At 68.0% G+C, this 228,583-nt stretch carries 215 protein-coding genes, 2 pseudogenes and 1 riboswitch (1 of these 218 running past the window's edge); of the genes and pseudogenes, 111 read left to right on the top strand and 106 right to left on the bottom strand.

Annotation, left to right across the window (positions count from 1 at the left end; genetic code table 11):
- The 12 genes and pseudogenes from VMT40_RS08695 to VMT40_RS08645 form a co-directional block, all read left to right on the top strand.
- Nucleotides 1-26,348, top strand: the 3' portion of a protein-coding gene (locus VMT40_RS08695) for a non-ribosomal peptide synthase/polyketide synthase (RefSeq protein ID WP_326357474.1). It extends 1,999 nt beyond the left edge of the window; 26,348 of the gene's 28,347 nt are visible here — the last part of the coding sequence; its start codon lies off the left edge, out of view; the stop codon is at nt 26,346-26,348.
- A gap of 241 nt (nt 26,349-26,589) precedes the next feature.
- Nucleotides 26,590-26,760, top strand: a pseudogene (locus VMT40_RS08690) (SAM-dependent methyltransferase); the annotation flags it as partial.
- Between the two features lie 484 nt (nt 26,761-27,244).
- Nucleotides 27,245-28,120: a PIG-L deacetylase family protein gene (locus tag VMT40_RS08685; protein ID WP_326357473.1), complete on the top strand. Its 876-nt coding sequence runs from the start codon at nt 27,245-27,247 to the stop codon at nt 28,118-28,120.
- Complete coding sequence (locus VMT40_RS08680) at nt 28,117-29,073, top strand: alpha/beta hydrolase (RefSeq protein WP_326357472.1); 957 nt, start codon at nt 28,117-28,119, stop codon at nt 29,071-29,073. Before VMT40_RS08685 ends, VMT40_RS08680 begins: the two co-directional genes overlap by 4 nt.
- A 33-nt stretch (nt 29,074-29,106) precedes the next feature.
- The gene (locus VMT40_RS08675; RefSeq protein WP_326357471.1) at nt 29,107-30,210 is read left to right on the top strand and encodes a nucleotide disphospho-sugar-binding domain-containing protein; all 1,104 of its coding nucleotides are present in this window, start codon (nt 29,107-29,109) and stop codon (nt 30,208-30,210) included.
- A 51-nt stretch (nt 30,211-30,261) separates the two neighbouring features.
- Nucleotides 30,262-30,594 carry a DUF732 domain-containing protein gene (locus VMT40_RS08670; protein WP_326357470.1) on the top strand — a complete coding sequence of 111 codons (333 nt, stop codon included), beginning with the start codon at nt 30,262-30,264 and terminating at the stop codon, nt 30,592-30,594.
- 198 nt (nt 30,595-30,792) lie between these two features.
- Nucleotides 30,793-31,164, top strand: coding sequence for a hypothetical protein (locus VMT40_RS08665; protein WP_326357469.1), 372 nt, complete (start codon nt 30,793-30,795; stop codon nt 31,162-31,164).
- A gap of 96 nt (nt 31,165-31,260) precedes the next feature.
- On the top strand, nt 31,261-31,866 hold the full coding sequence (locus tag VMT40_RS08660) for a dihydrofolate reductase family protein (protein WP_326357468.1): 606 nt from the start codon (nt 31,261-31,263) through the stop codon (nt 31,864-31,866).
- Nucleotides 31,863-32,204 (top strand): YciI family protein, encoded by a 342-nt coding sequence (locus tag VMT40_RS08655; protein WP_326357467.1) that lies wholly within the window; start codon nt 31,863-31,865, stop codon nt 32,202-32,204. Before VMT40_RS08660 ends, VMT40_RS08655 begins: the two co-directional genes overlap by 4 nt.
- 1 nt (nt 32,205) lies before the next feature.
- The gene (locus VMT40_RS08650) at nt 32,206-33,426 is read left to right on the top strand and encodes an RNA polymerase sigma factor (RefSeq protein WP_326357466.1); all 1,221 of its coding nucleotides are present in this window, start codon (nt 32,206-32,208) and stop codon (nt 33,424-33,426) included.
- A 63-nt stretch (nt 33,427-33,489) separates the two neighbouring features.
- Complete coding sequence (locus VMT40_RS39330; RefSeq protein ID WP_442789936.1) at nt 33,490-33,927, top strand: thiol-disulfide oxidoreductase DCC family protein; 438 nt, start codon at nt 33,490-33,492, stop codon at nt 33,925-33,927.
- A gap of 97 nt (nt 33,928-34,024) precedes the next feature.
- Nucleotides 34,025-34,231: a hypothetical protein gene (locus VMT40_RS08645; protein ID WP_326357465.1), complete on the top strand. Its 207-nt coding sequence runs from the start codon at nt 34,025-34,027 to the stop codon at nt 34,229-34,231.
- A 69-nt stretch (nt 34,232-34,300) separates the two neighbouring features.
- On the opposite strand, the gene VMT40_RS08640 is transcribed toward VMT40_RS08645, so the two are convergent.
- From VMT40_RS08640 to VMT40_RS08620, 5 genes are all read right to left on the bottom strand, one after another.
- Nucleotides 34,301-35,305: a hypothetical protein gene (locus VMT40_RS08640; protein ID WP_326357464.1), complete on the bottom strand. Its 1,005-nt coding sequence runs from the start codon at nt 35,303-35,305 to the stop codon at nt 34,301-34,303.
- A complete protein-coding gene (locus VMT40_RS08635; RefSeq protein WP_326357463.1) occupies nt 35,302-35,661 on the bottom strand; it encodes a RidA family protein in 360 nt (119 codons plus the stop codon). The genes VMT40_RS08640 and VMT40_RS08635 overlap by 4 nt, the downstream gene beginning before the upstream one ends.
- Nucleotides 35,658-36,755 carry an alpha-hydroxy acid oxidase gene (locus VMT40_RS08630; protein ID WP_326357462.1) on the bottom strand — a complete coding sequence of 366 codons (1,098 nt, stop codon included), beginning with the start codon at nt 36,753-36,755 and terminating at the stop codon, nt 35,658-35,660. Before VMT40_RS08630 ends, VMT40_RS08635 begins: the two co-directional genes overlap by 4 nt.
- Nucleotides 36,752-38,188, bottom strand: a complete 1,437-nt coding sequence (locus VMT40_RS08625) for an amino acid permease (protein WP_326357461.1) — start codon at nt 38,186-38,188, stop codon at nt 36,752-36,754. Before VMT40_RS08625 ends, VMT40_RS08630 begins: the two co-directional genes overlap by 4 nt.
- 215 nt (nt 38,189-38,403) lie before the next feature.
- Nucleotides 38,404-39,573 (bottom strand): hypothetical protein, encoded by a 1,170-nt coding sequence (locus tag VMT40_RS08620; RefSeq protein WP_326357460.1) that lies wholly within the window; start codon nt 39,571-39,573, stop codon nt 38,404-38,406.
- A 113-nt stretch (nt 39,574-39,686) separates the two neighbouring features.
- Here VMT40_RS08620 and VMT40_RS08615 point away from each other — a divergent pair, with 113 nt between their 5' ends.
- Nucleotides 39,687-40,274 carry a TetR/AcrR family transcriptional regulator gene (locus VMT40_RS08615; RefSeq protein WP_326357459.1) on the top strand — a complete coding sequence of 196 codons (588 nt, stop codon included), beginning with the start codon at nt 39,687-39,689 and terminating at the stop codon, nt 40,272-40,274.
- A gap of 4 nt (nt 40,275-40,278) precedes the next feature.
- Here the strand turns inward: VMT40_RS08615 and VMT40_RS08610 are convergent, their stop codons facing one another.
- The gene (locus tag VMT40_RS08610; protein WP_326357458.1) at nt 40,279-40,572 is read right to left on the bottom strand and encodes a chromate transporter; all 294 of its coding nucleotides are present in this window, start codon (nt 40,570-40,572) and stop codon (nt 40,279-40,281) included.
- A complete protein-coding gene (locus VMT40_RS08605) occupies nt 40,461-40,973 on the bottom strand; it encodes a chromate transporter (protein ID WP_326357457.1) in 513 nt (170 codons plus the stop codon). The genes VMT40_RS08610 and VMT40_RS08605 overlap by 112 nt, the downstream gene beginning before the upstream one ends.
- 187 nt (nt 40,974-41,160) lie before the next feature.
- On the opposite strand from VMT40_RS08605, the gene VMT40_RS08600 reads away from it, so the two are divergent.
- Genes VMT40_RS08600 through VMT40_RS08590 form a run of 3 tightly spaced genes read left to right on the top strand, consistent with a single transcriptional unit; the run spans nt 41,161 to nt 42,468 of the window.
- Nucleotides 41,161-41,478, top strand: coding sequence for a hypothetical protein (locus VMT40_RS08600; protein ID WP_326357456.1), 318 nt, complete (start codon nt 41,161-41,163; stop codon nt 41,476-41,478).
- A complete protein-coding gene (locus tag VMT40_RS08595; RefSeq protein ID WP_326357455.1) occupies nt 41,475-41,891 on the top strand; it encodes a hypothetical protein in 417 nt (138 codons plus the stop codon). Before VMT40_RS08600 ends, VMT40_RS08595 begins: the two co-directional genes overlap by 4 nt.
- On the top strand, nt 41,884-42,468 hold the full coding sequence (locus VMT40_RS08590) for a TetR/AcrR family transcriptional regulator (protein ID WP_326357454.1): 585 nt from the start codon (nt 41,884-41,886) through the stop codon (nt 42,466-42,468). Before VMT40_RS08595 ends, VMT40_RS08590 begins: the two co-directional genes overlap by 8 nt.
- Before the next feature lie 3 nt (nt 42,469-42,471).
- Here VMT40_RS08590 and VMT40_RS08585 read toward each other — a convergent pair whose 3' ends face one another.
- Nucleotides 42,472-43,323: a hypothetical protein gene (locus VMT40_RS08585; protein WP_326357453.1), complete on the bottom strand. Its 852-nt coding sequence runs from the start codon at nt 43,321-43,323 to the stop codon at nt 42,472-42,474.
- Between the two features lie 309 nt (nt 43,324-43,632).
- Here VMT40_RS08585 and VMT40_RS08580 point away from each other — a divergent pair, with 309 nt between their 5' ends.
- The 6 genes from VMT40_RS08580 (at nt 43,633) to VMT40_RS08555 (ending at nt 49,021) form a co-directional block, all read left to right on the top strand.
- A complete protein-coding gene (locus VMT40_RS08580; RefSeq protein WP_326357452.1) occupies nt 43,633-44,124 on the top strand; it encodes a hypothetical protein in 492 nt (163 codons plus the stop codon).
- A 95-nt stretch (nt 44,125-44,219) separates the two neighbouring features.
- Nucleotides 44,220-44,846, top strand: coding sequence for an FMN-dependent NADH-azoreductase (locus VMT40_RS08575; protein ID WP_326357451.1), 627 nt, complete (start codon nt 44,220-44,222; stop codon nt 44,844-44,846).
- Entirely contained in the window at nt 44,824-46,449 is a 1,626-nt protein-coding gene (locus tag VMT40_RS08570; protein ID WP_326357450.1) for an MFS transporter, read from the top strand. The genes VMT40_RS08575 and VMT40_RS08570 overlap by 23 nt, the downstream gene beginning before the upstream one ends.
- Before the next feature lie 101 nt (nt 46,450-46,550).
- A riboswitch (SAM riboswitch) is annotated at nt 46,551-46,661 on the top strand.
- A gap of 13 nt (nt 46,662-46,674) precedes the next feature.
- Nucleotides 46,675-47,463, top strand: coding sequence for an AfsA-related hotdog domain-containing protein (locus VMT40_RS08565; RefSeq protein WP_326357449.1), 789 nt, complete (start codon nt 46,675-46,677; stop codon nt 47,461-47,463).
- Complete coding sequence (locus VMT40_RS08560) at nt 47,460-48,185, top strand: HAD family hydrolase (protein WP_326357448.1); 726 nt, start codon at nt 47,460-47,462, stop codon at nt 48,183-48,185. The genes VMT40_RS08565 and VMT40_RS08560 overlap by 4 nt, the downstream gene beginning before the upstream one ends.
- A complete protein-coding gene (locus VMT40_RS08555; RefSeq protein ID WP_326357447.1) occupies nt 48,179-49,021 on the top strand; it encodes a hypothetical protein in 843 nt (280 codons plus the stop codon). Before VMT40_RS08560 ends, VMT40_RS08555 begins: the two co-directional genes overlap by 7 nt.
- A 31-nt stretch (nt 49,022-49,052) precedes the next feature.
- Here VMT40_RS08555 and VMT40_RS08550 read toward each other — a convergent pair whose 3' ends face one another.
- Nucleotides 49,053-49,451 carry a DoxX family protein gene (locus tag VMT40_RS08550; RefSeq protein ID WP_326357446.1) on the bottom strand — a complete coding sequence of 133 codons (399 nt, stop codon included), beginning with the start codon at nt 49,449-49,451 and terminating at the stop codon, nt 49,053-49,055.
- A 143-nt stretch (nt 49,452-49,594) separates the two neighbouring features.
- On the opposite strand from VMT40_RS08550, the gene VMT40_RS08545 reads away from it, so the two are divergent.
- Nucleotides 49,595-50,257, top strand: coding sequence for a hypothetical protein (locus VMT40_RS08545; RefSeq protein WP_326357445.1), 663 nt, complete (start codon nt 49,595-49,597; stop codon nt 50,255-50,257).
- A gap of 69 nt (nt 50,258-50,326) precedes the next feature.
- Nucleotides 50,327-50,977 carry a hypothetical protein gene (locus tag VMT40_RS08540; protein ID WP_326357444.1) on the top strand — a complete coding sequence of 217 codons (651 nt, stop codon included), beginning with the start codon at nt 50,327-50,329 and terminating at the stop codon, nt 50,975-50,977.
- A gap of 4 nt (nt 50,978-50,981) precedes the next feature.
- Here the strand turns inward: VMT40_RS08540 and VMT40_RS08535 are convergent, their stop codons facing one another.
- On the bottom strand, nt 50,982-51,995 hold the full coding sequence (locus tag VMT40_RS08535) for an NADP-dependent oxidoreductase (protein ID WP_326357443.1): 1,014 nt from the start codon (nt 51,993-51,995) through the stop codon (nt 50,982-50,984).
- A 56-nt stretch (nt 51,996-52,051) separates the two neighbouring features.
- Nucleotides 52,052-52,750, bottom strand: coding sequence for a TetR/AcrR family transcriptional regulator (locus tag VMT40_RS08530; protein WP_326357442.1), 699 nt, complete (start codon nt 52,748-52,750; stop codon nt 52,052-52,054).
- Between the two features lie 111 nt (nt 52,751-52,861).
- Here VMT40_RS08530 and VMT40_RS08525 point away from each other — a divergent pair, with 111 nt between their 5' ends.
- Nucleotides 52,862-53,845 (top strand): oxygenase MpaB family protein, encoded by a 984-nt coding sequence (locus tag VMT40_RS08525; RefSeq protein WP_326357441.1) that lies wholly within the window; start codon nt 52,862-52,864, stop codon nt 53,843-53,845.
- A gap of 4 nt (nt 53,846-53,849) precedes the next feature.
- On the opposite strand, the gene VMT40_RS08520 is transcribed toward VMT40_RS08525, so the two are convergent.
- The 10 genes and pseudogenes from VMT40_RS08520 to VMT40_RS08475 form a co-directional block, all read right to left on the bottom strand.
- Nucleotides 53,850-55,064 (bottom strand): L,D-transpeptidase, encoded by a 1,215-nt coding sequence (locus VMT40_RS08520; RefSeq protein ID WP_326357440.1) that lies wholly within the window; start codon nt 55,062-55,064, stop codon nt 53,850-53,852.
- 162 nt (nt 55,065-55,226) lie between these two features.
- Nucleotides 55,227-56,153, bottom strand: a complete 927-nt coding sequence (locus tag VMT40_RS08515; RefSeq protein WP_326357439.1) for a metallophosphoesterase family protein — start codon at nt 56,151-56,153, stop codon at nt 55,227-55,229.
- Nucleotides 56,150-56,638 (bottom strand): cupredoxin domain-containing protein, encoded by a 489-nt coding sequence (locus VMT40_RS08510; RefSeq protein WP_326357438.1) that lies wholly within the window; start codon nt 56,636-56,638, stop codon nt 56,150-56,152. The genes VMT40_RS08515 and VMT40_RS08510 overlap by 4 nt, the downstream gene beginning before the upstream one ends.
- Nucleotides 56,639-56,711: 73 nt before the next feature.
- Entirely contained in the window at nt 56,712-57,398 is a 687-nt protein-coding gene (locus tag VMT40_RS08505) for a Rieske (2Fe-2S) protein (RefSeq protein WP_326357437.1), read from the bottom strand.
- Complete coding sequence (locus tag VMT40_RS08500; RefSeq protein ID WP_326357436.1) at nt 57,395-58,006, bottom strand: RNA polymerase sigma factor; 612 nt, start codon at nt 58,004-58,006, stop codon at nt 57,395-57,397. The genes VMT40_RS08505 and VMT40_RS08500 overlap by 4 nt, the downstream gene beginning before the upstream one ends.
- Nucleotides 58,007-58,151: 145 nt before the next feature.
- Nucleotides 58,152-59,303, bottom strand: a complete 1,152-nt coding sequence (locus VMT40_RS08495; protein ID WP_326357435.1) for a TDT family transporter — start codon at nt 59,301-59,303, stop codon at nt 58,152-58,154.
- A gap of 485 nt (nt 59,304-59,788) precedes the next feature.
- The gene (locus VMT40_RS08490) at nt 59,789-60,133 is read right to left on the bottom strand and encodes an HNH endonuclease signature motif containing protein (protein ID WP_326358536.1); all 345 of its coding nucleotides are present in this window, start codon (nt 60,131-60,133) and stop codon (nt 59,789-59,791) included.
- Nucleotides 60,134-60,178: 45 nt separating this feature from the next.
- Nucleotides 60,179-61,188: pseudogene (locus VMT40_RS08485) on the bottom strand (DUF222 domain-containing protein); the annotation flags it as partial.
- Nucleotides 61,189-61,385: 197 nt separating this feature from the next.
- On the bottom strand, nt 61,386-61,946 hold the full coding sequence (locus tag VMT40_RS08480; RefSeq protein WP_326357434.1) for a DJ-1/PfpI family protein: 561 nt from the start codon (nt 61,944-61,946) through the stop codon (nt 61,386-61,388).
- 84 nt (nt 61,947-62,030) lie between these two features.
- The gene (locus tag VMT40_RS08475; protein WP_326357433.1) at nt 62,031-63,479 is read right to left on the bottom strand and encodes an ABC1 kinase family protein; all 1,449 of its coding nucleotides are present in this window, start codon (nt 63,477-63,479) and stop codon (nt 62,031-62,033) included.
- Nucleotides 63,480-63,610: 131 nt separating this feature from the next.
- Here VMT40_RS08475 and VMT40_RS08470 point away from each other — a divergent pair, with 131 nt between their 5' ends.
- The gene (locus VMT40_RS08470) at nt 63,611-64,387 is read left to right on the top strand and encodes a GntR family transcriptional regulator (RefSeq protein ID WP_326357432.1); all 777 of its coding nucleotides are present in this window, start codon (nt 63,611-63,613) and stop codon (nt 64,385-64,387) included.
- Between the two features lie 10 nt (nt 64,388-64,397).
- Here VMT40_RS08470 and VMT40_RS08465 read toward each other — a convergent pair whose 3' ends face one another.
- Nucleotides 64,398-65,429, bottom strand: coding sequence for a LacI family DNA-binding transcriptional regulator (locus tag VMT40_RS08465; RefSeq protein WP_326357431.1), 1,032 nt, complete (start codon nt 65,427-65,429; stop codon nt 64,398-64,400).
- Nucleotides 65,430-65,571: 142 nt separating this feature from the next.
- Between VMT40_RS08465 and VMT40_RS08460 the strand changes: the two genes are divergently transcribed.
- Nucleotides 65,572-66,930: an MFS transporter gene (locus VMT40_RS08460; protein ID WP_326357430.1), complete on the top strand. Its 1,359-nt coding sequence runs from the start codon at nt 65,572-65,574 to the stop codon at nt 66,928-66,930.
- 4 nt (nt 66,931-66,934) lie between these two features.
- Nucleotides 66,935-68,533 (top strand): hypothetical protein, encoded by a 1,599-nt coding sequence (locus VMT40_RS08455; RefSeq protein ID WP_326357429.1) that lies wholly within the window; start codon nt 66,935-66,937, stop codon nt 68,531-68,533.
- Between the two features lie 201 nt (nt 68,534-68,734).
- Here VMT40_RS08455 and VMT40_RS08450 read toward each other — a convergent pair whose 3' ends face one another.
- Nucleotides 68,735-69,730, bottom strand: a complete 996-nt coding sequence (locus VMT40_RS08450; protein ID WP_326357428.1) for an SDR family NAD(P)-dependent oxidoreductase — start codon at nt 69,728-69,730, stop codon at nt 68,735-68,737.
- A 97-nt stretch (nt 69,731-69,827) separates the two neighbouring features.
- On the opposite strand from VMT40_RS08450, the gene VMT40_RS08445 reads away from it, so the two are divergent.
- A complete protein-coding gene (locus VMT40_RS08445) occupies nt 69,828-70,520 on the top strand; it encodes an SDR family NAD(P)-dependent oxidoreductase (protein ID WP_326357427.1) in 693 nt (230 codons plus the stop codon).
- Nucleotides 70,521-70,546: 26 nt separating this feature from the next.
- Here the strand turns inward: VMT40_RS08445 and VMT40_RS08440 are convergent, their stop codons facing one another.
- Nucleotides 70,547-71,806 (bottom strand): KasA/KasB family beta-ketoacyl-ACP synthase, encoded by a 1,260-nt coding sequence (locus tag VMT40_RS08440; RefSeq protein ID WP_326357426.1) that lies wholly within the window; start codon nt 71,804-71,806, stop codon nt 70,547-70,549.
- 96 nt (nt 71,807-71,902) lie between these two features.
- The gene (locus tag VMT40_RS08435; protein ID WP_326357425.1) at nt 71,903-72,496 is read right to left on the bottom strand and encodes an SRPBCC family protein; all 594 of its coding nucleotides are present in this window, start codon (nt 72,494-72,496) and stop codon (nt 71,903-71,905) included.
- Nucleotides 72,497-72,632: 136 nt separating this feature from the next.
- On the opposite strand from VMT40_RS08435, the gene VMT40_RS08430 reads away from it, so the two are divergent.
- Nucleotides 72,633-73,613, top strand: a complete 981-nt coding sequence (locus VMT40_RS08430; RefSeq protein WP_326357424.1) for an oxidoreductase — start codon at nt 72,633-72,635, stop codon at nt 73,611-73,613.
- Here the strand turns inward: VMT40_RS08430 and VMT40_RS08425 are convergent.
- The 3 genes from VMT40_RS08425 to VMT40_RS08415 are packed head-to-tail and all read right to left on the bottom strand — an operon-like array spanning nt 73,591 to nt 75,520.
- Entirely contained in the window at nt 73,591-74,013 is a 423-nt protein-coding gene (locus VMT40_RS08425) for a VOC family protein (protein WP_326357423.1), read from the bottom strand. The two genes, VMT40_RS08430 and VMT40_RS08425, sit on opposite strands and share 23 nt — an antisense overlap.
- Nucleotides 74,014-74,045: 32 nt before the next feature.
- Nucleotides 74,046-74,558, bottom strand: coding sequence for a mycothiol transferase (locus VMT40_RS08420; protein ID WP_326357422.1), 513 nt, complete (start codon nt 74,556-74,558; stop codon nt 74,046-74,048).
- Between the two features lie 29 nt (nt 74,559-74,587).
- The gene (locus tag VMT40_RS08415; RefSeq protein ID WP_326357421.1) at nt 74,588-75,520 is read right to left on the bottom strand and encodes a LysR family transcriptional regulator; all 933 of its coding nucleotides are present in this window, start codon (nt 75,518-75,520) and stop codon (nt 74,588-74,590) included.
- A 126-nt stretch (nt 75,521-75,646) separates the two neighbouring features.
- Here VMT40_RS08415 and VMT40_RS08410 point away from each other — a divergent pair, with 126 nt between their 5' ends.
- Both VMT40_RS08410 and VMT40_RS08405 read left to right on the top strand, forming a co-directional pair.
- Nucleotides 75,647-76,897 carry an MFS transporter gene (locus VMT40_RS08410; protein WP_326357420.1) on the top strand — a complete coding sequence of 417 codons (1,251 nt, stop codon included), beginning with the start codon at nt 75,647-75,649 and terminating at the stop codon, nt 76,895-76,897.
- A 52-nt stretch (nt 76,898-76,949) separates the two neighbouring features.
- Nucleotides 76,950-77,402: a hypothetical protein gene (locus VMT40_RS08405; RefSeq protein WP_326357419.1), complete on the top strand. Its 453-nt coding sequence runs from the start codon at nt 76,950-76,952 to the stop codon at nt 77,400-77,402.
- 5 nt (nt 77,403-77,407) lie between these two features.
- Here VMT40_RS08405 and VMT40_RS08400 read toward each other — a convergent pair whose 3' ends face one another.
- Nucleotides 77,408-77,683 carry a YggT family protein gene (locus VMT40_RS08400; protein ID WP_326357418.1) on the bottom strand — a complete coding sequence of 92 codons (276 nt, stop codon included), beginning with the start codon at nt 77,681-77,683 and terminating at the stop codon, nt 77,408-77,410.
- Between VMT40_RS08400 and VMT40_RS08395 the strand changes: the two genes are divergently transcribed.
- Both VMT40_RS08395 and VMT40_RS08390 read left to right on the top strand, forming a co-directional pair.
- Nucleotides 77,673-77,858 carry a hypothetical protein gene (locus VMT40_RS08395; protein WP_326357417.1) on the top strand — a complete coding sequence of 62 codons (186 nt, stop codon included), beginning with the start codon at nt 77,673-77,675 and terminating at the stop codon, nt 77,856-77,858. The genes VMT40_RS08400 and VMT40_RS08395 overlap by 11 nt on opposite strands.
- Nucleotides 77,855-78,109, top strand: coding sequence for a hypothetical protein (locus VMT40_RS08390; protein ID WP_326357416.1), 255 nt, complete (start codon nt 77,855-77,857; stop codon nt 78,107-78,109). The genes VMT40_RS08395 and VMT40_RS08390 overlap by 4 nt, the downstream gene beginning before the upstream one ends.
- Nucleotides 78,110-78,119: 10 nt before the next feature.
- Here the strand turns inward: VMT40_RS08390 and VMT40_RS08385 are convergent, their stop codons facing one another.
- Entirely contained in the window at nt 78,120-79,157 is a 1,038-nt protein-coding gene (locus tag VMT40_RS08385; protein WP_326357415.1) for a lysylphosphatidylglycerol synthase transmembrane domain-containing protein, read from the bottom strand.
- Between the two features lie 273 nt (nt 79,158-79,430).
- On the opposite strand from VMT40_RS08385, the gene VMT40_RS08380 reads away from it, so the two are divergent.
- The 5 genes from VMT40_RS08380 to VMT40_RS08360 all read left to right on the top strand — a co-directional run bounded on the left by VMT40_RS08380 (nt 79,431) and on the right by VMT40_RS08360 (nt 84,160).
- The gene (locus VMT40_RS08380; RefSeq protein WP_326358535.1) at nt 79,431-80,378 is read left to right on the top strand and encodes an acyl-ACP desaturase; all 948 of its coding nucleotides are present in this window, start codon (nt 79,431-79,433) and stop codon (nt 80,376-80,378) included.
- 121 nt (nt 80,379-80,499) lie between these two features.
- On the top strand, nt 80,500-80,808 hold the full coding sequence (locus VMT40_RS08375; RefSeq protein WP_326357414.1) for a type VII secretion target: 309 nt from the start codon (nt 80,500-80,502) through the stop codon (nt 80,806-80,808).
- Nucleotides 80,809-80,877: 69 nt separating this feature from the next.
- Nucleotides 80,878-82,527 carry an alpha/beta hydrolase gene (locus VMT40_RS08370; protein WP_326357413.1) on the top strand — a complete coding sequence of 550 codons (1,650 nt, stop codon included), beginning with the start codon at nt 80,878-80,880 and terminating at the stop codon, nt 82,525-82,527.
- A gap of 291 nt (nt 82,528-82,818) precedes the next feature.
- Complete coding sequence (locus tag VMT40_RS08365; RefSeq protein ID WP_326357412.1) at nt 82,819-83,526, top strand: hypothetical protein; 708 nt, start codon at nt 82,819-82,821, stop codon at nt 83,524-83,526.
- Between the two features lie 169 nt (nt 83,527-83,695).
- Nucleotides 83,696-84,160, top strand: a complete 465-nt coding sequence (locus VMT40_RS08360) for a DUF2231 domain-containing protein (RefSeq protein WP_326357411.1) — start codon at nt 83,696-83,698, stop codon at nt 84,158-84,160.
- Between the two features lie 96 nt (nt 84,161-84,256).
- Here the strand turns inward: VMT40_RS08360 and lexA are convergent, their stop codons facing one another.
- Complete coding sequence (gene lexA / locus VMT40_RS08355; RefSeq protein WP_326357410.1) at nt 84,257-85,063, bottom strand: transcriptional repressor LexA; 807 nt, start codon at nt 85,061-85,063, stop codon at nt 84,257-84,259.
- Nucleotides 85,064-85,257: 194 nt separating this feature from the next.
- Here lexA and VMT40_RS08350 point away from each other — a divergent pair, with 194 nt between their 5' ends.
- From VMT40_RS08350 to nrdR, 3 genes are all read left to right on the top strand, one after another.
- Nucleotides 85,258-85,665: a hypothetical protein gene (locus VMT40_RS08350; protein ID WP_326357409.1), complete on the top strand. Its 408-nt coding sequence runs from the start codon at nt 85,258-85,260 to the stop codon at nt 85,663-85,665.
- A gap of 105 nt (nt 85,666-85,770) precedes the next feature.
- A complete protein-coding gene (locus tag VMT40_RS08345; RefSeq protein ID WP_326357408.1) occupies nt 85,771-87,000 on the top strand; it encodes a hypothetical protein in 1,230 nt (409 codons plus the stop codon).
- A gap of 102 nt (nt 87,001-87,102) precedes the next feature.
- Complete coding sequence (gene nrdR, locus VMT40_RS08340; RefSeq protein WP_326357407.1) at nt 87,103-87,579, top strand: transcriptional regulator NrdR; 477 nt, start codon at nt 87,103-87,105, stop codon at nt 87,577-87,579.
- 80 nt (nt 87,580-87,659) lie between these two features.
- Here nrdR and hrpA read toward each other — a convergent pair whose 3' ends face one another.
- On the bottom strand, nt 87,660-92,003 hold the full coding sequence (gene hrpA, locus VMT40_RS08335) for an ATP-dependent RNA helicase HrpA (RefSeq protein ID WP_326357406.1): 4,344 nt from the start codon (nt 92,001-92,003) through the stop codon (nt 87,660-87,662).
- Between the two features lie 138 nt (nt 92,004-92,141).
- Here hrpA and VMT40_RS08330 point away from each other — a divergent pair, with 138 nt between their 5' ends.
- Complete coding sequence (locus tag VMT40_RS08330) at nt 92,142-92,792, top strand: Pr6Pr family membrane protein (protein ID WP_326357405.1); 651 nt, start codon at nt 92,142-92,144, stop codon at nt 92,790-92,792.
- Here the strand turns inward: VMT40_RS08330 and VMT40_RS08325 are convergent.
- Together VMT40_RS08325 and VMT40_RS08320 are read right to left on the bottom strand one after the other, a co-directional pair.
- Nucleotides 92,781-93,242 (bottom strand): GNAT family N-acetyltransferase, encoded by a 462-nt coding sequence (locus VMT40_RS08325; RefSeq protein ID WP_326357404.1) that lies wholly within the window; start codon nt 93,240-93,242, stop codon nt 92,781-92,783. The two genes, VMT40_RS08330 and VMT40_RS08325, sit on opposite strands and share 12 nt — an antisense overlap.
- Before the next feature lie 323 nt (nt 93,243-93,565).
- A complete protein-coding gene (locus tag VMT40_RS08320; protein WP_326357403.1) occupies nt 93,566-95,083 on the bottom strand; it encodes an APC family permease in 1,518 nt (505 codons plus the stop codon).
- A gap of 268 nt (nt 95,084-95,351) precedes the next feature.
- Here VMT40_RS08320 and VMT40_RS08315 point away from each other — a divergent pair, with 268 nt between their 5' ends.
- From VMT40_RS08315 to VMT40_RS08300, 4 genes are all read left to right on the top strand, one after another.
- On the top strand, nt 95,352-96,791 hold the full coding sequence (locus VMT40_RS08315; RefSeq protein WP_326357402.1) for an APC family permease: 1,440 nt from the start codon (nt 95,352-95,354) through the stop codon (nt 96,789-96,791).
- A gap of 5 nt (nt 96,792-96,796) precedes the next feature.
- Nucleotides 96,797-97,525 (top strand): IclR family transcriptional regulator, encoded by a 729-nt coding sequence (locus VMT40_RS08310; RefSeq protein ID WP_326357401.1) that lies wholly within the window; start codon nt 96,797-96,799, stop codon nt 97,523-97,525.
- Nucleotides 97,526-97,606: 81 nt separating this feature from the next.
- Complete coding sequence (locus VMT40_RS08305) at nt 97,607-98,665, top strand: ATP-binding protein (protein ID WP_326357400.1); 1,059 nt, start codon at nt 97,607-97,609, stop codon at nt 98,663-98,665.
- Between the two features lie 3 nt (nt 98,666-98,668).
- Nucleotides 98,669-100,498: a vWA domain-containing protein gene (locus VMT40_RS08300; RefSeq protein ID WP_326357399.1), complete on the top strand. Its 1,830-nt coding sequence runs from the start codon at nt 98,669-98,671 to the stop codon at nt 100,496-100,498.
- 18 nt (nt 100,499-100,516) lie between these two features.
- On the opposite strand, the gene VMT40_RS08295 is transcribed toward VMT40_RS08300, so the two are convergent.
- Nucleotides 100,517-100,705, bottom strand: a complete 189-nt coding sequence (locus VMT40_RS08295) for a hypothetical protein (RefSeq protein ID WP_326357398.1) — start codon at nt 100,703-100,705, stop codon at nt 100,517-100,519.
- 137 nt (nt 100,706-100,842) lie between these two features.
- On the opposite strand from VMT40_RS08295, the gene VMT40_RS08290 reads away from it, so the two are divergent.
- Together VMT40_RS08290 and VMT40_RS08285 are read left to right on the top strand one after the other, a co-directional pair.
- The gene (locus VMT40_RS08290; protein ID WP_326357397.1) at nt 100,843-101,577 is read left to right on the top strand and encodes a DUF5134 domain-containing protein; all 735 of its coding nucleotides are present in this window, start codon (nt 100,843-100,845) and stop codon (nt 101,575-101,577) included.
- A gap of 105 nt (nt 101,578-101,682) precedes the next feature.
- Nucleotides 101,683-102,909, top strand: coding sequence for an aminotransferase family protein (locus tag VMT40_RS08285; protein WP_326357396.1), 1,227 nt, complete (start codon nt 101,683-101,685; stop codon nt 102,907-102,909).
- Nucleotides 102,910-102,923: 14 nt separating this feature from the next.
- Here VMT40_RS08285 and VMT40_RS08280 read toward each other — a convergent pair whose 3' ends face one another.
- Together VMT40_RS08280 and VMT40_RS08275 are read right to left on the bottom strand one after the other, a co-directional pair.
- Entirely contained in the window at nt 102,924-103,955 is a 1,032-nt protein-coding gene (locus VMT40_RS08280) for a pentapeptide repeat-containing protein (protein ID WP_326357395.1), read from the bottom strand.
- 36 nt (nt 103,956-103,991) lie between these two features.
- Entirely contained in the window at nt 103,992-105,536 is a 1,545-nt protein-coding gene (locus VMT40_RS08275; RefSeq protein ID WP_326357394.1) for an MFS transporter, read from the bottom strand.
- Nucleotides 105,537-105,628: 92 nt separating this feature from the next.
- Here VMT40_RS08275 and VMT40_RS08270 point away from each other — a divergent pair, with 92 nt between their 5' ends.
- Nucleotides 105,629-105,985, top strand: coding sequence for a VOC family protein (locus VMT40_RS08270; RefSeq protein WP_326357393.1), 357 nt, complete (start codon nt 105,629-105,631; stop codon nt 105,983-105,985).
- Between the two features lie 21 nt (nt 105,986-106,006).
- Here the strand turns inward: VMT40_RS08270 and VMT40_RS08265 are convergent, their stop codons facing one another.
- The 4 genes from VMT40_RS08265 to VMT40_RS08250 all read right to left on the bottom strand — a co-directional run bounded on the left by VMT40_RS08265 (nt 106,007) and on the right by VMT40_RS08250 (nt 108,824).
- Entirely contained in the window at nt 106,007-106,699 is a 693-nt protein-coding gene (locus tag VMT40_RS08265) for a PhzF family phenazine biosynthesis protein (RefSeq protein WP_326357392.1), read from the bottom strand.
- A gap of 21 nt (nt 106,700-106,720) precedes the next feature.
- Nucleotides 106,721-107,470 carry an HNH endonuclease family protein gene (locus VMT40_RS08260; RefSeq protein WP_326357391.1) on the bottom strand — a complete coding sequence of 250 codons (750 nt, stop codon included), beginning with the start codon at nt 107,468-107,470 and terminating at the stop codon, nt 106,721-106,723.
- 191 nt (nt 107,471-107,661) lie between these two features.
- Nucleotides 107,662-108,201: a carboxymuconolactone decarboxylase family protein gene (locus VMT40_RS08255; protein WP_326357390.1), complete on the bottom strand. Its 540-nt coding sequence runs from the start codon at nt 108,199-108,201 to the stop codon at nt 107,662-107,664.
- A 35-nt stretch (nt 108,202-108,236) separates the two neighbouring features.
- Entirely contained in the window at nt 108,237-108,824 is a 588-nt protein-coding gene (locus tag VMT40_RS08250) for a peroxiredoxin (protein WP_326357389.1), read from the bottom strand.
- 106 nt (nt 108,825-108,930) lie between these two features.
- Between VMT40_RS08250 and VMT40_RS08245 the strand changes: the two genes are divergently transcribed.
- The 4 genes from VMT40_RS08245 to VMT40_RS08230 are packed head-to-tail and all read left to right on the top strand — an operon-like array spanning nt 108,931 to nt 112,779.
- Nucleotides 108,931-109,896 carry a hydrogen peroxide-inducible genes activator gene (locus VMT40_RS08245; RefSeq protein WP_326357388.1) on the top strand — a complete coding sequence of 322 codons (966 nt, stop codon included), beginning with the start codon at nt 108,931-108,933 and terminating at the stop codon, nt 109,894-109,896.
- Nucleotides 109,897-109,908: 12 nt separating this feature from the next.
- On the top strand, nt 109,909-110,694 hold the full coding sequence (locus tag VMT40_RS08240; protein WP_326357387.1) for an MBL fold metallo-hydrolase: 786 nt from the start codon (nt 109,909-109,911) through the stop codon (nt 110,692-110,694).
- On the top strand, nt 110,691-111,149 hold the full coding sequence (locus VMT40_RS08235; protein ID WP_326357386.1) for a gamma-glutamylcyclotransferase family protein: 459 nt from the start codon (nt 110,691-110,693) through the stop codon (nt 111,147-111,149). The genes VMT40_RS08240 and VMT40_RS08235 overlap by 4 nt, the downstream gene beginning before the upstream one ends.
- A 34-nt stretch (nt 111,150-111,183) precedes the next feature.
- On the top strand, nt 111,184-112,779 hold the full coding sequence (locus VMT40_RS08230) for an acyl-CoA synthetase (protein ID WP_326357385.1): 1,596 nt from the start codon (nt 111,184-111,186) through the stop codon (nt 112,777-112,779).
- Here VMT40_RS08230 and VMT40_RS08225 read toward each other — a convergent pair whose 3' ends face one another.
- The 3 genes from VMT40_RS08225 to VMT40_RS08215 form a co-directional block, all read right to left on the bottom strand.
- The gene (locus tag VMT40_RS08225; RefSeq protein ID WP_326357384.1) at nt 112,780-113,217 is read right to left on the bottom strand and encodes an RpiB/LacA/LacB family sugar-phosphate isomerase; all 438 of its coding nucleotides are present in this window, start codon (nt 113,215-113,217) and stop codon (nt 112,780-112,782) included.
- A 73-nt stretch (nt 113,218-113,290) separates the two neighbouring features.
- A complete protein-coding gene (locus VMT40_RS08220) occupies nt 113,291-114,274 on the bottom strand; it encodes an aldo/keto reductase (protein WP_326357383.1) in 984 nt (327 codons plus the stop codon).
- A 50-nt stretch (nt 114,275-114,324) separates the two neighbouring features.
- Nucleotides 114,325-114,909, bottom strand: a complete 585-nt coding sequence (locus VMT40_RS08215; protein ID WP_326357382.1) for a TetR/AcrR family transcriptional regulator — start codon at nt 114,907-114,909, stop codon at nt 114,325-114,327.
- A 160-nt stretch (nt 114,910-115,069) separates the two neighbouring features.
- Between VMT40_RS08215 and VMT40_RS08210 the strand changes: the two genes are divergently transcribed.
- Nucleotides 115,070-116,107, top strand: a complete 1,038-nt coding sequence (locus VMT40_RS08210) for a beta-ketoacyl-ACP synthase III (RefSeq protein ID WP_326308454.1) — start codon at nt 115,070-115,072, stop codon at nt 116,105-116,107.
- A gap of 115 nt (nt 116,108-116,222) precedes the next feature.
- On the opposite strand, the gene speD is transcribed toward VMT40_RS08210, so the two are convergent.
- From speD to VMT40_RS08190, 4 genes are all read right to left on the bottom strand, one after another.
- On the bottom strand, nt 116,223-117,437 hold the full coding sequence (gene speD / locus VMT40_RS08205; protein ID WP_326358534.1) for an adenosylmethionine decarboxylase: 1,215 nt from the start codon (nt 117,435-117,437) through the stop codon (nt 116,223-116,225).
- 12 nt (nt 117,438-117,449) lie between these two features.
- A complete protein-coding gene (locus VMT40_RS08200; protein ID WP_326357381.1) occupies nt 117,450-118,550 on the bottom strand; it encodes a type III PLP-dependent enzyme in 1,101 nt (366 codons plus the stop codon).
- Between the two features lie 229 nt (nt 118,551-118,779).
- A complete protein-coding gene (locus VMT40_RS08195) occupies nt 118,780-121,290 on the bottom strand; it encodes a DEAD/DEAH box helicase (protein ID WP_326357380.1) in 2,511 nt (836 codons plus the stop codon).
- Nucleotides 121,291-121,336: 46 nt separating this feature from the next.
- Nucleotides 121,337-122,290, bottom strand: a complete 954-nt coding sequence (locus tag VMT40_RS08190) for a proteasome assembly chaperone family protein (RefSeq protein ID WP_326357379.1) — start codon at nt 122,288-122,290, stop codon at nt 121,337-121,339.
- A gap of 273 nt (nt 122,291-122,563) precedes the next feature.
- Here VMT40_RS08190 and VMT40_RS08185 point away from each other — a divergent pair, with 273 nt between their 5' ends.
- On the top strand, nt 122,564-123,208 hold the full coding sequence (locus VMT40_RS08185) for a sensor domain-containing protein (RefSeq protein ID WP_326357378.1): 645 nt from the start codon (nt 122,564-122,566) through the stop codon (nt 123,206-123,208).
- Nucleotides 123,209-123,271: 63 nt separating this feature from the next.
- Here VMT40_RS08185 and VMT40_RS08180 read toward each other — a convergent pair whose 3' ends face one another.
- Nucleotides 123,272-123,850 (bottom strand): hypothetical protein, encoded by a 579-nt coding sequence (locus tag VMT40_RS08180; RefSeq protein ID WP_326357377.1) that lies wholly within the window; start codon nt 123,848-123,850, stop codon nt 123,272-123,274.
- 126 nt (nt 123,851-123,976) lie between these two features.
- A complete protein-coding gene (locus tag VMT40_RS08175; RefSeq protein WP_326358532.1) occupies nt 123,977-124,927 on the bottom strand; it encodes a helix-turn-helix transcriptional regulator in 951 nt (316 codons plus the stop codon).
- A gap of 97 nt (nt 124,928-125,024) precedes the next feature.
- Here VMT40_RS08175 and VMT40_RS08170 point away from each other — a divergent pair, with 97 nt between their 5' ends.
- Nucleotides 125,025-125,435 carry a VOC family protein gene (locus VMT40_RS08170; protein WP_326357376.1) on the top strand — a complete coding sequence of 137 codons (411 nt, stop codon included), beginning with the start codon at nt 125,025-125,027 and terminating at the stop codon, nt 125,433-125,435.
- Nucleotides 125,436-125,683: 248 nt separating this feature from the next.
- On the top strand, nt 125,684-126,820 hold the full coding sequence (locus VMT40_RS08165) for a DUF4192 domain-containing protein (RefSeq protein ID WP_326357375.1): 1,137 nt from the start codon (nt 125,684-125,686) through the stop codon (nt 126,818-126,820).
- Nucleotides 126,821-126,848: 28 nt separating this feature from the next.
- On the opposite strand, the gene galE is transcribed toward VMT40_RS08165, so the two are convergent.
- Together galE and VMT40_RS08155 are read right to left on the bottom strand one after the other, a co-directional pair.
- Nucleotides 126,849-127,835, bottom strand: coding sequence for a UDP-glucose 4-epimerase GalE (galE, locus tag VMT40_RS08160; protein WP_326357374.1), 987 nt, complete (start codon nt 127,833-127,835; stop codon nt 126,849-126,851).
- 3 nt (nt 127,836-127,838) lie between these two features.
- On the bottom strand, nt 127,839-128,525 hold the full coding sequence (locus VMT40_RS08155) for a metal-dependent transcriptional regulator (RefSeq protein ID WP_326357373.1): 687 nt from the start codon (nt 128,523-128,525) through the stop codon (nt 127,839-127,841).
- A gap of 204 nt (nt 128,526-128,729) precedes the next feature.
- On the opposite strand from VMT40_RS08155, the gene VMT40_RS08150 reads away from it, so the two are divergent.
- From VMT40_RS08150 to VMT40_RS08130, 5 genes are read left to right on the top strand one after another with little or no spacing between them, the layout of a single operon-like run.
- Nucleotides 128,730-129,968, top strand: a complete 1,239-nt coding sequence (locus VMT40_RS08150) for an acetoin utilization protein AcuC (protein ID WP_326357372.1) — start codon at nt 128,730-128,732, stop codon at nt 129,966-129,968.
- The gene (locus tag VMT40_RS08145) at nt 129,961-132,735 is read left to right on the top strand and encodes a bifunctional acetate--CoA ligase family protein/GNAT family N-acetyltransferase (protein WP_442789935.1); all 2,775 of its coding nucleotides are present in this window, start codon (nt 129,961-129,963) and stop codon (nt 132,733-132,735) included. The genes VMT40_RS08150 and VMT40_RS08145 overlap by 8 nt, the downstream gene beginning before the upstream one ends.
- A 60-nt stretch (nt 132,736-132,795) precedes the next feature.
- Entirely contained in the window at nt 132,796-135,558 is a 2,763-nt protein-coding gene (gene ppc, locus VMT40_RS08140) for a phosphoenolpyruvate carboxylase (RefSeq protein WP_326357371.1), read from the top strand.
- 54 nt (nt 135,559-135,612) lie between these two features.
- Nucleotides 135,613-135,969 (top strand): ArsR/SmtB family transcription factor, encoded by a 357-nt coding sequence (locus VMT40_RS08135; protein ID WP_326357370.1) that lies wholly within the window; start codon nt 135,613-135,615, stop codon nt 135,967-135,969.
- Nucleotides 135,969-136,412: an SRPBCC family protein gene (locus tag VMT40_RS08130; protein ID WP_326357369.1), complete on the top strand. Its 444-nt coding sequence runs from the start codon at nt 135,969-135,971 to the stop codon at nt 136,410-136,412. Before VMT40_RS08135 ends, VMT40_RS08130 begins: the two co-directional genes overlap by 1 nt.
- A gap of 95 nt (nt 136,413-136,507) precedes the next feature.
- On the opposite strand, the gene VMT40_RS08125 is transcribed toward VMT40_RS08130, so the two are convergent.
- Entirely contained in the window at nt 136,508-137,968 is a 1,461-nt protein-coding gene (locus tag VMT40_RS08125; protein WP_326357368.1) for an MDR family MFS transporter, read from the bottom strand.
- Nucleotides 137,969-138,053: 85 nt separating this feature from the next.
- On the opposite strand from VMT40_RS08125, the gene VMT40_RS08120 reads away from it, so the two are divergent.
- Nucleotides 138,054-138,626 carry a TetR/AcrR family transcriptional regulator gene (locus VMT40_RS08120; protein ID WP_326357367.1) on the top strand — a complete coding sequence of 191 codons (573 nt, stop codon included), beginning with the start codon at nt 138,054-138,056 and terminating at the stop codon, nt 138,624-138,626.
- Here the strand turns inward: VMT40_RS08120 and VMT40_RS08115 are convergent.
- Together VMT40_RS08115 and VMT40_RS08110 are read right to left on the bottom strand one after the other, a co-directional pair.
- Nucleotides 138,616-139,467, bottom strand: coding sequence for an SDR family NAD(P)-dependent oxidoreductase (locus tag VMT40_RS08115; protein WP_326357366.1), 852 nt, complete (start codon nt 139,465-139,467; stop codon nt 138,616-138,618). The genes VMT40_RS08120 and VMT40_RS08115 overlap by 11 nt on opposite strands.
- A gap of 57 nt (nt 139,468-139,524) precedes the next feature.
- Nucleotides 139,525-140,418, bottom strand: coding sequence for a LysR family transcriptional regulator (locus tag VMT40_RS08110; RefSeq protein ID WP_326358529.1), 894 nt, complete (start codon nt 140,416-140,418; stop codon nt 139,525-139,527).
- A gap of 227 nt (nt 140,419-140,645) precedes the next feature.
- Here VMT40_RS08110 and VMT40_RS08105 point away from each other — a divergent pair, with 227 nt between their 5' ends.
- The 4 genes from VMT40_RS08105 to VMT40_RS08090 all read left to right on the top strand — a co-directional run bounded on the left by VMT40_RS08105 (nt 140,646) and on the right by VMT40_RS08090 (nt 145,773).
- Nucleotides 140,646-141,005: a VOC family protein gene (locus VMT40_RS08105; protein WP_326357365.1), complete on the top strand. Its 360-nt coding sequence runs from the start codon at nt 140,646-140,648 to the stop codon at nt 141,003-141,005.
- 29 nt (nt 141,006-141,034) lie between these two features.
- Complete coding sequence (locus tag VMT40_RS08100) at nt 141,035-142,594, top strand: MFS transporter (protein ID WP_326357364.1); 1,560 nt, start codon at nt 141,035-141,037, stop codon at nt 142,592-142,594.
- Nucleotides 142,595-142,692: 98 nt separating this feature from the next.
- The gene (locus tag VMT40_RS08095) at nt 142,693-144,846 is read left to right on the top strand and encodes an MMPL family transporter (RefSeq protein WP_326357363.1); all 2,154 of its coding nucleotides are present in this window, start codon (nt 142,693-142,695) and stop codon (nt 144,844-144,846) included.
- 105 nt (nt 144,847-144,951) lie between these two features.
- Nucleotides 144,952-145,773: a helix-turn-helix domain-containing protein gene (locus VMT40_RS08090; RefSeq protein WP_326357362.1), complete on the top strand. Its 822-nt coding sequence runs from the start codon at nt 144,952-144,954 to the stop codon at nt 145,771-145,773.
- Here the strand turns inward: VMT40_RS08090 and VMT40_RS08085 are convergent.
- Complete coding sequence (locus VMT40_RS08085) at nt 145,763-146,170, bottom strand: winged helix-turn-helix transcriptional regulator (RefSeq protein ID WP_326357361.1); 408 nt, start codon at nt 146,168-146,170, stop codon at nt 145,763-145,765. The genes VMT40_RS08090 and VMT40_RS08085 overlap by 11 nt on opposite strands.
- A gap of 74 nt (nt 146,171-146,244) precedes the next feature.
- Between VMT40_RS08085 and VMT40_RS08080 the strand changes: the two genes are divergently transcribed.
- Nucleotides 146,245-147,078, top strand: a complete 834-nt coding sequence (locus VMT40_RS08080) for an SDR family NAD(P)-dependent oxidoreductase (protein ID WP_326357360.1) — start codon at nt 146,245-146,247, stop codon at nt 147,076-147,078.
- Here the strand turns inward: VMT40_RS08080 and VMT40_RS08075 are convergent.
- The 3 genes from VMT40_RS08075 to VMT40_RS08065 all read right to left on the bottom strand — a co-directional run bounded on the left by VMT40_RS08075 (nt 147,075) and on the right by VMT40_RS08065 (nt 150,626).
- Nucleotides 147,075-147,443 carry a hypothetical protein gene (locus VMT40_RS08075; RefSeq protein ID WP_326357359.1) on the bottom strand — a complete coding sequence of 123 codons (369 nt, stop codon included), beginning with the start codon at nt 147,441-147,443 and terminating at the stop codon, nt 147,075-147,077. The two genes, VMT40_RS08080 and VMT40_RS08075, sit on opposite strands and share 4 nt — an antisense overlap.
- A 290-nt stretch (nt 147,444-147,733) precedes the next feature.
- Nucleotides 147,734-148,702, bottom strand: coding sequence for a sigma-70 family RNA polymerase sigma factor (locus VMT40_RS08070; protein WP_326308423.1), 969 nt, complete (start codon nt 148,700-148,702; stop codon nt 147,734-147,736).
- Between the two features lie 406 nt (nt 148,703-149,108).
- A complete protein-coding gene (locus tag VMT40_RS08065; RefSeq protein ID WP_326357357.1) occupies nt 149,109-150,626 on the bottom strand; it encodes a DUF7782 domain-containing protein in 1,518 nt (505 codons plus the stop codon).
- A gap of 213 nt (nt 150,627-150,839) precedes the next feature.
- Between VMT40_RS08065 and VMT40_RS08060 the strand changes: the two genes are divergently transcribed.
- From VMT40_RS08060 to VMT40_RS08030, 7 genes are all read left to right on the top strand, one after another.
- A complete protein-coding gene (locus tag VMT40_RS08060) occupies nt 150,840-151,178 on the top strand; it encodes a DUF485 domain-containing protein (protein ID WP_326357356.1) in 339 nt (112 codons plus the stop codon).
- A complete protein-coding gene (locus VMT40_RS08055; protein ID WP_326357355.1) occupies nt 151,175-152,788 on the top strand; it encodes a solute symporter family protein in 1,614 nt (537 codons plus the stop codon). The genes VMT40_RS08060 and VMT40_RS08055 overlap by 4 nt, the downstream gene beginning before the upstream one ends.
- 232 nt (nt 152,789-153,020) lie before the next feature.
- Nucleotides 153,021-153,332, top strand: coding sequence for a hypothetical protein (locus VMT40_RS08050; RefSeq protein WP_326308418.1), 312 nt, complete (start codon nt 153,021-153,023; stop codon nt 153,330-153,332).
- A gap of 26 nt (nt 153,333-153,358) precedes the next feature.
- Entirely contained in the window at nt 153,359-154,123 is a 765-nt protein-coding gene (gene atpB, locus VMT40_RS08045) for a F0F1 ATP synthase subunit A (RefSeq protein WP_442789966.1), read from the top strand.
- Between the two features lie 44 nt (nt 154,124-154,167).
- The gene (locus tag VMT40_RS08040) at nt 154,168-154,425 is read left to right on the top strand and encodes a F0F1 ATP synthase subunit C (RefSeq protein WP_040810042.1); all 258 of its coding nucleotides are present in this window, start codon (nt 154,168-154,170) and stop codon (nt 154,423-154,425) included.
- An 8-nt stretch (nt 154,426-154,433) separates the two neighbouring features.
- Nucleotides 154,434-154,940: a F0F1 ATP synthase subunit B gene (locus VMT40_RS08035; protein WP_326357354.1), complete on the top strand. Its 507-nt coding sequence runs from the start codon at nt 154,434-154,436 to the stop codon at nt 154,938-154,940.
- Nucleotides 154,937-155,509: a F0F1 ATP synthase subunit B family protein gene (locus VMT40_RS08030; RefSeq protein ID WP_326357353.1), complete on the top strand. Its 573-nt coding sequence runs from the start codon at nt 154,937-154,939 to the stop codon at nt 155,507-155,509. Before VMT40_RS08035 ends, VMT40_RS08030 begins: the two co-directional genes overlap by 4 nt.
- Before the next feature lie 61 nt (nt 155,510-155,570).
- On the opposite strand, the gene VMT40_RS08025 is transcribed toward VMT40_RS08030, so the two are convergent.
- From VMT40_RS08025 to VMT40_RS07995, 7 genes are all read right to left on the bottom strand, one after another.
- Nucleotides 155,571-156,434: an NAD(P)-dependent oxidoreductase gene (locus VMT40_RS08025; RefSeq protein WP_326357352.1), complete on the bottom strand. Its 864-nt coding sequence runs from the start codon at nt 156,432-156,434 to the stop codon at nt 155,571-155,573.
- 103 nt (nt 156,435-156,537) lie between these two features.
- Nucleotides 156,538-157,110, bottom strand: coding sequence for a dihydrofolate reductase family protein (locus VMT40_RS08020; protein ID WP_326357351.1), 573 nt, complete (start codon nt 157,108-157,110; stop codon nt 156,538-156,540).
- A gap of 27 nt (nt 157,111-157,137) precedes the next feature.
- On the bottom strand, nt 157,138-157,872 hold the full coding sequence (locus VMT40_RS08015) for an SRPBCC family protein (RefSeq protein ID WP_326357350.1): 735 nt from the start codon (nt 157,870-157,872) through the stop codon (nt 157,138-157,140).
- On the bottom strand, nt 157,869-158,492 hold the full coding sequence (locus VMT40_RS08010) for an ArsR/SmtB family transcription factor (RefSeq protein WP_326357349.1): 624 nt from the start codon (nt 158,490-158,492) through the stop codon (nt 157,869-157,871). The genes VMT40_RS08015 and VMT40_RS08010 overlap by 4 nt, the downstream gene beginning before the upstream one ends.
- A gap of 63 nt (nt 158,493-158,555) precedes the next feature.
- A complete protein-coding gene (locus VMT40_RS08005) occupies nt 158,556-158,993 on the bottom strand; it encodes an ester cyclase (protein WP_326357348.1) in 438 nt (145 codons plus the stop codon).
- A gap of 85 nt (nt 158,994-159,078) precedes the next feature.
- Nucleotides 159,079-159,822, bottom strand: a complete 744-nt coding sequence (locus tag VMT40_RS08000) for a VOC family protein (protein ID WP_326357347.1) — start codon at nt 159,820-159,822, stop codon at nt 159,079-159,081.
- Entirely contained in the window at nt 159,819-160,832 is a 1,014-nt protein-coding gene (locus VMT40_RS07995) for a GlxA family transcriptional regulator (protein WP_326357346.1), read from the bottom strand. The genes VMT40_RS08000 and VMT40_RS07995 overlap by 4 nt, the downstream gene beginning before the upstream one ends.
- An 88-nt stretch (nt 160,833-160,920) precedes the next feature.
- Between VMT40_RS07995 and VMT40_RS07990 the strand changes: the two genes are divergently transcribed.
- The gene (locus VMT40_RS07990) at nt 160,921-162,366 is read left to right on the top strand and encodes an MFS transporter (protein WP_326357345.1); all 1,446 of its coding nucleotides are present in this window, start codon (nt 160,921-160,923) and stop codon (nt 162,364-162,366) included.
- Nucleotides 162,367-162,413: 47 nt separating this feature from the next.
- Here VMT40_RS07990 and VMT40_RS07985 read toward each other — a convergent pair whose 3' ends face one another.
- Nucleotides 162,414-162,767, bottom strand: a complete 354-nt coding sequence (locus VMT40_RS07985; protein WP_326358528.1) for a DUF3099 domain-containing protein — start codon at nt 162,765-162,767, stop codon at nt 162,414-162,416.
- A 182-nt stretch (nt 162,768-162,949) separates the two neighbouring features.
- Between VMT40_RS07985 and VMT40_RS07980 the strand changes: the two genes are divergently transcribed.
- Nucleotides 162,950-163,183: a DUF3039 domain-containing protein gene (locus VMT40_RS07980; RefSeq protein WP_326357344.1), complete on the top strand. Its 234-nt coding sequence runs from the start codon at nt 162,950-162,952 to the stop codon at nt 163,181-163,183.
- Between the two features lie 249 nt (nt 163,184-163,432).
- Here the strand turns inward: VMT40_RS07980 and VMT40_RS07975 are convergent, their stop codons facing one another.
- A complete protein-coding gene (locus VMT40_RS07975) occupies nt 163,433-163,690 on the bottom strand; it encodes a hypothetical protein (RefSeq protein WP_326357343.1) in 258 nt (85 codons plus the stop codon).
- A 287-nt stretch (nt 163,691-163,977) separates the two neighbouring features.
- Nucleotides 163,978-164,451: a MarR family winged helix-turn-helix transcriptional regulator gene (locus VMT40_RS07970; RefSeq protein WP_326357342.1), complete on the bottom strand. Its 474-nt coding sequence runs from the start codon at nt 164,449-164,451 to the stop codon at nt 163,978-163,980.
- Between the two features lie 98 nt (nt 164,452-164,549).
- On the opposite strand from VMT40_RS07970, the gene VMT40_RS07965 reads away from it, so the two are divergent.
- On the top strand, nt 164,550-165,794 hold the full coding sequence (locus VMT40_RS07965) for an FAD-dependent oxidoreductase (protein ID WP_326357341.1): 1,245 nt from the start codon (nt 164,550-164,552) through the stop codon (nt 165,792-165,794).
- 185 nt (nt 165,795-165,979) lie between these two features.
- Here the strand turns inward: VMT40_RS07965 and VMT40_RS07960 are convergent, their stop codons facing one another.
- A complete protein-coding gene (locus VMT40_RS07960; RefSeq protein WP_326357340.1) occupies nt 165,980-166,477 on the bottom strand; it encodes a hypothetical protein in 498 nt (165 codons plus the stop codon).
- Nucleotides 166,478-166,612: 135 nt separating this feature from the next.
- Here VMT40_RS07960 and mug point away from each other — a divergent pair, with 135 nt between their 5' ends.
- On the top strand, nt 166,613-167,182 hold the full coding sequence (mug, locus tag VMT40_RS07955; protein ID WP_326357339.1) for a G/U mismatch-specific DNA glycosylase: 570 nt from the start codon (nt 166,613-166,615) through the stop codon (nt 167,180-167,182).
- Nucleotides 167,183-167,188: 6 nt separating this feature from the next.
- On the opposite strand, the gene VMT40_RS07950 is transcribed toward mug, so the two are convergent.
- Both VMT40_RS07950 and VMT40_RS07945 read right to left on the bottom strand, forming a co-directional pair.
- The gene (locus VMT40_RS07950; RefSeq protein ID WP_326357338.1) at nt 167,189-167,818 is read right to left on the bottom strand and encodes a TetR/AcrR family transcriptional regulator; all 630 of its coding nucleotides are present in this window, start codon (nt 167,816-167,818) and stop codon (nt 167,189-167,191) included.
- Nucleotides 167,815-168,168 (bottom strand): hypothetical protein, encoded by a 354-nt coding sequence (locus tag VMT40_RS07945; protein WP_326357337.1) that lies wholly within the window; start codon nt 168,166-168,168, stop codon nt 167,815-167,817. The genes VMT40_RS07950 and VMT40_RS07945 overlap by 4 nt, the downstream gene beginning before the upstream one ends.
- A 237-nt stretch (nt 168,169-168,405) precedes the next feature.
- Here VMT40_RS07945 and VMT40_RS07940 point away from each other — a divergent pair, with 237 nt between their 5' ends.
- Together VMT40_RS07940 and VMT40_RS07935 are read left to right on the top strand one after the other, a co-directional pair.
- Nucleotides 168,406-169,182 (top strand): SDR family oxidoreductase, encoded by a 777-nt coding sequence (locus tag VMT40_RS07940; RefSeq protein ID WP_326357336.1) that lies wholly within the window; start codon nt 168,406-168,408, stop codon nt 169,180-169,182.
- Nucleotides 169,183-169,287: 105 nt separating this feature from the next.
- Entirely contained in the window at nt 169,288-170,121 is an 834-nt protein-coding gene (locus VMT40_RS07935) for an SAM-dependent methyltransferase (RefSeq protein WP_326357335.1), read from the top strand.
- A gap of 46 nt (nt 170,122-170,167) precedes the next feature.
- On the opposite strand, the gene VMT40_RS07930 is transcribed toward VMT40_RS07935, so the two are convergent.
- Nucleotides 170,168-170,818, bottom strand: coding sequence for a hypothetical protein (locus VMT40_RS07930; protein ID WP_326357334.1), 651 nt, complete (start codon nt 170,816-170,818; stop codon nt 170,168-170,170).
- A gap of 190 nt (nt 170,819-171,008) precedes the next feature.
- Between VMT40_RS07930 and VMT40_RS07925 the strand changes: the two genes are divergently transcribed.
- Nucleotides 171,009-172,379: an FAD-dependent oxidoreductase gene (locus tag VMT40_RS07925; RefSeq protein ID WP_326357333.1), complete on the top strand. Its 1,371-nt coding sequence runs from the start codon at nt 171,009-171,011 to the stop codon at nt 172,377-172,379.
- A gap of 7 nt (nt 172,380-172,386) precedes the next feature.
- On the opposite strand, the gene VMT40_RS07920 is transcribed toward VMT40_RS07925, so the two are convergent.
- Nucleotides 172,387-173,448, bottom strand: coding sequence for a YihY/virulence factor BrkB family protein (locus VMT40_RS07920; protein ID WP_326357332.1), 1,062 nt, complete (start codon nt 173,446-173,448; stop codon nt 172,387-172,389).
- A 98-nt stretch (nt 173,449-173,546) separates the two neighbouring features.
- Here VMT40_RS07920 and VMT40_RS07915 point away from each other — a divergent pair, with 98 nt between their 5' ends.
- Nucleotides 173,547-175,280, top strand: a complete 1,734-nt coding sequence (locus tag VMT40_RS07915) for a DEAD/DEAH box helicase (protein ID WP_326357331.1) — start codon at nt 173,547-173,549, stop codon at nt 175,278-175,280.
- Nucleotides 175,281-175,293: 13 nt separating this feature from the next.
- Here VMT40_RS07915 and VMT40_RS07910 read toward each other — a convergent pair whose 3' ends face one another.
- From VMT40_RS07910 to VMT40_RS07885, 6 genes are all read right to left on the bottom strand, one after another.
- Nucleotides 175,294-175,590, bottom strand: coding sequence for a DUF1905 domain-containing protein (locus VMT40_RS07910; RefSeq protein ID WP_326357330.1), 297 nt, complete (start codon nt 175,588-175,590; stop codon nt 175,294-175,296).
- A 37-nt stretch (nt 175,591-175,627) separates the two neighbouring features.
- Nucleotides 175,628-176,176, bottom strand: coding sequence for a hypothetical protein (locus VMT40_RS07905; protein ID WP_326357329.1), 549 nt, complete (start codon nt 176,174-176,176; stop codon nt 175,628-175,630).
- A gap of 1 nt (nt 176,177) precedes the next feature.
- On the bottom strand, nt 176,178-177,911 hold the full coding sequence (locus VMT40_RS07900) for a DEAD/DEAH box helicase (RefSeq protein ID WP_326358527.1): 1,734 nt from the start codon (nt 177,909-177,911) through the stop codon (nt 176,178-176,180).
- 307 nt (nt 177,912-178,218) lie between these two features.
- On the bottom strand, nt 178,219-178,413 hold the full coding sequence (locus VMT40_RS07895) for a DUF7455 domain-containing protein (protein WP_033087939.1): 195 nt from the start codon (nt 178,411-178,413) through the stop codon (nt 178,219-178,221).
- A gap of 476 nt (nt 178,414-178,889) precedes the next feature.
- Nucleotides 178,890-180,713, bottom strand: a complete 1,824-nt coding sequence (locus tag VMT40_RS07890) for an acyl-CoA dehydrogenase (protein ID WP_326357328.1) — start codon at nt 180,711-180,713, stop codon at nt 178,890-178,892.
- Between the two features lie 93 nt (nt 180,714-180,806).
- Nucleotides 180,807-181,844: an AraC family transcriptional regulator gene (locus tag VMT40_RS07885; RefSeq protein ID WP_326357327.1), complete on the bottom strand. Its 1,038-nt coding sequence runs from the start codon at nt 181,842-181,844 to the stop codon at nt 180,807-180,809.
- Between the two features lie 136 nt (nt 181,845-181,980).
- On the opposite strand from VMT40_RS07885, the gene VMT40_RS07880 reads away from it, so the two are divergent.
- A complete protein-coding gene (locus VMT40_RS07880) occupies nt 181,981-183,360 on the top strand; it encodes an aldehyde dehydrogenase family protein (RefSeq protein WP_326357326.1) in 1,380 nt (459 codons plus the stop codon).
- A gap of 77 nt (nt 183,361-183,437) precedes the next feature.
- Here VMT40_RS07880 and VMT40_RS07875 read toward each other — a convergent pair whose 3' ends face one another.
- On the bottom strand, nt 183,438-183,848 hold the full coding sequence (locus tag VMT40_RS07875) for an Ig-like domain-containing protein (RefSeq protein WP_326357325.1): 411 nt from the start codon (nt 183,846-183,848) through the stop codon (nt 183,438-183,440).
- A 129-nt stretch (nt 183,849-183,977) separates the two neighbouring features.
- On the opposite strand from VMT40_RS07875, the gene VMT40_RS07870 reads away from it, so the two are divergent.
- Genes VMT40_RS07870 through VMT40_RS07860 form a run of 3 tightly spaced genes read left to right on the top strand, consistent with a single transcriptional unit; the run spans nt 183,978 to nt 186,083 of the window.
- Nucleotides 183,978-184,352 (top strand): DUF952 domain-containing protein, encoded by a 375-nt coding sequence (locus tag VMT40_RS07870; RefSeq protein ID WP_326357324.1) that lies wholly within the window; start codon nt 183,978-183,980, stop codon nt 184,350-184,352.
- A 56-nt stretch (nt 184,353-184,408) separates the two neighbouring features.
- Nucleotides 184,409-184,891 carry a cation:proton antiporter regulatory subunit gene (locus VMT40_RS07865; RefSeq protein ID WP_326357323.1) on the top strand — a complete coding sequence of 161 codons (483 nt, stop codon included), beginning with the start codon at nt 184,409-184,411 and terminating at the stop codon, nt 184,889-184,891.
- Nucleotides 184,892-184,895: 4 nt separating this feature from the next.
- Complete coding sequence (locus VMT40_RS07860; RefSeq protein ID WP_326357322.1) at nt 184,896-186,083, top strand: cation:proton antiporter; 1,188 nt, start codon at nt 184,896-184,898, stop codon at nt 186,081-186,083.
- Here the strand turns inward: VMT40_RS07860 and VMT40_RS07855 are convergent.
- The gene (locus tag VMT40_RS07855) at nt 185,982-186,821 is read right to left on the bottom strand and encodes a rhomboid-like protein (protein ID WP_326357321.1); all 840 of its coding nucleotides are present in this window, start codon (nt 186,819-186,821) and stop codon (nt 185,982-185,984) included. The genes VMT40_RS07860 and VMT40_RS07855 overlap by 102 nt on opposite strands.
- 81 nt (nt 186,822-186,902) lie before the next feature.
- On the opposite strand from VMT40_RS07855, the gene VMT40_RS07850 reads away from it, so the two are divergent.
- The 4 genes from VMT40_RS07850 (at nt 186,903) to VMT40_RS07835 (ending at nt 190,753) form a co-directional block, all read left to right on the top strand.
- The gene (locus VMT40_RS07850; RefSeq protein ID WP_442789934.1) at nt 186,903-188,375 is read left to right on the top strand and encodes an ethanolamine ammonia-lyase subunit EutB; all 1,473 of its coding nucleotides are present in this window, start codon (nt 186,903-186,905) and stop codon (nt 188,373-188,375) included.
- 124 nt (nt 188,376-188,499) lie between these two features.
- On the top strand, nt 188,500-189,483 hold the full coding sequence (locus VMT40_RS07845) for an ethanolamine ammonia-lyase subunit EutC (protein WP_326357319.1): 984 nt from the start codon (nt 188,500-188,502) through the stop codon (nt 189,481-189,483).
- Between the two features lie 132 nt (nt 189,484-189,615).
- Nucleotides 189,616-190,050: a subtilase-type protease inhibitor gene (locus tag VMT40_RS07840; protein ID WP_326357318.1), complete on the top strand. Its 435-nt coding sequence runs from the start codon at nt 189,616-189,618 to the stop codon at nt 190,048-190,050.
- A 106-nt stretch (nt 190,051-190,156) separates the two neighbouring features.
- Nucleotides 190,157-190,753, top strand: coding sequence for a YdcF family protein (locus VMT40_RS07835; protein WP_326358526.1), 597 nt, complete (start codon nt 190,157-190,159; stop codon nt 190,751-190,753).
- A 3-nt stretch (nt 190,754-190,756) separates the two neighbouring features.
- Here VMT40_RS07835 and VMT40_RS07830 read toward each other — a convergent pair whose 3' ends face one another.
- The 4 genes from VMT40_RS07830 to VMT40_RS07815 form a co-directional block, all read right to left on the bottom strand.
- Complete coding sequence (locus VMT40_RS07830; RefSeq protein WP_326357317.1) at nt 190,757-192,340, bottom strand: Na+/H+ antiporter; 1,584 nt, start codon at nt 192,338-192,340, stop codon at nt 190,757-190,759.
- 185 nt (nt 192,341-192,525) lie between these two features.
- Nucleotides 192,526-193,533 (bottom strand): MHYT domain-containing protein, encoded by a 1,008-nt coding sequence (locus VMT40_RS07825; RefSeq protein ID WP_326357316.1) that lies wholly within the window; start codon nt 193,531-193,533, stop codon nt 192,526-192,528.
- A gap of 241 nt (nt 193,534-193,774) precedes the next feature.
- A complete protein-coding gene (locus VMT40_RS07820; protein WP_326357315.1) occupies nt 193,775-195,073 on the bottom strand; it encodes an FAD-dependent oxidoreductase in 1,299 nt (432 codons plus the stop codon).
- 23 nt (nt 195,074-195,096) lie between these two features.
- Nucleotides 195,097-195,582 (bottom strand): MarR family winged helix-turn-helix transcriptional regulator, encoded by a 486-nt coding sequence (locus VMT40_RS07815; protein WP_326357314.1) that lies wholly within the window; start codon nt 195,580-195,582, stop codon nt 195,097-195,099.
- 126 nt (nt 195,583-195,708) lie between these two features.
- Here VMT40_RS07815 and VMT40_RS07810 point away from each other — a divergent pair, with 126 nt between their 5' ends.
- Entirely contained in the window at nt 195,709-196,575 is an 867-nt protein-coding gene (locus VMT40_RS07810; protein ID WP_326357313.1) for an alpha/beta fold hydrolase, read from the top strand.
- On the opposite strand, the gene VMT40_RS07805 is transcribed toward VMT40_RS07810, so the two are convergent.
- Nucleotides 196,544-196,855 (bottom strand): ArsR/SmtB family transcription factor, encoded by a 312-nt coding sequence (locus tag VMT40_RS07805; RefSeq protein WP_442789933.1) that lies wholly within the window; start codon nt 196,853-196,855, stop codon nt 196,544-196,546. The two genes, VMT40_RS07810 and VMT40_RS07805, sit on opposite strands and share 32 nt — an antisense overlap.
- Before the next feature lie 233 nt (nt 196,856-197,088).
- Complete coding sequence (locus VMT40_RS07800) at nt 197,089-197,748, bottom strand: SRPBCC family protein (protein WP_326357312.1); 660 nt, start codon at nt 197,746-197,748, stop codon at nt 197,089-197,091.
- A 92-nt stretch (nt 197,749-197,840) separates the two neighbouring features.
- On the opposite strand from VMT40_RS07800, the gene VMT40_RS07795 reads away from it, so the two are divergent.
- Nucleotides 197,841-198,440 (top strand): DUF4126 domain-containing protein, encoded by a 600-nt coding sequence (locus VMT40_RS07795; protein WP_326357311.1) that lies wholly within the window; start codon nt 197,841-197,843, stop codon nt 198,438-198,440.
- Between the two features lie 29 nt (nt 198,441-198,469).
- Here the strand turns inward: VMT40_RS07795 and VMT40_RS07790 are convergent, their stop codons facing one another.
- A complete protein-coding gene (locus tag VMT40_RS07790) occupies nt 198,470-199,399 on the bottom strand; it encodes a LysR family transcriptional regulator (RefSeq protein ID WP_326357310.1) in 930 nt (309 codons plus the stop codon).
- 112 nt (nt 199,400-199,511) lie between these two features.
- Here VMT40_RS07790 and fdxA point away from each other — a divergent pair, with 112 nt between their 5' ends.
- Nucleotides 199,512-199,853 carry a ferredoxin gene (gene fdxA / locus VMT40_RS07785; RefSeq protein ID WP_326357309.1) on the top strand — a complete coding sequence of 114 codons (342 nt, stop codon included), beginning with the start codon at nt 199,512-199,514 and terminating at the stop codon, nt 199,851-199,853.
- 59 nt (nt 199,854-199,912) lie between these two features.
- Here the strand turns inward: fdxA and VMT40_RS07780 are convergent, their stop codons facing one another.
- Both VMT40_RS07780 and VMT40_RS07775 read right to left on the bottom strand, forming a co-directional pair.
- Complete coding sequence (locus VMT40_RS07780) at nt 199,913-200,542, bottom strand: hemerythrin domain-containing protein (RefSeq protein WP_326357308.1); 630 nt, start codon at nt 200,540-200,542, stop codon at nt 199,913-199,915.
- 11 nt (nt 200,543-200,553) lie between these two features.
- Nucleotides 200,554-201,396, bottom strand: coding sequence for an NAD(P)H-binding protein (locus VMT40_RS07775; protein ID WP_326357307.1), 843 nt, complete (start codon nt 201,394-201,396; stop codon nt 200,554-200,556).
- A 177-nt stretch (nt 201,397-201,573) separates the two neighbouring features.
- Here VMT40_RS07775 and VMT40_RS07770 point away from each other — a divergent pair, with 177 nt between their 5' ends.
- On the top strand, nt 201,574-202,056 hold the full coding sequence (locus tag VMT40_RS07770; RefSeq protein ID WP_326357306.1) for a MarR family transcriptional regulator: 483 nt from the start codon (nt 201,574-201,576) through the stop codon (nt 202,054-202,056).
- 17 nt (nt 202,057-202,073) lie between these two features.
- Here VMT40_RS07770 and VMT40_RS07765 read toward each other — a convergent pair whose 3' ends face one another.
- Both VMT40_RS07765 and VMT40_RS07760 read right to left on the bottom strand, forming a co-directional pair.
- A complete protein-coding gene (locus tag VMT40_RS07765) occupies nt 202,074-202,472 on the bottom strand; it encodes a DUF4440 domain-containing protein (protein ID WP_326357305.1) in 399 nt (132 codons plus the stop codon).
- Between the two features lie 41 nt (nt 202,473-202,513).
- On the bottom strand, nt 202,514-203,908 hold the full coding sequence (locus tag VMT40_RS07760; protein WP_326357304.1) for a serine hydrolase domain-containing protein: 1,395 nt from the start codon (nt 203,906-203,908) through the stop codon (nt 202,514-202,516).
- 207 nt (nt 203,909-204,115) lie between these two features.
- Between VMT40_RS07760 and VMT40_RS07755 the strand changes: the two genes are divergently transcribed.
- The 3 genes from VMT40_RS07755 to VMT40_RS07745 are packed head-to-tail and all read left to right on the top strand — an operon-like array spanning nt 204,116 to nt 205,671.
- Nucleotides 204,116-204,514, top strand: a complete 399-nt coding sequence (locus tag VMT40_RS07755; protein WP_326357303.1) for a hypothetical protein — start codon at nt 204,116-204,118, stop codon at nt 204,512-204,514.
- Between the two features lie 5 nt (nt 204,515-204,519).
- Nucleotides 204,520-205,263, top strand: a complete 744-nt coding sequence (locus tag VMT40_RS07750; protein WP_326357302.1) for a TetR/AcrR family transcriptional regulator — start codon at nt 204,520-204,522, stop codon at nt 205,261-205,263.
- A 21-nt stretch (nt 205,264-205,284) separates the two neighbouring features.
- Complete coding sequence (locus tag VMT40_RS07745; RefSeq protein WP_326357301.1) at nt 205,285-205,671, top strand: hypothetical protein; 387 nt, start codon at nt 205,285-205,287, stop codon at nt 205,669-205,671.
- Between the two features lie 189 nt (nt 205,672-205,860).
- Here VMT40_RS07745 and VMT40_RS07740 read toward each other — a convergent pair whose 3' ends face one another.
- From VMT40_RS07740 to ppgK, 3 genes are all read right to left on the bottom strand, one after another.
- A complete protein-coding gene (locus VMT40_RS07740) occupies nt 205,861-206,403 on the bottom strand; it encodes a DUF3558 family protein (protein WP_326357300.1) in 543 nt (180 codons plus the stop codon).
- Nucleotides 206,404-206,518: 115 nt separating this feature from the next.
- Nucleotides 206,519-207,961 carry an RNA polymerase sigma factor gene (locus VMT40_RS07735; RefSeq protein ID WP_442789932.1) on the bottom strand — a complete coding sequence of 481 codons (1,443 nt, stop codon included), beginning with the start codon at nt 207,959-207,961 and terminating at the stop codon, nt 206,519-206,521.
- A gap of 153 nt (nt 207,962-208,114) precedes the next feature.
- Nucleotides 208,115-208,873, bottom strand: a complete 759-nt coding sequence (ppgK, locus tag VMT40_RS07730; protein ID WP_326357299.1) for a polyphosphate--glucose phosphotransferase — start codon at nt 208,871-208,873, stop codon at nt 208,115-208,117.
- Nucleotides 208,874-208,982: 109 nt separating this feature from the next.
- On the opposite strand from ppgK, the gene VMT40_RS07725 reads away from it, so the two are divergent.
- Entirely contained in the window at nt 208,983-209,945 is a 963-nt protein-coding gene (locus VMT40_RS07725) for an inositol monophosphatase family protein (protein WP_326357298.1), read from the top strand.
- 174 nt (nt 209,946-210,119) lie between these two features.
- Here the strand turns inward: VMT40_RS07725 and cei are convergent, their stop codons facing one another.
- Nucleotides 210,120-210,797: an envelope integrity protein Cei gene (cei, locus tag VMT40_RS07720; protein ID WP_326357297.1), complete on the bottom strand. Its 678-nt coding sequence runs from the start codon at nt 210,795-210,797 to the stop codon at nt 210,120-210,122.
- 474 nt (nt 210,798-211,271) lie between these two features.
- Here cei and VMT40_RS07715 point away from each other — a divergent pair, with 474 nt between their 5' ends.
- Nucleotides 211,272-211,574: a DUF4193 domain-containing protein gene (locus VMT40_RS07715; protein WP_120739486.1), complete on the top strand. Its 303-nt coding sequence runs from the start codon at nt 211,272-211,274 to the stop codon at nt 211,572-211,574.
- A 120-nt stretch (nt 211,575-211,694) separates the two neighbouring features.
- Here VMT40_RS07715 and VMT40_RS07710 read toward each other — a convergent pair whose 3' ends face one another.
- A complete protein-coding gene (locus VMT40_RS07710; protein ID WP_326358523.1) occupies nt 211,695-212,189 on the bottom strand; it encodes a DUF3093 domain-containing protein in 495 nt (164 codons plus the stop codon).
- Nucleotides 212,190-212,268: 79 nt separating this feature from the next.
- On the opposite strand from VMT40_RS07710, the gene dut reads away from it, so the two are divergent.
- Together dut and VMT40_RS07700 are read left to right on the top strand one after the other, a co-directional pair.
- The gene (gene dut, locus VMT40_RS07705) at nt 212,269-212,769 is read left to right on the top strand and encodes a dUTP diphosphatase (RefSeq protein WP_326357296.1); all 501 of its coding nucleotides are present in this window, start codon (nt 212,269-212,271) and stop codon (nt 212,767-212,769) included.
- A gap of 5 nt (nt 212,770-212,774) precedes the next feature.
- Nucleotides 212,775-213,641 carry a DUF3710 domain-containing protein gene (locus tag VMT40_RS07700; protein WP_326358522.1) on the top strand — a complete coding sequence of 289 codons (867 nt, stop codon included), beginning with the start codon at nt 212,775-212,777 and terminating at the stop codon, nt 213,639-213,641.
- 232 nt (nt 213,642-213,873) lie between these two features.
- Here the strand turns inward: VMT40_RS07700 and VMT40_RS07695 are convergent, their stop codons facing one another.
- Nucleotides 213,874-214,566, bottom strand: coding sequence for an alpha/beta fold hydrolase (locus tag VMT40_RS07695; RefSeq protein WP_326358520.1), 693 nt, complete (start codon nt 214,564-214,566; stop codon nt 213,874-213,876).
- A 304-nt stretch (nt 214,567-214,870) separates the two neighbouring features.
- Between VMT40_RS07695 and VMT40_RS07690 the strand changes: the two genes are divergently transcribed.
- The 3 genes from VMT40_RS07690 to VMT40_RS07680 all read left to right on the top strand — a co-directional run bounded on the left by VMT40_RS07690 (nt 214,871) and on the right by VMT40_RS07680 (nt 216,988).
- On the top strand, nt 214,871-215,263 hold the full coding sequence (locus VMT40_RS07690) for an OB-fold nucleic acid binding domain-containing protein (RefSeq protein WP_326308319.1): 393 nt from the start codon (nt 214,871-214,873) through the stop codon (nt 215,261-215,263).
- Nucleotides 215,264-215,502: 239 nt separating this feature from the next.
- Nucleotides 215,503-216,099, top strand: coding sequence for a DUF3159 domain-containing protein (locus VMT40_RS07685; protein WP_326358519.1), 597 nt, complete (start codon nt 215,503-215,505; stop codon nt 216,097-216,099).
- 307 nt (nt 216,100-216,406) lie between these two features.
- Nucleotides 216,407-216,988 (top strand): sigma-70 family RNA polymerase sigma factor, encoded by a 582-nt coding sequence (locus VMT40_RS07680; RefSeq protein WP_326357295.1) that lies wholly within the window; start codon nt 216,407-216,409, stop codon nt 216,986-216,988.
- A 99-nt stretch (nt 216,989-217,087) separates the two neighbouring features.
- Here VMT40_RS07680 and VMT40_RS07675 read toward each other — a convergent pair whose 3' ends face one another.
- Nucleotides 217,088-217,762 carry a potassium channel family protein gene (locus VMT40_RS07675; RefSeq protein ID WP_326357294.1) on the bottom strand — a complete coding sequence of 225 codons (675 nt, stop codon included), beginning with the start codon at nt 217,760-217,762 and terminating at the stop codon, nt 217,088-217,090.
- Between the two features lie 2 nt (nt 217,763-217,764).
- Complete coding sequence (locus VMT40_RS07670) at nt 217,765-218,430, bottom strand: potassium channel family protein (protein WP_326357293.1); 666 nt, start codon at nt 218,428-218,430, stop codon at nt 217,765-217,767.
- 220 nt (nt 218,431-218,650) lie between these two features.
- On the opposite strand from VMT40_RS07670, the gene VMT40_RS07665 reads away from it, so the two are divergent.
- The 3 genes from VMT40_RS07665 (at nt 218,651) to VMT40_RS07655 (ending at nt 223,092) form a co-directional block, all read left to right on the top strand.
- Entirely contained in the window at nt 218,651-220,642 is a 1,992-nt protein-coding gene (locus VMT40_RS07665; RefSeq protein WP_326357292.1) for an APC family permease, read from the top strand.
- Nucleotides 220,639-222,156 carry a class I SAM-dependent RNA methyltransferase gene (locus VMT40_RS07660; protein ID WP_326357291.1) on the top strand — a complete coding sequence of 506 codons (1,518 nt, stop codon included), beginning with the start codon at nt 220,639-220,641 and terminating at the stop codon, nt 222,154-222,156. Before VMT40_RS07665 ends, VMT40_RS07660 begins: the two co-directional genes overlap by 4 nt.
- A gap of 126 nt (nt 222,157-222,282) precedes the next feature.
- A complete protein-coding gene (locus tag VMT40_RS07655) occupies nt 222,283-223,092 on the top strand; it encodes a hypothetical protein (RefSeq protein ID WP_326357290.1) in 810 nt (269 codons plus the stop codon).
- 7 nt (nt 223,093-223,099) lie between these two features.
- On the opposite strand, the gene VMT40_RS07650 is transcribed toward VMT40_RS07655, so the two are convergent.
- Both VMT40_RS07650 and VMT40_RS07645 read right to left on the bottom strand, forming a co-directional pair.
- Entirely contained in the window at nt 223,100-223,783 is a 684-nt protein-coding gene (locus VMT40_RS07650) for an SIMPL domain-containing protein (protein WP_326357289.1), read from the bottom strand.
- A 78-nt stretch (nt 223,784-223,861) separates the two neighbouring features.
- The gene (locus tag VMT40_RS07645; protein ID WP_326357288.1) at nt 223,862-224,431 is read right to left on the bottom strand and encodes a winged helix-turn-helix transcriptional regulator; all 570 of its coding nucleotides are present in this window, start codon (nt 224,429-224,431) and stop codon (nt 223,862-223,864) included.
- A 93-nt stretch (nt 224,432-224,524) separates the two neighbouring features.
- On the opposite strand from VMT40_RS07645, the gene VMT40_RS07640 reads away from it, so the two are divergent.
- On the top strand, nt 224,525-225,736 hold the full coding sequence (locus VMT40_RS07640) for a pyridoxal phosphate-dependent aminotransferase (RefSeq protein ID WP_326357287.1): 1,212 nt from the start codon (nt 224,525-224,527) through the stop codon (nt 225,734-225,736).
- Here VMT40_RS07640 and VMT40_RS07635 read toward each other — a convergent pair whose 3' ends face one another.
- Together VMT40_RS07635 and VMT40_RS07630 are read right to left on the bottom strand one after the other, a co-directional pair.
- Complete coding sequence (locus VMT40_RS07635; protein WP_326357286.1) at nt 225,737-226,933, bottom strand: NADH:flavin oxidoreductase; 1,197 nt, start codon at nt 226,931-226,933, stop codon at nt 225,737-225,739.
- Nucleotides 226,930-227,505, bottom strand: a complete 576-nt coding sequence (locus tag VMT40_RS07630; protein ID WP_326357285.1) for a TetR family transcriptional regulator — start codon at nt 227,503-227,505, stop codon at nt 226,930-226,932. Before VMT40_RS07630 ends, VMT40_RS07635 begins: the two co-directional genes overlap by 4 nt.
- 109 nt (nt 227,506-227,614) lie before the next feature.
- On the opposite strand from VMT40_RS07630, the gene VMT40_RS07625 reads away from it, so the two are divergent.
- Nucleotides 227,615-228,226 (top strand): DedA family protein, encoded by a 612-nt coding sequence (locus VMT40_RS07625; protein WP_326357284.1) that lies wholly within the window; start codon nt 227,615-227,617, stop codon nt 228,224-228,226.
- Between the two features lies 1 nt (nt 228,227).
- Here VMT40_RS07625 and VMT40_RS07620 read toward each other — a convergent pair whose 3' ends face one another.
- Complete coding sequence (locus tag VMT40_RS07620) at nt 228,228-228,575, bottom strand: hypothetical protein (protein ID WP_326308303.1); 348 nt, start codon at nt 228,573-228,575, stop codon at nt 228,228-228,230.
- Nucleotides 228,576-228,583: the final 8 nt, after the last annotated feature.

Below are 228,583 nucleotides of genomic sequence, written 5' to 3'. Positions count from 1 at the left end.
AGATCTGGGGCGCACTGCTGTACGGCGGCCGCGTGGTGGTGGTGCCGCGCGAGGTGGCCTACGCACCGGCCGAACTGTGGGACCTCATCGTCGAGCAGGGCGTGACGATTCTGAACCAGACCCCGTCCGCCTTCTACACCTTGATCGAATCCCGCCGCGCCACCGCCACGGACGCGCCCGGACTGCGCATGGTCGTCTTCGGCGGTGAGGCCCTGGACCCCACCCGATTGCAACGCTGGCCGCTGCTCGAGCGCCCGGACCCGCCGCGCATGATCAATATGTACGGCATTACCGAGACCACGGTGCACGTGACCGAACAGCCGCTCACGCCGCGGCACTGGGGCGGTGAGCCGGGACTGAGCCCCATCGGTGTGCCGCTGGCGAACCTGCGTGTGTACGTGCTCGATTCGTGGTTGCGGCCGGTGCCGGTCGGCGTCGCGGGAGAGCTGTACGTGGCGGGCAACCAGGTCGCCCGCGGCTATCTCGCCCGCCCGGGCCTGACCGCGTCCCGCTTCGTCGCCGACCCGTTCGCACCCACCGGCCGCCTCTACCGCAGCGGCGACGTGGTCCGCTGGACCGCGGCGGGCGTGCTCGAATACCTCGGCCGCGCCGACGAACAGGTGAAGATCCGCGGCTATCGCATCGAGCTCGGTGAGATCGAATCCCTACTGGCCGCACAGGATTGCGTGGCGGGCGCGGTCGTCACCACCCACACCACCGAACCCGCCACCCCCGACGCGTCGCCCGATACCCAGCTGGTCGCCTACCTGGTCCCCGACGCGCACTTCGCTCCGGTGGCCGCCACATGCCTGGAGCTGCAACGCGAAGGCGCGATCGCGGCCGCGGAGCTGCACGAATTGCCCAATGGCATGCCGGTGGTGGGCCGCAACCGCTCGAATATCGAATTCCTCTACGAGGAGATCTTCGAGACCGAGGAATACTGCCACGGCGGCGTGACGATTCCCGACCGCGGCTGCGTCGTCGATATCGGTGCGCACGTCGGCATGTTCTCGATCTACGCCAAGCGAAAGTCGCCGGGCGTCAAGCTTTTCGCCGTCGAGCCCATGCCCGAGCTGCGGCGCATGTACGCGGCCAATTCGGCCCTGCACGGCCTGGACGCCACCCTGGTGCCGTACGCGATCGGCGCGGAGGCCACCACCGACACCTTCACCTACTACCCGGAGATGTCGGTGCTGTCGGGTCGCGGCACCGACAGTCGCGAGCAGCACGCCATTCTGGAATCGTTCATCCACCACGAATACAGCGCGGAGACACAGGATCTCGGAGAGCGACTGGTCGACCAGCTGATCGCCGAACGCCTGGACTGCGTGCAGGTCGAGGTCCCCATCCGCACCCTGTCGCACATCATCGACGAGTACGGCATCGAGCACATCGATCTGCTCAAGCTCGACGTGGAGGGCAGCGAGCTCGACGCCCTGCGCGGCATCGAGGCGCGCCACTGGCCGCTCATCGATCGCATGGTGATCGAGGTCCACGATGTGGACGACCGGTTGGCGCGCATCGAGAACCTGTTGGGCGACCACGGATTCACCGCCGAGGCCCGCGTCTCGCCGAACGTGGTGGGCACGGACCTGCACATCGTCTACGCCATTCGAACCACGCTCCCGGCCGCCGCCGCGGACGACAGCGGGTCGGCGCTGCTGGAGCGGCGCGAGAGCTGGAGTGCGCCAACCGCTCTCGGCGCGGTCCTGCGTGAGCGCCTGAGCGAGCGACTGCCCGCCTACATGGTGCCCGACGTGATGATGGTCCTCGACGCTCTGCCGTTGACGGTGAACGGCAAGGTGGACAAGGCGGCCCTGCCCGATCCCGTGGTGTCCCGCGCCACCTATCGCGCCCCCTCGACCCCGGTGCAGGAGGTGGTGGCCACCGTCTTCGCCGAGGTGCTCGGCATCGAACGGGTCGGCATCGACGACGACTTCTTCGTCCTGGGCGGGAATTCGCTCTCGGCGACGCGACTGTCGGCGCGGCTGTCCGACGGCGTGGGCGTGCCCGTCACCGTGCGCGATGTGTTCGAGGCGTCGGCGGTGGGTGCGCTGGCCGATCTGCTGGCCGCGCGGGTGTCCGATCCCCAGGTCGCCGAGGACGGGCCGCGGCTGCGACCGCGGATGCGGCCGGATCGGGTGCCGCTGTCGTTCGCGCAGCAGCGCATGTGGTTCGTGAACCGATTCGATCCGGAGTCGATCGCCTACAACATTCCGATGGTCATCCGGCTCTCCGGTGCGCTGGATGTCGCGGCCCTGACCGCGGCGGTGTGGGATGTGCTGGCGCGCCACGAGGTCTTGCGCACCCGGTATCCGGACGCGGACGGGGTGCCGTACCAGGACGTGGTGCCCGTCGAAGAGCTGGACGCGGCAGCGGATCTCGACCTGAGCGTTGCCACGGTGGCCGAATCCGACTTGGCCGCCGCGATTTCCACGGTGGTGTCGTCGGGTTTCGATGTGGCCGAGCGGGTTCCGCTGCGGGTGCGTCTGTTGTCCACGAGCAGCACCGATTTCGTCCTGCTCCTGGTGGTCCACCACATCAATGCCGACGGGTTCTCGATGAAGCCGCTGGCGCTGGACCTGGCCGCCGCCTACACGGCCCGGCACGCCGGGCGACAACCGACCTGGCAGCCGCTGGCGGTGCAGTACGCCGATTACGCGCTGTGGCAGCGTGAGCTCGCGGGTGCGGCCGACGACCCGGACTCGCTGCACGCGCGCCAACTCCGATACTGGGCCGGGCAATTGGCCGATCTGCCGGAGGTCCTGGAGCTTCCCACCGATCGACCACGCCCGCCGGTGGCCTCACACCGGGGCGCGACCCACGGATTCGTCATCCCGCCCCCGGTGGTGCGGGATCTGCAAGCGCTCGCGCACGCGCGCGGCGTGACCGTGTTCATGGTCTTCCACGCGGCGCTCGCGGTGGTGCTGTCGCGGCTGTCCGGCAGTTCGGATATCGCGGTGGGCTCCCCGGTGGCCGGGCGTGGGGCGGCCGAATTGGACGAGCTGATCGGCATGTTCGTCAATACCGTCGTGCTGCGGACCGAGGTCGACGAATCCCGGCCCTTCACCGATCTGCTCTCCGATGTGCGCAGTGTCGACCTGGATGCCTTCGCCCACGCCGATGCCCCCTTCGAACAGGTGGTGGAGGCCCTCGACCCGCCGCGCAGTCAGGCCCATCATCCGCTGTTCCAGGTCATGCTGGCCTTCCACAATCTCGATCAGGCTCGACTCGAACTGCCGGACGTGGTGGTCACCGCCGCGGGCGCGGAGACCGGTATCGAGCGCTTCGATCTGACCTTCACGCTGACCGACGCGCCCGACCGGGACGGCGCGATTCCGGTGGATCTCGGGTACGCCACCGACCTTTTCGACCCGGGTACGGTCGCGGCGCTGGTCGGTCGGTTGCAGCAGGTCTTGCGGACCGTCACCGCCGATCCCACCGTTCTGGTGCGGGATATCGAGACCCTGACGGTGCCGGAGCGGAATCGGCTGGTGCGCGAGTGGGGCCGCCTCGGCGAACTCGACGGGCCCGCGGTGGTGACACTGCCCGGTGTGCTGGCCGCGGCCGTGGCCGCCAACCCGGACGGCGACGCGGTCCTGGACGGGGAGCGGCGCGTTTCGTATCGCGAACTCGACGAGCGGTCGAATCGACTGGCCCGGTTCCTGATCGGGCTGGGGATCGGTCCGGAATCGGTGGTGGCGATCGCGGTGCCGCGCTCGCTGGAGTGGGTGTCGGCGGTCTGGGCCATCGCCAAGACCGGGGCGGCGTTCCTGTCGCTGGATCCGGACCATCCGGTGGAGCGGAATCGGTTCGTGTGCGGCGATTCCGGTGCCCGTTTCGTGCTGACGGTCGGCGCTGCCGACGATTTCGGGGCCGAGGTCATCGATCTGGAACAGCTCGAGCTTTCCGATATTGACGCACAACCTGTTTCCGATGCCGAACGGCTCGGTGCGGTACGGCCGGGAAATCCGGCCTACGTCGTCTACACCTCGGGATCGACCGGGCTCCCGAAGGGCGTCGAGGTCACTCACGCGGGGCTGGCGGCGCTGCTCGCGGACCACGTGCGGCGCTGTGCGGTGGACGCGGAGTCCCGGGTGCTCGCGGTCGCCGCTCGCACCTTCGACGCGGCGATTCTGGAGTTCCTGCTGGCGGTGTCGGGTGGTGCGGCGCTGGTGGTCGCACCGCCGGATGTCTATGGCGGACAACCGCTGTGGGAGTTGTTGCGCGACCGGCGCGTGAGCCACGCGTTCCTCACCCCGGCGGTGGCGGCGTCCCTGGACCCAGACGGGCTCGACGGCCTGCGTGTGCTGTTGACCGGTGGCGACCGGTGCTCGGCGCAGCTGGTCGCCCGATGGTCGGGGACCGATGCCGCCGGTATCCGGCGCGTCCACAACCTGTACGGTCCGGCCGAGGCCACGATCTGGGTCACGGGCTCGGAATTGGTGCCGCACCGGCGCATTGGCATCGGCGGGCCGATCTCGGGCATGGGTGTCGCGGTCCTGGATGCCTGGTTGCGTCCGGTGCCCGTGGGTGTCGTGGGCGAGCTGTATGTGTCGGGTCCCGGTGTGGCGCGGGGTTATCGGGATCGGGCCGGGCTCACGGCTACGCGATTCGTGGCCGACCCGTTCGGGACGCCGGGCGAGCGCCTGTATCGAACCGGTGACCTGGTGCGCTGGGTGATCGGCGAATCGGGTTCGGGCGCACTGGAATTCGTGGGCCGTTTGGACTTCCAGGTGAAGGTGCGCGGCCAGCGGCTGGAGCTGGGCGAGATCGAGGCGGCGCTGTGCGCGATGGACGGCGTCGAACAGGCCGTGGTCGTGGTGCACGCCCCCGAGGACGGTGCGCGGCTGGTGGGCTATGTGGCGGTCGGCCAGGACCGCGCGGTCGATCCGGCGCGAATCCGGGACTTCGCGGCGGCCCGGCTGCCCGCGTACATGGTCCCGGACGTGGTGCTGGTGCTCGACGAATTGCCCTTGACCGCAACCGGAAAGATCGACCGGCGCGCCCTGCCGGAGCCCGTGTTCGCGGTGCGGGAGTTCCGCGCGCCCTCGAATGCGGTCGAGGAGATCGTGGCCGGGGTCTTCGCCGAGGTCCTCGGACTCGATCAGGTCGGTGCCGAGGACGACTTCTTCGCGCTCGGCGGTGATTCGATCGTGTCGATTCAGGTCGTCTCCAAGGCTCGCGCGCGGGGCGTGGTGTTCGGACCGCGCGACGTGTTCGAGCAGCGCACCCCGGCGCGGCTGGCGAGCCGCGCACGCCTGGTCGACGAGACGGGCGCGGGGGTGGCGGAGCTGCCCGGCGGCGGCGTCGGAGAAATGCCTCTGCCGCCGGTTGCGCGATGGATGATGGACTGGCGCAGCGGTTTCGAACACTTCGAACAGCACATGGTCGTCCCGGTGGCTGCCGGATTGGACGAGGCGCAGGTGCTCTCGGCGGTGCGCGCGCTGCTGGACCATCACGACATGCTGCGCTCGCGTCTGCGGCACACCGAGACCGGCGAGTGGTCGCTGATCGTGGACCCGCCGGGCTCGGTCGACGCGGCGGCGCTGTTCGAGCGCTGCACCTCCGGGAGCGACTTCCGCAGGCTGGCGAATGCGGCTGTCGCGCGGCTGGATCCACTCGCCGGAGTGATGGTTCGCTTCGTCTGGCAGACGCTCGACACTGCGCCCGGCCGGTTGCTGGTAGTGGCCCATCACGTCGTGGTCGACGGGGTGTCGTGGCGGGTGCTGGTCCCGGATCTGCTGTCGGCCTTCGAACAGATCGTCGCGGGCCGTACCCCGACGCTCGAGCCGGTCGGCACCTCGATGCGGCGCTGGGCGCACGGGCTCGTCGAGGCGGCCGTCGAGCCGCATCGTGTGCGCGAACTCGGGCTGTGGCAGGCCATGGTCACCGGCTCCGATCCGCTGTGGGGCGGAAGAGAACTCGATCCCGAAGTCGATACGGCCGCCACGCTCGAGCAGGTGGAGATCGAGCTGCCGGAACCGGTTACGCGCGCGGTGCTGTCCCGGGTGCCCGCCGCCTTCCACGGCGAGGTCGGCGACGGGCTGCTGGCCGGGCTGGCCGTGGCGGTGCACCGGTGGCGCGCCCGGCGTGGCATCGACGAGCCGACCGTGCTGGTTCGGCTCGAAGGGCACGGCCGCGAGGAGCAGGTCGTGCCCGGTGCGGATCTGTCGCGGACGGTGGGCTGGTTCACCTCGATGTTCCCGGTGCGATTCGACCTGACCGGAATCGATGTCGAGAACGCCGCCGCCGGTGGAGGTTCGGTGGCCTCGGTGGTGCTGTCGGTGAAGGAGACGCTGCGGTCGATACCGGACAAGGGCATCGGTTATGGGTTGTTGCGGTACCTGAACGAGGAGACGGCGGGGCCGTTGCCGGATAGGATGCCGGGCCGGATCGGGTTCAACTATCTGGGCCGGATCTCCGACGCCGATGCCCGCCTGAGCGGAATCGACGGCGCGGCAGACGAATTGACCGTCGACCCGGACCCCCGACAGCCGGTGACGCTGGCGGTCGAGGTTACCGCCATCGTGATCGAGGATCGGCTGCGCGCCCGGTTCCGATTCCCCCGCACCCTGCTCGATGCCGTGGACGTCGACGAGCTGGCGGCGCTGTGGGCCGAGGCCCTGACGGCCATCGCCGACTACGCCGAAACCCCTGGCGCGGGCGGGCATTCACCCTCCGACTTCGATCTGGTGGATCTGACCCGATCCGAGGTCGCCGCACTGGACCGGGCGTATCCGTCGCTGACGGACATGTGGCCGGTAACGCCGCTGCAGGCCGGTCTGCTGTTCCACAGCGGACTGGGCGACGCCGGTCAAGCGGATGCGTATGTCGCACAGCTGGTTCTGCGCCTTTCCGGGGTTCTCGATGCCGACCGGCTCCGTGCGGCGGCTCGTACGCTGCTGGATCGGCATCCGATTCTGCGGACCGCCTTCACCGTCACCGGTGGTGGCGCGAGTGTCGCGGTGGTGTGCGATGACGTCGAACTGCCGTGGCAGGTAGTCGATCTCACCTACAGTGCGGACGGCGACCGCGCGGTGGCCGATATCGCGGCCGAGGTGAAGGCCCGCCGCTTCGACCCGGCGGCGGCACCACTGCTGCGCTGGACGGTGGCCGAGGTGGGCCCCGACGACTGGGCCCTCATCCTGACCAACCACCACGTGATACTGGATGGCTGGTCCTACCCGCTGCTGATCGGCGATCTCTTCACCCACTACGCCACCGGTCACCCCTCGGAGGCCGCGGCCGGGTCGTACCGAGACTTCCTGGCGTGGCGGGCAAGTCGCGATCGGGACGCGGCATCGGCGGCCTGGTCACAGGCCCTGGCGGGTGCCGAACCCACCCTGGTCACCACCGAGCGGGCGGTCACCGGCGCGGTGGCGGAGGAGTGGATCATGGTCGATCCCACCGTCGCGCGGGAGCTGGCGGCCGCCGCGGCCGCCGCCGGGGTCACCGTGCACACCGTGCTGCAATCGATGTGGGCGATCATGCTGGCGCAGCTGACCGGTCGCACCGATATCGTGTTCGGCGGCACCGTCTCCGGCCGCCCCGCCGAGCTGCCCGATGCCGAACGCGCCGTGGGCCTGTTCATCAATACGATCCCGACCCGGGTGCGCTTGGACCCCGCCGAGACCGCCGCCGGGCTGTGGACGCGCCTGCAGTCCGAACAGGCCGCTCTGCTCGAGCATCAGCATCTCGGGCTGCCCGATATCCACGCGCTGACCGGGACCGACCGCCTCTTCGACACCGTCATGGTGCTCGAGTCCTATCCCCTTGACGCGCAGGGTATTCGGCGACTCACCGGCGAGGCGGACCTGCGGGTCGCCGGGGTGACGGCGACGGACTCCACGCACTATCCGCTGACGTGCAGCGTCACGGTGCACGAGGGTCTGCGCATCCGACTGCAATACCAACCCGAGGTGCTGGATGCGGCGACGGTCGCGACCTTCGCGCGGCGGTTGGAACGGGTATTGCGCACGATCATCACCGATTCGACTGTGCCCGTGCGTGATATCGAAACTCTGCCGGGGGAGGAACGACAGGGACTCCTGAGCCGAGGCCGGGGCGACGGACTCGATTCGGAGTCCTTCGGCCCCTCCGACGGGACGACCCTGCCGGAGATTCTGTCGGCCGCGGCGACCGCGAACCCGGACGGCTGTGCGGTCGTGGACGGCGCGCGGCGCGTCACCTATCGGGAACTCGACGAGCGCTCGAACCTGGTGGCGCGGTCCCTGATCCAGCGCGGGGCGGGCCCGGAATCCGTGGTGGCGATCGGGGTGTCGCGCTCGCTCGACTGGGTGCTGGCGGTCTGGGCGATCGCCAAGACCGGAGCGGCGTTCGTCTCGCTGGATCCCGGACATCCGATCCACCGCAATCGATTCATGTGCACCGATTCCGCTGTGCGCGTGGGTATTACCACCGGCCGGTATGCGGCAGCGCTGCCGCAGGACGACGTTGTCTGGCTGGATCTCGATGACCTGGTCGATGATTCGCCCGGGACGACGGTCGGTGTCCCTGCCCAAGCTGTCCCCGTCCGCGCGGCGAGTACGGCGTATGTCGTCTACACCTCCGGCTCGACCGGACACCCGAAGGGCGTCGAGGTCACCCATGCCGGGCTGGCCGGGGTCTGCGGCGCGCAGCGGCGGCGGTTCGCGACGGGTGGGGAGTCCCGCGTGCTCGCCGTGGCCTCCCGCACCTTCGACGCGGCGATATTCGAACTGCTGCTGGCGGTTTCCGGCACGGCGACGCTGGTCGTCGCGCCGCCGGACGTCTACGGTGGGCCGCAACTCGCCGAGCTCATGCGCACCGAGCGGGTCAGCCATGCCGTCCTCACGCCGACCGTGGTCGCGGCCATGGATCCCACCGGCCTGGATGATCTGGAAGTCCTGACCGTCGCCGGTGAGGCCTGCCCGCCCGCGCTCATCGCGCGCTGGGCGGCCACCGATACGGCGCGCCGCCGCCGGGTGCACAACCTGTACGGTCCGGCCGAGGCGACCATCTGGGTGACGGCCACCGGCGAATTGATTGCGGGCCAGCCGGTTCCGCTGGGTTCGGTGATCGGCGGGATGTCCGCGCTGGTGCTGGATGCCTGGCTGCGTCCGGTGCCGGTCGGTGTGGTCGGCGAGCTGTACGTGTCGGGTCCCGGTGTGGCGCGCGGCTATCGGGGACGTGCCGAACTCACGGCGTCGCGCTTCGTCGCGGATCCGTTCGGTGCGCCGGGGCAGCGGCTGTATCGCACCGGCGACCTGGTGCGGTGGCGGGCCGAGGAATCCGGTACCGAGGTGCTCGAGTTCGTGGGCCGCTCCGATTTCCAGGTGAAGGTGCGCGGACAGCGTCTCGAACTCGGGGAGATCGAATCCGCCCTGTGCGCGCTCGACGGCATCGATCACGCCGTCGTGCTGGCCCGCGACACCGGTGCTGGTACCCGCCTGGTGGCCTATGTGGTCGCCGCGCCGGGCCGCGCGTTCGATCCGACGCGGCTGCGGCGCGCGGTGGGACGACGACTGCCGGGCTTCATGGTGCCCGATGCCGTGATGGCCGTGGATGCGCTGCCCCTGACGATGAACGGCAAGCTCGACAAGGCCGCGCTGCCCGAGCCCGTGATCACCCGGGCCGAGTACCGGACTCCGGCGACGCCCCGGGAAGAATTGGTGGCCGCGACCTTTGCCGAGGTGCTCGGCGTGGACCGCGTGGGTGCCGAGGACGACTTCTTCGTGCTGGGTGGCGATTCGCTGTCGGCGACGCGCGTGGCCGCTCGGCTCGCGGATCGACTCGGGATGCCCGTGAGCGTCCGCGAGGTCTTCGAAGCCCCGGTGGTCACGGAATTGGCGGCGCGGCTGGCCGAAGCGGATCGGCCGAGCACGGAGGCGAATCGAGCGATCGATGACGGTCCACGCCTGCGGCCGTGGGCGCGGCCGGAGCGGGTGCCGCTGTCGTTCGCGCAGCAGCGCATGTGGTTCGTCAACCGCTTCGCCCCGGACTCGGCGTCCTACAGCATTCCGCTGGTTCTGCGGTTGTCGGGCGCGCTGGATATCGCGGCGCTGGCGGCGGCGATCATGGATGTGCTGGTCCGGCACGAGGTCTTGCGGACCCGATACCCGGACGTCGATGGTGTGCCCTACCAATCGGTGGTGGCGGAAGCCGATCTCCCGGCGTCCGTGAATGTGGACCTCACGCCGCGCACGGTCGCGGAGACGGATCTGGCGGGTGCGGTGTCGGAGGTGGTATCGGCCGGTTTCGATGTGGCCGAACAGATTCCACTGCGCGCTCGACTGCTTTCACTCGGAGCCGAAGAGTTCGTCCTGGTGATGGTGATCCACCACATCAATGCCGACGGCTTCTCCATGGCCCCGCTGGCGCGCGATCTGGCGTCCGCGTACGCGGCCAGGTGTCTTGGACGGCAACCGGATTGGCCGACCCTGCCGGTGCAGTACGCCGACTACGCGCTGTGGCAGCGGGAACGGCTGGGCTCGGCAACCGAACCGGCCTCGCTGCTCGCGCGCCAAATCCGCTACTGGACAGAGCAATTGCGGGACCTGCCCGAGCTCGTGGAACTGCCGTCGGACCGGCCGCGACCGGCCGTGGCCTCGCATCGCGGTGCGACCCATCGCTTCACGGTGGAGCCCGCCGTCGTGACGGGCCTGCGGGACCTGGCCGCTGCCACCGGTGCCACCGTGTTCATGGTGTTCCACGCCGCCTTGGCGGTGCTGATGTCGCGGCTGTCGGGCGCCACCGACATTCCGATCGGCACACCGGTTTCCGGCCGTGGCTCGGCGCTGCTGGACGATCTGGTCGGCATGTTTGTCAATACCGTCGTCCTGCGCACCCGGGTCGACGAGTCGGTGTCGTTCACCGACCTGCTGGGCCAGGTGCGCGCGGTGGACCTGGATGCGTTCGCGCAGGCGGAGATTCCCTTCGAACAGGTGGTGGAGGCCCTCGATCCGCCGCGCAGTCAGGCGCATCACCCGCTGTTCCAGGTCATGCTGGCCTTCCACAATCTCGACCCGGCGGCCGTCGAACTGCCCGGGCTGGCGGTCACGCCCGCCGGTGCCGAGACCGGTGTCGAACGCTTCGACCTGACGCTCACCCTGGCCGACCAGCCCGATGCCCACGGCGCGATGCCGGTCGATCTGAGTTACGCCACCGACCTTTTCGACGCGGACACGATCACCACCTTCGCCGACCGCCTGCACCACTTGCTGCGGGCGGTGATCGACGATCCAGCACTCGCGTTGCGGGACATCGAGATCCTGTCGGCGACCGAGCGGCGCGCCCTCGAAACCTGGGGTGGCACCGGCACTCCCGATCTCGCCGCGCTCGCCGTCACCGCGGACGCGGTGACGCTGCCGCTGCTCCTGGCCGCCGCGGTCGCCGCGCATCCGGACGGTATCGCGGTCGTGGACGGCGATCGCACCCTCACCTACCGGGAACTCGACGAGCGTTCGAATCAATGGGCGCGCTTCCTGATCGGCCACGGCGTCGGCCCGGACACGGTCGTCGCCATCGCCCTGCCGCGCTCGCTGGAATGGGTGCTCGCCCTGTGGGCGGTAACCAAGGCCGGTGCCGGGTTCCTGGGTCTGAACCCCGCCCATCCGCTCGACCGCAACCGGTTCATGTGCGTCGATTCCGGTGTCTCGCTGGGTATTACGGACGACGAGCACGCCTCGGCCATGCCCGAGGAGGTGTCCTGGCTGATTCTGGACAACCCGTCGGTGGCGGGTCGGGTCGGGCAGTACCCGGCGACCGGGCTCACGGCCGCCGAACGACATGCCGTGCTCCGCACGGACAACACGGCCTACCTCGTCTACACCTCGGGCTCGACCGGTAGGCCCAAGGGCGTGGAGGTCGGCCACGCCGGACTGGCCGCGGTCGCCGCCGCGCAACTGCGTGACTACGGGGTCACCAAGGACTCCCGCGTGCTGGCCGTCGCCGCGCGGACCTTCGACGCCGCGCTGCTCGAACTCCTGCTCGCCGTCCCCGTGGGCGCAACCCTGGTCATCGCTCCCGAGGATGCCTACGGCGGGTCCGCCCTCACCACACTGCTGCGTGAGCAGCGCATCACGCACGCGTTCCTGACCCCGTCGGTGGTCGCCTCCCTGGATCCGGACGGGCTGGACGACCTGCGGGTCCTGACCGTTGGCGGCGAGGGCTATTCGGCGCGGCTGGTGGAACGCTGGTCGCGCACCGACGCCGCCCACTCGCGCCGGTTCTTCAATACCTACGGGCCGACCGAGACCACGATCATCGCCATGATCAGCCGCGAACTGCGGGCGGGTGATCCCCTCGATCTCGGCGTCGGCATCCCCGGCATCGGCGTGCGAGTGCTCGACGCGTGGCTGCGTCCGGTGCCGGTCGGCGTGGTGGGCGAGCTGTACCTGTCGGGTGCGGGCCTGGCACGGGGATATCGGGGCCGGGCCGGGCTGACGGCCTCGCGGTTCGTCGCGAATCCGTTCGAAGGACCGGGCGAGCGGCTGTACCGCACCGGTGACCTGGTGCGCTGGACCGTCGACGAATCCGGTTCCGGCGTCCTGCTTTTCGTCGGGCGCTCCGACTTCCAGGTGAAGGTGCGCGGGCAGCGACTCGAGCTCGGCGAGGTGGAAGCCGCGCTGTGCGAAGTGGACGGCGTCGGTCAGGCCGTGGCCGTGGTGCACACGGACGGGGAGAACGCCGACGCGGCGGTCCGGCTCGTGGCCTACGTCGCCGCGCGGGCCGGGCGCACGGTCGACCCCGATTCGCTCCGGGCGGCGGTGGGCGAACGCCTGCCCGGCTACATGGTGCCGGACCTGGTGATGGTGCTCGACGAATTGCCTTTGACCGCAACCGGAAAGATCGATCGGCGGGCGTTGCCGGAACCGGTGTTCGCGCCGCGGGAATTCCGCGCGCCGTCCACTCCGGCCGAGCAGACCATCGCCGAGGTCTTCGCGGAGGTCCTCGGGCGCGAGCAGGTCGGTGTCGATGACGACTTCTTCGCGCTGGGCGGCGATTCGATCGTCTCCATCCAGGTGGTGTCCAAGGCGCGCGCCCGGGGTGTGGCATTCGGGCCTCGCGATGTCTTCGAACAGCGGACCCCGGCACGGCTGGCCGCCGCCGCGCGGACCGTCGCCGGTGCCCGCGCCGACCTGGCCGAGCTGCCCGGCGGCGGCGTGGGCGAGCTGCCGCTGCTGCCGGTGGCACGGTGGATGGTGGAGTGGGGCAAGGGATTCGACCGCTTCGCCCAGCATGTCGTGCTGCGGCTGCCCGCGGGGGTGAACGAGGCGGGACTGGTCGCGACGATCGGCGCGGTCCTCGATCGCCACGACATGCTGCGATCCCGGCTGCGGTGCGATGACACCGGGCAATGGTCGATGGAGGTCGCGCCCGCGCGCGGCGTCGATCCGGCGTGGCTGCTGCATCGCCGTGCGCTCGAACCCGGTCTCGATGTCGACACCGAGTCCGGTCGGCGCGCGGTCGCCGAGATCGCCACGGCCGAATTGGATTCGGCGCTGGACTGGTTGGACCCGCGCGGCGGGACCATGGTGCAGTTCGTGTGGCTCGAACCCGCGGGTGAGGTGCCGGGCTGGCTGCTGGTGGTGGCGCATCACCTGGTCGTCGACGGTGTGTCGTGGCGGGTGCTGGTGCCGGACCTCATGACGGCGCTCACCCGGGCCGCCGCGGGCGGTACGCCCGTGCTGGAGCCGGTGGGCACCTCGATGCGGCGGTGGGCGCACGGGCTGGTGGAGGCGGCGGCCGAGCCGAATCGGTTGCGGGAGTTGGGCTTGTGGCAATCGATGGTCGCCGGTGCGGATCCGGTGATCGGCGGGCGGGAGCTGGACCCGGCCGTCGATACCGCCGCCGCGCTGGAGCAGGTCGAAGTCTGGTTGCCGGAAGCGGTGACGCAGGCCTTGCTGTCGCGGGTGCCGACGGCGTTCCACGGCGGTGTGAACGACGGGCTGCTGGCGGGTTTGGCGGTCGCGGTTCGCTTGTGGCGGGCACGCGGTGGACTCGACGAATCGTCGGTGCTGATCCGGTTGGAAGGGCACGGCCGGGAGGAACAGGTCGTGCCCGGTGCGGACCTGTCGCGGACGGTCGGCTGGTTCACCTCGATGTTCCCGGTGCGGTTCGATCTGGATGGCGTCGATATCGACGATGTGATCGCCGGTGGGGATTCGGTTGCGGCGGTGGTGTTGTCGGTGAAGGAGACACTGCGGTCGATACCGGACAAGGGCATCGGGTACGGACTGCTGCGGTATTTGAACGAGGAGACGGCGGGGACGCTGCCGGATCGGATGCCGGGCCGGATCGGGTTCAACTACCTGGGCCGTGTCTCCAGCGCCGACGTCGGGGCGGACGGCCCGCACGGAGGCCTGGGCGAGCTCACCGCGGCACCCGATCCGGACATGCCGGTGACGGTCGCGGTGGATATCAGCGCCATTGTCATCGAGGATCGGCTGCGCGCCAGCTTCCGCTTCCCCCGCACCTTGCTCACGCCCGCCGAGGTGGAAGAGCTGGCACAGCTGTGGTCGCGGGCCTTGACCGCGATTGCCGAGCATGCCCAAAACCCCGGTGGCGGTGGACATTCCCCGTCCGACTTCGCACTCGTGGAACTGAGCCAGTCCGATGTCGTCGAGCTGGAACGCGCGCATCCCGACCTGACCGACGTGTGGCCGGTGACCCCGCTGCAGGCCGGACTGTTGTTCCATGCCCGCGTCGCCGACGCCGAAGCCGAGGCGGATGCCTATGTCGCCCAACTGGTTCTGCATCTGTCGGGCGGGCTGGATCTGGAGCGGCTGCGCACGGCAGCGACGGCACTGGTGCAGCGGCACGAGAGTCTGCGGGCCGCGTTCGTCACCACCGCCAGCGGCATCGACGTGGCGGTGGTCGGCGATACGTTCGAATTACCCTGGCGTGTTGTCGATCTGAGTTCGTCCGCCGATTCCGCCACCGCGCTCGACGAGCTCGCGGCCGCGGAGAAGGCGGCTCCCTTCGACCTGTCCACCGCGCCGCTGCTGCGCTTTACCGTCGCCCGGCTCGCCGCCGATCGGTGGGCGCTGATCCTGACCAACCATCACGTCATCCTCGACGGCTGGTCCTACCCGCTGCTGCTCACCGAGCTGTTCACCGCGTACACCGGAGCGACCCCGAGCCGGGCCGCCGGGTCGTATCGGGATTACCTGGCGTGGTTGGTGACTCGCGACCGGGACACCGCCCTGGCCGCGTGGGATGCGGCGCTCGACGGTGTCGAGCCGACCCTGATCGCCGGTGACTCCGAAGTGGGCGCGACCGAGGTGGCCGAGTGCACGATCGGCCTCGACGAGTCCGAGACCCGGGCGCTCGTGGCGGCTGCCGCCGCGGCCGGGGTGACCGTCAATACCGTCCTGCAATCGGCGTGGGCCATGCTCTTGGCGCGGCACACCGGCCACACCGACGTGGTGTTCGGCGCGACCGTCTCGGGTCGGCCCGGCGAACTGCCCGACGCCGACCGCACCATCGGCCTGTTCATCAATACGATCCCCACGCGTGTCCGGTTGGACCCCACCGAGACCGTCACCGCGCTGTGGTCCCGCCTGCATCGCGAGCAGGCCGCGCTGCTCGAACACCACCACATTGGGCTGCGAGATATCCACGCGCGCACCGGAACCGACCGGCTCTTCGACACGCTCATGGTGTTGGAGTCCTACCCGATCGATATGCGGGACATCGAACACGCCGTCGGGGATGGCGATCTCGCGATTACCCGGGTGGTCGCGGCCGATGCCACGCATTACCCGCTCTCTTGCACGGCGATGCTGCGGGAGACGTTGGGGATGCGATTGCAGTATCGCGCAGAGCTTTTCGATGCGGCGGCGGTCGCGACCCTCGGCGAGCAGTTGCGGCGGATGCTGGGGACGATCGGTCGCGACGCCTCCCTGTCGGTGCGGGACATCGGGGCGGGCGAGGGTGTCGGTCCGATCGGTCGCCGGGAAGACCTCGACACCGTCGTGCTGGCCGACGTGCTTGCCCGGGCGGTGGCGGCCAATGCCGAGGGCGACGCGGTCGTGGAAGGGGACCTGCGGATCTCCTACCGCGCACTGGATGAGCGTTCGAACCAGCTGGCGCGGCTGCTGATCGGGCGCGGCGTGGGGCCCGAGTCGGTGGTGGCGATCGGGCTGCCGCGATCGTCGGACTGGGTGCTGGCCGTGTGGGCCATCGCCAAGGCCGGTGCCGCCTTCGTCTCGATCGACCCGGCGCATCCGGCCGAGCGGAATCGGTTCGTGTGCGCGGACTCCGGGGCCTGCTGCGTGTTGACGCGCAGCGACGCGGGTCTCGACCTGCCCGGTGTCGACACGGTCGGGCTCGACGAGTCGGATCTGTCGAGTTTCGGCACGGCGGCGGTGACCGATGCGGAGCGGTGTGCCCCAACGCATTCGGGCAATACCGCGTACGTCGTCTACACCTCGGGCTCCACCGGACAACCCAAGGGCGTCGAGGTCACGCACGCCGGATTGGCGATCTTGCTGGCCGACCATGTCCGGCGCTGTGCGGTGGATTCGGGCTCGAAGGTGCTCTCGGTGGCCGCGCGGACCTTCGACGCGGCGATCCTCGAACTGCTGCTCGCGGTCTCGCGCGGTGCCACGCTCGTGGTCGCGCCACCGGATGTCTATGGCGGACAGCCCCTGTGGGAGCTGCTGCGTGAGCAGCACGTCAGCCATGCGTTCCTGACACCGGCCGTCGCCCTGTCCGTCGACAGCGACGGGCTCGACGAGCTGAGGGTGGTGCTGACCGGTGGTGATCGCTGTGGCCCGCAGCTCGTCTCGCGCTGGGCGGGCACTGATGCGGCCGGACAGCGACGTGTGCACAACCTGTACGGTCCGGCCGAGGCGACCATCTGGGTGACCGGTGCGCGGCTGCTGCCGCAGGAACCGATCACGATCGGCGAGCCGCTGGCCGGAATGCGGGTGGTGGTCCTGGACCCGTGGCTGCGGCCCGTGCCCGCCGGTGTGGTCGGCGAGCTGTACGTGGCCGGACCCGGTGTGGCGCGCGGTTATCGGGGCCGGGCCGGATTGACCGCGTCGCGGTTCGTCGCGAACCCGTTCGGCGAGCCGGGTGAGCGGCTGTACCGCACCGGCGACCTCGTTCGCGTGGTCGCCGAGGAATCTGGTTCTGGAACAGTGGAATTCGTCGGACGCTCCGACTTCCAGGTCAAGGTTCGCGGCCAGCGCCTCGAGCTGGGTGAGGTCGAAGCCGCGCTGTGCGAGCTGGCGGGTGTCGAACAGGCCGTGGCGATCGTGCACACGGGCTCCGGGACCGGCGCACGCCTGGTCGGCTACGTCACCGTGGCCGACGGGCACACGGTGGACGCGGAACAGCTCAGGCAGCGGGTGGGGGAGCGGCTGCCCGCCTACATGGTCCCGGATGTGGTGATGGTGCTCGCGGAGCTGCCGCTCACCGCCACCGGCAAGGTCGATCGGCGCGGACTGCCCGAACCGGTGTTCCCGCAGCACGACTTCCGTGCGCCGTCGAGTCCCGTCGAGGAGATCCTGGCCCGGGTGTACGCCGAGGTGCTCGGGCTCGAACGGGTCGGTGTCGATGACGACTTCTTCGCGCTGGGCGGCGATTCGATCGTCTCCATCCAGCTGGTGACCAAGGCGCGCGGGCAGGGCGTGGTGTTCGGTCCGCGCGATGTGTTCGAGCAGCGCACCCCGGCCAGGCTGGCGGCGCGGGCGCGGCGGGCCGAGGACGCGGGTGCGAACCGGCTGGCGGAACTGCCCGGCGGCGGAGTCGGCGAGCTGCCGCTGTGGCCGATAGCGCGCTGGATGATGGAGTGGGGCGGGGGCTTCGAACGGTTCGATCAGCACGTGGTGCTGCGACTGCCCGGCCGCGTCGACATCGAGGCGATGACGGCCGCGCTCGGTGCGGTGCTGGACCGCCACGACATGCTGCGCTCGCGGCTGCTGCGCGGCGCTGACGGGGAGTGGTCGATGGAGGTGGTTCCCGCCGACGCGGTCACGGTGTCGGATTTGTTGCAGCGACGGGTGATCGACGGCGGCACCACGACCGACGCCGGTCTTCGGTCGGTCGCCAATATCGCGGTAGCGGAACTGAATTCGGCGCTGGGACGGCTGAATCCGGCGGCCGGTTCCATGGTTCGGTTCGTGTGGCTGGAGACCGCGGACGGAACACCGGGATGGCTGCTGGTGGTCGCGCACCACCTGGTGGTCGATGGGGTGTCGTGGCGGGTCCTGGTGCCGGATCTGCTGTCGGCGTTCGAGCAGATCGCGGCGGGCGGTACGCCGGTGCTCGAGCCGGTCGGGACCTCCATGCGGCGCTGGGCGCACGGACTGGTCGAGGCCGCCGCCGACCCGATTCGGGTGGGGGAGTTGGGATTCTGGCAGTCCATGGTCTCGGGTCCGGACCCGCTGATGGGTCGGCGCGACCTGGACCCGGCGGTCGACACCGCCGACACCCTCGATCAAATCGAGGTGGAGCTGCCCGAATCGGTGACACAGGCGCTGACCACGCGGGTACCGGCCGCGTTCCACGGCGGTGTGAACGACGGACTGTTGGCCGGTCTGGCGGTGGCGGTGCGGATTTGGCGGGCGCAACGGGGGATGGACGACCCGTCTGTGGTGATTCGCATGGAGGGCCACGGTCGTGAGGAACAGGTCGTGCCCGGTGCGGACCTGTCGCGGACGGTCGGGTGGTTCACCTCCATGTTCCCGGTGCGATTCGATCTGAGCTGGCTCGACGTCGAGCATGTCACGCCCGATGAGGTTGCGGCGGTGGTGCTCTCGGTGAAGGAGACACTGCGCGCCATTCCCGACAAGGGCATCGGATACGGGCTGCTCCGCTACCTCAACACCGACACCGCGAGTGCGCTGCCGCGGCGCATGCCCGGTCGAATCGGGTTCAACTACCTGGGCCGGGTCTCCGGCCTCGCCGACGGAATCGACGGCGGGCTGGGCGAATTGGTGGTGCCCGCCGATCCGACCATGCCGGTCACCGTGGCATTGGATGTGAGCGCGCTCGTGATCGACGACCGGATGCGGGCCACCTTCCGCTTCCCGCGCACGCTGCTGCATCCGGCGGATATCGAGGAACTGGCCGACCTGTGGACCGACGCGGTCACCGCGCTGGCCGAACTCGCCGACATGCCCGGCGCGGGTTGGCATTCACCGTCCGACTTCGAGCTGGTGCGCCTGAGTCGAGCGGAGGTCATCGCGCTCGAACGGGCGTACCCCGCGCTGGCGGATGTGTGGCCGGTGACGCCCTTGCAGGACGGTCTGATCTTCCACGCGCACCTGGCCGAAGGCGCGCAGACCATCGACGTCTACGCCGCACAGGTGGTGCTGCGATTCTCGGGTGCGCTCGAGCCGGAGCGGCTGCGTGCGGCGGCGGGCGCGCTCGTAGAGCGAAATGCCGTACTGCGCACGGCATTCACCTCGATTGACAGCGGTGTGCACGTGGCGGTTGTCTGTGATGATATCGAATTGCCCTGGCGTATAGTCGATCTGAGTGATCAAGCCGATCCCGAGACGGCTTTGGTCGAGCTCGCGGCGGCCGAGAAGTCCCGCCGGTTCGATCTCGCCGTCGCACCCTTGCTGCGATTTACCCTCGCCGAGTTGGGAACCGACCGCTGGGCGCTGATCCTGACCGACCATCACGTCATCCTCGACGGCTGGTCTTGGCCGCTCTTGGTCACCGACCTGTTCACTCGCTATGCCGGGGGTGAGGGTGTGGCCGCGGGGTCGTACCGGGACTTCCTGGCCTGGTTGACGACCCGGGATCGGCAGGCCGCCCGCGCGGCGTGGGCCGCGGCGCTGGACGGCGTCGAGCCCACGCTGATCGCCGACCCGACCGCGACCGCCACGCGCGCGGTGGTGGATCGGTCGCTGGTGATCGATGCCCCGGGCACCCGAAAGTTGGTGGCCGCCGCGGCAGCGGCCGGTGTCACGCTCAATACCGTCCTGCAATCGGCCTGGGCGCTGCTCATGGCGCAGTTGACCGGTCGCGACGATGTCGTCTTCGGGACCACGGTGTCCGGGCGGCCCGCCGAGCTTCCGGCGGCCGATCGCACCATCGGTCTGTTCATCAATACGATTCCCACCCGGGTGCGGCTGGATCCGGCCGAGCGCCTCGGCGACCTGTGGGCGCGCATCCACGGCGAGCAGGCGGCCCTGCTCGACCATCATCACCTGGGATTGACCGATATCCACGCGGTCACCGGGAACGACACCCTCTTCGACACGGCCATGGTGTTCGAGTCGTATCCGGTGGACGTGGACCACATTCGGCAGGTCACCGATGACGGCAGCCTCGAACTGACCGGGGTCACCGGCACGGACTCGACGCACTATCCCTTGTCCTGCACGGTGATTCAGCAGGACACGCTGCGGATTCGACTGCAATATCAGCCGGATGTGCTCGATGCTGGCGTGGTCGAGGCGCTCGCCGAGCGGTTGGCGGTCGTGTTGGGTGCCCTCGCCGCGGACCCGGGTGTCGCCGTGCGAGATGTCGCTCTGCTGCCGGATACGGAACGTGCTGCGCTACTCGATGATTGGGGCCGCAACGATCCGGCCGATCTGCTCGACGCGGGCGAGTTCGGCGCGGTCGGCGCGACCCTGCCCGACCTCCTGGCGGCCGCCGTTGCGGCCAACCCGGAGGGGGACGCGGTGGTCGAAGGGGATCAGCGGATCACCTATCGGGAACTGGATGAGCGATCGAATCGGTTGGCACGCTTTCTCATCGAGCGGGGCGCGGGGCCCGAGTCGGTGGTGGCCATCGGGCTTTCGCGGTCGCTGGAATGGGCGGTCGCGGTGTGGGCGATCGCCAAGACCGGGGCGGCGTTCCTGACCGTCGACCCCTCGCATCCGCTCGACCGTAATCGGTTCATGTGCGCCGATTCCGGTGTGCGATTGGGCATTACGGTGGCTCGGCAGCTCGCGGTATTGCCGCGAGACGGGGTGTCGTGGCTGCTGTTGGATGATCCCGAGTCGGTCACCGCCATGGAACAGCACCCGGTCGACGCCGTGACCGATGCCGATCGGGGACGGGCGGTGCGGCCCGACAACACGGCCTACGTGATCTACACCTCCGGCTCCACCGGGCGGCCGAAGGGGGTGGAGGTGAGCCACGCGGGCCTGGGCGTGCTGGCCGCCGCACACCATCACCTGTACGCCGTCGAGTCCGAATCCCGCGTCTTGGGCGTGGGCGCGCGCACATTCGACGTGGCGGTGCTCGAATTCCTGATCGCGCTCTCGGCCGGTGCGGTGCTGGTGATCGCACCCGACGATGTCTACGGCGGGCGGGCGCTCACCGAACTGCTGCGCGATCAGCGCATCACCCATGCCTGGATGACGCCGTCGGTGGCCGCCTCCCTGGACCCGGTCGGACTCGACGACCTGCGGGTCCTGTGGGTCGGCGGTGAGCATTTCGCGCCGCGGCTGGTGGCGCGCTGGTCGCGCACCGATGCGGGCGGGGCACGGCGGTTCTTCAACTCCTACGGGCCGACCGAGGCCACGATCATCACCTCGGTCAGTCCGGAACTGCGGGCCGGTGCGCCCATCACCATGGGCTCGGGCATTGCGGGGCTGCATCTGACCGTGCTGGACCGCTGGCTGCGGCCGGTGCCCGCGGGTGTGGTGGGTGAGCTGTATGTGGCCGGTCCCGGTGTGGCGCGCGGATATCGGGGGCGGGCGGGGCTGACGGCGGCGCGGTTCGTCGCCGACCCGCACGGCGCGCCCGGGCAGCGGTTGTATCGGACCGGGGACCTGGTGCGGTGGGTCGTGGACGAATCGGGTGCGCACGTCCTGGTGTACGTGGGCCGCTCGGACTTCCAGGTGAAGGTGCGCGGGCAGCGGCTGGAACTCGGCGAGGTCGAGGCCGCGCTGTGCGCGGTGGACGGTGTCGATCGCGCGGTCGTCGTGTACCTCGCCGGTGAGAGTGATACCGCCGGTGCGCGATTGGCGGGTTACGTGGTACCGGAGCCGGGTCCCGAGCTGGATGGCGACGCGGTACGGCGGGCGCTGGGGGAGCGGCTGCCGCGATACATGGTGCCCGATGTGGTGCTGGTGCTCACCGAGCTGCCGCTGACCACCAGTGGCAAGGTGGATCGAAAGGCCTTGCCGGAACCGGTGTTCGGTGCCCGGGAGTTCCGTGAGCCGTCCACGCCGCTCGAGACGACCGTCGCGCGGGTCTTCGCCGAAGTGCTCGGGATCGAGCGGGTGGGCGCCGACGACGACTTCTTCACGCTCGGCGGCAACTCGCTGTCCGCGACCCGATTGTCGGCGCGGGTGGCGGACGCGGTGGGTGTGGCGGTCGCGCTGCGGGATGTATTCGAGGCGTCCACGGTCGAAGACCTGGCGGCGCGGCTGGCCACCCGAATCGACGGGCCGGACAGTGGAATCGGCGGGCCGCGACTGGAGCCCAAGCGGCGTCCGGCGCGGGTGCCGCTGTCGTTCGCGCAGCAGCGGATGTGGTTCGTGAACCGGTTCGCGCCGGAATCGGTGTCCTACAGCCTGCCGATGGTGCTGCGGCTGTCGGGGAGCGTGGATTGTGCGGCGTTGTCGGCGGCCGTCATGGATGTGCTCGAGCGGCACGAGGTGCTGCGGACGCGGTACCCGGACATCGATGGGGTGCCCTATCAGGCGGTGACGCCGGTCGCCGAGCTCTCCGATGCGGTGGATATCGATCTGACACCCCGGGTTGTGGACGCCTCCGCGGTATCCGAAGCCGTTGCCGAGGTGGTGTCGGCCGGATTCGATGTAGCCGAACGGATTCCGCTGCGGGCACGGCTGCTGGCGGTGGGAGTCGACGAGTACGTGCTGGTGCTGGTGCTGCATCACATTGCCGCCGACGGATTCTCGATGGCCCCGCTGGCGCGGGATCTCGCGGCGGCCTATGTGGCCAGGTGCGATGAGCGGCAACCGGATTGGTCACCCTTGCCGATCCAGTACGCCGACTACACGCTGTGGCAGCGAGAACTGTTGGGTTCGGCCGACGATCCCGAATCGTTGCTGTCGCGGCAGCTGCGGTACTGGCGCGATCAGTTGCGCGATCTGCCCGAGGTGCTCGAGCTGCCGAGCGATCGGCCGCGACCGGCGGTCGCCTCGCATCGCGGTGCGACCCACGCCTTCTCGGTGGAACCGGCCGTCGTGTCCGGGCTGCAACGGGTGGCGCAGGGGTCCGGGGCGACGGTGTTCATGGTGTTCCACGCCGCGCTGGCCATTGTGCTGTCGCGACTGTCCGGCAGCACCGATATCGCGGTGGGTACGCCGGTGGCGGGGCGCGGGTCGGCGCTGCTCGACGATCTGGTCGGCATGTTCGTGAACACGATCGTCCTGCGGACGCGGGTCGACGAGTCGGTGTCGTTCACCGAGCTGTTGGGACGGGTGCGCGCGGTCGATCTGGATGCGTTCGCGCACGCGGAGATTCCCTTCGAACAGGTGGTGGAGGCCGTGGATCCGCCGCGCAGCCGGGCGCAGCATCCGCTGTTCCAGGTCATGCTCGGGTTCCACAATCTCGACGAGGTGAGCTTCGAGTTGCCGGGGCTCGAGGTGTCGGCCGCGGGGGCCGAGGTGGGTGTCGAGCGGTTCGATCTGACGCTCACGCTGACGGATGCGCCCGATGAGAGCGGTGCGATCCCGGTCGGAATGAGTTATGCCACGGACCTTTTCGACCCCGAGACTGTCGCACTGTTGGCCGAGCGGCTCGGACGGGTGCTGGCGGCCATTGCCGCAGATCCGTCGGTCGCGGTGCGTGACATCGACATGCTGTCCACGGGGGAGCGCGAGCGGCTGGTGCACGAGCTGACCGACGGCATCGGAGCTCGGTCGATCGGTGCGCCCGTCACCCTGCCGGGTCTGTTCGCCGCCGCGGTGGCCGCGAATCCGGACGGTGACGCGGTGGTGTTCGAGGGGCGTCGGATCTCCTATCGGGAGCTCGACGAGCGGTCGAACCTGTTGGCGCGGTGGCTGATCGACCGCGGTGTCGGGTTGGAATCGGTGGTCGCCATCGGGGTGCCGCGGTCGCTGGACTGGGTGGTGTCGGTGTGGGCGATCGCCAAGACCGGGGCGGCGTTCGTCTCGGTGGATCCGGCGCATCCCGTCGAACGGAATCGGTTCGTGTGTGCCGATTCCGGTGTGCGGGTGGGTATTACGACGGTCGGGTACCACGGGGACCTGCCGGAGGAGGTGTCATGGATGCTGCTCGACGGCACCGATGTCGCCTTCGGGCAGGGTGCGATTCCGGCGCCGAATGTGCTGCCGTGGTTGGGCAATACCGCCTATGTCGTGTACACGTCGGGTTCGACCGGTCGGCCGAAGGGGGTGGAGGTCACCCACGCCGGGCTGGCGATGCTGGTCGCCGATCACCGACGCCGCTGCGCGCCGGACCGCGCGTCCCGGGTCTTGGCGGTGGCCGCACGCACCTTCGACGCGGCCGTGCTGGAACTGCTGCTGGCTGTGTCGGCGGCGTCGACGCTCGTGGTGGCACCGGCCGAGGTGTATGGCGGTCAACCGCTGACCGAACTGCTGCGGGCGGAGCGGGTCACCCACGCGTTCCTGACGCCCTCGGTCGCGCTGACCGTGAATCCGGCTGGGCTGGATGAGCTTCGCGTGGTGCTGACCGGTGGGGATCGGTGTCCGCGGCGGATGGTGTCGCAATGGGCGGGGACCGACGCGGCGGGTCTGCGGCGGGTTCACAACCTGTACGGGCCCGCGGAGGCGACGATCTGGACCACCGGTGCGGAATTGGTGGCGGACCGGGCGATTGGTATCGGTGAGCCGATTGCGGGGACCGGCGCGGTGGTGCTCGACGGGTGGCTGCGGCCGGTGCCGGTCGGTGTCGTCGGGGAGCTCTATGTGTCCGGACCCGGTGTGGCACGCGGTTATCGGGGTCGGAGGGCGCTGACCGCCTCGCGTTTCATCGCCCATCCCTTCGGTGCGCCGGGGGAGCGGCTGTACCGGACCGGGGACCTGGTGCGTTGGGGCTCACACGGTTTGGAGTTCGTCGGCCGCTCCGACTTCCAGGTGAAGGTGCGTGGGCAGCGGCTGGAATTGGGCGAGGTCGAGGCCGCGCTCACCGCCGTGCCGGGGATCGAGCAGGCGGTGGTCGTGGTCGATCGGGGCGATGTCGAAAAGGTGAGTGCCGCAGCACGTTTGGTCGCCTATGTCGTGCCGGTCGCGGGCGTCACGGTCGATCCGGTCTCCGTCCGCCGGTCGGTGGCCGACCGCCTCCCGGCCTACATGGTTCCCGAGCTCGTCATGGTGCTCGACGAACTGCCCCTGACTCCCACCGGAAAGATCGACCGTCGCGCCCTGCCCGAACCCGAAGCGCCCTCGAACGAATTCCGTGCCCCCGCATCGGGACTGGAGCAGCTCGTCGCCGACGTCTTCGCCGAGGTCCTCGGTGCGGAGAAGGTCGGCGCGGACGACGACTTCTTCGCCCTCGGCGGAAACTCGCTCACCGCCGTCCAGGTCGTCTCCCTGATCCGCTCCCGCACCGGCCGGAACCTGCACTTCGGCCAGCTCTTCTCCGACGCCACCCCGACCTCGGTCGCACGCACCCTGGACAGCGGCGCGGACGCCCTGAACATCTCCCTCGACGTCCTGACGCCCTTGCGCTCCACCGGCACTCGCCCACCCCTGTTCTGCGTCCACCCCGGCGGCGGCCTGTCCTGGGTCTACGGCTCCCTCGTCCCGCACCTCGACCCCGACATCCCGATCTACGGCCTCCAGGACCCCCACATCGTCGCCGACGAACCCCGCCTGGAATCGGTCGAGGCCTACGCCGACCGCTACGTCCGCGAACTCCTCACCCGCTTCCCCGACACCACCTACAACCTCCTGGGCTGGTCCCTGGGCGGCCAGATAGCCCACGCCATGGCCGTCCGCCTCCAAGAACTCGGCCACCGCGTCGGCCTCCTGGCCCTGGTCGACACCACCCCAGAAACCGGTGTGGCCGAGGTCGCCGAACCCAGCCGCCAAGACGTCTCCGACGCGATCGCCCGAATCCTCGGCGGCTGGCACGACCTGTTGAACCTCACCGAAATCCCCGCCGTCGACACCCTCGACGACTTCTACTCCCTGATCGCCAACCGCATGGCCGAAACCGGCCTCCTCACCCCCCACCAAATCCAACGAGTCCTCCACAGCTTCTCCCACCCCCTCCCCTACACCCCCGCCCTCTTCACCGGCAACGCCCTCCTCTTCACCGCCTCCCGAGAACCCAACCGCCCAACCTTCCTCAATGCCTGGCGCCCCCACATCACCGGCCAAATAGACCAAATCTCCATCAACGACTTCCACACCGCCCTCCTAACCCCCACCCGCACCCCCCACCTAACCCCCCTCCTCAACTCCCGCCTGACCCACGAGCCGATCGACCGTTAGATTCCTGGCCGATCCAGCGCATCCTCCCTGGAAACCCTTCTGGAGTGGAACAATTCGACTATGACTTCCCAAGAGCCCCAACCTCCGTCGGATCTGGACCTCGAACCCGACGTGGTAGTCAAGAAGGTCTCACGGCCGGAGTTCGCCATCGACGAAATAGAGCTTCCAAGAATGCGGATAGGTACCGTGGAGCCCCCAGACATCGAGCCCTAGCCCCATCGACATCCTGGGGCAACCGTTCTTGACCACCCACCCTTCTTCGTCGTTCGGCACTGCGGCGGCGGCCTACGCGGAGCACCGACCGGATTACGCACCGGCTGCGGTTCATTGGGCGTTGGAGTGGGCGCCTGGTCGTCGAGTGCTGGACCTTGGCGCGGGGACGGGCAAGCTCACTGGGACGTTGCTCGGGCGCCGCGACGGCCGGAATGCATCTTCCTGGCTCGGGCGGGGTTGCTAGGTTCGGGTCGCCGGAGCAGGCCGAGTTCGTTCACTCGCAGCGGCGCAGCGCCGAGTCCCTCGTTGCGACAATTGCCACGCGCGCAGGGATATTGGTTATGGCCGAGGGGGAGCGAGAGGTGGCGCTCGGTCGGATCCGGGAATTTCTCGTAAGCAGGCCGGAGACCGCCAGCGGTGAGTTCTCGCTGCCGATGTTGACTGGCGTACTGCGCGTTCGTCGGCTGTGACGGGCAGCGTGAATCGCGTTCACCAGAATGCAATGGAGCAGGGGGCCTCTCGACGTTTGGCTGCCGGATTGCATGGTCGTCGAGGATTTGTGGTTGGGGGTTGGGGAAGCGGGGAGTTCGGTACGGTTGGGAGGCTCATTGGGCGGGGGTGGCGGTTGTTGAGCTCGAGGTCCTCGGGTGCGGCGCCTTTCGCTTTGGTGGGTGGAGGGCGCTATGGAACTTTCTCGGGTGTTGGATGGTGTGGGGCGGGTTGTTGTGGTGTCGCCGCATTTTGATGATGCGGTGTTGTCGGTTGGGGGGTTGATTGCGGGGCGGGTGGGGCGGGGGCAGGTCGTTGAGGTGTTGACTGTGTTTTCTGGGGCGGGGGTTGCTGTGGGGGGTGGGGGGCGGCAGAAGGCGTTCTCTGATTATGGGGTTCGGGGGGAGGAGGATGAGCGGGCGCTGGGGATTTTGGGGGCGCGGGGGCGGCGGCTTGGGTTGTTCGAGCGGTTGTTTCGTGAGCCTCGGCCGCGGGGGCCGCTGGCGTTGTTTCGGACGTCGGAGGATTTGGCGCGGGGGGCGTATGTGGAGACGGTGCGGCGGGGGATCGGGCGGCTGGTGGAGGATGGGGACACGGTTGTGTTGGCTCCCTTGGGGATTGGGAATCATGTTGATCATGTGATTGTGGCGGTGGCGGCTTTGCGGGTTGGGTCGCGGGTGCTGTTCTATGAGGACTTCAATGCTCTGTCGGAGCGGAATCGGCGGCGGCATCCGGTCTCGCGGTTGCGGCCGTTTCCGTATCGGTCCGCGCCTGGATGGGCAAGTCCGCGAGCCGGATTCGAGCTGGAGGCCATGTCGCTGTTGGCGCGGGGGCCCGATGCCGCGGCGCTGGCGGGGGTGACCGTGCGGCCCGAGCAGTGGAGTATGACGGCGTTTCCGGTGGCCGGTGGGCTGGAGGCGGTGAAGCTGCGGGCTATCGGCGAATATCGGACGCAGACAAGGGCTTTGGGTGGGGAGAAGCGGCTTCGTGAGATCATGAGGCGGGCGCACGCGGTGCGCGGGGGCGAACCGATCTGGCGGTTCGATGCGACGGGAGCGGGGCCGTCATGAGATGGATCGCGATACTGGCGGTGCTGCTCGGGGTGATCGTCGGCGCACCGGGGGCGCGAGCCGAGAGTGGCGCGAGCATCGACCACATAGTGCGGGTCACCGACCGCTGGCTGCAGGTATTCGTTCGCTCCCCGGCCATGGCGGGCACCGTGCAGATCGATGTCCTACTGCCGCGGGACCGTACGGCCCCGCGGCCGACCGTCTACCTGTTGGAGGGCATCGACTCCGCCCGGCCCGACCAGAACGACTGGACCTTCCATGGCGGCGCGGTCGAATACTTCGCAGACAAGGACGTGAACGTCGTGCTCCCGGTGGGCGGCGCGGGCAGCTACTACACCGACTGGCAGCGCGACGATCGCGTTCGCGGACACCAGAAGTGGGAAACGCTGCTCACCCGGGAACTGCCGCCGCTGCTCGACGCGCGGTTCGACGGCAGCGGCCGCGCCGCGGTGCTCGGCATCTCCATGGGTGCGCAGGCGGCCCTCATGCTGGCCGAACGATCCGGCGATCTCTATGCCGGGGTGGCCGCGCTGAGTGGGTGTTTCAATACCGCCGATGCGATCGGGCAGGCGGAGCTGCGCTATATCGTCGGCACCGACGGTTCCGATCCGGATGCCATGTGGGGAGCCGCGAATGATCCGGACTGGGCCGCACACGATGTGCTGACCCACGCGGATCACTTGCGCGGCAAGGCACTCTACTTCTACGCCGCGTCGGGCCTCCCTGGGGAGCACGAGAATCTCTCGACTCCGGACCTGCCCGATGTCGTGTTCGAGGGCGGAGCCATCGAATTCGGCACGCGGTTGTGCACCGACATCATGCACAGTGAACTGGACGGTCTCGCCATACCGGCCACCTATGACTTCGCTCCGGCGGGCACACACAGTTGGCCGTACTGGCGCGATCACCTCGCCGCCGCCTGGCCGGTTTTGGCCAAAGCACTCGGCGGGTAGCGCGAAACCGTCGGGGAGAGAGGAAGTACCAGGGTGCGAGTCCTGTTCGTCGCCACCCCATTGATCGGCCATGCCTTCCCGATGCTGCCGCTGGCCCTGCACCTGCGCGAGGCCGGACACGAGGTCCTGCTCGGTTCGGGCGATGAGGTCGTGAGCGTGCTGCGTGACCGATTACCGACGGTGACGGTCGCCGATCCCATGAGCGTGCGAGTTCCCATTCGCGCCCTGGCCCTGCATCCGCTCGCCACCCGGCACGCGATCATCGGGTCCGCCGATCCCATGGTCGCGGCGCGCGTCTTCGCCCCCGTGAACGAGACCATGCGCGAGCGAGTCCTGGCGCTGTCGCGGCATTTCGCACCCGACCTCGTCGTGCACGAGCCCTTCGCCGCCGTCGCCGCGATCGCCGCCGCCCGGCGGAAAGTCCCCGCGGTGCTGCACAATATCGGACTCGACCACGGCGAACTGGTCTGCGCGCGGCTGCTGGAGCGACTGGGCGCACCGGACGTCGCCGATACCGCCGCGCTGAGTATCGCTCCGCCCAGCATTGTCTCCATTCCGGGCTGGCCCATGCGCTACATCCCCTTCTCGACCCCCGGACCGCCCATACCGGACTGGCTCACGACTCCCGCTGATCGCCCGCGAATCCTGGTCACCCGCAGCACCATGCTCGGCGATAAAGCGACACCGTTTCTCGCATCGGTCCTGCGTGCCGCGCCCGCGGTCGACGCCGAATTCGTCATTGTCCGACCCGATCGGGGCGTCACCCGCCACCGCGCCCTGCCCGCGAATATTCGCACGGTCGGCTGGACCGTCCTCACCGACGCCCTGCGCACCTGCGACGCCATGATCAACCACGGCGGAGCGGGCTCGGTGTACGCCGCCCTGAATGCCGGTGTGCCCCAAATCCTCACGCCCGACACCGGCGACCGCGGCTGGAACGCGAACCTGATCCACACCCGGGGCTGCGGGCTGTCCGTCGCGCCCAGACGCATTACCGCCGCGCACATCACGCGCCTGATCAGCGATTCCGCGCTGGCCGCGGCGGCCAGGGAGGTCGCCGCCGAGATGTCGGCCATGCCGAGTCCGGACGAGCTCGTCCCCCGCCTCGAGGGCTTGGTCGGCTTCTCGCGTGATTAGCGACCGGCCGGGGTAGGCTCGCCGGGTTCGTTCGATGTTGAAGGAGAGTTCGTGGGTAAAAAGCGCCGTCTCGCTTCGGGTTTCGGAGTGATGGTCGCGGGGGTTTTCTTGGTGGGGGCGGCCGCGGGGGCGGCCGGTGCGGAGCGGGCGCTCACCGCACAGGAGCAGGTGTTCGTGAGTTATCTGCAGGCGCACGGGGAGCTACTGTCGGATAACGATCAGCAGGCGGCGGCCATCGATGTGGGCAAGGCCGACTGCTCCGCGCTGGCGGGTGGGCTGACCAAGGAGCATCTGGTCGAGCAGCTGCCGGGCGGCGCGTCCGAGAAGGAGGAGGCCGTGCTGTTCCTGGACGCGGCCACCGCTCCGGGCAGCCTCTGCGGCTGAGACGCGTAGCGGGACCGTGGGCGCTGCCGAATCCGGCAGCGCCCACGGCTTTTCGAAGGCCAGTCATCGCTATCTGATTGCGTAACTTGTTAATTGCGTACCTAGCGGAATTCTTCAGCAAATCCGATACCGCGCATCGGGAGCGGGCGTAGCGTCACCGCAGGCGGGGACCCGTCACGGCGCGCGAAGGGAACATCCATGGCGGAGTTGGACATTGCTCTGAAGGACATGATGATGCTCGACGGCGCGATCGGCGCGGCCGTCGTCGACTATGGCAGCGGCATGCCGCTGGGCATGCTGGGCGGCACCAAGAATCTGAACATCGAGATCGCCGCGGCCGGGAACACCGAGGTGATTCGCGCCAAGATCCGGACCATCGAGCAGCTCGGCCTCCATGAGGAGATCGAGGACGTGCTCATCACGCTCAATAGCCAGTACCACCTGGTGCGACCCTTGCGGGGGCGGCGGTCGCGCGGATTGTTCCTGTACGTCGCGCTGGATCGGGAGCGCGGGAATCTGGCGTTCGCGCGGCATCGGCTCAAGGACATCGAGGAGAATCTCGACATCTGAGGATTCTTCTTCGCGGTGATGTCGTATTCGCGGTAGCCCGTTCGTGTAGGGGATGAGCCCGGCAAGTCGGCCGGGCACGATCCCGAGGAGCGAAACATGGGCACGATCACCGCGGTCGTCAATCTGACCCTCGACGGCGTCATGCAGGCGCCGGGTCGAGCGGATGAGGACACCCGCAATGGATTCACCGGCGGCTGGGCACACCCGTACGCGGATCCGGTACAGGGCCGGGTCATGGGCGAACACATGGCCGCGCAGGCCGCGGGCGAGAGCGCGCTGCTGCTCGGCCGCCGCACCTACCAGGACTTCTACCAGGTGTGGCCGAATCGGACCGACAATCCGTACACCGAGGTGCTGAACAAGACGGAGAAGCTCGTCGCCTCCCGCACGCTGACCGAGCCGCTGCCGTGGCAGAACTCGACCCTGCTGTCCGGGGATGCCGTGACGGCCGTGCGGGAGGTGTTTGCCGAGCGGCCCGGCTCGAGTCTGGTGGTGCTCGGCAGCGGCGAGTTGCTGCGTTCCCTCATGCGCGCGGGCATGATCGACGAGTATCTGCTCTCGATCCACCCGCTGACGCTCGGTTCCGGCCAGCGCCTGTTCGATGGCGTCGATGTGGGCGCGTTGCGGCTGGTCGAGAGCGTGACCACGACGACCGGTGTGCTCATCGCCACCTACCGACCCGCCGCAGAGGAGTCGCTGTGACCCAGTACCTGCTCAGCATCTATCAGCCGTCGGATTCCGCGCCGCCGGACAATCTCGACGAGATCATGAGCGAGCTGGACAAGCTCAATGCGGAGATGCGGGCGGCGGGGGCGTGGGTGTTCGCGGCCGGGTTGCACGCGCCCAGCACCGCGACGGTCCTGCGGGCCAAGGGGTCCGAGGTGCTCATGACCGACGGGCCGTTCGCCGAGGCCAAGGAGCAGATCGGAGGATTCACCGTTATCGAGGCGGCCGATCTGGACGAGGCCCTGGATTGGGGCGGCCGCATGGCGACCATCATCGGGCTGCCCATCGAGGTCCGGCCGATCCAGGATCGGTGACATGCCTTCCGGCACAGTCGATCTCGCGGCCGTCGCAGCGGTGTTCACCGAGCATTACGGCCGCGCGGTCGCCAGCCTGATCCGCGTCTTCGGCGATGTCGACATTGCCGAAGACGCGGTCCAGGACGCCTTCGCCACCGCGGTCCAACGCTGGCCGGTGGACGGCCTCCCGCCCAGCCCTCCCGGCTGGATCATCACCACGGCTCGCAACCGCGCGGTGGACCGCCTGCGCCGCGAGGCCGCCCGCCCCGACAAGTACGCCCACGCCGCGCTCCTCCACGAACGCGACACCCCACCCGAGGAGGGTCCGGTGCCGGACGACCGCCTCCGCCTGATCTTCACCTGCTGCCACCCGGCCCTCTCATCCCACGCCCGGGTGGCCCTCACCCTGTGGCTCCTCGGCGGCCTCTCCACCGCCGAGGTGGCCCGGGCCTTCCTGGTCCCCGAAACCACCATGGCTCAACGCCTCACCCGGGCCAAGGGCAAAATCCGCGACGCCCGCATCCCCTACCGGGTGCCCTCCGACGCCGACCTCCCCGCCCGGCTGGACTCGGTCCTGGCGGTCCTCTACTTGATCTTCACCGAGGGCCACACCGCCACCGCGGGCGACCAGCTGACCCGCCCCGACCTCTGCGCCGAAGCCATCCGCCTGACCCGAGTCCTGGCCGACCTGATGCCCGACGAGCCCGAGGTCTGGGGCCTGCTGGCACTGTTACTCCTCACCGAATCCCGCCGCCCCGCACGCACTTCCGCCGACGGCGCGCTCATTCCCCTGCCCGACCAAGACCGAAACCTCTGGGACGCCGACCTCATCGCCGAAGGCCACACCCTGGTTCGCACCTGCCTCCGCCGAAACCAGCCCGGCCCCTACCAACTCCAAGCCGCCATCCAGGCGGTCCACACCGACGCCCCCACCCCCGCCGACACCGACTGGCCCCAAATCCTCACCCTCTACGACCAGTTGGCCGCCCAACTCCCCACCCCGATAGTCCTCCTCAACCGAGCCGTGGCCCTGGCCGAAGTCTGCGGCCCCACAACGGCTCTCGCCGAACTGGATGCTCTTGACCTCTCGACCCACCACCTCTACCACGCGGTCCGCGCCGACCTCCTCCTCCGCCTCAACCGCAAATCCGAAGCCGCCCAGTCCTACACCCAAGCCATAGCCCTCACCCACAACGACGCCGAACGCACCTACCTGCTCGCCCGCGCCAACTCCCTGTGACAAAGCCGACTGTGATGTAGATCTTGAGCGAATTCCTTTGCGGTACCGAAATTCTGGAGTCGAATGGGTTGTACAGAGAAAGGGGTGGCCATGACGAAACCAGTATTCACCGAAGAGGTAGGCCAACGGCCATTGCTGGTATTCGATGGTGATTGCGGATTCTGTACCGCGAGTGTCGAGTTCATTCGGACACATATCAAACCCACGGTTGATTTCACACCCTGGCAGCGTGCCGACCTGCCCGCCCTCGGCCTGACCGAGGAGCAGGCCCAGCGCGCGGTTCAGTGGGTCGACGCAAACGAGCGCCGGTCCGCCGGGGCAGGGGCGGTAGCACGCCTCCTGCTGCGAGCCAGCCTCCCGTGGCGAATACTGGGCGCACTCCTGCTCATTCCCCCGCTCAGCTGGATCGCCGCCGGACTGTACCGCCTGATCGCAGACAATCGATACCGCCTCCCAGGCGGAACCCCAGCCTGCGCCTTCCCCAATCCCCATTCAGCTTGACCTAATGTGGCGTCGTCCGAACCAGGGCGACGTAAAGGGCCGTGGCTGCGTGCGATCCGTCCAACGGGTTACTCCCTGAATGACTCAGGAGGTCATCATGGGAGCATTGAACAAACTATTGGCCGCGGTCCTGGCCATCCTCGGAGCCGTACTGGGCGCAGTCCTGGGCATAGTGGCGGGTTTACTCTGGCTGGTAGGAATAATCCTGTCCGCCACCATAATCCTGGCCCCCGTCGGCATCCCCCTCGTAAAGCTCGGCAAAAGCCTCTTCTCCACCTCCGGCGACCTCATGCACCTCTCATGACCATCGACGAGCATGCAATCTGGCAGGCGAACGTCGAGAAGGTGCCTGCCAGATTGCATGCTGGTGGGGTTAGGCCCGTTCGAGGATGGTGGTGACGAGCATGGTGTGGTCCTCGAGGCGGCGGCGGACGGTCCAGCCCAGGTCGGCGAAGGCCTGCTCGTATTCCTGCCGCGTCCACAGGCGGACGCCGGTGACCGCGTGGTAGATCTCGTAGGTGGGGGAGAACCACGGCTGTTCGGTCCAGTACGGGGCTTCGAGTAGGTAGCCGTCGCCGATCACCAGTCGGCGCAGATTGGGGAACCAGTCCATCCAGCCGCGGAGGACCGCGGCTATGCCGTCGCCGTCGCTGGCGAGTTGGTGCAGCAGGAAGAAGGACATGGCCGTCGTCACGGCGTCGCGGTCGATGGCCGCGAGCCAGGCGGGGGGTTCGGGTTCGGGTTGGACGGATCCGGCGAGCAGGGTGATGCGGTCGGAGAGGCCGCGGGTCGCGAGTTCATCGGTGGCGTCGTCGATTACGCCCTGTTCGATGTCGACCCCGAGGAAGCGCTCGTGCTCGGCGATGCCGGACAGGGCCATGACGCGCCCGGCGTCGGCGCAGCCGAGATCGATGGTGCAGCCGGGTGTGTCGGTGGCGATGGCGCGGCCGATGGCCTCGAAGATCTCCGGTCGACGGCGCGCGATATCGGTGCAGCCGCGGGCAACTTCGCCGGGTTCGGTTGCGGCGGGAATGTATTCGCGATGCGGGCTGTCCGACAGCTGCCGGAAGGTGGGCTCCCAGCCGCGCACCGCGACCCGCACGAAGCCGCGATTCTTGCCCACATCGTGTCCGGTGTGGGTGAGCTGATAGCGGTGCCCGCGCCGAATGAGGAACCCGGCGCGCATCAGGCCCTCGGCGACGGTCTGCTGGATGCCGGTGGCGGGCACGATGGTGTCGCCGCCCAGGAGCGTGGCCCACCACCCCCAGTCGTCGGCGGCGACGATGAGTTGTCCGGCGGTCTGGCCTTCGATGACGTCTCGAATGGTGAAATCGCCGATGGCGGAGTGCGAATGGATGAGCGGAGTGACTGCGGTCATGATCGTTCTTCCTGAGCGGTGGCGACGGCGATCGCCTGGATTTCGATGAGCAGCCCGTCGATGGGCAGGGTGGTGACGGTGGTGATCCGCGCCGGTGCGGCCGTCGGGAAGTGGGAGCGGAATACGGTGTTCCAGTCGGGGAACCAGCGGCGATCCGCGAGATAGCAGTCCAGGCGGATGACGCGGTCGCGGCTGCTGCCCTCGGCGTCGAGGGCCGTATCGAGTTGTCGGAAAACCTCTTTCGCCTGGCCTTCGAAGGTGTCGGAGGTGACGGCGAGGGTCTCGGGATCCACGGCCGCCAAGCCGGAGGTGAAGACGAGCCCGGAAGCGCTGCGGGCCAAGGGGAACGCGCTCATGAGGCGGCCCGCGTGATGCGCGAGGCGTCGATCGACGCGATGGTCGGTGCGCCCGAGAGGATCATGAGCGTGCGCAGTTCCTCGGTGAGCAGCTCGAGCACCCGATCCACCCCCGCCTCCCCGGCCGCCGCCAGCCCGTAGATGGCGGAGCGGCCGATGATCACCGCGTCCGCGCCCAGGGCCAGCGCCAGATAGATATCGCTGCCGGTACGCACACCGCTGTCCAACAGAATCGGCACCTCCGGCCCGACCGCCGCCCGAATGCCCGGCAGCATGTCCAGGCTGGCCGGAGCCGGATCCACCTGTCGCCCACCGTGATTGGACACCACCAGCGCACTCGCGCCGATGGCCAGCGCCCGCTCGGCCGCCGCGGGCGTGAGCACACCCTTGGCGATCCACGGCAGCCCGAACCCGGTGGCGGCGCTGGCCAACTCGGCCCAATCCCACACCATGCCACCGCGTTTGAGCAGCTGCCCGAACACCTCCGCGACCCCGGGCGCACCGTCCTCGCCGGTCAGATTGCCCGCGAAATGCCGCTGGTCCGGGTCGAATCGATTGGCCATATTGCGCGTTCGGAACCCGCCGACCGGGCAGTCCAGCGTGACGCACAGCGCCTCGTATCCCAGCCGTGCCACCCGCTCGGCCACCGCGGCCGCATGTCCGAAGGGATGCACCTGCGCGATGCGCGCGGCCTCGGGTGCGGCGGCCCGCACCCGCTGATAGGAGAAACTGCCCGCCTCCGGCACGACGGACAGCGCTCCCCGCGCCTGCGCCGCCCGCGCCACCGCCGGGTGACCGTCCGGATGAAACAGCGCGTCACCGCCGAAGGGCGCGGTGAGAATCGGTGTGTCCAAGGGCATTCCGAGGAACTCGGTGCGCGTGGACGGCGCGCCCACCCCGCTCATGGGCGCGGGCAGAATGCGCCAGCGATCGAAGGCGAGCCGGTTGTCCCGCAAGGTGATCTCCTTGCCCGCCCCGCCCTCCACGAAATCCAGCACATCGGCGGGCAGGGCCGCGGCCGCCGCCTGCCGGATCTCGTCGAGCGTCCCGAAATCGACCCGGGTCGGGTAAAAGCTGTCCAGCTGCGCGGTCACGCCACACCTCCGGCGGGCAGGGCGGCGGAGGCGGGCAGATCGGCGGTGTCGGCAGGTGTGGTGGCCGACGGTATCCCTGTGCTCGTATCCGGGGCCGGGGCTTCGGGTGCCGCGGTGGCGTGACGTCGGCCGTAGGCGAGGTACACCGCCACCCCGGCGGCACTCCAGATCACGAAGCGCAGCCAGGTCAGGGCCTCGAAAGTGGTGGCCAGCCAGACACATCCGGCGATCGCGCCGACGGCGACCAGCGGCAGGAACGGGACTCGGAAGGGCCGGGGACGGTCGGGTGCGGTGCGACGCAGGATCAGCACGCCCAGGGCCACGATCAGGAAGGCGAACAGCGCACCGATATTGACCAGTTCCGCCACCGTGCCGATGGGCAGCAGGCCCGCGACGACGGCGACCACCGTGCCCAGCAGCAGGCTCAGTCGTACCGGCGTACCTCGGGAGCCGGTGTGGGACAGCGCCTTCGGGAGCATGCCGTCGCGGCTCATGGCGAACACCAGCCGGGTCGGTCCGTAGCACACCATGAGCAGGCCCTTGGTGAGCGCGACCACCGAGGCCACCAGGATCACCTTGCCGATCCATCCCGCGCCCACCGCGGCCAGCGCGGTCGCCACCGGCGCGGCATTGCCGAGCGTGGAATACGGTGCGACACCGGTCAATACGGCGCTCACCGCCACATACAGCGCGGTGGCGACGACGACCGAGCCGATAATGCCCCAGGGCAGATCCCGGCGCGGATCGCGGGTCTCCTCGGCGGAGGTGGCCACGACATCGAATCCCAGATACGCGAAGAACGCCAGCGCCGCCCCCGCCGCGATGCCGTGCACGCCGAACGGCAGGAACGGCGACCAGTTGCCGGGATGCACATGCGGTGCGCCGATCGCGATCACCAGCACGAGAACCCCGATCGTCACGGCCACCAGAGTTTTCACCACGGCCGCCGTGAGTTTCACCTCGAATACCAGCACACCGATCAGTACGGCCACGATCAGAACGGCCGGAAGATTGATGACGCCACCGTCGCTGGGCCCCGCCGAAATCGCCTTGGGCAGGGAAATTCCGAAGAGGGAATCCAGGGTCGCGCCGAACAATCCGGACCAGCCGATGGCAATGGCCGAGGCCGCCACCGCGTATTCGAGCAAGAGATTCCAGCCGACCAGGAACGCGGGCACCTCGCCCAGCGTGCCGCGCGTGTAGGTGTAGGCGCTGCCGGAGAGCGGCGTCATGGAGGCGAGTTCGCTGTAGCACAGCGCCACTAGCGCGCAAATGGCTCCGGCCAGCACGAACGAAAGGACGATGGCGGGCCCGGCCTTGGTCGCGGCGGCAATGCCGGTGGTGACGAAGATGCCCGCGCCCACAATGGTGCCGACGCCCATGGCGATGAGATCCCACCGGCCGAGACTGCGGTTGAGAGTTGGTGCTGCCATTTCTGGAATCCATTCGGAGAGAATGTGTTTGAAGTCGATGCATTCCAGTGAAACGGTCGGAGTTTATGGACCGGTGAACTCGCGTAACGTCTTCGTTTCGGTCCATTTGTCGAAGCGGACAAGGGAATTCGAGGCGAGGCATGCGGAATTGCGCGCGATCGGAATTCGCGCGCGAGAATTCACGCCATTGGGTGTTATTCTTCGAATGGTCGTGGTTATGCGGTTGTCGAGAGTCGCTGAGCGGGAATGGAGTCCGCAGCACGCGCCATTGCGCGCCGACGGACGACTGCGGTGGCCGCGGCCACCAGGAGCAGGACGGCCGCGGCGGCCAGCACGGCGTCACGCAGGGATGCGACCGTGGCAATGGCACCGAGGCCGACCGTCGTGAGCGCGGCGCACGCATACGCCACGCCCGCGAATCGCGAGGCGGCGCGGGCGTGCTGAGCGGGAGGCGTTGTGGCACTGACGATTCGCAGACCGGTGCGGTAGGCGAGACCCTGCCCGCACCCGGCCACCACACCGCCGCACAGCAGCAAGGCCAGGTTGGGCACCCAGGACACGGCCGCGGCCAGTGCGACACCGAGGACGATAATGACCTGTGCCGTAACGGATTCGGCGGCGAGCTTGCCCGGAGGCAGGACGCGCTGCACCACCCAGGCGCTCACCAGGTAGAGCGTCACCGGCAGGGCGAGCAGCGCGAGATTCGCGGTACCGAGCAGTTCCGCGCCATAGCTGGGCAGCAGTGCGACCACCAAACCCGCCGAGACCCACGCGGCAATTCCACTGAGGTATCCGGCGATTCGAGGTTCTGTCGCATCGGGCGGGGGAGTCGCGCGGTGCTCGACCGGCAGCGGGCGGACCGCGCGATCACTCAGCACAGCCGCCATGACCGCCGCCAGGAGCACGGCATGCACGAGATACACCGTCACCCCGGGCGCGGCCAGGTATTGCGCCACCACCGCGGCCGCGATGGTCCCCAGCGCGGAACCGAGCACGGTCGCCACGGCCATGGCCGTGCGCCCGCCCTCGCCCTTGCGCTCGAGGATCAATCCGGCGAGCGACCCGGTCACCAATCCGACGGAAAGCCCGGCGCAGACGCGCGCCAGCACCACCGGCCAGGGCGAATGCGCCACGGCCATGGCCGCATCCGCGGCGACGCCGAACCCACTGCCCACCCCTATGCGCCACCACCAGGCGGCGCGCGAGGACGGCGTCCCCAGCACTGACAGCGTCGGCGTCAGCGCGAACAGGTACGCGGCGAAGATCACCGTGATGAGCAGCGGCGCGAGCGCCCAGGCATGCCGGTAGTACGGCATCATCCCGGTCGCCATATTGGGCTGCGCCATGATCAGGACCAAGAGCGCGCCCGGTGCGGCTGCCCGCATCCCGGCCTCCTAAGTGAGGAGATCTTCTCTGTTAGAGAATACGAAACTGAGAAGAACTTCTCTACTCGAGCGCCGCGCGGTGATCTCGACCCGCGTTCGCGGAGGATGGAGGCGTGCCCGTGAACACCCGCAGTGACGCCCAGCGCAGCCGCGTGCTGCTGGTCGACGCCGTCCAGGCCCTGCTGCAGGCCGGACGGATCGGCTTCTCCATCCCCGAGCTCGCCGCCGAGGCGAGCGTGGGAGTGGCCACCGCGTACCGGCATTTCCCGACGCCCCAGGACGCGTTGCAGGCCTTCCATCGCCGAGCCATCGAGCAATTGGTCGAGGCGCTCGCGGCCGTGGACGCCGGACCCGATCCGGTGGACCGCTTTCACCGCTGCTGCCGCACCTGGGTGGATCAGGCCGCGCAGTGGGGACCCGCCGTGCGCTACATCCGCAGCTCAAAGGGCTTCATCGAACGCCTCGCCGCCGGGGACGAATCCATTACCGCCCTGCACGACATGCTCGCCGAGGTGCTGAATTCCCTGGCGCTGCAGGGCAAGACCGCCGAATACGACGTCACCTACGCCGTGCTGCTGTGGATCACCATCTTCGACGAACGCGTCGTCTACGACCTGACCGAACACCGCCACTGGACCGCCACCGAGGTCACCGACCACCTCACCCGGGCGGTCGCGGGAGCCCTCGGCATCACGGTCTGAGCCGTCACCCGATCGGCAACCCCACCAGCGCCGCACCCACCCCGAGCGCTCCGGCCCCCAACAGCGCGCTGACCGTCCCGCGCCGCGCCGCCAACAGCCACACCGCAGCAGCCGCCAACACCGCGAACTGCCAGAGGTGTTGCAACGCAAGCGCGAGCGGAATCGCCGACCCCGCAATGGCACCGATCACGGCCGGTCCGGCACCCGTGAAGAACGCCTGCACCCGCCCATCGGCCCGCAACCGATCGAAATGTCTGGCCCCGACCAACACGAACCCGAACGAGGGCGCGAAAGCCACGGCCGCGGCGAGCAACCCGCCCGACCGGCCGCCGCGCCGCGCACCCAGGACGGGCTGTCGGTGGCCAGGAACACTGCCGCGAGGATGAGGATCAGCGCCAAACCGGGTGCTATGAAGCAGAATCCGCCGATCAGTGCGCCCGCTCGGCCGCGTAGTCGCCAGGCGGTGAAGATGGCCAGTTGGGTGGAGGCGGGGCCGGGGAGCAGGTTGGTGGCCGCGATGCCGTCTTCGAAATCGTCGGCGGCGATCCAGCCGCGTCGTTCGACGCACAGTCGGCGCAGCAGGGCGATGTGGGCGGGTGGGCCGCCGAAGCCGAGGCAGCCGATGCGGCCCCACTCGCGGGCGATGGTCCAGAGGGGGACCGGTCGCGGGGCGGGCGACGGCCGTGCCGAGTCGACCACGCCGGGCATCCTCTCCATTCACCGAAACAGACGGCCGACCCTAACCCGTCGCCGCCGTCATCGGGGCGCGTGTTGTCGTCGCTCCTACCGCGCGGAATCCCGCCATGGTTGCGAATCATACGATCGTATGAGACTCTGATCTGCGTAAAAGATGCATGACATAACGATCGTATGAGGGGTGGGTCGAATGTTCAGAGTGTTGGAACTGCTGGGGCTGTTGGCTCCGGTGGCCGGTGCGGCACTGGCGGTCTACTACCGCCGACGCCTCGGCGGCGCGTTCCCGTTCGCGATGGCCGCGGCGGTGATCGGGCTCGCCGGTTCGGCGGTGGCCATGATCGCCGAGCGGACCCTGTTCCTGGGTGGGGACACCGAGGGCATGACCGAGCACATGGAAATCGGCGCCGCCCTGCGGAACCTTCTGCTCATTGGCGCGTGGGTCCTGCTGCTGGTCGCCATTGGTCGGCATCGCCGGGGTTCGGAGTCGGAAACGGCGGTGCGGCGATGAACGGCGCGACCCTGTTCGGCGCGAGCGAGATCGCCGTCGGCGTGCTCGCCGCCGTCACCGTGGTGTTCGGCTTCTCCCTGGCCCGCCGCCACCCCCTGGCCGGATGGTGCACCGTCGCAGGCGCTTTCGCCTGGGTGCTCGCCGAGGCCGTGCACTGGGCCCAAACCGACCTGATCATGCCCGGTCTCGAGGGTCACGAACACAAGTCGGCCCGCTTCATTGTCGGCATGCTCGGCGAGGGCGTGTATTTCGGCATCGGTGGGCTGGGCATACTGTTGCTGTTCTTCGCCGCCGTGGCCGATCGCGCCCCGCGCTCCGATCAGCGCCCCGAACCGGCCGCGCTGGCGGGCAAGCTGATCGGCCAGGCGTGGCGCTACTACTCCACCCGCGAGCAGAGAGGACGTCGTGGCTGACCGCCGCCCCGTCGAAACCACCGACCGGCGTTACCAACTGCTGGAACGGCTCGCCGATGCCATTGCCGAGACCGGCATCGAGGGCGTCAGCATTCGCGATCTGGCCGCCCGCGCCGGAGTCTCCATCGGCACGGTGCAATACAACTTCTCGACCAAGACCGAGCTGCTGCTGGCCGCCTGGCACCACGTGCGACACCAGGCGGCCCTCCGGTTCACCCGCTCGGACCTCGCCGCGCTCCCGCCGAACGAACAACTGCTCAGCCTGACCGAGCTGCTGCTCCCGCCCACCGCCGAGGACCGGCTGGCACGGGTCTGGCTGGCCCTGGTGGCGCGCGCGGCCCACGATCCCCAGATCGCGGCACTGCATCGCGAGCAGTGGCGCGAAACCGAGGACCTGCTGGCGCGGGTGCTGACCCACGCCGCGCCCGCCCGGGAGGACGAATCCCGGGACACCGCAACCGAATTGCTGGCGCTGCTGGACGGGCTGGCGATCTCGGTGATCACCGAACCGGATCGGGTATCGCCGGAACGTGCCCGCCGCATCGCCCGCAATCGGGTGCGGCAGTGGATCGGGTGAGAGTTACTTCAGGACGGCGTGCAGCAGCTGCACCCCGGCGGTGAGGGCCGCGCCCGCCACCGACCAGCTGGTGCCCGCGGGTTGGGTCGAGAGGACGACCACCGCATAGCGATACGGCTGATCCGGCGACGGACTCACCAACCCCGTGGTGTCCAGGGTGATCGAGGAGTCCAGATCCATCCACCCCTGCTTCACCGCCCAACTCGCACTGGTCAACGCGTCGGGAATGCCGAAGTACTGATTCGTCCCGTCGGCGGCGGTCTCGGCCGCGTCGTGCAGCGCACCCAGGATGAGATCTCGCGCCGAGGCCGGGGCCGCGGTGGTGATGTAGTGGAAGATCGACACGACATCCCGTGGCGTGGTGAGGGTTTCACCCCATTGCGCGGTGTCCTCGGGCGCGGTGGTGGCGGTCAGGCCGATGGTGCTCACCATGCGGTCGATGATGGCGTCATTGCCGCCGTTGTCCCACAGCGCGTCCGCGATATCGTCGTCGCTGGTCGAGAGCATCTGGCTCACCCGGTCGGCGGTATCCGAATCCGGTTGCCAGTCCTGGCTTTTCAGCGTGTCCAGCGCGATGAGCAGCTTCACCACCGAGGCCGTGTAGAACTGCTGATCGGCGTTGAGGCTGGCGACGGGGGTGCCGGTGGTGGTGTCCACCACGTCGATGCCGACGCTGGTGCCGGGGGAGGCGGCCTGAATGGCGGCCTGCATCTGCTGGGCGATGGCCGTGACCGAGATGGGATGCGGGGCAATCGCCGTGGTGCCGGGCGGCGTGGTCTCCGGGACCTGATCGAATCCGATCTGATCGCGAGAGGTGGCGAGGGCACGCGGGGCGAGCGATGCCAAGGAGATCACGGCGACGAAACTGCCGGCCGCGATCCAAGTCCACCGCGCGTGCGGTGAGCGGGCCTGAATCGGGGTCATAGCTAATTAGATCGACACGAAGCTCGAGACATTTCCAGTCGAATGCTGTCAATTTCCTGTTAACTACGGATCGATCCGGTCTCGGTTCGGAGTCGGTTCTGACCAGCTATTTTGTCGCGAACTAAGATCACTGGTGGGTCGGGATTCTTCCCGGTGGAGACAGTGATGGGTACTAGCGGTGAAAGACTCCGAAAAGCCCTCGTAAATAGCCTCGCCCCCGTTGCTTTCGGGGTGCTGGTCATGGTCGTCCCGGTGGCCGCCCACGCCGACGCGGACAATGGCAACGGATGTGTTCTGTTCTCCGACAACACATCAGCAACTGTGGACTCATTGCGCTTCAGATGCGCACCTTCGCAACTGGAGGACATCTACCGCAACGCCCCGCGCGGCGATGTCCCGATCGGCGCGAAGGACGGTTGGGTGGCCGCGCCGCGCGAGATGCAGTCCTGGGCCCCGCTCGTCTGGATCGGCAAGGACTTCTACACCGGCCCGTCCGGCGGCTACCTCCTCAACCGCCTCACGGCCGCCGGATTCGAAGCCTGGCCCGCCACCGTCTTCGCCGGACCCTCGATCGTGGACGGCGGCCCGGCCTGGATCCTCGACTACGCCCCCTCCCCGACCCCGTCGCTCTACGACGAAATCCGCGAGGTGACCCCGGGCGTCTGGTTCGGCTACTCGTGGAATCGCGAAGGGGGCGGCTACACCCAACAACTCAGCTTCATCCTGGCCTGAGGGATGACGGGCTTCGGATCAGTGCGCACGTAACCGTCGTGCCGGGTGGGCATCGATTGATAGACGTGGACATCGTTGTCTACGAAAGGGATTCGATGACCACCCTGTTGCATATCAATGCCTCGGCGCGCGGTGCGCACAGCCAGTCGCGGGCGTTGGCTCGGACATTCATCGATGGGCTCGTCGCGAAGGATCCGGGGCTGACGGTCGATACGATCGATTTGTTCGACGCCGAGTTGCCGGATTTCGGGACCCATGCGGCCGAGGCCAAGTTGGCGTTGTTCACCGGGCGGGATCAGACGCCCGAGCAGCTCGCGGCCTGGGAGCAGGCGCGGGTGGTGTTCGAGCGGTTCGCGGCGGCCGATCTGTACGTCATCAACCTGCCGATCTGGAATGCGGGCGTGCCGTACATCTTCAAGCAGTGGGTCGATATCGTGACCCAGCCGGGGTGGGCGTTCACCTTCGATCCGCAGAGCGGGTATTCGGGGCTGCTCACCGAGAAGCGGGCGGTCACGGTGTACACCAGTGGCGTGCATCAGCCGGGGGTGCCGGTGCAGTTCGGGTCCGACTTCGCGACGCCGTTCGTCGAAGACTGGCTGAACTTCGTGGGGATCAAGGACATTGCCGAGATCCGGTTCGCGCCAACGGTATTGACCGAGAACCCGGAGGCGGGCTTCGCCGCGGCCCAGGAGCGTGCGCGTGAGCTCGCCGCCGACTACTGAGCCGGGTGGGGCTACCGAGTCGGGCCGGGCTGCTGAGCCGGGATGGGCTACCGAGCCGGGATGGGCACCGACCGGGCGGACCGTCGCGGCGGTCTGCGCGGTCGGCATTCTGGTGGTGGGCCAGCTCTACGTGGTGCTGCCGGTACTGAATCGGCTTGCGGCGGACTGGGATACGTCCAAGTCGGCGGCCACCTGGACCACCACCGCCTTCGGGCTGGCCTACGGGGCGGGCTTCCTGGTGACCGGCCCGCTGTCGGACCGCTGGGGACGACGGCCGGTCATCGTCGGCGGCTTGCTCGCCACCGTGCTGAGCTCCCTCCTGGTGGCGGTCGCACCCGGACTCGCCACCGGACTCTCCGCGCGAATCCTCCAGGGCCTCACCGCCTCCTTCTTCGCCCCCGCCGCCTTCGCCTACCTCGCCGAACGCATCGCCCCCGCCCGCAGAATCTTCGCCCTCACCTGCCTAACCAGCTCCTTCCTAGGAGCAGGCGTGGTAGCCCAGGTCCTGGCCCAGCTGATCGGCAACACCTGGGGCTGGCACGCCATCTTCATCGCCGGTGCGATCGTCTTCGCGCTATCGGCGGCGCTACTGCGCCTGGTTCTCCAGCCGCCCACCTCGGCGGCGGTTGTAGCCCAGGCACCTGGCACTGAAGCCGCGCTGACCGAGGCGCTGACCCAGGCCGAGGGTGCAAAGGGCGAGGCGGAAGGCGTAGGGACTGAGGCCGGGGGTGCGAGGGCTGAGGCCAGGGGCGCGCGAGCCCGCATCGGAATCGCCGACATCGCGCGAAAGGCTGTTCTGCCGTTCGTGACTCTGCTCAGACAGGGCCGACTCGCCCTGCTGTACCTGAGCTGCCTGGCGATCTTGGGCTCGTTCGTGGGCATCTACACCGGCATTCAGCTCTCACCGCCGGAGGGAGTCGGATCCGGCAACGCGGCCCTACTCGCCCTGCGGGCCAGCGCGATTCCCGCCATGGTGGCGGTACCACTGCTCGCCGGAAGACTCGGCGTGATCGCACCTGCCGCCCGGTTGATCACCGCCCTGGCGGCAGCTGCCGCAGCGGCGGCGATCACCGCGGTCCCACTGGGTGGCATATGGGTCGCGGTGTGGCTGTTCGTGTTCGTGACGGCCATCGCGGTCGCGGCACCGGCGGCGGTTCAGGCGATCGCGGCGCAGGCAGGCGAGGCGCGCGGCACCGCCACCGCGCTCTACACCTTCGCCCTGTTCGTCGGGGCCAGCGCGGGACCACAACTCGCCAATCTGGTTTCGCGCCACGGCTATTCAACCGTCGCGCTGACCATCGCGGCGCTGGCGGCTTCGGGGGCGGCACTGGCCGTCGCCTCGACGCGAGTCGCTGCGGGGACAGCGGCGACCCCGGTAGGCGGTTCGAGCGCCGATCCGGGGTCACATCCAGCGCCCGGGTTGGCGACGCAGCCGAACCCAACGTCGGAGTCGGAGTCGGAGTCGGGGGTAAGGCCAGGGGGAGTGTCCGAGTCCGAGATGACGCCAGGGGTAGCGCCGGAGGGTGTTTCGGCGTCGGAGCCGGTGTCGGGGCGTGAGCCCGAACCGAGTGGGGTTGGTGTGGGGGAAGCCGCCGCGGGATAGATCGGCGCGCGGGGGACAGCGTCGTCCTCCGTTCGCGGGTTTCAATCGGGGTGGTTGAAACTATGTATGAAATAGGTTGGGGGACATAGGGTTTCGGGGACGGTCATGAGTTCCAGTGGTAAGCCCCGGCTGGCTGGGCGGCAACCCTCCACGACGGCGGGGTGCTCCGGGTGACGACCGGGTGGTGGCGAGCGCCGCCATAAGCGTCTTGCTCTCGGAGGAAAAATGTCTGTAGCCCAGCTCGATTCGGTGTCCGTGCTCTCGGGGGAGGTGGCCGTCGGCGAGGTGCTGCTGGTGGCCGATCGCTTCCGCGGAATCGCCGAGGACGACCGGGCCTTCACGGTGTCGGGACTGGTCGCCGCCCTGCGCGGCGGCCGGTGGCGGGAGTCGGAGCGCGCGTTGACCGTTCATCTCGGGCAGGGGGTGACCCGCCACGACCTCGACTACCTCGAGCACGTGGCGCTGGTGCACGCCCCGGCCGGGCTGCACGTGCGCGGCGCGGTCGACGAACCGGCACCTCGCCACCAAGTGCACAAGTATCAGAACTCGAATGTGCTGCTGGCCAACCTGATTCGCGAATCGGAGACCGAGTTCCGCGCGGATCTGCGCATTCACGGCGACAACGAACTGCTGCTCGACCATCAGACCGGCGAACACGTGCAGGGCATCGTCATCGTCGAGGCGGTGCGCCAGCTGTTCCTGGGCGCGTTCGAGCTGGAGTACGGCCGCCGCTGGCCCGAACAGCACTTCTACATCGTCTGGAACAGCATCGAATTGGAGTTCAAGACCTTCCTGTTCCCGCTGCCCGCCACCCTGCACGCGGTGCTCACCCCGATCGCCATCGAGGATCCGGCCAAGCTGGAGTTCGCCATCGACGTCGACGTGCGCCAACTCGACCGCACCGTGGCCACCACCCGCATCACCTACGCGGCCCTGCCCAACGAGCGCATCTCGCAGATCGAACGCCACAAGGCCGCCAAGGCGATCGCCGCCTACCTGGGCGCGGTGGCATGAGCACGACACCGGGTGCGGCGTTCTTCGACGTCGACGAAACCCTCATCACCGTCAAGAGCATGTTCGCCTTCCAGCGCTTCTGGCTGGCCGAGAACGGCGACGACGGCAGCGAATACACGCGCCTCAGCGACGAGATCAAGCGGAAGGCCGCGTCCGGAACGCCCCGCGAGGAGGTGAACCGGCACTACTACCGCGCCTATCGCGGCGTGCGGGCCGACGCCTTGGCTGCCGCCGGACGCCGCTGGTTCGCTGAGTTCTCCGCGAGCGGTGCCGTCTACTACACCGACGCGGTGGAAGCGCTGCGCGCACACCGGAATTCGGGCGACACCACGGTCCTGCTGTCCGGCTCGTTCGCCGCGGCCATCGCCCCGGTCGCCGACGCGCTGGGTGCCGATCACATCATCGCCACCACCCCCGTGGTCGATGACCAAGGCGTGCTGACCGGTGAGGTCACCCAGCCCATGATCGGCACCGCCAAGGCGACCGCGGTCACCGACTTCCTGCGCGAGCACGGCATCGCGCACGAAAACAGCTACGGCTACGGCGATCACGCCAGCGACCTGCCGTTCCTGCGGGCCGTCGCACACCCCGGCTTCCGCGGCGACGACGCGGTGCTGTCGGCGCACGGCCACGGCTGGATCCACTTCTCCGACCGGGTCGGCGCGTCCGTCGACGATCCCGGCCGCCTTCTCTCCGATCAGGAAGCGCTCTCCGTATGGTGACCCGAAGCTATGAACTGACCCCGACCACCCAGGGGCCGCTGTACCCGCCGAGCGAAGTCCTCGACGCCGACGGCAATTTCATTGTCGTCGGCTTCCTGACCGAGCCCGACGCGGACGGGGGCGTCACCCGCCGCTGGGGCCGAGCCATCGTCGCCGCCGATACGCCGGTGCCGAAATTCGGTGAACTGGCCGCCTACACGATCGTGCGCGAACTGGCCGACGACCTGTCTGCGGAGGACGCCGCGAGCGTCCTGCACACCCTGCCGCTTCCCCTGCCCGCCAACAACTATCCGATGGTCTTCGCCCCCGACCAGCGTCCCGACGCCGACACGGTGACCCGGCCCAGCTACCCGTTCCACGAGACGCCGATCCCGGACTTCCGCCCGCAGGACGGCCGCAAGCTCACCGAGCCGGTGACCCTGGGCGAATGGCTCGAGGCGCGCGGCACCCTCGAGGTCACCGTCGATGACGAGGCGCGGTCCGCGGAATTCCGCTTCGAGTTCACCGGCCTCATCCCGGATTCGCTCTACACCGTGATGTCCTTGCGCGCCAAGGACTTGGACCCGGACGCTCCCACCCGCCCCGGCCCCCTGGGCGTCCCGAACGTTTTCATAACCGACGAGAGCGGAGCCGCCACCTACCGCGCGGTCCTGCCCAATCCGTTCCCGGACCCGGCGCTGCCCGGCGCGAACCGCATTATCAGCGTGGTCGTGCTGTGGCAGAGCTACCAGCAGAACTACGGTGGCGCGATAGGCCATTTCGGCTTGGGCGGTGATATTCACGCCCAGCTCAAACTGCCGACCCCGGTCTTCGACGAGTTCGTGACGCGGGACTGACACCCGACGGGAATCACCGACACCCGCGAGATCACCGCGCGGCGCGGTACACCTTCCGCGCGGTGGTCACCATCGGAATCTGCATCGGGAGCCGCAGCAGGGCACCGACTTTCAGCGCCATGGGTTTGTCGCTGTTCCACCAGTCGTAGGCCATCTGCACATTGCCCGGGAACACGGCGATGAAAATGAGCGCGGCCAGGCGTGCGCCCAGGCCGCGGGTGCGGGGGAGCAGCAGCAGCGTGCCCGCGGTCAATTCCGCCGCGCCCGAAACCTGGGTGTAGGTACGGGGTTTGCCGGGCAGCTGGGGTGGTATGAGCGCATCGAAAGGCTTGGGGGCGATGAAATGCAAGCTGCCCACACCCAGCAGCAGGCCCGCGAGGGCCAGCGCGCGGGTACGGACTCCGGAGGTGCCGGGCGAATCTGCTGCCATTGCTGCAGCATAACCGGTCGGTCTGTATTGTCCGGTCGGTCACCGATTCCCGCGTTTCCCTCCGGTGTGTCGTCGTCGCGAGTAGCCGATCGCCAAGGGGTAACGCACAATTAGGCTGCTGTCCGGCTCGAGCAGGGGAAGTTATGAAGGCGCACAAAGGGCTTGCGATGGCCCTGCTGGTCGTGGGTTTGATCGCTGGTTGCTCGAAGGAGGAGGCGAAGCATCCGTCCAACGCACCGGCCCAAGCGGTTCCACAGCCAGCGCCCAAGGAAAAGGAAGGCACCATACCGGTCGGTCCTGGCCCGCAGGGTGTCTACACCGTGCAGGCCCAGCCCGCACCCGGCAGCTGCCACTACCGCAAGACCTCTGACGGCCAGCCGCTGCCCGACCCCAACTGCACACCGGGCGCGACGAATCCCAAAGTGACAGCGTCGAATCTGGCCGAGACCATCTGTAAGTCGGGTTATACGGAGTCGATTCGGCCCAATAGCTCGATCACCAATCCCGAGAAGGCCGCCAATATCAAGTCCTACGACTACACCGGCGACCCGCGCGATGCCGAATACGACCACCTCATCTCCCTGGAGCTGGGCGGCGACCCCAATGATCCGCGCAATATCTGGGTCGAACCCCCGTCACCGGATCACAAGGCGGGCAACGGGCCGAACAATCCCAAGGACGGCGTCGAATCCCGGCTGCACAGCCTGGTGTGCAGCGGCAAGGTAGCGCTGGTCGACGCGCAGGTGGCCATTGCCACCGACTGGACCACCGCCTTGGCGAAGGTCGGCCACCCCAACGGCAACTGATCCCCGCCCGACCGCGATCGGGGCGCGAAATCGCCGGTGGAGCCGTGTCCACGGGCCTACCATCGAACGATGTCAGCGCCGCAGGACGGCTCGACGATGATCGAGGGCCGGGTCGTGCACAAGGTCAGCAATGCCCTGAAGATCACCTTCAGCAATGGTCCCGGTGATCCTCTAGCGGTCGGGGTGCAGGGCGCGGGAAATGGGATGGGGGCCAAGGCCGCCATCCTGTTCGGCTTCAAGAACGGCGGCACCGGCAAGCACCGCATCACCTACGCCGACGGCTCGATCGTTTGGGTGGAATCGCGCGACGCCGCCCCCACGGTCCTCAGCCGCGGGGACGGCACCGCCATCGGCACCATTCAGCGTGCCGACACCTCCACGGCCGTGGGCTCCACGGCGGGAACGCTTTTCCACTTCGTCCCCGATCCCGAGGAGCCCAAGACCCCCGAGCTGTTCCGCCTGGTGGTCCTGGACCGCATGGGAGCCGAGACCGGCCGCCTCGACGTGATCCGCAAGATCGGCGGCTGGGCCCGCATGATGAGCGACCTCTACGACGATTCCTTCTGGTGGGATCGCGCGGGACAGCCGCTCCCCGTCCCGATCCTGGGCACGCGCCTGTGGCTGAAACACCCGCTCGACCCGGTCGAACGGGACGTGCTGCTCGGCGCGTGCGTGGACATCACTCTGGGCCTGCGGCCCTACATCAAGGCCATGAAATAGGGCCTCAGTCGGATACTTTGATCACGAGCTTGCCGAGATTCTTGCCGGTGAGCAGCCCCTGGAACGCCTCGACGGCATGGTCGAGGCCATCCACCACATCCTCGAGGTAGGCGAGCTTGCCCTCCGCGATCCATTGCGCCGCAGCCGGAATGAACTCCGCGGCCTGGTCCCAGAACTCGGTGACAATGAATCCGCGCACGGTCAGGCTTCGGCGCAGAATCGCCGACATGAGCATCGGCGTCCGGTCCGGCCCGGGCGGCAGGTCGGTGATGTTGTAGTTGGCGATCAAGCCGCACACCGGAACTCGCGCGTATTGATTGAGTCGCGGCAGCACCGCGTCGAAGACCGCACCGCCCACATTCTCGAAGTAGACGTCGATCCCGTCCGGGGTGGCGGCGGCCAACTGCTCGGCGAAGTCCGGCGCGCGATGGTCGATGGCCGCGTCGAACCCGAACCGTTCGCGCAGCAACGCCACCTTCTCCGGCCCGCCCGCGATACCCACCGCCCGCGCGCCCTTGATCTTCGCGATCTGGCCGACCGTCGAGCCGACCGGCCCCGTGGCGGCCGCGACCACGACGGTTTCCCCCGGCTGCGGGCGACCGATATTGATCAGACCCGTGTAGGCGGTGAGCCCCGGCATTCCCAGCACGCCCAGCGCCGTGGTAATCGGCGCGATCTCTGGATCCAGCTTGCGCAGCGCCTTCACGTTCTCCACCGAATGCGTCTGCCAGCCGCCTAGGCCGAGCACGATATCGCCGGGACGCAGCGCGGGATCGGTGGATTCCAGCACCCGCGACACCGTCCCGCCGACCATGGTCCCGTTCACCTCGACCGGCGGCGCATACGAGGGCGCATCACTCATCCGTCCCCGCATATAGGGATCCAGCGACAGATACAACGTCTGCAACAGAGCCTCGCCGGGCTTCGGCGCGTCCAACTCGACCGTCTCGGTGCGGAAATTCTCCGGCTGCGGCATGCCGACCGGCCGGGAGGCCAGCACGATACGGGTGGTTTTCATCGGCGGTACGACCTTTCGATGGGCAACCCCTTCATTCTGCCCATTGTTGCTCGGGCTCAGGACCCTTCCGCTCGCCAGGTATCAAAACTGGTCATGATGTGATGGCGCACGGTCGGCCAGTCCGGGACCAGGGCGGTGGCGGCCGGGACCGAGGCGGTGAGCAGGACCCCGGCGATGGTGATGACGGTGATCCGCATCCAGTCGCGGGCACCGGGGCGCTCGGCGAGATCGCCGAGCACGCGGCGGGCGACGGTGAAGACGGTCTCCTCGATGTGCTGCACGAGATGGGCGACGGTGGTGGACATTTCGGGGTCGGTGCGGGCGGCGGCGAGGAATTCGAAGCCGACGCTCACCGGTGCCACCTGCGCCAGGGTCCACAGCTCGTCGACCAGAACGGCGACCCGCTCGCGCTCGGATCCGGTTGTGGTGGAGTAGGTTTCGATGACCGCCTGGGCGGTGATGTCGGCGACCCGGCGAATCGCGGCGTCGAGAAGTTCGGCCCGAGTGGGGTAGTAGTGCTGGACCGCGCCCTGGCTGACCCCGGCGCGTTCGGCCACCCCGCGCGTGGTCGTGGCGGCGTGGCCGTTCTCGATGAGGCTGGCGATGGTGGCGTCCAAGATTGCCAGCCGCGTGTCCTCCCGCTGCTCGGCCCGGCTGCGGCCGGGTTTCGCTTCGGCCTTCGTCGCGGGGGTTTCGGGCTTGGCCTTGGGGGCTCCGGACTTGTCGCGCTTGCTATTTCCCGTCGTGACCGGCACTCGCCCACGATACCGGTTGCGCAACGAACAAGTCGGCCGACTTGTCAAGTCGTACGACTGATCAATACGCTTGTGCCACAGCCGATATGGAACACAAAGAGGTGATCGGCCATGGCTGCACAGGACATCCGGATTTGGCGACGCGGTCCGGCCCCCACTCCCGCGGGCACCGGCGAGCAGGCCGATCACGGCTACTTCGGGCCCGGCTCACAAGTTTGGCGGGTGCTGCTGCACCCGGTGGTCACGCCCTTCCTGGCCCCGGTGACGGCGCTGTTGGAGGTGCCGCACATCGGCATGCAGGCGGTCCTCATCGACCACGATCCGCTCGCGGTCACCGGGCGCGCACAACGCAGCATGAGCCCGATCATGGCGGTGCGCCGCGCCCAACGCACGGTCGGCGTTCCGGTGCCGATCATACTGGGGGACAAGGCTTCCGCCGATCGCATTGCCGCTCATCTGCGCCGCTATCACCGGTCCATGACCGGGACGGTGCCTGGCACCGGTGAGCCCTACGCCGCCCAGGGACCCGAACTGGTGCTCTTCGCGCACGTGACGATCATGCAGGCGGCTCTGCTGGTCTACGAGAACCTCGCCTACGAGGGCGGCCGCCGCCCGGCCCGCCTGGCACCCGGCGATCGGGATCGATTCTGGTTGGAGGCCAAGCAATTCGGCGTCCTGATGGGCGCGAATCCCGACGAGATCCCCACCAGCTGTCGGGAAGTGGCCGACTACTACGCCGGTATCGCGCACCGCTACGGCGTCATCGAATCCTTCGGGCCCGAGCTGGCCGTCGCGCCCACCCTGGCGCTGATCCGCGGCTTCGCCCTCACCCAGCTCCCCGAACTGGCCCCACTGCTGCTGTCCGCCGTGCTGACTCCCCAGCTGATGGCCACGCTCCCGCGCCCCGCCCGCCGCAACCTCGGCATCCCGGCCGCCCTGGACCCGGTCCTGAACCTCTCGCTACGACTGACCCGTCCGGCCATGCGCGCCTTCACCATTCGGCGATTCGCCGAAGCCGTGGAGCGCCGCATCAGCGGCCCGGACGCGGTGGCGCTGTCCGCGCACGCCCGCAGGCTCCAGGCCGCCCTCGCCTGAGGGGCTAGGCGCTACCGGCCAGCCACTGGTCCCAGCTCAGGGTCCAGTCGCCGTTCTGCCACACCTCGAGCGGTGCGCCGCCGGTATTGCGCACCTCCACCACGTCGCCGGGCTGCGCGAAGTTGAAGAACCACTGCGCGTTCTCGGCATTGAGGTTGAGGCAGCCGTGCGAGGTGTCGGTATTGCCCTGCGCCCAGACCGTGGAATCCAATTCGTGCAGGTAGATGCCGTCGGTGCTGATGCGGGTGGCCCAGCTGATGGACTCCTTGTAGCCGAGCCGGGAATTGACCGGCAGGCCGTAGGTGGAGGAGTCCATGATGACCGGATTGGCCTTGTCCATGACCGTGTAGACGCCGGGCATGGTCCAGAAGGTGAAGGTCTTGCCCGCGATGGTCTCGCTGCCGCCGCGACCCATGGACGTGGGCATGGTGCGGACCAGCTGACCGTTCTCGAAGACCTGCACCTGATGGGTGTTGTCATCGGCGATGGAAACGTGCGAGGGGCCGATCACGAAATTGGCCTTGGAGTCCTCCTGGCCGAACAGGCCGTTGCCGACCTCGATGCCGTAGAGGTTGGCCGCCACGCTCACCTTGGTGCCGGGCTTCCAGTACTCCTTGGGCCGCCAGTGGGCGTTGCGGTTGTCCAGCCAGTACCAGGCGCCCTCCACCGGCGGGTCGGTGGTGACGACCAGTCGCTTCTGCGCGGCCGCCCGGTTGGGGATGTCCTCGTCGAAGTGCGCGACGATGACCATGCCCACGCCGTAGCTGTTGCCGTCCACGATGGCCTGACCGCCCGTGGTGTTCAGATACACCTTGGTCTGGTTCTTCGGCGTGATCGTGGTGAATGAGGACGTGACCGGGCCGGTCGGGCCGGTCACGTCCTCGCCCGTCGCCTTCAGCGTGTAGGTGCGGCCGTAGCCGAGCTGCTCATTGGGCTTCCAGGCTGTCTTGTCGGGAGTGAAGGTGCCCGGAATGACCTTGCCGTCCTCATTGGTCAGCGAGACATCGGTCAGCACACCGCTGGTGGTGCTCACCTCGACCGGCGCGGCCGGGTCCACCTTGTCCGTGCCCTGGGCGGGCTTGATGGTGATGGACTGGGCGGCCGGAGTGCGCGGCCCGACCTTCCCGCTCGGCAGGTTCGACGAGCATGCCGTCAACACCAATACCAGAGCGATGAACACGCTCGCGGCGGCCTTCGTCCGAAAACGGCGGGCTGGCACAGGCTCTCCCTCTTGTACTCGCCGTGCGCCGCACTGCAGCACAGCATCTTGATACTGCCCAGCCTAGTAGATTACCCTGCCCTTTCGATCTTCCAGCGCCAGGTGGTGCTGACGAAATGACAACGATGTGAGACACACGCGCGACATGCCGGTCGGCAGTGGTCATTTCAGCGTTTGTTCCTTGATAGCGAGCTGCTGTTGGCCCTTCTGGTAGGTGACTTCGCGAATCCCCAGGGCGTCGTGCAGCTTGCCAGCTGGCAGGGTGACCGGTTTGGGCGCGGGTCCGTCGCCGGGCTTGGGCAGGGGATAGGCGGTGGTGGTGCCGCTGTAGAAGGTGACATTGCCCTCGGTCTTCGTGAACAGTTGGTGGACATGACCGTTGAGGCAGGTCACCGAGGAGAAACGCTTCAGATAGCTGAGTGCCTGGGTGGCATCGTCTGTGCCCCAGCCCCATTGGGGATACATGGCGAACAGCGGGATGTGGCTGAACACGATGATCGGTGTGTCACTGGACAATCCGGCCACGTCCTTCTGGACGAACTCCAGCTGATCCTGTCCGAGATGTCCGAGATCCTTGAGATTGAGCGTATTGACCAATCCGATGACGTGGACGCCCGCGATGTCGAAGCTGTACCAGCCGTCGCCGCGGGTGCCATTGCCGAAGGTCTGGCGGTAGCGCGCGCCGCCGTCGTCGCTCGAATCGTGTTCTCCCGGAACGGTGAACACGTGCGGGGTCTTGAAGCCCTGCATCATCTGCTTGACCTGATCGAACTGGTCCTGGGTGGCCAGGTGGGTGAGATCGCCGGTGTGGATGATGAAGTCGGGTTCGTAGCCCAGCGAATTCACCTGCGAGATGGCTTCGGTGAAGGTGTCGGTCACGCTGGTGTTGGCGGTGCCGGTGAAACCGATGTGACTATCGCTGACCTGCGCGAAACGCAGGGTCGGGCGGGCGGTGTCGGCCAGGGCGGTGCCCGCCACGTGCGAGACCACCTCACCGCCCACCACCGCCAGGCCCACCGCCGCCCCGAACCAGGCACTGTGCCGCATGAGCTGGCGGCGGGTCATCTGCTGGGGGTCCTGTTCGGTCATGGGGTCACCACCACGGTCGCGTGCATGAACGGATGAATCGAGCAGACGTAGGCGAAGGTGCCCGCCTTGCTGAAGGTGAAGGTGTAGGTCGCGTTGTTGCCCAGGGTCGGGGAGCGGAACGCCCCGTCGGTGGCGACCACGGTGTGCGGTTCCTCGTCGTGATTGGTCCAGGTCACCGTGGTGCCGACCTTGACGGTCAGCGAGCTGGGCCCGAAGGCGAAATTGTCGATGGTGACGGCATTGGGTCCGGCCGGTGCCGCCGCGGCGGACGACGTGCCCGGCATGGACATGCCGGGCATGGCCGGACCCCTACCGTCCGGCACCATGCCGGGCGTTGCGGTGCCGGAAGCGAAAGTGATACCGGGGGCGGCATTGTCGGGGGCTTTGCCGCCGCCGCTGGAGCTGCACGCGCTCGTGGTCAGCAGGGCTGCCGCGGCGGCGACTACGGCGAGCGTGACGCGCCGTGGGCTGCGGGTGGGTCTCATGGGTGTCCGGGCCTCCATCCGGGATGAGTCGCTTCGCTGCTGCGAATCGGTCATCCATAGATAGGGGCGGGGGTTACACCGTCGGCGCGAAAACCTCTATCGTGCCGTTGTTTTCACGCACCTGAATGGTCGGCAGCGGGGCGGGGGCCACCGGCAGCTGATGGGTCACCACCTCGCCCTCGATGGAGAACGAGGTGGAGTGGCACGGGCAGCGCAGGCGTTCGGCGGGCGCGTCCAGCCACAGCTTGCAGCCCTGATGGGTGCACACGCCCGAGACCGCGACCGGAATGCCCTGGGCGCGGCGCACGAAGCCGTTGACCGTGCCGACATCGAAGGCGACCGTCGCGCCCTCGGGCAGGTCGCTGGAACGCGCGATGGGCCGCCACGCACCGGTATTGGGGGACAGCGGGGTTTGCGCGGCCGGGGGCGGGGTCACCTCGCCGTGGCCGAGCAGCGTGCGATCCACCACCGCGCCGACCGTCGCGGCGGCCGCGGCGGCGGAGGTGCCGATCAGCAGATTCCGGCGGCGGTATCCGGTGGTCTTCGGGACTTCCGTTGGCGTGTCCGCGATTTCGTCGGCCAGGCGGCGTTGCAGGTTGCTCAGGAACTCCTCGCTGGGCGCGTCGCTGCCCATGCGCGCGGCGCGCAGTTCGATGGCCGTGCGCAGCTCCTGCGCCTCGGTGTCGTCGGGTTCGAAGCCCGTGGACCGCTTACCGGCCAATAGTTCGTCGACGAAACGCCGCACATCCCGCCCGCTCACCGCACACCTCGCTCCCTCAGCTGGGACGCCATCTGCAACGCCCGATGCTGCAACACCTTCGCATTCGCCACCGTGACACCCAGGCTCTGCGCCGCCTCCTTCACCGAGAGTCCTTGCAGGAACCGCAGTTCCAGTACGCGACGATAGCGGTCCGGGAGCTCGGCCAGCACGGCTTTGGCGCGGGCCTCAGCTTTGCTGTGTGTCTCAGCGCCGGAATCGGGCAGCTCCGCGGGCGGGTCGTCGGCGATATCGCCCTCGATGGTGGTGATCTCGCGGCCCATGCGGGCCTTCCAGTGCGCGGCCAACACCGTGCGGGCGGTAGCCCGCAGATAGGCCCGCACCTCGGGGACGGTGGCGGTGATGCGCAGCGGTTTGAGCGCCGCCATGAACACCTCGGCGGTCAGATCCTCGGCGTCCGGGCGGTTTCCGACCTTGCCGAACATCAGCGCGTAGACCCAGGTGACATTGTCCCGATATACCGCCTCCCAGCTGCCGTAGCTGTCACCGGACACCAGCCGCAACTCCCGACCCGTTCCGGAACCCGCGGGGGGTTGTGTCCGGCGCTCTGGATCGAGGCGCCGATGGTCGGATTCCACCCCTCGCACCATGAACCGCTGCTTTCTGTTTCCACCGAAAAAGCCGACGTAGGTTCACGTCTGCCAGTAGATAGGGCACGGGGTTACAGCGGAGGGGGTTCGACGAGAACGGGCACGGTCCGTCGGTTGGACCGTGCCCGTTTGCGTATCGGGATGTTCAGTTGGCGGGGCGCAGCAGGTTTCCGTGCAGCACGCCGTGGACGGTCTTGGCGGCGACCACGGCCCAGGCGGCGACCAGCAGGGCGTAGAGGGCCACCGCGATCACGGCGAACATGGTGGCTTCGGTGTGCTGGTACAGGGCGGTGCTGCCGGTGACGCAGCAGCCCAGGGGGAAGGTGAAGCCCCACCAGGTCATATTGAAGGGCATGGACTGGCGGGCGTGGTAGGTCACGGCGATGGCCAGGGCCAGCCACAGCATGGCGAAACCCCAAGTGGGAATGCCGAACAGCAGCGAGAACAGCTGGAAGCCGGAGGCTTCGGCGGGATCCAGCACGGTGTGCGAGACATTGGCCAGGGCACCGGCGGCGGTCACGCTCTGACCCAGGGGACCCAGCACCAACCAGACGGTGGCGACCATTCCGGCCGGGGGCAGGCCGTGGTGCAGCAGTCGCGACCAGATCAGAGTGATGGTGGCGAAGGCGGCGATCAGGCTCAGTCCGAACATGGCCAGGCAGGCCACGAACAGGGTCAGGCGCAGCTGCCCTTCGGGAGCATGGGGGACCAGCAGCGCGCCGAGGGCAGCCGAGACCATGGGCGGCACCACGGGCATCAGCCAGCCGCCGAAGGCGGAATCCGGATCGAAGTTGTGGCGGGTGATCATGCGGTAGGGAATGCTGGCGGCGGTCAGCAGACCCAGAACGGTTCCGGCCGACCACAACACCCAGTCGACGGCCACGGCGGCGGTCACCCCGATGACGTCCTGGCCCAGCAGCAGGGTGCCCGCACCAACGGTCATCAGTGCCATGGGCAGAGCCCCATAGAACTGCATCATGATCGGGTGCATCCCATGGGCCCGAGCCTCGTCCGGGTAGCGACGCCAGTGCAGCATCCACGACCCAGCGAGAACCACCAGAATCAGCGCGGCCAGTGCCCAGACACCGGTAGCGGCCCCGCGCAGCCCGGGGAACTGCAAGGGCAGGGTAGCGGCGGCATTGGCCACGATCCCGGTCCCCATCACCACGGCAAACCAGTTAGGTGCCAAATGCCGAATGGGATCCCACCGCTCGACCTCCCGCGCCGAGGAGCCCGTGCTCACCCGGGCAGGGGATACGGAGGCTTCGGCGGTCCTACGGAAGGTTGCTGTGGTCATGCCTCCACTCTCGCTCCAGCGAACTTCCCCCGGTAGAACCCACAATCCAATGGATCCATAGACCCGCTCTATGCCCTACCCGGACCTAAGGGCCAAAGAAAAAAGAGAAAAGAAAAAAGAAGCCAGGAGGAGGAAGAGAGGGTGGCCGAGCTTGCGAGGCCCCCTCACCCACCAGCCCACACCGGGAAACACCCGCACCTCCCAGCGCCCTCACCTGCCGAACCTCACTTACGTTCCAGCCCACTCACCGCTCGGCCGTTCATCGTCTCTGTGGAATTGTCAAAGAGCTTGAAAACTGTGGAGCTGTCGAACGGTTCGGGTTTCGAGTTGTGGGGTTGTCTCGAGAAGGTGATGCGTGCAGTCCGTGGGCTGGGAGGTGAGGTGGCGGCTCCCAACCCGGCGTCAGCCCAAGTGCGGTAGGGCAGGCGACGCAACCACGCTTCCCGTTGTTTTGCGCACGCCAGTAGGAGACGAGCAGCTGGGTTTCACGCTGCCCGTGAACCCCACCTCCGGCAACTCGAATCGACCGCCGTGGCGACCCGCTTGCCGACGTGATGGGTGTCGTTGACTTGCGGGGTGTGGGAGGGGTCCAACGCCGCCGGGGCAATCCAGCCGACCCGGCCCGGGTGGGCGGAGTCCTTGCCCAACATCACCGTCTGCCAACCATTCTCACTGTCGTTGACCATCGCGTGGTGGTGATCGCACACCAGAGCCAGGTTGTTCAAATCCGTCGGTCCGCCCTTGGCCCAATCGATCACATGATGGGCGGCACACATGCTCGCGGGTACATCGCAGCCCGGATGGGTGCAGCCACGATCACGAGCGATCAACGCCAACCGCTGACCCGAGGTGGCGAGGCGCTCCCCATGAGCGAGATACAAGGGGATCTCGTCCTTGTCGAGCAGCGCCAGCACCGGGCGAGAACCCTTGGCCAGCTTGAGAGCTTCGTTGATGCTCAGGTGTCCACCCGAGGCGGTGGTGGCCATGCCCGCACCCTTCTCGAGGTCGGCCAGGCTCATCGTGACGACGACCTCGACGGGCAGGCCACGGTGCTTGCCCAGCTTCACCGGCTTGCCCGGCTTCGCCGCAGCGGCAGCAGTATCGGCAGCGGTGCCAGCAGCAGTATCGGCGGGGGTGTCGGTGACCGGCTGCAGGGCAGTGACGAGTGCGAACAACGCGTCGTGAGTGCGCTGGCTCGCGTCGCGACGATCGCGACGCGCGGCCGCCTCCAACACCTTCGACTCGACCTTGGCGGTGGCGGTGAGGATTTCGGTGTCGGTGTCGTCGAGGTTGCACATGCCCGGGCGCGCGAGCTTGGCGAAGATCGCATCCAGCAGCGCGCGGAGTTCGGGGGTGAGCCAGCCTTCGATCTTCGACATCCCATCCACCCCGGGACGGCTGATGGTGATGCCGCGACGGCGGCGACGGTCGGCATCGGAGATCACCGTGCCCTCAGGATCCAGGCGGGCGAGGATCTCGCGTCCGATCTTGGGCAGGTCATCGGGCATGCCGGTCACGCAGTGCTCCACCAACAGCGCCTCGGTCTCGACCCGCGCCGGAGTAGGATCTCGGCGGGCAGATGCGTCATGATGTCCACGATGCCGCGCACATGATCGCGGGAAATCACGCCCGTCTCAGGGGCGTTCGCGGTCGCCGCCAAAGCAACCGGGCGCGGCTTGCCGTCGACCCCGAGGAACTCCCCACACGCTGCGGCGATCTTCACCCGCACCGAGGCGTCGTAGCGGGACAGGCCCAGGGTTTGACGCAGGAACGGCACCGCGTCCTTGACTCCCGCCTTGCGCGGCAGGTCCCGGTCCGAGGCCTCGATCACCAGAGTCGAATCCAGCGCAGCCAATTGGCGTTTGCAGATTTCCAGGCGGCGCATGAATTCCACGACATCGGTGTCAGTGAGGCGGTTGAGTCCGCCGTGCGCGACGGTGTCGGTGACGTTGGTGACTGCGGTCATCAGGGCGCTGATGCCGGTGCTGTCGAGTGATTCCCCCTTCGAATTCATGCTCTAATTCTACCGCTGAATTCGAAAGGGGGGAACCCGAAATGTCTGTTCTTACAGTGCTTTTCGAATTACTGGCCAGCGGGTGGGGCGGATTTTCGGAGCAATTCCATGAATGCTCGCATCCATTGTGGATGATCGGGCCAGGCTCTGCCGGTAACCAAATTGCCGTCGATATTGTCGGGGCTGTCTATCCAATTGCCTCCGGCGGCAATAACGTCGGGCTCCAGTGCTGGATAGCTGCTCGAGGTGCGGTCGTGTAGGACACCGGCGGCGGCCAGGATAAGGGGGCCGTGGCATAGCGCGGCTATTGGTTTGTTCGTCTCCGCGAAATGGCGGACCAGGCGTTGGCAGTCAGGATTGTTGCGGAGAAATTCGGGGGCTCGTCCGCCGGGAATGACCAGGGCGGCGTATTGGGTCGGGTCGACGTCGGCGAAGGCTACATCCGAAGGCCAGGTGCGGCCGAGTTTTTCGGTGTAGGTGTCGAAGCCGTCGGTGAAGTCGTGGACGACGAATTGCAGTTTTTTCTGGGTGGGGGCCGCGATATCGACCTCGTAGCCCTCTTCCAGCAGGCGCTGGTAGGGGTACATGACCTCGAGGTCTTCGGCGGCATCACCGGTGATCAAGAGCACCTTTGTCATGGCGCACCTCCTGGGGAAATCGTATCGAGACCCGGTGCGCGGCAAGGGGCTTTCGGGTCGGCGCTGCGGTTTCGGTCAGCCGACGCTGGAGGCGCGGCGGTCGGTGGGCACGCTGCGCAGGTGGCGGACGATGTCGAGGTCGGTGGGCTGGGCGTGGGCGGCGTCGTAGCGTTCGAACACGGCGGCCAATTCCGGGGACCAGCGCGCGAATTCGGCGCGCAGCGGACCCTCGGTCTCGAGCTGGCAAACCACGCCGAGCGCGGTGAGGAAGCAGCGGGCGAACGGGGTGAAGTAGGCGGGCATGTCGAGCTGGCGGTGCACATTCGACAGCCGCGGCGCGAGTACCGAGCGGACGTGGCCGCGCAGCCAGGCGATGGTGAGGCGGAAGGTGGGGACGGTCAGCGGTTCGCCGACCGTGTCGAGTCCCTCGGCCAGGGCCGCCACATCGTAGGTCCGGCCGGGCCGCACGAACCGGTGACGGCGGATCGCCGCGTCCAATTCCGGTATGCCCCCATTGAACGCGGCGTCCATGACCTCGCCGACCAGTTCCTCGAAGCCCGGTGGCGGCCAGGGCGTGCAGGCCCCGAAATCCACCACGCCCAGTCGCCCGTCGGGCAGCACCCGGAAGTTGCCCGGATGCGGATCGCAGTACAGCAGCCCGGTGCGCGACCAGGTGGACAGCAGGAATCGGATGATGAGCATGCCGACGCGGCTGCGCTCCTCCGACGCACCCGATTCGATGACGCGGGAAACCGGTGTGCCGGTGAGCCATTCGGTGACGATCACATCGCCACGCTGGGCGATCACGGCCGGGATCACGAAGTCCGGATCATCGGCGTAGGCCTCGGCGAAGCGGCGCTGATGCTCGGCCTCGGCGGCGTAGTCGAGTTCCTGTGCCACACAGGTGCAGATGGCCTCGGTGACCGCGGGGACGTCCGCGCCCGGCGCGAACACGGTGGCCAGCACCGAGATTCGGCGCAGCTGCTGCAGATCGGCGAGCACGGCCTGGTGCGCGCCCGGATACATGACCTTGACCGCGACCTTGCGGCCGTCCCGCCAGGTCGCGCGATGCACCTGGCCGATGGAGGCCGCGGCGGCCCGGCGCTCGTCGAATTCGCCGAAATGCCAACGCCAGTTCTCGCCCAGGTTGGCGGCCATGGCCTCGCGGACGGTCGCGGGCAGCATGGTGGGCGCGGAATCCTGCAGCTGGGTGAGGGCGTCGCGGTAGGGGGAGGCGATCTCGGGCGGCAGCGCGAGCTCGTACAGCGAGAGCAGCTGACCCAGTTTGGTGGCGCAGCCCTTCAACTCACCGAGCACCTCGAAAATGTGCTGGGCCGTGCGCATTCGAATGTCGTGGTCGACGGCTGCCGGGGATTTGCCGAGCGCCTTCTTGCCGACCCCGGCGGCCTGCCGTCCGGCGAATGCGACCGGGAGACTGGCGATTCGGGCATTGCGGGCGGCGGCACGAACCGGCGGCACCTGTGTACCGGCCCCCGAGCGACTTCCGATCCGCCGTATCGACATTGCTCACCTCGTCGTGTGCGTGCCCGACCGCCCCAGATTATGTGGCCCGCCACACCTCGTGCACGTGCAGTTTGGCACACGAAAGTCTAAACTGTCTGGGACGTATCCGAAAGTTGTCGAAAGGTGACAGGATGGGTGCCCAGACGGTCGTCGCCGATGTGGCGGACGAGCTTGCTCGCCGCGTGGCGACCGGACAGTACGCGCCCGGGGACCTGATGCCGTCGGTTCGCCAGGTCGCCGAGGAGTTCGATATGAATCGGGCTACCGCGCAGCTGGTTCTGGGTCGTCTGGAGTCCTACGGGTTCGTCGACGCCCATCGCGGTCGCGGATTCACGGTGCGGGATGTGCGCCGGGCGGGCGGCGTGGATGTGTACCGGCGGCTGTTCCGACTGTCACTGCCCGCGCCCGAGACGGCCGCCGAGATGTTCGCCAATATCGTGGCGGCCGAGCGGGCCATCGTGCTGGAGGCGCTGCTCGATTACACCGCCGCCGAGCGCGGCATCGAACCCGCGGTCTTGACCGCCGCGGTGGACGAACTCGAAACCCTGGCCCGCAGTGCCGAACCCGATCGCGTTCGCATGCTCGAGCTCGAGGTGGGCCTGGTCCGCACGGTGCTCACCGATCTCGGTCACACCATGCAGCGCGCGGTGCTGAACTCGGTGGGGGAGATGCTGTTCGAGGTGCCGGAGGCCGTCGAGGCGTACTTCGTGGTCTCACCGGACCTGCACGTGCTGGTGTGGCGCGCGCTGCTGGCGGTGTGGGAGTCCGAGAATGGGCCGTCGGAGGCACAATTGGCGCTGTTCGAGGACCTGTTCGCCATGTACCACGAGAAGGTGTTGGCCCGATTCGACGAATTGGTCGGCCTCGACGCCGGAGCCGAGGACCGGCGGCACAGCGCTACGGCCTGAGCCCGCGGCGCTACCGCCGGAGCCCACCCGCGGGCCGGGCGGTGCTCGCTCGGACCCGAAGCTCCACCGGGACAACGATATTCGTCTGCGCCGCCGGGCTTCCCGCCAGTGCGTCGATGAGCAGTGTCGCGGCCTGTTCGCCGATGCCGCGGCGGTCGACGGCAATGGTGGTCAGCGCCGGACACAGGGTGGCCGAAGTGGGCAGATCGTCGTGGCCGATGACCGAGATGTCCTCGGGGATGGACAGTCCGAGGTCGGCGGCCGCGAGATAGACGGTGTGGGCGATGTAGTCGCTATTGGTGATGAACGCGGTCGGGCGCGTCGCGGGGTCGCGTTCGAGGGCCTCGCGCACGGCAGTGCGGGCGGCGTCGGCGGAGAGTTCGGTGGTGACCGTGTCGGCGGTGAAACCGAGATCGGCGGCCAGGCGTCGGAAGTGTTGCAGGCGTTCGGGATCGGGTGACTTGTCGTCGGGAGCCACCACCATGGCCAGGCGGCGATGGCCCAGGTCCAGCAGATGCTGGACGGCCAGGTCCACCGAGGCCTCCTGATCCGAGCGCACACTCATGGTGGCGCGATCCGGGGCGGCGGTGTCGAGCAGCACGACCGGGCGGCCCGTGGCCGAGAAGCGCTCTCGGACTTGATGGTTGGTGCCGATCGGGGCGATGGCCAGGCCGTCGATGGCGCGGTGTTGAAAGGCGTCGACCAACTGCGCCTCGCGGGTCGGGTCGTAGCGCGAGGAGCCGACCATGACCTCGTAACCCGCACGGGCGCAGGTCTCGTCGAAGCCGTCGATCACATCCAGGAAGTGCGGATTGCGCAGGTTGCGAATGAGCAGGCCGAGGACGCGGGTCCGGCTGGTGCGCAGCGCGACCGCGGAGGCATTGGGGCGGTACCCCAGTTCGGCGGCGCGATCGAGAATGCGTCGCCGCAGGTCGTCGCCCACCCCGGGGCGCCCGGACAGCGCGAGGCTGACCGCGGAGATGGAGACCCCGAGCGAGGCCGCGACATCGCGTTGGGTGACGGGTTCTCGCGCAACGGGCACGAACGACACCCTAGCGAACGCGAATTGAACGCCCATGGTCATGGTCTGAACAGTCGATGGACTCTGACGCGATACCCTTCGACGACCCAGCTAGCTCTGCTAAAACGATTGAGTACAGCAGCTCCGACCCGGAAGGAGCATCGTGCCCCGCGATGCCTTCTCAGTACTGGACTCCGACGACCTGACCGCCTTCCACCGCAAGGTGACGGTGTTGTCGGCCGCCGGAATGTTCCTCGACGGCTACGACATCACCGTCATCGCCGTGGCCCTGCCGACCGTCACCAAGCAATGGCACATGTCCGGATTCATGACCGGCGCGGTCTCGGCCGCCGCGGTGGTGGGAATGTTCGTGGGCGCATTGGTCTTCGGGCGACTCACCGACCGGCTGGGCCGCAAGAAGATGTATCTGGTCAACCTGATCGGGTTCGTGGTGCTGGCCCTGCTGGCCGCGCTCGCCCAGGATGCCTGGCAGCTGCTGGCGGCGCGGTTCCTGCTCGGACTCGCGCTCGGCGCGGACTACACGATCTCGACCTCGCTCCTGGCCGAGTACGCCCCGGCCCGCCGCCGCGGCACGCTCATGACGCGGCTGGGTGCGACCTGGTTCGTCGGCGCGGCAACGACTTACGTGCTCGCCCTGCTGCTGTTGCCGCTGGGCACTGCCATGTGGCGGGTCATGCTCGTGCTGGGCGCGGTGTTCGCGGTGGTGGTGCTGTGGATGCGGCGCAGCATTCCGGAATCGCCGCGCTGGCTCGCCGCGCAGGGACGCCAGGACGAGGCCCGCGCGGTGCTGACCGAGCTCGGCGACACCGCGGAGGTGCGCGCGGAAACGCCCGGCCCCGAGCCGGTTTCGCCGTGGCGGACACTGCTCACGCTGCCGCTGGTGCGATTCACCTTCTTCTGCTGTGGGTTCTGGTTCATGTACACGATGTCCTACTACGGCATCACGCTCTACACGCCGACCATCCTGAAGCAGGTCACGACCAGTACGACGGGCACCTACACCGGATCGCTCATCATCGCCCTGGTCGGTGTCGTCGGTGCCGTCACCGGTGTGCTGCTGGTGGATCGGATCGGGCGTCGTCCGCTGCTGATCACCGGATTCACCGGCATGTTCCTGGCCCTGACGACCTTGGCGCTGTGGCGGAACCCGGGACTGACCGGGCTGATCATCCTGCTGGGCGCGGCCGTGCTGTTCGCGAATTCGGGCCCCGGCATCGTGAACCTGGTCTATCCGAGCGAGGTGTTCCCGACCCCGGTGCGTGCCACCGCCAATGGCCTGGCCACCGCCGTCTCCCGCATCGGCGCGATCATCGGCACCCTGTGGCTGCCCATCCTCATCTCGAAATGGGGTCTGCACCACGTACTCTGGCTGTTCGTGGGGGCAAGTGTGATCGGTCTGGCCATTGCCGTGGCGCTCGCGCCGGAAACCAAGGGCCGGACCCTCGAGGAGCTGTCCGCGGCGCACTCCCGCCGTGGCGAACCGGCGGCGGTGCGGGGCTGAGCACGTGACCTCCGACGAATTCACCTTCGCCCCAGCATCTTCCGGCCACTATCGCGCGCTGACGCTGGCTCCCGGTGAGCCTCATATGGAACGCGCCGATCTCGCGCCCGGCCGTTCGGCTCGCGCGCGCCGTCTTCGGGTGGCGCGGTTCGTGCAGATGACCGATTTTCAGCTCGCGGATCCCTTCTCGCCCGGACGGCTCACCTTCCTGCATCGCTTGGCCGGACGGCCCGGCTGGGAGTTCATGTTCCCGGCCTACCGGCCACAGGAACCGTTGCTCTTGCAGGCCATCGAGGCGAGCGTCCGTTCCGTGCGGGAAATAGAAGGCACCGCACCGGATTTCGTCATCACCACCGGCGACAGCATCGACAGCGCGCAGGCCAATGAGCTGTCCGCGCTGCTGGCCCTGCTCGACGGCGGTACCGAGGTGGACCCGAACTTCGGCGTCGACGACCCGAAAGCGCATCCCGCGCAGGCGGTTTCCGCCGAGTTCTACAACCCGGAACCGGAATCCCGGGATGTCTACAAGCGCGAGCACGGCTTCCCGGACGTCCCGGGCCTGCTGGCCGCGGCGGGCCGCCCCTTCGTCACCGCGGGTCTCGGCGTGCCGTGGCTGGGCTGCTTCGGCAATCACGACTGCCTGGTGCAGGGCCGTGCGCCGCTCACCCCGGAGTTCCAGGCATTGGTGACAGGGGATCGGCAGCCGATCGATCTGGGCATGGAACCGCCGGATCATCCGATGGATTTGTACCTGGCCGACCCGACCGCGCTGTCTCACGGTCCGTCCCGGCCGATTTCACCGCGCGCCGATCGCCGCGTGATCAGTCCGGCCGAATACGTCCGCGCACACCTGGACAGCCCCACCCAGCCGCCCGGCCACGGCTTCACCGAACAGAACCTGGCCGACGGCACCACCTACTACTGCTACGACGCGGTCCCGGGCCTGCGCCTGATCGTGCTGGACTCCACCCATCCCTCCGGCCATGTCACCGGCAGTATCGGTGCCCGGCAGCGGGATTGGCTGATCGACCGGCTGACCGAGGTCCACTCCTCGTATCGGGACGAGGACGGGGCGCGGGTCGACACCGGCAATCCCGATCGGATCGTGGTTCTCGCCTCGCATCACGGCCTGACCATGATGGACAACACCGTCCCCGACACCGAAAAGCGCTACCACGCGGCCGATCTGGAGGCCATCGCGCACCGATTCGGCAATGTGGTGCTCTGGATCGCCGGGCACGAACACCGCAACTCCGTGGTGCCGCACGCGCGGGACGGCGGCGGCTTCTGGCACGTGCTCACCTCGGGCCTGTGCGAATGGCCGTGCCAGACTCGCGCCTTGGAGCTGTCCGTGGCGCAGGCGGATTCGGGCGAGGACCTGCTGGTGATCCGCTCGACCATGATCGACCACGCCGCACCGGCCCGCCCGGGCACCGAGCTGAACCTGTGGGATCTCGCGGCCTGGCACCGCGAACTGTCCTACAACGAGCCGACCCGGGTGGGCGGTCCGCACTCGGCGGGCACCCGGGCCGATCGCAATGTGGACCTGCTCGTACCCATTACGCCCGCCCTCGCCGCCGCCCTGCGCGACCTCGACGCCTGAATCCAAGCCCTGCCAGCCTGGATCAAGCCCTGCCCGCCAGAATCCAAGCCCTGCCTGCCTGGATCAAGCCCAGCCCGTCTGGATCAACCGGCCAGCATGCCCGCCGTGACCAGTGCGGTAATGACTGCGATCGCCATGAACACCAGGATCACCCGGGCGCTGCGGGTCGGCGGTTCGGCGGGCGGCTGATCGCTCATCGGGTTATCTCCTCAGTGGTATGGGTGGTGGTGGAGGGTCATCGTATTCGGGCGGCTCCCAATACGTTTGGAGTCCGCGACGTTGGGGCATTATCTCTGCCGCCTCCCGGGCCACGCCAATGAAACCGGGGTGATCGATTATGAAACGCACCACGCGCTCGACTTCGGGTCCGCTGACCACCCGCATGAGAGCGTGGCTGGACCGGGGGAGAGCGCGAGTCAGCCGGTAGGCCAGCCACGATTCCGCTCGCAGCGGCAGTAATGCGCGATTGCTCTCGACCGCCTCGACGATCTTGCGCCCGGCCTTGTCCGGATGCATGCCGAGCAGCGTCATCGCCTTCACCACGATCTGCCGGGTAATGGCGACCTGCTCGGCACTGAGCGTGGCCAGGGTGGCCGTCGCGGCGAGATTGGTGGCGATCAGGCCCGGGCAGACCACCGTGACGCCAATGCGCTCGGAAGCCAGTTCGGTGCGCAGGGTTTCGCTGAAATGCTTCACCCCGGCCGCGGTGAACGCGTACGGCGTGCCCAGCCGGACCGGGGTGAAGGCCGCGATGGAGGAAATGTTCACCAGGTGCCCGCCGCGCCCGCGCGCGGCCATCTGCGCGCCGAAGAGCCTGCAGCCGTGCACGATCGCGGTCAGGTTCACCTCGGCGATGCGGTGCAGGTCGGCGGGGCGGATGTCGAAGAACGGCCCGCCGACCACGATTCCGGCATTGTTGACCACCACGTCCGGAATCCCGTGCGCGGTGCGGACATAGTCGGCGAAGGTCTCGAGCGCCAACGGATCGCCCACGTCCAGCGCGTACGGGAAGGCCGACCCACCGGCCGAACGGATCAGCGCCACCGTGTCCGTGGCGGTCGCGAAATTGATGTCGGCGACTACGACCTCGGCCCCGCGGGCGGCGAGTGCCTTGGCGGTGCCGCGGCCGATGCCGCTGCCCGCCCCGGTCACCACCGCGAGTTCGGGGCGGAAGGGTTTCGCTCTCAGGCGCTGCATTCTGCTCCTCCGCTGGAGAATCCGGAGTATATACTGTCTGGGACAGTAGACGCCACTCGAAAGCGGTGCCGCCGCAGCGGAAATGGGGAAACCACTCATGACAGGCTTCGACAACGACGTGGTCGTCGTTACCGGTGCCGGTGGCGGCATCGGCCGCGCGGTGGCACAGCGCTTCGCGCGCAAGCGAGCCATTGTCATCGTCGCGGATCTGGACAAGGAGCGCGCGGTGCGGACGGCCGAGAGCATCGAGGAATTCGGCGGGGACGCCACGCCGTTCGCGGTGGACGTGGCCGACGCGGTGGCCATGGAGAGCTTCGCCGAGGATGTGCAAACCGAGTTCGGCGCGGCGAAGGTGCTGGTCAACACCGCCGGATACACCACGGCGGGACCATTTCTCGAGCACACCCTCGACGAATGGGACCGGCTCATGGGCGTCAATGTGTGGGGATTGGTGCACGGCTGCACGCACTTCGGGCGGCAGATGATCGAATCCGGCCGTGGCGGACGGATCATCACCGTGACCTCGGTGGCGGCCTACACCCCGATTCCGATGAGTTCGGCGTACTGCGCCACCGCGGCCGCAGCGCACATGCTCACCGAGGGACTGCGATTGGAGTTCGCGGGGACCGGCGTGGCGGTCACGGCGGTGTGTCCGGACCGCGCCGGGGCGCACGGTCCGGAGGACATCGCCCGCACCATTGTTCGGGCGGCCGCGCGCAGGCGCCGTGCCGTAGTGGCCAGGATCGACGATTACCTCGCCAAGAAGCTGGAGCGATTCGAGGCGAGGTAGGCCGAAGCTGTAGCGCCGAACAGCAATCAATACCGCCCGAACAGCACCGCCGCATTGTGTCCGCCGAAGCCGAACGAATTGTTCAGGGCGAATTCGACTTCGGTGTGGCGGGGCTTGGTGTGCACCACGTCCAGGTCGACCTCGGGGTCCTGGTTCTCCAGGTTCAAGGTCGGCGGGATCACCTGGTCGCGCAGGGTCAGCACCGAGATGACGGCCTCGAGCGCGCCGACCGCGCCCACCGAATGGCCCAGCGCGGACTTGGGCGCGTACACCGAGGGGTGGGTGCCGATGGCCGCGGCAATCCCCTTGGCCTCGGCCAGATCTCCAATGCTGGTGCCGGTGGCGTGGGCATTGACGTGATCCACCTCGGCGGCGCCGACGCCCGCGGATTCGATGGCGCGGCGCATGGCGCGGGCGCAGCCCAGACCCTCCGGGTCGGGGGCGACCATGTGGTAGCCGTCGGCGGTGAGGCCCGCGCCGAGTAGTCGAGCCAGGGGTTTCGCGCCGCGGGCCAGGGCGTGCTCCTCGGACTCGACCAGCAGCAGCGCGGCGGCCTCACCGAAGACGAAACCGTCGCGGTCGCGGTCGAAGGGGCGGGAGGCGCGTTCGGGTTCGTCGAGTCGCGTGCTCAGGGCCCGCGCCATGGAGAACCCGGCAATGGCAACGGGATTGATGTAGCCCTCCACACCACCGGCCACGATCATGTCGGCCTCGCCCAGCACGATGGAGCGCCAGGCGTGCACCAGCGCCTCGTTGCCGGACGCGCACGCCGAGACCGGGGTGACCAGGCTGGCCCGGGCCCCGATCTCCAGCCCCACCACGCCCGACACCCCATTGGGCATGGACATGGGCACCGCGAACGGCGACACCTTGCGATAGCCGTGCTCGCGCATGGCGTCATTGGCGTCGACGATGGTGTCCGCGCCGCCGAGCCCGGTGCCGATGCACACGCCCAGGCGATCCTTGTCGACCTCGGGGCTACCGGCGGTGGCCCACAGGCGTTTTCCCATGACATACGACATTTGCTGCACATAACACATGCGGCGTTTCTTGATCCGATCGAGTTCCGCGGTCGGATCCGCCACGAGTTTGCCGCCAATGGTGACCGGCAGTCCCAACTTGGTGATCTCGGGATCGGTGAGGGTGGAAATTCCGCTGGCCCCCGAAAGCAACCCCTGCCAGGTGCCTTCCGTATCGGGGGCAATCGAGGTGGTCATCTCCACGGCGGTCACCACGACATTGCGGAATCCACCGTTGCGAGTGGAGAAGTCTGCGAGGCTATTCACTTTTCGTATCCTTCGGCGAGCAATTGGCAAGTCCTGCAGAGTGTTCGCGAGCGCTTGCGAGGCTATCCCGAGAATCCCATTGCAGCAGGACGACACTCAGATACGAGACGCCAATCCCTTGATACTCAGGGTCATCACAGGTTTCACGAACGGCGCTGCCCAGCGCAGCGGAAGGGAGCCGCCGACGCGCGGTCGGAACGCGATCGTCCAGCTGAGAATGGTGCCGCCGTCGGCTTCGTCGAGTCGGTAGTCCTGCGCGAAGGCGTCGATGAGGAAGGGAATCGAGATTCGAGTGCCCGTCACCGAGAGTCGCTTGTCCTGCGCCACGGTGACGACCTTTTCCGCGCAGGCGAACAGCAATCCGTCGAAGCTGCGCGCCGCGCCCTCGCGGCGGTGGTCGTCGCGGTAGCGGATGCCGTTGACGAGTGGAATCCAGGAGAAGGTGCCGTCGAGTTGCAGGGCGTCCCAGACCTGGTGCGGCGGGAACGGGAATTGGCGGCGCGCGGTGACGGTGAAGGTGGCGTCGGCGAGAAATGGGTCCAGTTGTTCGGTGGACAGCGGGCGCACCGAGAAGCCGCCACCGGCCAAAACCGCTGTGGTCCAGGCCCGCAGGACCGAGGCGGCAATGCCCGCGGCGAGCACCCCCAGCACGATGAGCGCGGCCACGATGACGATGATGGTGGTAGACATTGCCCGAATCCCTTCGCTGGATTGTCCCAGACAGGATAGGTCGGGCGGCCGTTTCGCGTCCGGCTATCAGGTGTCGCGGTCCGGCGTGGGCGGGTACTTTGTCTGAGACGGAATTTCGAGCAAGGAGAACGACCGCATGACCGAGGCCCTGCCCGATCGACCCGCCCTGGCCAGCCCGCCCTTGTTCGCCCGCCGCTGGACGGCCGACGACATTCCCGACCAGACCGGCAAGACCGCGATCGTCACCGGCGCCAATAGCGGTCTCGGCCTGCGCACCGCGGAAGCGCTGGCGGCCAAGGGCGCTCACGTGCTGTTGGCCTGCCGCAACGAACTCAAGGCCGCGGCGGCGCTGGAGCAGGTGAGCACCGCGGCCACCGGACCCAAACCCGAAGTGCTGCCCCTGGATCTGGCCGACCTGACCTCCATCCGGCGCGCGGCGGACCATCTCGACGTGCGCGGCACCCCGATCGACATTCTGGTCAACAACGCGGGCGTCATGGCCCTGCCTCGCCATCAGCGCACGGCCGACGGTTTCGACGCGCAATTCGGGACGAATCACCTGGGGCACTACGCCTTGACCGGGCTGTTGCTACCGGTGTTGCTGCGCGCACCCGAACCCCGCGTCGTCACCGTCTCCTCGATCGCCGCCTGGGGTGGGTTGATCAACTGGCTCGACCCGAACTGGCGGCTGGTCTACGTCCGCTGGCTCGCCTACAGCCAATCCAAACTCGCCAATCTCTTGTTCACGGCGGAACTGCACCGCCGGGCCCGAGCCGCGGGTGTTCACCTCACCGCCGTGGCCGCCCACCCCGGCCTCTCGGCGACCAATCTCTATGACTCCGACGCGGAGAAGGGCATCGCGGGCCGCCTCGCGGCAGCACAGCAACGCCTGCTCGTCTCCGTCGCCCAATCCGACTCCCAGGGCGCACTCCCGCAGCTGTACGCGGCCACCACACCGAACCTCGCCGGAAACTCCTATGTCGGACCGGCTTTCGAGACATTCGGCTATCCGCGCCGAACCCTGCGCAACCCCATCGCCTACAGCCGCTCGGAAGCCCGCAGACTCTGGGCGCTGAGCGAAAAGCTCACCGGCATCACTTACGACTGGTCTCACTAGCCGGATAAACCGCTACCTCGATCAAGTTCCCGTCGAGGTCCCGGCAATAGTGCGACACCATCTCGCCCAGCGCCCCGATCTTCACCACGGGACCGTTGGTGATCTCGACGCCGCACGCGGTCAGGTGTTCCGCGACGGCCTCGGGCGAGGCGGTGGTGATGAAGCAAAGGTCCTGTGCCCCAGCCGCTTCGGTGGCAGCGGTGGTCCAGGCCGGATCGGATTCCTGCGCGCCGACCGGCCGCAGGTTGATCTTCTGGTTCCCGAAGGCGAGCGCGATCCGTCCGGCCGGGCCGAATCGCTCCACCCGCATGCCGAGCACGCGCGCGTACCAGTCGGCCGTCGCTATCGGGTCGAGGCAGTTGATGACTATGTGATCGAACCGGTCCACGGTGAATGCCATGTCCGCATTCTGTCCGTGGACCCGGATCGAGATCAACGGCGGCGCAGGAGGAGTCCGCGTATGTAGGCGGCCTGGCCCGAGTGTTGGATGTCGTCGTCGATGACGCTGATGAGGCGCACGCCGAGGGTGACCGGGGGATTCCAGCGGGTGTCGACGATGCGGGGGAGGTCCGGGTCGGTGAGTTGGGATACGTAGGCGATGGTCTGGTCGTGGACCGCGTCGAAGTAGCCCAGGAGGAGATCGGCCGTAACACCTTGCAGCTGGGCCACTTCCGCGGAAGTGTGGCCGTAACCGGTGGCGGCGGCGTCGAAAGGTAGGTCGAAGCGCTTGACCCATCCGGCGGCGGTCCACACCTGTTCGAGTCCGGCCACCTCCGCGACGTGGTCGTCCTGCACGCGGGTCAGATGCCAGATGAGCCAGGCGATCGAGTTGCCGGTGCCGTCGGGGCGGGTGGTCAGCTCCTCCTGGGTCAGATCGGCGACCGCGCCGTGCACGTTCTCCTTGATTCGTCCGAATGCGTCCACCAGCAAATCAGCGCTCGTCATGCCCCCATCCAAGCACCGGGGTACGACAGTTATTCCGTGATGCGCGCCCAATCCGGCACCCAGAGTCCGGCGCGGGTGCCCACACCGGCGGCGAAGTGGTCGTGGAGTGCGGCGAGCGTCGGGTGCGGGTCGTCGGCGCGGTGGAGAAGGGAGTGGGGGTAGGCGGGGGTGGGATCGCGCAGTGGGATGCGGCGCAGCTGGTGGGTGGCGGGCCACAGGAAGCGGGTGTCCTCGCCGACCAGCGTCGCCACGGTGGGGGAGTCGGCGACGGCGTCGAGCAAGGGTTCCAGCCCGAAGTTCGGGCCGACCGGATCGATGGTGAGATCGAAAGCGGCGGCGAGGGATTCGTAATAGGCCGCCCACTCCGTGCCGGTCACAATGCCCGGCATCCAGATGCGATGGCCGACAAGGTCTTCGGGAGTGACCGTCCGCGCCTTGGCCAGCTTGTGATCGGGGCCGACCAGCAGTTCCAACGGCTCGTCGAAGATCGGGCGAGCCCGCAGCCCCTCGGGCAACGGATGCGCCGGGGTGGGCACACAGCGAATGGCCGCGTCCACCGTGCCCGCCGACAGCGCCTCCATCGCCGCGCCCGCGTGCTCGAGGGTGACCACGTCGAGTTCGATGTGGGGGTGCGCGCCGTGGAAAGCGCGCAGCAGCCCGGCCGGGGCGAGCTTGCGGCCGACCACATCGACGCGCAGGGCACGGCTGCCGGGACGCACGGACGCCAGCGCGCGCTCGGCGGCTTGGAGCACCGTTCGCGCGTGCGGCAGGAAGGCGTGGCCGTCGAGGGTGAGCCGGGCGCCGCGTGGGGTCCGGGTGAACAACTGCACGCCGAGCGATTTCTCCAGCGCCGCAATGCGTTTGGAGACCGCCTGCTGCCTGATGGCCAGATCGGCGGCCGCGTCCTGGAATCGCTGCGCGTCCACGACCGCGACGAAGGTGCGGACAGCCTCGAAATCCATGCCCCGAGCTTAGGCATACAACCATCGGTTGTGACTCGCCGCGGACCCGGTTGTTTGATCCCGAGGTCGCGAGTCTGCTTCGATCTCGCGGAACAACGATGACGGGATGGCACGAGGCGGGCGGGTATGTCGGACAGGCGGTCGCTGGGACGCGACTTCGGGTGGTTGTGGGCGGCCTTCGCGGTGAGTACCGCCGGATCGTGGCTGGCCTTCGACGCGTTTCCCTTGATCGCGGTGCTGGTCCTGCACGTGGGCCCGGAACAGGTGTCGCTGCTGGCGGCCGCGGGGCTGGCCGTGGGCGCGGTGGTCGCGGTGCCATTGGGGCCGTGGATGGAATTCCGGCCCAAGCGGCCGGTGCTCATCACGGCGGATGTGGTGCGGTTCGCGGTGGTGCTGAGCGTGCCGATCGCCTTCGCGCTGGGGATGCTGAGTTTCCCACAGCTGCTGGTGGTGTCGGTGATCGTCGCGGCGGCGGACATCGCGTTCAAGTCGGCGTCCGGGGCGTATCTGAAGACCTTGGTGGCCAAGGAAGACCTGCTCACCGCGAACGGGCGCTTCGAATCGACCATGTGGACGGCGACCGTGCTGGGTCCGCCGCTGGGTGGTGCTGCGATCGGGATCTTCGGGCCGGTGGTGACGGTGGCCGCGAACGCGGTCAGTTTCCTGTTGTCGGCGTTGGGAATTCGCGCCATCGGCGGTGGCGAGGAGCGCCCCGAGCGGCGGGCGTCCACCGGGTTTCGGCTGGCGGATCTGGTCGAGGGCTGGCGCTACATCCTGACGCATCGAGCGCTGCGGCCGCTGTACTTCAATACGGTGCTGGTGAATTCGCTGGTCATGGCGACCGCACCGCTGTTGGCGCTCATCATGTTGCGCGACAACGGGTTCACGGCCCTGCAGTACGGGCTCGCCTTCGGAATGCCGTGTATCGGCGGGCTCGTCGGCTCCCGGCTGGCGCGACCCCTGGCGGCCCGATTCGGCCAACGCCGGATCCTGGTGGTTGCCGGAATCCTGCGCTCCTGCTGGTCTTTCGCGCTCGCGTTCATCGGTCCGGGGCTCGGGGGACTGCTGCTGGTCATCGTGGTGGAGTTCGGACTCATTACCTGTTGCGGCATCTTCAACCCGGTGTATGCGACCTATCGCTTGGAACAGACTCCCACCGATCGCACGACGCGGGTGCTGTCCGCATGGTCGATCACCAGTAGCGCGAGCACCGCCGCCTTGACGGCCGTGTGGGGCGTGATCGCCGCGCTGACTACGCCGCGCACGGCCATCGCTCTCGCCGGGGTGTTGATCCTCGGAACCGCTCTGCTGTTGCGCCCCAAGAGATTCCCTGATTCCGCACCGGCCGAACCGGTACCCGCGGTGAATCCGGGCTGATTTCAGGGAAAAGCCCGATGTGCGGTGGGGCGGGTGGTGGTTGCGTGGTTACATGACTACCACCGCCACCCCGCCCACCGTCCCGGGCTATGTCAACGTCATGGTGAAAGCCTTACTCAGATCGCCATTCCATCGCGTCATGAGCAAGAACACCATGCTGCTCGAATTCGTCGGCCGCAAAACCGGCAAGCATTACACCGCCGTCGTGCGCTACATTCCCGAAGGGGAGATCATCAACTGCTACACCGACAGCAAGTGGTGGCGGAACTTGCGTGGTGGAGTGCCGGTTTCGATGGTGCTCGGCGGGCGGACTGTTCGGGGAATCGCGACACCGATCACGGATCGGACCGCGGTGGCCGCAAGTCTCGGAGCGTTTCTGACCGAAATGCCCGGGGATTCCAAATATTACGGGGTTCGGAACAGGGATGACGGGTTGCCGGATCCCGATGATGTGATCTCAGCCGCGCAATACACGACATTGATCCGAATCAAACGTGTGGAGTGAAACCTTTACAAGCTGAACGCCACGGCCCGAAGAATCAGCACCACGATGAACACCACCGTGAACGCCAAGTCGATCTGAACACCCCCGAGCCGAACCGGCCGAAGCACCCGCCGAACCGGCGCGATCACCGGCTCCGTGAGCCGATGCAGAATCTCCTGCGGCCGCCGCACCCCCTGCGGATTCTCGCTCAACGTCACGATCCAGTCCACGATCAACCGCCCGATCAGCAACAGCAGGAAGAGAGTAAGAACCAGCCCGAGCAGGCTCCCGATGACCGACATGGCGAACTCCTTCGTAATTGCCGCCCTTACGCTGATCAACGCTCCGCGAGCGTCGAAAGTGCCCCCATCGTCGACCATGATCGCCGGGTTCGGCGGCAAGCTCGCCGCAGCCGTGCAAGAATCTGGGCTGCTGTTCGACCAGCTCACCCCGAGATCGCACAAGGAGTCGAAGTGAGCAAGAAGTACCTGCTCGGCCTTCCCATCGCCGTCTTCGCGATGGCTCCGGCCGTCGGCGCCATCGATGCCGCCCCGGCCCAGGCCGGAGTTCCGACCTACACCTGCAATGCGCAGACCTGGGCGGGGGAGACCCTCCCGACCCTGACCGTCGAGGCCAAGTACAGCAAGCGTCAGGCCATCGGCGAAGCCCAGACCAACTGGCGTGGCACCGCCAAGTACTCCACGATCGACTGCCAGCTGAACAAGTAACCCCGCGCGCTCAGATCGCGCGACGGTGGTTCAGATAGGCGAAGGAGGCCAAGCCCAGGGGAATCTGGCACCAGAAAGTAAGGAGCCGATACCCCAGGGCCACTCCGACCGCCACCCCGGCGGTGAGTCCGGCGACGGCCGTGAGTCCCGCGGCAATCGTGATCTCCTTGGTGGCGACCCCATTGGGCGAGGGCAGCAGGGGAGCCAACGCCACCGTCACCAGCTCCACGACGAAGGTGTCGGGCAGGCTCAGGTCCGCGCCGACCGCGTGCAACACCGCCCACAGCGCCACCACCATCAGCAGCGGCTGCAGGAGCGCGCAGATCCACAGCGCCGCCGCCCGCCGCGGCCGTACCGCCGTGGCCGCCACCGATTTCCACGCGACCTCCGCGTCCGATCGCGCGTGCCGAATGCGCGCGGGCAGCCGACGCCATCCACCCTCGCCCTGCACGCGTCGGTTCACGGCGACCACGATCGCGGCCAGCACCGCGGCGCCCACGACCACCGCGATGATCATGATTCCCGCTGTGCGCCAGGGATTCTCGCCGACCAGGTGATGCCACCGGGTCGATGCCCGCCCACCCAGATCGTGCCACGGCGGTTCGGCCCCATGGCGACTCATCAAACTCGGCGCGGCCAGCGCGGCGATGATCACCAGCGGCACCCGCACCATGAGCGCCGCGAACCCCATCAACGCCATGGACGCCATCGCCCCGGTGTGACTCAATCCGGTGCGCCGCAGAAACCGCAGTCGCAGCAAGAGCGACGCCGCCGGAACCAGCCCGATCGCGGGCACCGCCAACTGCAACGCGAACAGCTGCCGCGCATCGGTCCGCGACGGAATCGACCCCCGCAACATGAAAACCGATGTGGGCCACAGCGCCAATGTGGCCAGCCCGGCCACCACCAGCCACCGCGGATCCGCCCCCATGAGCGCGTGCACCCCGGTGAGTACCGCATCCCGCTGCCACACCGCCGCGCCCGCCACCAGAACGGTGGAGCCGACGGTGGGTAGTGCCTTCCTCGCAGCTGCGGGAACGGCCGCCATCTGCCCCTCCTCAGGTACCGCAGACGTATTTCCCCGGTTGAATCGCATACGCGCGCCCCCACATTAACGTGCTCGGCGAAGAGACGACCCGCATTCCGGCACAACGGGGGGATTGGCCGGAGAACAGAACGTTCGAGCGGGTTGCCCGCGGCCCGCTGGGTGCAATTGCAGAACGGTCGTCTTTCAAGAGCGGCAAGGCGATTCGACGGTTGTCCGGGTAGGGTGGCGGGCGGACGAGTCGTCGATGAGCAGGGACCCGACGTGGCTGATTCCATGACCGCGACAGCATTGCTGGCAGAACTCGAACCGGTGGCGGAAGCGAATCTGAACCGGCACCTATCGCTGGCCAAGGAATGGCATCCACACGACTATGTGCCGTGGGACGAGGGCCGCAATTTCGCGGCGATGGGCGGAATCGACTGGGAGCCCGAACAATCCAGGCTGGGCGAGGTGGCGCGCGCCGCCATGATCACCAATCTGCTCACCGAGGACAATCTGCCGTCCTATCACCGGCTCATTTCCGACGCCTTCTCCCGTGACGGCGCGTGGCGGAACTGGGTCGATCGGTGGACCGCCGAGGAGAACCGGCACGGCATCGTGCTGCGCGATTACCTCGTCGTCACCCGCGGTGTCGACCCCGTCGCGCTCGAGCAGGCCCGCATGACGTGCATGTCGCAGGGTGTCGACGATCCCACGGGGACCGGTAATCACGAAGTTCTGCACGGCGTCGCCTATGTGACGTTTCAGGAACTCGCCACGCGGGTTTCCCACCGCAATACCGGAAAGGCCTGCCAGGACCCCATTGCCGACCGCATGCTCACGCGCATCGCGGCCGATGAGAACCTGCACATGGTCTTCTACCGCAATATTTGCGGCGCGACCCTGGACCTGGTTCCCGACGATGCCCTGGCCGCGATTACCGCGGTGATCAAGAACTTCCGCATGCCCGGCGCGGGCATGCCGGACTTCCGGCGCAATAGTGTGCTCATCGCCAAGCACGGCATCTACGACCTGCGCCAGCACTTGGAAGAGGTCATCATGCCGGTGCTGCGCAAGTGGAACATCTTCGACCGCAGCGACTTCAGCGCCCGCGGCGAGCAGATCCGCGACGAACTGGGCGCCTACCTGGACAAACTCGGCAAGGATGTGATCCGCTTCGAAGAGCAGCGCGACCGCGCCCTCGCCCGCGACGCCGCCCGCCGCGAACGCGTCGCCCGCTGAGCCCATATGTGACCCGCGGAGCCCACATGTGAACAGCCAGTGAGTTGTCCACATCCTGGACTTCTCATCTCACCTCGTCGTCGTCGCGCCGCTAATGTTCGGTCACGACGAAGGGGGAAGCATGACCGACATGCTGCGCGCCGACATCGCCGCGCTCCGAATCATGGCCGCGGGCATCCGCACCGAGGCCGATGCCATCGCGGCCATCGACCCGGTGGACCTGATAGCCCAAGTGGCCCAATCCATGCCCAACTCGGCCACTGGCGCGGCCGCCACCGGCGTCTGCGCACCCCTGCGCACCGCCCTGTCCCGAATGGCCACCCAACTGACCACCCTCGCGGACACCACCACCCACGCCGCCACCACCTACGAGCAAACCGAAGCGGACCTCGAACACCAACTCGACTCCTACCTCCACCCCACGCCCTGACCGACCGACTCGGGGAATCGATCTGCTTGGCCACGGGAGGGCGGGATGGGGCGGGCGAGGTTGTCGCAGGTGCGTGGGTGGGATGCCGAGAGCGCTTCGAGGGCCAGTGGGGCTGCGATTCAGGCGGATTCGGACTTTTCCGGCGCAATCGGGCGGTTCGGCGGGCTGGTCGATGTGGCGTTGAGTGGCTGGCACGGGGCGGCGGGAGCCGCCGGGGCGCTGCGGGCGGTGCAGTCGCAGGTGGGTGCCAATCACATTGGGGCGGCGCTGCTCGATATCGCCGAGGCGCTGGCGGAAGCCTCCACGCTCGAGCGGGTGTGTGAGCTCGTTCGGGAGTTGGAAGCCGAAGCGGCGGCCCACGGTTGCCGGGTGTCGGAGGATGGGAAGGTGGCCGGGCCGCGGTCCGCGACGGGGAACACGGCCTTGGACTTGATCTTTCAGGCCGGATTCGATGCCAAGGCGCGGGAGTTGCAGGCGCGGTTGGTGCCGCTGCTGGAGGCGGCGGGGGAGACCGACGAGCGAGCGGGGGCGCGGCTCGATGCCGCCGCAACCGCTTTGGCCGGGTTGGCTCGCGATCCGCAAGGGGGTGGGCCGAGTTCGCGGATCGCCGGGTTCCTCGAGGGAACGGAGAATTTGCCGGAGGATCCGAAAGCGCTTTACGCGCTGTGGAATTCGCTCTCGCCCGCCGATCAGGACGCGCTGTTCGCCTTCGATCCGCTCATTGGTGATCGCGACGGGCTGCCCGCGTTGGCGCGAGATCACTACAACCGGCTCGCGGTCGCACGGCTGGGCGAGGATGCGGTATCCGAAGGGCAGCGGCTGGTGGACCAGCACCCCGACTGGGCGCGCGGCGAAAACCTCCCCACGACCGCCGACGAATGGATTCGGTTGCGGCAGTGGGCAGCCGCACGGCATGCCGCGCAAACCAGGCAGGCGGGATATGAGGCCCTCGGTGATGCGATCGGCGCGGCCGGATCGGGACGATTGCTGCTGGAAGTCGACGAGTACGGCCACGGCGCGATCGCGTTGAACAATCCGGACACGGCGGCGAACGTCGCGACCTTCGTGCCCGGTACCGGGTCCCCGATCACCGCGATCGGCGAGGGCCTGGATCGTTCGCGGGCCCTGCTGGGTGCGGCCGAGCGCGCGGATCCGTCGGCGCGTACCTCGGTGATCGCCTGGTACGGCTACGACGCCCCACCGAATCTGGCGGAGGCGGCGACGGATTGGCGAGCCCGGGAGGGTGCGCCCGCGCTGGACCGGTTCGAGGAGGCGCTGCGGGCCACGCATGCCGGGCCGAGATCGCACAATTCGGTCATCGGGCACAGTTACGGGAGCACCGTGATCGGGGCCGCGGCCTCCGGAGCTAACTCCTTGGCCGCCGACGCGGTGGTGTTCGTGGGCAGTCCCGGCGTGGGTGTCGAGGATGTTTCGGAATTGCGGCTCGAGGGTATTCCTGCGGGCCGCAACGCCGCGCATGTGTTTGCCACCGCCGACCCCGCCGACCCGGTGCCGAGATTCGGTCAGTTTTTGCACGGGGTGGATCCGGCCGATCGCGAATTTCGCGCAACGGTTTTCACATCTTCCGGCCCGACTATCGACCTTCCGGTGCTGCGGGGCATGCCCGTTGACGCGCTGGCCCACGGAAACTACTGGGAGCAGGGTAATCCGGGTCTCGCGACCCAGGGGGAAATCATCGCGGACCGCTATCGCCCATGAGTGAGACCGACCAGCCCGTTGCGCCGTGATAGCCGTAACTGCAGGTTGCGGGTTCGTAGCCGGGTATGCCGTATCGGTACATTGGGCGGCTGACCAAACTGGTCTGAAACGGTTGGGTTCATGCTAGGGTTCCGTGAGGTTGGAGCGGGAAGTCGGAGACAAATGCGCACTGAGAACATCAATAGGAAGTTCAAACTGCATGACGAGCGCAGGATTGCCGCCCAACTTCCAGAGCAACTTCATGGTTTGGATGTCGTCGGTTTTGGGAAGATAGAAGAGTTTCCGGGTGAGTTGCTGAACTCCTTCGGGGAATTCGCGAACGGGTCGGTCGCGCCGCGGTCGCGCATCTATCGAAATGCCCAGCCGAATCTCATCGACGCATGGCTGCTGGAGCTGTTGCGCGGTGCGCGCATCGGTGACCGCTTCTATCTGCGCACCGGGCTCGAGTACTTCCCCTGGGCCGACTGCCGGGTCCTGGACCACCGCTGGCTGGAGTCGCTGCGGCGCGTCATGGGCACCAACCAGGGATACATTGCGCACGACAAGAATTCGGCCGTCATGACCATCGGCACCCAGTACGAGGTGCTCGGTTTCGTCGCCGGGTCCGGCCTGCCGAGCGCGGCCGAGGCCGCACCCGTCGAGGAGACCCCGACCCGCCGCATCGTCCACACCCCGTCCGCCGCGTCCGAGCAGTCCGCGGCGGTATTGAGCGAGGACCTGCGCGCTCGCCGCCTGGCCGCCCTGTCCGGCGATGCCTCGACCGCCACCTCCACCTCGACCCCCGACCGTTCCGCGACCCCCGCGCAGGATGCTGCCGCGGCGCGGAGTTCCGAGGCCACGGCGACCCCCGAGCCCGAGGCGACCCCGGCGGCCGAGGCCGCGCCCGTCGCGGAGTCCGCTCCCGAAGCCGTCGAGCAGAGTGGGCAGTCGGTCGCGCATGCCGATGACGCACCCACCCAGTTGCTCACCCGCATCGTGGTGCCCACCGACGCGGACTGAACCGCCTCGCCCGCACCCGGGTCCCGGGCTCGCCGAGCTGGGTCCCCGGGCTTGCCGAGCTGGGTCCCCGGGCTCGCCGAGCCGACCCGGGTCCGCACCGAACCAGCGGCCGTCGACATACGTTGTACTGATACGCCGGGCTTTTCGCCGAGTTCGAAAGAGCCGATATATGTCGACAATCAATGGGCTGCCCGCCCATGTCCTTCTCGTGCACGTGGTCGTGGTGCTGGTCCCGCTGACGGCGGTGGCACTGATCGCGTGCGCGCTCTGGCCCGCGGCCCGCGCCCGGCTGATCTGGCCGACCGCCGCGCTGGCGGTCGTGGTGACCGCGTTGACGCCGGTCACCGTGGCGGCGGGGGAGTGGTTCCAGCAGCAACTGGGTATGCCACCGGTGATCGACGAGCATGCGCGGCTCGGGCATCAGATGCTGTACTTCGTTGCGCCGCTGCTGATTTCGGCGGTGCTGCTGGTGATCGCCCACGTGCGGCAGGGCCGGGGGAAGCCGACCGGGCGGGCGGCGGTGGCGCTCATCGCGCTCGTGGCCATCGCGGCCGGGGGCGCGGCCGCCTGGCAGACCTACCGGGTCGGGGATTCGGGGGCGCACGCGGTGTGGAACGGCGTGCTGAACCACTGACGGTGTTCGATCACCGAAAGGGTTCTGGGAGTACGACTGTCGTGACCCGGCGGCCGGTCTGCGGGGCGGTCACCGGGTCACGACAGTGCGGCACGGTCAGATCTTGCGGATCACCGTGACGACCTTGCCGAGGACCTGGGCGTCATTGCCCGGAATCGGCTCGAACAGGGGGTTGTGCGGCATCAGCCACACCTGGGAACCGGTGCGCTTGAACGTCTTCACGGTGGCCTCGCCATCGATCATGGCGGCCACGATGTCACCGTTCTCGGCCACGTTCTGCTGCCGCACGACCACCCAGTCGCCGTCGCAGATGGCGGCGTCGATCATGGACTGGCCGACGACCTTGAGCAGGAACAGCGAACCCTCGCCGACCAGTTCGCGCGGCAGCGGGAAGACATCCTCCACCGCCTGCTCGGCCAGGATCGGACCACCGGCGGCGATCCGGCCGAGGACCGGGACGTAGGTCGGAATCGGGTGCTCGTCGGAGGATTCGGCCTCCGTGCTCACCGGGCGCAGCTGCGAGACCCCGGCGGTGGCGCGCATGGCCGTCTCGTCCAGGCCCCGGACATCCACGGCGCGTGGACGATTCGGGTCGCGGCGTAGATAGCCCTTGCGCTCGAGCGCGCGCAGCTGGTGCGCGACCGAGGAGGTCGAGGTGAGGCCGACGGCATCGCCGATCTCGCGAATGCTGGGCGGATACCCGCGGTCGTGCACCGAGGTGCGAATGACCTCCAGCACCTTGCGCTGCCGCACGGTCAGTTCCGCGCCGCTGCCGGACGACTCGGCGGAGGAGGCGGAGTCGTCTCCTGGGAGGTCTCCTGGAAGACCAAGGGGTCCGTTGTCACCTTCCGCGCCGCCGTGTTCGCTCACCGCCGCCGTCCTCCATTCACTGCTGTGGCTCATTGGAATTCGTTGAACTCGTGCCATGACTGTAGTCCGTGTGACGCGTGTGATCAAACATCTGTTCGACGCATGTCGGGGAAATGAGTGACATTGTCGGTGGGCCGTGGTAGAAATTCGAACATCAGTTCTTCGAACACATGATCGAGTCAGTTGTCCAGCATCATTCGGTCCGCCCTACCTTGGAGGTTTCTTCGATGCGCGCCGTGGTCAGCGAAATCGACACTCTTGGAAGCGATTTGGGATTCGACAGCCTCCCGTGGGAGCTGCGCTCGGATCGGTCGTCCGCCCGCGCGGCGGATGCCGTCGTGCGCCCCCTCGGCGACCGTCGGCCCTGCCGTTCGACGGCCCGGCCCATGGTCCGCCCCGGCGCTCGACGCGATCATGTCGTCGTGCGACACGCGGCGGGACGCGCCCGGGGAGTGCATCCGCTCGACCGCGTGCAGCGCGCGCAGACCGGTTTCGCCGCCTTGGCGATCACCGCACTGGTGAGTGCCCTCGCCGTCGCCGGTCTGATCGGTTTGGCCCAATTGCGTTCCGGCGACTTCGATTCGCAGACCACCCCGCCGCCCGCGGTGCAGATGGCACCCGCTCCGGCGCGCTAGCGATCCCCGGTCACAGGGTTGGCCGGAAATGCAGATTGAAAACTGAAACGTGTTGCTACCGTCCCCCTGACTGTGACCGAGGCTACAACGCAAACAGGGGGCGTCATGCCGAGAGTTCGAGGGCTGATCCGGCTGGCCGGAGTCCTCATCTGCCTGATGATCGGGCTGGTGACGGCACCGGCCGCACAGGCGGAATCAGGATCGACCTATACCGCCTATCTGGATCCTCCGTCGATCAATGGCGACGGTGCGGGCGGAGGCGGTTTGAATCCGGCCCTGCCCCTCGATCCGGACGTCCTGCGCGACGCGCTCGACCAGGCGCGCGCCGCGGGTATCGCACCCCGCCGCTACGCCACACTGCTGCACCAGTACTGGCTGACGGTCGCCACCCGCAATGCCGATATCGACCTGGCCACCTGGGATCCCGCGCTCGGTGTCGCGGCCAATACCCGCACCTTCACCCAGGTCTACGTGAACTACCTGCGGCTGAACAACGCCCATCCCGACTACTGGTGGACCGGGTTGGCCGGGCTGGCGGGCGGCTCGTTCGCCTCGGGCTTCTTCGACATGGGCGATGTGGCTTCGATCATCAGCGTGCCGGGCGTCCATCAGCTCGGCGACGCGGTCGCGGATCTGCTGCGCGGCACACCGTCGCAGTTGTTGGACATCCTGCCCGCCGATATCGCGAACCTCGCCACCGAGGGCGAACGGCTCACCACGGAGGATCTGGCCTGGTACCAGACCCGATTGATGATCATGCAGAAGCACATCTTCATCGACCAGGTCCCCATGCACGAGGCGTACGCGGCCGAGGGCCTGGCCGGGGTCGAGGAGATGTATCGGGCGGGCGTGCTCGATGAGAACGCCATCATCGCCTGGCGCGACATCGCCACCGGTACGCAGGACGGGCTGGCCGACGCGGCATTGCGCATGACCGATCGCGAACAGAACCAGATCATTGCCGACCAGTGGGATGTCACCTCGCACGGCCGCGGGGCCATGGGCCGGGTCATGACGTATGTGAGCACCGTCGCGGGTAAGGCCGCGGTCCCGGGCGTGCGGGCACCCGGGGTGTTCGCGCCCATCACCGTCACCGCGGGCGGCATGTCGCTGCGGGCCCCGCTGCCCGACTTCAACTGGGCCGATCGCGACACGCGGTGGAATTACATCACCCACGACCTGCTGCCGCGCTATCTGGAACTGTGCGAGAACCCGGCCTTCGCGAGAACGGTTCTGGCCGTGCCCTTCTCGACCATGCTGGCCAATGGCCGCCTGGTGCAGCGGCTGCCGGACGTGCTCGCGGATATGACCAAGGAATGGCAGCTGACCACCTGATTCCGGCCGCGCGACCCGGGCGGACGCCGCGGACCGCCGCTATCACGGTATCCTCGAGATTGCTTAAGGTTTCTGATCCCAGGCATCGACGAAGGATCCCGGATGCATTGCCCGTATTGTCGTCACCCCGATTCGAGGGTGGTCGACTCGCGTGAGGCCGAGGAAGGCACCGCCATCAGGAGGCGGCGTGCCTGCCCGGAGTGTGGGCGCCGGTTCACCACTGTCGAAACCGCGATTCTGTCGGTGGTGAAGCGCAGCGGCGTCACCGAACCGTTCAGCCGCGAAAAGGTCATTCGCGGTGTGAGTCGCGCCTGTCAGGGCCGCGAGGTCGATTCGGACGCCCTCAATCTGCTGGCCCAGCAGGTCGAGGATGCGGTGCGCGCCAAGGGTTCCCCCGAGGTGCCCAGCCACGAGGTGGGGCTGGCCATTCTCGGCCCGCTGCGCGATTTGGACGAGGTCGCCTACCTGCGCTTCGCCTCGGTGTACCGATCCTTCAGTTCCGCCGAGGATTTCGAACGCGAGATCGCCGACCTGCGTCAGCACCGCGCCGAGCATTCGGTGGCCGCGTCGACGAAATAACCGAGCGTCCGCTACCAGCGGCCTCGACGACTTGCGGTCCGGCTCCGAAGCATTCGGAGCCGGACCGTTTCGCTCTCGGGTCAGCGCTGCGGCTGAGGTGGGCGGCGGGCCGCGTCGATGGCCTTCTCGATGCGCTTGGCCGACACCGGATACGGGGTGCCGAGCTGCTGGGCGAACAGGCTGACCCGGAGTTCCTCGATCATCCACCAGATTTCGACGATGTCGCGGCCGCCGCGGCGGTTCTCCGGGAGGTTGGCCACCAGCCGGTCGTAGGCGGCGTGCACGCGGTCCAGTTCCGCCATGCCCGCCCGGTCCCGGTTGGCGGCGGCGGGCAGGGCCTCCAGGCGCAGCCGGGCGGCCTGCAGATAGCGGGGCAGTTCCCGCAAACGGGCGCTGCCCCATTCGGAGATGAAGCCCGGGAAGACCAGGTCGTCGAGTTGGTGGGCGACATCGTCGGTGGCGTCGCGGTCGCGGGACTCGGCGAGGGTGGCGCGCAGACGGTGGGCCTCGGCCAGCACCGGGACCACGGAGCGGACGATATTCGCTACCGCCGTGGTGAATTGGGGTCGCACCTTGTCGACCAGGGCCTTGAACTGGTCGGGGCTGCGGACGGGGCCGCCGTGGGCCGCGATGAGTTCGTCGGCGGCGCAGGCGCGACAGTCCTCGACGAGGGCGTCGAGGGAGCCGTACGGATTCTGGCTCAGCGCAAGGCGATCCGTGGGCGGCAGGCCCGCGGTGACGGCGCGGGTATTGGTGGTGATCGCGCCCAGGAGCAGGGCGCGAGTACCGGTGCGCATGGCGGTGGCCTGCTCGGCGGGGGAACTGAGCACGCGCACGGCCACACCCTCGGGCTCGGCGACGAGCGCCGGGTAGCCGGTGATGGTCTGGCCGCCCACCTCGCGTTTGACCGAGGTGGGCAGGGTGCCCAGCGATTCCGAGGTCCACACGGTGGCGGGCGCGCGTTCGGAGCCGGTATTGGCGCGCGCCACCGACTTCGAGACCTGTTCGGCGAGACTGGTTTTCAGCTCAGTGAGGCTCTTGCTGCGGGCCACGATCTCGCCCGCCGGGTTGGTGGCGGCGAAGGTCATGCGCAGGTGGTCGGGTAGGCCCGCCGGGTCCAGGTGTCCGGCGGTAATGGTGACCGAGCCGAGCTGGGACAGTTCGCGGGCGAGCCCGGTGCGCAGGGGTTCGGCGCGCGGGGTGAGTCGGTCCAGCGCGGCCTTGGCGAAGTCTGGGGCGGGAACGACGGTGCGGCGCAACTGTTTCGGCAGAGTCTTGATGAAGGCCGCGGCCAGTTCCTCGCGCATGCCCGGCACCAGCCAGTCGAAGCCGACCGAGCGCACATGCGCCAGTTGGGCGATCGGAATGTGCACGGTCACACCGTCATCGGCCTGGCCCGGCTCGAACTGGTAGGTGAGCGGGAAGGTGAGCTCGCCCTGTCGCCAGCTGTCCGGGTAGGCGGTCGGGTCCAGGACCGCCGCGTCCTCGTTCACCACCGTGGAGGCGGTGAAGTCCAGCAGGTTCGGGTCCTTGCGCTGTGCCTTGCGCCACCAGCTGTCGAAATGCCGCACCGACACGATGTCGGAGGGAATGCGCTGGTCGTAGAAGTCGAACAGCACCTGATCGTCGACCAGGATGTCGCGCCGCCGCGCCCGATGCTCGAGATCCGCGACATCCTTGAGCAATTCCCGATTCCGCTCGAAGAACTCGTGCTTGGTCTGCCACTCGCCCTGCACCAGCGCATGCCGAATGAACAGCTCCCGCGACAACTCCGGATCGATCCGCCCGAAATCGACCCGCCGCTGCGTAACCAACGGAATCCCATACAGCGTGACCCGCTCATAGGCCGCCGCCGAACCCCGCTTGGCCGACCAATGCGGCTCGGAGTAGGTGCGTTTCACCAAATCGCCCGCGAGCTTCTCTGCCCACTCCGGCTCGATCCGCGCCGCCGTCCGCCCCCACAGTCGTGAGGTCTCGACCAACTCGGCCGCCATCACCCACCGCGGCGGCTTCTTGGCCAGCGACGATCCGGGGAAGATCATGAACTTGGCATTGCGAGCCCCGAGAAACTCCCGAGTCTCCGCCTCCCGCACGCCAATATGCGACAACATCCCCGCCAGCAACGCCTGATGAATAGACGTCACATCCCAAGGCAGCGAGTCGTTGTCGACCCCAGCCTTGGCGGCCAGCGACTCGGCCAGACCTGACCGGCCACTGGTGGACCCGGAATTCCCACGACCAGAACCGGCCTCGCGACCGGCCCCTGCGCCGCGACCCGCGCTACGCCCGTCGGCGCGGCCATCGGCACGAAGGGCGCCACCGGATCCGCGGGGTTCCCTGCCGTCTCCCAAGTCGAGCCCACCGTCGGGCTCGGGCCCGCGGCCTGAATTCCCGCGCTGCCCGGCATCATTGGCGTGCGCGCCGCGAGCTCCACGCCGGGTTTGTCCGGTTCGGCTGTTGTGGGTGTTGGCGGTGCCGGTGCCGCCCGCGTCGGCGGAAGTTGTTGCGGTGCGGTCGAATTGGGCGTCGGTGCCCGCGGTGGTCCAGCCGAGGCCGCGGGTGATGGTGCGGAGTTGGCCGTGCAGGTCCTGCCATTCGCGGATGCGGAGGTAGTGCAGGAACTCGTCGCGGCACATGCGGCGGAATTGGTTGGAGGACAGGGCGTTGCGCTGTTCCCGGAGGTAATCCCAGAGGCGCAGGTAGGACAGGAAGTCGGAGCCCTCGACGGTGAAGCGGGCGTGTTTGGTGTCGGCCGCCTGCTGGTGCTCGACGGGGCGTTCGCGGACGTCCTGGATGGACAGGGCCGCGACGATGATCAGCACCTCGGCGAGGCAGCCGCCCCGATTGGCCTCGACCAGCATGCGGGCCATGCGCGGATCGACCGGGATCTGCGCCATTTCCCGGCCGATGGGGGTGAGGATCAGGCCAGCGTCGGGAATGTCCTGTCGCCGACTGGATTCCGCCTCCGCGCGCGCCAGCGCGCCGAGTTCCTCGAGCAGCGCGATGCCATCGCGAATGGCGCGACTGTCCGGTGCCTCCACGAACGGGAAGCTCTCGATGTCACCGAGCCCCAGCGCGGTCATCTGGAGGATGACGGCGGCCAGATTGGTGCGCAGGATCTCCGGTTCGGTGAACTGCGGCCGGGATTCGAAATCCTCCTCCGAGTACAGCCGAATGGCGATGCCGTCGGCGACACGACCGCAACGACCCGACCGCTGCCGAGCCGAGGCCTGCGAAATCGATTCGATCGGCAGCCGCTGCACCTTGGTGCGCATGGAGTAGCGCGAAATGCGTGCCGTGCCAGGGTCGATCACGTATCGGATGCCGGGCACGGTCAGCGAGGTCTCGGCCACATTGGTGGCCAGCACCACGCGCCGCCCGGTATGCGACTCGAACACCTTGTGCTGCTCGGCCGCCGAGAGCCGCGCGTACAGCGGCAGAATCTCGGTGCGCGGCAGGCGCATATCGCGCAGCGAGTCGGCGGTGTCGCGGATCTCGCGTTCGCCGGAGAGGAAGACCAGGATGTCGCCGTCGCCCTCGGCCTGGAGCTCGCGCACCGCATCGCCGATGGCGTCGGTGGGGTCGCGGTCGACGATGCGGGTGTCCTCGTCGTCGGGATCCTCGGACGCGACCGGAAGTTCCAGCGACAGTGGCCGATAGCGGATCTCCACCGGATACGACCGCCCCGACACCTCGACAATCGGTGCGGGCGTACCGTTCTCGTCGCTGAAGTGCCGCGCGAACAACTCGGGGTCGATGGTCGCCGAGGTGATGACGATCTTCAGATCCGGCCGCTTCGGCAGCAGCTGCTTCAAATACCCCAGCAGGAAGTCGATATTGAGGCTGCGCTCGTGCGCCTCGTCGATGATGATCGTGTCGTAGCGCCGCAGCAGCCGGTCGCGCTGGATCTCGGCCAGCAGGATGCCGTCGGTCATGAGCTTGACCAGGGTGCGATCCGAGGCCTGATCGGTGAAGCGGACCGTATAGCCGACCACGTCACCGAGTTCGGTGCCCAGTTCCTCGGCAATGCGCTCGGCCACCGTGCGCGCGGCCAGTCGCCGCGGCTGGGTGTGGCCGATGGTGCCGCGAATCCCGCGCCCGAGTTCCAGACAGATCTTGGGTAGCTGGGTGGTCTTGCCGGAGCCGGTCTCACCGGCCACGATCACGACCTGGTTTTCCGCGATGGCCTTGGCGATATCGTCGCGGCGCGCGGACACCGGTAGCTGTTCGGGGTACCGGATGGTCGGGACGGCGGCCCGGCGGGCATCGACCCGGCGTTGGGCGGCGTCGATCTCGGATTCGAGGTCGGTGAGATCGCCGCCGCGGGCCTTGTCGAGCCTGCGACGCAATCGGTATTCGTCGCGGATCGAGAGATCGGCCAGGCGGGAACGAAGCTCGCGAGAGGTGGCGGCGGTCCTGGTCATTGCACCGTCAACGATAGCGAAGATCCGATCCGGGCCGGTCGGCGCGGTGTCGAGCGCCCGCCCACGTGGATTGCCCGATGGATGCTGGCATCGGCGTATCGTCCGCATTTCGACCGGTTGGCATGCGAATATCGGGTGATGAACGGCAGTGCATATACGGGGCCGGGCAGTGCGGTACACCCGCTGTGGGGTCGGGCGCTCTTGTTGGCGTTCGCGGTGCTGGACATCGCGGCGGCGGCGTGGACGGCCACGCATCTGGCGGCGGGCGGGACCCTCGGAAACTTCTTCAGCTACTTCACGATCCAGTCGAATCTGATCGTCATCGCGGTCTGGCTCGGTGTCGCGCTGTTCGATCCGCAGGGCGAGCGCTGGCAGCTCGTGCGCTGTGCGGCCACGCTCTATATCGTCATCACCGGCGTCGTCTACGCGGTGTTGCTGCAGAAGATCGCCGTGGGCATCCAGTACCCCTGGACCAATGACGTGCTGCACCGGGTCACCCCGCTGGTCGCACTCGCTGACTGGTTGCTGGTTCCGGCCGCGGTGGGCCTCAGCGTCCGACTTATCGCCTCGCTGCTCGCCTACCCGCTCGTCTACGGCGTCTACACGCTGATTCGCGGACCGATCGTCGACTGGTACCCCTACCCGTTCATCGATCCCCGCGACAAGGGTTACGTCTCGATGTCGATCGGACTCGTGTTCCTCGTCATCGCCTTCGTGATACTGGCGGTGGCCGTCGCCGCGCTCGGGGAGATGGCGACCCGATGGCGCGAGCGTCGCTCAGCGGGGTAGCGCCAGGGTCATGAAAACACTGTGCGGGTCCTCGGTGTACTCGGCGAAGGGCCCGCAGTGCTCGAAGCCGTACCGTTCGTAGAGCCGCACCGCGGGCAGATAGAACTCCGACGCACCGGTCTCCAGGCTCACGCGCTCATACCCACGCGTCTCGGCGGCATCGAGGATGTGCGCCAACAACTGTGACGCCACCCCGCGCCCCCGGAATTCGGCGGTGGTTCGCATGGACTTGATCTCCGCGTGCGTCGGGTCGAGTTCCTTGAGCGCCCCGCACCCCGCGAGTTCGTCGCCCTCCCACGCCGACCAGAAGGTGATCTCCGGCTTGCGCAGCGCATCGACGTCCAGGGCGTGCATGCTCTCCTCCGGCGAGTTGTCGAGCATCTCGGCCACGTGGGCTGCCAAGAGCCCGATCACCTCGGCCCCGGTCAGATCGTCGATCATGATGCGCATGCCGCCAGGCTATCGGTCGAGGTTGGCGGCGTGCCCGGCTGACCTCCCGCGCCAACCCGCCGACCTCCCGTGCCGTTCCCCGCGGTGCGGGCGGCGTCCGGCGCGCGCAGCGGTGACACTCGTTGTGGGCGGACGGGTTTCGTGATCACCTCGCGACACTCGCTCCGACTGTTCGGAACGCCGTGGGGCGAACCGCATCGCGCACTGTCCGAGGGTGCCACCGCGGGGCGTCGGATACGTGCACGGCGTCTCGAAGCTCCACTGACGGCCCGGCCGCCGAAAGGCGACCGGGCCGTTGCCATGCGATGAGGAGGCAGGCGAGATCAGCGTTCGTGGGTTTCCTCCAGCACGGTCCGGCCCACCAGGGCGTAGCGGTCGGGGGAGCGGCGCTTGAGATATTCGGCGAAACCGAAGCCGCCCAGGGCGATCGCGGCCACCAGCCACGGGGTGGCCTTCAACACCAGGGAGCCGGATTCGGTGCCCGCGGCGGTGCCCATATTGAGGACCAGCAGCAGCACCACGCCGATCATGGCCAGACCACCCAGCAGCGGGGCGAGGAAAGTCCGGAACCAGTGCCGGGTTTCGGGATGGTTGGTGCGGAAGTAGTTGAGGACCGCGAACGAGCAGGTGGCCTGGACCACCAGGATCGCCATCGTGCCGAGAATCGCCAACAGCGTGTAGGTGCCGGAGTACGGGTCCTTTCCGGCGATGCCGAAACCGGCCACCAGCGCGATCGCGACGACCGTCTGCACCAGACCCGCGATGTGCGGCGACCCGTGCTTGGGATGCGTCCGGCCGACCGTGCGCTTGAGCACCGGGAACACGCCCTCCCGGCCGAGCGCGTACAGGTAGCGGGCCGCGCAGTTGTGGAAGGCCATGCCGCAGGCCAGCGATCCGGTCATCATGAGCCACTGCATGGCGCTCACCGCCCAGTGCCCGACATAGGTCTGGGTCGGGTGGAAGAACACGTCCATCGGATTGTCGGACCCGGCCAGCTGGGCGGATTCGGCGATGCCGTTGCCGGACATGGCCATCCAGGACACGAACACGTAGAAGATGCCCACGCCGATGACCGCGATCATGGTGGCCTTGGGGATGATCCGCTTGGGATCGCGCGACTCCTCGCCGTACATGGCCGTCGACTCGAAGCCGACCCACGACCAGAACGCGAAGAACAGACCCAGCCCCGCCGACGGCCCGGCGAAGGCATTGATCGGATTCAGCGGCGCGAACGAGAACCCGTGCGGCCCACCGCCGTGCAAGGCCACCGCGACACCCATGATCGCCAACACCAGACACTCGGTGCCGAGCAGCACCACCAGGAACTTCTCCGCCACGGCCACCCCGAACCAGGTGCCCATCGCATTGATGGCCAGCATGATCACGGCGAACACCCACCACGGCACATTCCAGCCGAACTGCGCCGCAACGGTATTCGCGCCGAAGCTGGAGAAGATGCCGACCAGCGAGCCCTCGAACACCATGTACGCGAAGGTCGCCAGCAGCCCCGACGCCAGCCCGGCCGAACGGCCCAGGCCGAAGGAGATGAAGCCGTAGAACGCGCCCGTCGCCGTGATGTGCTTGCTCATGGTGGTGAAGCCCACCGAGAACACCGCCAGCACCACCATGGCGATGAGGAAGGCGGCGGGCGTGCCCTTGCCGGTGCCCGCCGAGATCATGAAGGGCACATTGCCGGTCATGGCGGTAATGGGCGCGGCCGTGGCGATGGCCATGAACACGACGCCGAGCAAGCCCACGGCATTGGCTTTCAGCCGGTGTACCCCGTCGGGTGGTGCGGCCGCGGGTGGCGCGGCGGTGGCGCGGTCGATCTGCTGCGTCATGGATCCGTCTTTCTCCTGCTCCCGCACCCGAATCCCCGGGTGACGGGTTCACTTCCAATGCGGCGGAACGCTATAGACGGTCTGTAACAGGGGCGGGCGTTCGACGGTGTCCCTCGTCGAGAAAGCCGCGAGAGTTTTCTCTCGCCTCGCGACAAGCGGTCGTTACCGGCGTTTACGTCGGCGCAATACGCGTCGGCGACGCTGTGGCAAATCCCTGGCGAGAGAGAGGCGTGTGCGGATGAGATCGGCCCCGCCGAGCCCATTGCCCGTGGTCGAACGATCGCCGCTGCGGGGATTGACCCGGCGCGAACTGCCTTTCGTTCCGGTGTTCGCGCAGTCGGTGGCGGCCATCGCCCCGTCGGGGACGGCGGTGGTCACCCCGGCCTTCGTGATCGGCGCGGCCGGGGGCGGGGCGAGCATTGCCGTGTTCCTCGCGGCGGCCCTGTTGGCGTGGGCGGTGGCCCTGGTGATTCGGCCGATGGCGCAGCGGCTGGCGGTGACGGGCGGGCTGTACACGTATGTGGCGAAGGGGCTCGGTCCCGCCATCGCGGTACCGACCGGGTGGTCGGCGATTGTCGGGTACGCCAGCGTCAGTGTGTCCGGGTTGATCTCGGTGGGCATCTACTTGAATCAGATGGCGGTCACCGCAGGCCTGGCCGGATTCGGCGGGACCGCGGCGATCGTCGGGCTGCTGCTGGCCGCGGCGGCGGTGGCGGCGGTCCTCATGGTGCGCGGCATTCGACTGTCCGCGTCGGTGACGCTGCTCATCGAATGCGTCTCGGTGGTCACGGTGCTGGTGGTCATGGGCTATCTGTTGACCCGCGACGCGCACCGGCCGCGGCCGGAGCCGGTGTTCGAATGGCACGGCGGCACCGGCACTCTCGCCCTGAGCGCGGTGGTGGCCATCAGCGCCTTCGTCGGCTTCGAGAGCGCGACGACCCTGTCCGCCGAGGCCTATCGGCCGTTCCGCTCGGTGCCCCGGACCCTGATGTGGACACCGGTGGCCGCGGCCGTCATCTACCTGTTCGCGGTCGCGGCGCAGGCGGTGGCGTTGACCTGCGCGCCCGCGGGCACCGCCACCAGTTCGACTCCCGTCACCGACCTGTTGATGCTGGACAACTCCGAATTCCTCGTGGTGGTCCTGGATCTCGGGGTGGCGGCCTCGTTCTTCGCGTGCACCGTCGCCTCGATCAATGCCCTGGTGCGGGTGCTGTTCACCATGGGCCGCGAGGGCATCGCACCCGCCGCCGTCGGCCGTGCGCACCCCCGTTTCCACACGCCCGCGCCCGCCATTGTCGCGGCCGTGGGTGCCGTGGCCGCCTGCGCGCTGTGGTACCTGCTCTCGGGAGCCGAACCCCAGGACGGGATTCGCAGCTTCCTGACCTTGAGCGCGCTCGGCTACCTCGGCTCGTATCTGCCCGCCTGTCTGTCCACGCCCGCGCTGCTGCGCCGCATCGGCGAATCCAGCCGCCGCCTGGCCGTGCTCGGCTCGGTCACCGCGGTCCTGCTGGGCGCGCTCATGGTCGCGGCCGCCGTCTCGGCCCGCAATGACAATGTCACCGTGGTGATCGCCTACGCCGCGATCATGGCGGCCGCGGCGCTGTTCACCCTCGCGCTTCGGGTGTTCGCGCCGGATCGGTTGCGCGGCATCGGCATCTACGACGAGCCGCGCCCCGAAGACCTGCTGCCCACCGTGACCTTCCGGTAGCCGCCATGCCGGATTCGCGTCGCACCAATACCGTCTCCAACTCCATCGCCATTCTCGAGGCGGTCGCCGACTGCGGGGTGGGCGTCACCGCCAAGGAGATCGCCGAGCGCCTCGGCATCGCGCCCGCCACCACCTATCGGCTGCTGAATTCCCTTGTGGCCGACGAATATCTGGTGCGCACCGCCGATCTGCGCGGGTTCGCGCTGGGCGCGCGGCTGCGCGGATTCGCGGCGGCGGTGAACGTGCCCGCTGTGCCCACCGCCGCGCGCGGGTTGCTCGACGAATTCCGGGCCTCGACCCGATTCGCCGTGCACCTCATGCACTTTCGGCCCGCCGCGGTCCAGGTGCTCAGTGAGGATCCCGACCATCCGATCCCGGGCGAGCGGGAGCTGTCGCGGCATCTGCACGCGTCCGCGGCGGGCAAGCTGCTGCTGGCCTCGCGGACGGAATGGCGCACGCTGGTCGCGCATCCGGTGCGGATCGCCGCGCGCACCAAGGTCGATCACGCGGCCCTGGCCGGGGACCTGCAGGCCGTCCGCGACACCGGATATGCCAGGGCCGCAGACGAACTCGTGCCCGGTGTCGCGTGTTTGGCCCTGCCCATCTACAACGGCACCGGCACGCTGTCCGGCGCGTTGTGTCTGACCGGGCCGAGCAATCGGCTGCCCGCGCTGGAATCGCATCGCGACCCCGCCCGCGACTGCGCCACCCACCTCGGCCCGCTGCTGTATTGATCCCCGCGCCGCGAAAAATCGGTGGCTTCGATCGGATGGGCGCTCCTAATCTGGGACGACATTCGATGTGGAAAGGACCAATTGGAAGCGACTGTCACGGTGACTCCGGATCAGTTGCCGGAGCTGCTGCTGCACGTCGCGGTCGTGCGTCCGGTATTTCTGTGGGGAGCCCCCGGAATCGGGAAGAGCTCGCTCGTGCGCGATTTCGCCGAGAGCCTCGGGCTGGAATGCGTCACGCTGCTGGGGACCCAGCTGGCGCCCGAGGATCTCATCGGTGTGCCGCAGATCGTGGAGAACCGCAGCCGGTTCGCGCCGCCGGAGATGATCGCGCGCGACCAGCCGTACTGCCTGTTTCTCGACGAACTCAATGCCGCGCCCGCGGAAGTACAGAAATCGTTCTACTCGCTGATTCTGGATCGGCGCGTGGGCAATTACGAATTGCCCGCCGGATCGGTGGTGATCGGGGCCGGTAATCGCGCGACCGACAACGCGCTCGCCCGGCCGATGGCCTCGGCGCTGGTGAATCGCATGGTGCACGTGCATTTGCGCGCCGACGTGGACGACTGGCTGAAATGGGCCAGTACCGGCGGCATTCACCCGTGGGTGATCGAATACCTCATGCAGCGGCCCGATCACCTGTGGTCGCAGCCGCCCAAGACCGAGCAGCCGTTCTCGACGCCGCGCGGCTGGCACATGCTCTCCGACGCGCTGCACTCCTACGGCGAGGGCATCGACGACACGGTGCTGTGGGTGCTCGCGTCCGGAATCCTCACCACCGCACACGCTTCCGGGTTCCGCGCCTTCGTCAAGACCGTGCGCCACGCCTTCGATCTGGAGGCCGTCATCAAGGGCGAGGTCGGCTGGCCGCGCGAACCCGCCGACCGTGACCTGCTCTACTTCCTGTCCGAGGCCTTCCGCGCCCGGCTGATCAAGGAGCTGCCCGCCTCCCGCGAGCACGCCTCGCCCGGCATCAAGCGATTCTCGTTGCGCGCCAAGACGATGCTCACCGAGCTGGCCGAAATCTCGGTCGAGTGCGCGCAATTGGTGATCGCCTCCGACGATCAGGGGCTGCCGGTGCTGCCGTCCTGGTTCCTGGTCGAGATCACCCGCGATCTGCCGCGACTGGCCGCGCGGAGGTGAACCGTGCCCGGACGGTCGAATCGCAAGCGCGGCAAGGTGGTCGACCCGTGGCGTGAGAACCTGGTCAACGGCTGGGCGCAGGTGCGTCAGCACGCGGTCTTCCGGCGGCTGCGGAACGGGCTCAGCGAGGCGGATGGCCAGCTGCCCGAGGACGTGTGGGCGGTCATTTCCGACTGGGGCACGATCACCTACAACCCGAAGCGGCGCGGCACCGCCGAGGAATGGGCATGGGTGTTCGCGCATCTGCTCCTGCACGCGGGCTTCGGCCACCTCGATCCGCGCAACGCACCCGAGCGTGCATTGGAATCGAACTCCTACGCGCGCACCTGGCTCACGGCCGCGCACCAGCCGCATCCGATCTATCGTGCCGCCTGCTGCACGGTGATCGACCAGTACTTGGTGACCTTGAAGCTCGGCCGCCCGCCGGTGGACCTGCCGCCCGCGCCGGGCGGTGCCGACGAACTGGCGCTGGCGCGGCGGTGGTGGCAGGTCGGCGTCCCGGAACCCTACCGGCGCAACGAGTATCCCGACTTCTTCGTCGGCAGCGTGGAGGTCGCGAGCAAGCGCGACCATCAGAAACTCTTCGCGACCGGTATCGGCGACGCCGCGCGCGAGGCGCTCGAGGTGGCGGGGCGAGATGTCACGCGTGGGCAGGTCAAGACCATGCGGGTGTGGGACCGGGCGTTGAACTGGTTTGTCTCCTCGTATCCGCTGCTGGGTGCGCTGGCCGCCGGGATGAAGATCGTCGCCGACGCGGATCTGGCGCGCGGCTGGGATATTTCGATCGCGGCGGTCAATGCGGAGGCGGCCGAGATCTACATCAATCCGCTGGCCGGGCTCTCCGACGAGGAGTGGAAGTTCGTCCTCGCGCACGAAATGCTGCATGCCGCACTGCGTCACGGGGAGCGCGCGGGGTGGCGCGACCACTACCTGTTCAATGTCGCCTGCGATTACGTGGTCAATGGCTGGCTCGTCGAGATGGGCGTGGGGCAGCTGCCCGAGGGGCTGCTCTACGATCCGCAGCTGAAAGGGCTGTCCTCCGAACAGGTTTACGACCGCATCGCCTCGGATCTGCGGCGGCTGCGCAAGATCGCCACCCTGCGCGGTCGCGGCAAGAGCGACATCTTCGGAGAACCGTTGCCGCACGGGCAGACTCCGGGCCGCTACCTGGATCTGGACGATTATTACCGCAATGCGCTGAGCACCGGGCTGGCCTTCCACCAGTCCAGCGGCCGGGGCCTGCTGCCCGCCGGACTCGAGCAGGAGATCCGCGCCCTCGATCAGCCCCCGCTGCCGTGGGATGCCCAGCTGGCGCAATGGTTCGACGAACACATCCCGGCCGTGGAGAAGCGGCGCAGCTACGCCCGCGCCTCCCGCCGCCAGTCCTCGACCCCCGACATTCCCCGGCCCGCCTGGGTGCGGCCCGAGGAATCGGTGCGACTGCCGACCTTCGGCGTGGTGCTCGATACGTCCGGATCCATGTCGGCCGAACTCATGGGAAAAGGCCTGGGCGCGATCGCCTCCTACGCCACCGCCCGCGACGTCCCGCGCGCCCGGGTCGTCTACTGCGACGCCGCCGCCCACGACGCCGGATACCTCCCCGTCGACGAGATCGCCTCCGGCGTCCGGGTCCGCGGGCGCGGCGGCACCGTCCTGCAGCCCGGCATCCGCCTCCTCGAACGCGCCGACGACTTCCCACCCGACGGCCCGATCCTGGTCATCACCGACGGCATGATCGACGTCCTCCGCATCCGCCACGAACACGCCTACTTGATCCCGGCCGGTGCGTCACTCCCGTTCCGCCCGCACGGCCCGGTCTTCCGAATCCGCTGATTCCCCAGCGTCTTCGAGCTAGTCGTTGGGCTGGCTGTCGCCCACATGGGCCTCGAGGGCGCTGAGGCGGGCGTCGAAGCCGCGCATCTCCTGGAGGATGCCGCGCATGGCCTCGGTCATCTGCTCGACCGAATGGCGCAGCAGGTTCAGGTTGGCGCGTAAGTCGGCGATGGGGTCGATGGGGTCGGCGTTCGGGCGGGGCCGCATGCGGGTACTCCTCTGTTCATTCGTACGCGTAGCAACCCTTCAGGGCGATGGCGGCGAGCGAATCGGCCGGGTAATCGGTCATCAGTGGCGGTGCCGGGGCGGGGGATTCGGCAGCGCAAGGGCGGACGTGCCCGGGCGTGAGCGGTGTCACCATGGAGGGTGGGGCCGGTCGCCGCGGTGAGAGGTGGTGGGGTGTGGCGGAATTCGTGGAGCGGTACGGGGCGGTGCGGTGGATCGCGGTGATCGCCTTCTGCCTGGCGGCGGCCCTGGTGGTGGCCCGGCTGGGGCGACACCGGCCCGGGGTGCGGGAATGCGCGGATCAGGAGTCCGATGCCGCGCACCTGGTGATGTGCGGGGTCATGTTGGGAATGTTGGTGTTTCCGACGGCCGTGGCACCCGACGCGGTGCGCGGGGTGCTGACGGCCATGGTGGTGGTGTATTCACTGGTGCTGGGCGAACGGGTGTTGCGGTGGCGGAATGGGATTCCGCGGTGGCGCAATGGGATCGCGGACACCGACCGTGCGGGAGGCGGGGTCGGGGCGTTCGTGTATCACGTGATGGCGGCCGCGGCCATGTTGTATGCGATGAGCGGGCACGGGTCGCCCGGGCACGCCATGTCTTCGCCGGGGCACGCCATGGCCTCGTCGGGGGCGGCGATGTTCGGGCACGGGGGGCCCGCGTCCGGGCTCATGCTCGCGCTCGCGGCGCTGTTCACCGTGGACGCGCTCGTCATGTCGGTGCCCGGTCTCCGGAATCGTTTGCCGCGTGTGTTCCCGCATCCCGCCGGTGCGGCCGGATCGCTGGCCGTGGTGCCGCACCTGGTGATGGATCTCGGTACCGCCTACATGCTCGTGGCCGCCGCGGTCGCCTGACCCGGGGGCCGTTCGACCTGATCACCGTCGCTCTGGTGAGATGGTGAGGTTAGGTCGGTGCGCCCGGACGGGTGTGGCCGGTATCGGGTGATGGAGGTGCACTGGATGGGTTCGCTGTGGCATGGCTTCGCCGATATGGGTGCGGTCGAGCGGGACGGGGCGTTCGTGGTGGCCCGCGGCGAGGGCGCGGTCATCTGGGACGAGGGTGGCACGCAGTATCTCGACGCCACCGGCGGACTCTGGTTCGCCAATGTCGGTCACGGTCGACGCGAGATCGCCGACGCGGTGGCCGCGCAGCTGACCCAGGTCGCCCACTACTCCAACTTCGGTGACCTGGCCTCCCCGGTGACCCGCGAGCTGGCCGAGCGACTCTCGGCGCTGGCCCCCGTGCCCGGCAGCAAGATCTTCTTCACCTCCGGCGGCTCCGACGGCGTCGACACCGCCGCCAAGCTGGCCCGGCGCTACTGGCAGGAGATGGGCCGCCCCGAGAAGACCATCCTGGTCGGCCGCCAGAAGGCGTACCACGGCATGCATGTCGGCGGCACCTCGCTGGCGGGCATCCCGGTCAATGCCGAGGGCTACACCGGCGTCTTCATGCCCGACACCCGCACCATCGAATGGGATCAGGCCAAGGCGCTCAGCGCGCTCATCGAGGAGGTGGGCGCGGATCGCATCGCCGCCTTCTTCGCCGAACCCATTATCGGCGCGGGCGGCGTCTACCTCCCGCCCGAGGGCTACCTGACCGAGGTCCGCCGGATCTGCCGCGACAACGACATCCTCTTCGTCGCCGACGAGGTCGTCACCGGCTTCGGCCGCATCGGCGGATCCTGGTTCGCCTCTTCGCGTTTCGGCCTAGAGCCCGACCTCATGACCACCGCCAAGGGCCTCACGTCCGGCTACGTCCCCATGGGCGCGGTCTTCATTGCCCCCCACATCGCCGAACCGTTCTTCTCCGGCGGCACCTGGTGGCGGCACGGCTACACCTACGGCGGCCACGCCGGTGCGGCCGCCGCCGCCATGGCCAACCTCGACATCTTCGAGCGCGAAAACCTCCTCGACGCCAGCAAAAACCTCGAATCCCTCCTCCACCAGTACTTCTCCCCCCTGGCCGACCACCCCCGAGTCGCCGAGGTCCGCAGCGGCCTGGGCGCGGTCGCCGCGGTCCAACTCGCCGACCCCGCCGAAGCCCTCCCCTTCGTGAAAACCCTCCGCTCCCACGGCGTCTCAACCCGAGCCGCCGGTCAGGGCGCCCTCCAAATCTCCCCGTCCTTCGTCATCACCGAGACTCAGGTAGCGGAGATGGCCGACCGCTTCGCCAAGGCCCTCGGCTAGGTCACGGAGACGGACTACTGGCAGCCCGGTGCGATCCCCGCGCGGTCGGTCAGCGGCGGCGGGGTGAAGCCTGGCGGCCAGTGGTTTTCGTCGTTGGCGAACAAGTCCTGGACGGTCACCTGCGACATATCCAGGCCCGTCAGGTCTGTCTGCCGGATATCCATCGCATGCAAGGTCGTAGAGCCCACCTTGACGTTCGTCAATCCGGTTCGTTTCAGGTACCCGCCATCGAACGTCGCGCCCCGAAGGTCGTCACCGGTGAGGGACGTGTAGGTCAGGATGGTGCCCGCGAAGCAGGCATTTCGAAAGTCGGTGTCGGTGGTTCGCGCTCCGACGAAACTGACGTCCTGAAACCGTGATCCCACAAAGGTCGACGCCTTGATTTCGGCGTTCATGAGCCCACTCCGGGTCAGATCGACATTGCGGAAGTCCAGGTTCATGAGCTGGGCATAGTTCAGGCACGTCTCCGAAAGGTCGACAGGTTCCTCGGCGGGCGAGTCCCGATGGCCGATGACGGTCAGGGCGGCCTGAATGTCAGGTGTTATCTTTCCGTCCGAATTGCATTTGTAGGAATCCATTTGGCGCGGAACCTCCGCCGGGTAGGCGGCGTGCGTCCTGACATAGGCGCCGATGATCTCGAAGGCGACCGATCGATTCTCGATCGAATCATGCGCGAGCTGCCCCAGCAGATAGATCCCACCCATGCGGGCATCGAGGCCCTGATTGTCGAGCTCCTCAACGGCTTTCGCCAACCGGTCGGTGATCTCGGTCTGCTGCGCGAGCACCAATTGCCTATTGCTCGCTTCGATTTGCCGATTCGTCGCCTGCAAGGAGTGATCGGTGAACCAGAACCCGACCAGGACACCCACGGCCGTGACGACGGCCCCGAGTTTGAGCCATCCGTCCCATGTGACGGCCTTGCCTATGGTGTTGCCCACCTTGCTGATACGGCTCGGGTCCGACTGTTCGTCAGGCCGGTTCAGTCCCGCGGATACTCTCGCGAGACGGCGACGCCTGGGCGGTGTAGCGCTGTTCACCCCCGTCATGATCGCAGTGCGACCGGGCCACGGCCAGCAGCCCGATCAGGACCGCGCCGCCGCAGGGACGTGTCGTAGTTTGGCCACGGCCAGCACCCCGATCGCGATCGCGCCGAGGGCGGCGATCCAGGCGGTGACGTGGATGCCGTGGACGAAAGCGGTTCGGGACGTGGACAAGACGGCCGAGGCGAGGTCTGTGGGGAGGGTTTCGGAGACCTGGACGGCCTCGCCGAGGGTGTTGCGGGCGGCGTCGGTGGCGGGGAGGTGGTGGGGGAGGGTGGTGGCCAGGTCGGTGCGGTAGATGGCCAGGCCTATGGTGCCGAGGATCGAGATGCCCAGGGCGCCACCCAGTTCGGAGGCGGTTTCGGAGAGGCCGGAGGCCGCGCCGGACTGTTCGGGGGGTACGGAGCCGACGATCAGTTCGGTGGTGATGCCGAAGATCGGTGCCAGGCCGAGGGAGATGATGAACGAGGCCAGGACCGCAAGGGCCGGGCCATCGTCGGTCGACAGTCGCGTCAGTAGGAGCAGGCCGCTGGCGGCCAAGGCCATCCCGGCGGCGATGAGGTAGGCCGGGCGCAGGACGCGCACGAGATACGGGGCGGCCTGGGCTCCGAGGACGGAGGCAAGGCTGGTGGGGACCATGGCCAGGCCGGTCTGGAGGGGCGTCAGGCCGAGGACCAGTTGGAAGTATTGGGCTACGAACAGTAGGTAGCCGAAGAGCACGAAAACCGCGATCACGTTGATGCCCAGCGCGGTTCGGAACCTGCCCACGGCGAAAAGTCGCAGGTCGAGCAGGGGGTCGGGGCGGGTGAGCTGACGGCGGACGAACAGCGCGCCCGTGACCAGTCCGACGAGGGCCGCTGCCACGGGCAGCGGGCCGATGCCGTCCTGGGCGATCTTTTTCATGGCCAGTACCAGCGAGATCATGGTGATCACGCTCAGGGCGGCACCGGTCAGGTCGAGCCGACCGGCCTCGGGATCACGGAATTCGGGCAGGACGCGGGGGCCGAGGATCAGCAGCAGGGCCATGACCGGGACGGCCAGGAAGAAGACCGAACCCCACCAGAAGCGTTCCAGCAGAATGCCGCCCAGCAGCGGGCCCGCGATGCCACCGGCGGAGAAGGCACTCACCCAGGTGCCGACGGCCAGCGCGCGCTGGCGGGGATCGCGGAACATGGTGAAGATCAGCGACAGGGTCGAGGGGGCGATGGTGGCTCCGGCGATACCCAGCAGGGCCCGGCAGGCGATCAGACATTCGGCGTTGGGGGAGAAGGCCGAGACAATGGAGACGGTGCCGAAAACCGCTGCGCCGAGCAGTAATAGACGGCGACGGCCGATGTGGTCGCCGAGGGTGCCCATGGTGAGCAGCAGACCGGCCAGCACGAAACCGTAGATGTCGATGATCCACAGCAGCTCCGAGCTGCTCGGGCGCAGGGCCGCGCTGATCTTCGGTACCGCCAGGTCCAGCACCGTCAGGTCCATGGCGTAGACCAGGCAGGCCAGGGTCAGCACCCAGAGGCCGATCCACTCCCGCCGTCCCGCACGGTCGTCTCGCGGAGGGGCGGCCGGTGGCATCACTGTGGTCTCCACGAGGAATCGTCCCTTCGGGGGCGGACGAGCTGTTGCCGATGGTGACGGTGCGAGCTCCACAATTTCATCGCCCACCGACGTACGCTGCGGAAATGACCGAGTTCGAGAGCTACCGCGCCAACCTCGAGGTGGTCGATCTCCAGCCGACCGTCGAGTTCCTGCGGGACGTGCTGGGGTTTGTGGTCGAGGTGCACGAGCCCGAGATGGGGCTGGCGCTGCTGCGCCGGGACGGGGTCGGGCTGGGCATCGTCCGCACCGAGAATCCCGCTGTCAATGAGACCACCGCCGGGTACGTTGGCGTGCGTGATGTGGACGCGTTGCACGACCACTGCGTGTTACGCAAAGTGGATATTGTTATGCCGCTCACCGAACACCCTTGGGGGCTGCGGGATTTCGTGCTCCGCATCCCCGGTGGGCATCGTCTCGCGTTCGGGCAGCGAATCGGTTAGATCGTTCGGGCAGCGAATCGGTTAGATCTGGATCGGATGGTCGGCGACCACGCGTCCGCCGACGCGGGCCCAGCCGTCGGAATCCCATTCGGTGAAGATCTGCGAGCCCTGCCCCTGGGTGATGTTCAGGCCGCGGGTGAGCAGGGCGGTGAGGCGAATGGCGGCCGCGCCGGTGGCCTCGTCCTCGGGAAGTCCCATGGCGGGGGCGAACATTCGCGCGCGCACCGCACCGCGCGACTCATTGGTCCAACCCCAGCAGTAGTGCTTGCCCTCGGGGAAATCGGCCGGGTCCAGGGTGGCGATCTCGGCCGCGTCCTCGAACTGGTGGAATTCGAAGGTCGGGGCCCATTCGGCGCGGGCCCGCGCCCAGGTCATGCCGTCGGTGACGGCGACCTCGACCGGACCGGCGGGCACATCGAGAACCTTCACCGGATGTTGCTGCTCGTTGAGCCACCACGCCGCACCGACGCTGGGGTGTCCGGCGAACGGCAATTCCACGGCCGGGGTGTAGATGCGCATGGTGGCGCGCCCGTCCCGCGGATCGTGGAGCACCACCGTCTCGCTGAAACCGACGCGTGCGGCCAGGGCCTGGTGGTCGGCGTCGGCGACCGATGAGTACCGCGCGATGCCGAGCGGATTGCCGAAACGTCCGGCCTGGTCGGTGAACACGCGGACGACTTCGATTTGAGCGCCATCGCTTTCCGGAACGGTCATGGCAGTCGAGCTTACCGACAGTTATCGATTCACGGGAGGGGCGCAGGTTTCGAGCATGTCCGCCAGGGCGCTCTTCTCGGTGGGCTGCACGGTCAATCCCCAGCGGGCCTTCACGCTCACCCACCGGCGCGCGTAATCGCATTGGTAGGCCTCGCGCGGTCGCCACTGGTCCGGCGTCTTGGAGCCCTTGTCCTGATTGGCCTGCTTCTGCACCGCCAGCAGATTGCCGATGTCGTTGGCGAACTTCTCGCGCTGCTCGGGACTCCAGCCGGACGCGCCCGAACGCCAGGCATCGCCGAGCGCCACCACATGATCGATTTCTATGTCGGAGGCCTTGAATCGGTCGTAGGGCAGTCGCTCGCCGGTGTACGGATCGATGAGGATCCCCGTCAGCACGATGCACGAATTACTGTCGCCCACACGCGTTTCGGTCAGATCGCGCTTCAGCACGTCCTCGCGGGCGGTGCACCCGTCCGAGAGCACCGGCTCACCGCCGCGCCCCGACCAGCCGGGACCGAACGCGGTGCGCTCGTAGGATTCCCAATTGCGATTCCAGGCGACGGTGAGGCGATCCAGTCCGGTTCGCGCCTGCGCCGCTCCGAGCAGCTGCGTGCCCTCCGGATCGCCCACGGGCGGCGGCTCCGCTCGCGTCACCTCGTGATGGTTCAGATACAGCCCCAACCCGACCGCGCCCGCGGTGATGAGCAGTACGGAAGTGGCGAAGAGTTTGCGCCAACGACGCCGGGCGGTGGTCCGGGAGCGCTTGGGCATGCCGGGGAGTCTATGGGGGCAAATCGGACGATACGGGCATTGTTGCTGAGTGGTGACCTGATTGCAGCAATCCCATGGCAACCGAGGGGAGAGGCCGTGTGGCAAGCGAAAGCGAGGCCGTGCACCTCGCGGTACACGGCCTCTCCTTCGAGCTACAGCCTCTTCTTCGAGTTGCGGCCTCGTGCTCCGGGTTACACCGAGGTGGTCGCCAAAGCCTCGGTCGCGGCCACCGCCTGACCGACGCCCGCCACGATCGCCGCCGCGCGCAATGCCTCGAAGATCACCTCGCGCGACACGCCCTCTTCCCGCAGCGTGTGCTCGTGCGCCTCCAGGCAGTGCTGGCAGCCGTTGATCGAGGAGACCGCGAACGACCACAGCTCGAAATCGGCCTTGTCCACACCCGGATTGCCGATGATCTGCATGCGCAGGCCCGCGCGCAGATCGTCGTAGCGGCCCTCCAGGAACGCCTTGCCGCGGTAGAACACATTGTTCATGGCCATGATCGACGCGGCCCCGAGCGCGGCGTTGTACGCCTCGGCCGACAGCACGTCGGCCGCCTCCTCGGCGATCTCCCGCAGCGTCGAGGCCGAGCGGGTGGCCGCCGCCGTTGCCAGCAGGGTGCCCCACAGCTGCTGTTCGCTCAGCACGGTGGTGCGCGACAGCGAGGACAGGTTGAGCTTCAGGTCCTTGGCGTACTCGGGTAGCGAGTTCTTCAGGTTCTCGATGGTCACGGCGAAAGTCCTTGGGTGCCTTGGTCTCTGATGCCTCAGACGGAAGCGGACATGAGCTCGCCCGCCTTGATGGTGGGATCGCCCTTCTTCCAGTTGCAGGCGCACAGCTCGTCGGACTGCAGGGCGTCGAGCACCCGCAGCACCTCGTCGACATTGCGGCCCACCGAACCGGCGGTGACGGACACGAACTGGATCTCGTTGTTCGGGTCGACGATGAAGGTGGCGCGGTCGGCGACGCCGTCGGCATTGAGAACGCCGGTGGCGGTGGCCAATTCGCGCTTCAGGTCGCTCAGCATGGGGAAGGGGAGGGTCTTGAGATCCTCGTGCTGGGCACGCCACTGGAAGTGCACGAACTCGTTGTCGACCGACACGCCGAGGACCTGCGCGTCGCGGTCCTCGAACTCGTCGTTGAGCTTGCCGAAGGCGGCGATCTCGGTGGGGCAGACGAAGGTGAAGTCCTTGGGCCAGAAGAAGACGATGCGCCACTTGCCCGCGTAGTCGTCGCTCGAGATCTGGGTGAAGTAGTCGTCGGGCTGCTGAGCGTTCACCTTCGAGAGATCACCGCCGATGACTGCCGTCAGGTTGTAGGCGGGGAACTGGTCGCCGATGGTCAGCAGGGCCATGCTTGCTCCTCATATGTAGTCGTGCCGATTGTGTCGAGACGTATATACGATCCTTGCCGAACTGCGGTGACAGGTAAACGTGATCACTCGCACTACACTCATAGGCGTGACTGATCAGTCTTATCAGCCCACCCTGTCACAGCTGCGTGCGTTCGTGGCCATCGCGGAATACCGGCATTTCGGCACCGCGGCGACCCGGCTCGGCGTGAGCCAACCCACGTTATCCCAGGCCCTCGCATCATTGGAAAGCGGACTGGGGCTCCAGTTGATCGAGCGCAGCACCCGGCGGGTGCTGGTGACCGGCGACGGCAAACGGCTACTGCCGCAAGCCATTGCCACCCTCGAGGCGGCTGACCGATTTGTCGCATCCGCGGCGGGGCAGGGGCTCGGCGGCACCCTGCGCCTGGGCATCATCCCGACCGTCGCCCCGTACGTACTGCCCACGCTGCTGCCCGAATTGCGCAGGCGAATGCCGAATTTGGTGCCGCACATCATCGAGGATCAGACCGCGCGGCTGCTGGACGGACTGCGCTCCGGAGTGCTCGACGCGGCCCTGCTCGCGTTGCCCAGCGAGGCCACCGGGCTGGTCGAGATACCGCTGTACACCGAGGAGTTCGTGCTGGTGTTGCCGCGCGGGCACGCGCTGGCCGGGCGCGAGAACCTGAAACCCGCCGACCTGGACGGTCTTCCGCTGCTGCTCCTCGATGAAGGGCACTGCCTGCGTGATCAGACTCTGGACCTGTGCCGGAGCGGTGACGCGCATCCGGGCGCGGTCGGCGACACCCGCGCGACATCGCTGGCGACCGTGGTGCAGTGTGTCGCGGGCGATCTCGGTGTCACGCTGATTCCGGCCATGGCGGTGGCCGCCGAAACCGCGCGCGGCACATTGGACATCGCGACCTTCGCCGCGCCCGCGCCGGGCCGCACGGTCGGGCTGGCCTTCCGGTCCTCGACCACCCGCGGCGACGACTACGACCTGCTGGCCGAGATCATTCGCGAATGCCGTCCGTCCGCTGACGGGCAGCCCGACAATTCCGGCACCTGCGCGGTTGCACTGTCCCAGAGTGTCTGAAACGCTCGGGCCATGCGGATTCACCACCTGAACTGCGGCACCATGGGATTCGGCCTGATCGATCACTGCCTGCTCGTCGAGACCCGGGACACGCTCGTGCTCGTCGACACCGGGTTCGGGCTCGAGGCCGTACGACAGCCCGGAAAAATGGTGGGTGCCAGCCGGTTCCTGCTGGGCGCGAAGCCGACCGAGGCCGAGACGGCGGTACGGCAGATCCAAGCGCTGGGCTACGACCCGCGCGATGTCCGGCACGTCATCCTGACCCATCTCGACCTGGATCACTCCGGCGGACTCTCGGACTTCCCCGAGGCGACCGTGCACATCCACGGCCCCGAATTCCGGGCCGCCACCGCCACTCCCACGCTGTCGGAGCGGCTGCGCTATCGGGCGGCGCAGTGGGCGCACGGGCCCAAATGGATGGTGAACGAGGTCGAGGGCGGCGAGGACTGGTTCGGGTTCACCGCGGTGCGGGATCTGCCGGGGTTGCCGCCGGAGATTCTGGTGGTGCCGTTGGCGGGGCATACGCGCGGGCACGCGGGGGTGGCGATCGATCACGGTGATGGGTGGCTGTTGCACGCGGGGGATGCGTTCTTCGCGGAGTCCAGCATTCATCCGGAGGAACCGTTCACGCCGTTCTGGTGGAAGGTCTACGAGACCGGGGCGATCGTGGGCGACGCCTATCGGGCGAATCAGCGGCGGCTGCGTGAGCTGCGAAAACTGCACGGACATCAGGTCACTATCATCAACTCGCACGATGCGGGAATCTTCGCGCGGACTGCGCGTACAGTCGGCCGATGACCGACCGGTGGGCACGGAAACTTCCGTTTGCGAGTGATCCGCTCTTCGTTTACGGAACCCTGCGGTTCGGTGCGGTGTTGACCGAATTGATCGGGCGGGTACCGGAAATGGCGGCGGCGCGGGTGCTCGGTCGCCGGGCGGCGGCCTTGCCGGGGCGGGTGTATCCCGGGCTCGTGGCCGCGGCCGCTGGCGTCACGGACGGTTTCTTGCTCACCGGGTTGACCGCCGACGAGTGGCTGGTGCTCGATGCCTTCGAGGACGACGAATACGATCTGGTGCCGGTGTCGGTGAGCGTGGGGGAGAGGGTCGGGTACGCGTGGACGTATGTCTGGACCGCGGAAGTCGAGGAGCGAGACTGGTCGGCGTCCGAGTTCGCCACCGAGCAGCTGCCGTCCTATGTGGGGAAATGCGCTGCGTGGCGGCGAGATGTGATCCTGCTCAGCGAGACTGTATGACGCGGGACACATTTCTGCGGTAGAAGTTGATCGCATGGATGCAGTGGGCATGGAGCTGACGGTGGCGGGTGCGCGGTCGCAGGCGCTCGGAGATCTGCTGCGGCGCAGCGCCGCCCGGGTTCCGGACAAGACCGCGCTGGTGTGGCGGGAGCGGCGGGAGAGCTACGCCGAACTCGACGCCGCCGTGAATCGCGTCGCGCACAGTCTGGCCGATCGCGGTGTGGCGCAGGGGGATCGGGTCGCGATCTATTCGCACAATTGCCGGGAGTTCGTGCTGGCGTTCTTCGCGCTGGCCCGGCTGGGCGCGATCTCGGTGCCGATCAATTTCATGCTCACCGCCGACGAGGTGGCGTTCATTCTCGAGCATTCCGGCGCGATCGCGCTGATCAGCGAGGACGCGTTGGCCGCCGAGGCGGAGTCGGCGGTGAAACAACTGGGCGACAGCGAGATTCGGCTGTTCGGCTGGATCGGGCTGAGTGGTCGGCCCGCCGCGGCCGGTTGGGAGGACGTGCGCGACTGGGAGACGCACGCCGATGCCTCCGCGCCCGATGTCCGCGTCGGCGACGATGATCCCATCCAGATCATGTACACCTCCGGCACCGAGTCCCGCCCCAAGGGCGCGGTCCTGTCCAGCCGCGCCCTCATCGCCCAGTACACCAGCGTGGTCGTGGATGGCCGAATGAGCGCCGACGACATCGAAGTTCACGCCCTCCCGCTCTACCACTGCGCCCAGCTGCACTGCTTCCTCACCCCGGACCTGTGGCTGGGCGCGACCAGCATCCTGCTGCCGGGCCCCGACCCGGCCACGATCCTGCGCACCATCGAAACCGAACGCGCCACCAAACTGTTCTGCCCGCCGACGGTCTGGGTCTCCCTCCTGCGCCACCCGGATTTCGACTCCTACGACCTGTCCTCCCTGCGCAAGGGCTACTACGGCGCGAGCATCATGCCCGTCGAAGTCCTCATGGAACTCTCCCACCGACTACCCGACGTCGGCCTCACCAACTTCTACGGCCAAACCGAACTCGCCCCGCTCGCAACGGTTCTCGCCCCCGAAGACCAGATCACCAAGCCCGGCTCCGCGGGCCGCCCGGCGCTGAATGTCGAAACCCGCGTGGTCGATGATGACGACATCCCCGTCGGCGTCGGCGAGATCGGCGAAATCGTGCACCGCTCCCCGCAGGCCACGCTCGGCTACTGGAACGACCCCGCCAAAACCGCGGAAGCCTTCCGCAACGGCTGGTTCCACAGCGGCGACCTCGGCGTCCTCGACGCCGACGGCTACCTCACCGTCGTAGACCGCAAAAAAGACATGATCAAAACCGGCGGCGAAAACGTGGCCAGCCGCGAGGTCGAAGAAGTCCTCTACGAACACCCGGACGTGTCCGAGGCGGCCGTGATCGGCATCCCGCACCCACACTGGATCGAGGCCGTCACCGCAATCGTGGTGCCCCGCACCGGAACCGAACCCACACCCGCCGACCTCATCGCCCACTGCAAACAACGCCTCGCAGGCTACAAGGTCCCCAAGTACGTAACCTTCGTCGAATCCCTCCCCAAAAACCCCAGCGGCAAAATCCTCAAACGCGAACTACGCACCCAACACGCCCACCTCGCCGCTGAGGCCTGATCATCCGATCCGATCCACGTGCTCCACATTCGCCCGATCGCCGGGGTCCGCACTCGGGGCCCCGGCGAACCACGCATCGAGAATCTCACCTAGCTGCGCTCGTGAGGTCAGCCGCAAACTGAGCGCCAACACATTCGCGTCATTCCACTTACGCGCACCTTCGGCGGTATAGGCGTCGACGCACAATGCGGCCCGCACCCCCGGCACCTTGTTCGCGGCGATCGAGGCCCCGGTCCCGGTCCAACAACACACCACCGCCTGCTCGGCCCGTCCCTCGGCCACATCCCGCGCCGCGGCTTCACTGGCCCAAGCCCAGTCATCACGTTCCGACGGCTCCAACGCCCCATGCACGACGACCTCGTGCCCACGCCCCCGCAACTCCTCGACCACGGCCGCAGCAACACCCGTGTCTTCATCGGCGGCAACCGAAATTCGCATGAATGCAGTATCGCCGCCGATCATCCGAATTGTCGCCCACCACACCTGTGCGCGTGCACGGGTGCGCTGTTGGCTAGCGACCGGCGGCTCGGGCGAGGTGCTCTGGGTAGCGGGCTCCGGCAATGGATTCGGCCGGGGCTGCTGCTTCGATTCGGGTGAGATCGTCCGCTGTCAGGGTGATCTCGGTGGCCGCGACGTTCTGCTCCAGGTAGGTGCGGCGCTTGGTGCCCGGGATGGGGACCACGTCGTCGCCTCGGGACTGGACCCAGGCGAGGGCCAATTGGCCGGGGGTAACTTCCTTTTCGTCCGCGAGTTCCCGCAGTGCCGCGACAATCGCCAGGTTGCGGTCGAAGTTGTCGTCGGAGAAGCGGGGGAGGTTGCGGCGCATGTCGTCGGCGGGGAGGTCGGCGGTGGATTTGATTGCGCCGGTGAGGAAGCCGCGGCCGAGCGGGGAGAAGGGGACGATGCCGATGCCCAATTCGCGGCAGGTGGGCAGGATTTCGGCCTCGATGTCGCGGGTCCACAGGGACCATTCGGATTGGAGGGCTGTCACGGGGTGGACGGCGTGGGCGCGGCGGATGCTGTCCGCGGAGGCCTCGGAGATGCCCAGGTAGCGGACCTTGCCCGCCTGAACCAGTTCCGCGAGTGCCCCCCAGGTCTCCTCGATCGGGACGTTCGGGTCGACGCGGTGCTGGTAGTAGAGGTCGATGTGGTCGACGCCGAGGCGGGACAGGGATTCGTCGCAGCACTGCTTGACGTAGGCGGCATCGCCGCGGGTACCCGCGGGTCCGTTCTCGCCCCACAGAATGCCGAATTTGGTTGCGAGGACTACCTGGTCGCGGCGGTCGGCGATGGCGCGGCCGACGAGGCGCTCATTGGTTTCGGGGCCGTAGATATTGGCGGTGTCGAGGAGGGTGACGCCGAGTTCGAGGGCGCGGTGGATGGTGGCGATGGATTCGGCGTCGTTGTCGCGGACGCCGTAGGCGCTGCTCATGCCCATGCAGCCGAGGCCCTGCGCGCTGACGGTCAGTTCTCCGAGTTTCCTGGTCGCGATCATGCGTTCGACGCTACGACTTGGAGTGCGCTCCAAGTCAACTCGTTTTGGGCTCAGGCGCGGTTGGGGAGGTGGTGGTGGAGGAGGACGGTTAGTTGGGTGCCTGCGTCGGTGAAGGGGAGGACGGATTTCAGGGCTCGGCTTTGGACTATGGCGCCTTCGATGATGGAGAGGGTGAAGCCGGAGAGGGAGCAGGCGGTGGCTCTTTCGATGCCTGCTTCGACGAGGCCGTCGGCTAGGCGGGCGGTCCATTCGGAGAAGGCTTGGCCTGCGGCGGATTGGAGGGTGGGGTCGGTTTCGTCGAGGGCGGCGGCCATCATGAAGGAGCCCGCGCGGAAGTCGCTGGTTTCGAGTTGGCCGCGCCAGAAGGCGAGCAGTTCGTCCACCCAGCCGGACAGGGACGGGGCGGTCGGTAGGGCGTCGGACATGCGGCTCACGTGGGAGTAGACCATGCGCGAGACCAGGCGGGCCGCGGTCGCCACCAATTCGCTCTTGCCGGAAGGGAAGTGCTGATAGAGGGAGTTTCGGGAGGCGTTGCTGCGCTTGAGCAGCTCATTGAGTCCGGCGGCGTGGACGCCGTGCTCCTGGACCGTGGTGATCGTGCTCGCGATCAATCGGGCGCGCGGTCCCGCCGTCATCCGAATCCCTCCAGGTATGGAAATTGCGTCGGCACTTGTGTGAACCGATCGGTCCATGTTAAACCTTTCCCGTATGAACCGATCGGTTCACATACTCGTGTATCAAACGCGGCGGCGCTACCGAATCCGGCCGTGTTTCAACCCAAGGGGAATTCAGAGGATGCCCGCCCAGATCGCCACCGCCACCCCGGTCGCCCATGCCGCGCTGCTCGGCCTGGGCGTCTACCGCCCGCGTCGGGTGGTGCCCAATGCCGAGATCGTCGACCGCATCAATTCCTCGGACGAGTGGATCCGGACTCGCTCCGGCATCGAGGCCCGCCACTGGGCCGAGGCCGACGAGACCATCGTCTCCATGAGCACCGCCGCCGCCACCGACGCGCTCGCGGCCGCGGGCGTCACCGCGCAGCAGATCGACGCGGTCATCCTGGCCACCTCCTCCCAGATGGTGCTGGGCCCCTCCGCCGGAGCGGTGGTCGCCACCGAACTCGGCATGCACGACACCGCCGCCTTCGACGTCTCGGCCGGATGCGCGGGCTTCTGCTACGCCCTGGCCAATGCCGCCAACCTGGTGCGCGCCGGACAGGCCCGCCACGTGCTGGTGATCGGTGTCGAGCGGCTCTCGGACCTGCTCGACCAGGACGACCGCACCTGTGCGTTCATCTTCGCCGACGGCGCGGGCGCGGTCGTGGTGGGCGCTTCCGACGTCGAGGGCATCGGCCCGGTGGCCTGGGGTTCGGACGGCAGCCAGACCGCTGCGATCAAGCAGGACAAGGACTTTCAGCAGTACTTCGCCGAGGTGGCGGAGGCCGAGGCGACCGGCGGCACCACCGTGCGGCCCTACATTCGGATGAACGGCGCGGCCGTATTCCGTTGGGCCGTCACGTTCTTGGAGAAGGCGTGCCGGGACGCGCTGGACAAGGCGGGCGTCACCGTGGACGATCTCGACGCCTTCGTGCCGCACCAGGCCAACGGGCGCATTACCGACGCGCTGCTGCGCGCGCTGCACATGCCCGAAACCATCGCTGTCGCAAGGGATATCGCGCAGACGGGTAACACGAGCGCCGCCTCCATCCCGATGGCGATGGAGCAGCTGCTGCGCTCCGGCGAGTCCAAGCCCGGGGACACCGCGCTGCTGCTGGGCTTCGGCGCGGGCCTGGCCTACGCCGGGCAGGTCGTGAAGCTGCCCGCTATTTCCTGACCTTCGAGGCCATCACGCAACGAAATCCGTTGTGTGAAACAACGAAAAACGAAGCGGCCCCGGCACAGTGGTGTGCCGGGGCCGCTTCGGTGAAACGGGGTGCTGCCGGTGAGACCTAGACGCTCACGCCCACACGCAGCGCGTGCGGCTCGATCGCGCCCCGGACCAGGGCCTTCTCGTCGATGGTCGCGGCCTTGTAGGGCAGCGTCGACAGCGTCTCGGTCATCTTGGCCACCGGATCCGCGATCGCCTTCGGCGTGCCGAAGATGAAGGTCCACTCGTGCTCGTCGGACACGTACGGAACGACGGTCTCGAACAGGTTGTGGAAGCGGGTCCACGAGCGCTTGAGCGTCTCGTTGCGCCACATCGTCTGACAACCGGCCTGCGCGGCGAGCACGCCACCTTCGGACAGCAGCGCCTTACAGCGGTTGAGGAAGTCGTCCTCGTAGAGGCGGTTGTGCTGCGCGTCCTCGACCCGCTCGTCCGGCAGGTCGATACAGATCATGTCGTAGCGCACGCCCGCGGCCTCGGCCTTGGCCAGGAAGTCCCAGCCGTCGGCGTAGTGCATCTTGATCGGCCCGGTCTGCGCGACCGCCTCGGCCAGATCGGCCTCGGTGTAGCCGTAGGGGAGGTGCTTGGCGCACAGCTCCACCTCCAGCTGGTCGATGTCGACGTGATCGACGAGCGAGGCGCCCGCGGCCACCGACATCTGCGAGGCGACGCCCTCGCCGGAGCCGATGATCAGCACCTTGTCCAGCTTCGCGGCCAGCGCGTACCCCGGGACCAGCATGGCCTCGTGGTAGGTGAGCTGCGAGAACTCGGTGGACTGCCGGTCGTCGTCGGAGAACAGGGAGATGCCCTGCTCGGTCCGCGCGATGACCATGTGCTGGAACGGGGTGTTGGTGTCGACGATGGTTTCCGTCGTGTTCCACACCCGGGTCAGACCCTCGCCCACCGGCTCGTGGATCCGGCGGGCGGTGTGGCCGCGCTGGATGACCTCGATATTGACCGACCCGGGAGACAGCTCCTGCTGGAGCAGTTCGACCGCCTTGGTGGCGCCGGAACCGATGCTGCCGCAAGTGAATACGTCGACGAAGATGTCGCCGGACTCAGGGTAGGTGTGAATCGACGCGTGCGACTCCGCGAGGAGGGCCAGGATGGTGACACCCTGCGGCTCGAATTTCTTGCTCACGACATCGCAGATGGTCACCCCCGCGGCGACCAACGATTTTCGAAGCGCGGTTTCGAGTCGTTCGAGGTCGTCGCAGAGGTTGGCGTCGACACCACCGAACTCGGCCAGCACATGCCAGCCGGTGAATTCTGCCGTGATCATGGCTAAAACTCACTCTCGCTCAGCGCCAGTGACATGCACAGTCAAAGGCGGAAAACCGTTGAAGGACACCGACGAATAGCTCGCCGTATAGGCACCGGTTTCGAGGATCCGAACGGGATCACCGGCTCGCAACGTGGTCGGAAGGAGGACACGCGTGCGTTGATAGAGTACATCGTCGCCATCACACGTAGGACCGGCTACGACAGCTTCGTCCTTCGGATCCGTGTCCCGATCGGTTTGGAATCGGTAGGCGATGTACTCGTTCTCGGTCTCGGCCATGCCGTTGTAGCGGCCGATATCGAGGTATACCCAGCGCCGCCCGTCCGGCGCTACGCGAACATTCACCACTTCGGCGTGGATCACGCCGGTGTTGCCCACCAGGGCGCGACCGGGTTCCACGACGAGCGAGGTGTGTTCCGGGAGATAGCGGCTCGCCGCCTCGGCGATGGCCGCGCCCAGCTCCGCGAGTCCGGGAGCCGGATCGGCGTACGAAATCGGAAGTCCCCCACCGATATTCACCGCCGTGACTGGAATGTCCTTGACCGCCAACGCTTCCGCGATGGCACCGGCCTGCTCGATCCCGATGCCCCAGGCCTTCGGGTCCAGCTGCTGCGAGCCGACATGGAAGTAGGGGCCGACGACCTTCAGGCCCAGATCGTGCGCCCGCACCAGCAGCCGCTTGGCCTCACCCGGCGCGCAGCCGAACTTGGTCCCGAACGGTGTCTGCGACTGCGGGGCCGAGGACAGGAACCGGCACTCCACTTCGGAGCCCGGGGCGTGCTCGGCGATGCGCTCGAGGTCGTCCTCGGTGTCGAAGGCGTAGCGGCGCACACCGGCCGCGTAGGCGGTGGCGATCTGGGAGGCCTTCTTGATCGGATTGCCGTAGCACATGACGGCCGGATCGACGCCCTGCGCGAGGCAGAGTTCGATCTCACCGACGCTGGCGACGTCGAACTCCGCGCCCTCGTCGTTCAGCAGCCGGATGATCTCCGGCACGGGACTCGCCTTGACGGCGAAGCGAATTCGTGCCGCAGGGAGGGCGGCGTGCAGTGCGCGGTAGTTCGCGCGGACCTTGTCGAGGTCGATGACCAGACACGGCGACTCGGGCATGTTTCGACCGGGCAATCTAAGGGAACTCTTTTCTGTCGGCCGCAGTGGCAGGGGACTCAGGCAACCTGCGCGACAATACACGCGTTGAGCCTCGAAAAACGAACCGGTGGACGATCGATTACGTCACTCTAACGCCGGGATTCGTCAATATGCCCCGCGCGACGTCTTACGAGAGTGTGACCCCGCCGCGCACGGACCGTCCCCGGCCGCTGACGGCGCGAACCGAATCTCAGCCCGCGGTGACCGAAACCTCGTCGAACACCACTTCACCCGCCGCATCGGACTCGGCCAGATCGACAATGGCGTTGATGGACCAGCCGTGGTCGCCATTGGGGTCGTCGAGCACCTGGCGCACATCCCAGAACCCGGGCCGCTGCTCGACCCGGAACAGTTGGGGTCCACGGGCGTTCGGACCGGTCCCGATGGTCTCGTATTCGTCGAAATAGGGGCCCAGTTCGGCCTCCCAGTCCAGCTCGTCGCCCAGCTCGGCGAGCAGGTCCCAGCGCTGGAGGGCGGCCAGGTCCACGCGCCGGAACATGGCATTGCGCACCAGCACCCGGAAGGCCCGCTCATTGGCCGAGATCGGCCGCACGGTCTCGGCCCCGAACGCCACCTGCTGTTCATCGGACTCCGCGCCCGGATTGGTGAGCTGCTCCCATTCGTCGAGCAGGCTGGAGTCGACCTGGCGAATGAGCTCGCCGAGCCATTCGGTGATGTCGTCGAGTTCCTCGGTGCGCGCCTGTTCGGGCACGGTCCGCCGCAGCGCCCGGTAGGCGTCGGCGAGGTACCGCAGCACCACGCCCTCGGAGCGGGCCAGCTCGTAGCCGGAGACGAGTTCGGCGAAGGTCATGGACCGCTCGACCATCTCGCGCACCACGGATTTGGGGGAGGGCTCGAACTCCGACACCCACGGGTGTCCGGCCTTGTAGGTCTCGAACGCGGGCTCGATGAGCTCGGCCGCCAGGGGTTTGGGCCAGGTGACCTCTTCGAGGAGTTCCATGCGCTCCTCGTATTCGATGCCGTCGGCCTTCATCTCCGCGACGGCCTCGCCGCGCGCCTTGTGCTGCTGGGCCATGAGCAGCTGGCGCGGATCCTCGAGGGTGGACTCGATGAGCGAGATGACATCGAGGGTGTAGGTCGGCGAATCCTTGTCAAGGAGTTCCAGCGCGGCGAGCGCGAACGGCGACAGCGGCTGATCGAGGGCGAAGTCGCGCTGCAGATCGACCATGAGCCGGGCATGGCGTCCGTACTGGTCGGGTTCGTCGAGCTGCTGCACCACGCCCGCGTCGCGCAGCGCCCGGTACAGCCGGATCGCCTTGAGGATGTGCTTGCGCTGCGCCGCCCGCGGCTCGTGGTTCTCCTCCAGCAGATGCCGCATGGCGTGGAAGCAATTGCCTTTGCGCGCAATCACATTCAGCAGCATGGAGTTGGTCACGTTGAACCGCGACACCATGGGTTCGGGCGAGGCCGCCACCAGCCGGTCGAAGGTCTCCTCCGACCAGGACACGAAACCCTCGGGCGGCTTCTTCTTCTGGACCTTCTTGAGCTTCTTGGGATCGTCGCCCGCCTTGGCGATCAGCCGCGCGTTCTCCACCTCGTGCTCCGGAGCCTGCACCACGACCGTGCCCATGGTGTCGTAGCCCGCGCGCCCGGCCCGCCCGGCGATCTGATGGAACTCGCGGGCATTGAGCCGCCGCGTGCGCACGCCGTCGTATTTGGTGAGCCCGGTCAGCATCACCGTGCGAATGGGCACATTGATGCCCACGCCGAGAGTGTCGGTGCCGCACACCACCTTCAACAGCCCGTCCTGCGCGAGCTTCTCGACCAGTCGCCGGTACTTGGGCAGCATGCCCGCGTGATGCACGCCGATGCCGTGGCGGATGAACCGCGAGAGCGTCTTACCGAAACCGGTGGCGAAACGGAATTCGCCGATGGCGTTGGCGATGGCCTCCTTCTCGGCCTTGGAGGAGATGTTCACGCTCATCAGTGCCTGCGCCCGTTCCATGGCGGCGGCCTGGGTGAAGTGCACGACGTAGACCGGGGCGAGGCTGGTGGTCACCAGATCCTCGAGGGTCTCGGTGATCGGGGTGCGCACATACGAGAAGCTCAGCGGCACCGGCCGCTCCGAACCGGAGACGATGGCGGTCTCGCGCCCGGTGCGCCGGGTCAGGTCCTGGGCGAAGAAGTCGACCTCGCCGAGGGTGGCCGACATGAGCAGGAACTGCGCCTTCGGCAGTTCGATCAGCGGCACCTGCCACGCCCAGCCCCGATCGGGATCGGCGTAGTAGTGGAACTCGTCCATGATCACCTGGCCGACATTGGCCGAAGCGCCCTCGCGCAGCGCCAGATTCGCCAGGATCTCCGCGGTCGCGCAGATGATCGGGGCCTCGGGATTGACCGCGGCGTCACCGGTCACCATGCCGACCCGGTCCGCGCCGAAGATCTCGCACAGGGCGAAGAACTTCTCGCTGACCAAGGCCTTGATCGGTGCCGTGTAGTAGCTGCGCTCGCCCTTGTTGAGCGCGGCGAAGTGCGCGCCCAGCGCGACCAGCGACTTACCGGACCCGGTCGGGGTATTGAGAATGACGTTCGAGCCGGTGACCAGTTCCAGCAGCGCTTCTTCCTGCGCCGGATACAGGGTCAGGCCCTCACCGCTCGCCCATTCGGCGAATGTCTCGTACAACCAATCCGGGTCCACGTCGGAGACGGCACGGTCGGGAACCAATTCGGACAGCTGCACGCCGCCCAACGTTACCGGTCACCGCGCGCAAACCCCGCAACGACCACTACCGCAGCGGCGGATTCTCCGGCTCGTCGCCGTCGCCGAACCCGGCCTGCTCGGCCAGGAAGCGCTCGAACTCCGCGCCCAGCTCATCGCCGGTGGGTAGGTCGTTCTCGCTGGCCAGCAGGCTGGACTGGCGTTCCTGGGCGGTGACGAAGCTGTCGTACTGGCGCTCGAGCGCCTGCACCACGGTCTCCACCTCGGAGTTGCCCGCGATGTGCTCGTTGACCTGTTCGCGCACCCGGGCGGCGGCATCGGTGAGCGCCGCGAGTGGCAGTTCCAGGCCCGCGTTCTCGGCCACGTTCTCGAGCAGAGTCTGCGCGGCCTCGGGGTAGGCGGTCTGGGTCAGGTAGTGCGGCACGTGCACCGAGAAGCCGACCGACTCGTGCCCGTGCTGGGCCATGCGGAATTCCAGCAGCGAGGAGGCGCTGCCCGGCACCTGCAGCTCACCCGGCCAGCGCTGGTGATCGCCGATCAGGTCCGAGTCCGAGGCGTGCGCGGTGACGCCGAGCGGACGGGTGTGCGGAATCGCCATGGGAATGGCCGAGAGTCCGATGGTGCGGCGCACGCCGAGCTGTTCGGCCAGCAGGCGCACCGCGGTGACGAACTTCTCCCAGCGCAGATCCGGTTCGAGCCCGGCCAGCAGCAGGAACGGGGTGCCCGCCGTGTCCTTGAGCGCCCACAGGCTCAGCTCCGGCTCGGTGTAGTCGGAGAAGTGATCGGTCTTGAAGGTCATGAGGGGACGCCGCGACCGGTAGTCGAGCAGCTCGTCCATGTCGAACGAGGCGACCAGCTCGTGCTCGAGGCTCTCCTTGAGGTGGGTGGTGGCCAGGCGCACCGCGTGTCCGGCATCGGTGAAGCCCTCGAGGCCGTGCACCAGCACCGGTCCCGAGCCATCGTCGGACGACAGCTGCGGAGCCGGGAATTCCAGCTCGTACATTCGCGACTCGTAGTCCATCGCGCGCTCCTTCCTGCGTGGCCCACTTGCGCGACCATCCAACATTGTCCCTCATGGGCATGACAGGTGTGCACCACCCGCACCAGGGGTGCAACACGCCGAAGGGGGACACGCATTCCCGGCGCCCCGGTCAGTGCGGGCAACAAACACCGCCTGCGGCGTGGCATTCGCTGTGAACAGCCGATTTTCGGCATAGTGGACGAGGTGACGGTGGCCTTCCGAACTCCCATGCGCAACAGGCGTCGCAGGTCCGTGCAGGCCGTGGGAGCGGTAGTGGTGGGAGGGCTGCTCGCCGGGTGCGCGACCTCGGTATCGGGTCATCCGACCGCGGTGCGCGGTCCGGTCACACCCGCCGCGAGCGCCGATGGCACCCTGACCAAGCTGCTGCCGGATCCCTCGCAATTCCCCTCGCGCTACACCGCGCTCGTGCTTCCGGCCGACACCGCCAAACAGGCCGCCGACGACTTGAACGGCTACTTGCCAGGGGCACAGGTGGATCCGAGCGGCTGTGCGCCGATCGCGCCCACGGCCGGGCCGGTCACCGCGGTCGGCACCGACGACACCACGCGCGCCACGCTCACGGTCGTGCTCACGCGGTCGGACAAGCCGCTCTCGACCCTGCGAGATCAGTTGCAGCGCTGCGGAACCGTGCGGCTCGGGCACGCGGGGGCCACCTCGGTGGTGACCACGCAACTGGATCCCCCGCCGCCCGCCAATGCCGATGACACGCTGGCCGTCAAGCGCACGGTCGGCAGCGAGAAGAGCGCGAGCGGGCTCACCCGCACCATGCAATCGCTCATCGGCCAGATCGGCGATGTGCGAATCACTGTGACCTACATGACTTCTGGGTCCACGTCGGACGGTCAGGCGCTCGACGCGTTGTTCACCACAGCGCTGCGGAAGGTGCGCAAGGGCTGAGAACCTCCGGGGGAGAACCGGTGTGGGGAGCCGACCCCTGCCCGTTTCGGCTCCCGGGCCGAATCAGCAGACCGGCAGCGGGGTATTGGAACCCGACGCCGAACCGTTGCCGGAACCCGAACCGCCCGAACCACTCCCGCCCGAACCGCTGAGCGAACCGGTGCCGCCGGAGCCGCTGTCGCCCGAGCCGGTGCCCGACGAGCCGCCGCTGGCCGAACCCGGCAGGAACGAGGAGATCGGCGGGCAGGTGCTCGCCGAACCCACCTTGTAGACCGTGGTCACGGTGGACAGGCCCTGATGCGCGCCGACGGTGTAGGTGCCCTGGTCGGTCGGGTGCCAGGGCATATTGGCGGCCGCGCCCGCACCGTAGGAGGCCGGGTTGACGGTACCGATGACCGCGCCGTTGACCAGGAAATCGACCGGGCTCAGCTGGTCGGAGCCATCGAGCGCGACCTCGATCATGCAACCGTCGGCGACCGAGCACGGTTTGTCGCTGGTGAGACCGGCGACCTGGATCTTGTCGATCGAGGCACCGGCCGGGGCCGCCATCGTGCCGACCAGGACGGCGAGCGCGGCGGCCGCGCCAATGCCTATGGCGGGCCTGCCGATGCCTACGGCCGGTCGGTGGAGCTGAGTTTTCATGGGGGTGGTTCCTTTCGGCGCGTTGAAGGGGTCGCGCCGGGCGGACTGTAACAGTGACCAACCGCCGAATTTCGCGAAATCGCCACTGCTGCAACATGATTCGGTTATCGCATGATTGCGAAGCGGCTACTCGCGGGTAGGCGCGTATCGCCGCACCAACTCGGTCCCGAGCCGGGCGAGTTCGGCCCGCACCGACTCCGGCTCGACCACCTCGAGCGCCGCGCCCCAGCCCGCCAACTGCTGGGCGATCATGAGCGGCGTCGGCGCGGTGATCCGGGCTCGAATCCGTCCGTCGTCGACCGGACCCTCCAGGACGCAGTGTCGCCCTTGCTGTTTGCGCAGCACGGGCGCCAGCGCCGCCTCGATCAGCACGGTCGCCGCGAGCGTGGACCGATGCCGTTCGACCTCGTCGACCACCTGTGACCAGGCCGTGGAGAGGTCGAAATCGTCCGGGCGGTGGGCGATCTCGTCGGTGCTCTCTACCGTCGCGATGCGGTCCACCCGAAAGGTCCGCTGTCCCCGCTCCGTTCCGGCCACCAGGTACCAGAGGCCGTCCTTGTCGACGAGGCCCCACGGGTCGACCAGTCGCGTCGTCCGCTGCCCGGCCCGGGTGTAGCCGAGCCGAATCCGGCGGCGGCGCACCACCGCTCGCTGCAACTCGTCTACCAGGCTGGGCGGCCGCTCATCGGATTCGCCCCAGCGCGCCGGGTCGACCACGATCGCGCCCGCCGCCGCCTCGGCCTCCAGCCGGAACGGTTGCGGCAGCGCGCGCAACAGCTTCCGCAACGCCGACTTGGTGGCCGGAGTCGCCGTGGCCACCGGTCCCAGCAGCAGGAACAGCGCCTGGGCCTCCGTGGCGGTGAGCCCGCTCAGATCCGTGCGCGCGCCGCCGACCAGGGCCCAGCCGCCGCCGCGTCCCGGCTGCGGATAGACCGGAATCCCGGCCGTGGACAGGGCTTCCAGATCCCGGCGGGCGGTCGCCACCGACACCTCGAGCTCGGCCGCGACCTCCGCCGCGGTGACCCGTCCCCGGGTCTGCAGGAACAGCAGGGTGGCCACCAATCGATCCGCGCGCATATCCGGAATTGTCTCCGGGAAAGTGCTCACTCGGTGAGCACTTTGGGCGTGATGATGAATGCATATCCAGCACCACCCCCGATCGAGGAGACCGAAGATGCTGCGCGGAATGGCGACCGTCAACTACTACGCCGACGATCTGGAGGCGGCCAAGGACTGGTACAGCGAATTGCTCGGTGTGGCACCGTATTTCACCGTGCCGGGCGGGTACTACGAGTTCCGCATCGGCGACTACCAGGCCGAGCTCGGGATCATCAACAAGAAGTTCGCGCCCACGCACCCGGACCGGCCGGGCGGGCAGATCGTGAACTGGCACGTCGATGATGTGGCGGGCACATTTCAGCGACTGCTCGACATGGGTGCCACCGTCCACGAGCCGATCATCGAACGCGGTGCGGGGACCGGATTCGTGACGGCCTCGGTGGTGGACCCGTTCGGGAATGTCCTTGGCATCATGTCCAATCCGCACTACCTGGAGATGCTCGCGAAGTCCCGGTCGGCTCAGTGATCTGCATTGGCGGACTGTAGCAGCGGGGGCGCGGCCGCTCGGGTGAAATGAAATGAATCTATTTCAAGTTTGAGTTCGGGTGGCCGAGGCGCAGGATAGCCACGGCCACCGACACATTCGAGCCAGCGGCCTCCGGCCACGCCGAGGGGTCGCGGACGCGCCGGAAACTCCCCGCACCATCCACAGCCTCGGCGAAATCCCTGGTCGATCATCGGGCCCGGTGCCTCGCCTGGCGCACGCTCGACGGCATGACAGCGCACATCGACTCCGCCGCACCCGATCCCATCGACGCCACCCCGCCCGCCACCTGCCTGCGTGCGCCCGGTGACCTGATCGCCGCCATCCCGGCCATGCTCGGCTTCATGCCCGCGAAGTCCTTGGTGGTCGCGGTGCTAGCGGCGGATCCGGATCGGCCGGGCGGTGCCGCGGTCGAGATGGTGACCCGCATGGATCTGGACAATCCGGGGCGCTGCGCGACTCGGATCCTGGTCGACCAGGTCGCGGGACTGTGCGTGCGGCACCGGGCCGTCGCCGCCCTCGCGGTGATCGTCGACGACCGCGCGACCGTGCCGACCCGCAAACACAGCGGACAGCGTGCCGGAAAGCACCGGGATCTCATTGCGGCGCTGGAACATCGGCTGGACGCCGAGGCCGTGCCGCTGGCCGGGGCGTGGGCGGTGCGGGAGATCGGACCCGACCTGCCGTGGTGGACCGTGGCCGGGCCGTGGTCGCGTGGTCTGCAACCCGATCCGGCGGCCTCGATGGTCACCCTGCGGCACGTGCTGGAGGGACGCCCGCTGCGGGCCTCCCGTCGCGAGCTCACCGAGGAACTCGCGTCCGATCCCGTGCTGCGGGAGGCCACCGTCCCGGCCATTCCCGTGGCCGTCGCCGCCGCGGCGCAACGGCTGGCACGTGTTGTGCGGCACGGCAGTCCGCAGGTGCACCTGCGCGTCGAGGTGTGTCGGGTGCTGCGGTATCTCGAACGAGTCGAATCCGGTGCCCGGCTCACCGCCGCCGAGGTGGCGGAGGTGGGGGTGGCCCTGCGGGACAAGGCGCTGCGCGACATCATGTTCGCGCTCGCCCCGGGTCCGCGCGCGGACGGCGCGGAAGCCCTGTGGCTGCAACTGGTTCGGGCACTGCCGGACCCGGACCGCGCGGCAGCGGCGGCGCTGCTGGCCTATTGCGCGTACGCACGCGGCGACGGACCACTCGCGGGTGTGGCCCTGGAGGTCGCGCTGGCCGCGGACCCGGACCATCGGATGGCCCAGCTGCTGGAATCGGGTCTGCGACTGGGCGTACCGCCCGGGCGGCTGAGCAGCCTCGCCGAGTCCGGCCGCGAGATGGCCGCCGAACTCGGCATCCACCTCGGGCCGGAGCCGCGATGAAGGGCGGTGCTCGCGCACCGGGTGTGGCTCAGCGCTTGCGCGCGGAGTGCGCGCGATCGCCCAGGGAGCGCAGGAAATCCCAGGCGTCGGAGACGATCTCGTCGAGATCGGTGTGCTCGGGCCGCCAACCGAGTTCGGCGATGGCCTTGTCGCTGGAGGCCACCAGCACGGCCGGGTCACCGGCGCGGCGGGGGGCGTCCACCACATTGATCGGCAGGCCGGTCACCCGCTGGCACGACGAAATGACCTCGCGCACCGAGAAACCGGTGCCGCTGCCCAGATTGAAGATGCGATGCACACCCGGCTGCGACTGCGCCAGCGCCTGCAGATGCGCCTGCGCCAGATCGCGAATGTGGATGTAGTCGCGCACCGCGGTGCCGTCCGGCGTCGGGTAGTCGGTGCCGAACACCGAGATCGACTCGCGCTGACCCAGCGCGGTCTGCAACACCAGGGGGATGAGATGGGTTTCCACCACACGGTTCTCGCCGAGCCCGGCGTACGCACCGGCCACATTGAAATAGCGCAGGCTGGTCGCGGCCAGCCCGTGCGCGTTCGCGTAGGAGGTGATGGCGTAGTCGATGGACAGCTTCGACGCGCCGTACGGATTGGTCGGCAGCTTGGGGGCGTCCTCGACGATGGGCACCCGCTCCGGCTCGCCGTACACGGCCGCGGTCGAGGAGAACACCAGGCGCGGGGTGCCCGCGGCCCGCATGGCCTCGAGCAGGGCGAGGGTCTTCACCACATTGCCGTGCCAGTACTTCTCCGGCTCCACCACCGATTCCCCGACCAGGGACTGGGCCGCGAAATGCAGCACACCGTCGAAGGATTCGGCGGCGATGAGCTCGACGCCCGCGGTGGCGATATCGCCCTCCACGAACTTCGCGCCCGCCGGGACGCCGTCGGCATTGCCGGTGGACAGATCGTCGACGACCACGACCTCGTGGCCGTCCTCGAGCAGAACCTGCGCGCAGACGCCACCGACGTACCCGGCGCCTCCGGTAACCAGAAGCTTCACGTATCAGACCAACTTCACCTGGACGGCGTGCGCCATCTCGTCGGACAGTTCGAATCCCTCGTGACCGGGCACCGAGATGATCACCGCGCCCGGCTTGGTCTCCACGGTGACGCGGGCGTCGGGGACGACACCGGCCTCGCGGAGCTGATTGATGGTCTCCGGATCGGTCTGGATGTGCTCGGACAGCCGACGCACCACCACGGCCTGCGACTGCCCGGTCGGCAGATCGCTGAGCCGCACCAGCTTCTCGACATCGCCGGAGCCGGGCTTGACGCCCAGCTCGTCCAGGCCCGGAATGGGGTTGCCGTAGGGGGAGGTGGTGGGGTGGTTGAGCACCTCGACCAGGCGGCGCTCCACCTCCTCGCTCATCACGTGCTCCCAACGGCACGCCTCGGCGTGCACGTTCTCCCACTCGAGCCCGATGATGTCGACCAGCAACCGCTCGGCCAGCCGGTGCTTGCGCATCACGGCGACGGCCATGGAGCGGCCCTTGTCGGTCAGCTCGAGATGGCGATCACCGGCAACGGTCAGCAGACCGTCGCGCTCCATCCGCGCGACCGTCTGGCTCACCGTGGGTCCACTCTGCTCGAGGCGCTCCGCGATGCGGGCGCGCAGCGGCGTGACACCCTCCTCCTCGAGGTCGTGAATGGTACGGAGGTACATCTCCGTGGTGTCGACCAGATCCTTCACCTGTTAAACCCCTTCGTCGGCACGAATTCTACCCATGCACGGCGGCTGCACCGGGCGACAGCTTATTTCGCGAACGCACTGTCAACACCCAGGACGCACAGCGTGTTCCCTGCGCGTTTTCCGAGCGGCATCCTGCCATCCCGGTACGACAGCATTGCGGTGCCTAAAGGGTACGAAGCCGTCGGACGCATTAGCGTGGCAGGTATGCCTGGCCTCGCTGGTGGTGACGGAACCGTTGTCTGGACCGATCGGTTCCTCGACTACACCTGGACGCCCGAGCATCCCATGCGGCCGGTCCGGCTGCAGTTCACCATGGCGTTGGCCGAGGGGCTCGGCCTGCTCGACGGAGTGGAGCGGCTCACACCGGAGCGGGCGGACGAATCGGAACTGCTGCGGGTGCACACCCACGACTACATCGAGGCGGTCAAGCACGCCCAGCAACCGCCCGGCCCCGCCCCGCTCGACCCGCCCTACGGGCTCGGGTCGGCCGACAATCCGGTCTTCCCGCACATGCACGAGGCGGCGTCGGTGATCGTGGGCGGCACCCTGGCCGCGGCCCGGGAGATCGCGGCCGGGCGCACCCGGCGGGCGGTGAGCATCGGCGGTGGCATGCATCACGCCATGCCAGCCTCGGCAGCGGGGTTCTGCGTGTACAACGATGTAGCGGTGGCCATTTCGTGGTTGCTGGACAACGGTTTCGACCGCATCGCCTATATCGACGTGGACGTCCACCACGGCGACGGGGTGCAGCGCGTGTTCTACGGGGACCCGCGGGTGCTGACCGTGTCCATCCACCAGCACCCGGCGACGCTGTGGCCCAATACCGGATGGCCCGAGGAGACCGGCGCGGGTGCGGCCGAGGGCACCGCCATCAATCTGCCCATCATGCCGGGCACCCGGGATCCGCTGTGGCTGCGCGGTTTCCACGCCGTGGTGCCGGGGGCGCTGGCGGCGTTCCGGCCGCAGATCGTCATCAGCCAGTGCGGTGTCGACACCCACCGGGAGGACCCCCTGGCCGATCTGGAGCTCAGCGTCGACGGCCAGCGCGCCGCGTTCCTCGCCATGCGCGAGCTCGCGGACCGCTATGCCGAGGGCCGCTGGCTCGCGGTCGGCGGCGGGGGATACGGGCTGATCCGGGTGGTGCCGCGCGCCTGGACCCACCTGCTGGCCACCGCGTTGGACCGCACCATCGACCCGGCCACCCCCACCCCGCCCGAGTGGCGTGCGCAGGTGAGCAGATACGCGCCCATGGTCGCCGCCCCCGAGACCATGGGCGACGGCGCGGACACCGCCTTCGCCCGCTGGGACGGACCCGGCGGCGGCCGTGAGACCGGTGACGAGCGCGCCGACCGCGCCCGCCGGGCCCTCGACACATCCGTATTGGCAACGCGCCGGGCGAGTTTCGGCCTGCTCGGCCTGGATCCGGAGGATCCCCGTGACTGACCCCGCCGATCCGACCCTGCCGTCCGGAAACGGCAGCACCGCTCCCGCGTCTCTTGGCAGCACCGCTCCCGCGGCGGTCACCCCGCCGTTGCCGCCGGACACTCCCGGTACACCGGTGAATCCGCCTCCGCCGCCGGAGCATTGGTTCGCCGATGTGCTGGCCTCCGACGGCGGCGTGGTGCGGCTGCGGCCGATCACGCCCGCCGACGCGGAGGCATTGGAGCGCTTCCACGAGGGGCTGTCGGATCGCACGCGGTATCTGCGGTACTTCGGGCCGTACCCGCGAATGACACCCAAGGACCTGTATCGGACCACGCACGTGGACTATCGGGATCGGGTCGGGCTGGTGATCGAGCTCGGCGACGAGATCATCGCGGTCGGCCGCTACGAGTACCTCGCCGATCGGCCCGGGCCGCGCGCGGCCGAGGTGGCGTTCGTGGTGGCCGACGGGCATCAGGGGCGCGGGCTGGGGTCGATCCTGCTCGAGCATTTGAACGGCGCGGCGGCCGAGAACGATATCGAGACCTTCGTGGCCGAGGTGCTGGCCGAGAACAACGCCATGGTGCAGGTGTTCCGGGACGCCGGATATCAGGTGCAGCGCAGCCGCGACGGATCGGTGCTGCACCTGGAATTCGCCATCGACCCCACCGAGGCGCTGCTGTCGGTGCGGGATTCGCGGGAGCGGGCCTCGGAGGCGCGCAGTGTCGGGAACCTGTTGTCGCCCAAATCGATCGCGGTGATCGGCGCGACGCCATCGACCAGCCGGGTCGGCGGCGCGGTGCTGGCCAACCTGCTCTCGGGCGCCTATCAGGGGCCGGTGTTCCCGGTGAACCGCAACCGCACGGCGGTGCGCGGCGTGCGCGCCTATCCGACGGTGCGCGATATTCCCGACGAAGTCGATCTGGCGGTGATCGCGGTGCCCGCCAAGGAGATCGGCTCGGTGCTCGACGACTGCATGGCCAAGGGCGTCAAGGGTCTGGTGGTGCTGACCGCCGGATTCTCCGAATCCGGGCCGCGCGGCTACGAGGCCGAGCGGGAACTGGTCGACGCCGCCCGCGCGCACGGCATGCGCGTGGTGGGCCCGAGCGCGCTCGGCATCGCCAATACCGACCCGTCGATCGCCCTGAACGCCACGCTGGCCCCGGTGCTGCCCGGGCGCGGGCGCATCGGATTCTTCTGTCAGTCCGGACCTTTGGGCGCGGCCATCCTGGGTGAGGCGGCGGCGCGGCAACTGGGGCTGTCCACCTTCGTGTCCGCCGGTAACCGCGCCGACGTCTCCGGCAACGACCTCATGCAGTACTGGGACGGCGATCCCGATACCGATGTGGTGCTGCTGTATCTGGAGACCTTCGGCAATCCGCGCAAGTTCTCCCGCATCGCGCGCCGGGTGGCCCACACCAAACCCATTGTGGCGGTGAACAGCGGCCGCAATGTGGCACGGATGGACGGGGACCGGGACCTGGACCGGTCGCTGGTGCGCAATCTGTTCGCGCAGGCCGGGATCATCCAGGTCGATTCCATCACCGAGCTTTTCGACTGCGCCATGCTGCTGGCCTATCAGCCGCTGCCCGCCGGACCGCGGCTCGCGGTGATCGGCAATAGCGCCGCGCTGAGCTGGCTGGCGGTCGACGCCGCCCGCGGTGAGGGACTCGAGGTGGGCGAGCCCATCGACCTCGGCCCGCAGGCGAGTCCGGCCGACTATCTGACCGCGGTCGCCGCGGCCGTCACCGACCCGGCGGTGCACGCGGTCATCGTCATCTACTCGCCGCCGGTGCCCGCGGCCGTCGCCTCCTACGCCGAGGCCATTCGCTCGGGAGCCCAATCCGATCCGGCCACACCGGTTCTCACCACCTTCGTCGCCGATCAGGGCATGCCCAATCTGCTCGCCACGCGCGGGCTGGGCGGCATCCTCGAACGCGGATCCATCCCCTCCTACGGCGATCCGGAGCGCGCGGCGCGCGCCCTGGCGCGGGCGCGGCGCTATGCCGACTGGCGCACCCGCCCGCTCTCGCCCATTGCCCGACCCGACGGGGTGGATACCGCGCGGGCGCGGGAGCTGGTGGGGCGGTGGATGTCCGACGACGCCGGGCACTGGCTGACCGACCTGCAGGCCGCGGAACTGCTGGGCTGCTATGGGATTCGGGTGGTGGAGTTCCAGGAGGTGCGCGACGCGGATGCCGCGGTGGCCGCCGCCGAGGAGCTCGGCTACCCGGTGGCCGCCAAGGCGACCGGCGAGATGTGGCGCAACCGGCCCGATCTCACGGGCGTCCGCCTGGACCTGTGGCGACCGGACGCCGTGCGGCGCGCCTTCACCGATCTGACCGAGATCTCCGGCAATCCGGTGCACATTCAGCGCATGGCCACCAAGGGCGTCGGCTGCACCTTCCGCGTGCAGGACGACCCGTCGTTCGGCTCGGTCATCAGCTTCGGCCTCTCGGGCACCATTATCGATCTGCTGGGCGACCGCGTGTACCGGGCGCTGCCGCTCACCGAGGCGGAATCGGCCGAGCTCATCGACGCCCCGCGCGCGGCCCCGCTGCTGTCGGGCACCGTCGGCGGGCGCGATATCGGCAAGCCGGTGGACAAGGGCGCGCTGGCCGAACTGGCGCAACGAATCTCGGCGCTCTGCGACGCCCTGCCGGAGGTGCGGGAGTTGCAGTGCGAACCGGTGCTGGCCTCGCCGGAGGGCGCGGCCGTGCTTTACGGGCGGGTGCGGATCGGGCCGGAACCCAACAGGTTCGATATCGGTCCGCGCCGAATGGGTTGAGCGGGCGTCACGAACGGCCGCGACAGGAGAAGAAGCAATCGCTTCGGAGAGGTGAACGTAGTGCAGGTAAACCAGATCGAGACGGCCACCGCGCCACTGCGCGACGATATCCGGTTCCTCGGCGGGATCCTCGGTGACACCATCCGTGACCACGAGGGCGCGGAGATCTTCGACCTCATCGAGGCCGTGCGCGTGGAGGCGTTCAAGGTGCGCCGCTCCGAGGTGGAGCGCAGCGCGGTCGCGGACATGCTGCGGGATGTGGACATCCACACCGCGATTCCGGTGATCCGTGCCTTCAGCCACTTCCTGCTGCTGGCCAATCTGGCCGAGGACCTGCAGCGCGATCGGCGGCGCGCGGTGCACATCGCGGCGGGGGAGCCGCCCCAGGATTCCAGCCTGGCCGCCACCTACCGCAAGCTCGACGCCATCGGACCCAACGGCGACCACGTCGCGGATCTCCTGGTCGACGCCCTGGTCTCCCCGGTCATCACCGCCCATCCGACCGAGACCCGGCGGCGCACCATCTTCGATGTGCAGGGCCGCATCACCGAGCTCATGCGCCAGCGCGGTCGCTACAACAAGTACGAGCCCGAGTTCGCCGAACTCGAGGTCGATATCCGGCGGCAGGTGCTGCAACTGTGGCGGGCCGCGCTGATCCGCCTGGCGCGCTTGCGGATTCAGGACGAGATCGAGGTCGGGCTGCGCTATTACGACCTGACGTTGTTCGATGTCATCCCGCGCATCAACGATCAGGTGCGGGCCGCGCTGCGCTCGCGCTGGCCCGGACACGACCTGCTGGCCCGCCCGATCCTGCGGCCCGGCTCCTGGATCGGCGGCGACCGCGACGGCAACCCCTTCGTCACCGCCGACGTGGTGCACCGCGCCACCCACCGGGCGGGCGCGGTGGCCTTCGACCGGTATCTGAAATCCCTGGTGGAACTGGAGAAAACGCTGTCACAGTCGGCGCGACTGGTACCGGTGACCCCGGAGCTCGCGGCCCTCGCCGACGCCGGATTCGACGATTCGCCACAGCGCGCCGACGAGCCCTATCGCCGCGCGATTCGCGGCATCCGGGCCCGGCTCAGCGCCACGGCCCGCCGGTCGCTGGGGGAAATCCCCACGGACGGAATCGATGTCGGCGCGGAACCGTACGCCGGGCCCGAGGCGCTGCTGGCCGATCTGAATGTCGTCGACGCCTCCATGCGCGCCTCCGGCGACGGACTGCTCGCCGACGACCAGCTGGCCGCGCTGCGGGCCGCCGTGGAGACCTTCGGTTTTCATCTGCAGGGCCTGGACATGCGCCAGAACTCCGAATCCCACGAGCAGGTCGTCGCCGAGCTGTTCGCCTGGGCCGGAGTGCATTCCGACTATGCCTCCCTCGACGAGAGCGCGCGGATCGAGCTGCTGTCCGCCGAGCTGACCACCCGCCGCCCGCTGGTCGGGCCGAACGCCAAGCTCAGCGAGCTGGCCACCAAGGAACTCGCGGTGGTGCGCGCCGCCAAGACCGCCCTGGACGATCTGGGCCCGGACACCGTGCCCAACTACATCATCAGCATGTGCACCTCGGTCAGTGACATGCTCGAGGCCGCCCTGCTGTTGAAGGAGGCGGGCATTCTCGACCCGGGCGACGCGGACACCCCGCCGTCGAGTCCGGTGGGCGTGGTGCCGCTGTTCGAGACCATCGACGACCTGCGCCACGGGGCCGAAATCCTCTCGGCCGCACTGGAAGTGCCCGCCTACGCGCGGCTGGTGGCCGCGCGCGGCATGCGGCAGGAGGTCATGCTGGGCTACTCCGACTCCAACAAGGACGGCGGCTATCTGGCCGCCAACTGGGCGCTGTATCGCGCCGAGTTGAATCTGGTGGACGCCGCCCGCAAGACCGGAATCCGCCTGCGGCTCTTCCACGGTCGCGGCGGCACGGTGGGTCGCGGCGGCGGCCGCAGCTACGACGCCATCCTGGCCCAGCCCGCCGGTGCGGTGCGCGGTTCGCTGCGCCTGACCGAACAGGGCGAGGTCATCTCGACCAAGTACGCCGACCCGGGCACCGCCTACCGCAACCTGGAAGCCCTCGTCGCGGGCACCCTGGAATCCACCCTGCTCGATGTCGAGGGCCTGGGCTCCGATGCGGAGCCCGCCTACGAAATCCTCGACGAGCTGGCCGAATCCGCGCGCGTCGCCTATGCGAAGCTGGTCCACGAGACCCCCGGTTTCGTCGACTACTTCCGCGCCTCCACCCCCATCGCCGAGGTCGCCGACCTGAACCTGGGCAGCCGCCCCGCCTCCCGCAAACCCACCAACTCCGTCTACGACCTCCGCGCCATCCCGTGGGTCATGGCCTGGAGTCAATCGCGGGTCATGCTTCCGGGCTGGTACGGCACCGGCACCGCCTTCGAGCAATGGATCGGCGACGACCCGGCCCGCCTGGCGACGCTGTCCGACCTCTACCGTCGCTGGCCGTTCTTCCAGACCGTCCTGTCGAACCTGGCGCAGGTCATGGCCAAGGCCGATATGGACATCGCCGCCGCCTACGCCGACCTGGTGCCGGACAAGGCGTTGCGCGACAAGGTTTTCGGCATGATCTGCGACGAGTACTCCCGCACCGTGCGCATGCACGCCGCCATCACCGGCACCGACGAACTCCTCGCCGACAACCCGGCCCTGGCCGAATCCATCCACAACCGCTTCCCGTACCTCGAACCGCTGAACCAACTTCAGGTCGAACTCCTGCGCCGCCGCCGCGCGGGCGACACCTCCGAACTGGTCGAACGCGGCATCCTGCTCACCATGAACGGCCTGGCCACCGCCCTGCGCAATTCGGGATAGGTAGGAAAGATCCTACGGTTGACAGGTAGGTAAACTCCTACCTATTCTCGGTGCATGCCTTACCGCTTGAAATCAGGGAATGCCGACCGAGTGTTCGGGGCGCTGGCCAATCCCACCCGGCGCGACATTCTCGAGCTATTGCTCGAGGGTGAGCAGTCGGTGCAGGTGATAGCCGAGCGGTTCGATATGGCACGGCCCAGCGTGTCGGAGCACCTGAAGGTGCTGCGGGACGCCGGGCTGGTCGCCGAGGACAAGCGGGGCAGGCAGCGGTTCTACCGAGTGGAACCGGATCCCTTGCACGACTTGCAGTCCTGGCTCGATCCGTTCGAACGGTTCTGGCGGGCTCGGCTGCGTGATCTGGGTGCGGTACTGGATGCCATGCCCGAGGAAACCGAGGAGAAGGACCGATGATGACCGACGACATCACCAAGATCGAACTGGACCACTTCTACCCGCACCCACCGGAAAAGGTGTGGCGCGCCCTGACCACTCCGGAACTCATGGGGCAGTGGATGATGCCACCCATCGGCTTCGAGCCGGTGGTGGGCAACGAGTTCGAGATGAAGGCCCAGCCCATGCCCGGTCAGAACTTCTCCGGCGAGATTCGCGGCCGGGTCCTCGAGGTCGTCGAACCCGAGCTGCTCAGCGTCACCTGGAACGACGCGCAGGCCGATCACGAGAGCGGCTGGGTCATCAGCTGGGCCCTGCGACCCGAGGGCACCGGCACCCGAATCCTGTTCAGCCACACCGGCTTCGACCCGGAGGATCAGGTCATGCAGCGGGCGCGCAGCATCATGGGCAACGGCTGGCAGGCCATGCTCGGCAACCTAGAACCCGTCATCGCCGCCGCGTAGTCGATGGACGGCACCACCGATCGGGCTGTACCGCTCCGCATATCGCCTCGAGGCGGTATCGGAAGCGGTACAGCCCGATCCGGTGCTACGGGGTATCAGCCTTGGGGGACAGGCTCTTTCGCCGGAGCCGGTGCCTGATTGCCCGTAGCGGGCGCGCCCGGCTGCCGGAGCGGCACTTCGACCAGGAACAGCGCCACCACCAAACCGATCGCGCACAGCACGGCCGACCAGGTGAAAATGCTGTCGATACCGGCGGCCACCCCGGCGAGATGCTCGTGAGCCCGCACCTGCCGGTTGAACAGCGCCCCGAACAGGGCCACGCCGAACGACCCGCCCAGGGTTCGGAACAGCGTCTGCACGCCCGAGGCCGCGCCGATGTCCTTCATCGCCACGCTGTTCTGCGCGATGAGCACGGTCATCTGCATGAGGAATCCCATGCCCGCGCCCAGCATGGCCATGTACACCCCGGCCGTGAACCGGCTGGTGTCGGTGTCCATGGTGGCCAGCGCGATGCTGCCCGCGGTCAGCAGCACGCCGCCCGCGATCGGAAACACCTTGTAGCGACCGGTCTTGCTCATTACCTTTCCCGCGATCTGCGAGACCACGATGATCGGCACCATCATGGGCAACAGCAACAACCCGGAGTTCGAGGCCGATGCGCCCTGCACGGTCTGCTGGAACAGCGGCAGGAAGCTGACCGCGCCGAACATGGCCACCCCGGCCACCACCGACAGCACCGAGACGAGCGCGAAGTTGCGGTTGGCGAACAGATTCAGCGGAATGATCGGCTCGGGCGCGCGGGTCTGCGACCACAGGAACGCGGGCAGCCCGATCGCCGCGACCGCGATCACCGTCAGGACTTGCGGTGAGTCCCAAGCGTATTGGGCACCGCCCCAGGTCGCGACGAGCACGATGGCCGAGATGGTGACCGTCAGCAGGCCCGCGCCGAGATAGTCGATCTTGGCGTTCGGTCGTCGCGCCGTCAGGTGCAGGGCGGCCTGGCACCACACGAAGGCGATGATGCCCAGCGGCAGATTCAGGTAGAACGCCCATCGCCAGCCGAGGTGATCGGTCACGAATCCGCCGACCAGCGGCCCGCCGATGGTGGCGAAGGCCATGATCGACGCGGTCATGCCCATGTACTTGGCGCGTTCGCGCGGGGGAATGAGTTCACCGATGATGGCGAACGCCCCCGCGGCCAGCCCGCCCGCGCCGATGCCCTGCAGCACGCGAAAACCGATGAGCTGGTCCATGTTCTGTGCGGCACCGGACAGTCCGGAGCCGATCAGAAAGATCGCGATCGAAGTCAGGTAGTTCTTCTTGCGGCCGAACAGGTCGCCCAGTTTGGCCCAGATCGGTGTGGATGCGGCCGTGGCCAGGGTGTAGGCGGACACCACCCAGGACAGCCGGTCGAGCCCGCCGAGTTCGCCCACGATGGTCGGCATGGCGGTGCCGATGATCATGTTGTCGAGCATGCCCAGCAGCATGGCGAGCATGACGCCGAGCAGGATCCAGCGCACATTGCGCGGTGCCCGAGCAGTGGTAATCGAGTTCATGCCTCCAGAAAACCATAACGACTAAAGAAATTCAATCGATAAGATATTTGTATGACTTAGGCAACGGTCGGTAGGGTGGTTCCCCATGAGCGGACTGCGCGAGCGGAAGAAGGCCCAGACCCGCAAGGCCCTGGCCGATGCGGCCCTGCGGCTGTTCCTGGAACGCGGCTACGACGCGGTGAGCGTCAAGGAGGTGGCCGAGGCCGCCGACGTCTCGGTGCCCACGCTCTTCGCGCACTTCCCGGACGGGAAGGAATCGCTGGTGTTCGATATGGACACCGATCGCGAGGCGGCCCTGGTGTCCGCCGTCCGCGACCGCGCCCCGGGCACGACCGTGCTGGAGGGGCTGCGCGAAAGTTTCGTGAAGAACCCGCGTCCCGGCGACACCGCGGAGATGCGCGACTTCATGCGCCTGGTCGAGGAGACCCCGGCGCTGTCGAGCTACTTCCACAAGATGTGGTTGCGGCACGAGGGCGCGCTGGCCCGGGCCATGGCCGAGGATCTCGGCCGCGAGCCCGACGATCTGGCCGTGGTGGCCTTGGCGCACTTCGTCTTCGGCGCCCTCGATGTCGCCCGCCGCGGTGACGATCCGGCGGGCGACCTCGAGCGCATCTTCGACCTGCTCGAAAAGGGTTGGGGCACAGTCCTCAAGCCGTGAAGAGGTGCGCGTGATCGCGCGCCCAGTCGGCGTAGGTGCGCGGCGCGCGACCCGTCACCCGCTCGATATCGCGAGTGACGGTGGTGTTCCCGCCCCTGCGCACGAAGGCATTACCGGCCGTCGCGCGCTCGGCGAACGTCTCGGTCCGGCCCGCCGCGATCAACGCCGCCTTGACCTGATCGAAGGGAATATCGGCGACCTCGAGCCGACGGCCCAGCGCCGCGCCCAGGATCTCCGCCTGCTCGGGCACCGACAGCGCCTCCGGTCCGGTGAGGGTGTAGATGCGGCCCGCGTGCTCGTCGGACAGCAGCACCTCGACCGCCACCGCCGCGATATCCCGCGGATCGACGACCCCCTGCGCGCCGGTCCCGGTCATATTGGGCACCGGCTGCCCGGCCTTGATGGGTTCCGCCCAGCTCAGGGTGTTGGAGGCGAAAGAGCTGGGGCGCAGGATCGTCCACGCCGCCCCGCTCTCGCTGATCGCTTTCTCCCCGGGCATGTGCCAGGTGGCGAACGGTCCCAGCAGGGTGTCGCCGGTACCGATGGCGGACAGTTTCACCAGGCGGGGGACACCCGCCGCACGCGCGGCGGCGATCAACGCGGTGTCGGTATCGGTGTCGTCGATCGACACCTGCCCGTTCAGGAATGCCGCCTGCGCCCCGTCGAAGGCGGCGGCCATGGACGCCGGATCCAGATAGTCACCCCGGACCACCTCCACTCCCTCGGGGAGCCGCGCGGCCTCCGGATTCCGGCTCACCGCACGCACTTTCACGCCCCGCTCGGCCAGCTGCCGGACGATTTCACTTCCGATGGTGCCCGTGGCACCGGTAATCACGATCATGCCCATAACCCTGCCGATCGGGCCCGCGAGGTTATAGGAAGAACCGGCACACCCGCGCTAGCGCTCGTTGGTGATGGTGCGGACGCCGAACTCGCGGGCGGTCTCCACGAAGGCGCGGATGGCGGCGTTCTCGCCCGCGGTCAGCCAGACCAGCGCCCATTCGGTGTCGGGTGCGTCGACGATCGGGATGTAGGTGATGTTGGGTGGGGTATAGGTCCAGGCGACGTGGGCGTTCATGGGGGAGACCACCGCGCCGGACATGATCAGCGGCAGGACCTCGAAGAACGAGGCCGCTTCGGGGCCGCGGGCGATCGGGACGCCGCTGGGCGTCGTGGCGGGCAGCATGCCCTCGGCCCAATAGCGTGGCACATTGCCCAGTTCCGGGAAGACGCACCCGGCCAGATCCTCCATGGTGATGGCCGCGCGGCCAGCGAGTTCGGAGGTGGTCGGGGTGGCCAGCACGCGGCCCTCGGTCATGGCCACCGGGCCGACCGACAGATCGGGTTCGCGGACCGGTAGCCAGATGAGACCGAGGTCGGCGGCCTTGGCGCGCAGCGCGGTGAACGGCTCACTGTGCGGGAAGTCCACCAATTCGACTGTGCAGTCCGGGTATCGGTCATTGAAGGCCTCGATCACCGGGTTCAGATACAAGCCCAGAATGCTCATGACCGCGATGCGCAAGGTGCCCGTGACGCTGCGGCTCGCGGCGCGAGCCCGGGTCAGGCCGCTGTCGATCAGATGCTGGGCCTGCTTGAGGTCCTCGTAGAGCCCGCGCCCGATGGGTGTCAGCACGACCGAGCGGGAGGTGCGCTCGAACAGGGTGGCCTGAACTCGCCGCTCCTGCTTCTTGATTGCCTGACTGACCCGGGCGGGCGTGATACGGAGCTTCTCGGCGGTTTTGCCGAAATGTAGCTCCTCGGCCAAGGTCAGGAAGATCTCGATATCCCGCATCTCCACGGCGCTCTCCGCCCTCCAGCCCCGCTCTCCGACCTTCGACGAGCGGAGTCACTCTACCGCAATAGCAGAGCGCTCGCTCTGTTATCCCGTGCGGGCCGCGTTCGTAAACCTCTGGCTTAACCGACCTTTCGATCATTGTCGTTGTTCCTACCTGCGCAAACTCCGAAGCTGAGTGAGGCCGCCGAACCCGGCGGCCGCACCTGCCGAAGGGAACGAACGATATGAGAATTCTCGGCGCGGCCATCACCCTGGCCGTCTCCGATCCCACGGCGTCGAGCACGTTCTTCTGCACCCACCTGGGGTTCCGCCCGACGGTGATCGACGAAGGGTCGATCTGCCTCGAGCGCGACGACCTGGACGTGGAAATCGTTCTGCGGCAATCGGAGTCGGACCCGGGCGTGCGGATGTCCTTCGACGTCTCCGACCTGATCGCCGAACAGGAGCGCCTCGCCGAGGAGGGCGCGCACATCAGCGAGCCGCTGCGCCGCGCCGCCGGGGGGACCTTGCTGCTGCGGCTCACCGACCCGAATCACGTCGAGATCGAGCTGACCCAATGGCTGCCGCCCGCGGGCTATCCCTGACGACCCACCCCATCCGAGAAGAGAATTCGATGGAATCGATACACACATCCACGACAACCGACGCGGAGCCGACCCCGCCACGCAATCCCCGCCGCTGGTGGATCCTGGTGGCGTTGTGCCTGGCCACCATCATCCTCGTCATCGACAATATGGCGCTCACGGTGGCGGTGCCCGCCCTGGCCGCCGACCTGCACGCGAGCGCCCAGGACATGCAATGGATCCTGGACTCCTACATGCTGGTGTTCGCCGGTCTGCTGCTCACCTCGGGCAGCCTGTCGGATCGATTCGGGCGCAAGCGAATCATGACCATCGGCCTGATCCTCTTCGGCGCGGCCTCGGTCCTGGCGACGGTCGCGGGCAGCACCGGAGAGCTGATCACGGCCCGCGTGGTGATGGGCATCGGCGGCGCGCTGATCATGCCCGCCGGGCTGTCGATCGTCATCAACCTCTTCGACGAGCAGGAGCGGCACAAGGCGTTGTCCGCACTCGGCGGTGTGAGCATGCTCGGCCTGATCGGCAGCCCCGTGCTCGGCGGCGTGCTGATCGACCGATTCTGGTGGGGCGCGGTGTTTCTCATCAATATCCCGATCGTGGTGGCCGCGCTGGCCGCGGTGGTGACGCTCGTGCCCGAGTCCCGCGGTCCGTGGCGGCGGCCCGATCCGGTCGGCGCGCTGCTGTCCGCCGTCGGCATGGTCGCCCTGGTGTGGACCATCACCGAATTGCCCAAGGACGGACTGCATTCCGCCGGTACCGTGACCTCCCTGATCGTGACGGTGCTCGCCCTGCTCGGCTTCCTCGGATGGGAATCGCGGGTCGAGCACCCGATGGTGCCGCTGCGGCTGTTCCGGGATCGCGACTTCGCCGGGGGCAGTGTGTCGCTCACGCTGGTGCAGATCGGCAATGGCGGTCTGCTGCTGGTGCTCACCCAGTATCTCCAGTTCGGCCTGGGGTATTCGCCGCTGAAGGCCGGAACAGCGTTCCTGCCCATGGCGATTGCGGCGCTGGTGGCCAGCGGTGCGGGCGCGGGGCTGGGGCCCAAGGTCGGCAACCGGATGCTCACGGTGGTGGGCCTGCTGCTCATGGCGGCCGGATCCCTGCTGCTGGCAAGCCTTTCCGCGGACAGCGGCTTCGGAATGATCTCTGTCGCGCTGATCGTGTTCGGCCTGGGCGGCGGGCTGGCCATGCCCGCGGCCATCGCCACCATCACCGGCGCGGTGCCGCCCGAACAGGCCGGTGTCGGGTCGGCGCTCAACGACACCATTCAGCAGGCGGGTGCGGCGCTGGGCGTCGCGGTCCTCGGCAGCCTGGTTTCGACCGTGTTCACCCACAAGATGCCGGATTCGGTTCCGGCGCAGGCCGAACACTCCCTCGGCGACGCTCTCGCCGTGGCGGCCGCGACCGGTGACAGCGGACTGGTGCATACGGCCCGCACGGCCTTCGCGGGAGCCATGACCGTCAGCTTCGGCGTGAGCGCGCTGGGCGTGCTGGCCGCGGCGGTGCTCGCCCTGATCGTGGTGCGCGGTCGGCGGCCCGAACCGCGGGCGGCGACCGACACGGACAGTCCTGACACCGTTTCCGCGGCCGTGTAAGCCGCGTGTCAGGTCGATATCAGACCCGTTCGCGACCCTGCTCCCGTCGCAACCCTCAGCATCCACCGACACCGTCCTTTCGAAAGGAACCTCCGCCGATGTTCGCTCTACTCGGGCGCATTGCCGTCAGACATCCATGGAAGGTGATAGCCCTCTGGGTCCTCGCCACCATCGCGATTGTGGGACTGGCACCGAAACTCACCGCCACCACCGACCAATCCTCCTTTCTGCCTTCGCATTACGAATCCATTCAGGCGATGGATCTGCAGCAGAAGGCCTTTCCCGACGATGTGACGCCCGCGGCGCTCATCGTGGTGGAGCGGACCGACGGGGCCCCGCTCACCACCGCCGACTCCGACCGGGTCACCACCGTCGCCGCCGACCTGTCCGGCCGGAACATCAAGGGCGTCACCGGAGTTCAGGCGACCCCGGCCGCTGCGAACCGGTCCATCCAGGTCATCGCGGTGCAGATGACCAAGACCACCGACCCGAGCGACAAGACGCAGACCGACGCGGTCAAGGCGCTGCGCGACGCCCTGCACGGGCAGGTGTCCGGGGAGCTGAAGGCCGGTATCACCGGTACGGCCGCGCAGACCCTCGACCAGACCGAATCCGGCAACAAGGGCATGGCGATCATCGGCATCGCCACCGTGGTGCTGATCCTGGTGCTGATGCTCGTCATCTTCCGTAGTCCGGTGATCGCACTGCTGCCGATCATCACCATCGGCGCGGTCTCCAGCATGGTGGGCGGATTGATCGCCATCGTCGCCCACGCCTTCGACCTGAAGGTGGACAGTTCGGTCAACTCGCTGCTGACCGTCGTATTGTTCGGTGTCGGAACGGATTACATCCTGTTCCTGATGTTCCGCTACCGCGAGCGCCTGCGCGCCGGTGAGGATGCCAAGACCGCCATGATCAGCGCGGTCACCCGGGTCGGCGAGGCCATTACCTCCGCCGCCGGAGCGGTGATCATCGCCTTCCTCGCCCTGACCCTCTCCACCCTCGGCATGTTCCGCGCCCTCGGTCCGGCGCTGGCCATCGCCGTCGCGGTCGCCGCGCTGGCGGGCCTGACCCTGGTCCCGGCCATCGTCTCGAAGCTGGGCACCAAGGTGTTCTGGCCGTCCAAGAACTGGCAGCGCGAGCCCAAGGGCGCGGTGTTCGCCGCCCTGGGCCGCGGACTCGGCCGCCGACCCGGCATGTTCGCCATCGCCGCGGGCGCGGTGCTGGTGGCCCTCGGCGTCGCCGCCTTCGGCTTCCATCCGACCTTCGACATGAGCTCCGGATCCACCTCCGACACAGCCGAATCCACCGTCTACAGCAAGGAACTGCTCAAGGGCATGCCCGCGGGCGCGACCCAGCCGTCCCTGGTCTACCTGCACTCGGACGGCACCCTCACCGACGACCAGCTCGGCACCTACCGGACCGCGCTGGCGGCCACCCCCGGCGTCGGGCAGGTGAGCGCGCCGCGCGTGTCCACCGACGGGTCCATCGCCGAATACCAGGTCACCCTGACCACCGAACCGACCTCCGACGCCGCCCTCGCCACGGTCCGCGGCCCACTGCGCGACAGCGCACACGCGGCGGCACCGGCCGGTGCCACCGCCTACGTCGGCGGAATGAGCTCGGTGCTGGTCGATTTCAAGGCCGCCATGAACCATGACTACAAGGTCGTGTTCCCGGTCGCCGCCGTCCTCATCGCCCTGGTGCTCGCGGTCCTGCTGCGCAGCGTGGTCGCGCCCTGGTACCTGATGGGCGCGGTCGGCCTCGGCTTCGCCGCCACCCTGGGCGCGGCGGTGCTGGTCTTCCAACGGGCACAGGGCAATTCGGGTCTGATCTTCTCGCTGCCGATCATCATGTACATGTTCGTCATCGCCCTGGGCACCGACTACAACATCCTCATGGTGGCCCGCCTGCGCGAAGAGGCCGCCGAGGGCAAGGACCCGCGCACCGCGGCCGCGGAGAGCCTGCGCCACACCGGCCCGACCATTGCCGCGGCGGGTGTCATCCTGGCGGGCACCTTCGCCTCGATGCTGCTGGCGGGCAATTCGATGCTGGCGCAGATGGGTTTCGCCATCTCCTTCGGCATCGCGCTCTCGGCCTTCGTCATGGCGATGTTCCTGACCCCGGCCCTGACCGCGCTGCTCGGTCGACGCGCCTGGTGGCCCGGGCGTATCGGTACCCGGCACGATGAGCCCACCGATCGCCACGACCGGACGGATCGGCGGGTCGAGCAACCCAGCTACGTGAACTGAATCCGCCGACCGACCCGGGAACCGGCTGTCCTTCGCGACAGCCGGTTTCCGCGCTAGGAAAAACCGGCACACCCACGACCTTCTCGGCTACCTACAGTGGATGTGGTGACCACCGCGCAAGCCCCGACCTCGGTTGTGACCGCCGAGGACCTCGAGCAGTTGCTGATGCCGTCGGACGTGCTGCGGCCATGGATCTCCGAGATCGCGCACATTCCGGTTGTTCGGCCCCCGGCGACGGCCTTCACGCATGTTCCGCAGGCCGCGACCACGATCGTGGTGCGGCGGGGGGTGGCCGGTCGACGGGATGTGCTGGTGGTGGGGCCGCGGACTCGGGCCACCTATGCGGATCCGAACAAACCGGCGGGGTGTACCCGGATTCGGCTGGCTCCCGGCGCGACCCAGTCGCTGCTGGGTGTGCCCGCCGTCGAATTGACCGACCGTGTCGCCTTGCTGTCCGATATGCCGGGGGTCGCCGCGAAGCTTGCCGCGGCTCTCACCGAACTCGCGCCCGAGGATGTGGCGTCGTTCCTGGAAGACGAACTCCCGCAACGCCTCTCCGAGGACGCCACCCGGCGCGATCACCGGCGGCTGGTGGGCTCCGCCGTCGCCGCCATGGACACCGCCGCCTCGGTCGGTGAGCTGGCCGCCGCGCTCGCGGTCAGCGAACGCCAGCTGCGCAACCTCTTCACGGCCGGAATCGGTGTGTCGCCCAAGCATTACGCGCGCATCGTCCGCCTGCGACAGGTCCTGTCCGCCGCGGGCAACACGCCGTGGTCCCATGTGGCCAGCGCCTCGGGCTATTACGACCAGTCGCATATGACGGCCGACTTCCGCTCCCTCATGGGCGTCCCGCCGACGGCCTACTTCCGCGGCGATGTCCCCGCGCCGAGCCCGTGCCAGACGGTGACCCGAGGCTTCACGAATTGACCGCTGCCGCACGCGCGGCGGCGATCTCGCCCTGGTGCGCGACGGCCCAGTCGGCCAGCGCCGAGAGGGGGCCCAGCAGCGATTCACCCAGCGGTGTGAGCGCGTATTCGACGGTCGGGGGCAGGGTGGAAAACACCGTGCGCGTGATCAATCCGTCGGTTTCCAGGGAGCGCAGGGTGCGGGTGAGCATGCGTTGGCTGATGCCCTCGATCGCCCGGTGCAGCTCATTGAAGTGGTAGGGGCGGGTGCCGAGCAGGGTCAGCAGCAGGACGCTCCATTTGTCGCCGAGTCGGCGCAGGGTGTCGGTCAGCGGGCAGGCCTGGTGCTCGGCCGTGGGGACCGGCGTGTTCAGGACCGTGGCCAGCATGGAGGGCACACGCGTGTGCGTATCCGACATGAGAGTGCCTTCTTTCGCCGCTCGCTCGTGGTCTCCAGGATCGAGGTGGTCAACCCGAGGGTAGTGGAGGATTCATGACGCGCACCGTTGTCATCAGCGGAGGTACGGACGGTATGGGGCGGGCGTTCGCGCTGGCGCGGCTCGCGCGCGGGGACACCGTCTTCGCGATCGGCAGCAGTGCCGACAAGGGGGAGGCGCTGACCTCCGCGGCCGGTGCCGCGGCGGATCGGCTGCGGTTCCTGCGCGCGGATCTGAGCTCGATAGCGGAGACCGAGCGGGTGATCGGTGAGATCGGCGCGAGGACCGAGGCGATCGACGCGCTGGTGCTGTTCGCCAATCGCGTCACCCCGCATCGCATCCAGACCGCCGACGGGCTCGAGCGCACCTTCGCCCTGTACTACCTGAGCCGGTACCTGTTGGCGCACAGGCTGACTCCACTGCTCGCCCGCGGCACCGAGCCGGTGATCGTGAGTGTGTCCGGGGTCGGCGTCACCAAGGGCGAGATCCAGTGGGCTGACCCGCAACTGGTCGAGGGCTACGGTGCGGTCCGGGCGCAGTTGCAGGCCGGGCGGGCCAATGACCTGCTCGGTGTCGACTACGCCGAGCGATTCGGCGAGACGGTGCGCTTCGTGCACTACCACCCGGGCTTCACCCGCAGCGGCGACCTGTCGGCCCTGAATCCCGTGGCGCGCACGCTCATCCGAGTGCTGGCCCGCTTCTGCGCCCGGCCGGTAGGGGAGTCGATCGCGCCGATCCACGACTTCGTGGATCACCCGCCCGCGCGTCCGCTCACCGCCATCGATCGCGGTCGGGAGCTGCCATTGACCCTGCCCACCCTCGATCCCGGCAATGCCCGGCGGCTGGCGGCGCTCACCGAAGAGCTCTTGGCGATCCGGTCGATCGGCTAGATGAGCGCGATGAGGGGCTGGGTTTCCGTTGCCGGATAGACGGATTCGATGAAGGCCGTCAGGCGGATGCGGGAATCGCCGAGTCGGCCGGTGAAGACGCGCCGTCCCGCGGAGGCCTCGCGCTCGTCGGTGTCGTCGTCGAGATTCAGCGCCCGCGCCCAGGCCAGCAATTGAGTATTCGATTCGGCCGCAGACAGATCCGGGTGCACTGTGCCACAGAACTCGGCGTCCGTGCCCGCCAGCCGGGCCCGGCAGTCCCACATCCAGCTCACCGGTGGTAGCGAGGCGCCCGCGATCTCGCTCGCATAGGAATTCACCAGCTGCGACAGGGTGTCGATGGCGGCCATCGTCAGCGAATCGGTCACACGGGCCAGAGTCCCATCCCCGAGACCGCTTGGCCCGCAACCGCACTCACCCCAGCGTGTCGGTACCGCCAAAGACGGTCATACCTCGCAAACGTGATTCGCCGCCGCGCACAAGGACGCCGGTCGACTCTGCTCTCCCAGAGGGGGACGTATGGGGGAGCGGAATCGACCGGCGGTAATCGGGCCAGCGCCTCGAGATGGCCCGACGCGGGTGGGTGGAGCCGGGCAGGGGGACCAGCTCCACCGCGTGCCAACCGGTTCGGTTCGGGAACCGGCTCGCAGATTCGGGGTTAGCTGGCGTAGGCGCGCAGGCGATCGGCGCGCTCACCCTTGCGCAGCTTGGACATGACCTCGCGCTCGATCTGACGCACCCGTTCGCGGGACAGACCGAACAGCTTGCCGATCTGGTCGAGGGTGCGCGGCTGGCCGTCGTCCAGGCCGTAGCGCAGGCGGATGACCTGCTGCTCACGCTCGTCCAGGGTGGCCAGCACACTGCGCACATCGCGGTGCAACAGTCCGGCGATCACGGCGCTCTCGGCCGAGGTGGCCTCGGAGTCCTCGATGAAATCGCCCAGCGGGGCCTCTTCGTCATTGCCGACCGGCATGTCCAGGGATACCGGGTCGCGGCTGTGGTCGAGCAGGTCGGCGATCTTGTCGACCGGGATGCCCGACTCGCGGGCGAGTTCGGCGTCGGTGGCCTCGCGGCCCAGCTGCTGGTGCAGTTCGCGCTTGATGCGGGCCAGCTTGTTCACCTGTTCGACCAGGTGGACGGGCAGGCGAATGGTGCGGGACTGATCGGCCATGCCGCGGGTGATGGCCTGACGAATCCACCAGGTGGCATACGTCGAGAACTTGAAGCCCTTGGTGTAGTCGAACTTCTCCATCGCGCGGATCAGACCCAGGTTGCCCTCCTGGATCAGGTCCAGCAGCGGCATGCCGCGGCCGGTGTAGCGCTTGGCGAGGGAGACCACGAGGCGGAGGTTCGCTTCCAGCAGATGCTGGCGGGCGGCCTGGCCTTCGCGGACGAGGATCGCGAGATCCTTCTTCTTCGCGGCCGACAGACGCTTGCTCGTCTCCAGCAGGTGCTGAGCGTAGAGGCCCGCCTCGATGCGCTTGGCCAGCTCGACCTCGTCGGCAGCCGTGAGCAGTGCCGTTTTGCCGATCCCGTTCAGGTACACGCGTACCAGGTCGGCGGCGGGGCTCTGGGCGTCGAGGTCTTGTTCGCTGGTGCGCACGTCAGTGGTGGCGGGGCTTGTCATGACTTGCCTCCTGTCGGTGGTGTCTCGCTCCGTTCAACGGACCCGACATCAGGAAAGTTCCCCGCCGGACCACCGGTAAACCGCACCTGAGCTGCGGTTTTCACGCCGCACGGCTGAGAAGTTCCTGAGAAGCGCGTATCCTTGCGAACTCGCGCCCCCCGGCGGAAGGCCCTCGGTGTCCGGGTGGTTGCCGCCGCCGGGCCCGAACTTCCTGACGCGACAACCGAATACGTGCGCGATACCTGCGCGGCACGTGTGTATGGGCCTTGCCGGGGCGTCGAAATTCGAGCACGAGGGACAACGATCCGCAGGTCGCCCGCATTCCCGGGCCGTCCCGCATCGTTAGGCGGGCGACATGCGATCGTGATTGAGCTCACCGCCGCTCAGGGGCGATTTCCTCGGTTTTTCAGCGCGGGTGGATCAAGCCGTGGCGCACCAGCCCGGCCACGATGGTCATGGCCGCGGACTCGAATTCCTCGGTCGCGGGCTCGCCGGTCTCGCCGAAGGCCAGCAGCTCGATGAGTTCGCGCAGCGGCAGGCCGTCGGGGCGCATGCCCGCCAGTAGCGCGGCGGTGGTGTCGTCGACCTCGTGTTGCCAGCGCGGGCCGTCGCCGCGGTGTAGCCGGGCCACCCGCTGATCCCAGCCCGCGTCGCCGGGAAGGTAGACGCGTTCGAGGGCGGTGGCCGGATCGACCTCGTAGCGGGCATCGAGAATGCGGTCCGGGTCGGCGGCCGCGGCGCGCAGCCAGGCCGAGCGCTCGAAGTAGGCGAGCGCCTCCGTGCCCAGTGGATCGTCGAAGCCGTGGGTGAGGTCCTCGGCGAGCAGCTCGGTCGGGCCGTCGATGGCACGCAGGTAGACGAAGCCGAAACCAATGCCGACGACCCGGGATTCGGCGAAGGCGTCGAGCCAGCGTTCGGCACGCGCCTGGGCCGCGCCCTCGCGCGGATCCAATCCGGCGTCGCGCAGCCAGGTTCCGACATACAGGGCCGGATCGGCGATGTCGCGCTGCACGATCCAGGCGTCGATGCCGTGATCGGGCAGCCAGCTCGCGACGCGGCTGCGCCAGTCCTCGCCCTCGATGTGCACCCAGGAGGCGAGCAGGGCCGCGGTGCCGCCCGGATTCAACAGCTCCGGAATGCCGGAGATGACGAGTTCGCTCGCGCCGTCGAGGTGCAGGCCGGAGTCGCGGTAGGTGTGCTCGACGCGGGCCGGGCCCACCACGAACGGGGGATTGGCCACCACCTGATCGAAGCGGCGACCGGCGACCGGCTCGAACCAGGAGCCCTGCAGCAGTTCGATATCCAGATCATTGAGCGCGGCGGTGGCCTCGGCCAGCCACAGGGCGCGCTCGTTGAGGTCGGTGCCGGTGACGGTTCCGCCGTACGAGGCGGCGTGCACGGCCTGGACGCCGCAGCCGGTGCCGAGGTCCAGGACGGTGCCGACCTTGTGGGTCGGGGTGGCGCGCAGCAGGGAAAGGGAGGCCTGGCCGACGCCGAGGACGTGATCGGTGTCGAGGCTGCGGCGGCGCATGGAGTCGTCGAGATCGGACAGGACCCAGCGGGTGCCCTCGCCCAGATCGAGAGGACGCAGGTCCAGGGCGGCGCGAATCTCGGTGCCGTCGCGCTCGAGCAGGCCCGCCGCGACGGCCCGGTCGATGCTCAGCGGGGAGAAGGCCGCCGCCGCTTCGGTTTCCGTGACCGGATCGCCGAGCAGCAGCAGTCGCACCAGGGTGCCGAGCTCGCCCAGGTCCGCGGCGGCGCGGCGAACGGGGACCGGTTCGCCGCGGCCGAGGGCGGCGTGCGCGGCATCGCCCAGCGCCTCCAGGAGGGTGTCCGCGTCGTAGCGGACGCGGGTCAGGGCGGCGCGTAGGTCCGGCGCGAGGTCGGCGAGCAGGGACGATCGGGTCGTCTGGTTCGTCGGCATGAGCACGAACTCTGCCACCGCAACCCTCGGGCATTCGGCGGCGGGCCCGGTTCCAGGGGGCCGCCGGGAGGGAAACCGGTTGGTTGCTGGCGGCCCAAAGACATGAATTTCAGCTCACTTATCCATGAATTTGCGATCTCACCTGCGGTTATTCGGCCCGCTCACGGCGCGGTTCGTTGCTAATGTGACGCGGATCACCAGGAGGTATCGCAGTTGACAACTGAAACCCAGACCGGCCGACCCGACCCCGAGTGGCCGCAGGTTTATGACAGTCCCGAGTTCCAGCGTCTGCGTTCGCGCTTCCGGCGCTTCGTCTTCCCCATGACCGCACTGTTCCTGGCGTGGTATGCGCTCTACGTGCTGCTGGCCGACTACGCGCACGACTTCATGTCGCACAAGATCGGCGGGAACATCACCGTCGGTCTGATCTTCGGCCTGGGGCAGTTCGTGTCGACCTTCGCCATCACCGGGTTCTACGTCTGGTACGCCGACCGCAAGCTCGATCCGGCGGCCGAGGCGATCCGTCACGAACTGGAAGGAGAGGCGCTGTGAACGCGTACCTCGCCGCGGCCGTCGAGGGCAGCCGCCCCGGCCTCAACATCACCATCTTCGCGATCTTCGTCGTCATCACCCTGGGCATCGTGGTGTGGGCGAGCCGCGACAACCGCACGGCCGCGGACTATTACGCCGCCGGGCGCGCGTTCTCCGGCGCGCAGAACGGGATCGCCATCTCCGGCGACTATCTCTCCGCCGCCAGCTTCCTCGGCATTGCCGGGGCCATCGCGGTGTACGGGTACGACGGCTTCCTCTACTCCATCGGATTCCTGGTGGCCTGGCTGGTGGCGCTGCTGCTGGTCGCCGAATTGCTCCGCAATACCGGCAAATACACCCTCGGTGACGTGCTGGCCTTCCGCATGCGGCAGCGGCCGGTACGGGCCGCGGCGGCCACCTCGACGCTGGCGGTGAGTCTGTTCTATCTGCTGGCCCAGATGGCGGGCGCGGGCGTGCTCATCTCCTTGCTGCTGGGCGTATCCAGTTCGGCGGGACAGAATCTCGTGATCGCCATCGTCGGCGCGATCATGATCGTGTACGTGCTCGTCGGCGGGATGAAGGGCACCACCTGGGTGCAGATCGTCAAGGCGGTGCTGCTGGTCGGCGCGGCCGCGGCCATGACCGTGTGGGTGCTCGGGCGCTTCGACTTCAACTTCTCGCACGTGCTGCAGAACGCGGTGGACCACGGCGGCAAGACCGGGGCCAAGCTGTTGGAGCCGGGCTTCAAATACGGCAAGAACGGGACCAGCAAGCTCGACTTCCTGTCCCTCGCACTGGCTCTCGTGCTCGGCACGGCCGGGCTGCCGCACGTGCTGATGCGGTTCTACACGGTGCCGACGGCCAAGGACGCGCGGCGTTCGGTGGTGTGGGCGATCGGGTTGATCGGGGTCTTCTATCTGTTCACCCTGGTGCTCGGCTATGGCGCGGGCGCGCTGGTCGGGCCGGAGAAGATCGCCAAGGCTCCCGGGAAGGAGAACGCGGCCGCGCCCCTGCTGGCGCTCGAGTTGGGCGGGCCGGTGTTGATGGGATTCGTTGCGGCCGTGGCGTTCGCGACGATCTTGGCGGTGGTCGCGGGTCTGACGATCACGGCCTCGGCGTCCTTCGCGCACGACGTGTACGCCAATGTGATCAAGCGTGGCACCGGCGAGGGCCGGGTGAACGAGGTGCGGGTCGCGCGGATCACCGCGGTGGTCGTCGGCGCGCTGGCGATCGTGGGCGGCATTCTGGCAAAGAATCAGAATGTGGCGTTCCTGGTGGCATTGGCCTTCGCGGTGGCGGCCTCGGCAAACCTACCGACCATCTTGTATTCGCTGTTCTGGCGGCGCTTCAACACCGCCGGTGCGCTGTGGAGCATCTACGGCGGACTGACGGTCACGATCGTGTTGATCGTGTTCTCCCCGGCGGTGTCCGGGGCGCCCACCGCCATGATCAAATCGCAGGACTTCCACTGGTTCCCGCTGTCGAACCCGGGGCTGGTGTCCATCCCGGTTTCGTTCGCTCTGGGCTGGCTGGGAACCGTGCTTTCGCGCGAACGCAACGATGAGAAGTACGCCGAGATGCAGGTTCGGTCGCTGACCGGCGTCGGAGCGGAAAAGGCTGTGCACCATTGATGCTCGAATAAAGTGGCCGAAAGTTCGCTGAAAGCCGTTCCAGAATTTCAAGATCAACAATTTGAAGATCAAAAATACTGGCACGCAACGTGGTTGGGCTGTGTATGCTATTGATCATGCACGGCCCCACTACGAGGTGGGATGACGGCGAGGCGGTGTCGTATTGGACCTCAACAGGCTCCGGATGCGCAGGGCGACTGCTATTGCAATCGCTTTCGGCATACTGGCATTGATGGTCACAGGGGCGTTGGATCGATTGTTGCTGGGCGTATTCGTCGCCACCGGTCTGACACTCGGCTGGGTTAATGCCCGGCTCACCTGGATGTCGATTGTGCGCATCACCGATGCGGAAACTCCCAGCAAACAGAAGCTGGCGCTCTCCTCGGCCTCCCGCCTGCTGATTCTGACCGCCTTGTCCATTGTGGTGGCATTCCTGACGCGGCCCTACGGTGTCGGAATCTTCTTCGGGCTGGCCCTGTTTCAATTGATCCTCGTTCTGCATACGGTTCTGCCCGAGGTGAAAGGGCTTCGACAGCAATCATGAGCATTCCTGTTGCCACCTTTGCCCACATGTCGGCGCCCGCGCTGCTGGCCGCCGAGGATTCCTCGGGGGAGTCCAAGATCCATGTCGGCGATCACGCGCAGGCCCACCTGTGGGGCATGACCTTCAATGTGGACACCATCGTGTCCACCGGGGTCGCCGCGCTGATCGTGCTGGGCCTGGCCTTCTACCTCCGGGCCAAGATCACCTCGGGTGTCCCCAACGGGGTGCAGCTGTTCTTCGAGACCGTCACCGTCCAGATGCGCAATCAGGTGGAGACGGCGATCGGCATGAAGATCGCGCCGTTCGTGCTGCCGCTGGCGGTCACGCTGTTCACCTTCATCCTGTTGTCGAACTGGTTGTCGGTCTTGCCCGTTCAGTACGGTTCGGGCGAATTGATCGCACCCCCGGCGTCCGATTTCAACTTCACGCTCTCGCTGGCGCTGTTCGTGTTCCTGCTCTATCACGCGGCGGGCGCGTGGCGGCGCGGGCCGGGCGGGCACGTGAAGCAGTTGCTCAAGGGTCACACCGGGTGGGGCCCCATGGTTTTCATCAATGTGGTCGAGGAAATCGCCAAACCGTTGTCGCTGTCCTTGCGACTTTTCGGCAACATGTTCGCGGGCGGCGTCATGGTTTCGGTGATCACGTTGTTCCCGTTCTGGATCAGCTGGGGTCCGAATGCCATCTGGAAAATCTTCGACCTCTTCGTCGGAGCCATTCAGGCGTTCATCTTCGCCCTGCTGACCATCCTCTACTTCAGCCAGTCGATGTCGCTGGAGAGTGAAAACCACTGAGACGCTTCAGCGTTTCAGGAACAATTCCCCAAAGGAAGTGAAAAATGGCAGACCCAGCAACCGCGAGTATCGTCCAGGGCGCTCTCATCGGCGGCGGCATCATTCTGGCGGGCGGTGCCATCGGCGCGGGTATCGGTGACGGTCTGGCCGGTGCCGCTCTGATCAACGGTGTCACCCGGCAGCCGGAGGCCGAAGGCCGACTGCGCGTCAACTTCTTCCTGACCGTCGGTCTGGTCGAAGCGGCATACTTCATCAATCTAGCGTTCATGGCCTTGTTCGTATTCGCTACTCCAGGTAAGTAGACGTCATCATGTCTCCCAGAACGGATGTGGAGGCCGCGGGGAACTTTCTGGTCCCCAACGGCACCTTCTTCGCCGAGTTATTGATCTTCCTGATCGTGCTCGCGGTCATCTGGTTCTTCGTGGTTCCGCCGATACGAAAAGTGTTGGCGGAACGGGAGGCACGTGTCGAGGTCACGACGGCCACCGCCAAGCAGGCGAGCGAAACGTTCGCCGAAGCCGAGGCGCGCTACGAAACCGCACTCGAGAAGGCCCGCCAGGAGGCGGCCGACATCCGTAACCAGGCGCGGGCGCAGGGGCGGGCCATTCTCGAGGAAATGCGTGGCGAGGCGCAGAAAGAGGCCGACCAGATCGTGGCCGAGTCCACGGCGCACCTACGCGCCGAGGCCGACCAGGTGGCCGCCGAACTACGCGAAGCCGTCGAACCGCTCGCCCAGGACCTGGCAGGCCGGGTCCTCGGCGGTAACGATCGTGCCCGGACCAGCGCGGGCCAGCAGAGAGGACGGGGGTCCGCATGATCCTCACCGGTACCCATCTCGCCGAGGGTATTTACGACATCACCTTCGATTGGCCCGTCTTCTTCAGCCAGTTGTTCGGCTTCGCGGTGATCGTCTGGTTCTTCGCCAAATACGTTGTGCCGCCGGTGAAACGGATCATGAACAACGCCCAGGACCAGATTCGGCGTCAGCTCGAGGAGAGCGAGGCGGCCGCCGAACGCCTGGCCGCCGCCAAGGCCGCCTACGACAATGCCGTGGCCGAGGCGCAGGCCGAACTCGAGCGCATGCGCGAGGAGGCTCGGGCCGATGCCGAACGCATCATCCTGCAGATGCGCGAGGCGGCGGCCGCGGAGGTGGAGCGGGTTCGCAAACAGGGTCGCGATCAAATCCTGCAGTACCGCAGGCAAATGATCCGAGACCTGGAGGCCGACCTGGCCGCCGCCATGCTGGCCCTCACCGAGGAAAAGGTCCGCGAGCAGTTGGGTTCGCCCCAGCAGCGCGCCGACAGCATCGACAAGTTCCTCGAGGATCTCGAGGCCCTGGCCAACTCCGGCGAGGCCCGCAAACAGCCCCAAACCGAGCGCAAATAACCAACTTTCGACCCCCGAGCACTGGGCGGACCCGATTCAGCCGGGTCCGCCCGGTGCTCGTTCACCGTGGCTGTTGTTCCGCGATGACCGCCCAGTCGTCCGCGCCGCGCCCCTCGGCGATGGCCTGGGCGAAGACGGTTCGCAGCAGCTCACCGATCGGGAGCGGAACGTCGTGGTCGGTCGCCGCCTGCAGTGCCAGGTGGAGATCCTTGTTGCCCAGCACCGTGGTGAATCCCGCTGGCTGGTAACGCCGTTCGGCGATCATCGACCCGTAGCCGGAGTAGACGACACCCGGGAAGAGCGTCGAAGTCAAGAGCTCGACGAACTGCCCCGAGTCGACACCCGCGGCCTCCGCGACGCTGACGGCCTCGCTCATCGACTGGATCGCGCAGGCGATCAGGTAGTTCCCGAGAATCTTCACGATATTGGCCTGCTCCGGCCGGTCGCCGAGTCGCCAAGTCCGCGAGCCGATCACGTCGAAAAACGGCTGCACGCGATCGATCAGCGCGGGCTCACCGCCCGCGAGGATATTGAGCGCTCCCGCTTCGGCGACCGGAGCACGCCCGAAGACCGGTGCCGCGACATACCCGACACCGTGCTCGGCATGCGCCGCACTCGCCCGGCGAGCCAGATCGGTGCTCACCGTCGCGAGATTGACGTGCACGGTCCCATCGGCAGCCTGCGCGAGAACCCCTGAGTCGAGGAAGATTTCGGCGACGGCCCGATCGTCGGACAGCATCGAGAACACCACCGGCATGCGCATGGCCTCCGCGACCGACTCGGCTCGCCGCGCACCCGCCGCGACGAGTTCCTCCGCGGGCCCATCGCTGCGATTCCACACGACAACCTCGTGACCCGCCTTCAGCAGGTTGTGTGCGATGGGCCGTCCCATCACTCCGAGACCGATGACCGCGATGCCGCTCATGTGCGCGCCTTCCTCGAACCGTCCAAGACGGTTCAAGAATGCCATTCGGGCCCGGCGTCACAGCCTGCGAAGGCCCCGGCCGCGCTACTCGGCGGGCAGGCGGTCAGTGGATGACGTCGAAGACGTTCTTCTGGATGCCGTTGGAGTAGGTGGCGGAATCGACGAGGCGAAGCTTCTGGGCGTCTTTGTCGGTGGCGGGGAACAGGCGCTTTCCGGCACCGAGGAGGACGGGGAAGACCAGCAGGTGGTAGCGGTCGATCAGGTTGGCGTCGGCCAAGTGCTGGTTGAGGGAGGCACTGCCGTGGATGATGATCGGGCCGCCGTCGGTGTTCTTGAGTGCCGCGACATCGTCGAGTGAGCGCAGGATGGTGGTTTCGCCCCAGTTGGTGACCAGGTCGGCGTCGGTGAGGGTGGTGGAGACGACGTATTTGGGCATGGCCTTGTAGCCGGTGAACTCCTCCATGTCCGGCCAGACCGGGCTGAACGCTTGGTAACTGACGCGGCCGAGCAGCATGGCGGTGGCTTCGTCCTGCTCGGTGCCCTTGAGTTCGTAGGCCTCGGGGACGAATTCGATGTCCTTGAAGGTCCAGCCGGAGTTGCGGTATTCGGGTTCGCCGCCGGGGCCTTCGACCACGCCGTCGAGTGAGATGAAGGCCGAGCTGATGAGTGTGCGCATGGGGATCTCCTTGTGTGAGTGTGGCGGTCAGGCGACGGTGGCGGTGAGCCAACGCTGCCAAGCGCTTTCGGTGTCGCCCTCGGGGGTGCCGAACAAGTGGTGGAACATCACCGTCAGCCCGGTGGGCGCGTGATGGAAGCTGAAAAGGCCGTCGCTGGTTCGGATCTCGAAGCGTTCGTCATCGGCCCACACGATCTCGCCGTCCAGCGGCGGCAGGCCCGTCGGCCGGGCGTGCACCGATGCCCCCGGCACCAGGGGAGTGGGCAGGGTAAGGGCCTCGGCGAGCGCCGCCCGAACCTGTTGTCCGGACGATCCATTGGCCACGGCGAACACCGGAGTGCCGGTGCGGCCGGGGAAATGGGTGAGGTATTCGCTCAGGGTGTGCAGATGGAACGGCCAGCCGCGGCGCAGGGCGTCGTATTCGTCCTGCCAGTCGTCGCCGAGCATGCCGCTGTGCACGACCCGCAGCACCGTGCTGCCGCCCTCGCGTCCTTCGATCAGGTACTCGAAGGCCATGAATCGCCCGTCCGCGTCGGTGTCGGTACGGGTGGCGAATCGCTTGCCCGGTTCGTAGGCGGTAATGGTCGCTTCCTCGCGTCGGCCGCCGGTCTCCATGGCGGCGATCCCGCCCTCGTGCGCCTGGACTTCGTTGCGCCCCATGAACCACGAGTCGATTCCGGGTCCGGTCGCGATCGCTTCCCACACCTGATCCGGTGTCGCGTCGAGGCTGATCTCCAACTCGATCTCGAACGGGTTGGTCATGGGCGATTCTCCTGTCCTGCTTCGTTTTCGGCGCCCGGGGCGACAGTCGGGATCTGGTGCATGCCGACCACCACGCGGTGGGTGCGCCCGCCCGCGGCGGATTCGTCGTGGTAGCGGCCGACCAGCGCCGCCACGGCCTGGGACAGCTCCTGGGCGAACGCCGCCCGATCCGCCGCCGAGGCGAACCGCACTTCTGCGTCGATCCCGAAGGTGGCGACCCGACGCTTGGCCCGGCTGGCCCCGCCGAGCAGTTCGGCCACCTCCTGCACGAGCCGCGACCCCAGCGCCAGCAACCACCGGGCAGACAATTGATCCGGTGCGCGCGACGGATCCGGACTGATCGCCCCCAGCGCACCGGGCGAAATCACATAGGAGGCGGCGCAAGCCCGATACACCCGCTCGGTGACATTGCCCTTACGCCGCTCGGAATCGAGCTCCACCAGCCCGAACCGCTCCAACTCCCGAAGGTGATAGTTCACCTTCTGCCGAGGCAACCCAAGCCGAACAGCCAACATGGCCGCCGACCCAGGCTCGGCCAGCGCGGCCAAAATCCGGGACCGAATCGGGTCCAAGGATGACGAGGCCGCAGCAGGATCCGCGATCACAGCAACATCGAGCACCCACCCACGGTCTCACCGACAAAAATTTTTGTCAAGACAGTTTGGATTGTCGGTTCCTCCGGATCAGATTTCGACGCCGATTTGGCGGAGCAGGGTGATGTCGTCGAAAACTGCTCGGGCGGAGGCGATTTTGCCGTCTCGGAGGGTGTACATGCCGAGTTGGGTGTATTCGACCGGGCGGCCGGTGGCGGGGATGCCGCGCAGTGGGGCCGAGTGGGTGCCGCGGATGGTGATGCGGACCCATACTCGATCGCCTTCGGCGACAAGCTCTTCCGGGGTGAAGGTGGCGTCGGGGAGGGCCTCGAAGTAGGTCAGGAGGAAGAGCTTGTAGTCGTCGACGGTGAACGTTTCCTTGCCGGTGCGTTCGGCGAGGGTCGGGAAGTCGCAATTGGGGGTGAAGCAATCCCAGATCGCTTGGAGGTCACGGGTTTCGACGTCACCCACCTTCAGGAAGTGGCGGATGGCGTCCTTGTTGGCGGCTTCGAGGGTCGAGGTCGACATCGGGTACTCCAATAGTCTCATTGAGATGGTTTCAATGAGATCGAGACTATGGTCTCAGTGAGACCATGTCAACACGGGTGCTGTGTCAGGCCGGTTTGCGGCTGGTGAGGCAGTAGGGGTGGCCGGTGGGGTCGGACATGACTATCCAGTGTTTGCCTCGGGAGGTGCGGTGGGCGCCGAGGGATTCGTGCCAGGTGGCGGTGGCTTCGATGTCGGTGCAGGCCAGGTCGGGATGGGCGGTGGTGGGGCGGGATTCGCCGAGGCGCTGCATGAGGAAGTCGACGGGGATGTCGGGGCGGGCGGAGAGGCGGGCGAATTCCGGCAAGGTGCTGGGACGCCACGCCCAGCCGGTGAGGTCGGTCCAGAAGCGGGATTCGATGTCGTAGTCGGTGTTTCCGATGTCGAGGCAGATTTGGTCCAGGCGGCTGAGGTCGCCGGACGGACCCTCGACCGTCGGGGTGAGGGGGCCTGCGTCGTCGTGAAAAGGGGTGATGCAGAACGGCATTCCGGCGGGGGAGTGCAGGACGGCGTAGCCGATGCGTTCGGTGAGGATATTGTCCTCGGCCAAGGTGGCTCCCAGTTGGACCGCGCGGTCGGTGGCGGCGGAGACGTCGTCGACGTCCAGGTCCAGGTGGATGCGTGCCGGGCCGTCGATGCGCTGCATTTTGAGGGTCGGCGCGCCGGATTTCGGGAGCAGCGTGACGAATTCGTCGTGGTCGCCGCGGGTCGGCGACAGGGTGGTGGCGGTGACGGTGGTCCAGAATTCGGCGGCGGTGTCGAATTGTGCGGCGGGACGGTCCAGGAAGGCCCACACCCAACGAATTGTCATGCTTTCTCCAAGGTTTCGCGTTTGCGGAAGGTCTTGCGGTAGGCCAGCGGGGGCACGCCCAGTTCCAGGCGCATGTGGTGGCGCAGGGAGGCGGAGGTGCCCAGTCCGGCGCTGCGCGCCACCTCGTCGATCGGTAGGTCCGTGGTCTCCAGCAGATGCCGGGCGTGCCGGACGCGCTGCTGCAGAATCCAGGCGCCCGGCGCCATACCGGTCTCGGCCTTGAACCGGCGGGTGAAGGTGCGCACGCTCATATGAGCGTGCGCGGCAAGGGAGTTCAGGTCCAGGTCCCGATCCAGATGGTGCAGCGCCCACCGGCGTGTCGGCGCGGTGCCGTCGCTGCCCGCCTCGGGCACCTGCCGCTCGATGAACTGCGACTGCCCGCCCTCGCGCCACGGCGGCACCACGCAGTAGCGGGCCGCGCCATTGGCGACCGCGCTGCCGTGATCGGTGCGAATCAGGTGCAGGCACAGGTCGATTCCGGCCGCCAGACCCGCCGAGGACCAGACGTTTCCATCCACGATGAACAGCTGGTTCTCGTCCAGCAGGACGTTCGGATACAGCGCTCGGAATCGATCGGCGAACTGCCAGTGCGTGGTCGCGCGGCGGCCGTCGAGAATCCCGGCCGCGCCCAGCACGAACGCGCCGGTGCAGATGGAGACGATGCGGGCGTCGGGGCGAATGGTGGCCAGCGCGGCGGCGAGATCGGGTGGCAGCCGGCCGTTCTGGCGCGGCCCAGGGATGCGGGTGCCGGGCACGATCACGGTGTCGGCGCGCGCCAGCAACTCCGGACCGTATTCGGGAATGACGGTGTACCCGGTGGTGGCGGCGACTCCGCCCGTGGAGACCCCGCAGGTGTGGACCTCGTAGAGCGGATTCTCATCCTCATCGGTGGCGGCCCCCAACACGACGGGTGGAATCGCCATATCGAACCCCACGGTGGGCTCCACCACGAGGACGGCCACGAGATGCGGTGTCGGCGTGTTCGTCGGTTGGGGTGGTGGGCCGGGCATGCTGCTCCCTCCGGCGGTGGCTGGATCTTGACGCATTGTGGCATTCAGGCCACTCGTTCCGAAAGGGATTTTCGGCCACGCTCGACCGGTGAGCGAACTGACCGACGATCTCGACCGGGAATCAGCCGACGGCGCAACGCCATTGGCCGCGTCATCGACCGCGATGGACACCGCGCCCACCTCGGCGGGAGGCACAGTGCCCGCCGCCACGTCGGACCTGCTGGAGCCGCCGGTGAACGCGGCCGGTCGGGCCGACTCGGCGCACCCGCCCGCACGTCCGGGCCTGCATCCCGCCTGGATCGTGGCGGCGGTGAGTTTCGTGGCGCTCATCGGCGCGGCCGGGTTCCGGTCGGTGCCGGGTGTGCTCATGGATCCGCTGCACGACGAGTTCGGATGGTCGCACGGGACCATCGGGGCGGCCGTGTCGGTGAATGTGGTGCTGTACGGGCTGATTTCGCCGTTCGCGGCGGCGCTGATGGATCGGTTCGGGGTTCGGCGGGTGGTGGCGTGCGCGCTGGTGCTGATCGCGGCGGGCAGCGGGCTGACCTTGTTCATGACCGAGTCCTGGCAGCTCATCGCCACCTGGGGTGTGCTGGTCGGGGTCGGCGTGGGGTCGATGTCCATGTCCTTCGTGGCCACCATTACCGGGCGCTGGTTCGTGAAGAACCGGGGATTGGTCACCGGGGTTCTGACCGCCGCGGGTGCGGCCGGGCAGTTGGTGTTCCTGCCGCTCATCGCGAGCCTGGCCCGCGATCACGGCTGGCGCACACCGTCTTTGGTGGTGTCGCTGCTGGCGTTGGCCGTCGTGCCGCTCGTACTGCTGTTCCTGCGCGACTTTCCCAGTGACGCCGGGGTCCTCGCCTACGGCGCCGAGCCCGGCAGCGAGGTGGGCGTGCGCACCTCGGCCCCCGGCGGTGCGGCCCGCGCCGTCACGGTGTTGGCGAAGGTCGCCCGCAAGCCCGTGTTCTGGCTGCTGGCAGGCGGTTTCGCCATTTGCGGCGCGTCCACCAACGGCCTGATCGGCACGCATTTCGTGAGCGCCGCCCACGATCACGGCATGCCCGCGACCACCGCGGCCGGATTGCTCGCGGTCACCGGTCTTTTCGATGTCCTGGGCACCATCGCCTCGGGCTGGCTCACCGACCGCTTCGACTCCCGCTACCTGCTGGTCGTGTACTACACCCTGCGCGGCACCTCACTGCTGTACCTGCCCATCCTGTTCGGCCCGGAAGTGCACCCCAGCATGTGGGCGTTCATCATCTTCTACGGCCTGGACTGGATCGCCACCGTCCCGCCCACGGTCGCGCTGTGCCGGGAGAACTTCGGTGCGGACGGACCGGTCGCCTTCGGCTGGGTCTTCGCCTCCCACCAGATCGGCGCCGCCCTGGCCGCCTTCGGCGCGGGCGTCATCCGCGACGCGCAGGGCAGCTACACGATGGCGTGGTTCATCGCAGGCGGCCTGTGCGGCCTCGCGGCTCTCTTCTCAGCGAGCATCCGCAGACCGCGCGTGCAGGTCGCCGCTGGCCTCGCGTAACTCGTTTGGGGGTTTCAGGGGGAACCCCTGAGAGTCCGAGAGTTGGTTTATCCGTCGATGGCCTTGTGCGGCCGTGATTCCAGCGCCGTCTGATTGCCTCGCCCGTCCCAGCGACTGGGCTCGTCCTTGCTGCGGGGCGGGCGGTCATTGGCGATGAGCACCGCGATCCACGGCAGCGGAATCGAGACGCCGATGATCAGCAGCGACAGCCACCAGCTGTGCCACACGCTGTAGGCCACGGCCGCGCCGACCAGGCACGGAATGCGGAACGACATGATCGCGATATAGCGCCGCACCCGATTGCGATGCTGCTGTTCGAGCGAGAGCTGCGCCTCGGTGATGAGCGCCGGATGCTGCTTCTGTTCGCCCGGGAAGTAGCCCTGCGAGGGGCGCGGCGGCATGGGGATCGATCCGGCGGGAAGGAATTCGACGTCGGGGCGATCCTCGCCGCTGGTGCCGTCGGCTGGGGATTCGCCGTCACGCTGCATGCTCCCGAGTCTTCCACTACAGCGCGTCGGATGCACACGCCGCCCGCTCCGGGCCTTGTTCTGACCGCCCGGCCCGGTCCTGGCATCATGGACGGGTGAGCGCAGACACCCTGGTCCGTCCGGACGAGACCGTCGACGAATCGACCGACAACGACACTCCCAAGGTCTTCCACTACGTGAAGAAGGACCGGATCGCCGAGTCCGCCGTCATGGGCACCCACGTGGTCGCCCTCTGCGGTGAGGTCTTCCCGGTCACCCGTTCCCCCAAGCCGGGCTCCCCGGTCTGCCCGGACTGCAAGCGCATCTACGACATGATGAAGAAGGATTGACCGTTTCCGCAGGTCAGCGGGTTGTGAACTGCTGAACTAGGCCCCGGTGTGCCACTTTGGTGCCACTTTGAACGGGTTCAGCAGTTCCAGTGTTCCTCGCGGTGATGGCGATGGCACCGGTCTGTCCTTTTCGTCAACCGCCAGTACCCGGTCAACAGACGCGTCCCGTCACTGAACTCGATGACGGTGTCGAACACGGGGGCCACCCCGGTTGAGTCCGTCTCATACTCGACGAGGGCCTGCACCCTCTCACACTTCACCCCGCACCACCATGCTGAAATTCACCGGCAATCTGGCACCTACACGACGGCAAGAACACTGAAATTGAGCAGTTGCTATTTCTTCTCGTAGGTGTGCGAGCGTTCGTAGATACGGATCATCATCGTCGTAGATCGAACCGCCGCACGGGGTACCCGCGAGTTTGGTGCCGCCACCATCGACCGTCCAACCCAGTGCGAGGCAGGCCTTTTCGACCTGCCCGCGAGGGATGAGCCTGAAGTTGATCATGGGCCAAAACCCGCACTATGGCCGCTGAATTGGCAGAAAACTGCCTTCCAATAGCGATCTGTGCACGAATAGGCCCACCGTCCAGAATTCGGCAGATCGGTGCGTTCGCAGGCCGGGTCCGCGGCCTGGTTCACGACGACCGGATTGCGGCAAGACAGTGCGAGAAGGCCAGGGTTGGTAGACGATCCGGCTTAGCCAAAGGGATGGCTTGGTTTCTTGGAAATCGCTTTCGTCGTTGTGTGATCGCTTGGCGTGGAATGACCTCCAGGTGACGTGAACTGGCTCCGTCAGGCGTTTGCGCTTCGAATCGTCTTGGGCAGGGCGGAGATTCGGTCGCGGTGGCGCTGCTGCAGGGCGCGGCTTCGGGTGAGGAAGTCCAGGATGGTGTGCAACTGGTCGCCGGTGTAGGCGGCCATCTCGGCCGCGCCCTCCTCGGCGATCGGGCCGTAGATCTTCCAGGCCTCGGCCTTGGTCTCCGGGGTTATGCGGATCAGGACCTTGCGGCGGTCACCCGGTTCCGGTTCGCGGGTGACGTGGCCGAGCTTGGCCAGGCGGTCGAGCATGGTGGTGACGCTGCCGCTGGTCAGGCCGAGTTCGGCGGCGAGCGCGCCGGGGGTGGACTCGCCGCGGATCAGGACTTCCAGGCAGCGCAGGTCGGTGCGGTTGACCCCGAGTGCGGTGGCGGCGGCTCGATCGACGTCGTCGACGGCCGCCTGCAGCGCCTGGGACTCCCGTCCGACCCGGGCTCGCAGCTCATCCAAATTTTCTCTTGACATTCAAACCTCTTGATCGTCAAACTACATATGTCTTGATAATCAAGATACAGCACGATCAAGGTACTTCAGGAAGAGGCACAGCGATGAAGAAGGCACTGGTCATCGGCGGCGGCATCGCCGGTCCCGTCACCGCCATGGCATTGCAGAAGGCGGGTTGGGAGCCGGTCGTCTACGAGGCATACCGGGACGCGGCCGCCGAGCAGATCGGCGCCTACCTCACGGTCGCGGTCAACGGGCTCGCGGCGCTGGCCGAGATCGATGCCCACCACGTCGTCATGAACACCGGCCACGCCACCGACACGCTGTCGTTCTACACCAGCGGCGACAAGCTCATCACCGATCTGCCGATCGGCGGCACGCTGCCCGACGGCACCGTGACCCACAGCGTCAAGCGGCGCGATCTGTACCGGGCGCTCAATGCCGAAGCGGTGCGCCGCGGGATCCGCTACGAATTCGGCAAGCGTCTGGTCGATGCGCAGGAGACGGCGGATGGCGGCGTGGTCGCGATGTTCGCCGACGGCACCCGAGCCGAAGCGGACCTGCTCGTCGGCGCGGACGGAATCCATTCCCGCACTCGCGAAATCCTCGACCCGAACGCGCCGAAGGCGCACTACCTGGGCATCTACGGGCTGGGTGGCTTCGTCACCGATCCGGGTCTGCGGGCAGAGCTCGGAGTCCGTCCCGGCGCCTACGGCATGATCTTCGGCAAGAAGGCGTTCTTCGGCTACCTGGTCGCCCCGGACGGCGAGATCTGGTGGTTCGCCAACATGCCCGGCGCGCAGGAACTTTCGAAGCAGACCCTCGCCGAGACCACACCCGCGCAGTGGCGCGAACGACTGGTGAGGCTCTTGGAGGCCGACCGTGGCCCCGCGGCCCGCATCGTGGCTGCTACCCCCGACGCCACCTTCGTGCCCGGCTTCAACCAGTACGACATGCCGTCGGTCTCCACCTGGCACAACGACACCATGGTGATCGTGGGCGATGCCGCGCACGCGGTCGCCTCGTCCTCGGGTCAGGGCGTCTCCATGGCGGTCGAGGACGCGGTCACCCTCGCCCTGTGCCTGCGCGATCTGCCCGATACTGCCTCGGCGCTGGCCGAATTCGAGCGCCGCCGTCGCGATCGCGTCGAGCGTGTGGTCGCGCACGGCGCGGAGACCAGCGGCGACAAGGCCCAGCACGGCCTGGCTCGCGTCCTCGTCCGGTTGCTGACCCCGTTCTTCCTCAAGCGCGCAGCCAAACAGGGCATCGGCTCACTGAACTGGATGTTCGACCACCGAATCAGCTGGTCCGACAACACCACTCCCCAGCCAGTCACCGTCGAGAAATGAACGGCTTCCGAAACTCCTGCAATGCAAGACGTTTCGGCAGGAGCAGAGGCGCTGCCTGTTCCGCGTATGATCTGCGCCTTTATTTTTCGTGGTGCACCGAGCGGGACATGATGAAGTAGGACTAGCTGGGAGCGGGCCGGTCCGATCACACCGCGACTAGTGTTCCTCTGCTGTCGGCCGGTGGGTCAGTCCGGGAGGTGCGGTGCCGCGTTCTGGTGCTGCGTGGCACCGTTTTCGTCGCCGGAGTGGGCTCGGCCGATCATGACCTCGCCGTCTCGGGCGACGAGTTGGCTCTCCGACTCGGACATTGATTCCGACCAGCCGGTGTCGGTGAACGACACCATCTGATCGTTGACGGCGACGGTGCCGACGAGATACCTGGTCACCCCGGATTCGTCACCCTGGTGCTCGCGTCCGATCAACACGTGATCGTCCTCGGCGACGAATCTGCTGCCGGACTCACGGATCGGGCTGCTCCATTCGCCCGGGATCACCGTGGCGGTGACCGCGTCCTTCCCCTCACCCAGCACCAGCCGGGCATACCGATATCTAGTCTTCCCGTTCTCGTCCCCTCGATGCTCGCGCCCTATGAGCACCCGGTCGGTCGGGCACTTCCACAGGCTGTCCTTCTCTCGCATCCAATCCGACCACTGGGCATCGACCGTCGAAAGCCGTTGGTTCATAGCGTCTTCTCCTTTCGAAGACCCGCCCGCCATCGTGCCTTCCGTCGATAGACTGCCCACTCCAACGCCGAACTATCGTGCAGCGCCGCGGTGGGGGCGTGGGCGCGGGATGGCGGCAACCGGCAGACTGTGGGGATGGGTACTGGTTCGTTGACTCGGCCGTCGGCCGCGGATTTGGCCGCGGCGCGGGACAAGACGATTCCCGATTTGATCGGGCCCGGGTTGCGGGTGCTGTTCTGCGGGATCAATCCGGGTCTGTGGTCGGGGGCTACCGGGTATCACTTCGCTCGTCCGGGGAACCGGTTCTGGCCCGCGCTGCATCGGTCCGGCTTCACGCCGCGTCAACTGCTGCCCGATGAACAGCGGGAGTTGCTGGGGCTGGGGTTGGGGATTACGAATGTGGCCGCCCGCACGACCGCCAAGGCCGACGAACTGACCGCCGAGGAACTGCGTGCCGGTGGGCGCGCCCTGGTCGAACGGGTCGAGCGATATCGGCCGCGAGTTCTGGCGGTGCTCGGAATCGGTGCCTACCGCACGGCTTTCGGTCGCCCGCGCACCACGATCGGCCCCCAGTCCGAGTCGATAGGCGACACCGAGGTCTGGGTCCTCCCCAACCCGAGCGGTCTCAACGCCCACTACACACCCGACTCTCTCGCCTCGGAATTCCGCGCGCTGCGCGAGGCGCTCGATCGACCGTCGGTGTAATCCGTGCTATTTCGGCGAGGAGGGTGCGGCGGCGATACCGCCCAGGAGGACCTCGGCGACATGATCGGCGTAGGCGAGCGGGTCGATGTCCGGGTTGGCGTCGAGGTGCTCGAGCATGGTGTCGACTATTCCCTGGTAGGTGACCGCGAGTAGGTGGGGGTCGAGGTCGGCACGGATCTGCCCGTGCTGTTGACCGTGCTGGATCAGCGCGGCCTGCCGTGTGTACAAATGCTTGTATTCGTGGGCGGCCGAGCCGATTTCGGATCCGGGTGCCTGCAACCGGTGTGCGATCTGACGCGCGGCGCGTAATTCATTGCCGTGCGTCGACGGCAATACCGCGGCTCGGCGGATGGCCGCCCGCAACAGGTCGGCGGCGTGTGCGTCGAGATCGATATCGAATGCCACGGCCGCCTCCAGGATGGTCAACGCTCGACGCCCCGCGTGCAGGATCAGGTCGTCGAGGTCGGTGTAGTACCGCCACAGCAGACCTTTCGAGACGTCCGCGGCCCGGGCGACGGCCTCGGCGGTGGCCGCGGCGAGCCCGTCACCTCCGATGATCGCGATGGTGGCGACTTCCAACTGTTCGCGACGAGTCTCGGCGCTGAGCCGCTGGCGAATTCGCGGTGCGCCGCTCACAGGCGCTCCCGGACCACGAGCGCGATGACCAAGGCCATCAGCACCGCGATACCGATCATCTCCACCCGCATCCACACCGGCACGAAATCCGGGAGCATGGCTTCGACGACATTGACCATGAGCAGGACCGCGGCGATCAGCCCGACGGCGCGCAGTCCGCGGACGCTGCCTCGGCGAGCCGAACGCAAACGCAAGGGCAGCACGATCGCGAACGCGGCGACGATCACCGCGTGCACCCACGCGTCGCGCGGCGCCTGGTGCGGCGCGAACGCCGACAGTGCGGCGAGGACGCCCAGCGTCGCGACAGCCACAACGAGGTAGATCCGCAACAGGATACCGATGCGCCCCAAGTGAATTGACGATTTCAATGCCTCATCGACCACCCCATCCACGCTAATGACCGTGCAGTCATTAAGTCAAGAGTCCTCGCCTCCCGATGGATGTGCAATCTGCACATGCGAAGCCGTGGCATCTGCGTGCGCGATGTGTGTTGCGTGAACTTCCGGGGCTGTTCGCTGGCTGACAGGCTCTTTCTGACGGGACGGACAGCGTCCCGATGAAGCCGAATGAGAAGAGAGACAACAGCAATGAGCACACGAGTCGCCGTCGCAGGTGCCACCGGGCGGTTGGGTAGCCACGTGGTCGAGGTCCTGCGGGAACAAGGGCATGAGGTCGTGGAGATCTCCCGCGCTCAGGGCGTGGACATCGTGACCGGGGAAGGGTTGGCGCAGGCCCTGCGCGGTGTCGAGATGGTCATCGACGCCGCCAGCACGCCCTCGCCCGATGAGGCCGAGGCGATCGAGTTCTTCACCGCCTCGGCCCGCAACCTGCACGCCGCCGGGCACGCGGCCGGTGTGCGACGGCTGGTGGTGGTGTCGATCATTGGAATCCAGGCTGCCGCAGCCGGATACAACCGCGCGAAACAGATTCACGAGCAGGAGGTGCTCGCGGGTCCGGTGCCCGTGGCGATTCTGCGGGCCGCGCAGTTCGACGAGTTCGTCGAGCTGTTGTTGCGATGGGGTACTCGCGGTGAGGTCGCCTATCTGCCGCGCATGCGCACCCAGCTGGTCGCCGCGCGCACCGTCGCCGAGGAGTTGGTGCGCGTGGCCTTCGACCCGAATGCCACTGCGGCCCTGCCCTTTCCGGAGGTGGCTGGACCGCGCGAGGAACGCCTCGCCGATGCCGCCGCCCTGGTTGCCGACCGCCTCGGACTCGACGTCCGCATCGAGGAGGTCAGCGACCCGGCCAATCCGGACACGCCTCTGAACGAGAACGGCGGCCTCCTGCCCAGCCCCCACGCCCACCTCGCCGGACCGACCTTCGCCGACTGGATCGACGCCACCTACCCGGCCCGCACCGCCTGACCGCGATCGGCCAACCGGACAGCGCCTCGAATCGATTCGGCCCGGATTCGCCTGGAATGCGCGAGACTTGCTGTGATCGGTGTCGGACGTGTCACGGGAGTTGGGATGTCGGAGTCGGACCAGGGTTATCCGAGCGCGGTACCGGTGGGGGTCGACACCACCCGCGCCAGTATCGCTCGCGTCTACGACGCGGCGTTGAACGGCAAGGACAACTTCGAGGTCGATCGTCGAGTGTTGGACCAGGTGCGGACGGTGGCCCCGGGCGTCGCCGAATTGGCATGGGCCAACCGCGATTTCCTGATCCGGGTGTGCCGGTTCCTGGTCAAGCAGGCGGGCATCGACCAGTTCCTGGATCTCGGATCGGGTCTGCCGACCGCCGAGAACACCCATCAGGTGGTGCAGCGCGTCAACCCGGACTCGACGGTGGTCTATGTGGACAACGATCCCATGGTGCTGGCGCATGCTCGGGCGCTGCTGGTCGGCAGTCCGCACACCACCATCGTGGCCGCCGACATCTTCCGGCCTCTGGAGGTGTTGAAGAACCCGGAGGTTCGCGAGGAACTCGACTTCTCCCGGCCGCTGGCGCTGTTCCAGATCGGGACGCTGCACCATTACTCACCCGATGACGTGTCCGCCATCATGGCCACCTACATCGACGCGCTGCCCTCGGGTTCCTATGTGGCCATCGCGCACTTCTACGATCCGGAGGTCGCCGAGTACAGCGAGCTGGCCCGCAAGATGGAGGAGAAGTTCGTCCACAGCCCCATGGGTTCGGGACGGTTCCGCACCCGCGCCCAGATCCAAGCCCTTTTCGGCGATTTGGACATGATCGAACCGGGCCTGGTGCTGTGCGACGACTGGTGGCCCGAGGGCCCCCGCCTCGCGCCCTTGAGCGCCGTGCGGCGTTGCATCCTGGGTGGCGTCGGATTCAAACGCTGAAATCGGCCCCTCCCCGGGCAGTACTCGGCCCGATCGAGCGGATGGATCAGGTCGGGTTCACCTGGCGCAGACGGTGATTCGTCTCGGCCGGGGTGGCGGCGGTGATTTGGGTGGGTGCGGTGAGGACCTCCTGGACGCCCGTGGTGCAGCCCTTGACGAATCCCGACCACGCACCGGACAGGCCGCCCGCCGCGGCTCCGGTGACGATTCCCACCGGACCGCCGAGGACGCCGGTGAGCGCACCGGTCAAGGCCCCGACCAGGCCGGGCATGACGGCCGCGGGCAGGCCCTTCGCCACGCACGCGTCGGCCAGGACGCCGCCCAGTCGGCTGTTGTCCGCCAGCACCTTCGCGCCCTCGCGCAGACCGCCCTCGACCCAGACCGACAGGCCGCGGCCACCGGATTCGATGGTGAACCGGAGGTGTCGGATCGCGCCGTCGACTTGCAGGGTCTCCGGCAGCCACTCGAGCGCGCTGCCGGTCGCGTCCACCACCGCGATCAGGTGCGAGGTTTCGTCCTCGACGAAGTGCCCGGCGCTCAAAGCGATGATGGCACCGGCGTTTTCGATACCGCGGGCCAGGAAGAATCCGCCCTCGGTGAACGGCGTCGCCTGCGCGTGCGGGCTCGGCGCGGCCAACGAGGCGCATCCGGCGACCATGGCGAGTGCCACGCCCGACCGAAGCACACGCGGAACCACGCGGCACTCCTCCCGGCAGCAGGGACAGAATCCGGTCAACGGCGAATCTAGCCTCGTAACCGGACGATGCCGTCGTTCCCTTCGCGACCCGAGGTCGGCTCGGCGTTTCCCGGCGGCGCGGGGAGGTGGCCGCGAGACATTGTCAGGCGGCAGAAGGGGTTACGCCCGGGTCACCGACTACCGTCGAGGCATGAGTGAGCGCGCGGTGATCATCGGCGGGGATGCGGCGGGAATGGCGGCGGCCTCGCAGGCACGCAGGTTGAAGAGCGCGGCGGAACTCGAGCTCGTGGTGTTCGAGCGGGGCCACTTCACCTCGTACTCGGCGTGCGGCATTCCGTACTGGGTGGGCGGCGCGGTCGACGGGCCCGATGCCCTCATCGCGCGCACGCCGGCCGAACACCGCGCGCGGGAAATCGATCTGCGCCTGCGCAACGAGGCCGTGGAGATCGACCTCGACGGACAGCGGGTGCGCTCCCGCGAGCTCGACACCGGTCGCGAAACCTGGACCGGCTACGACAAACTCGTGATCGCCACCGGCGCGACACCCATTCGGCCCGCCCTGCCCGGCATCGACGCGGCGGGCGTGCACGGGGTGCAGACCCTCGACGACGGCCAGGCCCTCATCGGCACCCTCGAGGCGAGCCCGGGACGGCGCGCGGTGATCGTCGGCGCGGGATACATCGGCGTGGAGATGGCGGAGGCGTTGATCCAGCGCGGATTCCAGGTCACCATGATCAACCGCGGGACGGAGCCCATGTCCACCCTCGACCCGGACATGGGTGTGCTCGTCCGCAAGGCCATGCAGGGCATGGGGATTCAGGTCATCGGCAATGCCGAGCTGACGGCCGTGCGCACCGACGAACGCGGGCGCGTCACCGCCGTCACCACCGCCGAGGCCGAATACCCCGCCGACGTAGTGATTCTCGGCATCGGCGTGCGCCCCGCCACCGACCTGGCCCGCGCGGCCGGACTGCCACTGGGTGAGTCCGGGGGCCTGCTCACCGATCTGGCCATGCGGGTGCGCGGGCACGAGAACATCTGGGCCGGAGGCGATTGCGTGGAGGTGCTCGACCTCGTCTCCGGCTCCGAGCGTCACATTCCGCTGGGCACGCACGCCAACAAGCACGGCCAGATCATCGGTTCCGGCGTCGGCGGCGACTATGCCACCTTCCCCGGCGTGGTGGGCACCGCGGTCAGCAAGGTCTGCGATCTCGAGGTCGCCCGCACCGGCCTGCGGGAACGCGACGCGCGGGCGGCCGGTCTGCAATTCGTCACCGTCACCATCGAATCCACCAGCCGCTCCGGCTATTTCCCCGGCACCGCGCCGATGACGGTGAAAATGCTCGCCGAACGCCGCACCGGCCGCCTGCTCGGCGTCCAGATCGTCGGCCGCGAGGGTGCGGGCAAGCGCATCGACATCGCCGCCGTGGCCCTCACCGCCCGCCTGACCGTCGACCAGATCGTCGGCCTCGACCTCGGCTACGCCCCGCCCTTCTCTCCGGTCTGGGATCCGGTCCAGGTCGCCGCCCGCAAGGCGGTCACCGCGGTCCGCAACTCCTGACCGTCGGTCACGTGGACTGCGGACGGGTGGTGATTGTCGTCGGTGGGGGAGGCGCGGGCGGCTCCGCCGGATCCGGGGCGGGCGCGGCCACCCGGCGGAGTCTGCGAGCACGCCACCAGTGGCGCAGCTGGGAGAGTCGGGTGGCTCGGGCGGGCCAGAACTCTTGGACGCTGGCATTGAACTCCGCGCCGAGGATGATGGCGAAGCCGAGGAAGAAGGTGAAGAGCAAGAAGGCGATGGGGGTGGCCAGCGCGCCGTAGGAGATGCCGGTCTTGGTGACCCAGGCGAGGTAGCGGCGCAGGCCTTCGCTGGCGGCCATGAAGAAGACGCCCGCCACGAGCGCGCCGCCGAAGAGTCGATGCCACGGGAGGGTGCGGTGCAGGGCCGTCTTGTAGAGGAAGGTCAGGCCGACGATCAGCAGCAGACCCGTGCCCGGATAGTAGAAGGCGTCGATCAGGCGCAGGCCGGGTTCGCGCCAGGCGTGGGGCAGGACGCGGCCGATGAGGGTGGGGCCCAGGGCGATCAGCGGCAGCACCAGGACGGCGATGATCAGGAACGCCACATACAGCAGCAGCGCGAAGATACGCTGCCAGACCGGGTGGCGGGCGGTGGCCTGGCCGTGGGCGGCGGTGATGGCGTCCACGAAGGTCGCCATGGCCGACGAACCGGCCCACAGCGACAGCACGAAACCGACCGACACCACCCCGCCGTGCCCGCGTTGCAGGACGTCGTTGACGGTCGGCTGGACCAGCGTATCGACCACGTTGGGGCTGAACGCCTTCCGGGCGAAGCTCAGAATCTTCGCCTGCACGACGCTCACCGTATTGGGCCCGAACCAGTGGCCCACGTACCCGAGGCTGCCCAGCAGCCCCAGCAGCAGCGGGGCCAGCGACAAGGTCTGCCAGAACGCGGCCGAGGCCGACTTGTTGAAGATCGAATCGTCCCAGGCCTTCACCGCGACGTGCACGACGAGCTGGCGGATGCGGCCCCAGCGGGTGGCGGCGAGCACGACGGACGATCCCGGGGCGGGCGCGTCGGCGTGTTGCGGAGAATCGTCGTGCGCGTTCATCGTGGCCTAAGCATCGCCTACCAGCGGTTCGAATGGGAGCGGACCCGCAATGTGTCGTGCGGCACTCGAAGGTGCTGTGTCGGATTGGAAAGCAGTCGGTGGCGAAAGCTAATCTCTTCCGAGTGACTTCGGGTGGTGGCGGTTCGTTACGTGCATGGCAGCGCAGGGCTCTGACGAAGTATTTGACGACCAAGCCACGCGACTTCCTGGCCGTGGCCACCCCCGGCGCGGGTAAGACCACCTTCGCGCTGCGGGTCGCCGCCGAACTGCTCAACGACCGCACCGTCGATCAGGTGACGGTCGTCGCGCCCACCGAGCACCTCAAGCACCAGTGGGCGGCCTCGGCCGCGCGCAATGGGATTCAGCTGGATTCGAACTTCTCCAACTCGACCGGCTCCACCTCCTCGGACTACCACGGCGTGGTGGTGACCTACGCGCAGATCGCCTCGCACCCGTTCAAGCACCGGGTGCGCACCGAGAACCGCAAGACGCTGGTGATCATGGACGAGATCCATCACGCCGGTGACGCCAAGAGCTGGGGCGAGGCCGTCGAGGAGGCGTTCAGCGACGCCACCCGCCGCCTGCATCTGACCGGAACCCCGTTCCGCAGCGACGATTCGAAGATCCCGTTCATCACCTACGAGGTCGACGAGTCCGGCTTCGAGAAGTCGCGCGCCGACCACACCTACGGCTACTCCGAGGCGCTCGCCGACGGCGTGGTCAGACCCGTGGTGTTCCTCGCCTACTCCGGCGAGGCGCACTGGCGCGACAGCGCGGGCGAGGAGTACTCGGCCCGCCTCGGTGAACCCCTCAACGCGGAACAGACCGCCCGGGCCTGGCGTACGGCCCTCGATCCGGCCGGTGACTGGATGTCGAAGGTGCTGCAGGCGGCCGACACCCGCCTGCGTCAGCTGCGCGCCACCGGCATGCCCGACGCGGGCGGGCTGGTCATCGCCACCGACCAGGACAAGGCGCGCGACTACGCCGAACTGCTGGAACACATTTCGGGCACCAAGCCGACCATCGTGCTCTCCGACGACCCGGACTCCTCCGACCGCATCGGCCAGTTCAGTGAGAACACCGACCCGTGGATGGTCGCGGTCCGCATGGTGTCCGAGGGCGTCGATGTGCCGCGCCTGGCCGTCGGCGTGTACGCCACCAGCGCGTCCACGCCGCTGTACTTCGCCCAGGCCATCGGCCGATTCGTGCGTGCGCGCAAGCCCGGTGAGACCGCGAGCGTCTTCCTGCCCTCGGTGCCGGTGCTGCTCGACCTGGCCGCCCAGCTGGAGTTGCAGCGCGACCACGTCATCGGCAAACCGCACCGCGAGGCCAACGCGCTCGAGGACGAACTGCTCATCGACGCCAACCGGCAGAAGGACGAGCCCGGCGAGGAGGAGAAGAAGTTCGTCGCCCTCGCCGCCGACGCCGAACTCGACCAGGTCATCTACGACGGCGACTCCTTCGGCACCGCCACCTTCTCCGGCAGCGACGAGGAGGCCGACTACCTCGGCATTCCCGGCCTGCTCGACGCCGACCAGATGCGCGCCCTGCTGCGCGAACGCCAGTCCCGCCAGCTCAAGGAACGCAGCGCCGCCGCGGCGGCCCCGGCCGGACCCGCCGTCGAGGCCGCCGCCGAACGCGCCGCCACCTCCGACCGCCTCTCCGAACTCCGCCGCGAACTCAACTCCCTGGTGGCCATGCACCACCACCGGACCGGCAAACCCCACGGCGTCATCCACGGCGACCTACGCCGCGAATGCGGCGGCCCCCCAACCGCTCTCGCCACCGCCGACCAACTCACCGAACGCATAGCCGCCCTCCGCCGCCTCTGACAGCGAGGACGGTTCAGACCACGCGTAGCTCGATCTCGACCGGGTCGCCGACGGTCAGACCCTCGGCGACCCGAACGGCCTTCTTCATCGGCAACACGTAGGTTCCCCGCTTGCCGTCGGGGAAGATCGAGGTCGACCAGTGGCTGGTGCCGACGCTGACCTTCACCTTGATCGAGCCGAATCCCGCCGCGCTGTGGCCATACCGCTCCTCGATCTCATCCGCCACACCCTCCGGCAAACTCACGAAATGCCACGCCGCCTGAGCTTCCCATTCCCAGAGCTCAGCGGTGAAGGAGTATGTCTCGACCATGGCCCGACGGTAGCCGCCGGGTCCGACACTTCCGTGGTCAGGCGAAATAGACGGCGGGGTCGAGGGCGTCGAGGGGTGTCCAGTGCGGGATCGACGTGGGGACGTCCTCGTCCAATTCGGGTGGGTTGAGGCGGTAACCCTGGAGATCCAAGGCGAGCCAGGGGGTTTCGTCTATGAGGCGGACGACGGCGTAGCAGGTGGCGAGCATGTGCAGGCAGCGGGCGTTGCGGGCACGGCAGGAGCAGTCGGTGGCGGCGAGGATCGGGGTGACCGTGATGCCCGCGGCGAGGACCGCCGCGTGCTGGTCGTCGCTGAGCGTCAACGTGTCCGAGGGGATCACCGCGGCGATGGCGTCGATGGTGGCGCGGGGGAACGGGGTGAGTTCGAGGTGGGTGACCGAGGCTTCCGAGCCGCGGTGGATGTGCGAACGGACCACCGTGCCTTCGATTTCGACGCGGACGCCGTTGTTGCGGGCGATGCTGCGGGCGCGGGGGAGGAGGGGTTCGGGTTTGGTGAGGGTGAGGGGTTCGGCGAGGCGGAGCCAGTCCTTTCCCCACGCGGTGTAGCCGAATTCGTTGTCCGCCATGTCAGTTGCCCCGCTTTCGGCGTAGCAGTTCCAGGAGTCGTTCGTCGTCGAGGCGCGCCAGTTCGGCGACACCGGCGGCGTCGGTGAGGTCGGTGAGGGCGGATTTGCGGTCGTGCATGCCCGCGATGTGCTCCTCGATGGTGGTGCCCGAGGTCAAGGTGGTGACGGTGACCGTGCGGGTCTGGCCGATGCGGTGGGCGCGGTCGGAGGCCTGGGCCTCGACGGCGGGATTCCACCAGCGGTCGTAGTGCACGACGTCGGCCGCGCGGGTGAGGGTCAGACCGGTTCCCGCCGCCCGCAGGCTCAGGATCAATATCGGTGGGCCGTCGGGTGATTGGAACTCGGCGACGATCCGCGCGCGCTCCTCGTGGTCGAGGCCGCCGTGGAAGAACGGCACCCGCACCCCGAATTCCTCGGCGCAGTGGCGGACCAGCAGTTCGCCGGTCCGGCGGTACTGGGTGAACACCAGCGTCGGCGCGTTCACCTCGAGATTGTTGGCGAGGATGTCGGAGCAGACGTCGAATTTGCCGGAGCGGCCGAGCAATTCGTCCAACTCACCGGTGATCAGTCCGGGATGATTGCACACCTGCTTGAGCTCGGTCAGCACCGACAGCACGCGGGTGTGCCGCTGCGCGCCGGTGCCGAAGCCCGCCGCCTCGGCCGCGTCGAGCAGTCGGTCGTAGAGCGCTTCCTGCTCGGCGCTGAGGTCGCACACCAGGTCGGTGTGGATCTTGGGCGGCAGCGACGCGGCCACCTGGGATTTGCGGCGGCCCAGCACAATCGGTTCGAGCGCGTCGCGCAGCCGCAGTACCGCGTGCGCCGACCCCTCACCGATCGGCCGGGCGAACCGCCGCCGGAACTGCGCCTTGTGCGTGAACTCCTGCGGCACCACCAGATTCAGTAGCGCCCACAGCTCATCGAGATGGTTCTCCACCGGCGTCCCGGTGAGCGCCACCCGCGCGTCGGCCGAGAGCGTCCGCGCCGCCCTGGCCACCTGGGTGCGCGGATTCTTCAACATCTGCGCCTCGTCGAAAACCACACTGGCCCAGTGCTGCCCGGCCAGCACCGCGCCGTGCCCGCGCAGGGTCGGATACCCGGTCACCACAATGGTCCCGGCGTCGGCCGCCGGAGCGTCCCCGCCCCGCCAGGCGACCGCCCGCAGCCCGGGCGCGAAGCGTTCGATCTCGTGCGCCCAGTTGCCCACCAGGGAGGTCGGGCACACCACGAGTTGCGGTCCGTCCCCGGACTTCCCGAGCAGATACCCGATGGCCTGCACGGTCTTGCCCAGGCCCATCTCGTCGGCCAGCACCGCGCCGCCGTGCGCCGCGGTGGTCTCCCGCAGCCAGGTGATGCCGCGCGCCTGATACGGCCGCAGCTCGGCCTTGAGCCCGGACCGCAGCTCGGCGTCGAGCGTGACGGTCGACCGCAGCGCCCGCAGCGCGCGTCCCGCCGACACGATGGCGGTCCCGGTGGCGTTCGGGACGGCGTGCGCGGCCGTGGGCAGCCGCCGCGCCTCGACATCGGTCTCGAGCGCCTGGCGTAAGAGGTGTATCGATTCGCCCGGATTTTCGATAGCAAGGGTGCATAACCGTTCCGGTTCCACGAGAGCGCATTCCACGTCCGTGACGCCGATTCCGTCCCGATTCGGGACGGCGAGGGCGAGGGTCTCCACCTCGCCCAGATTCTTCGGTGCGCGTCGGGGAGCGTGGCCGTCCCACGTCCAGAGCGCGACCATATGTCGATCCTGCAGATAGGTGGCTTGCGAGGTCAGCGGCACCCATCCGTTGTACCGGGGCGATCATGCGTCGCACACATGACGTTTCTCGCGTTGCGCCCGGCGGGACCGACGTGTCTTCGGTCATAGAGTGGCGCAGACCACATTTGATAGCCGAGAAGTATGGGCAATGTCCTCGCTACACAGCAGCAGCGGGCGACCTGCTGGTCGCCCGCTGCCGGGTTTTCTGTTGGGAAGATTCAATTGTCGAGCGGGCTCCCCGAAGGCTTGCGACTCCCGATCGAGTCCCTCCGGGTTGGAGGAGCTGTTAAAGCGCCGGTGCCGACTCCGTGTCGATCACGGCCTCGAGCTCACGAAGACGGTCCATGTGCTCATTGGCGTGATGCTGGCAGAAGAGCAACTCTCCACCTGCGGGAAGCGTTGCGCGCACGCGCGCAGCTGCACCGCAGCGGTCGCAACGGTCGACCGCGGTCAGTGGGGTGCTTGTCAGGGTTCCTGGCATGACTCCTCCGTCCTGGCTCCTGGTGCTCATCACACCATTCGCCTGGTGTGGGGGTCCGCGGACCATTCCGCGAACCTCGCTACCGCTACTTCCCAGCAGTGGCTGATGACTACTCTGTCAGACGTTCGGCGAGAGGGCTTTGTTCCCGTTGAGTTTCCCGTGTGTTTTCTGTAACACGACCTGGGATTTCGCTGAAAGCGAACAGGTCTTGGGAATCGGTCGCGAGGGACTCTTCACCTCCCGTTCGAACACGCTGATCGAGTTGTCTATCGGGAGACTACCCCCGGCCTGTGACACTCACACTCCGATTGCGCTTCGTGGCTGGGACGCCAGCAAACCGTAATCCAGGCGGGTTGATCGGAGACCGCCCCGCGACCGTCGTGACCTCGCGACACGTGCCCGTATCGATACGGGTACGGGGTACCGGCGAGTCGGGTTGTTCGCGGAGCGCGAACAGCGGACCCGCCCGCGCCGCCTCAGAACCAGGACTCGTCGAGCTCGAGCGTGGTGCGGTCGCCGGAGTCGAGCAGGTCGAATTGCGGTGTGGTGCGGGGGAGTTCCCAGCGGAAGAAGTACCGGGCGGCCAGCCGCTTGCCCCGCAGGAAGGCCGCGCGGTCGCGGTGTTGCCCGTCCTGTGCGGGCGCGGCATGCGCGGTGGTTGCCTGCTCGAGCCAGATCCAGGCCAGCACCACGTGGCCGAACGCCTCGAGGTAGACCGCCGAATTGGCCAGGGCTGCCTCGGGATTGCCGTCCCGCCACAGGCCCGCCGTGGTGGCGGTCAGGCGCGCGGTGGCCGCCTCCAGGGCCGCGGCGAAGTCGGCGAGCTCGGCATCCCCGGCGCTACGAGCCCGGGCGATGCTCGCGGCCATGGTCTCGAGCAGGGCGACCAGGGCCGCGCCATTGTCGAGGGTGACCTGGCGGCCCAGCAGGTCCAGGCTCTGAATGCCGTGGGTGCCTTCGTGAATCGGGTTGAGGCGATTGTCGCGGTAATGCTGTTCGACGTCGTAGTCGCGGGTGTAGCCCGCCCCGCCGTGGATCTGGATGGCGAGGTCGTTGGCGGCCAGGCACCACTGGCTCGGCCACGACTTGGCGATCGGGGTGAGGATGCGCAGCAGGGTGGCGGCGCGCGCCCGCTCGGAATCGTTTGCCGCGGTGCGCTGTTCGTCGACCAGCTTGCCGCAGTACAGCTGCAGCGCCAAAGCGCCTTCGGCATAGGCCTTTTGGGCCAGCAGCATGCGCCGCACGTCGGGGTGCTGGATGAGCGGGACCTGCGCGCCGCCGCGCGCGGTCACCGGGCGGCCCTGCGGGCGGGTGCGGGCGTATTCGAGGGACTTCAGATATCCGGTGTACCCCAACGCCGTCGAGGCCAATCCGACGCCGATGCGGGCCTCGTTCATCATGGTGAACATCTGCGCCAGACCGTGATTGGGCTCGCCGACGAGATACCCGATGGCGCCGGGCTCCCCGCCGGGGGTGAAATTGCCGTCGCCGAACACCGGCGCGGTGTTCACCGTGCCACGCCAACCCATCTTGTGATTGATGCCCGAGAGCGCGACATCGTTGTGCACGGTGGGATTGCCGTCCGCGTCGGGGAGGAACTTGGGCACGACGAACAGCGAGATGCCGCGGGTCCCCTCGGGCGCGCCGGGAATGCGGGCCAGCACCAGGTGGATGATGTTCTCCGACAGCTCGTGATCCCCGCCGGAGATCCACATCTTGTGCCCGAACAGGCGATAGGAGCCGTCCGCGGCGGGCACCGCGCGCGTGGTGATATCGGCGAGGCTGGACCCCGCCTGCGGCTCCGACAGCGCCATGGTGCCGAAGTTGCGCCCCTCCAGCATCGGCCGCACATAGGTGTCGATCTGCTCCGGACTGCCGTGCGCCGCAAGCAGATTCGCATTGCCGGTGGTGAGCAGCACGTAGGACGCGGTGCCGACGTTCGCGGCGTGGAACCAGGACATGCACGCGGTGTAGACCGAGTGCGGCAGCTGCATGCCGCCGATCTCGTAATCCATTGCCGCGCCGATCATCCCGGCATCGGCGAACGCCTTCAACGCCTTCCCGACGGCCGGGATGATGCTCACCCGCTCACCGTCGAAGGTGGGCTCGTGCAGATCGTTCTCGCGATTGTGCGGCGCGAAGTAGGTCGTGGCCAGATCCTGGCACAGCCGCAACACCTGATCGAAGGTCTCCCTCGAGTGGTCGGAGAACCGCTCCCGCCCCGTCAACCCCTCCACGTCCAGCCAGTCGTACAGCAAAAACTCGAGATCCCGAGCGGACATGATGACGGAGGAGTTCATACCTGCCGTCCTACCAGACCCCCTTCGTCGAGTGGCACACGGTGGCGGGGATTTGTCTGATTTCACCGCCCCGGTGTGCCACTCGGCGGGAGGTCAGCGAGTGCGGACGGGGGCGCGGCCGCGGTGGGAGCGGCCGAAGTGGCCGGGCGACTGCCCCTTCCAGGTGCGGAAGGCCGAGGCGAACGCGGAGACGCTGGAATAGCCGAGGCGGTCGGCGGCCTGTTCGACGGTGAGGCCCGCGATGAGGAGTTCCTCGGCGAGCATGCCGATGGTCTCCAGGCTGAGCTCGCGGAAGGTGGTGCCCTCCTCGGCCAGGCGGCGGCGCAGGGTGCGGACGCTGACGTCCAGGTCGGCGGCGATGCGGGTCTGGTCGGCGGAGCCGCCGTGGCGAATCAGGAGTTGGCGCACGCGACCGGACAGGCCCGAGCGGCTGCGGCGGGATTCCATCAGGTCGGCGCACTGCTGCTCATAGAACCGGGCGGTCGACAAATTCGCCTGGGGTAGCGGGGTTTCCAGGGTGCTGGTCTGAAATGCCATGCGGGACTGCGGGGCCGAGAAGGTCACCTCCTCGACGCCGAAGACCGCGCCGAACATCTCGTAGATCGGGTGCGCCTCGACATAGAGCTCGACCCGCACCGCCGGAATGCGCGTCGGGATGAGGTCCTGCTGGATGGTGGCGATGGCGGCCAGGTCGCGCTCCAGGGTGAAGCGCCGGATCTCCTCGGGCAGCGCGCTGTCGTCGCGCAATACCCATACCTCGTTGCCGTGGTTCTCGCTGTAGTGCCGGGCCGCGCTGAACGACAGGTCGGCGTAGCGCAGGGCAATGTCCATGGCGTGCCGCAGATTCGAGCTGCTCATGAGCGCGAAGCCGAGCACACCCATGGACGGCGGATGACACAGCAAACCCGCCAGCAAACCCATGCCGGGCTCGTCGTCGGTGGCCTCGACGACATTGCGCAGCACGCAGAACTCTTGGGCCATGGTGATTTCGGCCGACGGGTCGCGCAGATTGGCCTCGCGGATGCCCGTGTCACGCAGTACCACGTCCAGCGGAATGCCGCGGCCCAAGGCGAAATCGGCCACCAGCGCCGTGCTGAAGATGGACCGCAGGGGCACCACTTCTTCGCTCACCCAGGAAGTCTCGCAAACTTTGGGCTTCCGCATGGCCGTTACCGGCCGGTAAGTTGCCTGGGTACGGCCCATATTCGCCGGTTCCTGGCCCATAGGAAGCTGGTCGGCCGAAACCCTCACCCATACGGTGAGATTCATGCGCACCGCGCAACAGTCACAGACCGCGCACGATTCACCGACCGCGTCCGATTCACCGACCGCGCCCGAATCGCAGCCACAGGTGCCGGATGCCGGAAAGGTCCGCCCGCCCATGCTCACCGTGATCGCACCCGCCGACGGCCGGGTGGTCGACACCATCGTCACCGAATCACCCGAGCAGGTGCGCGCCACCGTCGCCCGGCTGCGCGAGAATGCCACGCTCTGGCACTCGCTCGGGGTGGTCGGTCGGATCCATTGGCTGACCTTGTTCCGAAACTGGTTGCTGGACAATCGGGATGGCTTGGTGGCGCTCTTGGGCGCGGAAACCGGTAAGCCCGAGTCGGAGGCCGATGCCGAGTTCGGCCTGGCCCTCGACGCCCTCGACCACTATCGCGCGCACGGCGCGGAATTCCTGGGCGGACGACACCCGCAGGTCGCCCTGCGCCCGGGGGCGGCCATGCAGCTGGCCGTCGCGCATCCGGCGGGCGCGGTGGTCGGGGTGATCGGGCCGTGGACCTACCCGCTGGCGCTGGCCGTCTTCGACGCCGTGCCCGCGCTGGTGGCGGGTGCCGCGGTGGTGGTGAAGCCGTCCTCGGAGACCCCGCTCACCCTGCGCGCCATTGCCGAGGGCTGGGGGAGTATCGGGGCCCCAGCGGTTTTCGAGTCGGTGAGCGGCCGCGATGCCGGACCGGCTGTCCTCGATTGCGTGGATTATGTCCGGTTCACCGGGAGCGTGGAGACCGGGAAGGTGGTGGCATTGCGCGCTGCCTCCCGTCTCATCCCGTGTTGTCTGGACCTGGGCGGCAAGTCCGCGGCGGTCGTTTTGTCCGATGCCGATCTGGACCGGGCGGCCGCCAGCATTGCTCTCGGCGGGCTGGCGAACAACGGGCAAAGCTGCAACTGCATCGAACGCATCTACGTCGAGACCGCGGCCTACGACGCCTTCCTCGACAAGCTGGTGGCCGAGGCCGCCGCCTTCGGGCCGATCCACGGGGACGAGATCGGCACCGGGGTGATGACCTCGGCCGCCCAGGTCGAGTTGGTGCGCGACCAGGTGCGCGACGCGCTGCTCAAGGGCGCGACCCTGCGCTGCGGCGGCACCGGCGCGGACCACGCCTTCGAGCCGACCGTGCTCGCCGATGTCGATCCGAGCATGGCGGTGCTCACCCAGCAGACCCTCGGCCCGGTGCTGCCCGTGGTCCGGGTGGCCGACGCGGGGGAGGCGTTCGACTTGGCGCGCCGGTCCCCGGCCGGGCCGTGCGTGAGCGTCTGGACCACCGACACCGTCGCCGCGGCCCGCGCGGTCGGCCGCTTCGCCCCGGTCCCGGTGGGCGTCAACGACATCTCGGTGCACGTGGCCCGCCCGCAGCCGTTCTGATCCCGGGTCCGTCGGAACGGTTGGCGCGCAGACGAATACCCCCGGTGCAGACCGGGGGTATTCGTCTGTGGGCCGATCTAGCCGAACGAGCCGCCGGTGGCTGCGCAGCCGACGCCGCCCGAACCGGAGGAGAACGGGTTGGCCGCGGAGACGGTGACGTCGATGGACTTGCTGCTCAGCGGCTGGCTCGCGGTGATGGTGTGCTTGCCCGCGGTGGTCGGCGTCCATTTGATGGTCGCCTGGTTGACGCCGACGGCCGGGCTGGCCGAGCCGATGGAGGTGCCGTTGTCGGTGAAGTTCACCGGCACGAGGTCGCCGGTGATGTCCACGTTGGCCGTGATGACATCGCTGCAGCCGACGACCGGGCTGTTCGACGCTAGCTGGACGTTGATGACGAATGCGCTGGCAGACGGCGCGGCGAGCACCGCGGCCGCCGCCATCGCGCCAATCGTGCTGGCGCCGAATCCGACCCGCTGGATCTTGCCCATTTGATATACCTCTCGCAATGACTCGCGTCGGCTCAGGCCCCGACGCGAAGTGAAATATAGGCGCTTCACTAAATGTGTGTGAGAGATTCGCGGACTTTCTCTCAGGCGGCGAGGAATTAGTCTGGATCGGTGGGAAACGAATCGGACCTGACACCGTCGACGCTGCTGCACATTTGCTCCCGGGCGGAATGGGAATCCGCCCGCGCCGCAGGCGAATACCGCACCCCCGACCTGCCCGAGACCGGCTTCATCCACCTGTCCGCCCCGTATCAGGCACACCTGCCCGCCAATCGGCTCTTCGCGGGCCGCACCGATCTCGTCCTGCTGCACCTGGATCCGGAGCGGCTGGACTCGCCGGTGAAGTGGGAGCCGGGCGTGCCCACCGATCCGGAGTCGATGCGGTTCCCGCACCTGTACGGCCCGCTGCCGCTGGCCGCCGTGATCGAGGTGACCGATTTTCGCCCCGGCCCGGATGGCACCTTCGCCCCGCTCGCGGCGAACTGATCACGCCGGGGACGTAGCTCCCCGGGTTTCGCGCGGGTTGTCCTAATCTGGACGTCGTGAACGTCGATGTGACAGCGCTGCCCGGTATCGGTGTGCGGAAGGATTTCGAGGTCCGATCGGGGCGGCGGATCGGGGTGGTCGCGCATCGGGACGGCGCGATCGATCTCATTGTGTCGCAACGGGATGACCCGGACGCCTGCCTGGCCCAGGTGCCGCTGACCACCGACGAGGCCGCGGTGCTGGCCAATCTGCTGGGCGCGCCGCAGCTGGTGCAGCAGCTCAAGGAGGAGCACTCGGACCTACCCGGGATCACCACCCGGCAGATCACCGTCAGCGGCAATTCGCCGTATCGGGGCCGCATGCTCGGCGAGACCGCCATGCGCACCCGGACCAAGGCGTCCATTGTCGCGATCATGCGGGCCGGGCAGGTGCAACCCTCACCCGGACCCGATCAGGTGCTCGACTCCGGCGATGTCCTCGTCGTGGTCGGCACACCGCACGGGCTGGACGCGGCCGCTCGCATCCTCGCCGACGGCTGAGCGCGTGGATTCGACCGGCCTAGCCCTGTTCGAACTCGGCGCGATCTTGTTCGCGCTCGGCATGCTGGGGCGTCTGGCCGCCCGCTTCGGCATGTCGCCGATTCCCCTCTATCTACTAGGTGGCCTGGCCTTCGGTGACGGCGGCATCGTGCGGATGCAGGCGGCCACCGAATTCGGTCACCTCGCCGGTGAGATCGGTGTGGTGCTGCTGCTCCTGCTGCTCGGATTGGAGTACACCGCCGCCGAATTGGTGACCGGGCTGCGCCGGGACTGGCTGGCGGGTGTGCTCGACATCGTCCTCAACGCCACCCCCGGCGTGATCGTGGCGCTGGCCCTGGGCTGGGGTCCGGTCGGCGCGGTGACCATGGGCGGCGTCACCTACATCTCCTCCTCGGGCATTGTCGCCAAGGTGCTCAACGACCTCGGGCGACTAGGCAACCGCGAGACGCCGGTCATTCTGTCGATCCTGGTGTTCGAGGATCTGGCCATGGCGGTGTACCTGCCGATCCTCACCATGATGCTGGCCGGGCTGAGCTTCCTGAGCGGGCTGCGGTCCGAGGCCATCGCGCTGGCGGCCATCACCATCGTGTTCGTCGTCGCCCTGCGCTACGGCCGCTACGTGTCGGCCGTCGTGGACAGCGACGACCGGGAAGTGTTCCTGCTCAAGCTGCTCGGTGCGGCGCTGCTGGTGGCTGGCGCGGCTTCGGCGCTCAACGTCTCGGCGGCCGTGGGCGCGTTCCTGCTGGGCATCGCCATCTCCGGATCGACCGCGCACGAGGCCGCGAAACTGCTCGAACCCCTGCGAGATCTGTTCGCGGCCATCTTCTTCGTGGCCTTCGGACTCAATACCGACCCGAAGGCGATACCGCCGGTCCTGGGCTGGGCGGTGCTGCTCGCGATCGTGACCGCGCTGACCAAGATCGCCACCGGCTGGTGGGCGGCCTCCCGGCAGGGTGTGCGCCGGATGGGTCGGGCGCGTGCGGGGGCGGCGCTGGTGGCGCGCGGCGAATTCTCCATCGTCATTGCCGGGCTGGCGGTTTCGCTGGGCGGCGTGGACGGGCGACTGGCCGCGCTGGCCTCGGCCTACGTGCTAATGATGGCCGTGCTCGGCCCGATCGCGGCGCGCGTCGTCGAGCCCGCCGTCCGGCTCGTGCAGCGCGACCGGGGGCGGACCGACCCGGTGCCCGGTTGATTTGCGGGCCTTGCGGTCTCGCACCGCGACCAGGCGGTGCGACAGCGCCACCGCGATCGCGCCGACCGTGAATCCGATGAGCAGCGCGAAGAAGTGGCCGTAATCGGTGAACGTGCGCCCGTGCCAGACGCCGTAGGCGTACCAGACCAGCACGCACAGCGCCCACAGCCAGCGCGCCGGACCGCGCAGCCGGAAGGTGAGCGCGGCCAGCATGGCCGAGATCCCGTAGCTGGGGCCGACGTCGGAGGCGAAGGCCACCCGGGTGGGAATGAGATGCCGGTCGATCTTGTGCGCGATGCCCAGCACCGTGATCAGGGTGGCCCCGACGTGGCCGGTCGCCACCACCAGAATCCAGCGCAGCGAACCCAGCCAGCGCTCGGCCAGGGCCATGAGCGTGATCAGAATGAGGATGTCGCCCCACGGGAAGCCGCCGTCGGTCCAGAAGGCCGAGGCGACCAGCACCTGGATCGGATCCTTCTGCATATTGCGGAGATTCGTCGACGCCGAGAAGATCAACCGCCGCCCGACGATATCGCTGGCCCCGCGCAGGGTCCACCAGGTGATGAACAGGGTGAAGGCGTAGGCGATGCACGCCGGGGTGCCCGCCAGCAGATCGCGGTACGCCTGGATGGCCCGCCGCACGCGCTGCGGCTGCCGCCACCAGACACGCAGGGCGCGGACCTCGTCGTCGAGATCGACGGTGCGCAGCCAGGGCGGCTCGTAGGTGGCGAAGGCCATTTCGCCATCGTAGCCCGGGCTCACCGGCCGTTTTGGGGAAGCGCACCCGGCCGGGCGGTTCGGCACGCGTAACGCGCTTTAATGCCCAGGGAAAACGGTGGTTACGTCGCAGCAACATGGGCCCGGACCATCGGAGAGGTGATCTACCACCAACGCCTGGGCGGCACCACCTACACCTTCGACGGTCTGGTCGAGCTGTTGGCCAAGGCCACACCGCGCCGCAGCGGCGACGAACTCGCCGGGTGTGCCGCGCATTCCGACGCCGAGCGGGCGGCGGCGCAATGGGCGCTGGCCGAGGTGCCGCTGACCACGTTTCTGAACGACGCGGTGGTGCCGTACGAGACCGACGAGGTCACTCGGTTGATCATGGACAGCCACGATCGCACTGCGTTCCAGGCGATTTCGCACTTGACCGTGGGTGGACTGCGGGACTGGCTGCTGGCCGTGGCGGCCACCCCGGAGGCCGCCGCCACCCTGGCCGCGGTCGCGCCCGGGCTCACCCCCGAAATGGTCGCGGCCGTCAGCAAACTCATGCGGAGTCAGGATCTGATCGCGGTGGCGCACGCGGTGCGGGTGCGCTCCGGGTTCCGCACCAGCATCGGGTTGCCGGGGACGCTGGCCACGCGGCTGCAGCCCAATCACCCCACCGACGACCCGCGCGGCATTGCGGCGGCCGTGTTGGATGGGCTGCTGTTGGGTTGCGGGGATGCCGTGATCGGCATCAATCCGGCCACCGACTCGCCCCAGGCCACGGCGGATCTGCTGCATCTGCTCGACGAGGTGCGGCAGCGCTTCGAGATTCCGACGCAGTCGTGTGTGCTCTCGCATGTCACCACCACTCTCGGGCTCATCGAGGCCGGGGCGCCGGTGGATCTGGTGTTTCAGTCCATTGCCGGGACCGAGGGCGCGAATTCCGGGTTCGGGGTGAACATCTCACTGCTGCGCGAGGCCAATGCGGCGGGGCGGTCCCTGCGGCGCGGGACGGTCGGCGACAATGTCATGTACCTCGAAACCGGCCAGGGCTCAGCGCTTTCCGCGGGCGCGCACCTGGGGACCGGCGGCAAACCCGTCGATCAGCAGACGCTCGAGACCCGCGCCTACGCCATCGCCCGCGACCTGGACCCGCTGCTCATCAATACGGTGGTGGGTTTCATCGGCCCCGAATACCTCTACGACGGTAAGCAGATCATTCGCGCGGGCCTCGAAGATCATTTCTGCGGCAAACTGCTCGGGCTCCCCATGGGCGTGGACGTCTGCTACACCAACCACGCCGAGGCCGACCAGGACGATATGGACACGCTGCTGACGCTCCTGGCCACCGCGGGCTGCCCGTTCGTCATCGCCGTGCCGGGTGCCGACGACGTCATGCTCGGCTACCAGTCCCTCGCCTACCACGACGCCCTCTACGCCCGAAAAGTCCTGAACCTTCGCCCGGCCCCCGAATTCGCCGCCTGGCTCGACACCCTCGGCATGCTCGACTCCCACGGCCGCGTCCTCCCGGTCGAACCGCTGTCGTCCCCGCTGCGCGCCCTGGCCGCGAAGGGGGCCGCGTGACCACCTGCCGCCCCAATCCGCGCGCATTCCGAACACCGGCGACTCGACCCCGCAGCTGGTGCGAGGTGCACCGCCGCGACGGCAGCTGCCGCCCAGACCCCGAGCCGAACCGGGAGGACCACGCATGACCGCGACCCCGCGCCCCCTGCGTCGCCCCGAAGACGCTGCCGCACAGTCCTTCTGGGATAGCTTGCGCCGCACCACCCAGGCCCGTATCGGCCTCGGCCGCGCCGGAGACGCCCTACCCACCACCGAAGTCCTCGAATTCCGCGCCGCCCACGCTGCCGCCCGCGACGCCGTCCATAACCCTCTCGACGTCGCGGCCCTCGCGACCGCCGTCTCCGCGCTCGGCCTGGGCGAGCCGGTCCACGTCCGCAGCCTGGCCGCAGACCGCTCGGAGTACCTGCGCCGCCCCGACCTCGGCCGCCTACCGGGCAGCGTCGAAGCGGCCGGACCCGTACGTCTCGACGCGGCGAATTCGATTGCGGGAAGGATGATCTGGTCGGGTGAGACGTCCGCCACGGGCGATCCTCGCGATGGCGAGGACGTCCTGGCCGGGGTACCGAATGTCGGCGCGGAGGTGGGTTTCGTTCTGGCCGACGGGCTTTCACCCCGAGCGCTGGCCGACCACGGCGTACCCATGCTGGCGGCCCTGATCGAGGCGCTCGGCGAGCGCTACACCCTCGCGCCACCGGTGATCGCCACCCAGGCGCGAGTGGCGCTGGGCGACCACATCGGCGCGGCCCTGGGCGTCACCACCGTGCTGGTCCTCATCGGCGAACGCCCCGGCCTCTCGGTGGCCGACAGCCTCGGCATCTACCTCACCCATCACCCTCGCCCGGGCCGCGCGGACTCCGAACGCAACTGCATCTCCAACATCCACCCGCCCGAAGGCCTCACCTACACCCGCGCCGCCCGCATCGCCACCACCCTGGTCGACGGTGCCCGCCGCCTCGGCCGCTCGGGCGTCGACCTCAAGGACACCTCCGCCGACCCGGCGCTCACCATCGCACACGTCGAGCCACTGCTTCTCGACACGCGGACCGGCCCGGTCGATGCGCGCACCGCTTGCCCACCGCTGACGCTCGACGTCAGCGACCGAGCCTGATCCGGTTGCCGCGGAACGGGTTCGGATGACGCCTCGGTCGTGCCGCGGCGGGCGGGTCGAGGCATCGGAATGAAACATTCGGTGCGGTCGGGACGATCGATCGGGCAGAAACGGCAATCGAGGAGGTAGCCGATGACGTCCCCCCGGCTTCGAGCGCTCGGCGCGAGCGCGGGTGTGCTGGCGGCGCTGGTCGCGGTGCCCGCGGCGCAGGCGCAGTCCACCGCCGCGCACCACACAGATGACCTGTCGCCGTCGGTGCTGACGCTGACCTTCGCGCAGGGTGATTCGCTCGAGACCTCGTCGAGCCAGCGGACCGTCTTGCTGATCTGCTCGCCGAGCGTGCTGGGCACCCATCCGTCGACGCAGGCGGCCTGTGACGAATTGAGCGCCGCCGGAGGCGATTTCGAGAAGCTGTCGGGCCACCCGATGCGCTTCTGCACCATGATCTACGACCCGGTGACGGTGGCCGCCGACGGCGTCTGGCATGGCAGCCCGGTCAGCTACCGGCACACCTATCCCAACAAGTGCCAGGCCGAGAACCGCAGCACCTACGTCTTCGCCTTCTGAGCCCACGGCCTGTCGCGACCAGGGCTTCTCGCGCGAGCCGCTACCGTCGATGCGGTGTAGGGGCGTCGGTCGACGCCGTGCGGCGAGGGCGAGGAGGTGCGTGCGGATGCGGCCGTGGGGTGTGGGGGTGGTGGCCGGGGTGGGTCTGATGGTGCCGTTGGTGGGGTTTGCCGGATATACCGTGCGGCGGGGGCGGAGTGCGCCTCGGGTGGGGGCGGATGTGGTGGTGGTGTTGGGGTGTCGGTTGCGGGGGAATCGGGTGGCTCCGATGTTGGCTCGGCGGTTGGATCGGGCGGTCGAGGTGGTGCGGGGGGAGCAGGGGCGCGGGGGTGCGCCGCTGGTGGTGGTGTCCGGCGGGCAGGCGGGGCGCGAGAGCGTGGCCGAGGCGGAGGCGATGGCGGATTATCTGGTGGCGCACGGTGTTTCGGGCGACACCATTGTGCGGGAGGACCGGTCTCGGAACACCGAGGAGAATCTGCGGTTCACCGCGCGGGAGTTGCGGCGGCGGGGGATCGACCCCGAGAAGGCGCGAATCACGGTGGTGACCAGTGACTTTCACGTACTTCGGACGAAATCGCTCGCGCATGGGCTGGGCTTGCGGGCGCAGGTCACCGGTGCGCGCACGGCGCGGCTGTGGTCGCGCAAGTCGTTCTTTCGGGAGTTCGCCGCCGTCCTGGTGATGCGCCACCGGATCATCGCCTAGCTCTCAGGTTCCGCGCAGGTCCAGGCGGCGCATGACGCGGTCCACGACATCGGGTGGAATTCCCGGTTCCCGCCGTGCCGCGAGGGCTTCGGCGCGGCCCGCCTCGAGGACGTCATTGGTGATGGCCCGCATCTTGGTGGTCAGGGCCAGCGTGCGGTCGGTGTTCATGCGCGCGTTGCGGTCGGCGGCCTCCGGATCCGCGTGGGCGAGACGGCGTTCGAAGCCCGTGCGCAGGCGGTCGTAGACCTCGTCGGGCAGCTCCTCGGTCTGCGCGATCTCCTTGAGCCGCGCGAGTTCGGCCCGCAGCACCCGCGTCCACAGTTGGCGTTCGATGGCGCGTTCGACGCCGGTGTCGGCGTGCACACCCGTCGCGCGCACGACCGCGGGCAGGGTCGGCCCCTGCAGCAACAGCGTGAACAGCACTACCGCGAAGGCGGTGAACAGGATTTCCGTGCGGCCGGGGAACGGCGTGCCGTCATCGGTGGCGAACGGCACGGCCAGCGCCAGCGCCACCGTCGCCACCCCACGCATGCCCGCCCACCAGGTGACCACGGTTTCGCGCCAAGTGTAGGGCTCGTCCTTCTCGCGGCTGCGCCACCAATTCTGGAAGACCGCCGTGGTGCCCAGCAACCAGACCAGCCGCAGCAGCACCACCACCGCGATGATCACCAGCGCCCCGCGCACATAGCGCGGCCAGTCCGGCCCGGCATCGCGCAGCACCGTGCTCAATTCGAGCCCGATCAGGCCGAAAGCGAAACCGGTGACCAGCATTTCGGTGATCTCCCAGAAGGAGTCGCCCACCAGCCGATAGTCGCTGTCGCCGAAATCGGTTGCGGCATCGGTGAGATACAGCGAGCACACCAGCACCGCGAGCACCGCCGACCCGCCCCGCGATTCGGAGATCCCGTAGGCCGCGAAGGGCAGCAGCAGACCCAGCGCCACCTGCCACGGTGCCTCGCCGAGCCGTCGCATGAGTTTGCTTCCGGCCCAACCCAGCACGAGCCCGACCCCGACCCCGACCAGCGCCGAGGTCAGGAACCTCACGAAGGCGTCCCAGGCCGAGAACTTTCCGGTGACCACCGCCTCGATCGCCGCGCTGTACAACACGATCGCGGTCACGTCGTTGAACAGGCCCTCGCCCTCGAGCACCGCCACCAGTCGCCGTGGCAGTCCCAACTTGCCCGCCAGCGCCGACACCGCCACCGGATCCGGCGGCGCCACCAGCGCGCCGAGCGCGATCGCCGCGCCGATCGGGACGGAGGGATTCGAGAGATGGAAGACCCAGGCCACGGCAGCCGTCGTGACGATGACCAGCACCACGGCCCGCAGGGTGATCGCCGCCCAGTTCTCGGCGAATTGTCGCCACGAGGTGCGGCGCGCGGCCGCGTAGAGCAGGGGCGGCAACACCAGCGGCAGGATGAGATCGGGGTGGATGTGAACTTCCGGCACCTGCGGCAGCAGGGCCAGCACCACACCGAAGGCGGTCATGAGCACGGCCGGGGCCTGGCCGAGCCGCCGTCCGAGCGGCTGGGCCAGGATGGTCGCGAACAGGACCGCGAAGATCAGTTCCAGCTGGTGGTGCTCCACGGCAGTCAGTTTGCTGCCGATATGCCCGAAAGTCGAACACCCGGCCCGGATTCTCAGCGAACCGGGACGGCAATTCTCAGCTGCCGCGGCCGGGCGCGGTGCGCCGCCGTATCCGGCTAGTGAGCGCCGCCGTATCCGGCTTGTGAGCGCCGCCGTATCCGGCTTGCGGGTGCCGCCGTATCCGGCTAGCGGCGACTGCGCTGGAGCGGAACCGAATTCCGTTCCCGCCGCGCGGCCGCACCCACCCCGGCGGGCTGGTACTGGCCTGGCCGCGGATATTCGGGCGCGGCCGAGTGCCGACCGGGCACCTGATAGTCAGCGGCGGGTGGGTAGAGTCCGGCCGTCCGATAGTCCTGCGGGCCGAATTCGTCCTGCCCGGAGCCGAACTGCGGCTCGACCGGCATCGCACCCGCCCGCAGCGACCAGCCCGCCCGCGAGTCCGGTTGCGGCCGAACCGGTTCGGGCATCATGGAGCGTTCGTCCACCTCGGTGAGACCGACGTGGATCAGCAGCACCAGCGTCACCATCGAGACGGTGATCATGAGCGGCGCGAGCAGCTCCATCGCGCCCGCGCCGTGCGGGGCCGCGGCATTGTCCACCCGGTGCGCGCTCATCGACGCCATGCCGGTGTAGTGCATGCCGCACACCGCCACGCCCATGATCAGCGCCGCGCCGATGGTGGCGTAGATGCCCTTGATGACCAGCGTGAACCACAGCGCCACGGTGGCCGCGACCACCGCGATGACCATGGACAGAGTCACGATCGTCGGGTCGTAGTCGATCGAGGCGTCGGACTTCATGGCGTACATGCCCGAGTAGTGCATGGCCCCGACGCCCAGGCCGGTGACCGCGCCGCCCGCGAACAGCGACAGTTTGCCGAACGGTTCCCGGGCCACCACGTACAGCCCGATCCACACCACGGTCACCGAGATGACCGCGCTGAGCAGGGTTTGCGGCACGTTGTAGCGGATCAGCGCCCCGTGAATGGTGAAGCCCAGCATGGCCACGAAGTGCATGACCCAGATCCCCGTGCCGCCGATGGCGATCGCCGCCGAGATCAGCCAGCCGCTGCGGCCATCCCCGTTCCGGGCCCGCGCCGTGCATCGCAAACCGAGCAGGGATCCGATGACGGACATGATGTAGGCCAGCACGGGGGTGATCCATCCGTAGCTGAAGTGGTGAATTTCCAGCACTCGAACTCCATTGCCAGAACAGGGGTTTCGCCATCGCAGACGCGACGGGGGCACACTACCGGGCAGGATTCGAATTGGGAAATTGAAAGGGAATGTTTCAGACAAATTGCTACCGGCTGGTAGAGTTCTGCTGGTCGAGCGACCGACTAGCCACCGGAAGCCACTGTGCGCCTGGGCTTTTCGACGTCACGTGACGCCGCGCCGCCCGGTCATTCCAAGGGCGGCGCGAATGTGTCGGCTACTACTCGGCACCCAGGTCCGCGAACATCTTGCGCTTCATGGCCGGGATGGCATTGGCCGTGCGGAAGACGAGTTTGCCCGCCTCACGCGCGAACCGACTGTCGGACACCGACTGATTGGCCGCGGTCAGCGAGGTGCGCACCGCCGCGAAGCCGTAATCGATCATGGCCGCCTCGTATTCGCGCAGGCCCTCGATCAGCCCGTGCTCCCGGCGCTCGGCGGCGACCAGGGCCCGGCACAGACCCTGCGCGTCGCGCAGCGCGGTATTCGCGCCGATGCCCGCGAACGGGGTCATGCTGTGGATGGCGTCGCCGAGCAGGGTCACCGTGCTGGTCTCCCACGCCGGGATCGGCACCGAGGTCTTGATCGGCAGCAGGGTGGCGGTCTCCGGATCGGAATCGGCCACCAGCGTGCGGAGTTCGGGTGCCCAGCCCGTGGTCATGCGCACGGCCAGGTCGTGCAGGGCCACGGGGGAGAGGGATTCGAGGTCGGTGCCGTAGCGTTCGCGCTTGGCCGCGAAGGCCCAGAAGACGTAGGGCTGGGTGTTGTCGTGCAGCAGGCCCGCGGGCAGTCCGGCCTGGTTACCGGCGATCTGCTCCGCGCCCTCCGGAATCTCGAATTCGTGCGGGGCCAGGAACATTCCGCAGCCCGACGGCGGGATCACGCTGAGCGGATTGCGCAGCAGCCGCGCGTCCAGGCGGGCCCGGGACTCCGGGGTCAGCCCGTATTTTCCGGCGATGGTGACGATTCCGGTGTCCACGCGCTCGGCGTGCGGCAGCAACTGCGCGCGCACCCGCGAGGTGCCGCCGTCCGCGCCGACCAGCACATCGCCGACTTCGGAAGTGCCGTCGGCGAAATGGGCGCGCACGCGGCCGTCGGGCAGTCGTTCATAGCGTTCGAACATGCTGCCGTAGTGCACGACGCCGTCCAGATCGGCCAGCAGCAGCTGGCGCAGGGTGATGCGGCTGATGCCGTAGTGCCCGCTGCTGGTCTGCTCGCCCTCGTCGGGATCGATCTGCAGCAGTTCGCGCAGCTGGTCGGTGATGAAGCCGAAGCCGTTGCCGCCGCGGCCCGCGCAGGCCACGAAGGTCGAAAACAGTTCCGGCGACAGCAGTTCGGCCAAGGCGCCGCTGCCGTGCGGGTTGATGTGGATGCGGAAGCCCTGCAGGCGGTCGGTGCGCTGGGTCTCGCGTTCGTGGACGCTGACGCTCACGCCCGCGCGGCGCAGTCCATTGGCGAGCGCGAGCCCGCCGATGCCGCCGCCAGCGACGATCACGTGCAGGGGTGTGTTGGTGGCCATGACAATTCGGTTCCTCTCCGTGCTCAGATCCGGCTCCAGCCGAATCCGCCCGGGCGTTTGCGATTCGCCCGTTGCTGGTGCTGTGCTCCCGCCGTGGCCCAGGCCTCGATCATGCGATCCAGCAGCCGGGTCAGCGTCTCCACGTCCTCGGCCGACCAGTCGGCAATGACCGCGCCGAACACCTGGTCGCCGATCTCGAGGAATTTCGCGAGCTCCGCGCGTCCCTCGTCGGTGGCCGAGACGAGCACCGCCCGCCGGTCCGCCGGATCGGGGGAGGTGCTGACCAGGCCGGAATCGATCAGGGCCTGGACGTGGCGGGTAATGGAAGACGGCAGGGCGTCGAGGCATTCGGCGATCTCCCCGGCCCGCAACGGCCCCGACTCGACAGCGCACTGCAACACGCCCACCCGCACCGGGTCGTAGGCGCGAGAGGTGCCCTGCCGCATGGCTTCCGCGAACCGTGAGGTGCTGCGTGCCAGCCGCGACACCTGATCTTTGTTTGCTTCCATGAATCAACTATAAAACTTGATTGCGTGAAACAAAAGAGTGTCGCGGAAAACAGACATCAGCGTGGGGGTTGGATTCAGTACGCTGCCGTCAATGCCCTGCATCGGCAGGCGGAACGAGGGGGACGGATGAATACGAGACTGACCAGCTTCACCCATGACGGTCTGAGCTTCGATGTGCTCGATGAGGGGCCGCTGGACGGTGTGCCGGTCGTGCTGCTGCACGGCTGGCCGCAGACCGCCACCCAGTGGTCGCGGCTGGTTCCGTATCTGCACGAGAACGGTTACCGCACAATCGCTCCCACCCAGCGCGGGTACGCGCCCGGTGCGCGACCGCGGGGGCGGTACGCCTACCGGATAAGTGCGTTGGTCGGCGATACCGTGGCGTTGATCGAGGCGCTGGGTGGGTCGCCCGTGCATCTGGTCGGGCACGATTGGGGGTCGGCGGTCGCCTGGTCGACGGCCGCCGCGCATCCGGAGTTGGTGCGCACGCTCACCTCGGTGTCGGTGCCGCATCCGATGGCGTTCATGCGCACCATGCTGACCAGCTCGCAGTTCTTCCGAACCTTCTACATGGTGGTGTTCCAGCTGCCCTGGTTGCCGGAGTTGGTGATTTCCAATGCTTTTCGGGCCGTCGGCACCGACCCCGATCGCCGTCGGCGGGCGTTGGCCATGTCGGGCATGGACGGTGAACAGTTCGATCGAATTCGGCGCGACATCATCGACGGCGGTGCGCTGAAGTACTCGGTCAACTGGTACCGCGCGATGTTGATCGCCAACCCGCGGCAGGTATTCCGAAAGGTCACCGTGCCGACGACGCACGTGTCCAGCACCCGCGACCCGTTCATGGTCGCCAAGAACGCGGTGCTCGCGGCCCGCTACGTCCAGGGGCCGTTCACCCACGAGGTGCTCGACGCCACCCACTGGGTTCCCGAGGAACGACCGGCCGAGCTGGCCACGCTCATCACGTCCCGAATTTCGGCCGCGGTTCGGTAGCGCGGCGGGCGCGTTTGCCGCGCGCGATCTCGGTGCCGAGGGCGTCGAGCGGATTCGCGAAGTGCCGCAAGGGATCCGCGAGTGCGGCAAGCCACGAGGTGGCCGATTCGACGCCCGCGGGATCGAGGCCGTAGAAGCGCCTGGTGCCCTCGGCGCGCACGATAACCAGCCCGGCCTCCCGCAACACCTTCAAATGCTGCGAGACGCCGGGCTGCGAAATCGAGTACTCGGCGCGAATCGTCTCGACGATCGTGCCCGCGGGCTGCTCCCCACCGGCCACCAGGACGAGAATGTGGCGGCGGATCGGATCGCCCAGGGCCTCGAAAACACCTTCAGGAGAAGGGGAAACTCGGGCTGGTGAAGGGGAAACCCGCGCAGGTGAAGGGGAAACCCGGGCTGGTGAAGGGGAAACTCCAGCCGGGGAGGAGGAATCCTGGCCGGGGGGAGGGAAATCCCCGGTGGGCGAAGAGGAATCCTTGGACGGGGGAGAGGAATCCCTGGCGGGGGAAGGGCTCATCGGGATTCGGGGGTGTCCTCGGGCTCGACGGTGTAGAAGGCGAAGGTAGCGTCCGCGGCGGCGCGCGCCGCGTCCGGGTCATCGCCGTCGGCCATGGCGGCCTCGGCCCAGGAGGTGGCGGCGCGGCGGATGAAGTCCTTGCCCTCGGGCGTCTTGTGCAGGGTGCGGCCCACGTCCGGATCCACGGGTTCGCCGGTCGCGATGTGTGCGGCCAGGCCCAGGAGCGCGAGATCCCAGCCGACACCCACCGCGCCCGGGCCGAACTGGCCCCAGAACTGCGGATCGACGGGCATCTCGTGCTCGAGCTCCAGCTCGGTGTCGTCCCCGGACGGGCTCAGGCTGACCTTCACCCACGAGACCTGCCCGGCGAATTCCCAGGTGATGGCAAAGACTTTGGGCGCATCGCAGCGCTCGACCACTCCGCCCGCCTGGCCCTCGAGCTGATAGCGCCCGCCCTCGGCCAGTTCGCCGCTGATCGGCAGGAACCAGCGCGGAATCCGCTCCGCATCGGTCAGCGCGTCCCACAGATCGCCCTGATCGGTCGGGTACGTGCGGCGAGCCACCGCGATTCGCGTCGGCTTGCCGTCCCGCGAACCGGTTCGCACCTCACGGGTCACCATTCCCGCCAGTGCCGCGGGGTCGGAAATGAGCGTCATAGCGTTCCTCCTTCTATAAGTATGAACTTATATTAGCAACTCCGGCGAGCGAATGCCGCGCCCTGTCGGTCTCCGGCCGCACACTGGTGGGCATGGAGATCACCTCGGCCGTCGGCGCGGTACTCGGAGCCTTCGGACTCTCGGGGGCCGCGGGGCTCAATGCCTGGCTGCCCCTGCTGGTGGTGGGCATCGCCGATCGCATCGGCTGGATCGACCTCGGCAGCTCCTACCACTGGCTCTCCTCGATCCCGGCCCTGCTCGTCATCGGGGTGGTGTTCCTGCTCGACCTGATCGGCGACAAGATTCCGGCGTTGGATTCGGGGCTGCACGCCATCGGCACCCTCATCGCCCCCGCCTCCGGGGCGATCCTCTTCACCGCCGAATCGAGCATCTCCTCCCACCTCCCGCCCGCCGTCACCGCCATCCTCGGCGCTGTCACCGCGGGCAGCATCCACGTCGGCCGCTCGGTGGCCCGCCCCTTCGTCACGGGAACCACTGCGGGCGTGGGTAATCCGGTGGTCTCCTCGGCCGAGGACGGAACCTCCCTGGTGCTCACCGTCCTGGCCCTGGCTCTCCCCATCCTGGCTTTCCTGGCGGTCTTGGTCCTCCTGGTCGCCCTGACGTGGCTGGGCTTCCGAGCCCGCCGCTGGCTACGCAGCCGCCGCACCCGAAATCAACCGGATCCGGCCTAAGCTTCGGCCGATTCCTCTTGGGGTTGGCCCTATTTCGGGCGTACGCGGGCGGATTCGATACGGGCGGCGAGTTCGACCAGGTCCGCGGCGGGGCCGGTCGGTGGTGTGCGCCGGTGCCAGATGGCGCGAAATTTCCTGGTCAGGACGATCGGGTCCGCCAGGCGCACCTCGTGGAGGGTCCCGGCGCGCAGTTCGTGCGCCACGATCAGGCGGCTGACCACGGCGGGTGCCGCACCGCTGCGGGCGGTGGCGAGAATCGCCGCGGCCGAACCGAGTTCGGCCGCGGGCGGGGCCGGGGTGCCGTGGATGGCGAGGGCCTCCCACACCGTGTCGCGGGTTCCGGATCCCTTCTCGCGCCACAGGAGTGGGGTGTTGGCGAGCTCGCTCGGGGTGATCGGGCGGCGGCGAGTGGCCCAGGGGTGAGTGGGCGCGACCACCACGACGAGTTCGTCGGCGGCGAGGATGCGGCTGCCCAATCCCGTTGGCGCATGCGGTCCTTCGACGAATCCGAGTTCGGCCTCCCGGTCACGGACCGTCGCCGCGACCTGCCGGGAGTTCGTCACGTCCAGGACCACCGCCAGGTCCGGATGGGTCTTCCGCAGCGCCGTGAGCCAGTGCGGAATGCGCAGGTCCGCAATGGTTGTGGAGGCCACGATGCGCAGCCTCGGTCGCGTCGCCCGATGCAATTCGGCGATGCCATCGCTCAATTCGACCGCCGCCGCCAGCACCCGTCGCCCAAGTTCGACCACGGTCTGTCCCGCATCGGTCAACACCGACCCGCTCCGCCCGCGATCCAGCAACCGCAGATTCACCCGCCGCTCCAGCGCGCTGATCCGCATGCTCGCCGCCGGTTGACTCATGCCGTGGCGTCGCGCGGCCGCCCCGAGACTCCCCAGCTCCGCCACCGACACCAGCAGGTCGAGCACCTCCAAATCGGGTGTCCCCGGCGGCAAAGTCATAAGCCCACCTTATGAGGTGCTCGCCATTCGATCACTACCTGCCGACCGAACCGCCCACCAGGATTGACGCATCCGCACGTAGCGGACCGAAAACTCAGTAGAGGAGCGCCCCGTGACCTACGTAATCGGAGCCGCCTGCGTCGACGTCCTGGACAAGGCCTGCATCGAAGAATGCCCCATCGATTGCATCTACATCGGCAACCGCATGGCCTACATCCACCCCGACCAGTGCACCGACTGCGGCGCCTGCGAACCCGCCTGCCCCGTGGAAGCCATCTACTACGAAGACGACATCCCTTCCGACCAACAACAATTCATCACGGAGAACGCCCTCTTCTTTCGCGACCCCCTCCCTGGCCAACCCGCTCCGCTCGGCGACCCGACCAGCGCCACCAGCGTCGGCCACCTCGGCGTAGACACCCCCTACGTCCGCGACTACCAGCGACCCGAATAGGTCGAGCCCCGGTGAGTTCGTTTGGGCCGCAGGGTGATTGCTCTGCGGCCCGGTGTCGATCACCACGACTGGAGTTTGCGGCGGTAGCGAGGCTGGAAGACGATGCGGTTGAGGAGGCCGATGGGTCGCGGCATGGCGGCCAGGAATGCGCGGCGTTCCTCGGGCGTGACGTTGTCGAGGATCCACGGGATGTAGACGGCCGCGCCGGAGGGGCCTTGGCGGCGGGCCATGGCCGAGCGGAAGGCGGCCCAGTCGGAAGGCTTCAATACCCGCTGGATCAACGGCAGTGCGGCGTCTTCCTCGTGGCGCATGTGGTCGTCGAGGACCTCGGCCAATTCCCGCACGTGCTCGCCGAGCGTCGAAGATCGTTGCGCGAGGGCCTCGTCCACGACCGCGAGCAGCGGGTCCAATCGCGCGTGCTCGGCCTCCATCTCCGCGATGAGTGCGAGGTCGTCGGGTCGGTCGGCCACCGCGTCGAGCAGGCGCGGCCAGAGGACGGCGTCCTCGACCGAATGATGAACGTCGAGTTGGCGTTTGAAGTTCGCCCAGCCCGCGCGCACACCGGGAGTGTCCATCCGTCCGGTCTCGGCGGCCTCGCGCAGGCGCGCCAGATCGCGGCGGAAGGCATTGTGGGTGGCGTACATGGGTGTGAAATCGATGAGCTCGGTGTTCGAGGCGTCGACAGACATGGTGTGTCCCTTCAGTTCTGGAACGCGGCGGCGTTTTCGGCGGACCACTGCGCGAAGGTGAGCGCGGGGCGGCCCAGCAGCTCCGCGACGGTGTCGGTGGTGGGGCCGGGGGTGTGGGCGTAGTCGGCGAGCGAGCCGAGCAGTCGGGCGGGGATTTCCTCGGGCAGGCCCTGTGCCAGGAGCGCGGCGCGTACCTGCTCGGGCGCGACCTCGTCGAAAGACAGGTCGATGCCGAGGGTTTCGCCGAGAATGCGCACCTTGTCGAGTTGGGTCAGCGACTCCGGCCCGGTGAGCACGTAGGCGCGGCCGTCGTGCCCGGGATCGGTGAGTGCCGAGGCGGCGACGGCGGCGATATCGCGGTGGTGGATGGGCGAGGTGGCCGCCTTCGGGTAGGCACCCCGGACCATTCCGGTGGCGCGCACCTGCGGAGCCCAAGCCAGCGCGTTCGCGTCGAAATCCGCGCACCGCAACGCCGTCCACGCCAGGCCGGACTCCTGCGCGGCCTGCTCCGCCGCCCGAAATCCGTCGGCGAAACGCGGTTCTCCCGCCGGATACTGCACCGTCAGCGCGGAAATGACCACGGTACGACGCACTCCCGCCGCGGCCGCGGCCGCCAGCAACTCCGGGGCCGCGCGCCCGACCGCCCGCGGACTGATCAGCACGGCCTCGGCCCCCTCCCACACCGATCGCAATGACCGCGGGTCGGACGGATCTCCGGTCACCACTCGCGCCTCGGCGGGTAGCCGGGCCTGGTCCGGGTCGCGGCTGACGGCGGTCACCTCCCGTCCGGATTCCAGTAGGAGCCGGATGGTTTCGCGGCCGACGAACCCTGTCGCTCCGGTGATGACGATCATCATGAACCTCGATTGATAATATGAAATTCGTACAATCACTAGACTAGCGTATATGGGTATCGTATTAAATGGTGATCTGAGTCACCTGATCGTTGGCTTTTCCGCAGGTGGGATGCCGCCGCCGAGCGCTATGACTGCCGTAAAATGTGGATTTCGTACAAGTTGAGGGAGGGCGCGGTGAGCTCCGCGACGCAGCAACCCGAGGATGCGCGGCTACGCCGCCGCGCCGCGGGCGAGGTGAAGTCCGCGGTGCGCGGACTCCGCAACAACCTCGCGATGCTCAACCGCCAGGTCGGTCTCCGCCTGGACCTGCGCGATGTCGACCTGGACTGCCTCGACCTGATCAACAATCACGGCCCGATCAGCCCCACCGCCCTCGCCCGCACCGCGGGCCTCCACCCCGCCACCCTCACCGGCATTCTCGACCGCCTCGAACGCGGCGGCTGGATCATCCGCGAACGCGCCTCCGCCGACCGCCGCTCCGTGGTCGTCCGCACGATCCCCGACCGCCTGGGCGACCTCTACCGCCTTCTCGCGGGAATGAACACCTCCCTGGACGAGATCTGCGCCGACTACACCCTCGACCAACTCCGGCTCATCTCGGAATTCCTCCGCCGCACCGCGACCGCCGGTCTCGACTCCGGCCGAGAACTCCAATAGGCGCGTCGCCAAATCCCCTACGGCACAAGGGTTTCGTGGACGCTGCGCCACCGCAGCCCATTGCGGGCCGCTGCGTCTGCCAGGAGCAGACCACTGGTCCACCGCGCCGCCGGTCCGTCCGGGCGATGATGAATCTCCCGAAACCGCGCCACCGCACAATCATCCGCCCGATGCAGCACCTCGATATCGACAATGTCGATCGTGAGCCCCGGCATCGAATGACCCGCGCCCTCCAGCCCCTTCAGCAGTTGCTCCCGTGCGACGACTGCCCCCTGCATGACGACCATCGAAAACTCACGATGCAACTGCTCCCCGAAACGCTCCAAGCCATCGTGGGCGTCCGGCATCCCGAGCCAGCGTCCCAGATCGTCGTGCAATGTCTTGATCTCATCGACGAGCAGGTCCTGATCGATCACCACGCACCTCCGATTGGTCAATGGGATTCGGTTCACCGACCTTATCCGCGCCGCGTCATGCGCCCACTGGCGGAGCGGTAGCGCGCCTTGCCGTTCTGGATGCCGTGGTAGGACACGAGCTGCTGACGGGAGTAACCGGTGAACTTCTCCAAGGGCAGCCCGGCGGGGGCGAACAGGTCCTTGCCGACCGGGACGAAGCGGCGGGAGATGACCGGTACGTTGCCGCCCGCGAAGGCGGTGACGATCCGGCGCTGCGTTTCGTCGGCGGGCTCGTAGGTGGCGGTCTCCGCGAGTACACCATCCTCGACGCAGACGTCCACGCGCATCTGGTTGGATCGATAGGTGCCGGTGTAGGGCGTCAGATCCTCGACCTCGATGGGCGCGGCGATCAGGTCCGGCACCGTGACACCCAGTCGATTGCGCAACAGCGACAACAGGATTCGGTCGAACAAGGCCATGGCCCGGGCGTCGTTACCGTAGGCGGCGAAGACCAGATCGTGTCCGGGCACGGCCATCAGCACGGCCACGCCACCCGGGGAAGCGCCCGAATGCGACAGCACGGTGATATCGCCGAACGGCATGAGCAGCCAGCCCAATCCAATGGGTGGGAGATGCGGAGTGCCCATGCTGTAGGTGACCGTCCGCATGCGCGCCGCCGAATCCTCGGACAGCACCCGCGTTCCATTCGGCGCGACCCCACCCGACAGGTGCAGACGCCCGAAGGCCAGCAGATCACCGACGCTGCCGATCGCCGAGGAACCCGCCGGACCCCACGAGTCCGGAAGCTTGAACAGATCCGTGCGTCGCGCGCCGACCGGATCCGCGAAGTGTCCGACGGCGGTGCTGCGCAGAATCGCCCGCTCGGCGCTGGTCACCGCATCGTTCATCCCGGCCGGTGTGAACAGATCCCGTTGCAGCAGTTCGTGATACGGCAGCCCGGCCACCACTTCGAGGACCCGACCCGCCACGATCATCCCGCCATTGGAGTAACTGATGTACTCACCCGGCGCGAAGAGCGTGCCGACCTGTTCGGCCATGCCCGCCACCGCAACCCGCAGTGCCTCCGGCCCATTCACATCCGGAAAGTAGAGATCCGCATCAATCCCATTGGTATGCGACAGCAGATGCCTGATCCGAATGTCCTCCGCCCCAGGCACCGCCAGCCGAAACTCGGGCAGATACGCAATCACCCTCTCGTCCAGATCAATCCGCCCCCGCTCCACCTGCCGCATCACCAACGTGGTCGTGAACACCTTGGTAACCGACCCGAACAAGAACCCGGTATCCGCCCGCATCGGCTCCCCTGTAACCACATTGGTCACCCCCTCCGCCACCACCTCCCGCTCACCCGCGTGATACACCCCGGCAACAACCCCGGGAACCCCACTCGCACTCCGAAATTCAGTCACCATGTCCTGCAGCTCAAAATTCGTCATGCCCCGACCATGACCGACCCCGCTGACAGCCCACCGACAGACCGCCGACAGCGCCACCGCAGGTCAATCGGTCGCGGGCCGTAGGTGACGCCGAGACCGGGGATCGGCCGGTTTCGCCATAGTGTCGCCGCGCTCACACTTGAACGTGTTCAATAAACGGCATAGCCTCCTAGTTGAACACGTTCAAATATGTAAGGAGCTGGGGAAATGGACCTCGTCGTCGTCACGTACGTGACCTACGCGATTGTCAGCTTGGTGCTGACGTTCTGGGTGGCCCGCACCCTGCACCACACCGGTGCGCGGTTTCTGGTGGATGTCATGAATGGAGACACCGATCTGGCCGAGGTCGTGAATCATCTGCTGGTCATCGGGTTCTGGCTCGTCAATGCCGGCTTCGTGGCGTTGGCCCTGCGGATCAGCGGCCCGGTCGTCGATGTGCGCGCCGCGATCGAGGAACTGGCCTCGAAACTCGGCATGGTCTTGTTGGTGCTCGGCGGTATGCACTTCGCAAACCTGATCGCCCTGAACAAGATCCGACGCAGCAGGCACCAGGAGAAGCAGGCCGCCGTCCCTCCCGTTCCGCCCGCCGCTGCCGCACTAGCCTGATCCACATGACCCGCCCCGAGCCCGCGACCGCGCGCGGCGAGGAAACTCGCCAGCAGATCATCGACGCCGCCCTCCGTCTTTTCGAGCAGAACGGCTACACGAAGACCACCATGCGCGCGATCGCGGGCGAAGCAGGCGTCAGCGTCGGCAACGCCTACTACTACTTCACTTCCAAGGAACAGCTGGTCCAGGGCTTCTACCAACAGATCCAAACCCTGCACGAACAGCGGCTCCGGCAAACCACCCGCGGCGACTCGCTCGCCGCCCGCTGGCAGACAATGGAACTGGCCTTCGTCGACATAGCCGCCCCCTACCACGAATTCGGCGGCAAATTCTTCGCCAGCGCGGCCGAGCCCACCAGCCCCCTCAATCCCTTCAGCGCCGAAAGTCGCCCCGCCCGAGAATCATCCATCGCCATCATGCGCGACCTGGTAATCGGCAACGACATCAAAGGCGACAAGCGCCTCCTGGCCGAACTCCCGAACCTCCTGTGGCTGGCCCACATGGGCATAGTCCTGTTCTGGGTCCACGACCGCACCCCCCACCAGGAGCGCACCCGCCTCCTGATCCGCCGAGTAGCCCCCCTCGTAGAACGATTCGTGTCCCTCTCGAGACTCCGCCCCCTACGCCCCGTCCTCTACCCGGCCCTGGACCTCATCAACGACCTCGCCAACGAGCCCCCTCCGAAACCAGAACCCGACCCCAAAACCTCAGCCCAGAAATCAATTGGCACGGGCTCGTCGTTCTGAACATGAAGAAGGGAAACGTCGATGCGGAGAACAGTTCTCGTCGCCGCGGCGCTGGTGGCAATCACCGGCGGGATCACCGCGATTACCGGTACGGCGGGTGCGGTCGATGACAAGGCGACGTGCGCGGCCGTCAACACCGCGTGGGACGAACTGCGCAGCCGTCTCGCAGCGCTCGACGACAAGGACTCGATCACCAACCTACGGCAAATCTACGTCGACACCGCGGGGAAACTCTCCGCCGCCGCGGCCGCCGCGGACCCGGGACCACTGGAGGACGCGCTCAATACCGCTGCCGCACAACTGAACCGGCTCCAATCCGCAACAACCCGCGACGACTTCGACAGGATCGTGCACGATCCCGCATTCACCGCCGCCATGGACGCCTTCGGCACCCCCTGCGGCCTCTGACCCGGCCCCACCGTCCGCCCCCAGAAACCAGAATTGGGCCGTTGAGCTTCAGCTCAACGGCCCAATCCGAGCGCTACCAGTTCGACCAATTTGCGTGGAGGTTGGAACGTCCGTATCCGCCAAGGCGATGTCGGCGCATTCTCCGGCGCGCATCGCCGTTTCGAGCATCAGCCGGACGATGGCTTCGGATCAGCGGTCACCGAGGGTGGGTTCGAAGAGAGTAGCTATGCGGGTGGCGGCCGCGCAGGAGTCTTCTCTGACGGGAACGACCATCACATTGATATTGAGCACGCCGGATTTGGTGCGGAGCGCCGTGGAGCATCCCATCGAGATCGTCCTGCCGTCGGCATCGTAATTTTCTGGATGGGTGAAGGCCTCACGCCCATTGATTGCGGAGAGCTCGGGCTGCCGAGATCCGGTGGCGGTAGCTCGAGCTTGCGCGTCGGCGAGCAGAGCATCATATTGCGACGCGGAGTTCTCGACGGGCGCGGTCAACAAAATCAGCTGCAGCGTGCTGTACGGCGAGTTCATCGAACATTCCTGCGCCGGCACCCCCTCACCCTTCACCTGCTTGGTACCCGGATTGAACCCCGCCTCCCGAATCAGCGAGTCACTGATCTCCCGACACGGATCCAACACCCCCGCCACCGCCGTACCCGATCCCCTGGAACAACCACCAACAACCGCTGCCGCGGACACGACAATCACAATGCAGCCCAAGCGCTTCAGCACAACATCCTCCCGCCCCGAACCTTAGCGCAGGCGAAACCCAAAGCGCCCGCCCACTTTTCGGAAACACGAATTGGGCCCCCGAGCAGCAGCTCAGGGGCCCAATCAGGCACTGACCTCAGTCCAGATAGTCGCGCAAGACCTGGCTGCGGCTGGGGTGGCGCAGTTTGGACATGGTCTTGGATTCGATTTGGCGGATTCGTTCTCGGGTTACGCCGTAGACCTGGCCGATTTCGTCCAGGGTTCGGGGTTGGCCGTCGGTGAGGCCGAAACGCAAACGGACGACACCGGCTTCGCGCTCGGAGAGGGTCTCGAGGACCGACTGCAGCTGGTCCTGGAGGAGGGTGAAGCTGACCGCGTCTACTGCGACAACCGCTTCGGAGTCTTCGATGAAGTCGCCGAGTTGGGAGTCGCCTTCGTCGCCGATGGTTTGGTCCAGGGAGATGGGCTCGCGGGCGTATTGCTGGATTTCCAGCACCTTTTCCGGAGTGATGTCCATTTCCTTGGCGAGCTCTTCGGGGGTGGGCTCGCGGCCCAGGTCCTGGAGGAGTTCGCGCTGGATGCGGCCGAGCTTGTTGATGACCTCGACCATGTGCACGGGGATGCGGATGGTGCGGGCCTGGTCGGCCATGGCGCGGGTGATGGCCTGGCGGATCCACCACGTCGCGTAGGTCGAGAACTTGTAACCCTTGGTGTAGTCGAACTTCTCGACCGCGCGGATCAGACCGAGATTGCCTTCCTGGATGAGGTCCAGGAACGCCATGCCGCGGCCGGTGTAGCGCTTGGCCAAGGAGACGACCAGTCGCAGGTTGGCTTCCAGCAGGTGGTTCTTGGCGCGGTTGCCGTCGCGCATGATCCACTGCAGGTCGCGGCGCGACTGCACGGGCAGCTTCTCGCCCTTCTCGGCGAACTCGCGCAGCTTCTCGGTGGCGTAGAGCCCGGCCTCGATGCGCTTGGCGAGCTCGACCTCCTCCTCGGCGTTGAGCAGCGCGACCTTGCCGATCTGCTTCAGGTACGCGCGGACCGAGTCGGCCGAGGCGGTGAGCTCGGCGTCCTTGCGGGCCTGGCGCAGCGCCTCGGATTCCTCTTCGTCCCAGACGAAGTCGCCGGAGGCCTTGTCCTTCTCCGAGGGCTCGTCGGCCTCTTCGGCCTCCTCGCCCGCGACGGCGGCGGGAACGGCCTCGCCGTCCGCCTCTTCCTCGTCGTCGACCTCGTCGACGATTTCCTCGTCGTCGCCGAGGTCGTCCTCGTCGACTTCCAGGTCATCGAGGTCGTCGAGTTCCAGCGACTCGTCGTCGAGGACCTCGTCGCCCTCGGCGCCTTCCAGGCCGGGCTCGGCGGCCTTCTTCGGCGAGGCCTTCTTGGCCGCCGTCTTCTTGGCGGTGGCCTTGGTCGCCTTCTTCGCCGCGGTCTTCTTGGCCGCGGTCTTCTTCGCCGCGGCCTTCTTGGCCGGGGCAGCCTTCTTGGCGGCAGCCTTCTTGACCGGCCGTGCTGCGGTGGTGTCTGCTGAGTCGGCGGCGTCGGCCGATTCGGCGGTCTCTCGGGTATTCGTGGCTACCACGTACGCCCTTTCGTGACGGTCTCGTGCGGCGTCACGCCAGAGTGGAGTTCCGGCGGAGCGGTTCTGTCGGGGGGTAAACCGGCTCTCGTGCCGGTGTCGGTTTCCGGCCTACCGCCGGGCATGTGTTCCATTGTAACGATCGAACCAGCTTACTTATGGCGCGATACCGGCCGACACCGCCATGGCGGCTCCGACGATGCCCGCGGTATTGCGCAGCGCGGCGGGCACCACGGGGGTTCTATTGGTGAGCAAGGGAATCCATTCCTGGTAGTCGCGGCTGATGCCGCCGCCCGCCACGAAGACGTTCGGCCAGAACAGGTTTTCCAGCGTGACCAGCACTTTGGACACCTCGCGCGCCCACTCCGGATAGGTCATGCCGACCCGATCCTTCACCGAGGCGGCGGCCCGATGCTCGGCCTCGCGACCGTCGACCTCCATGTGCCCGAGCTCGCTGTTGGGCATGAGGACGCCGTTGTACATCACTGCCGATCCGATACCGGTACCGAAGGTGAGCAGCATTACCAATCCGGTGAGATCCTTTGCCGCGCCGTACCGGTCCTCGGCCATGCCCGCCGCGTCGGCGTCATTGAGGACGGTCACCTCGCGCCCGCCCAGCGCCACCGAGAAGTGATGCCGGGCGTCGATGCCGATCCAGGTCTTGTCGATATTGGCGGCCGTGCGGACCTGGCCGTGCTGCACCACGCTCGGCATGGTGATGCCGACCGGACCCTCCCAGCCGGACTGGGCGACCAGTTTGGCCACCGCCTCGGCGACCGCGTTGGGGGTGGACGGATGTGGCGTCTCGATCTTGATGCGCTCGTAGCACAGTTCACCGGTCGCGAGATCGACCTCGGCCCCCTTCACACCGCTGCCACCGATATCGATGCCGAACGCGTGCCCGGGATCGGACATGGACCACTCCTCGTTCTCCAGTGATTTGCCGGGCAAACCGCAGGTCCCGGCCCATGAGCTGTGTCGTGCACGACAAGCCTAATGCGCGTGCTGCCGGATCTGTGCTGCGATGGAGGTCGTGCCGGAATCGAATTTCACTTCCACCGCCCCCGCCGCCACTCCGAAGCCCGACACTTCAGACATAGCCGAACTTCGCACGGACATAGCCGAACTGCGCCGCGTCGCGGTGTATCTGGCCGAGACCGCCGCCGCCCACGTGCGGGCGCGCCGCCCCGAGGTCTTCGGGTCCGGCCCGCATGCCGCGGATGCCGTGCAGGCCAAGAGCACGCCGACGGATCCGGTGACCATCGTCGACACCGAGACCGAGCAGTTGGTTCGCAAGCTGGTGGCGGAACTGCGCCCCGGCGACCGCGTGGTGGGGGAGGAGGACGGCGGTAGCCTGATCGACGATCCCGATCACGTGCACTGGATCGTCGATCCCATCGACGGCACGGTCAACTTCCTCTACGGCATCCCGTCCTATTCAGTGTCGGTGGCCGCGGTGCGCGGTGGCCGACCGGTTGCGGGCGCGGTCGCCGACGTGGCGCACGCGGTCACCTTCAGCGCCGGGCTGGGCCTGGGCGCGCATCGCGCCGAGTCGAGCCCGGACGGCACCGCTCCCGGCGGCACCCCGATCCCCTTGCGCGCCAACCCGGTCGACACGCTGTCCATGGCGCTGGTCGCCACCGGTTTCGCCTACGCGACGCCGCGCCGCACCCGTCAGGGCGAGTTGGTGGCGCGGGTGCTGCCGCACATTCGCGATATCCGCCGGTTCGGTTCGGCGGCACTGGATTTGTGCGCGGTCGCCGAGGGCCGCACCGACGCCTACTACGAGCACGGCCTGAACCTGTGGGACTGGGCGGCGGGCGCACTCATTGCGACCGAGGCGGGCGCGCGCCTGATTCTGCCCCCCGCGCCCGACTCGCCGGGCGCGGCAGGCGATTTGGTGGCGGCCGCGGCACCCGGCATCGCTGACGAACTGTTCGGTCTGTTCAAGCGTTTGGATGTCACCACCCCTATCCCGGTTCCCTGACAGGGGCCTGAACAGCTCCGGATATAGAGGACAAACAGGACGAAGCAAGCAAAAAGAATCGCCGCGGCCGAGGGGCCGCGGCGATTCTGTCATCCCGATTCATGGATGGCGTTGCGCCGCTACGGGTTTCGCGACGCCCCGGAAATCAGAGCCGAGCCGCCGCGAAAGAGATTCTCAACACTTCGCGTGCCGCGCCGCTTCCAACAGTTTGGGGTCGATGGCGGGCGCGGTGCCCGGCGTCGGGTTCTTCAGCGACTTCAGCACCTCTTCGGCATCCGTTCCGGGCCGGATGTCACGGAACAGCGTGCCCAGCACCAGATCCACCGTGTCGTCCTGGCGCTGATCCTCGATCAGCTCGGCGCACGGCATGACCAGCTGCACCGAGGCCGCCGCCGGACGTCCCTTGACGCCGAAGCGAATCTGCCCGGTGCACTCCAGATCGCCGTTCACATAGACCGGGTCATTGCCGATCTGCACGTCCGGCGCGCTGGCGAAACCGAGATCGCCCAGCTCGGAGGCCACGTGCGCGGCCTGACCGCGCTGATTGTTGGCGTTGAACACGCGCACCTTGGACGAGGCCAGCGCCGCGGGCTCCACATCCCGTAACCGCGAGTTCGACACCCGCTCCCCGAGTGGCGCGGGCTTGGCCGCGGACGTGCTCGAGGCGGGGCTGGGGGAGTTGCAGGCCATGGCGCCCTGGTCACTCTCGGTCGTCGTCAGCGCCTTGAACCACACGCCGACGCAGAGCAGAGCGATGACTCCCACCATGGCCGCCCACGGTTCCCAGCGCCGCCGAATGAACGGCCGCCCCTGCGGATCGGTCGAGTTACCTTGGGTGATCAGTGAAACCACGCCCACACTCTACGAAAACGCGGAGGTCGACGCGTGCAGGGCGTCGGCAAGTCGGGCATCGGGTGTGGCGATCGCCGTTCCCGGGGTATGCCGGTGGGGAAGGTCCCCGTCAGGTCTCGAACCTGGCGAGGAAGATCTCGGACTGTTCCCTCATCGGTGACGATTGACCCTCATTTTCAACTCGCACGGCTTTTGATTGCGACTTTTGTCCCGGGGTCCGCTATTGTCTGGCGGCCCAGATCGTACAACCCAGGTGAAACTGGGGTTCGATTTCGGGAACAACAAGGGCATGTCCTGCGTTGACCGAGCGCGATCCGCTGCGGATGAAGGACTATCCGGCTCGGATCTGTGACCGGTGTACGCGTGACGTACACCACGGGCGGGGCGGCATTCCCTCCCGATCCGGACCCGAAAGGGCCCGGTCAGGTGGGTGCCGGTCCGGGATATACGGAGTAAGGACGAGGGGAAGACGACATGGCAACCGACTATGACGCACCGCGGCGCAGTGAATCCGACGACGTGTCGGAGGACTCGCTGGAGGAGCTGAAGGCTCGCCGCAACGAAGCCGCGTCCGCCGTCGTGGATATCGACGAATCCGATACCGCGGAATCGTTCGAGCTTCCCGGCGCGGACCTTTCCGAGGAGGTGCTCTCGGTCCGGGTCATCCCGAAGCAGGCCGACGAGTTCACCTGTTCGAGCTGCTTCCTGGTGCACCACCGCAGCCGACTGGCCAGTGAAGCCGGCGGTCAGCTGATCTGCATGGATTGCGCCGCCTAAGGCTCTGTCCAGGTAGGGGATTCAGACGATTCCGTCAGCCCGCGCTCGGTCCGCCGAGCGCGGTCAGGAATCGGTCCGATCAATCGATCAGGAACCGGTCAGTTGCAGTGGCCGGTCCCGTCAACTCTGCTCGGCCGCGTTCTTCAGGCCGAGCGCGGCGATGATCTTCTCCGGATGGCGCGTGCTGACCAGCCAGTACGGCGTCGGATCGTCCGGATCGTCGAGGACGAGCAACACCATGGGCCCGATCCAGGCCCGATGCTGGACGAAGGCGGCGGGGTCGAGCTGTCGACCCAACGCCGCGCTCTTCGCGCTGGTCGGCACCGGAGCCGCACGCTTGACGAAGGTCGCGGGCAGGTGGGCGCGATCGGTGCGCAGCTCCGGCACGCCGTCGGCGTCGGTGGCGACTTCCACGGTGTGGCGGGAGAACCACACCAGCACCCAGGCCGCGACCGGGAACAGCAGCACGTACGGCAGCCAGGCCCGGATTCCCGGTGCGCCCATGTGGATTTCGGCGGCCAGCAGCCCGGTCACGACCAACGCGACGGGCACCCACCACCACGGCACCCAGAGGCGCTCGCGGTAAAGGACGGGGGTCTGCGGCTTGGATTCCATGGACACCTGGGGCTGCTGGTCGGACACGACATCAGACTAGGTCAATGAGTGCGGACCCGAACGCGTAGGCTCGGCCTACGTGACCGGTATTCCACCTATTCCCCTGCTGCGGCTCGATCCCGGCATCCCCGTACCGACGCGTGCCCACGAGGGCGACGCGGGCGTGGACCTGTGCACCACCGAGGACGTCATCATCGAACCGGGCGAGCGTGTGCTCGTCGGCACCGGCATCGCGGTGGCGCTCCCGATCGGCACCGTGGGCCTGATCCATCCGCGCTCGGGCCTGGCGGCCAAGGCGGGTCTTTCGGTCGTCAATACCCCCGGCACGGTCGACGCGGGCTACCGCGGTGAGATCAAGGTGTGCCTGATCAATCACGATCCGCGCGCGGCCATCGAGCTCCGGCGGGGTGACCGGATTGCGCAGCTGCTGGTGCAGAAGGTCGAATTGGTGGACTTCGTGGAGGTCGACACGCTCGACGAGACCGCGCGCGGCGCAGGAGGATACGGGTCCAGCGGTGGGCATGCCAGCCTGTCCGCTGGGTCCGGTGGGTCGGGTCAGGCGACCGGCAAGGAGGCATGACGATGGTGTTCGGACGCAAGAAAAAAGGCGGCGACAGAGCTGACGCGCCGCAGTACGACGACGAGTACACCGAGTACGACGAATACGACGAGTACGCGGACGAGTACGACGAATCCGGCGTGGGCACGGGCGAATTCGACACCGCCAACTTCGCGCCGGTGACCGTCGCCGCCGACCCGAAGTCGGGGCCCTACGACTACGAGGACGTCGCCGATCGGCTCGAGGCCATCGCCGAGCAGCGGCTGGACCTGGGCTCGGTCATCGTGCCGGTCCCGCCGGGCGGGCAGCTGCAGGTCGAGATGACCCCCGACGGCACGCCGCAGGCGGTGCACCTGGCCACCCAGCACGGCCGGATCACGGTGGCGGCCTACGCCGCGCCCAAGACCTCCGGCCAATGGCGTTCGGTGGCAGCCGATCTCGCCGAGACCCTGCGCAAGGACGGCGCGACCGTCTCGGTCGTGCAGGGCCCGTGGGGTCGTGAACTGCACGCCGTCACCCAGGGCGCGGACCTGCGCTTCATCGGCGTCGACGGCTACCGCTGGATGGTTCGCCTGGTGGCCGCCGGTCCGTCCGGTGCGGCCGACGACAACTCGCCGCTGGTGGCCGCCGCCCGCGCGGTTCTCGGCGAGACCGTGGTCCGCCGCGGCGACGAGCCGCTCCCGGTCCGCGAGCCCCTCCCGGTGGTCCTACCCCAGGAACTCGCCGACCAGCTAGCCGCCGCCCACCAGCAGCAGGTCGCCGCCCAGCAGCAGGCCATGCAGGCCCAAATGGCCGCCATGCAGGGCGGCCCCGCCTTCCAGCCCGAACAGCCGCCCCAGGAGCCCCGCCGCGGTGCCGAGGGCTCGGCCATGCAGCAACTCGGCCTGAACTGACGGGCCACCCGGCCCGGATCGGGTTCTGGCACAAGACGAACGGGGCACCGCCGATGTGGCGGTGCCCCGTTTCGCTTTCAGCGCAATTCGTGACAGCCGCTGGCCGCCGCGGCTCGACGACACGACGCGCGGTCGCGGTGGTGATGCGCGGCACGGTTGCGGCGGCCAGGCACTCCCGGATGCCGCCGCCCGTCGGCACAGTCGCCTGCGGCCCGGTAGTGAGACGCGGTGGTCAGGGGGTTGGGATGCGGCGGGGGAGTAGGGCGTTGAGGCCTCGGGTGCCGAGGATGGCCGGGTCCGCGCCCAGTTCGTCGAGGGTGATGGTGTGCAGGGTGGCATTGGGGATGAGGGTGGCCCAGTGTTCGGCGACCGTGAACGGGTGCACGGGATCGTCGATCGCGCCGATGATTTCGACCGGGGTGGTTATCCGGGCGAGGAGTTCGGGTTCGGGCCAGGCGTAGGCGGCGGCTTCCTCGAGAGCCGAGGGGAGATCCGGCCATTGAGCTGTCCAGGAGCGGGTCAGGGCCTCGGCGAGCCAGGCTGGACTCGACGCCTGCATGCGGGCTACGACGGCATCGAGACCGTCGGCACGAAGTTGGGCGGCCGTGGCGGCCGCACTCGCGGCGGCGGGGCAGTCGGTGGTGTCGGCACCGGTCCAGGCGGGGAGTGCGGCAACCACTCCGCAAACCAGGTCGGGGTGGTCGGCGGCCCAGTCGAGGGCGACGGCCGCGCCCAGGGAGATGCCTGCGATGAGGATCGGGCCGGAGCGCGCGGCGACATCCAGCGCGCCGCGGTAGCTGTCGATTACCCGGCGCGGATCCGGGTCGACCGCCAGGAACGGCAGATCCGCTGCGGCACAGGCGGATCCGAAGGCGCGGCGGGCGAAATGGGCGTCGGAGCCGGTCCCGGGCAGGGCCAGGGCCATCGCGGGACTCGCAGGGGCCACCGCCGGACGTGGAAGATCGGGCACCGACCGAGCGTAGCCGGGGCGACCACGACCCTGCCCGCGAGCGGGGGCGGGTTTGGGTACCGGTGGGTAATGGGTATGGCAAGTGGGATGCAAGCACCGTGTCCGCCACTGACGGGCACGCGTGGCGGGTGCGGGCCGGTGCATCTACAGTGGCCCTGTACGGCCATGGGCGGCCGGGTGGCAAACCACCGGGACGTCGTGGAAGGAAAAGGAACGACGTGAGACCCACGCCGTCGAGCTCTACAGGAGAGCGTGCGAAATGCCATCCGCGGGTGGGAAGGACACCCCGTCAGGCTATTTTCGACGGCTCAGCCGTCGCCTGACCGAGGACCTTGATCGTTTGGATGCCGAGGAACTCGCCGAGACGTCGGAGGCGTCGGGCGCGTGTCGGGCATCGGAGTGTCGACGCGGTGAAGAGGTCACCATGCTCGGCAGATTGCGCAGCGTCGAGGCCTGTCCCCGATCCGCGGGCGCGGAGGTCGAGGCGGAGTTCTTCGACGGGACCGACAGTGTGGCGCTGGTGTTCATCGGTCGGCGTCGCATTCCGGGAATCGAGCCGGGGCGTCGTATCCTGGTCCGCGGCCGCGTCGGTGAACGCGACGGCGGCAAGGTGATCTTCAACCCCTACTACGAACTCCGCGGGAACTCCTGACACTCATGCCGAATACCGACAGCAGCAGCGACGAGAGCCGCGGATCGACCGAGGCTTTCGACCCACCGACGGTGCAACTCGACGCCGTGATCGGTGACCAGCCGCCCCTGCGCCTGGATCGCGCGCTGCTGGACGAGGACACCCAGGCCCTGGTCGATGCCGAGCGCGCCGCCCTGGCCTCCGAGGTGGATGGGGACCCCGAGGCGGACGAGGAGCCCGAGCAGACGCTGCTCGAGCAGATGGGCGGCATCAGCGGCCTGATCTACTCCTCGCTGCCGGTGCTGGTGTTCGTGCCGGTGAATTCGCTGCGCGGGCTGACCGCCGCCATCTGGGCGTCGCTGGGTGTGGCCGCCGCGATTCTGGTGTGGCGCTTGGCACGTCGCGGTCCGATCCAGCCCGCGATCTCGGGTTTCCTGGGTGTGGGCGTGTGCGCGTTCATCGCCTACCGCATGGGTGAGGCCAAGGGCTTCTTCCTGTTCGGCATCTACGCGAGCCTGATCTACGGCGGCGCGTTCCTCATGTCCCTGGTGGTGCGTTGGCCGTTGGCGGGCGTGATCTGGGGTGCGCTCAACGGCCACGGCACGGGCTGGCGGTCCGACCGGCGCGCGATGCGGCTCTACGACATCGCGACCGCGGTGTGGGCGCTGGTGTTCGTGGCGCGCTACCTGGTGCAGAACCACCTCTACGATTCCAACAGCACGGGCCTGCTGGCGGCGGCCCGCATCGGCATGGGGTGGCCGTTGACCGCGGTGGCCGCGCTGGTGACCTTCTGGGCGGTCCGCAAGGCGGGTCATCTGCCGTCGCAGGCGGCCGAATCCACCGAATCCACCGCATAAATACCACTCGGTCTGCTGGCCGGTTGGCCGCATTCGGGCACTTATCGCGGTAAAAGCCCAGGGCGCAACACCTTCGGGGCCATTGGGGGCCGTAAGGGGGTGACCAACCCACCCCTGGGGTACCTATTTCCGGGCCCCCACCGCGAGCACGATCTTTCTCAGCACCTACGGAGAAAGGATCGTGGAGTTGGTTACCGACGGCAAGGCAGTGGCAGCGCAGGAACGGGGCGAGGGGCCCGGGACCGCGGTGCAGACTCAGGCCTCGCGCCGGCACCCGGCGGGGCGGGGAAGCAAGAGCACGAGCAGTGTGGCGACGTCGGAGTCCCGGCGCGCCGCAGCGGAACTGGAGAAGCTGATCGGTCCGGCCGCGGCCGGTGACCGGGACGCGGTCTCCGAAATTCTCAAGATCGTCTATCCGCTCGTCCGCCGCTACTGCGCGGCGCGCATGAGCGGCGCGGGTCACCTGCACGTGACCGCGGACGATGTGGCGCAGGAGATCTGCCTGGCGACCGTCCAGGCCATTCCGCGTTACCGGGATCAGGGCAAGTCGTTCCTGGCCTTCGTCTACGGCATCTCGGCCAACAAGGTCGCCGATGCCTTCCGGCGGGCGCAACTGCACCCGGCCTACCCGGTGGCGGAGTTCCCGGACGCGCCGATGAACGAGGCGGGACCCGAGGAGCGGGCGCTGGCCATGGAAACCCGGCGCGCGGCACGGGATCTCATGCAGGTGCTGTCCTCGACCCACCGCGAGGTGCTGGTCATGCGCATCGTGCTGGGGTGGACCGCGGCGCAGACCGCCGAGGCCATCGGCACCAGCCCGGGCGTGGTGCGGGTCATGCAGCACCGCGCGCTGAACCGGCTGCGGGCCGAATTACGGGCGGCGTCCTGATCGGTCGGGGGATTGCTCGACGATGAGCTGGACGAGAAGTGGGCCGGGCACTGGGGAGTGCGCCCGGCCCACAGTCGTTTCTGTCGTTGCCCAGTCGTGTCAGTCGTTGCCGAAGCCGTTGACGCCGAGCGCCTTCCGCAGATCGTCCTCGGCCTCGACGGAGGCGACGAACAGCAGCTCGTCCTCGCCTTCGAGGGGATCGTCGGCCTGCGGCACGATGACGCGCCCGCCGCGCAGGATCGTCACCAGGGCGGCATCGCGCGGCAGGGCGAGGGTGCGAACGGCCTTGCCCGCCAACGGGGTATCGGTGGGCAGGGTGATCTCGACCAGGTTGGCCTGACCCTGCCGCAGCGTCATGAGCCGCACCAGATCGCCGACGGACACGGCCTCCTCGACCAGCGAGGCCAGCAGGCGCGGCGTGGACACCGCCACGTCCACACCCCAGGACGAGTCGAACAGCCACTCGTTGCGCGGATCGTTGACGCGCGCCACCACTCGCCCGACTCCGAATTCAGTCTTGGCGAGCAGGCTGAAGACCAGGTTCACCTTGTCGTCGCCGGTGGCGGCGATGACCACGTCGTAGGTTTCCAGCCCGGCCTCTTCGAGCGTCTCGAGCTCGCAGGCGTCGGCGTGGGTCCACACGGCGGCGGGCGCGCTGGTGGGGTCGATGTGGTCGAGTCGGCGTTCCAGCAGCATGACCTGGTGGCCGCCGCGCAGGAGTTCCTGGGCGATGGAGCGTCCGACGGCACCGGCCCCGGCGATGGCTACCTTCATGATCAGACCTCCCGCGCAGGGGCATTCGCGGCCAGCGCCACGGCTTCACCGACGCTGCCGGAGGTGGCGGCGATGTAGACCTGGTCGTCGGCTTGCAACATGGATTTGCCGTTGGGCAGCACGCCCTGTCCGAAACGGATGATGAAGGCCACCCGCGCGCCGATGGCGTCCTCGAGCGCGTGCACCGGGTGGCCGTACCAATCCTCGTGCAGCGCGATCTCGGTGACCGCGACGGTGCCGGTGGGGTCGCGCCAGGTGGTGGTGGACTGATCGGCGATCAGGGTGCGCAGGAAGCGGTCGGTGGTCCACGGCACGGTGGCGATGGTGGGGATGCCCAGCCGCTCGTAGACCGCGGCGCGTTTGGCGTCGTAGATGCGGGCCACGACGCGCTCGACGCCGAAGGTCTCGCGGGCCACGCGGGCGGAGATGATGTTGGAGTTGTCGCCGGAGGACACCGCGGCGAAGGCCCCGGCGCGTTCGATTCCGGCGCGGGTCAACACATCTCGATCGAAGCCGACGCCGGTGACGCACAGGCCCGGGAAATCGCGGCCCAGCCGCAGGAAGGCGCTCGAGTTCTGATCGATCACCGCGACCTCGTGGCCGATGCGGACAAGGGCCCGAGCGAGCGAGGATCCCACCCGCCCACAGCCCATGATCACCACATACACCGTTCGAACCCCATTCCCGAAAACCTTTTGTGCGGTCTGGTTGCTTTGTTCGGGTCGCAACCGTACCGCTCGAGTTTCACTGCGGGCATTTTCCCCCTCCGGAAGGAGTTCAAACCGAATCGGAAAAAGCTCACGTCCCTCTTCCGCCACCCTACGACCGACCACCCCGTCGGTCGCGCGGTGGACGCGGGGCGTCGCGCACTGCCTTATGCTGCCTGGAGTGTCGAAGTTGACGACGGCCGCCAAGCGCATGCTGGTCGGCCGCCCTTTCCGCAGTGATTCACTCGGGCACACGCTGCTGCCCAAGCGAATCGCGCTCCCGGTTTTCGCCTCGGACGCCCTGTCATCGGTGGCTTACGCGCCGGAGGAGATCTTCCTGGTGCTGTCGGTGGCCGGGCTGTCGGCCTACGCCTACGCGCCCTGGATCGGTCTGGCGGTCGCGCTGGTGATGGCGGTGGTGGTGGCCAGTTACCGGCAGAACGTGCACGCCTATCCGTCCGGCGGCGGCGACTACGAGGTGGCGACCAAGAACCTCGGGCCCACCGCGGGATTGACCGTCGGCAGCGCGCTCCTGGTGGACTATGTGCTCACCGTGGCGGTGTCGATTTCGTCGGCGGCCTCGAACATCGGCTCGGCTGTGCCGTTCGTCGCAACCCACAAGGTGCTGTTCGCGGTGGTGGCGATTGTGATTCTCACGGCCATCAACCTGCGCGGTGTGCGGGAATCCGGTACGGCCTTCGCGATTCCCACCTACGCGTTCATGATCGGCATGTTCATCATGCTGATCTGGGGGTTCACCCGGATCGGGGTGCTGGGGCAGTCGGTGCACGCGGAGTCCTACGGGTTCGGGCTCAAGGCCGAGGAGAACCATCTGGCCGGGCTGGCGTTCGTGTTCCTGATCGCGCGCGCGTTCTCCTCCGGCTGTGCGGCGCTGACCGGTGTCGAGGCGATCAGCAATGGTGTGCCCGCGTTCCGCAAACCCAAGTCCCGCAATGCCGCGACCACGCTGCTGCTGCTCGGTGCGATCGCCATCACGCTGTTCATGGGCATGATCGTGCTCACCCAGAAGGTCGGCATCGTCTACGCGCACAACAGCTCCGATCTGATCGGCGCACCCGCGGGATACGAGCAGAAGACCCTGGTGGCGCAGTTGGCGGGCGCGGTGTTCTCCGGCTTCCAGCCGGGCTTCTACTTCATCACCATCGTCACCGCGCTGATCCTGGTGCTGGCGGCCAATACCGCGTTCAACGGGTTCCCGGTGCTGGGTTCGATTCTGGCGCAGGACCGTTTCCTGCCGCGGCAGCTGCACACCCGCGGTGATCGGCTGGCGTTCAGCAACGGCATCCTGTTCCTGGCCGGTGCGGCCATCGCGTTCGTGGTGCTGTTCGGCGCGGAGGTGACGCGGCTGATCCAGCTCTACATCGTGGGTGTGTTCGTGTCGTTCGTGCTGAGTCAGACCGGCATGCTGCGGCATTGGACGCGCCTGCTGCGCACCGAGACCGATCCCTCGCATCGGGCGCGGATGAAGCGCTCGCGGGTGATCAACGCCATCGGCCTCACCATGACCGCGACCGTGCTGGGCATCGTGCTGGTGACCAAGTTCCTGGCGGGCGCGTGGATCGCGATCGTCACCATGACGGCCATCTTCGGGTTGATGAAACTCATTCGCCGCCACTACGACACGGTGTCGCGGGAGCTCGACGAGACCGATTGGGACGGTGTGCTGCCCAGCCGCACGCATTCGATCGTGCTGGTGTCCAAGCTGCACATGCCCACCAAGCGCGCGATCGCCTACGCGCGCGCCACCCGCCCCGACACGCTCGAGGCGATCACGGTGAACGTGGACGAGCCCGACACCCGCGCGCTGGTGCGCCAGTGGGAGGCCAGCGATATCGCGGTGCCGCTCAAGGTGATCGAATCGCCGTATCGCGAGATCACCAAGCCGGTGGTGGATTACGTCAAGCGCGTGCGCAAGGATTCCCCGCGCGACGTGGTGACGGTGTTCATCCCCGAATACGTGGTCGGTCACTGGTGGGAGCAGTTGCTGCACAACCAGAGTGCGCTGCGGCTCAAGGGCCGTCTGCTGTTCGAGCCCGGCGTCATGGTGACCAGCGTCCCGTGGCAGCTGTCGTCTTCGGCCGGGAAGGCCCGCGCCGCCCGCGTCGTGAATGCCCCCGGCTATGTCCGTCGCGGCTTCGGGGACGAATCGTGAGCTCCGACTGGTACGGCCAGATTCTCGAGGTCCGCCTCGGCCCACCCGGCCACGGCGGCTTCTGTGTGGCCCGCCACGAGGGCCGCGTGCTGTTCGTCCGCCACGGCCTCCCCGGCGAGCTCGTCCGCGCCCAGGTCACCGAGGACCGCGGCGGCTCCTTCTGCCGCGCCGAGGCCATCGACATCCTCGAGCCCTCCCCGGACCGCGTCCCCGCCACCTGCCCGGTCTCCGGCCCCGGCGGCGCGGGCTGCTGCGACTTCACCTTCGCCACCCCCGCAGCCCAACGCGACCTCAAGCGCCAGGTCGTGGCCGACCAACTCCGCCGCCTCGCCAACTGGGAACCCGACTTCACCGTCGAGCCGATCCCCATCCCTTTCGGCCTGCCGAGCGGCGTGGTGGCGCAACAGGACTCACGCCCCGGCGGGCGCGATGACGCCATGCCCGCCGGTGCAGCGCCGGGGCGAATCGGCGGCGTGGCCACACATCTGGCGAGCAGCTTGATCGCCCGGCCCGGTACCGACGCGGCCGAAGTGGCGGTGGGGAGCCGGGTTTCAGCGGCGGGGTATACCTCCGGGTGGCGGAGTCGGGTGCGGTTGGCGGTCGATGCCGACGGGCGGGCCGGGGTGCATCGGTATCGGAGTACCGAGGTGGTCGCGGATTTGCGGTGCCCGCAACCCATGGCGGGGGCCATGGCGGGGATCGCGGAGCGGAAGTGGACGCCCGGGGCCGATCTTGTTGTGGCCGTTGATGGTGACGGGATGCGGCATATTGTCGAGGTCGCGCCCGCTGAGGCCGAGGAGGGCGGTCAGCGGGGTCGGGGTCAGCGTGGCCGTGGTGCTGGACGGGATCGCGGACGCGGTGCCGGAGGGCGCGGGGGTGATCGGCGCAGTACCGCTGCTCGGCGCGCGGCCGCCCATGGGGTGCGCGAGGAGCGGGTGGTCGAGGGGACCGGGCGGGCCGTGCAGTATGTGGCGGGGCGTCGGTGGGAGTTGTCGGCGACCGGGTTCTGGCAGCCGCATTATGGTGCGGCGCAGTGTTATTCCGATGTGGTCGCGGAGTGGGCCGAGGCCGCGCCCGGGGCGCTGGCCTGGGATTTGTATTGCGGTGTGGGGGTTTTCGCGGCTCGGGTGGCCGAGCAGGTGGGGGAGGCCGGGGCGGTGCACGGGGTCGAGTTCGCTCGGAGCGCGGTCGCGGAAGGCCGTGTGGCGCTGCGGGATCTGCCGTGGGTGGACCTGCGTGCGGAGCGGGTCGAGCGGTGGATTGTCGAACAGCCGAGTACCGCACCGGATGTCGTCGTCCTCGACCCGCCGCGCGCAGGCGCGGGCAAGGACGTGATCAACGCCCTGGGTGAGCGTTCCCCGCGCCGAATCATCCACATCGGTTGCGACCCAGCGGCTTTCGCCCGCGACATCGGCCTGTACCGCGCGGCGGGCTACCGACCCGTCGAATTGCGAGTCTTCGATGCCTTCCCGGGCACTCATCACGTCGAGTGCATCGCAGCACTGGAGCGCTGACTCTTCACGATCAGGGAGCTCTCACCGAGGAATTTTGTCCGATTCCCCACGCTGAGAGCTCCCTGATCTTGCCCTGTGGGATGGGTTGGGGGACAGGGGGTTGGCGGTGCGTAAAGATGGATGCTCGTGACTACGTTGTCGGATCCGACGTTGGCGTCGGTGGTCGAGCTGATCTACGGGGATCAGTCGAGGTTTCACTCGCTCGAGGCGCTGCTGTTGGGGGTGGATCTCAAGCGGCCGGAGTATCGGGGTGAGCTGTGGGTGAACGCCGACAGCTACTGGGGGCGGTTGGTGACGCCGGTGTTCGGGGCGCGGCAGGCGGCGCTGGGCGGGAACGCCGAGGCCGATCGCGCGCTGCTGGATCTGGTCGAGGTGACGGTGGCGCGGTTCCTGCAAGGGGAGTCGTTGGCGCGCAAGCATCTTCCGGGCTGGATGCCGGGCCTGCGCAAGGCGCTGCTGGTGGACGGCTATCAGATGAAGATCGACCGGGCCGGGGTCATCGGCCAGGACGGCGGGGTGCGATGTCGCCTGAAACCCACCGCCTACCTGCCGATTCGACTAGAAGAGCAGCTGAACCTGCTGGCGACCGAGCTGGAGGTGCGCGGCCAGCAGGCGGCCCTCGCCGACCTGCGCCAGGCGCTCAAACACCATGAGCGCGAGCGCTTTCAACCCTGCGAGAAGCGCCTCCGCTCGGCCCTGCAACACATCACCGCCTACGCCGCCGGAACCGGCGACCTCGACGCCACCGGCAACGTCCGCCACCTGGTCGACACCGGCCGCCTCACCGTCGCCGAGGGCACCCGCCTGCTCCACGACCTGCGCACCATGGTCGTCTCCGATCCCCACCCCCACCGAACCCGCCCCGACGCCACCCGCTTCCGCATCCAACTCACCCTGGTCCGCGCCACCGCGCTGCTGGCCCGCGTCGACCTCTAACGATTGCCTACACGAGTTGCCAGGTGACCCGGATGGTGGTGGAGAGTTCGCTTTCGCCGAGTTCGACCGGGATGGATTCGGCGTAGCCGCCGACCTTGTTGGCGGCGAAGGCGATTCGGGGTTGGGGGACGGGCCCGGAGATGTTCTCGGTGATCTCGACCACCGGGCCGAGGGTGCGGCTCGCGCGGTAGACGTACTGTTCGGCCTTGCCGAGGGCGTGATCCCAGGCCGCGTCGCGGGCACGGACCATGAGGGCTTCCTCGTCGGCGACCGCGAGGGTCAGCCCGCCGAGTCGCACATCGTCGCCACCGGCGTCGACCGCGTGGGCAATGATCGCGGCGGGACCGGTCTCGTCGGATTTGGCCTCGCCCTTGTCGGTGGCGATATCGCGCAGGGTGACCGTCAGCGAGGTTCCGGCGATATATCCGACCAACTGCTCGCGATTCCCGTCGGTCCACACGGTGTCCGCCCGCACCGTGAGCCCGCTGGTATTGATGTCGCGCCCGGCCACCCCGTCCGCCCGCAGCGCCCCGATCACCGCGTCGGCCCGCTGCCCGGCCCGCGCGTAGGCCGCCGCCACCGTGTCCGCCCGGGTCTCCACCGAGATGTTCACCCGCATGATGTCGGGTGTGGCACTGGCGCTCCCGGATCCGATCATCGTGATCGTGCCGATGGCGTTATCGCTGGTCACGGATTTCCTCCTCGATCGGATGGGCACAACCCAGCCGATGCTACCGACGCCCGCGGACCCGCCGCCCGTGCCGCGCGGTCAGGCCACCGGGTCGGGGAGCGCGCGGGTTCCGGCGGCGATCTCGGTGGCCTCGGCCAGATCGAGCCGGAGTACCAGGTCGGGCTGTTCGGCCGGACCGTCGTGGTGGGTGATGCCGGATTCGGTGATCACGTAGTGAAAGACCGTGTCCCCGATGTGAATCGTGGCGGTGCCGCTGGGTATCCGTTCGGCGATGGCGTGCCCGAGGGGCAGCGCGAACCAGTGCGCGCGCACGGCGTCGGTGGCGCGGCGCTCGCCGAGTTGTGTAGTGCCCCAGACGGACAGCGAGTCCAGCACCGGCCGCAGGGCCGCGCCGGAGTCGGTGAGTTCGTAGACGGCCGTGCCCGCGCGCGGCCCGACGCGGCGCTTGGTGAGAATCCCGTCACGCTCGAGGTCCTTGAGCCGGGCGGCCAGCACGTCGGTGCTGATGCCCGGCAGGTCGGCGAACAGATCGCTGTATCGGCGCGGGCCCGAACACAATTCGCGGACCACCAACAGGTTCCACCGGTCGCCGACGATGTCGAGGGCGCGGCTGACGGTGCAGTAGTGGTCGTAGCTTCGGCGTGGCACGACCCCACTGTAACCAAGAACTTGGAAAAACAAAGTGAAAACTTGGAAATTCCAAGTAGAGTGTGCGGCAACCACACCGAGAAGGGGTCGTTCATGCAGGTGAAGCAGTCGAGCAAGCTGGCGGGCGTGTCCTATGAGATTCGCGGGCCGATCGCCGAGCACGCCGCGCGGCTGGAGGCGGAGGGGCATCACGTGGTGAAGCTCAATACCGGCAACCCGCTGCCCTTCGGCTTCGAGGCACCCGCGGAACTGCTGCAGGACATGGTGCGCAACCTGCCCGCCTCGAGCGGCTACTCGTCCTCGAAGGGGCTGCTCTCGGCGCGGCGCGCGGTGGTGCAGTACTACCAGACCCTCGGGCTCACCGAGGTCGATGTCGAGGAGGTCTTCCTCGGCAACGGCGTCTCCGAACTCATCATGATGGCCATGACGGCGCTGCTGGAGAACGGCGACGAAGTCCTCGTTCCCGCACCGGATTTCCCGCTCTGGACCGCCTCCACCGCGCTCAATGGCGGGCGACCGGTGCACTACCTCTGCGACGAGGGCGCGGACTGGATGCCGGACCTGGCCGATATCGAGTCCAAGATCACCGACCGCACCCGCGCGCTGGTCATCATCAACCCGAACAACCCGACCGGCGCGGTCTACACCCCCGACGTGCTGAAGGAGATGCTCGAGATCGCGCGCCGCCACAACCTGGTGGTGTTCTCCGACGAGATCTACGACAAGATCCTCTACGACGGCCTGACCCACACCGCGACCGCCGCGCTGGCCCCGGATCTGTTGTGCCTCACCTTCTCCGGGCTCTCCAAGTCCTACCGGGCCGCCGGATTCCGCGGTGGCTGGATGGTGGTCTCGGGCCCGACCGAGCACGCCGAGAACTATCTCGAGGGCCTGACCATGCTGGCCGGGCTGCGGCTGTGCGCGAATGTCCCCGCGCAGCAGGCGATTCAGGCCGCCCTGGGCGGATACCAGAGCATCTACGACCTCACCCTGCCCGGCGGCCGCCTGCGGGAGCAGCGCGACCGCGCGTGGGAGACCCTCAATGCCATCCCGGGCATCTCGTGCGTGAAGCCGAAGGGCTCGCTGTACGTGTTCCCGCGCATCGACCTGGACATGTACCAGATCCACGACGACGAACAATTCGTCCTGGACCTGCTCCTGCGTGAGAAGATCCACATCGTCCAGGGCACCGGCTTCAACTGGCCCCGCCCCGACCACTTCCGCCTCGTGACCCTGCCTCACGCCGACGAACTCGAAGCCATCATCGAACGCATCGGCCGCTTCCTGGCCACCTACAAGCAGTAGTCAGCCGATGGTTCCGTCCAGGTCGATCGGGGAGCGGTCGGGGCGGAACACGCAGCGGGTGCGCGTGTAGATGGTGGGCATGCACTTGTTGCAGTGGACGCAGGCCGAGCGGGTGGTGGCGTCGGATTGGATGCGCTGCAAGAGGTTTGGTTCGCGCAGCAAGGCTCGGCCCATGGCCACGAAGTCGAAGCCCTCGGCGCGGGCCAGGTTCATGGTGTCGAGGTTGGTGATGCCGCCGAGGAGGATGAGCGGCATGGACAGTTCGCGGCGGAATTGGCGGGCGCGGTCGAGGAGGAAGGCCTCCCGGTAGGGGTATTCCTTCAGGAAGGCGCGGCCGACGGCGCGGAAGCCCAGGCGGGCGGGGGTGGGGAGGACTTTCGCGAATTCGGCGCGGGGTGCCTCGCCGTGGAAGAGCAGCATGGGGTTGAGAAGTGAACTGCCAGCGGTCAATTCGAGGGCGTCGAGCGCGCCGTCGGCCTCGAGCCAGGCGGCGACCTGCACGCTCTCGGGGACGGTGAGTCCGCCGCGGCGGCCGTCCTCCATGTTCAACTTGGCGGTCACCGCGAGGCGGTCGCCCACGGCTTCCCGTACCGCGCGGGCGATTTCGCGGGCGAGGCGGGCACGGTTGGACAGCGAGCCGCCCCAGCGGTCGCGCCGCCGGTTGAGTAGGGGGCTCAGGAACGAGCTCACCAGATAGTTGTGGCCGAAATGGATTTCGACCGCGTCGAAGCCCGACTGCTCGGCCAGCAGCGCGGCCTTCGCGTGGGCCGCGATGAGTTCCCGGATCTCGGCGTCGTCGGGAACGCGCATGGCCCGCATGCTCAAGGGGCTGAACAGCTTGCTGGGTGCGAGCGCGGGGGCGCGATTGGAGGCGGCATTGGCCACCGGCCCCGCGTGCCCGATCTGCGCGCTGGCCGCCGCGCCTTCGGCGTGTACCGCGTCGGTCAATTCCCGCAGTCCCGCAATGGCTTCCGGGCGCATCCAGATCTGGTGCCGGTCGGTGCGCCCGCCCGGCGCGACCGCGCAGTAGGCGACCGTGGTCATGCCGACGCCGCCCGCCGCGACCTCGCGGTGGAAGTCGATCAGCTCGGGGGTGACGAGTGCGTCAGGGGTGCGGCCTTCGAAGGTGGCGGCCTTGATCACTCTGTTGCGCAAGGTGATCGGGCCCAGTCGGGCGGGTGCGAAGATGTCGTTCATCGTTGTTCTCCCGGTGCGGTGAGTCCGGCCACCACGAAGTCCCGCAGGGCGGTCAGCGCCGGTCCGGGCATCCCGTGCTCCTCGATCTCGGGGGTGCCGAACCGCATGATGATCAGGTCGAAGGCCAGCATCCAGCGCCGCTTGGCCTCGGCCGGGGCGAGTTCGGGTAGCAGCTTGGCCCAGGAATCCATGCGGAACCAGGGGCCGCGCCACGAGGTGAGGTGGCGTCCGAGCACGAAGCGGGCCAGCAGTCGAAGATGCAAGCGCCCCAATGGATCCGCGGCCAGCTCCAGGAACGGCGCGAGAATGGTGTCCACCACCGCGGGCACCGATTCCCGCCCGCCGGTGGCTCCGGCGAGCCCCTCGGCCCACAGCGGCCCCAGCCGATCCTCGATCAGCGCACCGACGAGCGCCTCCTTGGACCCGAAGTGATAGTGCACCGCCGCCGGATTGGCCCCGGCCGCCGCGCACACCGCCCGCACGGACACTTCGTCGTAGGGCTCGGTCAACAGCAGCCTCTCGGCCGCCGCGAGCAACCGCTCCCGCGTCCCGGCCGCCACCTTCTCAACCATGCCCAGCAGTGAAACACGTTTCAAACATCATTTCAATCATTGATTGAAAACGGTGGTAGATGGAGTGTGTCTACCCCTTCGAGAGAGCGTGGCCGGTTAGCGTCAGCGCATGGACGAGGTCGTGCAGCGGGTACTGAGCTTTCCGGCGATCTGGACCTATGTGGTGGTGGCGCTGCTGGTCATCGCCGAGGAGGCCATGGTGTTCGGGCTGCTGGTTCCGGGGGATACCGCCGCCATCCTCGCGGGTGTTGCCGCCAGCCAAGGGCATGTGGGGATCGCCACCACGCTGGTGTTGGTGATCGTGTCGGCGGTGGTCGGGGCGAGCATCGGGTATTGGCTGGGGCGCGCGTACGGGACCCGGATGCTGCAGTGGGCGATCTTCAACCGCTATCGCGACAACCTCACGCGCGCAGGGGATTTCCTGCAGCGGCACGGCGGCTGGGCGATTCTGGTGGGTCGGTTCAGCACGTTCTTTCGGACCATGCTGCCGCAGTTGGTCGGGATGTCGCCCATGTCGTACGGCCGGTTCGTGGTGGCCAGCGCGGCGGGCGCGATCATCTGGGGCTCGGTGCTGGTGCTCGCCGGATACCTGGTCGGCCAGTCCTTCACGGCCATCCTGAAGCGCATCGACTCCGACCTGATGATCATCGTCCCGATCGTCGCCGTGCTCGCCCTGATCTACTGGAAATGGCACCGCCACCGCAGTGCCGGGCAGGAGTGAGCTACTCGCTCTGCGCCCACGCCGCCACCGGAAGTGTCAGGTAGACACCGATATTCGCGTCCACGAACTTTTCGATGTCGGCGAGCAGTCGATCGCAGCGCTCCTGCCGGTTCTCCGCTCGCGACGCGAAGTACTTCGACCGCACCTCGATCACCAGATCCATGCCGGAGCGATCGAACTCCCCGAGCGGTCGGAAGCGGATCTCCACGTCACCGGGTTGCAGGTCGCCGTCGTACGGCTCCTCCGGGCACTCGACCGCCGTGGACACCAGGTGAGGCAGCCATTCGCCGAGCTCGCGCAGCACGGTCTCGGGTAGCTCCGGTTTGTAGGTCACCTCGACGAGCGGCATTCGATCAT

Origin of the sequence: Nocardia sp. CDC160 (assembly GCF_035818795.1) — a bacterium.
Lineage (GTDB): Bacteria > Actinomycetota > Actinomycetes > Mycobacteriales > Mycobacteriaceae > Nocardia.
Note: the sequence above shows the minus strand (reverse complement) of the source record. Positions and strands in the feature narration are given on the sequence as shown.

Bases quoted from the DNA above. Each gene is read 5' to 3' on its own strand.
- VMT40_RS08235 (WP_326357386.1), top strand. From the start codon at position 110,691: ATGACCGACCGGTGGGCACGGAAACTTCCGTTTGCGAGTGATCCGCTC.
- VMT40_RS08545 (WP_326357445.1), top strand. From the start codon at position 49,595: ATGAAGGCGCACAAAGGGCTTGCGATGGCCCTGCTGGTCGTGGGTTTG.
- VMT40_RS07940 (WP_326357336.1), top strand. From the start codon at position 168,406: ATGAGCACACGAGTCGCCGTCGCAGGTGCCACCGGGCGGTTGGGTAGC.
- VMT40_RS07975 (WP_326357343.1), bottom strand. From the start codon at position 163,690: ATGATCAACTTCAGGCTCATCCCTCGCGGGCAGGTCGAAAAGGCCTGC.
- VMT40_RS08625 (WP_326357461.1), bottom strand. From the start codon at position 38,188: ATGGCAGCACCAACTCTCAACCGCAGTCTCGGCCGGTGGGATCTCATC.
- VMT40_RS08325 (WP_326357404.1), bottom strand. From the start codon at position 93,242: ATGCGCATCATGATCGACGATCTGACCGGGGCCGAGGTGATCGGGCTC.
- VMT40_RS07790 (WP_326357310.1), bottom strand. From the start codon at position 199,399: ATGACTTTGCCGCCGGGGACACCCGATTTGGAGGTGCTCGACCTGCTG.
- VMT40_RS08385 (WP_326357415.1), bottom strand. From the start codon at position 79,157: ATGGCGGCCGTTCCCGCAGCTGCGAGGAAGGCACTACCCACCGTCGGC.
- VMT40_RS07690 (WP_326308319.1), top strand. From the start codon at position 214,871: ATGCCATCCGCGGGTGGGAAGGACACCCCGTCAGGCTATTTTCGACGG.
- VMT40_RS08665 (WP_326357469.1), top strand. From the start codon at position 30,793: ATGGCGGAGTTGGACATTGCTCTGAAGGACATGATGATGCTCGACGGC.
- VMT40_RS08435 (WP_326357425.1), bottom strand. From the start codon at position 72,496: ATGTCTACCACCATCATCGTCATCGTGGCCGCGCTCATCGTGCTGGGG.
- VMT40_RS07905 (WP_326357329.1), bottom strand. From the start codon at position 176,176: ATGGCGGACAACGAATTCGGCTACACCGCGTGGGGAAAGGACTGGCTC.
- VMT40_RS08115 (WP_326357366.1), bottom strand. From the start codon at position 139,467: ATGATCGTGATTACCGGTGCCACGGGCACCATCGGAAGTGAAATCGTC.
- VMT40_RS08600 (WP_326357456.1), top strand. From the start codon at position 41,161: ATGTTCAGAGTGTTGGAACTGCTGGGGCTGTTGGCTCCGGTGGCCGGT.
- VMT40_RS07625 (WP_326357284.1), top strand. From the start codon at position 227,615: ATGGACGAGGTCGTGCAGCGGGTACTGAGCTTTCCGGCGATCTGGACC.
- VMT40_RS08405 (WP_326357419.1), top strand. From the start codon at position 76,950: ATGACTACCACCGCCACCCCGCCCACCGTCCCGGGCTATGTCAACGTC.
- VMT40_RS08415 (WP_326357421.1), bottom strand. From the start codon at position 75,520: ATGGATTTCGAGGCTGTCCGCACCTTCGTCGCGGTCGTGGACGCGCAG.
- VMT40_RS08500 (WP_326357436.1), bottom strand. From the start codon at position 58,006: ATGGTGCGAGGGGTGGAATCCGACCATCGGCGCCTCGATCCAGAGCGC.
- VMT40_RS08180 (WP_326357377.1), bottom strand. From the start codon at position 123,850: ATGAAAACTCAGCTCCACCGACCGGCCGTAGGCATCGGCAGGCCCGCC.
- VMT40_RS08525 (WP_326357441.1), top strand. From the start codon at position 52,862: ATGGCTGCACAGGACATCCGGATTTGGCGACGCGGTCCGGCCCCCACT.
- VMT40_RS08350 (WP_326357409.1), top strand. From the start codon at position 85,258: ATGCGCGCCGTGGTCAGCGAAATCGACACTCTTGGAAGCGATTTGGGA.
- VMT40_RS07685 (WP_326358519.1), top strand. From the start codon at position 215,503: ATGGGCGGCATCAGCGGCCTGATCTACTCCTCGCTGCCGGTGCTGGTG.
- VMT40_RS08295 (WP_326357398.1), bottom strand. From the start codon at position 100,705: ATGCGGCCCCGCCCGAACGCCGACCCCATCGACCCCATCGCCGACTTA.
- VMT40_RS07985 (WP_326358528.1), bottom strand. From the start codon at position 162,767: ATGCCGCCGCGCCCCTCGCAGGGCTACTTCCCGGGCGAACAGAAGCAG.
- ppgK (WP_326357299.1), bottom strand. From the start codon at position 208,873: ATGTCCGATCCCGGGCACGCGTTCGGCATCGATATCGGTGGCAGCGGT.
- VMT40_RS08330 (WP_326357405.1), top strand. From the start codon at position 92,142: ATGAACGGCAGTGCATATACGGGGCCGGGCAGTGCGGTACACCCGCTG.
- VMT40_RS08065 (WP_326357357.1), bottom strand. From the start codon at position 150,626: ATGCCGACGAACCAGACGACCCGATCGTCCCTGCTCGCCGACCTCGCG.
- VMT40_RS07675 (WP_326357294.1), bottom strand. From the start codon at position 217,762: ATGAAGGTAGCCATCGCCGGGGCCGGTGCCGTCGGACGCTCCATCGCC.
- VMT40_RS08685 (WP_326357473.1), top strand. From the start codon at position 27,245: ATGGAACTTTCTCGGGTGTTGGATGGTGTGGGGCGGGTTGTTGTGGTG.
- VMT40_RS07635 (WP_326357286.1), bottom strand. From the start codon at position 226,933: ATGAACGACATCTTCGCACCCGCCCGACTGGGCCCGATCACCTTGCGC.
- VMT40_RS08420 (WP_326357422.1), bottom strand. From the start codon at position 74,558: ATGACGAGCGCTGATTTGCTGGTGGACGCATTCGGACGAATCAAGGAG.
- VMT40_RS08080 (WP_326357360.1), top strand. From the start codon at position 146,245: ATGACGCGCACCGTTGTCATCAGCGGAGGTACGGACGGTATGGGGCGG.
- VMT40_RS07780 (WP_326357308.1), bottom strand. From the start codon at position 200,542: ATGTCTGTCGACGCCTCGAACACCGAGCTCATCGATTTCACACCCATG.
- VMT40_RS08680 (WP_326357472.1), top strand. From the start codon at position 28,117: ATGAGATGGATCGCGATACTGGCGGTGCTGCTCGGGGTGATCGTCGGC.
- VMT40_RS08015 (WP_326357350.1), bottom strand. From the start codon at position 157,872: ATGACCAACCCGTTCGAGATCGAGTTGGAGATCAGCCTCGACGCGACA.
- VMT40_RS08200 (WP_326357381.1), bottom strand. From the start codon at position 118,550: ATGCCCGAGTCGCCGTGTCTGGTCATCGACCTCGACAAGGTCCGCGCG.
- VMT40_RS08475 (WP_326357433.1), bottom strand. From the start codon at position 63,479: ATGTCGATACGGCGGATCGGAAGTCGCTCGGGGGCCGGTACACAGGTG.
- VMT40_RS07895 (WP_033087939.1), bottom strand. From the start codon at position 178,413: ATGCCAGGAACCCTGACAAGCACCCCACTGACCGCGGTCGACCGTTGC.
- VMT40_RS08025 (WP_326357352.1), bottom strand. From the start codon at position 156,434: ATGAGCGGCATCGCGGTCATCGGTCTCGGAGTGATGGGACGGCCCATC.
- VMT40_RS08260 (WP_326357391.1), bottom strand. From the start codon at position 107,470: ATGCCCAAGCGCTCCCGGACCACCGCCCGGCGTCGTTGGCGCAAACTC.
- VMT40_RS08640 (WP_326357464.1), bottom strand. From the start codon at position 35,305: ATGACCGCAGTCACTCCGCTCATCCATTCGCACTCCGCCATCGGCGAT.
- VMT40_RS08190 (WP_326357379.1), bottom strand. From the start codon at position 122,290: ATGGACTACGAGTCGCGAATGTACGAGCTGGAATTCCCGGCTCCGCAG.
- VMT40_RS07935 (WP_326357335.1), top strand. From the start codon at position 169,288: ATGTCGGAGTCGGACCAGGGTTATCCGAGCGCGGTACCGGTGGGGGTC.
- VMT40_RS07835 (WP_326358526.1), top strand. From the start codon at position 190,157: ATGCGGCCGTGGGGTGTGGGGGTGGTGGCCGGGGTGGGTCTGATGGTG.
- VMT40_RS08035 (WP_326357354.1), top strand. From the start codon at position 154,434: ATGTCTCCCAGAACGGATGTGGAGGCCGCGGGGAACTTTCTGGTCCCC.
- VMT40_RS08070 (WP_326308423.1), bottom strand. From the start codon at position 148,702: ATGACAAGCCCCGCCACCACTGACGTGCGCACCAGCGAACAAGACCTC.
- VMT40_RS08425 (WP_326357423.1), bottom strand. From the start codon at position 74,013: ATGGCATTCACCGTGGACCGGTTCGATCACATAGTCATCAACTGCCTC.
- VMT40_RS08660 (WP_326357468.1), top strand. From the start codon at position 31,261: ATGGGCACGATCACCGCGGTCGTCAATCTGACCCTCGACGGCGTCATG.
- VMT40_RS08120 (WP_326357367.1), top strand. From the start codon at position 138,054: ATGAGCGGACTGCGCGAGCGGAAGAAGGCCCAGACCCGCAAGGCCCTG.
- nrdR (WP_326357407.1), top strand. From the start codon at position 87,103: ATGCATTGCCCGTATTGTCGTCACCCCGATTCGAGGGTGGTCGACTCG.
- VMT40_RS07875 (WP_326357325.1), bottom strand. From the start codon at position 183,848: ATGGGCAAGATCCAGCGGGTCGGATTCGGCGCCAGCACGATTGGCGCG.
- VMT40_RS08085 (WP_326357361.1), bottom strand. From the start codon at position 146,170: ATGTCGGATACGCACACGCGTGTGCCCTCCATGCTGGCCACGGTCCTG.
- VMT40_RS07815 (WP_326357314.1), bottom strand. From the start codon at position 195,582: ATGGAAGCAAACAAAGATCAGGTGTCGCGGCTGGCACGCAGCACCTCA.
- VMT40_RS08565 (WP_326357449.1), top strand. From the start codon at position 46,675: ATGTCTGTAGCCCAGCTCGATTCGGTGTCCGTGCTCTCGGGGGAGGTG.
- VMT40_RS08165 (WP_326357375.1), top strand. From the start codon at position 125,684: ATGACAGCGCACATCGACTCCGCCGCACCCGATCCCATCGACGCCACC.
- VMT40_RS07800 (WP_326357312.1), bottom strand. From the start codon at position 197,748: ATGACGCTCATTTCCGACCCCGCGGCACTGGCGGGAATGGTGACCCGT.
- VMT40_RS07920 (WP_326357332.1), bottom strand. From the start codon at position 173,448: ATGAACGCGCACGACGATTCTCCGCAACACGCCGACGCGCCCGCCCCG.
- VMT40_RS08595 (WP_326357455.1), top strand. From the start codon at position 41,475: ATGAACGGCGCGACCCTGTTCGGCGCGAGCGAGATCGCCGTCGGCGTG.
- VMT40_RS08395 (WP_326357417.1), top strand. From the start codon at position 77,673: ATGACCGACATGGCGAACTCCTTCGTAATTGCCGCCCTTACGCTGATC.
- VMT40_RS08175 (WP_326358532.1), bottom strand. From the start codon at position 124,927: ATGCGCGCGGATCGATTGGTGGCCACCCTGCTGTTCCTGCAGACCCGG.
- VMT40_RS08540 (WP_326357444.1), top strand. From the start codon at position 50,327: ATGTCAGCGCCGCAGGACGGCTCGACGATGATCGAGGGCCGGGTCGTG.
- VMT40_RS08270 (WP_326357393.1), top strand. From the start codon at position 105,629: ATGACCGAGTTCGAGAGCTACCGCGCCAACCTCGAGGTGGTCGATCTC.
- VMT40_RS08020 (WP_326357351.1), bottom strand. From the start codon at position 157,110: ATGCGCACACTCATCAGCTCGGCCTTCATCTCACTCGACGGCGTGGTC.
- VMT40_RS07850 (WP_442789934.1), top strand. From the start codon at position 186,903: ATGCCCAGGGAAAACGGTGGTTACGTCGCAGCAACATGGGCCCGGACC.
- VMT40_RS07795 (WP_326357311.1), top strand. From the start codon at position 197,841: ATGGAGATCACCTCGGCCGTCGGCGCGGTACTCGGAGCCTTCGGACTC.
- VMT40_RS08450 (WP_326357428.1), bottom strand. From the start codon at position 69,730: ATGCAGCGCCTGAGAGCGAAACCCTTCCGCCCCGAACTCGCGGTGGTG.
- VMT40_RS08105 (WP_326357365.1), top strand. From the start codon at position 140,646: ATGAGAATTCTCGGCGCGGCCATCACCCTGGCCGTCTCCGATCCCACG.
- VMT40_RS07900 (WP_326358527.1), bottom strand. From the start codon at position 177,911: ATGGTCGCGCTCTGGACGTGGGACGGCCACGCTCCCCGACGCGCACCG.
- VMT40_RS08445 (WP_326357427.1), top strand. From the start codon at position 69,828: ATGACAGGCTTCGACAACGACGTGGTCGTCGTTACCGGTGCCGGTGGC.
- VMT40_RS08135 (WP_326357370.1), top strand. From the start codon at position 135,613: ATGCCTTACCGCTTGAAATCAGGGAATGCCGACCGAGTGTTCGGGGCG.
- VMT40_RS07630 (WP_326357285.1), bottom strand. From the start codon at position 227,505: ATGGTTGAGAAGGTGGCGGCCGGGACGCGGGAGCGGTTGCTCGCGGCG.
- VMT40_RS07755 (WP_326357303.1), top strand. From the start codon at position 204,116: ATGGACCTCGTCGTCGTCACGTACGTGACCTACGCGATTGTCAGCTTG.
- VMT40_RS08515 (WP_326357439.1), bottom strand. From the start codon at position 56,153: ATGACCGAACAGGACCCCCAGCAGATGACCCGCCGCCAGCTCATGCGG.
- VMT40_RS08000 (WP_326357347.1), bottom strand. From the start codon at position 159,822: ATGACAATTCGTTGGGTGTGGGCCTTCCTGGACCGTCCCGCCGCACAA.
- VMT40_RS08635 (WP_326357463.1), bottom strand. From the start codon at position 35,661: ATGAGCGCGTTCCCCTTGGCCCGCAGCGCTTCCGGGCTCGTCTTCACC.
- VMT40_RS08375 (WP_326357414.1), top strand. From the start codon at position 80,500: ATGACCGACATGCTGCGCGCCGACATCGCCGCGCTCCGAATCATGGCC.
- VMT40_RS08495 (WP_326357435.1), bottom strand. From the start codon at position 59,303: ATGACCACAGCAACCTTCCGTAGGACCGCCGAAGCCTCCGTATCCCCT.
- VMT40_RS08215 (WP_326357382.1), bottom strand. From the start codon at position 114,909: ATGACGGCGGGACCGCGCGCCCGATTGATCGCGAGCACGATCACCACG.
- VMT40_RS08050 (WP_326308418.1), top strand. From the start codon at position 153,021: ATGGTCACAGGGGCGTTGGATCGATTGTTGCTGGGCGTATTCGTCGCC.
- VMT40_RS08310 (WP_326357401.1), top strand. From the start codon at position 96,797: ATGCCGGATTCGCGTCGCACCAATACCGTCTCCAACTCCATCGCCATT.
- VMT40_RS07620 (WP_326308303.1), bottom strand. From the start codon at position 228,575: ATGCCGCTCGTCGAGGTGACCTACAAACCGGAGCTACCCGAGACCGTG.
- VMT40_RS08040 (WP_040810042.1), top strand. From the start codon at position 154,168: ATGGCAGACCCAGCAACCGCGAGTATCGTCCAGGGCGCTCTCATCGGC.
- VMT40_RS07910 (WP_326357330.1), bottom strand. From the start codon at position 175,590: ATGGTCGAGACATACTCCTTCACCGCTGAGCTCTGGGAATGGGAAGCT.
- VMT40_RS07760 (WP_326357304.1), bottom strand. From the start codon at position 203,908: ATGACGAATTTTGAGCTGCAGGACATGGTGACTGAATTTCGGAGTGCG.
- VMT40_RS08240 (WP_326357387.1), top strand. From the start codon at position 109,909: ATGCGGATTCACCACCTGAACTGCGGCACCATGGGATTCGGCCTGATC.
- VMT40_RS08345 (WP_326357408.1), top strand. From the start codon at position 85,771: ATGCCGAGAGTTCGAGGGCTGATCCGGCTGGCCGGAGTCCTCATCTGC.
- VMT40_RS08280 (WP_326357395.1), bottom strand. From the start codon at position 103,955: ATGACGGGGGTGAACAGCGCTACACCGCCCAGGCGTCGCCGTCTCGCG.
- VMT40_RS08580 (WP_326357452.1), top strand. From the start codon at position 43,633: ATGGTCGTCCCGGTGGCCGCCCACGCCGACGCGGACAATGGCAACGGA.
- hrpA (WP_326357406.1), bottom strand. From the start codon at position 92,003: ATGACCAGGACCGCCGCCACCTCTCGCGAGCTTCGTTCCCGCCTGGCC.
- VMT40_RS08100 (WP_326357364.1), top strand. From the start codon at position 141,035: ATGGAATCGATACACACATCCACGACAACCGACGCGGAGCCGACCCCG.
- VMT40_RS08250 (WP_326357389.1), bottom strand. From the start codon at position 108,824: ATGGCCCTGCTGACCATCGGCGACCAGTTCCCCGCCTACAACCTGACG.
- VMT40_RS08470 (WP_326357432.1), top strand. From the start codon at position 63,611: ATGGGTGCCCAGACGGTCGTCGCCGATGTGGCGGACGAGCTTGCTCGC.
- VMT40_RS08095 (WP_326357363.1), top strand. From the start codon at position 142,693: ATGTTCGCTCTACTCGGGCGCATTGCCGTCAGACATCCATGGAAGGTG.
- VMT40_RS08380 (WP_326358535.1), top strand. From the start codon at position 79,431: ATGACCGCGACAGCATTGCTGGCAGAACTCGAACCGGTGGCGGAAGCG.
- VMT40_RS08360 (WP_326357411.1), top strand. From the start codon at position 83,696: ATGTCGACAATCAATGGGCTGCCCGCCCATGTCCTTCTCGTGCACGTG.
- VMT40_RS08575 (WP_326357451.1), top strand. From the start codon at position 44,220: ATGACCACCCTGTTGCATATCAATGCCTCGGCGCGCGGTGCGCACAGC.
- VMT40_RS07750 (WP_326357302.1), top strand. From the start codon at position 204,520: ATGACCCGCCCCGAGCCCGCGACCGCGCGCGGCGAGGAAACTCGCCAG.
- VMT40_RS08150 (WP_326357372.1), top strand. From the start codon at position 128,730: ATGCCTGGCCTCGCTGGTGGTGACGGAACCGTTGTCTGGACCGATCGG.
- VMT40_RS07845 (WP_326357319.1), top strand. From the start codon at position 188,500: ATGACCGCGACCCCGCGCCCCCTGCGTCGCCCCGAAGACGCTGCCGCA.
- VMT40_RS07820 (WP_326357315.1), bottom strand. From the start codon at position 195,073: ATGGCCACCAACACACCCCTGCACGTGATCGTCGCTGGCGGCGGCATC.
- VMT40_RS08510 (WP_326357438.1), bottom strand. From the start codon at position 56,638: ATGAGACCCACCCGCAGCCCACGGCGCGTCACGCTCGCCGTAGTCGCC.
- VMT40_RS07775 (WP_326357307.1), bottom strand. From the start codon at position 201,396: ATGATCGTCATCACCGGAGCGACAGGGTTCGTCGGCCGCGAAACCATC.
- VMT40_RS07745 (WP_326357301.1), top strand. From the start codon at position 205,285: ATGCGGAGAACAGTTCTCGTCGCCGCGGCGCTGGTGGCAATCACCGGC.
- VMT40_RS08005 (WP_326357348.1), bottom strand. From the start codon at position 158,993: ATGTCGACCTCGACCCTCGAAGCCGCCAACAAGGACGCCATCCGCCAC.
- VMT40_RS07640 (WP_326357287.1), top strand. From the start codon at position 224,525: ATGCAGGTGAAGCAGTCGAGCAAGCTGGCGGGCGTGTCCTATGAGATT.
- VMT40_RS07695 (WP_326358520.1), bottom strand. From the start codon at position 214,566: ATGGCCCTGGCCCTGCCCGGGACCGGCTCCGACGCCCATTTCGCCCGC.
- VMT40_RS08170 (WP_326357376.1), top strand. From the start codon at position 125,025: ATGCTGCGCGGAATGGCGACCGTCAACTACTACGCCGACGATCTGGAG.
- VMT40_RS39330 (WP_442789936.1), top strand. From the start codon at position 33,490: ATGGGTTGTACAGAGAAAGGGGTGGCCATGACGAAACCAGTATTCACC.
- VMT40_RS07710 (WP_326358523.1), bottom strand. From the start codon at position 212,189: ATGGAATCCAAGCCGCAGACCCCCGTCCTTTACCGCGAGCGCCTCTGG.
- VMT40_RS07925 (WP_326357333.1), top strand. From the start codon at position 171,009: ATGAGTGAGCGCGCGGTGATCATCGGCGGGGATGCGGCGGGAATGGCG.
- VMT40_RS08650 (WP_326357466.1), top strand. From the start codon at position 32,206: ATGCCTTCCGGCACAGTCGATCTCGCGGCCGTCGCAGCGGTGTTCACC.
- VMT40_RS08130 (WP_326357369.1), top strand. From the start codon at position 135,969: ATGACCGACGACATCACCAAGATCGAACTGGACCACTTCTACCCGCAC.
- VMT40_RS08320 (WP_326357403.1), bottom strand. From the start codon at position 95,083: ATGACGCAGCAGATCGACCGCGCCACCGCCGCGCCACCCGCGGCCGCA.
- VMT40_RS08285 (WP_326357396.1), top strand. From the start codon at position 101,683: ATGGGTTCGCTGTGGCATGGCTTCGCCGATATGGGTGCGGTCGAGCGG.
- VMT40_RS08430 (WP_326357424.1), top strand. From the start codon at position 72,633: ATGACCGAGGCCCTGCCCGATCGACCCGCCCTGGCCAGCCCGCCCTTG.
- VMT40_RS08550 (WP_326357446.1), bottom strand. From the start codon at position 49,451: ATGGCAGCAGATTCGCCCGGCACCTCCGGAGTCCGTACCCGCGCGCTG.
- VMT40_RS08620 (WP_326357460.1), bottom strand. From the start codon at position 39,573: ATGCGGGCAGCCGCACCGGGCGCGCTCTTGGTCCTGATCATGGCGCAG.
- VMT40_RS07810 (WP_326357313.1), top strand. From the start codon at position 195,709: ATGAATACGAGACTGACCAGCTTCACCCATGACGGTCTGAGCTTCGAT.
- VMT40_RS08555 (WP_326357447.1), top strand. From the start codon at position 48,179: ATGGTGACCCGAAGCTATGAACTGACCCCGACCACCCAGGGGCCGCTG.
- VMT40_RS08265 (WP_326357392.1), bottom strand. From the start codon at position 106,699: ATGACCGTTCCGGAAAGCGATGGCGCTCAAATCGAAGTCGTCCGCGTG.
- VMT40_RS08410 (WP_326357420.1), top strand. From the start codon at position 75,647: ATGTCGGACAGGCGGTCGCTGGGACGCGACTTCGGGTGGTTGTGGGCG.
- VMT40_RS08030 (WP_326357353.1), top strand. From the start codon at position 154,937: ATGATCCTCACCGGTACCCATCTCGCCGAGGGTATTTACGACATCACC.
- lexA (WP_326357410.1), bottom strand. From the start codon at position 85,063: ATGAGCCACAGCAGTGAATGGAGGACGGCGGCGGTGAGCGAACACGGC.
- VMT40_RS08210 (WP_326308454.1), top strand. From the start codon at position 115,070: ATGCCCGCCCAGATCGCCACCGCCACCCCGGTCGCCCATGCCGCGCTG.
- VMT40_RS07965 (WP_326357341.1), top strand. From the start codon at position 164,550: ATGAAGAAGGCACTGGTCATCGGCGGCGGCATCGCCGGTCCCGTCACC.
- VMT40_RS07725 (WP_326357298.1), top strand. From the start codon at position 208,983: ATGGAGGTCGTGCCGGAATCGAATTTCACTTCCACCGCCCCCGCCGCC.
- VMT40_RS07960 (WP_326357340.1), bottom strand. From the start codon at position 166,477: ATGAACCAACGGCTTTCGACGGTCGATGCCCAGTGGTCGGATTGGATG.
- VMT40_RS08110 (WP_326358529.1), bottom strand. From the start codon at position 140,418: ATGCGGGATATCGAGATCTTCCTGACCTTGGCCGAGGAGCTACATTTC.
- VMT40_RS08535 (WP_326357443.1), bottom strand. From the start codon at position 51,995: ATGAAAACCACCCGTATCGTGCTGGCCTCCCGGCCGGTCGGCATGCCG.
- VMT40_RS07995 (WP_326357346.1), bottom strand. From the start codon at position 160,832: ATGCCCGGCCCACCACCCCAACCGACGAACACGCCGACACCGCATCTC.
- atpB (WP_442789966.1), top strand. From the start codon at position 153,359: ATGTCGGCGCCCGCGCTGCTGGCCGCCGAGGATTCCTCGGGGGAGTCC.
- VMT40_RS08230 (WP_326357385.1), top strand. From the start codon at position 111,184: ATGGATGCAGTGGGCATGGAGCTGACGGTGGCGGGTGCGCGGTCGCAG.
- VMT40_RS08400 (WP_326357418.1), bottom strand. From the start codon at position 77,683: ATGTCGGTCATCGGGAGCCTGCTCGGGCTGGTTCTTACTCTCTTCCTG.
- VMT40_RS08645 (WP_326357465.1), top strand. From the start codon at position 34,025: ATGGGAGCATTGAACAAACTATTGGCCGCGGTCCTGGCCATCCTCGGA.
- VMT40_RS08220 (WP_326357383.1), bottom strand. From the start codon at position 114,274: ATGATCGCGACCAGGAAACTCGGAGAACTGACCGTCAGCGCGCAGGGC.
- VMT40_RS07890 (WP_326357328.1), bottom strand. From the start codon at position 180,713: ATGAACTCCTCCGTCATCATGTCCGCTCGGGATCTCGAGTTTTTGCTG.
- VMT40_RS07880 (WP_326357326.1), top strand. From the start codon at position 181,981: ATGCGCACCGCGCAACAGTCACAGACCGCGCACGATTCACCGACCGCG.
- VMT40_RS07715 (WP_120739486.1), top strand. From the start codon at position 211,272: ATGGCAACCGACTATGACGCACCGCGGCGCAGTGAATCCGACGACGTG.
- VMT40_RS07840 (WP_326357318.1), top strand. From the start codon at position 189,616: ATGACGTCCCCCCGGCTTCGAGCGCTCGGCGCGAGCGCGGGTGTGCTG.
- VMT40_RS08225 (WP_326357384.1), bottom strand. From the start codon at position 113,217: ATGCGAATTTCGGTTGCCGCCGATGAAGACACGGGTGTTGCTGCGGCC.
- mug (WP_326357339.1), top strand. From the start codon at position 166,613: ATGGGTACTGGTTCGTTGACTCGGCCGTCGGCCGCGGATTTGGCCGCG.
- VMT40_RS07855 (WP_326357321.1), bottom strand. From the start codon at position 186,821: ATGGCCTTCGCCACCTACGAGCCGCCCTGGCTGCGCACCGTCGATCTC.
- VMT40_RS08125 (WP_326357368.1), bottom strand. From the start codon at position 137,968: ATGAACTCGATTACCACTGCTCGGGCACCGCGCAATGTGCGCTGGATC.
- VMT40_RS08560 (WP_326357448.1), top strand. From the start codon at position 47,460: ATGAGCACGACACCGGGTGCGGCGTTCTTCGACGTCGACGAAACCCTC.